Below are 230,686 nucleotides of genomic sequence, written 5' to 3'. Positions count from 1 at the left end.
CTAACTCTTCTGCTGTATATTTTTGTTTAGTTAACTCGTTGTTTCTTAATTTTAGCATCAACTTACCAAAACGGATAAACGGTCCCCAACGGCCATTTTCAATAGAGATTTTTTCAGCATCCCAAACTTTAATGAAACGGTTAGCTTCTTTTTCTACTTTTTTGCCAATTAAAGTTTCAATATCTTCTTGAGATAAATTATCGAAATCGTAACCTTTAGCCGGGATATTGATAAACAAATCGTTCCATTTAATAAAAGGGCCAAAACGACCTTTACCTTTTGTTACACCTAAGCCTTGGTAATGGGCAATTGGTGCATCATCATCCATTTTTTGTTTGATAATTTCTACAGCTCTTTCAAAAGTAACCGATAATGGTTCTTCGTTTTTAGGTAGAGAAATAAAGCTTTCGCCCCATTTAACATATGGACCAAAACGACCAACCCCAATCATTACCTCCTTACCCTCAAAATCAGGCAGAGGAAACGGAAGTTTAAATAGTTCTAAAGCATCATCCAATTGAATGGTTGCTACAGATTGGCTCCGCATTAAACTAGCGTAACGCGGTTTTTCTTCGTCATCTTGTTCACCAATTTGAACTAGCGGTCCGAATTTACCAACTTTAGTGTAAACGTTTTTACCAGTTGCAGGATCTAGTCCAAGTAGTCTTTCGCCTGTAGCACGTTCAGCGGTTTCTAATGTGTTTTCTACTTCTAAATGGAAAGGGTTATAGAAAGAGTGCAGCATTTTTGTCCACTCTTGTAAACCTTGTGCAATCTCATCAAATTCTTTTTCAACGTTTGCCGTAAAGTTAAAATCGACAATCCCTTTAAAATGTTCAACTAAGAAATCGTTAACTACTTCGCCTATATCCGTAGGGAAGAGCTTTGATTTTTCAGCACCCGTAATTTCAGTCTTTATATCTTTTTTAACTGTTCCATTTGCTAAAACGATAGCTGTAAATTTACGCTGTTTACCATCTCTATCTTCTTTAACCACATATCCACGATTTTGAACCGTAGAAATTGTTGGCGCATAAGTAGATGGACGACCGATCCCGAGTTCTTCTAATTTCTTAACTAAGCTGGCCTCTGTATATCTTGCTGGCGGACGAGAATAACGCTCTGTTGCCTGCATTTCATTTAAAAATAATTCTTGTCCTCTGGCTAAAGGTGGTAGGATAGAGCCACCTTCTTTCTCTTCGCTCTCATCATCATCCGTAGATTCTAAATAAACTTTTAAGAAACCATCGAATTTTAACACTTCGCCTTCAGCAACTAAATGCTCTTTTCTGGTCGATGCAGTAATTTGAGCAGTTGTTTTTTCGAACAATGCTTCGCTCATTTGCGATGCGATGGAACGTTTCCAGATTAAATCGTATAAACGTTTTTCCGAAATATCACCATCGACTGTGTGTCTGTCGAAATAAGTAGGGCGAATGGCTTCGTGAGCCTCTTGAGCACCAGCAGATTTCGTTTTATATTTTCTTGGCTGATGGTATTGATTACCATAGGCCGATTTAATTTCTTGTTCTGCAGCTGATAAAGCCGTATCCGATAAGTTTACCGAATCCGTTCTCATATAAGTAATCTTTCCAGCCTCATATAATCTTTGCGCAACTTGCATGGTTCTGGCAACCGAAAAACCTAATTTTCGAGAAGCTTCTTGTTGCAATGTCGAGGTGGTAAATGGAGCAGCTGGATTTCGTTTAGCAGGTTTAGTTTCTAAACTGGTAATGTTGAATTTTGCTGTAGCACAATCCTGAAGGAATTTTTCTGCATCTACTTCGCTTTCGAAACGGTGTGGTAATTCTGCTTTTACAACTTCCCTTCCTTTACCAGTAGAAAATTGTGCTGTTATTTTATAAGCGGCAGCCGCATTAAATTGCTGAACTTCTCTTTCTCTATCTACAATTAAGCGCACCGCAACAGATTGTACACGGCCAGCAGAAAGTGACGGTTTTACTTTTTTCCATAAAACTGGAGAAAGTTCGAAACCAACAAGTCGATCTAAAACACGACGAGCTTGTTGTGCATTTACTAAATTATAATCTATACTTCTAGGACTTTCAATGGCTTTTAAAATCGCTGGTTTTGTAATTTCATGAAAAACAATACGTTTTGTTTTTTCAGCTTTAAGTCCTAAAGTTTCAAATAAATGCCACGATATGGCTTCTCCCTCACGGTCCTCATCGGATGCTAGCCATACCATTTCGGCTTCCTTGGCTAATTTTTTTAATTCGGCAACCATACTTTTCTTGTCGGCAGGCACCTCGTAGGTTTGGGCAAAATTATTCTTAATATCGATAGCCATATCGCCTTTGGCTAAATCCCGAATATGGCCATAGCTAGATTTCACAAGGAAATCTTTTCCTAAATAGCCTTCTATGGTTTTAGCTTTTGCGGGTGATTCGACGATTAATAAATTTTTGGCCATGAATACGTTTTTGTGCAAATAAAGCTATAATTAAAGCATAAATCCAAACCTGAGATGAATTTTATACATTTTTCTTATTAATTTTTTAAATGATTGCACTCAAATTTTAGGAAATTACGAGGCTACAATACTTAGTTTTAGGTATATATTGTAGAATACAATTCCAGTCACTTTTAGCTTCAATAGCTTTATTCTCTAGTTCAAATATCTAGTGTCGTTTCTTAAATTTCTGATCCTAAATTCTATTTGGGCTTACATTGCAGCTGTTATATAAAAGGTAAAGAGTTTATTAAGCTATAACTACGTTACAATTCACACATCTTTCGATCGTATTTCATCCATATATTAATTGCAGCTTGCCGAACAAGAGACGAACGAGAGACGAACAAGACACGAACAAGACCAGATTTAGTTATTAACTGCTTGTCTTATCCTTCTATAGCTATACAGGTTATTGATTTAATTTTGAATTGACTATACATCCAAATTTGGTAATTCTGTGTGAACTATACATTTGTGTTTTGATCTGATTTATATTTTTTAGGCTTCCACCTTTTTTTCAGTTCTCCCTGTTTAAGGTGGGCTTGTTCAGGTGTAAGATAGTCACAGCTGGCATGTGGTCTTATCTGATTATATACCTGGATATTGTCTCTGATCTTTCTCGTGGTTTCCCTTAGCCCTGTTTGTGCTCCATATAAGTCAAACTCTGCTTTTAGTATGCCATTTACCCGCTCCGCTATGGCATTCTCATACGGATCTCCATTTTCAGTCATGCTTACAGCAATATTTCCATCTGTAAGTATCTCTACATAGCTTTTACTACAATATTGCGATCCTCTGTCAGAATGATGAATCAGTTTGTTCTGAGGATATTTTCGATCAGCTATAGCCATTCGCAGGGCATCTATGCAGCCCTGTGCAGACAGATCTTTCCTGAAAGCCCAGCCCATGATCTTCTTCGAATAGGCGTCCGTGATCAGGCTCAGGTATCCCCATTGCTTTCTAAGCTGGATATAAGTGATATCACTTACCCATACCTGCTCAGGCCCGTTAACTACCAGTATTTTAATTAGATTGTTGTATTTATGCATCCAATGCCTTGAATTGGTGGTCACTACTTTTCTTTTTCGGTTCCTGATGTGCAAGCCATGTTCCCGCATTAGGTTAAAAAGGTAGTCCCTTCCGATTTTAATACCATGTTTCTCCAAGGGTTGCTGTAGCATGTAGTGTAATTTTAGGGTGCCTATTCTGTTTTGTTTCTTACGGATATCGAATACATGCTGCAACACAATATCATCTTTCAAGCCCAGGTCTTGTATTCTCCACTGATGATCGTAATAAGCATGTCTTGTCTTGCCAAACAGTCTGCACAGTAACTTGATCCCTAATTTGGGAAAGTCCTGTTTCATTTTGATGACTGCCTGGCACCAGACTTTTTTCTGATATCTATCTTAAGTTGATCTTCTGCAATATCAATCATGGTATCCAATGCCCTGATTTTCAGATTAGCCTCTGCCAAAGCCTTTTTCAAGGCTTGGAGTTCTAAGGCTTCAGATGTTTCTGGTGTCTGCTGATTCTTTGACATATCTAAGGATGAGAAATCTCTAAGTTCGGAATTTTCCTGCTTAAATCTCTTGATCCACTGATTTATCAATGAAGCACTACTGATATTGAATGAAATACGTGCTTGTTTTAAGCTCATACCGGACTCTATAGCACGTACTACAGAACGACGCTCAGATTCTGTATAAGACTTATTTCCACTACGATAGCCATGTTGAAATAGCCAGGCTTCAAGTGATCTTGAACTCATGCCGTACTCCAGGATTAAATCCTTACGGGGTACTCCCTGCTCAACAAGGCTAACGATATGCGAAATTAGACGCTTATCAAATTTTTGTTGTTTACTGGTCCGAGATGAATAAATTAATGCTGTTTCTTTTGTTTCCATACACTGTTTTTAGTGTATAGCTTTTTTAGGAATCGACAGCTTAGCTGTTTGTTATATTCTTTTCATTAACGAAGACCTAAACTTATAAGGCACAAAAATAAAGTGATTATTGCTAAGTGAGAGAGGCCAAACTTAAGAGCTTAAATATTGAAATTAATTAGTCTTTAGTTCGAGTTATTGATTGTACTCCTCCTGCATCTTACATTTTACATGAACTTTACGCTAACAAAAACTATTTGTACCTATATTCGTATATAAATTTAAAATAAAGATGATAAGCACAATTCTAATCCTATTAAACTTTTTGGTTCCAAACCCACCAAAAAATGTTTACGATTTCAGCTTTAAAACTATTGATGGTAAAGTGATCAAACTATCGAAATTTAAAGGCAAAAAAATTATGATAGTTAATACCGCTTCTAAATGTGGGTACACACCTCAATACGAAGACTTGGAAAAACTTCAGAAAGAATATGGTAAAAAAGTAGTGCTAATTGGTTTTCCAGCCGGCAATTTCGGTGGACAAGAATTTTCTACTAATGCCGAAATTAAAGAGTTTTGTACTGGAAAGTATAATGTATCGTTTTTATTGGCTGAAAAAAGCAGCGTAAAAGGAGATGATATTACGCCACTATTTAAATATTTAACTGCGCAAACAAATACTGAAGAACAGGGCGATATTAAATGGAATTTTGAAAAATTCTTAATTAACGAAAAAGGAGAGTTGGTGCACCGTTTCCGTTCTAAAACTAAGCCTATGGATGAGGCAATTGTAAAGAATTTATAAAAGTATGGAGTATGTGAGATGGAAAATGGAATGTTTTTCTCTTACAGTTTCTCAAGATAAAAAAAGGTAAAGTGATCTGAATTTATTTCCAGTTCATTTTACCTTTTTTACTTTTAGAGAAGATTTTTTAAAGCTGGTTATCCATCCTGCATTATCCCTTATAAATCTTTAAACTAGTTTTTTTCTAAAACAGCTTTCCAAACTAAGGCGCTTAAAATTGCACCAACAATTGGTGCCAAAATAAACATCCAAACTTGTTTTAAAGCTTCGCCACCTGCTAATACAGCAGGGCCAATACTACGAGCTGGATTAACAGAAACGCCAGTAACCTGAATACCAACGATATGAATAAGCACTAAGCTTAGGCCAATTGCTAAACCTGCAAAACCGCCGTTGATATTTTTTGTTGAAGTTGCACCAAAAATAACCAGCAGAAAGATAAACGTAAATGCAGCTTCAGCTACAAATGCGGCAGTTGAATTGTACTCACCTAGATAACCAGTACCCCATCCATTTGAACCTAATGCCCAAGGTTTCATTTCAAAACCAGGATGGTTACTTACAATAAGATACAATAATCCTGCACCTGCAATTGCGCCTAAAATCTGGGCAACAATATAATATGCAGCATCACTAGCTTTCATTCTACCTGCTACAACCATGCCGATGGAAATGGCGGGATTGATGTGGCAACCTGAAATGTGCCCAATTGCATAAGCCATTGCCACTACCGATAAGCCAAACGCGAATGATATTCCTAGCAAGCCAACGCCTGTTGTACCATTTGCACCTGCAATTACTGCACTTCCGCAACCCATTAAAACCAATACTAATGTGCCAAGAAATTCGGCGCTAAACTTTGAGAATGTTGATGTTTCCATATAATTAATGTTTAAGTTACTAACTGAAAAAATTATAATGGGACGATTTAATGCGACAAAGTAAAGCAAAAATTACCAGTAGATATAGTTTTTAGGAATATTCTTGAAAGGAGTTTTGGTTAAATAAATAATTTAATCAAAAAAAAATCCCTAACATTTTTAGTGATAGGGATTGAATTTTATTTGGATTGATGTTTAAACCAAGAAGCCACCGCCTAGTAAATCGTTGCCTTCGTAAAATACTGCCGATTGACCTGGAGCAATTGCAGAAACATTGTGGTCGAATACTACACGCATTCTATCTTTTTCCTGTACAATTGTGCTTAGCATACCAGCATCTTTGTAGCGTATTTTAGTTATTACATCATTCATTGGTTCTTCAATGCTTGCATATTTTATCAGGTTAATATTTCTAACCATTGCTTCACGACGTTCTAATTCATCGGCTTTGCCTAAAACAACGGTATTGCTTTCTGGTAAAATTTGGGTAACAAACATAGGTTCGCCAAATGCAACACCTAAGCCCTTACGTTGACCAATTGTGTAGAAAGGATAACCTTTATGTTGGCCTACAACCATTCCATTACTTAAAATGAAATTACCACCTGCAACTCGATCTTCTAGATCCTCTACTTTATGTTTTAAGAAAGCTCTGTAATCATTATCAGGAACGAAACAAATTTCATAACTCTCTGATTTTTTGGCAAGCTCTTCTTGTCCCATATCCAAAGCCATTTGTCTGATATCAGATTTAGCAAAACTACCCAAAGGGAATTTTGTACGGGAAAGATTTTCTTGAGAAACACCCCAAAGTACGTATGATTGATCTTTGTTTTCGTCTTTTCCTTTAGAAATTACATAGCGACCGCTATCTTGCTGGCGAATGTTTGCGTAGTGTCCTGTGGCAATAAATTCACAATCCAGTTTATTAGCACGTTTTAATAAAGCTTCCCACTTTATGTGTGTATTACATAATACACATGGGTTTGGTGTTCTTCCTGCCAGGTACTCATCAACAAAATTATCGATAACGTAATCTCCAAATTCATCCCTAATATCAAGAATGTAATGCGGAAAGCCATAATTTACAGCTAGCGTACGGGCATCGTTAATACTATCTAATGAGCAACAGCCAGTTTCTTTACTACTTCCACCAGAAGTTGCGTAATCCCAGGTCTTCATGGTTAATCCAATTACTTCATAACCTTGCTCATGTAACATTACTGCTGCTACCGAACTATCAACCCCGCCACTCATGGCTACCAGAATTCTACCGTGTTTGCTCATTTTAAAACTATTGGGTGCAAAAATAAGGTTTATTTAGTTGATTTTTTTGAATACGAGTCAACTACTTGTAAAAAGCTGATTGTATTTTTTACGTGAGTTAAACGATTTAGTATGATAATTTTTAAAGATATACATTAAAATTAATACCTTAGAAATTTCAAAAAATAAGTTAAATTTTATATTGATATGATTAAAAAATTTATCCTGCCATGTCTTTTGCTTTCAGCATTTGCAGTATCTGCACAGCAAAACTTAGTGCAGTATGTTAAACCAATAATCGGTACTTCAAAAATGGGCCACACTTACCCTGGGGCAACAGTGCCTTTTGGTGCGGTGCAATTAAGCCCAGAAACAGATACTTTATCTTATGAAGTTAATGGTAAGTATAATGGCGATGTTTACAAATATTGTGCGGGATATAAATATGAAGACAAAACCATAACTGGTTTTAGCCATACGCACTTTAGTGGTACGGGCCATTCCGATTTAGGCGATTTTTTAATTATGCCTACTCAAGGTAAATTACAGTTAAACCCAGGTACCGCAAACGATCCTAAATCGGGTTACCGTTCAGCCTTTTCGCATGAAAATGAAGTTGCAGAAGCTGGTTATTACAAAGTGAAACTTGATGATGATAACATAACTGCAGAATTAACTTCTACAGCAAGAGTAGGTATGCACCAATATACTTTCCCAAAATCAGATCAATCGCATATCATTTTAGATTTGATGGCTGGAATTTATAATTATGAGGAAAAAAACGTATGGACATACATTCGCGTTGTTAATGATACTTTGGTAACTGGTTATCGCCAAACAAATGGCTGGGCCAGAACAAGAACCGTTTATTTTGCAATGAGCTTTTCCAAGCCATTTAAAAGCTACGGACGTAAAAGCTATGATGCAAAACAGGCTTACAGAGGTTTCTGGGGGAAATTTAACCAGGACAAAAACTTTCCTGAAATTGCAGGAAAGAAACTGAAAATGTACTTCGATTTTGATACTCAAGAAGGGGAGAAAGTGAAGATTAAGTTCGCTTTATCTCCTGTAAGTCAGGAAAATGCTTTGCAAAATATGCGTACTGAAATTGCAGGATGGGATTTTAACAAAGTAAAAGCGCAAGCACAATCTGTTTGGAACAAAGAATTAAATAAAATTCAGGTAACGACTTCAAATGATAATAAAATAAATTTTTATACTGCCCTTTACCATGCTTTCATTAATCCAACAACTTATACCGATGTTAATGGAGAATATAAAGGTTTAGATCAAGGGATCCATAAAGCAGATGGTTTTACCAATTATACTACTTTTTCTTTGTGGGATACTTATCGGGCTTTACACCCTTTCTTTAATATTATGCAACCAGGCAGAAGTAATGATATGGTTAAATCGATGATGGCGCATTACGATCAAAGCAGTTTACATATGCTGCCCATTTGGTCGCATTATGCAAACGATAACTGGTGTATGAGTGGTTACCACAGTGTTTCGGTTATTGCCGATGCAATTATAAAAGGTACCTATAATGGCGATCCGAACAAAGCGTTGGACGCTTGTATTGCAACCGCAAAACATCGTGATTATGAGGGGATAGGCTATTACATGGATTTAGGTTATATTCCTGCTGATAAAAGTGGTGTTTCTGTTTCAAACAACCTGGAGTATTCTTATGATGATTGGGCAATTGCGCAACTGGCTAAAAAATTGAATCGTACAGATGTTTACAACGAGTTCATTAAGCGCTCTAACAATTGGAGAAATAACTGGGATAAAGCTTCAGGTTTTATGCGCCCCAAACTAGCTGATGGTAATTTTAAAAAAGAATTTGATCCAAAAGATACAGAAGGACAGGGATTTATTGAAGGAAATAGTTGGAACTATAGCTTTTTTGTCCCTCATGATCCAGCTTCACTTATCGAAGCAATGGGCGGGAAAGCTAAGTTTACGGCACGTTTAGATACTTTATTTACCATGCATTTGCCTGATGAATTTTTTGCTCATACAGAAGATATTACTCGTGAAGGTATAATTGGTGGTTATGTGCATGGAAATGAACCTGCACATCATATTGCTTATCTTTATAATTGGACGGATCAGCCCTGGAAAACGCAGGCTCAGGTTCGCCATATTTTGAATATGCAATACAAACCTACTGCTGATGGTTTAGGCGGAAACGATGACTGTGGACAAATGAGTGCCTGGTATATGTTTTCTTCATTAGGTTTTTATCCCGTTTCTCCAGGTTCTGATATCTATTCATTAGGAAGTCCTTCTGTTAACAGTGCTGTTCTAAACTTAGAGAATGGCAAAACTTTCACTGTTGAGGCAATTAAGCAAAGCGATAAAAACATTTACGTTCAAAAAGTTGTATTAAATGGAAAAGAAATTACCAATCATCAAATAAAACATGCTGATATAACGAATGGAGGTAAGTTAACTTTCTATATGTCGGCCAAACCGAAAAAATAAATAATAAACACATCCCAAGTACAAACAAACCGTCGGCAAAAAATGCTGGCGGTTTTTTGTTTTTTAAAGATTATTTTTTTGTGAAAAGATTTCGAATAAATTTAAAATGCTTATCTCTAATTTTTGTATCCTACAAGGCAAAACTATTTTTAATTTAGCGCCTGTTAATTATGAGGAAAAGAATAAAAAGACATTTAAGAACCGCGAGGTATATTGTTTATAAAGAAACACTTATTGATAAAAAAGAACACTTATGGACTTTTTTGGGATCATTTTGTGGAATTGCTTTAATTGGATTGCTTAATTCTAAATATTTTACCGCCTATGATAATCTTTTTTTAATAGGTTCGTTCGGGGCTTCGTCAGTTTTAATCTATGGAATAATTAATAGTCCATTAGCACAACCAAGGAATTTAATTGGCGGTCATTTTTTTTGTGCATTAGTTGGCGTAACCATTCATAAGCTAATTCCTGGGGAAGTGTGGCTATCTTCTGCACTTTCGGTTTCCTTATCTATTGTTATCATGCAGATTACTAAAACTTTGCATCCTCCTGGTGGTGCAACGGCTTTAATTGCAAATATAGGTTCTGCCAAAATTCAATCTTTAGGTTATCTATATGTTTTTAGCCCAGTTTTATCTGGCGCATTTATACTTTTACTGGTTGCCATTTTCTTTAACAACAGAACATCCCACCGAACCTATCCAATAAATAAAAAATGGTTTTTAGTTTGGAGAAGGTACAGAAGGTAATGTTAAAAGCAGTTTGCAAGCTTAGTTAAACTTGTAATGAACACTTTAAAACCATTGTTAAACATAGCTTAACCACCAATTTTTATGTGTTGCTTTATACTTTTTAAACCACTTGCATGGATAATAAAGGGCTGCTACAACAAATATCCATATTAAATAGACGATCCATAAATTGTAGCCAAAAGTTGGTGGTCTGAAGTAAAAGGGAATCTGGACGATTTGCTGTGTTGTATTTTCTTCTAAAAAGAAGAGTAATACTAAAATGAAATGCAGAAGATAGAAATGGAGCACGTAATAGAGAAAAGGAACACTGCCATAAACCGACAATACTCTACTTACCTTGTTTTGCACATTCTCTGTAACAGAAAGTATAAGCGAAGCAACTCCAATGGTAATACAAGTATATTCTAATGATGGTGGATACTTGCTAACGTTTAAAAACGAAAGCAAATTCTTGAAAACATCATGATATTCTTTCAATGGTACAGGATCGCCGTAGAAACGAAGTAAGCGCAAAGCAACAAAAAGAACTAAAGCCAATGCACCAAAATTTAGAAGATTACGATGACGCTTAACTGGACTATAATCCACATTAAACCATTTCCCAGCAGCATAACCTAAAAACATAATGCCTGTCCATGGTAAGATTGCATAAAACACGCCTATGAAGTGATTGTTTCCTAGCGGCACGACAGTACCAAAAGCAGTAAAAAATATCTTTAAAATTAAACCTACATTTTCATCTTTTGGGGTAGGAAAGAGATCGAATATATTGTGGCCAAGTACTAAAAGTAATCCAATTACCAAAACTAGCTTATAAGAAATTCTGCTAAATAAAGCTAAAAGAATCATGCTAAAACCTATGGCCCATATAACCTGAAGGATTACAAAATTGTATTGTGGGTTGAAAGTTAAACCAAATGTAATAATCACAACCTCAACTATTATAAGCCATAAACCTCTTTTTAGTAGAAACGAACTTGCTTTTGCTGGCGTTTTATTTTGTGCCGAAAGATATGCTGATAGCCCTGAAAGAAATACAAAACTTGGTGCACAGAAATGGGTTATCCAACGAGTAAAAAACAAAAAAGCTGTGGTCGTGTCTGGATTTAGCGGATCGCTAGTCATGGCTTCAATATGAAAAAAGTCGCGAGTATGGTCTAAAGCCATAATTATCATAACTAATCCACGCAAAATATCAATAGATAGAATACGCCTTGATAGAGTAGTTTGGTTAGGGTTCATTTTTAAAGGTTTGTAGGGATTTAAGATTGCTGTATTACAAATTCATTTGCTTGACAGCTGATTTGGGAGCACGTTGCTGCCATGCCAATTTTAGAAGCTGTTTGAGTTCTTCGGGCTCTACTCGTTCTAAATTAATGAGCATGTATTTATAATTTTCGTAATGTGGTGTTATAAAAAAAGTTTTTGGGTCTTTATTTATCCAAAGATTTCTTTCTTCATTGTATAAAACCAAACTTTCACCATCTTCTTTTATTCGAGCGAATATCTTCTTATTTGCATAAAAAGCGGGCGTTTCAAAGCAAATTTTTTCAGTTACAGAAGGCAGTTCCATTACAGCCTGTCTGATAAATTCTAATGCCTGAAGAGTACTATCCTTAAAATGAATCATTATAAAAATAATCTTACTTTGTAGGTATGGTTTAATATTCGGTTTTTATTCTCAGTTTTAGAAAATTGTTAGTTAAACAGATTTTAATAAACTGACTAAGAACATATTGCAAAATATTTTTCGTGTTGTATTTTTAAAGTTACAATTTTTTAAATTATTGTAACGCTTTTTAACTGCTAAAAAATACAACCATTTTTCTAAATGATAAACAACAAGAATTTATTCCCATAAGGAGTAAAGAACGAATGTTAACAACTTGATTTTTAGTTGATTAATAAAAGTTTAAAAACCGTGATTTATGTATTATAACATGGGTTTATTTAATTTACAGCAGGTTGATAACTTTTTTTTATTTGTTAATAACTCTGAAAATTTAATATTTAGGTTTATGTAAATCATAACTATGCTGAAAGTTGAATTAATCTTATAAGACTATGATTATCAATTCTATAATGTGAATTCAAAGTTTGGCTCAGGCCATATTTCTTTAAGTAGACTTACAGCAACTATAAAATAAAAAATTATGGTAACGTCATTTAATCAATTAATTGAACATAACTTACCTCAGTTAAATGCTGTTTTTCCTTTGGGCCAAGATGAACTTAATTTGTTTAAAAATGCAGGGAGGTTTTCAAAAAAAACGATTAGAAACCATCATCGTTTAAGTGATCGGGTAGAGAGTCGCATAAATGATTATGAAGCGCTATCTTACCATTGCCAAACGGGCTCGAATCCATTGTGGATATCACCATCTTCTAGTTTTAAACCAGAAAAAATTTTATACAATCTTTTTATCGATGATTATGAGTTGTTTCTGCAATTTATACAATCTTTAAAACCTGATGCTTGTGTAATAAAAAGGTTAGAGAAACTTATTACCATAACAGATTTTTTCTATTTATATAACAGATTTAATTTAAGTGATAAACTTTTAAAGCATTTCATTGCTTTCCTTAAGCCAATCGACTTTCAAATTTTAGTAGAAGGTTGGCTAAATCAGTTAATCTCCGCTGAAGTTCCTTTAAAAGATACAGCGTTTGAAAACTGGTTAATAAAAATTTGTGAGGGGCAAAGTAAAGTTTCATTATCTGTTAGTTTAATATTAAAAGATATAATCGAAAAAGTAAGCGGGAAAAAAAATGAAAAAATATTGTTAGTTAGCCTTACTGCGATTTCTAATCGGTTGCTTGTACAAAACCGCCCGATTAAAACAAAAGAGAAGGTTAAGCTTCTGAAAAACAAAGTTCCAACTCGCTCAACAACCATCAACAATGCAGGTTTGGTTTTATTGTGGCCATTCTTTAAAAATTTGTTTTCTCATCTCGAATGGTTAAATGAGAATAATTTTAAAGATAATTTAACCAGACAGAAAGCGGTTGTTTATTTACACTATTTAGTTTACGATCAATTACCTAAAGATGAAAGTCAGTTATTGTTAAATAAGATTATTTGCAGTGTTAAGCCAGAAGAAGTAATCGATATTAGTTCAATTAATTTCTCTGAAAAAGAGATGGCAGAGGTTAATGATCTTAAAACGGCTGTTCTTGAGAATTGGGTCGATTTGAAGACATCTTCCGCTCAAGGATTGACGGATACTTTTTTAGTTAGAAATGGAAGCTTAAATAAAAAAGAAAATGATTGGTCGTTAAATGTAGAAAAAAAAGGCTTTGATGTTTTGCTTGGCCGATTACCCTGGGGACTATCGACGATTAAATTACCCTGGAATAATCATCTTATTTATGTAAGCTGGTAAACCTACAATACGCTTAAACGATGAAGTTTTTAACCCAAGTCATGTAGTTTAAAGAAGTATTTCAATACTATGTAACTCCACTATAATACTCGCTGATCTCCATCCAAAATTATCATTACCCTGTAAACAATGGGGCTTTATCAGATGTTGATATTTAAATCTATTTAGGCTGGGTAAAAATAGAATAAAAGCCAGTAGTGCTTATTGTTTTTCTAAATCTTTCACAGTCTATTCATTTGTAAATGGGTTTTATGTGTAAATTCAATACCAAATAAGAAAAACGATTTAGGAATGCCATAATTGATGTTTTTGATTTTGAAGTTCAGCATATTTTAATATATATTTGTTTTAGCACTAACCAGATGAAACCGTCTTAATATTAATGACGGTTAGAATTTAATTTGTTTATATAATTATATCTGATTAGAGTGAATGTTAACCAGAACTAAATATAACACACAAAATAATTATGAAAAGAAGAACTTTTATACAAAACACGAGCCTTTTAGGTGCAGGTGTTGTAGCTTCAAAATTTTCTTTTGCTGCAAATTTAGCACCTGAATTTCCGATTGTAAGGGTTGTAGAAGGTAAAAGACACTTTAAAAGTAAGGCTGTTGATGAAGCAATTAAAACCTTTCAAGCCAATGTTAAAAACCCTGAATTAAGCTGGCTTTTCGAAAATTGTTTTCCAAACACGTTGGATACCACAGTTTATCACTCCGAAAAAAATGGCCGCCCAGATACTTATGTAATAACTGGAGATATTGATGCCATGTGGTTACGTGATAGTTCTGCACAAGTTTGGCCGTATTTGCAATTTGTGAATGAAGATATTCCATTGAAAAAATTAATTGCTGGTGTTATTATTCATCAAACCAAATGTGTTTTAAAAGACCCATATGCAAATGCTTTTTACGGCGATCCAGAAAAAGTAGGTGAGTGGAAAACAGATAAAACTACAATGCAACCTGGCATACACGAGCGTAAGTGGGAGATAGATTCTTTATGTTATCCAATCCGTTTGGCTTATCATTACTGGAAAAAAACAAGCGATAAAACACCGTTTGATGCCGATTGGAAAAAAGGAATTGAGGCTACTTTGAAAACATTTAAAGAGCAACAACGTAAAACAACTAAAGGACCATATCATTTTCAACGAGAAACAGCCCATCCGACCGATAGTTTACCAATGGCGGGTTATGGTTTTCCAGTAAATCCAGTAGGTTTAATTTGTTCGGCATTTCGACCTAGTGATGATGCAACCATATTTCCTTTTTTAATTCCGTCGAACTTCTTTGCAGTAACGAGTTTAAAACAAGCGGCAGAAATGATAAAGGCTTTACAACCTGATTCTACTTTAGAAAGTAGTTTATTAAATTTAGCTGATGAAGTTAATGCAGCGATTCAAAAACACGCGATAGTTAACCACCCGAAATATGGCAAAATTTACGCTTTCGAGGTAGATGGATTTGGTAGTTCTTATTTGATGGATGATTCGAATGTACCAAGTTTATTGGCGTTACCATATTTAGGTTCGGTAAAACTAGACGACCCCATTTATCAAAATACTCGAAAATTTGCACTTTCGCTTGATAATCCATATTTCTTTAAAGGTACAGCAGCTGAGGGAATAGGCGGTCCACATGCTGGCCAGGATATGATTTGGCCAATGAGTATTACCATGAGGGCTTTAACTTCTACCGATGATAAAGAAATAAAGATGTGTATAAATACTTTACAGAAAACGCATGCAGGTAAGGGCTTTATGCACGAATCTTTCGATAAAAACGACCCTGCCAAGTTTACAAGAGCTTGGTTTGCGTGGTCTAATACTTTATTTGGTGAGTTATTATGGCGAACTTACCATGAAAAACCCGCTCTATTAAAAGTTTAATTGTTAAGCCTGTTTCGATAACCGAAACAGGCTTTTTTATTTAGTAATAAGTTTGGGATTAATTTCATATTTTAGATTAATCTAATCCTCATTTTACTTAAGGTTAAATAATTAACGAATCTCTCTAACCAAATTTTATCAACAAATGATTAGAAATTGTTTGATCATCGGTTTAATGCTTTGTTTTATACAATCGTTCGGACAGTCAACAAATCAACATCAACCTTTTGTTAAAAAGATTAATGATTACCTTAATAATTCCCCCCAGGAGAAACTTCATCTTCATTTAGACAAACAAATCTATCGACCAACTGATACTATTTGGTTCCAAGCTTATGCTGTTAATGCTGTTGATCATAAACCAAGCGAAAGAAGCGTTTTTTTGTACGCTGAATTAATAAATACAAAAGATTCTATTTGTAAAAGCTTGCAGTTTCCAATAAATTTTGGCTTTTCGATGGGAGATATTCCTTTATCAGATCAATTTCCTTCTGGCCTCTATCGACTCAGAGCTTATACCTCATCGATGAAGAATAGTGGAGGTAAATTCTTGTTTAATAAGTTGGTTTGTATTGCTGATGAATTATCAGAAAATAATTCAATAGCTTACAGACAATCCATTGATTATAAACCTTCATTTGATTCATTAAAAAACGATGCTGGATATAAACTTAATTTGGACAATACGAAATTGGATAGTCTGTATTTAACTATTTCTACGGATACTGAGCTATTAAATAAGGAAGAGGTAACCCTTGTTCCTTTATCCAATGGGAAGCCCTTATTCATATTTAAAACAAAAATGACTGAACAAGAAATTCATCTAACCATTCCTAAAAATAAGATGCCTGATGGTATAATTAATTTTTCTTTGTTAAATGCAAACGATTTGATTATTGATCAAAAGATGGCATTTAATCCCGTTAAGGAAAGTGGTATTTTAACCCTCAATGATTTAGCACCAATTTACAAAAAGAAAGAAAATGTTACAGTTAATTTAGATGTTAAAAATTGGCTTGGTAAACCTTTAATTGGCAGTTTTTCAATTTCTGTAACTAACGCAGATGTAGTTCCTTTTATTGAAAAGAATGAAAGTACAATTTACGGCAATCTGCTTTTAAATGCCGATTTCGAAAATGGAATAGATTATGCAAATTATTATTTATCTAAACCTGTCGAATTAGATAATATATTACTTTCTAAAAATTGGGAGCGCCCATTGTTTAGCAACCCTAAATCGGAAAGTAAAACTAACACCAATCATCTGGCAGAATTGTCGGGTAAAGTCGTAGATGAAAAACAGCGATTTATTCAGGACGCCGAGATTACCTTATTTCCAGCAGAGTTAGGTAGCGGCAATATTATGAGTACAGTAAGTGATTCAGCTGGGCTATTTCGTTTCGGTATTCCCGATAGTTTAATTTATGGAAGTTTTATTGTAAAGGCAAAAACAAAGAAATTCAAAGAGCTTATAATAGAATTAGATAAAGATAATCCCCCTAATTGTAAAGCCGTTTAAGAGGTATTTACTAGATAGTGTGAATACTCCTAAACAGAAAAAAATTGTAACGCTTAAAAATCAGAAAGGAAAACCATTAATTAATAAAGATGGAATCAACCTAAAAGATGTAGAAATTAGAGATTATAATCCCAAGCCTAAGTTGATAAACTCACATTCTTTTAATTTAAATGGCCCTGGGCAAGCAGATAAAGTTTTTACAGAGAAAGATTTAGAGCACGAAATAGATTGGACAATTCTATTAAGAGTATCAGGTATAAGATTCACAGGTGCGATTAGAGGCGGGCTTCCTTTTGCTGACAGTAATATTTATTCCTCTAGGGGCGCACCTGGAGTACCTATGTTAATTCTAGTTGATGGTGTGGCAAGCAGTTTACGAGCCATACATGATGTAGAAAGCATAGAGATTTTGAAAGATGTGGCTTATTCGGGTATTTATGGAATTCGTGGTGCTGGTGGTGTAATTGTTATTACAACTAAAAAAGGAGATGGAAAATACTATTCAACAACATCTAAAAATATTGCTACATATAAATTTCCTCTTTCCAAAGCAGATAATTTTAATGCCAACGACAGGGATGATGCTGGCTCTACCTTATTTTGGAAGCCAGATTTAATAACCGATAAAAATGGTAAAGCTAGTTTCTCATTTAAGAACAATGATATTGCTGGAAATTATCGAATGATTATTGAAGGTATTAGTACCTCTGGAATACTTTTTAGAAAAGAATATTTTTATAGAGTAGAATAAATAAAGAGCTTACTGAAGAATTATGTAAACCAAATCTATTGGTTGAATTTACCTAAGATTATTTGCTGCTGGGTATCTGTCCAAATCATAATAAATAATTGATCATTTCTTCCATTCCTAAATCATAACATACTGTGTCGGATAATTAATTATTTTTTTTAAACACCAAATATTTTAGAATCATGGTATTTTTAATAAAACGATTTAGGGTAACTTTAATGCTACTTTTTAATCGCATTGGTTGAAATTTTTATATTTGATATACCGACCAAAAATGTATCATTAGTATGAGAAACCGAGCTAAGAATTTATTAAGCCTAATATTAATTTTTTTACTGTCATCTATTGCTGTAAAAAGTCAAACGAATAGTAATTATTCCCGATATGTGAATACATTTATAGGAACGGCTCCATTAACTGATCCTAAAATTTTAGGTTATGAACTTCCAAAAGGATGGCGTTCGTGGGCAGGTTTAACATTCCCTGGTAGTTCTCTGCCAAATGCAATGGTTCAGTTAAGTCCGATGACAGAGTATGGTTCTGGTGCAGGTTACGAGTATGAAGATTCTGTAATATTAGGATTTACACATACCAACAAAGGCCACTGGAATCTTTGCAATATTCCACTTTTGCCAATGTCTAATCCTGGAAGCAAATTTGGCTCTAAATTTTCACATAAAAATGAAAGTTCTGCTCCAGGTTTTTACCAGGTTTATTTAGACGACTACAATGTGAATGTTAGCCTAACCTCAACGTTAAGAGCTGGTTATCATAAATACGAGTTTAAAAACGATAAAAACAGACAAATTCTTTTTGATTTAGGAAAGGCCAACAGTAAAGTTTCCAACTGGAATATCGAGCAAGAAGGAACCTCTGTTATTAAAGGATTTCAGGGCGGCGAAAACGTTTATTTTTATGCTATTATAAATACTAACATTGCGAAACTCGAAAAAACAGAAGAAGGAAAACGTACAGGTTATGCAATCGTCCATTTGGCAAATGAAAGTAAAGCGCCTGTAGAAGTTAAAATAGGTTTATCATTTGTGAGCACTGAAAATGCGAAACAAAATGTATTAAAAGAAATTGGCAAGAAAACCTTTAATGATATTCGCAACGAAGCTACTCAAAAATGGGAAGCAATTTTATCTTCCATACAAGTAAAAGGTGGTACGGAAAAGCAAAAAGTAATGTTATATTCATGCTTGTACCGTTCGTTTTTGTGGCCTGCATTACGTAGCGATGTAAATGGCGAATTTACCGATGCTAAGAATAAAGTGGCTAATACGGGCTTTAATTATTATACTGAACCATCGTTGTGGGATACATACCGTAATAAAGATGTGCTGTTAGGTCTAATCTCTCCTGAAGTTACATTGGATGTAATTAAATCAATGAAAGATGTAGGGGATAAGAAAGGTTTTATACCAACTTTTTTTCATGGCGACCATGGTTCGTCATCTATTGCAGGTGCTTATTTAAGGGGTATTGATAATTTTGATATCAAGGGAACTTATCAAATTCTGCTAAAAAATGCCAATACACCAGAAGGTGCTCGACCGCATATTGAAGAATATATAAAGAAAGGTTTTATCTCAGAACCTGATATTGCCAATCCAGTCGTTGAAACAAAAGCAAGTGCAGGTGTTTCCAAAACCTTAGAGTATTCTTACGATGATTATTCTGTAGCCCAGATAGCCAAGAAATTAGGAGATACCGCTAATTATAGAATTTTGATGGCCAGATCTAAAAACTATAAAAATATGTTTGATCCTTCTAGCAGGTTTATGAGGGGAAAGTTGGCCGATGGAAGTTGGATTACACCTTTTAATCCGCAATTTCCATATTATGAATATATGTATAGAGAAGCAAATGCCTGGCAGGTTTCTTTTTTCGCGCCACACGATATGAAAGGATTAATAGAATTATATGGTGGTCCGAAAGGTTTTGAATCGAAATTAGATTCTTTGTTTACGGTGCCATGGAATCCAAGCTATATCGCCAGAAATGTAGAAACGATGATAGGACAATATTGCCACGGCAACCAACCCGATCATGAAGCTCCATTTGCATATCATTTTATTGGAAAACCTGAAAAATCTCAGAAAATTATAGACAATATACTAAATAATTTATACGGAATTGGTGATGATGGCTTAGCACTTTGCGGCATGGATGATGCAGGCGAAATGTCGTCGTGGTACGTATTCAGTGCCCTGGGTTTATATCCATTTTCTGCTACCGATGCTGAATATATTGTTACAGCTCCACTATTTGATGAAGTAAAATGGAGAGCAAGTAATGGAAAAATGGTTACCATAACAAAACCTGAAAAGGGTAGAGCGATTACTAAAATTATAGTAGATGGAAAAGAAAATAAGGGCTACTTTGTTTCACACGATTTATTTATAAAAGGTGGAAGAATAGATATAATAACTAAATAGGAATGTTATTGAGTAAGCAAAAAGCTTTCTTAAGCTAAAGTTATTATCGAAAAAAAATGGGATGACTCTATCTTCAATTCAAAAAAAAAGGCGAATATCTTGATGAAATTCGCCTTTTAAAATCAATTGTTAAACTACTTTGTAATACTTTTACCTTCGTAAGTAGCTGCTAATTTTAATGCATTATAAGCATTAACAACTCCACCACTAATAGATAAATCTGCAAAAGGAACAGATACTTTAGGAGCATCTGGTTCTTCACCTTTTTTATAATCCACATTGTGATTAACTTTTGTAACTGATTTTACTATAATCTCTTTTACCTGTGCAGCAGATAATTTTGGGTAATAAGAACGAATTAAACCAGCTAAACCAGCTACAACTGGCGAAGCCATACTTGTTCCATCCAGATCTTTATATTTAGAACCAGGAATAGTTGAGTGGATTTTAACGCCAGGTGCGAAAACATCAACTTGTGTTTTACCAAAATTAGAGAAACTCGCTTTCAACGTTTCATCGTCTTTAGAACCAGAGGCTCCAACCGTAATCCACGATGCGATTGTTTTTTCATCTAAATCTTTATGATTTGGAAAATTATTTTCCTTATCAATATCTTTATTTTCGTTACCTGCGGCCTGTACTATTAAAACATCTTTCGAGGCAGCGTATTTCATTGCCTCGTTAACAACGGCTTTGTTCCAGCTATAGGCTTTGCCAAAACTCATATTAATAACTTTAGCTCCATTATCAACAGCATAACGAATTCCGTTTGCTACATCTTTATCGCGTTCATCGCCATTTGGCGTACAACGAACAGCCATAATTGCAACATTATCAGCAACGCCCATAATACCCAGTTTATTGGTTCTATCGGCGGCAATAATTCCTGCCACATGTGTTCCATGCATTGCATCAGGACCAGCTACATCATTATTGCCATAAAACTTTTCTGTATCGTTATTTTGGTCATCACCTACAATGCTTCTTGGGTCGTAGCTCACATTTAAGTTATACTCAATTTGCTCTGTGTAGTATTTTACACCCTCTGTAATTTGCTCATTATAAAAATCGGCAAAACTTCCTTTTTTTAATTCATCAGCAAGTACTTCCTGAATGCGGGCGTCGGCATTGGTAACAGGTTTAAAATTGGCAAAATCCTCTGCAGTTGGGTTGGTTTTACCGATCTTTTTTACAACAGCATCTAAAGCAGCTTTAAATCCATTTAAACCCGATAAATTTGCATTGGCTTCTCCTAATTGAGTCTCCAAATCAGAACGTTCAATTTTAAAAGCTTCGAATGCATTTTTATCTTTTTCTGAAACATTAGCATCTGTTGTATTGGCAAATCTAACCTGATCACGACGAACCAAACGAGTTAATTCTAAAGTTTCGTGATCTACAGAACCTTTTAGCCCGCCAATAAAATTCCACCCATTAATATCATCTATGTAACCGTTTTTATCATCATCAATACCATTACCAGGTATTTCTTTGGTATTTACCCACATAATTCTCTTTAAATCTTCATGTGTCGATTCAACACCACCATCGTTAACTGCGACAATAACTTTCGTTGATTTTTTCCCTTTAAGAAGTTCTTTATATGCTTTTTCTGTACCAATTCCGAAAACAGAATCAGTTTTAAGGTCGAGATTTTGCCAGTTTGCTTTTTGTGCATTGGCTAAAAAAGGTAATGTAATTACAAATGATGCGACTAATGACGCTCTAAAAATTCTACTCTTATTCATTTATTATTTTTTGTATTAAACGGCAAAATATAGTTTTAATTTTTGTGAAATCAGAAAAACATCAAAAAAATGATGTTTACTGCACAATTAAAAGAGTAAACGCATTTTGCTTCTATTTTTTTAATTACAAAAAATGTAACAAAACCATATAATTCGTGCTAATTTTTAACAAAATTTAATTTTTTATGATACGATTTTATAGTCATAACTGCTTTAAAAATTTTACATTTACCGCCATAAAACATTATATAATAAGATGAAGCATAATTTTGGCGCAGGCCCTTGTATTTTACCTCAAGAAGTGTTTAAACAAGCTGCACAGGCAGTTTTAGATTTTAACGATGGATTATCGATTTTAGAAATTTCGCACAGAACAACCGAATTTGAGGCAGTTGTTGCTGAAGCTGATAAGTTGGTAAAAGAGTTATTAAATGTGCCATCGGGTTATTCCGTTTTATTTTTACAAGGCGGTGCAAGTTTGCAATTTGCAATGGTTCCAATGAATTTATTGGGCGATGGACAAACGGCAAGTTATTTAGATTCAGGTGTTTGGGCAACTAAAGCATTAAAAGAAGCTAAATTTGTTGGCAATGTGAATGTTGTTGCATCTTCTAAGGAAGCAAATTATACGTTTATCCCTAAAGATTTTGAAATTCCAGCAGATAGTGCTTATTTTCACTATACATCTAACAACACAATTTACGGAACAGAGCTTTTCGAAGCACCTGAAACGACTGTTCCGATTGTTTGCGATATGTCATCGGATATTATGAGCCGTGTAATTGATGTTTCAAAATTCGATTTAATTTACGCTGGTGCCCAGAAAAATGTTGGTCCGGCTGGTTTAACCATCGTAATTGTTAAGGATGAAATTTTAGGTAAAATTGATCGTAAAATTCCATCGATGTTGAACTATCAATCGCATATTGATAACGGTTCAATGTACAATACACCACCTGTGTTCTCTATTTATGTCGCCTTGTTAAATCTTCGTTGGTTAAAATCAAAAGGTGGCGTTGCTGAAATTGAAAAAGAAAATAAACAAAAAGCAGAAGCGCTTTACAGAGAAATTGATCGTAATCCATTATTTAAAGGTACTTGCGCTGTAGAAGACCGTTCTAAAATGAATATTTGTTTTGTGATGGAAAACGCGGAATTGGAAAAACCATTTTTAAAATTTGCAGAAGACCAAGGTATCGTTGGTATTAAAGGACATAGAAGCGTGGGCGGTTTCCGTGCCTCAATGTATAATGCTTTGCCAATTACAAGTGTACACGCTTTGATTGATGCTATGCAATCGTTCGAAGAAAACCAAGCAAAAGCGAACTAATTTAAAACTATAATCTCGTAGATTAAATGAATGGTTTAATCTGCGCTATCATCAATAACAATGATTAAAATATTAGCAAACGATGGAATAGACCCTATCGGAAAAGAATTATTAGAAAAGGCAGGTTTCCAGGTTGATACAGAAACTATTCCTCAAGATCAATTAGCAGAAGCTTTAAAAAACTATGATGCAATTACCGTTCGTAGTGCAACTAAAGTTAGAAAAGAACTGATTGACGCTGTTCCAAACATCAAATTAATTGGTAGAGGTGGAGTTGGTATGGATAATATCGACGTTGAGTATGCTAGAAGTGTTGGTGTTGCTGTCGTAAACACACCAGCCGCATCTTCATTATCTGTAGCTGAATTAGTTTTCTCGCACCTATTTACAGGAATCAGATTTTTACAAGATGCTAATCGTAAAATGCCTGTTGAGGGAGCAACCCAATTTAACAGCCTAAAAAAAGCTTACGCAAAAGGAACTGAATTAAGTGGTAAAACCATCGGTATTATAGGTTTCGGACGTATCGGTCGTGCAACTGCAAAAGTTGCTTTAGGTTTAGGTATGAATGTTTTGGCTTATGATTTATATCCATCAGAATCTGAAATCACTTTAGAATTTCAAGGTGGTAAATCGGTAAGTATTCCAATTAAAACAGTTTCTTTAGATGAAGTAATTACTGGAAGTGATTTCTTTAGTTTACATACACCATTTGCTGATAAACCGATTTTAGGCACTGAAGAGTTTGCTAAAATGAAAGATGGCGTTGGTATTGTTAACTGTTCTCGCGGTGGAACAATTGATGAGCCTGCTTTAATTGAAGCCTTAAATTCTGGTAAAGTTTCTTTCGCTGGTTTAGATGTTTTTGATAACGAACCTACACCTTTGGCTGAGATTTTAACTCATCCGAAAATTTCTTTAACACCGCATATTGGTGCATCAACTAACGAAGCGCAAGAACGTATTGGTACGGAATTAGCAACTTTGATTATTGAGCATTTTAAGAAATAATCTACTTATCATTTTGAGCTTGTCGAAGACAATGATATTTCGACAGGCTCAATATGGCTTTATTAGTTTAATCTAATGCATTCGTTGTAACCCAATAACGATAACCTAAAATCGCCTTCTGAAAAGCAGATAGCTTATTTGGATCTTTCTTATATAAACTTGGCAGAATAATTTTATTAATCTTCGCCAAAACTTTAAACAGTCCTTTTTTCATAACTTTTAATTTTCTTATTGAAGAAATAAAATCCGCCAGCCATAATTAAAAGTAAGAACACAATGATATAGGTTGAAAAGCCTCCACTATTTTTTTTAGCGTTTTCACTTTTTAACGCTTCATTTTGGTCTTGAAGTTTTTTAATAGAACGCATATAGTTCTGTATTCTTTCTTCAGAATTATCGGCTACGGCTACTTTTTGCTGATTTTGCAAGTCTTTATAATCCATTAATACTTTTAATTCTTTAAAAATATTATTATCAGTTAAAACCACCTGCCGAAGAATTTCATTTGAGTTTTTAATATCTTTTTTGGTTTGCCAACCGAATATTCCAGTCCGTTGACTTAAACTTTCATCGTACTGACCAAATTTAGTGCTTCGTTCAGCCAGTAACGTATTTACTTTTACCCTTTGAGCAGCATATGCTGCTGTGTCTTGCTGGGCAAAAGCCTGAAAATTCACGAATAGGATGGAAAGCAGATAAAAATATTTCTTCATTTTGTATAAACGTGAAAAGCGTGGAAGTTGTTTGAGTCGATGTTCATCAGCTCAGTTGTAATTGGTTTACAAAGTTTCGTCATTGCATGGCACGAAGCAATGACGGCCGTACTTCTGTGTCTCCTTTTATAAAACTTTCAGCTTTAGCCTTTAAGCTTTCAGCTCAACTAAGGATGAAACTCAACCCGAACGATATCGCCAAGATGTAAACCTAATAAGCCACTTGCTTTACCCTTATTAATTGCAATTTCTAAATGGTTACTAATTCCGAATAAGCATAGTTTTTCACCCTCTTGCACTTCGTTATAATGCCAGCTTAGTTGGGTAATGGTTTCGCTTTTTCTAAAGTATAAAGTAAAATCTCTATTCTTTTGAATTTTGGTAAATAATTCTTTAGTAATATTAGTAATTACGTTACAGAATGTATCAATATAAACCACACTTCCACGAATGATATCTTTCTCAATAACAGGATGTAAAAGCATCTTTTGCTCAATCTCTGCTACAGGTAAACCAATATCTCTTAATCTGCCTCCTTTAGCTAAATGCGTAGCAGCTTTCACAAAAATATCAACCAAAGGAAAATGTAAATATTTTAAATCTTGCATAATATTTAACTCAACAACATCCTCTGGAACATCATCAAAAAGCAATGAAAAGATTCCATTATCGGCTCCAACAAAATAATGATCGCGGTGTTTTACGGCAATATATTTAGTGTTTTCGCTGTACACCGAATCTATGCCGATAAGGTGTACCGTATTTTTTGGAAAGTAAGGATATGCGTTTTTTAATACAAAAGCAGCATAAGAAATGTTGAATGACGGAACCTCATGCGTAATGTCAACTAAATTAACGTTAGGCATAAGCGTTAACAGACTACCTTTAAGGGCACTCTGGTAAAAATCTTTCGAACCTAAATCTGTTGTTAAAGTAATTATACCCATTAAAAATTCATTATTATTGCTTATTCTTGTGTGGAGGCATAAGCGTCTGCAAATATTCAAATTTTAATTAATATAGCCCGATAACTTTTTAAAATACTATAATTTGAACGAATTAAAATTAACTCTGGACACCGTAAATCCTGCTCATTTTTGGGGAGCAAATAATGAGAATTACGAAATGATTAAAGGTGCTTTTGCAAAGTTAAAACTTGTAGCAAGAGGGAGTGATGTTAAAGTTCTCGGTGATGAACAGGAACTTAAGTCATTCGAAGAAAAGTTTAACCAACTCGTAGCACACCTTGAAAAGTACAGTTCTTTAACTAATAATGATGTCGAATCGATATTAGGTTCGAAGGCAAACGGAGTAGCAAAAAAAGATGTAGAACAGCCAACTGGTGGGGGCGGTGAGGTGATTGTTTTTGGTACAAACGGCTTATTAGTTAAGGCAAGAACGGCAAATCAGCGTAAAATGGTAAGCAGTATTGCCAAAAATGATATTCTTTTTGCAATCGGCCCTGCTGGAACAGGTAAAACCTACACAGCGGTTGCGTTAGCGGTTCGTGCACTGAAGAATAAAGAAATTAAGCGTATTATTTTAACCCGCCCAGCAGTAGAGGCAGGAGAAAATTTAGGTTTCTTACCTGGTGATTTAAAAGAAAAAATTGATCCGTATTTACGTCCGCTTTACGATGCTTTGGACGACATGATTCCTGCAGAGAAGTTGAAATTTTATATCGAAAACAGAACCATCGAAATTGCTCCATTAGCTTTTATGCGTGGGCGTACATTAGATAACTGCTTTGTAATTTTAGATGAGGCTCAGAATGCCACTGATATGCAGTTAAAAATGTTTTTAACACGTATGGGGCCAACCGCAAAATTTATTGTTACAGGTGATGTTACTCAAATTGACTTACCTAAAAAACAAATGTCTGGCTTGTTTAATGGTTTAAGAATTTTAGAAGATATCAAGGGAATAGACATTATTTATCTTAGCGGAGAAGATGTTGTTCGACATAAATTGGTAAAAGATATTCTGAAAGCTTATGGTGATATACAATAGAAGTTGGCAAGTAAAATAAATGGTCATCACCGTGAGTTCATTTCAGATTCTTTTAAATAAATGAAACTTTAGACATAGATTTTATTTTTATGGAAAGCATCAGTCTTCAAAACAATTTAAAACTTTCTTTTGAAAAATTACCCCATATGGTAAGACTAATCATTTCTAAAAATAATGACGAATGGGTTTGTCGTAAAGAAAAGCTTAAAAACTTAGTTTCTTTTTTGGAAAAAGATAAGGAGCATATTTTTAAAGGAAGACTTCAATTATTTAAGCTAAATGATAGAATTGATATTCAAGTAAAGAATATTGTAATCGCTACCATTTCAGAAGAATCATTTGAAAAAGCATTAAAAAATTTAGAATAAATTAAACCTTGTAGTTATTAAAACTGCGAGGTTTTTTATTAAAAACACTTTATCTTATAACTTATAGCTGCTGACTTTCGGACTTTTTACTTATTTTTATGGCCTCATGAAAGCACTAAAAGAAACCCATTTTAATTTTCCAAATCAGAGCAATTTCTACAAAGGTAAAGTACGCGATGTGTACACTATATCTGATGACTTTATGGTTATGGTTGTATCAGATCGTATTTCTGCATTTGATGTTGTATTACCAGAAGCCATACCGTTTAAGGGACAGGTTTTAAATCAAATTGCTGCAAAATTTTTATCTGCTACGCAAGATATTGTTCCAAACTGGGTATTAGATATTCCAGATCCGATGGTTACGATAGGTCGTATTTGCGAGCCATTTAAAGTAGAAATGGTAATAAGAGGTTATCTAGCAGGCCATGCCTGGAGAGAATATAGTGCAGGCAAACGTTCGGTTTGTGGTGTTTCTTTACCCGATGGTTTAAAAGAAAATGATAAACTGCCTCAACCAATCATCACGCCAACTACAAAGGCATCAGTTGGGCACGATGAGGATATTTCGAAAGAAGATATTTTGGCTAAAGGCATTGTTTCCATAACTGATTATGAAAAATTAGAAGAGTATACTTTTGCCTTATATCAACGCGGAACTGAAATTGCCGCAAAAAGCGGATTAATTTTGGTTGATACGAAATATGAATTTGGTAAAGCTGATGGTGTTATTTATTTAATTGATGAGATTCACACACCAGATTCTTCTCGCTATTTCTATGCAGAAGGTTATCAGGAACGTCAAAATGCGGATGAACCCCAAAAGCAATTGTCTAAAGAATTTGTTAGAAAATGGTTAATTGAAAACGGTTTCCAGGGTAAGGATGGTCAGGTTATTCCTGAAATGACACCAGAGATTGTTAGTTCCATATCTGAACGTTACATTGAGCTATATGAAAAAATTGTTGGCGAAAAGTTTATTAAAGCTGATGCCGATGCCATTTCAAACCGAATTGAAAGCAATGTTTTAAAGGCTTTAGAAACGCTATAGTTTCAAAAGAAAATTTATACATTAGTAAAATAAAGATTAGAAGAGATGAAATTTTCAGTAGATAAACACGATAAATACGTAACCTTAAAGTTAAAAGAATCTAAGTTTACCAATGATAACGCCCCTGGGTTAAAATCAGAATTATACTTGCTTAACGCAGAAGGTTTTAACAATATTATAGTTGATTTAAGTCAGGTAAAGGAATGTAATGATGCTCAGGATTTGAGCTGCCTGTTGGTTGGGGATAGACTTTGTAAATCGGCTGGAGGTTTGTTTATCGTTACAGGAATTAACGATGAATTAGCATCAATTATCGAATTATCAAACATATTTCAATCTGTTACGTTTGTTAATACGTTAGCAGAAGCAACAGATTTCATCTTTATGGATGAATTAGAGAAAGAGTTTAGAGGCGCAAAATAATTACCGTTAAAATAAAATTTAAGCCTCGTAGTTTCCAAAAATCTACGAGGCTTTTTATATCTTACCATGATGAAATTCGAAGTTACAATTTTAGGGAGCAGTTCGGCTACACCTGTTTTTAACAGGAATCCATCGGCACAGCTTTTAAATTGTAATGAGAAATATTATTTAATTGATTGTGGAGAAGGAACGCAGCTGCAATTAGCCAAGTACAATCTTAAGGCCGCACGCATTGATCATATTTTTATTAGTCATTTACATGGCGACCACTATTTTGGTTTAATTGGTTTGCTTTCGAGTTTGCATTTAAATGGCAGAATTAAGCCCATGCAAATTTTTGGGCCAAAACCATTGCTCGAAATTTTAGAAATTCAGTTTAAATATTCAGATACTACGCTCCGCTATCCAATTGAATTTTTTCCGATTGAGGCGAATGAATCTCAGCAGATATTTGAGAATGGCGATTTGATAGTTAAAACTATAATTTTAAATCATCGCATTTCAACTACTGGTTTTATTTTTGAGCAGAAAAAAAGGCAACGAAAGCTGATTAAAGAAAAAACTGATGATATTCCAATGGCTTACTATACCGCTTTAAAAAAGGGTATGGATGTAGAATTGCCTGATGGTACAATTATAAGAAGTGAAGATTATACAACTCCAGCAGATCCCCCTAGAAGCTACGCTTACTGCTCGGATACGATGTATGACGAACGATATTTTTCTATCATAAAAAATTGCAATACGCTTTATCACGAAGCGACTTTTATGCACGAACTCTTAGACCGGGCAAACGAAACCCATCATACAACTGCATTACAAGCAGGAGAGATTGCTAAGATAAATGGAATAGATAAATTGCTGATCGGACACTTTTCCTCTCGTTACAAAACACTACAAATGCTTTTAGAAGAAGCGCAATCTGTTTTTGAAAATACCGAGTTGGCAGTAGAAGGTAGAACTTTTAGTTTGTAACTGTGTTCCTATTTTTAAAGCAAGAAAATAGTTTAGATATCCCTTCTTTAAAACAAGATATAAAGCAGCAACAATAATTTATTCTATAAAGAAAGCCCTACAGTTTTGCTGTAGGGCTTTCGGTTTTATAAGCTGTATAGTATTTACTTATCATCTTTTTTGCTGCCACCTCCAAATACGGAGAAGTGTACGTAACGCTTAGGGTTTGCTTTTAAATCTATCATTAACTCATCAAGATTTTTTGAAGCGCTATTTAAGTTGTTGTACATTTTATCATCATTCAACAGTAAACCCAAGGTTCCTTTACCATCTTTAATTCCAGAAATTACACTTTGTAAATCTGCAATTGCATTATTTGCATTATCTAATGTTTGCTTAAAATTAGCTGCAGCAAATTTATCTGTAACGGTATTTATATTGGTTAAAATATCGCTGATTTTCTTATTGTTATTATTTAAGTTAGCTGTAATACCTTCAACGTTTTTAAATATTGCTTCAATACGTGCACTTTCCGATCCAACTAAACCATCAACTTTTTTCGATGTGGTTTCTAAAGAAGCAAGTGTTCCAGCTATACTGTTAAAACTCTTATCAACATTTTTCTGGAAGTTTGGATTTAAAATAGAATTCACACTGCTTAAAATAGAATCCATTTTGCCAATAATTAATTCAGCTTTCTTTTGAACTGGCTGAACCTGATCCATTAATCCCTTTTCTACATTAGCATTAAGTGTAAAACCATCTTCTGCCATTTTTTTAGAATCGCCTAACGACATTACAATAGCCTTACTACCTAAAAGATCGGTGCCTTCTAAACGGGCAATACTATTTTCAGGGATTTCGTATTTACTATTAACACTTAGGGTTGCTAAAATTGTGCCACCTGGCTCTAACTGAAGTTTCGCAACTCGGCCGATTTGATAACCGTTAATTAAAATTGGTTTTGATACAGTTAAACCATCAACCCGTGTATATCTGGCAAACAATGTTGTTTCGCTCGAAAAAATTGAATTTCCTTTCAAAAAGTTATAGCCGATAATTAATAAAGCAATGGCAAATGCAGCTAAAATACCTACTTTGGTTTCGTTCTTAATTTTCATGTGTTTCTGTTTATTGGCTGCAAATCCTGATTTTTTATTATCAATAATTGCTAGAGCGCTCTATTATTTTTGTTGTGCAAAGGTATTTATAATACATAATGTTTGCATCAACGTTTTTGTTTGGTATTTGTTATTTTTTTAGCAAAATTAAAAACACTTATAGTGCCAGTTATTTTACTTCAATGTTTTTTTTGTAGGTTTTAATTGCTGCCAATATGGATTCAGCAATCTCATTTTGTCCTTTTTCAGAGTTTATATATATTTCTTCAGCTTTATTCGATATAAATCCAACTTCGGTAAGAACCGCGGGCATTCCACATCTCTGTAATACTAAAACTCCTTGTTCTTTAACTCCACGGCTAAATCTTTCGTCGCGTTTTATATAACTATCCTGAATTAATTTTGCGAATTTAATGCTTTTATCGCGAAAGGCATTTTTTAATAGTGATAAAATTATAAACGTTGTTGGGTTATTGGGGTCGTAACCATCGTATTTACTTTTATAATTCTTTTCAAGTTTGATATCTGCATTCTCACGGATTGCAGCATCTTGTTCCTTTAATCGGTGAGAACCAGCTACTAAGGTTTCTACACCTTTAATTCCTTTATTACCTGGTGGCATGGAATTACAATGAACAGATATAAAAAGATCAGCATTGGCTTCATTGGCAATTTCTGCTCTACGATACAGATCTACATCAACATCCTTTGTTCTGGTGTAAATAACTTTTATATCAGGTAAATCTTCTTTTATTTTATTCCCAAGTTTTAAAGCAACCTTTAACGAAATATCTTTTTCTTTCGAAAAACTTCCTGATGCACCTGGTTTTTTACCTCCATGACCAGCATCAATAACGATTGTTTTGATTCGATAGCCTTGACCAAAGCTTTGATTGATAGTAATTAATAAAACAAAAAGAAATGCAACTAGAAGTTTAATCTTCATCTATAAATAATTAAAAAGATGTTTCAGATAAGCGTTTATAACTTTTTATTGCTTTAATAATTCCGTTTACAATCTCGTTTTGACCTTCTTGCGAATTCATATAATCTTCTTCATCAGGATTACTTACAAAACCGATTTCGGTTAAAACTGCTGGCATTGCCGCACGAGCTAAAACAGCAAGACTTTTTTCTTGTACACCGCGGTTAATTCTGCCTGCATTAACATATTCTTGCTGAAGCATTGAAGCAAACTTTAAACTTCTATCTCGGTTAGTTTGTTTCATTAACGATATCATAATATCATTTTCAGGGGTATTGGCAATAAAACCTTCGTAGTTCTTTTTGTAGTTATCCTCTAAAAACATCGAAGCATTCTCTCGTTTGATAACCTCATCTTGTTCGCCCAATCGGCCCGTACCCGAAACAAATGTTTCTGTACCTCTGGTAGAAGTGCTTTTAGAAGTTATAGTTCTATATACTGGTACTTTTCTACCTTTTACTTTTTTATAATAATCAACCACTCTTGATACACGCACGGGCATATCGTTTAAGTGGATAGAAATGAAAAGATCGGCTTTTGCATTGTTGGCGATATTAATACGTTCGTATAAAGGAATAAATACATCCGTTTCGCGGGTGTAAATAATTTTTATGTCTTTAATACTATCTTGTAAAGCCTTACCTAAATTTAAAGCTGTTTTTAAAGCAACATCTTTTTCTTTAGAATAAATACCGTGCGTGGCACCATCTTTACCTCCATGACCAGCATCGATAACAATTGTTTTAATTTTATACTCTTGCGCAAAGGCTTGATTATCAAACGTATTTAGTAACGTTAAACAAATAATAAATGTTAAAAATTTTTTAAGGTACATCAATGGTATATTTTTCACTAATTTTGAACGTTTTTGATTAAGCATTTGTGCAAAAATAACATTCAAATACGAATTTGAAACTTCTTAGCAACTCTATTTTACTATTTTCTGTCATTTTATTAACACTAGCTGTTGGTAAAGCTAACGCATTTTCTCGTTTTTCATTGCAACAGGTTATCCAACAAGACACTTCTAAAAGGGATACCTCAAAAATAAAATCGAAAAATAATAGCGATCTCGATAAAAAAGTAGAATACAAAGCAACCGATTCGGTTGTAATGAGCAAAGACAAAAATATTATATACATGTATGGAAATGCAAGAGTTGTATATGGTGATTTTGAATTGGATGCTGATTACATTCGATACGATCAGAAGAATAATGTAATTTTTGCCAGCGGGAGAACAAATCCAAAAACAAAAAGATATGTAGGCCGACCTATTTTTAAATCTGGTACCGAAGGTTCTGCGATAGCGGATTCGTTATATTATAATTCTGCCACAACCAGAGCCAAGGTTTTCGGTGTTTTTTCGCAACAAGATGACGGTTTTTTCTCTGGCGGACAGAGTAAGAAACAGGCAGATAATGAGTTACACATCAAAAATATGATGTACAGCACTTGTAATTTACCGCATCCACATTTTGGATTAATGATTAGTAAAGGCATCGCCACTGAAAAGCAAATTATAACCGGCCCCGTTTATATGATTATAGAAGACGTGCCTACGCCTTTTGCTTTACCATTTGCTTTCTTTCCTAAAACAAATAAAAGAACTTCGGGGATACTTTTGCCAACCCCTGGAGAGGATGCTTCACGTGGCTTCTTCCTCCAAAATGCAGGGTATTATTTAGGCCTTAACGATTATTGGGATGCGAAAATATTGGGTACCATTTACACCAATGGATCCTATGAAGGAACTTTATCCAGCAACTATATTCAGCGTTATAAGTTTAACGGAAATATAAATATTAACTATGCAAATTCCAGAAATGGTATTCAAGGCCAAGAAAATGTAGGGAAAAATTTCAGGGTAGGCTGGTCGCACAGTCAAAATGCAAATGCTCACCCAGGCTCTACCTTTACCGCCAGTGTAAATTTGAGTTCGAGTACATATTATACCGCAACAGCCGCAAACTCATCTTACGATCAGAGTGCTATTGCTCAAAATGTTTCAACCAGTTCAATTGCATACTCTAAGGTTTTAGCTGGCGGATTATTTAACTTTAGTACTGCATTAAGTGCTAACCAAACTTTTAGTACCAAACAAATAGATTTACAGCTTCCTCAGTTTAACTTAAATATGTCAACTATAAGCCCGTTCGATTCAAAAGACAGGACAGGCGAGCAGAAATGGTATCAAAAAATTACAGTAGGCTATAGTTTACAAGGAAATAATAGCATTTCTACAAAGGATAGTATTTTGTTTAAACCAGAAGGACTTCGACAGCTTAAAAGTGGTTTTTCTCATAATATCCCTATCGGGATGAACTTTACATTGCTTAAATACTTAACATTTAGTTTGGGTGGAACCTATAATGAAGTTTGGAATTTCCAAACTATAGATAAGCGTTATACAAAATATACTGATGGAACTTATACTTTTAGAACCGATACATTAACAGGTTTTAAACGGGCTGGAAGTTATAATTTATCGACCAGTATGTCTACCAAGGTTTATGGTAAAAGTAAAGAATTTAAAAACCTGGGTAACATTCAACAATTAAGGCACGTAATGACGCCATCGGTTAGTTTTACTTATTCTCCTGATTTTGCCGATCCTTCGGTAGGAATTTACAAATATGGTTTAGATCAAAACGGACAAAGAATTAGAGACTTGAGCACTGGCAGAGATGTTACCTATTCAATTTTCGAGCAAAGTGCTTTTCCTGGTTCTTTTGGAGGAAGACAAGCATCCATAGGCTTTACTTTAGATAATACGACTGAATTAAAAGTTAGATCTCCAAAAGATACAACTGGTACAGGGAGTAGGAAAATACCAATTATTCAAGGTTTAACTTTTAGCGGTAGTTATAATTTTCTTCAAAAAACAAGAAAGTTATCCGATATAAGCTTTAGTGGTCGTTCGCAGTTTACCGATAAATTAGGTATTAATTACAATGGTGTTTTAAATCCATATTTGCTACGAGATTCTACAAATATTATTACTGGAGCATTTGTTCAAAAGTTAGAAGATAGCCGTTATTTTTGGCAAGGTGGTAAGTTTTTGCCACGTTTGCAAAGCTTCGGGTTCTCGTTCGATTACGGCTTTAATGCTGATGCAGTTAAAAAGAAAAACGAAAATTACGATAATTTAAAAGGGCAAGTTGAAAAGCAAGGTATGACACCGCTTAAATCGGAACAATTAAATGCAATTAACCGTGATCCTAATGCATTTGTTGATTTTAACATTCCCTGGAATTTTGCATTTCAATATAGTTTTAACTACTCTAATATTTTAGGTGTAAGCCAAATTACCAATACATTAAATTTTAATGGCGATTTTAACCTTACACCAAAGTGGAAATTTACTTTTAATGCAGGTTACGATTTCAAAAATAATGGCTTAACACCAATGAATATTGCAATTTACCGTGACTTGCACTGCTGGGATATGAGCGTAAACTGGATTCCTTACGGTGCATACAAAAGTTATTCGGTAACAATTAAGGTTAAATCTTCTATCCTGCAAGATTTAAAACTGAGTAAAAGACAAGGTTTCTACAATACCTATCAATAAATTATGTTAGCAGAAATTATAACCATTGGCGATGAAATTCTAATTGGTCAGATTGTAGATACCAATTCGGCCTGGATGGCTAAGCAATTAAATTTAATTGGTGTTTCTGTAAAACAAATTACATCAGTTTCTGATGATGAGCAACACATTTTAACTTCTATTGCCGAAGCCGAAAAACGTGCTGACATAATTTTGATAACAGGTGGTTTAGGACCAACTAAAGATGATATTACAAAGAAAACTTTAGCTAAATATTTTGGTATGGGTTTTCGTAGAGATGATGGAGCATTAGAAATGGTGGCATCAATCTTTAAAAAATATAATCGCCCGTTATTGGATATAAACATACAACAAGCAGATGTTCCTGATGGTTGCGAAGTTATTGTAAACAGAAACGGAACTGCACCTTGCATGTGGTTCGAGCAAAACAATAAAATTTTTGTTTCGATGCCTGGCGTGCCTTACGAGATGATGTATTTAATGGATGATGAAATTCTTCCAAGAATTAAATCAAGATTTAAGTTACCATCAATTGTTCATAAAACAATTCTTACAGCAAATATTGGCGAATCATTTCTTGCTAAAGAAATTGAGGAAATTGAAGACAGTTTGCCTCTACATATCAAATTAGCCTATTTACCAAAGTTAGGTCAGGTGCGTTTACGTTTATCCACCAAAGGCGATAATGAAAATGCATTAAAAGCTGAAGTAGAGCTATATTCTAAACAAATTATTGAAAAGGTTAAAAAGTTCGTTGTAGTTGATGAAGATATTCCGCTTGAAAAAGCGATTTTGAATATTATGAAAGCTCGGGGCTTAACTTTATCGACTGCCGAAAGCTGTACTGGCGGATATATTGCTCATTTAATTACGCAGCATCCAGGCTGTTCTTCGGTTTATTTTGGTGGCGCAGTAGCTTATGCATACGAATTAAAAGAATCTATACTCGGCGTAAAAGAAAACACACTTACAAAATTTGGCGCTGTTAGTGAAGAAACCATTATAGAAATGGCCGAAGGAGCAATAAAACATTTCAAAACCGATTATTCTATAGCAGTAAGTGGAATTGCCGGACCCGATGGAGGGACAGAAGATAAACCAGTTGGAACAGTTTGGATTGCAATTTCATCAAAAAATAAAACTGTAGCTAAAGTGTTTACTTTCAGTAACAAACGTATTCAAAACATCGAACGTTCGGCTGCATCGGCCTTAGCAATGTTATTAAATCTACTTAAGGAAGACGAGTTGAACGAATAAAAACTGTATTTTTGTCGCAATACCAATATAATATACTGTAATTTAATATGGCTCAATACGAATTATTGTTACCAAAAATGGGTGAGAGCGTTGCAGAAGCAACGGTGATTAAATGGGTAAAACAACCAGGTGATTCTATTGATTTAGATGATACCATTCTTGAAATAGCTACCGATAAGGTAGATTCTGAAGTTCCATCGCCAGTAGCTGGTAAGCTGGTAAAGCAATTATTTAAAGAGGATGAGGTAGCTCAGGTTGGAGATGTAATTGCAATTATTGAAACTGAGGGTGGAAGCGAAGTTAAAACCGAAACAGTTACTGAAGTTGCTCCTGTAGTTGATGAAAAAACTGAAGTTATTCCTGGTATCGAACAATTACCAGTTGAAAAAACTGTTCCACAAACTGTTCTTTCGGCCTCTGATCGTTTCTATTCTCCGTTAGTAAAAAGTATAGCTTCTCAAGAAAATATTTCAACAGCAGAACTCGATTCAATTAAAGGTTCTGGTGCTGATGGTCGTTTAAATAAAGACGATTTATTAAATTATATAAATAGCAAGAACGCTGGGCAGCCAGTTTCTACCACGCAGCAACAAGCTGTAGAAAACAAGTCTACTGCAGCGCCATCAGTTGTTTCTACTCCAAACAAACCTTCAACTACTTCAGTTTCTGGTGGCGACGAAATTATTGAAATGGATAGAATGCGTAAACTTATTGCCGATCACATGGTGATGAGTAAATCAACTTCACCACACGTAACTTCATTTGTTGAGGCCGATGTAACCAATATGGTTTTATGGCGCAATAAAGTAAAAAATAGTTTCGAAAAACGTGAAAATGAGAAAATTACATTCACGCCGATTTTTGTAGAAGCTGTAGCTAAAGCAATTAAAGATTTTCCGATGATTAATGTTTCAGTTAATGGAACTCAAATTATTAAGAAAAATAATATCAATATTGGTATGGCAGCAGCATTACCAAGCGGGAACCTAATTGTTCCCGTGATTAGAAATGCGGATCAATTAAACTTAGTTGGCTTAACTAAGGCTGTTAACGATTTAGCTTCGAGGGCTAGAAATTCAAAGCTAAAACCAGATGAAACACAAGGCGGAACATTTACCTTAACAAACGTAGGTTCTTTCGGTAATGTGATGGGTACGCCAATTATTAACCAACCTCAGGTAGCTATTTTGGCTGTAGGTGCAATTAAAAAGAAGCCAGCTGTTTTGGAAACTGAACATGGCGATGTAATTGCGATTCGCCACATGATGTTCCTTTCATTGTCTTACGATCATAGAGTTGTAGATGGTTCGTTAGGAGGAATGTTTGTGCGCAGAGTTGCTGATTACTTGGAAACCTGGGATTTGAACAGAGAAATTTAATTAATAAAAGAAAGTCAGGTTTTTAAAAGAGGGCACTGAAAAAGTCCTTGTTAAAAATGTCGTATTAAATATTGAGAAAAAATGGTAGATAAGGCCTCTTAGAATCCTCTAAATGGAAAATAGAATTTAAGAGATTGCGAATATCATAAAGAAAAGGGCTTATGAATGTTTTATTCCATAAGCCCTTTTTAAATGGCTAGTTTTTCAGTGCCCTCTTTTAAAAGCTTGACTTTTTTAATTTAAAATCAAATTTATCCAATTTTTGTTTTCTAGTTAAAGATTAAAACTATGTCTAAATTTTTTGAATTGATAAATGGCGAAAAACCCGTTTTGGTTGATTTTTTCGCTGAATGGTGCGGTCCATGTAAAATGATGAAGCCTATTCTAGAGCAGTTGAAATCTCAGGTTGGCGATTCTGCCACAATTATTAAAATTGATATCGATAAAAATCAGCCAGTAGCTGCTACTTATAATGTTCAGAGTGTACCAACTTTGATTTTATTTAAGAAAGGAAAACCTGTTTGGCGGCAAAGTGGAGTATTGCAAGCTTCTCAATTAAAGCAGATTATGGATTTGCATTCTTAGTTTTTTTATAAATTCAGATTAAATATCATTATAAATCAAAGTTAAGAATAATTAAGTTATCGGCTAATTAGCCGATAAAACAAATTATCGGGTAATTAGCCGATAAAGTGAAATATCGGGTAATTACCCGATATTATTTTTTGTTTTAATTATTTAATCCGATATTGTAATATGATTTGCATTATAACAGGTGATATTGTAGGCTCAAGAAAGATTAAAGATAGCTGGTTAACAAGTTTAAAATCGGCTTTTAAAGTAATTTTAGGACAAAACAATAAGTGGGAGATTTATCGAGGAGATAGTTTTCAGCTAGAAGTAGAACCTGAAAACGCCATTAGAACAGTAGCCTATTTAAAAGCCTGTATAAAGTTAAATAAGCCTGCCGATGTAAGAATGGGCATTGGTATTGGTGAAGTAAAAAGTAATCGCAAAAGACTTTCAGAATCTACTGGAGATGCTTTTGTTAACTCAGGGATAGCTTTTGATAGTTTAAAACAAGCTAAAGTTAATTTGGCAATTAAAACTGAATTTCCAGAATTTGATGAAGAAATTAATGTTTTAATTAAGCTGGCATTAATTCCAATGGATAGTTGGGGACTTGTAGCTGCCGAAATGGTAAAGCTTGCAATGGAAAATGGAAATTTATTACAAAGCGAACTGGCTACAATTTCTGGAAGAACGCAATCATCAGTAAGTGAGGCTTTAAAGCGTGCACATTATTCAGAATTGATGGAAATGGACAAGTTGTATCGTAAAAAATTGAACCAAATATTTTCTAAATAATGGATATCTATTTAATTAAACTCATTCTTGTACATTTAATTGGCGATTTCTTCTTGCAACCGAATTCTTGGGTAAAAGATAAGGAGCGAAAGAAACTTAAATCAGCTAAACTGTATATGCATATTGCAGTACATATTGGATTGATCTTTTTGATATTTCTGAGTTTTGGAGTTTGGAAAATGGCTTTATCTATAGGAGTATTGCATTTTTTTATCGATGCTGGAAAATCTATATTTCAAACTAAGAAAAATGCCCGCCTATTATTTTTTATTGATCAGTTATTACATTTCTCTTCCATAATTCTGGTTTGGCATTTTTTCTATAAAGGATATTTAGATATTAGTTACATCAATGATATTAAAACTTGGATTATAGCAGCTGGAGTGCTCTTCTTAACTTTGCCAACATCAATAATTATGAAAGTTATTATTGCTAAATGGTTGCCAGAAAGTGATGATGAAAGCCCAAAATCGTTGCAAAATGCAGGAAAATATATTGGAGTTTTAGAACGTGTTTTAATCTTTGTTTTTATAATTACTAATCACTTTGAAGCAGTAGGTTTTTTACTCGCAGCCAAATCTATTTTCCGTTTCGGAGATTTAAAGGAAGCGCATGATTTAAAATTAACAGAATATGTTTTAATTGGAACGCTATTGAGTTTCGGAATTGCTATTATAGTTTCGTTAGGAATAGTGGGATGGACTCGGTAATATTTAGCATTTAAATTATTTTTAATATCAAAGTTATTTTCTTAAAATTATTTCACTAGATTTAAGGTAACAGACAACAAATCACTCTATTCTTTATACATCCTGTTAACGCTCGATTATGAAAATACTGTGCTCTTTGTTGATGCTCTTATCAACTTATGCTCTTTTTGCGCAAAATAATTTAGGTCCCAGGCTCACAGCTATGGGGAATAATGGCGCTGCTGTAACCGATGTTTGGTCGCTACAAGCCAATCCATCAGGAATTTCAAGGCTCAAAAAAACAACTGTTTCATTAAACTACACTAAGCATTTTTTTAGTAATGAGATTAGCACACAAGGCTTGGTGGCCGTAATCCCATTTAAAAACAATTTTATAGGAACAACTTTCCAGCGATATGGTTTTTCAGAATATAATGAAAGTAAGGTTGGTTTTGCTTACGCGAAAAAGTTTGGCGAAAAGCTATCAATAGCTTTAAACGGCAATTATCATCAGTTAAAAATTTCCAACTACGGCTCATCAAATGGCTTTTCTATTGATTTTGGATTATTATATCACTTTAATAATGATTTTACATTTGGTGCATTTGTAAATAATCCATCAAAGCAAAAATTTAGTTCCACAATAGTTTTTGCAGCAATACCAACTTCATACAACATAGGTGCAAGTTATTTCGCATCTGATAAGGTGTTAATAGCAACCACAATCTCCAAAACTCTAGATCAATCAATAGATATAAAACTAGGTATCGATTACAAAATGTTTGATTTATTGAGTTTACGAGGAGGCTTGAGTGCAAAGCCTTTTAAGCAATATGTAGGTTTTGGATTGAACTACAGAAAATTTTTAATAGACATGGCCACAACCTACGATACTAATCTTGGTTATGAGCCTCAAATGGCTTTGGGTTATGCGTTTTAAATTGGTTACCATATTATTTGTAATGATCGGATTTGTTGCAAATGCACAGACTAACGAACAAGAAATTGATGTTCGGGATGTTATAGAAAGTGTCGCTGAAAATTTACCAGATGATTACGACATGACCGAATTGATTGATGTTTTAACCAGGTATAGAAAACATCCAATTAATTTGAACAAAACAACACCCGAAGAATTAAAAACCTTTGTTTTTCTTTCCCCATTACAAATCAGTAATTTCTTTAGTCATATTAAAGAAAATGGAAATTTTGTTGATGTATTAGAACTCCAATCCATCGATGGATTCGACGCAAAAACGGTACAATGCTTAATTCCATTCGTAACACTCACTGCTGCAACTGAATATGAAAAACTAAATTTTAAGGAAATTTTTAATCTTGGAGAAAGTGATTTGATGATACGTTTAGCACAAACGATGCAAAAACAAAAGGGCTATACCAGTTTACCAGGAAACCGCTATTTAGGTTCAGCAGAACGCTTCCAAACACGTTATCGCTATCATTACGGTACCATAGTTTCGGCAGCGCTAACCTTAGATAAAGATGCTGGCGAAAAGTTTATTGGTAAACCTTTCGATTATGTTTCGGCAAATGTAGCGTTATTTAAACTTGGTCGAATTAAAAAACTGGTACTAGGCGATTACTCTTTGCAATTTGGGCAAGGTTTAACGTTATGGTCTGGTTTTTCTTTTGGCAAAGGGCCCGATGTAGCCAGCGTAGCAAAGAAAGATTTAGGTTTACGGCCCTATACATCTACTAATGAATATTCTTTTTTGCGAGGAATTTCGATGACGATAAACCTCAATAAAAATATTGATCTAACACCTTTTGTTTCCTTTAGAAAACTAGATGCTAGTCAGGATTTAGATTTAGAAGGAAATTTAGTTCAATCGACTATAAATCAAACTGGTTTACATCGAACACCTACAGAAATCGAGAATAAGAGCACTTTAAGTCAGAAGATTTATGGTGCTGTAATTCAATATACTAAAAATGACTTTGGAATTGGTGCTATTGCTTATCAAACAAAGTATGGAAATAGTTTTATTCCTCAAACAGCAATTTACGATAAGTTTAGTTTTACAGGAAATTCGCTAACCAATCTCGGAATTTATTACAACTACACCTATAAAAATATATATTTCTACGGAGAGGGAGCCAAAAGTATAAACAGTGGGTTTGCTTACGTAAATGGCGCTTTAATTAGTTTATCGCCAATAGTTTCTGCTGCTATAACTTATCGTAATTACAGTAAAAATTACCACAGTTTTTTCAATCAAGCCGTTGCCGAAGCTAGCGAGGCGGTTAACGAGAAAGGACTCTATGCGGGCCTAAATATCGTTCCAAGCAAACGCTGGGCTTTTTCTTTTTATGGCGATTATTTTCAATTTCCATGGTTAAAATTTAGAGTTGATGCACCATCAAAAGGATATGAAATTTTAGGTCAGATGGTTTACACACCAACTAAAACCTTTAAAGTTTTAGCTCGATTTAAAACGGAGAACAAAGAGCAAAATACGGATTTAGATGTGCCGATAAATTTCTTAGACGAGGTAAAGAAAGAAGGTTATCGAGGGGAAGTAAGTTGGCGGTTAAACAAGAAATGGAGTTTTCAAAACCGCTTAGAGATTTCTCAATATAAAAAAGGTGATGCAAATAGAGAGTTCGGCTACTTAATTTACCAGGATGTAGATTATTCTCCTATGTTCTCGAAAATTACTGGAAATTTAAGAATAGCCTATTTCGATACACCAAGCTATAACAGCCGAATTTACGCTTATGAAGATGATGTATTGTACAGTTTTGCTTTTGGAATGTACAGTGGCAGCGGATTTAGAACTTACATTAATCTAAAATACAATTTAGCCAAAACACTGAATATTTGGGCTAGGTATGGCATGTTCTATTACAAAGATGTAGAAACCGTCGGTACTTATTTAGATGAAATTCAAGGCAGTAAAAAGTCAGAAGTTAAAATTCAGCTACGATACCAATTTTAATATATGTTTAAAGCAGAATATGTTTTTGTTCGAATTTTAGCACCCCTTATTATTGGAATTGGAGTTTTCTATTTTTTTCAAACAGAAGAAATGGTTTTAATTGTTTCGATAATTTTTGGTTTTACATTACTTTCTCTACTAGTACTCAATATTACCTACAAAAAACTAAATACCTACAAATTTAAAGGTGTAATAGGTATCCTGAAGTATGTTTTCTTCTTCATTTTAGGAGGATTGCTTTGCCTTTTAAATAACGAAAAACTTAAGTTTGATTATTTTGGTAAAGAAGACTATCAAAAGTTAAAGATTTGGGTAAGCAACGAACCCGAGCAAAGCAACAACATACTTCGTTTTAAAGCAAGATTGGTTTCTGGGTATAAAAAAGGGGAACAGGTTAAATTAAGTGGGCAATTGCTTTTAGCTTTGAAACTAGATGTTATAAATCCAATAAAGCTTAAATATGGCGATGAGTTGATTGTAGCTGCGAATTGCTTAGAAGTAGAACCACCATATAATCCTGCAGAATTTGACTTTAAGCATTGGCTAGCAAGCCAGAATATTTATATGCAAACTTTTTTAAATCAAAAGCAGATACTTAAAACCAAAAATAATATTGGAAACCCAGTTATAAAATTTGCTTTAGATTTAAGAGAAAAGCAAATCGAAAAATATAGGAAATTGCTTAAGAATGAGGAGGCTTTTGCAGTAGCATCAACTTTAATTTTGGGCTACCGTGCAGATTTAAGTAAAGAAACTTTAGCCGCATATTCCAAAACAGGAACCATTCACGCATTATCAGTTTCTGGAAGTCATGTAGCCATTATTTTCTTTGTATTGGATTTTATGCTATTATTTTTAGATAGGAGGAAAGGAACGAAAATTTTAAAATTCATATTAATCTGCGGCTTAATTTGGGCTTATGCTTTAATTATAGGTTTATCACCGTCAGTTGTTCGATCTGCAATTATGATAACGATTTTTATTGTTGCTAAAACATTTGCCAAGAATAAGAACGGCTTCAATACATTCGCTTTCGCCGCATTTTGCCAATTGGTTTACAATCCTTTTCTAATTTGGGATGTTGGCTTTCAACTATCCTATATTTCCGTTTTCGGTTTAATTTATCTCCAACCCAAAATCTATAAGCACATTTACATTAAAAACAAATGGGTAAACAAAATTTGGGAATTAATAGCCCTTTCTTTAGCCGCTCAATTGGTAACCTTTCCACTTTGCATTTACTACTTCCATCAATTTCCTGTTTATTTTTTACTCGGAAATTTATTTATTTCTATTCCTTTAATCCTCATCATGATTTTAGGCATTGCTGTACTTATCCCATTCGTTGATAAACTCTCGCCAATTTTTGAGTGGATCATTGTATCTACAAACAATACTTTAAAGTGGATAGCAGACTTACCTTACTCTACTTTATCATCAGTTTGGATAAATCTACCAGAGCTTATTTTACTAAGTTTTGCTTTAGGATTATTTGTTTATGCATTAGTTAAGTACAATAAAAGATACATTTTTACAGCACTTTTACTTTTCATTGCATATCAATCATTGATTGCTTATAACGATTGGAAAACAATCAACCAAAAGAAAGTTATCTTTTTCACGTTAAGGAAAAACTATGCAACAGCTTTTAATAGTGGCTCAAAAGCGGTTATAGTAACTGATTTACCAGAAAATGATAAAAATTTTCAATTCTTTGTGAAACCTGCTTTAGAGCAGTCTCAAGTTAATAAGTTCAATTTTGTCAATTTGAAAAAAGACACCATTTTGCCAAATTTTATCCTAATGAATAAGCAAATCATCTTCAATAAACACAAGATTTTAATACTAGATGAGTCTTTAAACTACAAGAAATTGCTAGTTCATGGGGATTTTTCAAGCATTTGGATTACTGGAAATACGAAGTTCAAATTAGAAAAACTTCCTAAAGAGATTCGGTATCGAAACTTAATTATCGATGCAACAAACAGAGATTATAAAATAGCAGAAATTAAAGCTTTCGCTGAAAATATAAAGTTAGAGCATCATATTTTAAAGAAAAATCCTGCATATTTGGTGCAACTAATTAAATGATATATTGATGGAAAATCTGGTGTTGTATAGCGTAGAAGATAGAATTGCAACGATAACAATTAATCGGCCTGAAAAAAGAAACGCTTTAAACCCTAATTTAATAACTGCATTAACCGATGCTTTTATAAGAGCCGAAGAAGATGAATTTGTAAAAGTTATAGTTTTAAATGCTAATGGAGGTACATTTAGTGCCGGAGCAGATTTAGAATATCTTCAACAACTACAAAATAATAACTTCGAAGAAAATGTAGCCGATTCTAATAATTTAAAAAGGCTTTTTACTACAATCTATTATCTTCCAAAAATTGTAATTGCTCAGGTAGAAGGACATGCAATTGCTGGTGGTTGCGGCTTAGCAACAATTTGTGATATTGTTTTTGCAACACCCGAAAGCAACTTTGGTTATACCGAAGTTAAAATTGGTTTTGTACCAGCAATTGTATCTTGCTTTTTAATGCAAAAGGTTAATGAAACTATTGCTAAAGAGATTTTACTTACTGGAAAAACATTCCCAGCCGAGCAGGCGTTGGCATATAAATTGATAAACTTTGTAACAAATTCATCAGAAATTCATCTAAAGGTTAAAGAATTTGCATTAAGTTTGTGTAGAGAAAGTTCTGGTAATTCGTTAATGATAACAAAGCAATTAATTAGCCAAACAACAAAACCTCTATTAGAAAAAACTTTAGAAACTGCTGTACAAATTAATGCTCGCGTTAGAGAGAGCGAAGATTTTAAAAAAGGTATTGCATCATTCTTAAAAAAAGAAAAAATTAATTGGTAAACTAAAAACTAAATATAAAAACATGTTAAAATCAATCAAAACAAGCGTTTTAGCTTTAATACTAGTAGGTACTGCAGTTATTGCACATGCACAAAAGAAAATAACAGAAGGCACTTTAATTTATGGAGTAAAATATAAAATTAGTGCTCCTGGTGCACCAGAAGAACAAAAAGTTAAATTCAATGGCGACATTTCAAAATTAGAATTAAACTTTGGCCCTGCTGCTATTGGCGTTTTTCTTGATAGCAAAAGTGGAACAGGCTTAACTTTGGTAGATATTCCTGTGGCTCAAAAACAATTAGCTGCTAAAATGTCGAAAGCAGATATGGAAGAATCGAAAGCTGCAAGACCTCAATATTCTGATTTTAAAGCAACAGGAGAAAAGAAAAGTGTTGCAGGCTACAATGCAGAAAAATACACTTTTAAAGATAGTAAAGGTGGCGTAGGCGAGTTTTGGGTAACCAATGATTTAGACGTGCCTATTAACATTGCAACAACTGATTTTAAAGACATTAAAGGCTTTGTAGTTTTAATTGATACACCTGAAGCAACAATAACTTTGAAATCGATAACAGAAGGTAAGGTTGGCGAATTATCGGTAACTAAAATCCCAGCTGGATACGATGAAATTACTTATGCTGATCTAAAAGCAATGCAAGGCGGTGGCGAATAAATAACCACTTTCAATTAATATAGGCTTTTTAACTGCCGGCTTTTTATTTAAATTAGCCGAAAAGTTAAAAAGCTTTTTTTATGACCTAACTTATATGATTAAAAATTTATTACTCAAATTATCAGTTATTTGCATCGTTTTTTTTGCAATTGCTGATGTAAAAGCCCAAGGCATAAACTGGGCAAAAGATGGAAATTCTTACTATCAAATTGCAGGCGGCGAAATCGTTTCGGTAACACTTCCAAAAAGCGACAAAAAAACGATCATTTCAAGAGCATTATTAACGCCATCAGGGAAAAACGTGCCAATTGCAGTTAGAAGTTTCCAACTTTCAACCGATGGTACAAAAGCTTTAATTTACACAAACAGTAAAAAAGTATGGCGTTATGATACACGTGGCGATTACTGGTTGGCTGATTTAACTACCAATAAAATTACCCAAATTGGTAAAGACAAGCCAGCTTCATCATTAATGTTTGCCAAATTATCACCAGATGGGAGTAAAGTAGCCTACGTAAGCAAACATAATTTATATGTTGAAAATGTCGATGGCACAGCTCCGAAAGCCTTAACAACTGACGGAACAGACAGAATGATTAACGGTACATTTGATTGGGTTTATGAAGAAGAATTTGATTGCAGAGATGGCTTTAGATGGAGTCCGGATGGTAAAACCATTGCTTATTGGCAAATCGACGCAACTAGAATCAAAAACTTTTTGATGATTAACAACACCGATTCTATTTATCCTTATACCATTCCTGTTGAGTACCCAAAAGTAGGCGAAAACCCATCTGCTTGTAAAGTTGGCATTGTTGATATTGCAACGGCTAAAACAAATTGGTTAAAAGTTCCTGGCGATAATATCCAGCATTACATTCCTCGTATGCAATGGATTCCGAATAGCAACGAAGTAATTTTGCAACAACTTAATCGGGAGCAAAACGAAAGTGTTGTATTTGTTTGTGATGCTGCAACAGGCACTGCAAAACCATTGTACACAGAAAAAGCAAAAGCCTGGATTGATGCTCAAGACGAATGGAAATGGTTAGCCGATAATAAAGAATTTACCATTCTTTCTGATAAGGATGGGTGGAATCATTTGTATAGAATTAGTCGCGATGGTAAAAAAGAAACATTGGTTACTAAAGGAAATTACGATGTAATCGACGTTAAGTTAATCGATAGTAAAAACAATTATGTTTATTTTACTGCTTCGCCAACCAATGCTACCCAGAAATATTTATTCAAAACTAAATTAGATGGTAAAGGTAAATTAGAGCAGGTAACACCTTCCATTTTACCAGGAACGCACAATTACGATATTTCTCCAAATGCAGCCTTTGCTCGCCATACGTACAATAGTTCGGTGGTTAGACCAATTAACGAGTGGATAAATTTCACCACTGGAAGTCCGTTTACTATAGATGGTAGCATTACCATGCAATTATCTAAGCAAGAAGCGCCTAAAAACAAAGTAGAATTTTTCAAAGTAACTACCGAAGATGGTATCGAATTAGACGGCTGGATGAAAAAACCAGATGATTTTAATCCCAATAAAAAATATCCGGTTGTGTTTTACGTTTATGGCGAACCAGCTTCACAAACTGCTGCCGATACATACGGAGCAGGCCGAAACTTTTTATACGCTGGCGATATGGCAAAAGATGGCTATATCTATATTTCAATGGATAATCGCGGTGCACCTGTTCCAAAAGGTGCTACTTGGCGCAAAAGTATTTATAAAAACATTGGTGTAATCAATATTCGCGATCAGGCTATGGCAGCCAAAAAATTACTGGCAACAAATGCTTTTATGGATAAAGACCGTGTAGCCGTTTGGGGCTGGAGTGGTGGCGGTTCATCAACCTTAAACCTGATGTTCCAATATCCTGAAATTTACAAAACGGGTATTGCCATTGCAGCAGTTGGTAACCAATTAACTTACGATAATATTTATCAGGAACGTTATATGGGCACGCCATTCCCAAGTAAAGAGGCGTATGTAAAAGGTTCGCCCGTTACTTATGCTAAAAACCTTAAAGGCAATTTATTGTACATTCATGGTACTGGCGATGATAATGTTCACTATCAAAATGCAGAAATGTTAATCAACGAATTAATTAAAAACAAAAAGGTTTTTCAGTTAATGAGTTATCCTAATCGCACCCACAGTATTTCTGAAGGCGAAGGAACAAGTGAGCATTTATCACTTACATATACCAAATTTTTGAAAGAAAATTGCCCTCCTGGAGCAAAATAAGATATTTCTGAAAAGCAATTTAGCGGGGAATCGGTTTCGATAGCCCCGCTTTTTATTTCAATCTTTTTGGTCCATTTCCTTCACAATCCTATCGTTTATGCAACAAAAAGTATTTCCATTGCAATCGGGTTTAAATTGCAAAACCTGTATTTCTATTTAGGTAAGCCTAGCATTACGCCAAACCAATATGCCAAAATGTTAGTTGCAGCACGAAAACGGTGCGCTGGTGTAAATAGAACTCTAAAAATAAATTTACTGCTTAGCTTTACGCTTTAGTAAAAATTAATGGAAGCAATGGAAAGTTTATAATTCCTGAGCTAAATTCACTAAAAATCCCTTTAGCTTTTCTAACGAATCAATAATCTTTTGATTCTCTTTAACATCGCCTTTGTTATTTTTTAAATAATCTTTTGCGCCTTTTAAAGTAAAGCCCTTTTCATCAACCAGATTGAAAATAATTTTCAAATTTTCAATGTCTTCTGGTGTAAATAAACGGTTGCCTTTTTTGTTTTTCTTAGGTTGCAGTATATCGAATTCCTTTTCGTAAAAACGGATTTGAGAAGCGTTTACGTTAAACATTTCAGTCACTTCGCCCATAGTATAATACATCTTATTAATGTCTCTTTCTTTGTACGGCATAACTTGTGCTTGATTATTAAGGTTTTACATCGATTAATTAAAGTGTTCAAATGTAGCTCGATTTTTCCTTATTAACGCAATAAAATTTTAATTTTGTTGCTCAATTATAAAACGTAATGACAGCAAAAGAGATTAGACAGGCATTCCTTAGTTTTTTTGAATCGAAACAACATCATATTGTTTCATCAGCGCCAATTGTGGTTAAAAACGACCCAACTTTGATGTTTACCAACGCAGGTATGAATCAATTTAAAGATTTGTTTTTAGGCGAAGCCGCAATTAAATATGCCCGTGTTACCGATACTCAACGCTGTTTACGTGTTTCTGGTAAACACAACGATTTAGAGGAGGTTGGTATCGATACCTATCACCATACCATGTTCGAAATGTTGGGTAACTGGAGTTTTGGCGATTATTTTAAAAAAGATGCCATTGCATGGAGCTGGGAATTATTGACCGAAGTTTATAAAATTCCGAAAGAAAAATTATACGTAACATATTTTGAAGGCGATGAAAAAGAAGGTTTAGAAAAAGACCAGGAAGCATACGACCTTTGGAAACAATATGTTGATGAAAGCCATATTCTGCCAGGCAACAAAAAAGATAATTTCTGGGAAATGGGCGATACAGGTCCTTGCGGTCCTTGTTCTGAAATTCATGTAGATTGCCGTACTGATGAAGAGAAAGCTTTAGTTGATGGTGCTACTTTGGTAAATGCCGATCATCCGCAGGTTATCGAAATCTGGAATAATGTATTCATGCAGTTTAACCGCTTAAAAGATGGTTCATTGCAAAGTTTGCCAGCTAAACATGTAGATACAGGAATGGGATTTGAGCGTTTAGTGCGTGTTTTACAAGAAAAAAGTTCTAATTACGATACCGATGTTTTCCAGCCGATGATTCAGTTTATTGCTGAGAAATCAGGCATTAAATATGGTGCCGACGAGAAAACTGACATCGCTATGCGTGTTATGGCTGATCATATTCGGGCCATTTCGTTCGTAATTGCTGATGGTCAATTGCCATCAAATAATAAAGCAGGCTATGTTATTCGTAGAATATTACGCCGTGCGGTACGTTATGCCTATACTTTTTTAAACTTTAAAGAACCGTTTTTAAATCAGTTGGTTCCTTTATTGGCTGAGCAATTTAAAGGGGTTTTCGATGAACTGATTTCTCAGCAAGACTTTGTTCAGAAAGTAGTTTTAGAAGAGGAGGTTTCGTTTTTGAGAACTTTATCTACAGGAATTCAGAGATTCGAGAAATATCAGGCTACAGATAATAAAGTAGAAGGAAGTTTTGCTTTCGAACTATCTGATACCTTCGGTTTCCCAATCGATTTAACTGAGTTAATGGCTCGTGAAAAAGGTTGGTCGGTTGATTTAGAAGCTTACGAACAAGCGCTTAAAAAGCAAAAAGACGATAGTCGTGCTGCTACAGCAATTGATACAGGCGATTGGGTTACGGTAAATTCTGATGATCAAAGTGAATTTGTAGGTTACGATGACTTAGAAATTGAAACGGAAATTTTAAAGTATCGTAAAGTAAAAGCTAAAGGTAAAGAGCAATATCAAATTGTTTTGCGCCAAACGCCTTTTTATGCAGAAAGTGGTGGTCAGGTAGGAGATACGGGACGTTTAGAAGATCATAGCCGCCAGTTTTGGATTGATATTACCGATACAAAAAAGGAAAACGGTTTAACTGTTCATTTTGCAGATATACTTCCAGATAATTTGGAAGGTAAGTTCTGGGCGGTTGTAGATGAAGATAAACGTGTTTTAACGGAAGATAATCACTCTGCTACGCATTTATTGCACGCTGCTTTAAAGCAAGTTTTAGGTAATCATGTAAACCAAAAAGGTTCATTAGTAAATGCAGATTATTTACGTTTTGATTTTTCTCACTTCGCAAAGGTAACTGACGAAGAATTGGCTCAGATTGAGGTAATTGTAAATCAAAAAATCAGGCAAAACATAAAATTGAAGGAACAGAGAAATGTACCTTATCAAGACGCGATTCAAAGTGGCGTAACCGCTTTATTTGGCGAAAAGTATGGCGATTTTGTTCGTATGATAACTTTTGATGATCATTTCTCTAAAGAACTTTGTGGCGGTACACATGTAAAAGCAACAGGACAAATCGGCTCTTTCAAAATCATTTCTGAAAGCGCTGTTGCAGCAGGCGTTCGCAGAATTGAGGCCATTACTGCCGATAAAGCCGAGCAATATTTCTTAGAGCAACGTAAAGAATTTGGGCATTTAAAAGCCTTGTTAAACGGTTCGAAAGATTTATCCGCTTCTGTTCAAGCTTTGCTTGATGAAAATGCTAAACTGAAAAAAGAGATTGAAAAATCTACTTTAGAACGAGTTAATACCCTGAAACATGAAATTGTACATCACGTAAGAGGTATTAATGGTATAAACCTAATTGCTAAACATATTGATTTGCAGAGTGCTGATGCGATTAAAAATCTTGCTTTCTCACTAAAAGACATGGTTGATAATCTGTTTCTAGTTTTCACAACAGAAATTGAGGGTAAACCTGGAATTACGGTAATGCTATCAGATCATTTAGTTAAAAAGGGAATGAATGCATCGAACATCGTTCGCGAGCTGGGTAAAGAAATTCAAGGTGGCGGAGGTGGCCAACCATTTTATGCAACTGCTGGTGGTAAAAATTCAGAAGGATTAAAAATTGTACTAGAAAAAGCTGAAAGCTTTATTCCGCATTAATTTATAGAAAATCCTCATGGAATTGGTAATGGAGCAGTTCTTAAAGTAGCATACCAACTTTAAGAACTGCTCTATTTTTTTATAGAATGTATAATGCAATATTTTAGCCAATTAATTACGGAATTGCTTTTCAAGATATTTTGATAATCAATAATTATCCATTACTATTTTAAAAATTAAACTAATTTATTAGTTTCGTTAAAATTAATCTAAATGAAAAAAATACTCTTAACTACAATTTTGCTGGGCGGTGCTATTTTAGCTCATGCGCAAAATAATTCTTCAGAAAAAAAGACCAACAGTGCTGAAACAGGGAAAAACGAACTAAAAGTGAACTTGCTGACTTCGATTTTGGCATTACCTGAAATTAGCTACGAAAGGATTTTAGAAGACAATATGGGCGTTGGTATTTCTTTATCGGCTGGAATAGGAGATGACGATGATTTTTCGGAGTATAGGTTTTTAGCAATTCCGCATTACAGGTTGTATTTTGGAAAGAAAAGGGCTGCTGGTTTTTTTATTGAAGGTAATGCAGCGATTGGCTCTGTAAGAGATAGATATATCATGTATTTTAACTCTAATGCCAATATGTATTTTATTAGCAATGTATCAAAAGCAACTACAAACTTTGGCTTAGGTGCTGCAGTAGGTGCTAAGTTTTTAACCAGAAATGGTTTCACTGGTGAAATTTATGGTGGTGTCGGCCGTTTTTTAGGTAATAAACGTACGATAGAAGCTTATCCTAGAATTGGAATTACGCTTGGTAAAAGATTTTAAAATAAGAAAGAGGCCCTGAGCCTCTTTCTTATTTTAATGAATTGAATGTTTTAGTTTAATAAATTAAAACATTGACTCGCAATTTCGTATTCTTCGTTTGTAGGGATCACTAATATTTTAACTTTCGAATCCGCTCGACTAATATCTGTTAATTCTTGCTTGTATCCTTTGTTTTTAGCCTCATCCAGCTCTATTCCTAAATAACTCAATTCCTTACAAACAGCTGATCTCATTTCTAAATCATTTTCACCAACACCAGCTGTAAATATAATTGCATCGATTCCATTTAAAACTGCAGCGTAAGAACCTATAAATTTTTTAATCCTGTAAGCGTAAAGCTCTATCGCTAATTTTGCGTTTTCATTACCTTCGCTAATCAGTTTTCTAATATCACGCATATCACTTGAGCCACCAACCCCCAGTAAACCCGATTGTTTATTAAGTAAAGTACTAAGCTGTTCTAAAGTATAGCCAGCATGTTCCATTAAGTGAAAAATAACCGATGGATCAATGTCGCCCGATCGGGTGCCCATTACAAGTCCGCTTAAAGGCCCAAAACCCATACTGGTATCAATCGACTGGCCGTTTTTTATTGCCGTAATGCTGCAGCCATTCCCTAAATGAATACTAATTATTTTAGAATCAGCTTTACCTAACGTGGGAATAGCCTGTTCACTCACATATTTGTGGCTTGTACCATGAAAACCATAAACCCTAATACTGTGTTCCTTGTAATACCATTCTGGAATTGCATACCTGAAAGCTTGCCGAGGTATTGTTTGATGAAAAGCGGTATCGAAAACTGCTACTTGTTTTGCTGAAGTAAAAGTTTGTTCTGCAACTTCAATACACTTGTAATTAACAGGGTTATGAAGCGGCGCTAATGAGAATAGTTTTCTAATCTGTTGCTTAACTTCATCATTAATTAAGGTTGCACCAGCAAAATGTTCGCCACCATGTACCACTCGATGCCCAACAGCAACAACATCCTCAGGTTTAGAAATCACCGCATGTTCGCCCTCTGATAATAAGGCAAGAACTTGTTTTAGTCCCTCACCATGATTAGAAATAAAAGCTTCTATTTCAATTACGGTTTTTTCTTGGTTTTTGAATACACTATGTTTGATAAAAGAGCCTTCAATACCTATTCGCTCAACTAAACCACTACAAACAGGTTGTTGCGAAGGCATTTTGAAAAGTTGATATTTAATAGAACTACTTCCTGAATTGATAACTAAAATATCCATAAATTATTTAATATCCTGACACTGAATTGCGGTAATTACTACTGTATTAAAAATATCATCTACAGTACATCCTCTGCTTAAATCATTAATTGGCTTATTCAAGCCTTGTAACATTGGCCCGATGGCCAGTGCGCCAGTTTCCCGCTGAACAGCCTTGTAGGTGTTATTTCCAGTATTTAAATCTGGGAAAATTAAAACGCTTGCTCTACCTGCAACTTCTGATCCTGGTAATTTTTGCTGACCAACCAGTGGATCTACCGCAGCATCGTATTGAATTGGACCCTCAATTTTAAGTTCTGGATGTCTGGCTTTTACAATTGCCGTGGCTTCTCTAACCCGCTCAACGTCTTCACCTTCTCCTGATGTACCTGAAGAATAAGATAACATGGCTATTCTTGGTTCTATACCAAATTTAGAACTACTTTCTGCTGATGAAATGGCAATTTCTGCAAGTTGCTGAGCAGTTGGATTTGGGTTAACCGCACAATCGCCAAATATGGCAACACGTTCTGGCAAACACATAAAAAATATAGATGATACCACGGAAACACCAGGTTTTGTTTTTACAAATTGTAAAGCTGGCCGTATGGTATGTTGGGTAGTATGAACAGCTCCCGAAACCATTCCATCCGCATCACCTTTATAAACCATCATGGTACCGAAGTAGGAAACATCCGTCATCATATCTCTGGCCATTTCCATATTGACATTTTTAGCTTTACGTAATTCATATAAAGTTTCAACGTAATTATCATAATGCTCTGATAGGGCTGGATTATGAATATTAATTGCATTTATATCCAGGTTTAATCCTAATCGTTTAATGGATGTACCAATTTCAAGTGGATCACCTAATAAAGTAATGTTTACAATGTCTTGTGTAATTAATTTCTCTACCGCTTTTAAAATCCTTTCATCATTACCTTCTGGCAAAACGATGTGTTTTTTCTGGCTTTTAGCCCATTTTACCAACTGATACTGAAACATATGTGGCGTAATGCCTTCGTAGCTAAAAGTAATGATTTTATCATCTAAAGCCTTCAAATCAACATATTTTTCGAATAACTCAATGGCTAATGCTATTTTCTTTTTATTATCAATTGTTATTTTAGAATGGATTGCACCAATAGCAGTTGTTGTTTCGAAAGTACCTTTCTGTACCGAAATAATTGGGATAATGGTTTGAAGCCCCTCGATAAGTTTAATCATTGGTTCATCTGGCAAGCTGCCAGCGGTTAAAACAATACCAGCAATTTTTGGGTAGTTTGCAGATAAATTTGCCTGTAAAGAACCAATTATAATATCGCCACGATCGCCTGGAGTTACAATTAGCAGATTATCTTTAATGTGGCGTAAAAAATTGGGCAACATCATAGCGCCTGTAACGAAATTATCAACCTGATTGTCCATTAAATCGGCGCCGAAAAGAATTTCAGCATCAAGCGCTTCGGTAATTTCTTGCATTGTAGGACTTTGTAAGCCGCTTTCAATTGGAATCACAGCAATAAGTAATTCGGCAGGAAGTTGATTTGTTAGCGCTTGCTTAATGCGTTCTGCTTCCTCTGGATTTACCATGTTGGCCACAACGCCTAAAACCTGTACATCTCTTAATAGAAAGTTTCTATAAATATTAATTGCTGTTTTAAAAAGCTGACTGGCTGTTTTATTTTTACCAGAAACAACGATTAGTACAGGAGCGCCCAGGTTTTTCGCCATTAAAGCGTTCGATTCGAATTCAAAAGCCATGCCTTCACCTAAAAAATCGCTACCCTCAATTACGGTGAAATCGTAGTTATCCTCTAGTTTTTTGTACTTGCTGATAATTGTATTAATAATGTCTCCGCTATTTTCCGATTGATGAAGCATATCCTGACGAGTAAAGGCAAAAGCATCTTCATACTTAACAGGAAGCGAAAAATAATCGATCATGGCTTCTACATGCTTATCTTTTTCATTTGGATCATCCTGAGCAATAATGGGTTTAAAATAACCAACCTTTTGTGTTTTGGCTAGCAACATATTAATCATTCCGAAAGCAATTACCGACTTACCCGTGTAAGGTTCTGCCGAAGCTATAAAGATGTTTTTAGTCATTCGAAGAGTAAAAATTTGTATCTATAAAACAAATATTGCCAATATAGTTTGCAATATTTCAAATATAAGAATTCATTATTGTTTAGAATGATTCTTAGTAATATAATACAGAGATCTTTATCCCCCCATTAATTTCATGGAAAAAGCAAATGATTCTTATGTGTTTATTTTTAATTACCTGAAATTTATACCGTGCGACGATATTCGTTCGGCGTTAAACCAACCTTATTCCGAAACAGGCGAATAAAATGTTGCGGGTATTTAAAACCCAGGTCGTAGGCAACCTCACTAATCGATTTATTCGAATCAAAAACTTTATACTTCGCAACCTCAATAAGTTTATTCTGTATGTACTCTTGGGCCGTTTTACCTGTTTCTTTTTTGATTAGATCACCAAAATAATTAGCCGAAAGGTGTAGTTCATCAGAACAAAAACCAACGGATGGTAGCCCCATTGAATACGGTTTTTCGGATGATAAATAAGTATTAAGCAAATCCTCAAGTCTTTCGATTATACTTTTGTTAACAGTTTCACGGGTTATAAACTGACGATCGTAAAAGCGGTCGCAATAATTGAGTAGTAACTCGATGTTAGATGTGATGAGCTTTTTACTATGTTTATCTATAGATTCCTATAATTCGCCATCAATTTTTGAGAAAGTTTCTAATATCAACTGTCTTTCCTTTGCCGATAAATGAAGCGCTTCATTGGTTTGATATTTAAAAAAATTATATTCAGAAAGGGCTTTAGCAAGCGATGTTCCTCTGATCAGATCTGGATGAAAAACCAGTCCATGCCCCATAGGTTGGTATAAATCTGTTTTGTTCTCCACATCCAAAACCTGGCCTGGCGAAACGAAAACTAAAGTGCCTTCCTGATAATCGTAATAATGACGGCCATACTTTAAATCCCCGCACTTAACATCTTTTAGAAAAATGCAATACAAACCAAAATTCATTGTAGAGCCAGTTCTCTTATTAGCTTTCGAAAAGTCGATCACACTTACTAATGGATGCTTGGTTTCTTGATTATTGAATTGATTATAATCACTTATTGTATCAAAATTGAATATGTTGCTCATAATTGTATTTCAAGAATGGTAAAAATATAGATAAAAACCCCGATTTTTCTGAAATTACGAATATCAGTAATTATGGTTATATAAAGCGTAATCTGTATACCAATATACTAAACTCAAAGGCAGACCTTTGTATAGATCGTTCTGGATGAGCATTCAGAATTATCCAAGAACAGAAGATTAAGGGATTTACAAAAGGAAAAATAATGGTCAAAGGAATATTATCAACCATAATAATATATGGAACCATGCTGGGTACAGCATTTTCACAAAATAGCAATCTTATAATCAAAGAGCAAGGGACATTTTCTGCAGGCGGAATTGTGATTAAGAGCCAAGGGGATTTCGATGCAACCAAACCCTGGAATGTGGCTCAAGGCGGCCAAACCCGTCATGGAGACCATGCCGATGTTTTTTATCAGATTCCTGCTAAGGCAAAAAAATACCCTATGGTGTTTTTACACGGTTACGGCCAGTCTAAACGCAGCTGGCAAACTACAGCCGATGGCAGAGCAGGCTTTTCTGAGATCTTTTTAAGACAAGGTTTTGGGGTTTATTTAGTTGATCAGCCTGGGCGGGGAGATGCAGGACAAACAACCAAACCAGGTCAGATTTCTGCAGTGCCCGACGATCAAACCTGGTTTACCCAATTCCGCATCGGATTATATCCAAACTTTAATGAGGGTGTTCAGTTTCCAAAAGACTCTACCTCAATTGATCATTTTTTTAGAATGATGACACCCAACACTGGTAATGTAGATGAAGCATCTGTTGTAAATGCCATGTCGAAGGTATTCGATAGAGCAGGAGATGGCTTGTTTTTTACGCACTCTGCCAGTGGCATTATTGGTTGGAAAACCGCCATGAAGAGCAACCACATTAAAGCTATTGTTTCTTACGAACCAGGTGGATTTGTTTTCCCCGAAGGAGAGGTGCCTGAAGGTAACCGTGGCGGGGCAGGCGTATCAATGGCCGAATTTATGAAGCTAACTAAAATGCCGATTGTAGTTTACTACGGTGATTTTATTCCGAAAGCGGAAACTGATGCAGCATCATTAAACTTCTGGCGAAATGTACTTGCTACGGCGAAACAGTGGGCTAAGGTTGTTAATGCGCATGGTGGTGATGTTTCTATTGTTGTTTTACCCGAAATCGGAATAAAAGGTAATACACACTTTCCAATGTCTGATTTGAACAACAAGGAAGTTGCGGAAGTACTTGGCAAATGGTTAAAAGAGAAAAAATTAGATAAATAAATTATACACAGATGAAAAAGATATTTATTATGCTGTGTTTAACGCTGGCAGGGATTAGCGCAGTGTTTGCACAAACCGAGGCTGAAAAAGAAATTATAGAACTTTCTAAAAATAAATGGCAATGGATGGCCGATAAAAAGGTTGATACCTTAACTAAATTATTTCATGATCAATCTGTATTTGTACACATGGGTGGTTCGTGGGGTAAGCAACAAGAGGTTAGCGTGATTAAAAGCGGTGGAATTTGGTATAAAAAAGCAGATATACATCAAGTTTCTGTTAATATTATTGGCAATACAGCTGTTCTTTTAAATCGAATTACTCTATTAGCTGTAGTGGGTGGAAATGAGGTAACCAACCCATTTATCGTAACAGAAGTGTATGTAAGGGAGCAGAAGACCTGGAAACTTGCTTCACTTTCCTTTACTAAAACAACGGGATCATAATCCGATTAATGAAATAAATATCAATAATGATAAAGCAAAAAAGTATTACGGTTTACGTATTTATGATGTTGATGATGAATACCTTATTGTTTAGCCCATCTGTAAAGGCGCAGCAAGTAGCAGCAGATCATAAAAGCCTAAGTTTGATTGAGCAGAGCATTATTAAAGTTGCCTCATTAACTGCAAAAGGTGATTTAGATCAGTTAAAGATCGAACTGAACAAGGCGCTAGATGCAGGTTTGACTTTAAATGAAACCAAAGAAGTATTGGTGCATGCCTATGCCTATTGTGGTTTTCCACGAAGTATTCGTGCGCTTCAAACTTTAATGGACGTTACCGAAAATCGTAAAGCAAAGGGTATAAATGACCATGCTGGAAAGGATGCGACAAAAATTCAGTCGCAGGAAACAAAATATAACCGCGGTAAAAATATTCTGGGCGAACTTACACAAGTACCACAACCAGTTGAACTTTCAGGATATTCGGCTTTTTCGCCAGTAATTGATACCTTTTTAAAAGAGCATTTGTTTGCAGATATATTTGAACGCGATATCCTAACCTATGCCCAACGAGAATTGGTTACCATTTCGGTTATATCAGCCATAGGAGAAGCAGAACCAATGCTTAAGAGCCATTTTAACATTACCTTAAAGACAGGCATCAGCCCAAATCAGCTGCAACAATTTGTAGAAATCATTAAATCCACCATTGGAAAAAAGGAAGCAAAAGCAGCCCAAAAAGTTTTAAACGAAGTATTAGTAAGCCAAAAATAAAATGAGAAATATAACAGCAATAATAGCATTAGCCGCATTCATCGTACCTACAGAATTTGTGTATGCACAATCCATTGAAGAGAAGCATGAACAAAACCCATGGACCTTGGTATATGATGGGGCGATTATTAAAAATGAACCAGGAAAAGTAAACATCCATCCTGTAACTTATAAATTAAGCGGAATTGATATTGCTGCAAACGTTTATACACCTGCAAATTACGATGCATCAAAAAAATATCCTACAGTTGTAGTGGCGCACCCTAATGGCGGTATAAAGGAACAAACCGCAGGCTTATATGCACAGCGTTTGGCAGAGGCTGGTTATATCACAATGGCTGCAGATGCATCGTACCAAGGTGCAAGTGGTGGTTTGCCACGCCATACAGACAAGCCCCAATTCCGTACCGAAGATATTCGTGGTATGGCCGACTTTATTAGCCAGTACGCTGGCGCTGATCCATCACGTTTAGGCGTTTTAGGCATCTGCGGTGGGGGTGGTTACGCTCTAAAAGCTGCCCAATCCGATAAAAGATTCAAAGCCATTGCCACGCTAAGTATGTTCAATTCTGGCGAGGTTAGACGTAATGGCTTCTTAAATTCTCAATTGAATACCATACCAGAACGTTTAAAACAAGCTTCTGATGCCAGAGTACAAGAAGCTGCAAGTGGTAAAATTCTTTTAACTGGGGTGGCCAGCGTAACCGATGAGGAGATTACTAAAATGCCAGCTGGTTTGTATCGCGAGGGTATGGATTATTATTACAGAACTCATGCACACCCTAATTCTACCTTTTTGTACACCACCAGTAGTTTAATGGATTTAATGACCTGGGATGCCACCAGCCAGATTGAATTAATCGATCAGCCGTTATTAATGATTGCTGGAAGCAAAGCTGATACAAAATATATGACCGATGAGGCTATTGCCAAAGCCACAAATGCTAAAAAGAAAGAACTATATGTAATTGAGGGTGCAACGCATATTCAAACTTATTATAAGCCAGAATATGTTAAACAGACCGTAGCAAAATTGAACAGTTTCTACCAGGATAATTTATAACACAAAAACGCTTAATTATCAAATCTTACTATAGCACATGAAAAATATAATGATTGCTTTGATCGGTATGGTATTCTTTACGGCCTGTTACCCAAAAATTGCAACTAAACCAGTTAAAACAGCCCTTTTTTCTGAGGGTAACCAAGTACGCAATGGTAATTTTACAGGGGAGGTTTGGCTCAATATGCTAATGCCAGCAGACACCACTTATAATAGCCATATTGGTTCTGTAAGTTTTAAACCTGGTGCCAGAACGAACTGGCATTATCATCCTGGTGGGCAAATTTTGTTGGTAACAGAAGGTAAGGGTTGGTACCAGGAACAAGGAAAAAAAGTTCAGGTTATACAAAAGGGCGATATTATAAAATGTTTACCAAACGTTCATCACTGGCACGGCGCATCGGCTACCGATCGGATGACACACCTTGCCATTGGAACCAATATTAATAAAGGTGCAGTTGTTTGGTTGAGCAAAGTAACAGATGAAGAATATCAGTATGTAGGCGAATAAAAATCATTTTCCCACACTTATCTATTTAGCCGATTATATTCAATTAAATGCTGTTAATTTCCAGCTTATAACCCTTACCACGAATAACAACAATTTTTACATTCGCATCGGGTTCCAGTTTTTTTCTAAGTTTTGATATGAACATATCCAGACTCCGGCCAACGATCACACCCTCATCCTCCCAGATTTCCTTTTGCAATCGGCTTCTTTGTATCGTTTCGTTTGGAGATAAGGAAAAAATAAGGAGCAAACGTGTTTCAGTACCCGTTAGATTTATGATCTCTTTATTTATAATTAGCTGTTGTTGCTGTGCATCAAATAATGTGGAACCTAAAGTAAAGGCCTTAAGATCTTTATGATCAGGCAATTGGTTCTTCGGCTTACCGGATTTAAAAAAAATAAAACCGACGAATGCTAAAAATGGTAATCCACCCAAAAGGTATCCATTTAATGCGGTGTGCATATCTTTTGGTTTAAATTTAATGTCGATCGTGTAAGGCGCCTTAGGTTGCACTCTTCCTTTACAGGGCACAATTTCATTTTTTTTATTTTTGGAGATCGCATATCCATAAAAAACGTTTTTGCTGCTGCCATTCAGAACATTAACTACATAATCCCCCGTAATCGGATCGTTCGCAAAAACCCGCTGGGTAATGTTTACCAGATCATCCGTTTGAAAGGTAAAGGCCTTCTCGAATCTAATTTGATATTCATTTTCTGCCAGCTTCTTTACGGGCAAAACCCTCGAAGTGCTATCGCCAGACTTTAAAAGCAATTCGTGCCCAATCCTACGAATCAGAATTTCCCTTCTGGCCAGATCGAAATCGTGGCTGCCTGATTTATTAAAAGCCACACAGATTACCACTGCAGTCAAAAGCAATATCAATCCATAGATGTATTTGCCTTTTTCAACTAAGATATTTCGACTAAGACTCATAACGTCAGGTTTTTATTTACAAAAATACTAAATCTTTAGTCTGTATGATCGTATAAAAAGCGTTCTTTTTAATACGTTTGGCCTTCCCACATACAAATCAGGTGTGTACATTAGCCGATAGAACCTGCGATTTAGGTCTTCTATCTATATATTCTATATGGGCTATATACCTATATGGCTAACATTTATCACTAGCATCGGCTTACTTGGCTTTGTGATTTGAGAACTAAACGGCGCAAATGTTTCGGCAGGTGAGGACACCAGCCAATAGAACGAATGCATCTATATAGCAGGACGAGATTACAAATCTCGACCAACATGAAAAATCTATATTTCCTATATACCTATATGGCTAACATTATCCTTCGACTCCGCTCAGGATGACATCTTTTGGAGTTTCCGCGGGTGAGGACACCAGCCAATAGAACGAATGCATCTATATAGCAGGACGAGATTACAAATCTCGACCAACATGAAAAATCATTAAAATAGATCCTTATTTCCATCCTAGAATTAACTTGGTTGTTACAAAATTGCCGCTAATATTGGTGCTAACATTGTCGTTTATCTTATAATTGGCCAAGTTATATTGTAATTTAAATTGAAGAAATATTTTTTGTCCAATAAAATATCTCGCACCTATCCCTGGGTCGATAAAGAAACTTTTAGTGCCAATGCTTTCTTCATCATCTGGTACGAAAGTTAAATCACCAAAACCAAAGCCTCCAACAGCCTCTAAAGCAAAGCGATTTTGGCTGTACAGTTCATGACTATATTGTAATGAAATTTGTGCGCCGATATATTTATTACGTTCGAAGAGTTTATTGTTACTTTCTAAATAAAGTGTTTTAGTCTTGGTTAGGTTGCCTACCAAGTCGAAATTTACGGCTAAAGCGCCTTTACCACTTTTTAACTCTATTAATAAACCACCCATTAGTGGGCTTCCCATTACCGAGTTTTTGCCCGTACCGAACCAAGTGCCAGTATATACGCCAAAATACAAACCATTTTTGTTAATATTAGGATTAGTTTCTTGTGCCCATAATTGATTTGAAAGCCAAACAAGCACTAATACCGAGGTGATTATTGTTTTTTTAATTTTCATATCTAGCTATTTATCTGTACTAAAATATTTAAATTATTGAAGTGAAAATGATAAGGTTATTATTCGTTGGGCAGGAACCTTTTATCTGTTGCAGTTTTTCTATTATTCGTTTAAAGGTTAGTTTGCCGAATTTTAAATATCAGCTTGTAAAACTAAAGTAACTTCTTGTTTTGCTTTAAAATTTCCACAATCTTTTTATCCAGATTCAGTTCATCAGTATCTTTAAAAGCTTTGCCAATTTGGTAAGGTCTGTTGTTAGCGCTTATTCGATAAAGGGAATAAAAATTCTCACCCGATAGCCCATAACTTAAAATCACTTTATGCTTTTGATTATAGCTAGGATTAACAATTTTGTTAAAATTTACAACTTTAGTAAGGGTATGCTTTTGGGTATTAATCAAATACAAGTTGTAGTAAGCATTACCACCTCTTGCGCCAGTATCTTCAAAAATGAGTAGGTCTTTCTTGCCATCATTATTAAAGTCTTCATAATTAATATTTTCGGGAACTAAACGCATTTGCACTTGCTCTTTCCAAAATATTTCATCGGTTTTACCGATTTTACCAAAGTAGATGTTGCTGATTTTAAGGCCATCTTCTTCACCGTCTTTTACCCCATATTGTACTGCAAATACATAATTTTTATCAGCAAAAGGATATACATATTGCCATACTCCCTTTGCATGAGGTTGATGAAAAACCTTTTTTTGTGCATAGGAATTTATGCTTAAAATGGCAAAGAACAAAATGAAATATCTCATGGATTGCTATGTCTTTTTGGTTAAAATGGATTTTTTATTTTTGATGTATAATTCGCTACATAAATTAATATACTGTGAAAGTACCTGATCAAAGTTTGATAGGTAAGTTGGAGCAAAAACCATTTTTCGTTTAATTGGCGGCATGGCAATTAACTTGTTCTGATGATCATCCCAATAATTCCAATTGCCAATGTAGCTATTGGTTAAAAGATTAACACTGCTTTCGCCACTTCCATCGTTATTTGCTGGTCCAAATTCATATCTTCTCATCCCAATAAGTTGCATTTTTTTTTGAATAGCATTGTAACGAAATTGGCAGCTATAACCAGATCTCATCCAATTATTGGTAAACTCGAAGCTCTCTTTTTTCGCTTTTATTCCAGATGAAATCGGGTCGATTTCCATTTGTTCACTTCGTAAAGGCTTAAAGTTGTGCGTAGATAACTTGACCACGATCAAAGCGTTTTCCCTATCAAATATTACGATGTCTTTTTTTGCATCCTTATCCAAATCAATACGCAAGGTATCAGCACGCTGTTCGTTTTGCGCATGAGTGAATAGGGAATAGGTGCTTAACAAAATATATAAAAAAGTAAATTTCATATTAATTACTGTAAGATTAAATTTTGACAATCAATGGTTTAGTTGTAAATCATCGCGATTACAATTCAAAAGCAATAAAGGTCATTTAGTTACTTTTTTTAACGTTGAAATTTGTTGCAGCACAAGCACTATTGAATTGAATAATATTACTCTTTATTAGCTTCAATTTTATAATCTATATAACCTTTCTTTTGTTGATATTTCCATAATTCAATATTGTTTTCCATGTATCGGGAGGGCGTGTCAATGTAATTTGCTTTGGCGTCGAAACCATTTTTATAAACCGCTTTTAAGCTATCACTTAAATTTTCGAAAGCATGTTCAAAGTATTTTTCTCTAGTTAAAGTTTTCTCGTAGTACAAATCATCCTTATTTGGATTGGTAGGTTTAAGTTTTTTTCTGAGCAATTCTTTTTCTAAATAAATACCGCGAAGCCATATAATTAAATTGCCATTATTTGCCAAGGCGATTACAAAACTCAACCCTTTTTTTTGTCCATTGTAAGATGAAAGTTCAAAAAACTGTCTGTTCTTTTCTGCCAGTTTAAAAAGATTCAAAATTTTATTTTTTGGCAAATTCAAAGTATCCGAATAAAAGTTTTTATCTCGATAAGAAAAGTATTTAATAACCAATTGCAAAGGCAATCGTTGCGAACGAGCATGGTTTGCTGTGCTATAACTAACACCCCAATTGGAGGTAAAATCGTTTGCCTCATCTCTGTCTGCACTTTCAAAATCATCATTTGGCAATACAAAATAGGCTTCACTAACATGCATGGGATAATTTTTCGGTGTACTCACCGCAACCGAATAATTATACCTTTCCCAATCTCTGTAAGCTATTTTTCTGTAAATAGTACTCGAAATTAATATAACCGCTACAATGATGTAAAAGATATTTAGCTTATTTAATTTCATATTGGTTAATTTTTAAATCCTTTGCCCAATTGCCAAGCATACCAGAGCAGGCCTAAAACAGCGATGGAAATAACCAATAAGATACCGAATACTATTTTCGCCCATCGATAGCCCTTGCCGTGGTAGGTGAAAGCATATCCACCTAACAAAACTGTTGAGGAAATGGATAAAACGATGATGAACATGACACCATCTGGATCTCTTTCTTTACCGATTGTGGTGGATAAAATTAAGGCTAAAAATATGTTCAACAGAATTAAGGCAATAGACAAATTGCTATTCTTTTCCTTTTGTATCTGACTTGGTAAATTTTCCATTGACTATGATTTTTCAGCTTTAATGAGGTCTGTTAACATTAAATTGAATTTTTCTGTATTGCCTCCGCATCCGTTATAAACAACTTTTCCAGCTTGGTCGATAATTATTTTGGCTGGAGTACAGAAAACATTATCCTTAACTTTACTTTCTTTATTTGGCCCTTTTGTATTATCAATCTGCGTAAAGGCTAATTTGGCACTTTCTACTTGTCTTTTAAGTTCAAGATCGTTATCACAAAAACCATTAATTAGCGCAATCATTGGGATTTTATCGCCGAATAATTTATGTGTATTGTTTAGTTCTGCAACTAAATCGTAGCTATTACTTTTAATCAGATAACTTCTGTCATAAAAAAAGATAACCCAATATTTGCCTTTAAAATCTTTAGAATTGAATGTCTTTCCGTCGGTAGCCTTTGCTGAAAAATCTTTCGGCTTTGCATTTTGCGAAAAATCAATTTGGTTGGCTTTATATTCAGCAATTTCCTCTTCCAAAGTTTTTTCTTTTTTTGCTTGGCTACAAGCAACTATTGTTAAGGTAATTAAACACAAAACAGCAAGATGGATTTTCTTCATAGCAGTCAGTTTAACAATCGAAATTTTCATAATGTGTGCGTTCTAACCGTTCTTCTAATTCTTCAATTTCTTTAGCGTTGATGTTTTGTTGGCTTAGCGAAACCTTGAGTTGCCTTTTCCCATCAGGACTAATCCAGATTCCATCCAAATGATGGTCCGTTTTTTTTAACAACAAAACACCAGTGAAACGAATTTCGGTAAAACAAAAATTGCCTTTATCATTATTTTGGTTGAGTAGTTCGATCCAATTTTTACCCTTTCCATATTGATAAATGGCTTCGTAAATGTCGCTACCTCCACAGTTATTTGGCAGTTGTTTTAAGTAAAGCCGAATTGGTCTGTTATCAATGGTCCCTTGATAAAAATATTGCTTGATTTCTTGGGCAGACAGATTTGCCGTAGAAAAAAGGAAAAGAATTAGCGTATAAAATAAAACGCGTAAAGGATGTGTTAAATTTGACATAGCGTTAAGGTAATGATTAACTAAAATACGTTTCTGCTGTAAAATAGTTTTGGTGAATTATTATTCGCAAGTAGTAAGTATAGAATCGCCTAACTCGAGTTATTATTCGTGTATCTCGATAATTGACTATCGAGATAGAAATGGTTATGATGGTTCCGTCATTTATAATGCTTTTAACTTCGATACAGCGGCAATGCTACTCTCTTTTACAATAATTACCTAGTCTTCTTTTATTTATGCAGTAGATAAAGATTGGCGTTCTTGAGGTTTCTTTTCCTCCGAAATTCCTTTTTCATTATCTTTTATATTTACTAAAAGCGTTTCTTCCCAAATTTTAAATTACGTTTATTTAACCATTTATTCCACTTTATGTCCAAAATTATCCTTCGACTCCGCTCAGGATGACACCTTTGGAGTGTCGGGTGGGTAAAGACACTAGTCAGTAGATCGAATGTTTAGGTATTCTATCTATATTTTCGATATACCTATGTGGCTAATATTTACCTTTCGACTCCGCTCAGGATGACATAACTAATAGAAACCACCCCCAACCCCTCCTTGAAAATAAGGAGGGGAGTTGCCCTTCAAAGTTGGCAATACTTTACCTGTCCCAATGTTATTAACTTAAGCCTCAATGTTGTCCGTCTGAGCGTAGTCGAAGACCAGTTGAATGGTCGAATAAAAACAGTCTATCCTTCGACTCCGCTCAGGATGACAATACAAAGGATGACAAATGGTTTTTGCATCTTGCTCTAACCACCCTGCTATCTGGCATAGGATATGTTGAAAGGAGAAAACGTTAAAAGCTTTTTGCATAAACCTTTCAATCTGGCAAATCCTAAGGCAACGCATACTTTCCGATCCTTCATCGGAACTTGTGTTGCCGCAATTAAAGCTTTTACGAGTTATCCGACAACAGATCCAAGCCTTGATTTTTGGTTACCTTTTTATCAAGAAAAAGGTAAAAGCCTCTCGGCGGCGGTGAGCCGAGGCAAGCCATGAGCAGTTGAGAAATCTATATTTCTATATGGCTAACATTATCCTTCGACTCCGCTCAGGATGACGTCTTCTGGAGTTTCGGCAGGTGAGGACACCAGCCGATAGAACGAATGTATCTATATAGCAGGACGAGATTACAAATCTCGACCAACATGATAGATCGAACGTTTAGGGATATGATCTATATTTTTATATGGCTAACATTTATCCTTCGACTCCGCTCAGGATGACATCTTTTTGAGTTTCGGCAGGTGAGGGCACCGGCGGATAGATCGAAACAAACCGCATCAAGCAGTTGGTGTAAATTCGGAATTTTCCATAAAATAAAAAATCCCCTAACTTTCGTTAGAGGATTATAGTGGTGATCCCGCTGGGATTTGCACCTCGTGCTAAAATCAGCGTTTAAATAGTATTATTGCGGTTTTCGATTTTGACTCACCTAATCACTCACCATCTTTTTCGATACGTTTTAGCTGCAATTGCTATAGTGTAAATATAATCATTCTTTTTAAGATAAAAGGATTTAAATTACTAATCACTATACGGTTCGACTTCGGCACTGAGTACTGTAACTGTACCGGATTAATGACTGTTCGAAGTTTTTACTCCGGTTTTCTTATGATGTAACTTGTTGTTTAACTGATCGATAAGAGCAGCTGCCTCGTTGAGTTTTTCGGTTCGATGTTCCACCCCGTCAAATACCCATCTTTGCTTATAAAAGCCATTATCCCCTTTCCTTGGCGAAGGAAATGCCGTTAAAGGTCGAGGCCATACCGAGGTACAGCAACCTCAATTTCTTTTCGCCTGACAGTGGTAAACCTGTCAAACGTGAGGAACTGCAAATCCAGCAGAAGACCGAAAAATCGATGGGTAAGGACAAGGAACACGGCAAAGGCCAGGAAATGGCAATGTAGTGATTTCAAGGAACTTGTAATCATTGGCGATGAGAGAATGCTATGAATTTTTTCAGCATATTAAAAACGGCGACCGGTTGGTCTTCGTTTTTTAGGGTGTCTGAATTAGTGCTATCTTTGCGAATAATAAATTTGACGTTAGATGCAAGCTCCAAAATCATTACCCAAACCCCAAAACTGGCAGGACTTTGAATCGCTCTGTAAGAAATTATGGGGAGAGATTTGGAAATGTGAAGAAATAAAGAAAAATGGTCGTTCCGGACAAGCCCAGCACGGTGTGGATGTTTACGGTAATCCCCGTGGGGAAAAATTTTACTACGGTATTCAGTGCAAGGGAAAAGATGAATACACGAACAAGCATCTCAACGAAGAAGAGGTTCTAACTGAAATTGAGAAGGCAAAGGAGTTTGTTCCCAAGTTGAAAAAACTGTACTTCGCAACTACTGCTAATAAGGATGCGGTAATAGAGGCTTTTTTCAGACAGAAAAATCTGGAACACATTGAAGCGGATTTGTTTGAAGTTCATTTATATAGCTGGGAGGATATTGTGGATTTGATCGATGAGAATAGAGAAACCTATGCTTATTATGTAGAAAGCCAAAACTTCAAAAGCTCAAAAGAAGTTGATGTTACTTTCGAAAATGGTGAGCATGAAATAACGCTGAAGCCTAAATTTAGGCAACACGTCAAAACCTATGTCAAGGACTATACTGCCGAGCTGAGAAATTCCCTAGTGGGCATGTCTCACCTTTGGGAGTCAAACCCCGCCTTTACCAAACTTTACCAAAGTGCTGTTGCAGCAAGAATAAGGATGGCAACAATAAACTTAAGCTATGTAAGCTTCTGTATCAGAATACATAATACCGGTTCGGAACCGCTTGAGGATTATAAATTAACTTTCAAGATACAGGATGAAATACAAGATATTTCTAAGACAAATGTCAAGGATGAGTTGACCATATTGTCCCGCATGTTCGCCCCAACAACTTACGTGGACAATGGTGATATGTCTGGAGAGCTGATACCTCGAAAAAGTATTCTTGTTGGAGATGATGAATTTCAATCAACTGAAATCTTTATTAAGCCGTTCGCGACAAAGGCAGAACTGAATATTAGCTGGAAATTACTGTCTAAGCACTATAAAAATAGCGGAACATTAAGAATTAATATCGAGCCAGAAATTAAACGAACAATTCAACAAATCACTGTTGATGATGCTGAGCAACAGAGAGAAGAGCCAGGTGAGATCAATGACTTTTTAGAAGATAAAAAATAACCGAGATTGAAAATTACAGATGATGAAATGGCTTTGGCCAATAAATGGTTTGAGGATAGGAAAAAGCAACTCTCTTACATTAATACCTGCAAAGCACTATTTAAAGAATTCAAGGCTGGAAAATTAGTTGAGCTAACACCTATATGGCATTCCAGTGTCGATAAAATCGACCTTAAATCTCAACCTCATCAACTCAATGAAGAGCTATTGGTTGAGGGCTTTTCTTTTATTCCAAATGTGGATATGGAGGACCTCTTGCAATCATTTCAAAAAGCATTTACTCCATTTATAAGGGACAAAAAGATTTTCAACTCAAAGGGTTTTGTCGACACTCAGACTTGTAGGATTATTGAGGAATGGCTTAGCGGCAAACCATTAATCCCGCCACTCATCATAATGAATACTTTGCTAGATGAAACCTATCCAGCCGACGGAAAACATCGGTTAAAGATTGCCTATTATCTAGGTGCTAAAACGCTGCCGATTATTGTACCAAATATCCACAAAGAAAGAGTACTCGAATTAATAACCAAATCTAATTAGCCCTAAGCTTTTATTAATCTGGGTTTGAGCATTGGACTGTCCACTTAAATGATTGTATTTGCTTACCTTTAGTTATTGTCATTAACTGTCAACATGTTTGAATTATCGGATAGCTATAAAAGTTTGTATAGGTAAATGTTAGAAGAAACGCTCACGAAGGAAGAATTAGAGGCAAATACACGAAGAAAATACTCTTTGATTGATTTCATCGAATCAGGTGATTCGATACTGATGGCTGGTGCGGGTTGCTCGGGTATATTGTATCCTGCATGGCCCGATTTTGTAGTGGCATTAGAAGCAGCCGCGTTAGCACACGACCCTGACTTTAAAGGTGATCCAAAAGATTTTTTAGATTTTGCGGATAAAGTTAAGGATTGCCTGGGCGACGATAAATATTATGCGTTCATCTACAAGACCTTTAAGCCAGGTGCAACTACACATGAACAGTTTCATGAAATACTTTGCAGGCTTCCCTTCAAAGGAATTACGACCACAAACTATGACACTATTTTAGAATCTGCGCTCAACGTAATTGCTCCGGCAGCAAGTCATTCATTACATTTTGAAGGAACTACAAAAGCAAAGATACACGAGTTTTTGATGTCTTTGAACCACAATAAAAACCTTCCTAAACGTGTAGCACATTTACATGGGATCTGTGGAGAAGATGCCAGTATTGTACTGGGCGGAAAAGAGTATTCCTCAAAATATGGTTTTTCTATTACCAATCAAAAAGACACTTTATACGATAAGGTAAAAGATGGAATGGTGAAGGAAGAATTTCAGAGTGCTCTTATCAGGTATGGATATGAATGTCCACTCCGACGTAAACTGTTGTGGGCTCTTTTAGCTACCAGAAGGATTGTATTCATTGGTTTTAGCATGACAGATCCCTATTTTAAGAAGATGCTTGAATTTGTGAAAGAGGACGTAGGTACTTACTATTCAGAATCACACTTTCTGGTTTTAAGGGTCACAAAAGGTAATTATAAAAGAAGTATGGACTATTCGCAAAGATTGAAGGATGATTACGGAATCGAAACTGTCTTTTATTTCGATGAAGAAAATGATTATGGCGGACTCCCAAAATTCATCGCTGAACTTGATGTTATAAATGAGCCAAAACAAGTTACAAGCAAGATTGCAGAGGAAACATTGCCCCTGCCAAAAACAGGAAGCAGTATTGTCAGAGACAAGCTATTAGCTATAGCAAAAAAACAGAATTCAGATGAAAATTAATAGGCATGATTTATTAGAAGAACTGTACGATTTCGCTTTGAATAATGGCGGTATGGTCATTGGCAAACCTGGAATTGGGAAAAGCTACTTGTTGCGGCAATTGCAGAATAAGTTGGTAGACAATGATTTTCTTTGTTTGACCGTAAAAATTGATAATGCAGCTGATAGCTCCGATGAAGCAATTGAAGCGGAATTACAACTCGATGAAAATTGGATCACAACATTAAAAGATGTCGAGTTGATCAATGAGCATAAGGCTGTTCTGATATTTGATTCTTTTGATGCGGCACGTGATGAAAATAAAAGAAAAGGCTTTTTAAAGCAAATTAAAAAAGCCAAGGTAGCATTAGCGCATAAGTGGAACATCATAGTTAGTGTAAGGACATACGATGCTTCTAAATCAAAAGACTTGGAAAGGATATTTGCCAATTCTAGCGGAGAAATTAGCTTTAACAAAAAGAAGTATATACATGAATTAACAGACGACGAAGTAAAACAAGCTTTTACTGACAACAACATCTTTAATCAATTGTACGATGAAAGCAGCGCAGAATTGAAGGAGATTCTACATGTTCCGTTTTTTCTGAAAATTCTGGAGGACATCATAATCAAATCTACATTGGCTGAACTGGAAATTGTTAAAAATTTCAGGTCTGAGATTCAATTACTGGAAGCATATTGGCAAATTAAAGTAATTGACACCGAAAAGCACTTAATCAAAGAAAGATTTTTATTGAATTTCACCAATAACCTTATTGAAAGTAAGTCTCTGAGCTTTCCAAAATCTGAATTACTGAAGTCAATTAATGATAGCGATGTGGAGGTTTTTGATTATTTGAGAAGTGAGAACATACTCGATGAGATTTCGCATAACAATAGCCGTATATCTTTTTCGCACAACATATTATTTGACTACGCGGTGGGAAGATACTGCCTTTCCGAAGATTATCCCACGTTACTGGATTTTATTACTAAAGATACCTCAAGGCCATTTTTCTTCCGACCAAGCTTCATCTACTTTTTTACGACAATGTGGTATGGCAATAAGGATGCATTTTGGAAAATTTACAACAACCTCGCAATAAGCGAACAAAAAGAGATTAAGCTTTTTGTCCGGTTAATTGTCAATGGAACGATTGCCTATGAATTTAATGACTTACACGAACTTCAACCTATTCTATCTAAGAATGGTACTGATGCTGGTAACGAGCAGATTGGGAATTTGTTGCAATCTATACGCTTCATAAGGACTAGGGCAACTTTAAGGGATATACAACTGTTAAAGGCACTTTCAGGAAATTTGTCATTACGATATCTTTTTGAATTTGCATTTTTACTGGAACGTGCGATAGTCGAACCTCCACGCGAAGCCGATCCAAATTGCGGAATTGCTGCTCGAAACCTTTTGGATTTTATCTTGGTGAACAGAACAACGGAGTATAAACAGTTTGTCGATAGAATTGGTGCCACGCGAGGTGTGGAATTAGTGGCCAGGACATATAGCACTGATATTACGGAATCAGAAAAGATATTACGTAGAGTTTTCAACATCATTGATGAACCTGGATTTGATATTTATTACTTTACTTATTTGGCAGAACACATTAAATATATCCTAAAATTTGACCCAAAATTTGTAAGTGATGTTTACTATCTGATTTTTGACCATACTGAGACCAGTGATGAAAAAACGAGTATGGGAGCTGGCGTTGTCATGAGTTTAATTAGTAATAGACGACAGGACTTTGAAATGTGCTATTACAGGTTACAGAAGTTTTTTTCAGAATTTTTATCTGCTGCGCCCCTAATTGCAACCGCCACTGGAATAGATATTGTCAATAAACACCTGATCATAAAAAAGGTACGAATTGATAATGATGAAATTGTTCACTTTGACTATAAGGGTATCAAATCAATGATACTACCCGATTATTCTTCTATATGGGCAGAAAACAGATTCGGGAATAAGCAGGAAGCGATCGCTCAAAATATCATAGACTATATTGAACAACTCCTTTTAAAAGACCAACTTGACAAGGCTAGAGAGATGATATTGGTGTACGTGTCCAAGTCACAGGTTGGCTACCTCTGGAAATTGTTGTTTAGGCTCGCTGCAAAATATCCCAAACAATTATTTGATGATATTTATCCCCTCATTCTAATACCCCAGCTCGTATCCGCGAATGAAACCATATACGAGGTTAATGAATTCATTCAGAATTCTGCTGATTTATTGAAAGATGTTCAAATCGGCGAGATTGAGGATGCAGTATTTGAATCCTTTTCCGAAGAACGCCATCGTTCAATTCAGTTGTTATTGTCTATGTTGCCAAAAGATAGATTGCAAAGAGATCGCTCAAAGGCATTTATGGAGACACGAGAGATAATTTCCAATGAGCCAAGATATAAATCAAGCTCTTCAGTTAGTGCATATTCTAATGATGAATGGTTGGCTGATCATGGTGTAGATCTATCTGACGAAAAAAACAAGCAACTTACGGTGAACATAAATAAACTGGATGCATTCAATCACACATTCTTAAACGAAACGCCATATTACGAAGAACACAAGGATTTTCTGGAACTCGCAGAAAGGACGTTTAGTCTTATTGAAAATGAGAAAGATCTTCCTAAGGACCTATTTTATTCGACCTTGAATGCAGTTACGAAAACCGCAACGGCATTTTCCAAGGGATTGAATAATATTCCTAGGAAAAATTTCAAGACGTTAAAAAAAATTATCTTTTTTGCCTTTAGGTACGAAAGTCCATATGATAATGACCAGATAGCAAATTCTCCAGCACACGGGTATTCCCCAACGCCGAGAATTGAATCGTCGAGTGCGCTCATCCCAATCTATGAACATGAGCCGGACGAAGAAATTTTAGGGCTGATCAGAGATGCTGCGACCCACATAAATGGAATTATCCGTTTTAATGTAATAAGGGAATTACCTTTATTGTTCAATAAAGCTTATGATTTATATCAGGATATTTTATTTGAAAGACTAACAAATGAAGAAGATTCATTTGTTTACGCTAGTCTCCTTTCTGCTATATATTTCAAAAAAAATAGGGTGGTTGAAGATGGCAAAAGAGTTATAGAACTTATCAATGAAAAGAAAGATCTTTTAAGCTCAAGGAACGAATTTGTTGAAGCTTATGCCGATCTACTCTTATGGTTTATCAGTAACCATGATATTCCTGAAGCCTTAGTCACCTTAAAAAATGCCTATAAGTATCCTGAATTTTGCAGGACTGTAATATTTAAACTGTTTAAAACAATACAAACGTACATTCCTAGATCAGAGTTCGTTTCTGAATTTAAGGACTATACAACTAAAATTGAGGTAGTCAAACATTACATTGCAAAAGCAAAGGAAGAATTGCAGGTTGAAGGAGATAACGTCAATCTTGAACTCCCTGGAAATAAAAATGCAATAGAACTATTCGATGAGGTCATCTTGCGAATATATTTTGCATTAGAGCCAAAGCAGCGGATTAGTAACTCTTTAGATTTAGACGCTGATGATGAAAATAGAAAGGACTTGTATTTTTTAGTAAAAAGTGTTTTTGATGACATTATTGACGTTTCAGGTGGTATTACAAAAACAGGCTTGATAATTGGACATACGGCACATTACTTTATACAATGCTTAAATTCTTCACTGTATTACGATCCAAAGGATATTCTGAGGATGGTAGCTGATATCACAAAGTATTCTATCCAGGCTGGTTATACTTTTGACAGCTTTGCTATAAAAGAGATAGTTAAGTTAACAGAACAGCTGCTTGCTGATCATAGGGACTTGTTATTGCAAGATGATTGTTTCAAGGATCTACTTTCAGTTTTGGACATTTACATAAATTCTGGTTGGGTTGATGCTTTGGAATTATTATGGAAATTGGACGAGATATTTAAGTAATGAGTTGAGAAACGATGTAGGGTTTACAGATTTCCTACAATTTTCGATCAAACAATGTTGAATTGAAATTTAACTGATGAAATCTCTATTATTGTTTCTTTATTATAGTTTATTATGCAAAACTCTCCATCTGTTTTCTTATCCTATTGCTGGGCGAACCATGTTGAGGCCGAAGAAATTTACAATGACCTGAAACAGATTGGTATACTTGTTAAAAAAGATAACCACGAAATTGCATACAAAGATAATTTAAAGTCTTTCATGCGTTCGATCCGGGATGCAGATTATGCAATTTTACTGATCAGCAAGGAGTATTTGGAATCGGTAAATTGTATGTACGAGGTTGGTCATTTGTTAAAGGAAAAGGATGTAGAAAAGAAAATTTTGCCTGTTGTAATGGATGGCACTTCTATTTTCAAGCCGCTTGATAGGCTAACCTATATTAGGTTTTGGGAAATGGAGAAACAAAACCTCCAGGCAAATCTACAAAACATCGATCCTGTCAATGCTTTGGAAGTCTATGCTGATCTAAAAATTATTACTGAGGTGGCTCAGTCTATAGACGGATTCATCCAATTTGTTTCTTCAATGCTGACTGTCAAGCATTCTGCCTTGCGCCCTGCAAATTACAGGCCTTTACTTGATGCCATGGGCTTTGAGGATGTTTCCTTCCTAACTGATTTGATTGCAGTAATCCTTCACAAATCTGTTGAAAAGCGTGAATTATTGTTAGATGAGTACATTACTAAATATCCCCTAAATACTTTTTACCATACCTCAAGAGCAGTTACCTACTCAATGTCTGGAAAGTTTGAGCAGGCTAAATTTAATTATCTGCAAGCCATCAAGCTAAAATCTGATAATTATGAGGCTTTGAATAATCTCGGTCTATTGTATCAGGATGTTTTTCAGAACGTTACAAAAGCACAGGAATGTTTCGAAAGTGCAATCAAAGCCGAACCAAAACTTACCGTCGCCAGACTAAATCTGGCTATTTTAAGGTCGAGATTTTTTAAAGATGAGAAAGCGGCAAAATTTCAATATGACAGAATTCTCAGCTATGATCCTAAGGAACCCAAGGTCCATAACAATTTAGGTAATTATTACAGGGGTGTTAAAGGAGTAAAAGCTGATGATTTAAAGGCGGAGTATCATTTTAAAAAAGCTATTGAACTTAATCCTGAATATATTGAAGCCTATATGAACTATGGAAATTTTTTGAAAACCCATGGTCAGTTAGAGGCTGGGAACACTCTTTATAGAAAAGCATTGGAACTTGATAAAGATGATAATTACGCGCCTATGATCAACGTGTTATTAAACACTGAGAAAGGATAAATCATAAAATTGCTGCTTGCTTAGGCTGATCAGCAAAAATCCAATTATTATACGTTATGGAAATACAAATTAGCATCTCTGTAAGAAATCCAGACTGGTACTGGAAAGAAGACAATTATCAGAAGGAATGGATAGCGATCAATGATGATAAAGTTGATAAATATAATCCTTCGGTAACTTTTAAAGTTGATGCTGAAGTACAGCATTATGTCAAACAGGAATCTGATGAATATACATTTAAGATTGCAGACCCAGCTAAGGAAATCACGGTAGATGTTCCATTTAAGGAGGTAACGATTCAGGGACTGGATGTGACTGAATTTGTTTACGCTGACGGAAGAACACCAATAGTCATATCAAAATCCATTTTACATAACGTGATGGCCGCACAGAATAACGGGAAGGGTAAATTCTATTGGTATTATTTTATCAAGGAGAATGCAGACTACGTGAAATTTCAGGATAACATCTGGCTCTCACAAGAACATGCGAATTATCTTGAAAAGCAATATGCGAATTTATAAAAGTCTTAAGTGTGTTAATTCGCTATAATTTTGATAGCCGTTGCCTTGGATTTTTAACCGGCATGGTAAAATTACGGTTCAGCTTGCTGCGCTTCGCATCACCCAATTTTTTACATAAACGAAAACGTAGCCTTCGTGCCTCTGGCTACAATTTCCCTGTTTCTAAGTATAGTCTAAGATATACGATGCAAAAATATTGGTTTTACAGTTCTGCCCTTGTCGAACAAAAAGAATTTCTGTATGCTCTGGTTGTAGGCAATAACAATGATCAAATAAACATTTCCAATCTTTGCCTTCGCTTTCAAAGGAGCTGGTGTAAAACCTAAGGTCAATTCCGCTGGCGATAAACTCTGTGGTACCACAAACGGTACTATAACGTTCTTCAATCTGCCCTGGAATTCCTTTTTCAGGATTTCATAGTTTCTGGTGATGATCTTGAAAATCTCGGTTGAATTGGGATGCGGCGGTATTTTCTCGTACCTACGCTTTCCCCTGTTGTAGCCGTTAGCCCATCTTGCCGAGAAATTTCTTGAATAATTTTTCAAAATCAGAATTATTGAAGTTGTTTTTTATCTCATCTGCCAGCCAGTAAATGATGTTTTTTATAGTTATCTTCTGGTTTTCAGAGAGATTTTCGGCTAGCTTCCTTTTCCAGACTTCTTTACCCTTCTCTAAATTCTGATATACATTTGCCCTGCTTTCTTCCAGGGAATCACCGTTCTTTAATGTAGAAAAATGAAGTCCCCAATAAACATAAATATCCTCTGATTCAGTCCCCCCTGCATTTTTAGAAGCTATGAACAGCGCCTGGCAGATAGGTATTTCGAAACTGTACTGATAAAAGGATGTGGCGCAGGAGATTGCAACTTTGTTGTCTATGCGCCAGCAGGTTCCAATATATCCTCTACAGCCAATCGATAAAAACGAATCGGCCATTCTACTCCATGACCAACACGTGTTATTAAAAATAAAAGGAATGCCATCACCTGCTAAATACTGTATCAAACCATGAAAGGTAAAGTCTGCACAAGTTATCCCGGAACTATCAACGATAACCTTATTCTTGTTTAGGGTTTTCATCTTATCTTTAGGGCGTTCAAAAATTGCCCTGTACATCGTAATAAATAGTTCGTGAGGGTAGTTCTGCGCTTTTCTATCTTCACTGTGAAAATCCAGCCCGTTTAATTTTCGTGGATAAATTATTTCAGTTACCTCAATTTTGTCATCAATGTCGCCAGGAGCTAAACCCAGTATGAAATCATATACTACTGTATGTTCTGTACCATTATCGTCAATAAATATTTGTTCTATTGTTGATCCGCTCACTTGTCCACCATGACTAACAATGTGATATATATCATATGGATAGAATTCAATGCTCCTGCTCAAATTCCGTGAAGTGGCTTGCTTACCATTAATTTTTTTGACGATTACTTTTTTTGATGCAAAAATGGAATCAAGATCATTTACTTCTTCCTGATCAAATTTCTCAGGGGAAAATATAACAGCAGAGCCAAATTGCTTAACGTTTTCTGCGATAATGTTATTGATTATAAAATGATCTGGTCGTTTTCTTAGGTGAACGTAACTCAAGGGTAGGTGATTACCAATTATTACAGAGTATGGCAGTCCTTCTGTAAAAAAAGTTATAAATCTGAATACACTCAAATCCAAACCACCTAATCTAGATTTTACAAGTTCTTCGAGTGTTTCGTAGGCAGTATTATCGCCCAATTTCCAAAGCTGAATCGTTAAAGCAATCTGTTCCTCAGTTTGCTCTATTGATGGTACAATATATACATCAGCTCCAATTGCAGTTGCATAATTTATAGCGATAACTCCGCTGATATTATCAACATTTTCAATTATGACCAATCCCTCTCTATCATTAAAGCTATAGTCGATTGTCTCAACATTTTCATCGAATTGCAAGATACAATTTGTCTTAATGGCTTGTGACAACCCATATAAAACGTCACTTTTCTTGCAACTGAATTTCCCCTTTGCATTTGGCAAAAAAGGATCTAATTGAAAAGAAATTTCATCGATTGTATTTAGTTCAATAATATTTGATCCCTCTACAAAATTTAAAAAACTTTTCTGCTCATCTGTCAAGCCTACTAGCAAAATGTTCTCATATGTTCCAACTCTTGCTTGCACATTATTGATATATGCAGAAAGTTCAACTGCCCTTTGGCGAGAAAGCGCATGTATATCAATATTGTCACTAAAATTAACATCTTCTGGTTTTGGGGCAGAAACGAATGGGAATTCAAATACCGATAAGTATTCTCCTGAAACAGCAAAATATGAGGAAATAACTGCAGCCAACTCTATATTTTCCCTGTTTATTACGCAAAGGAAGCTTTTGTTTAAAGATGGAACTTCGTAATTATACATAAGAGACAATTTGTTCGTGTATTTATAATGATAAAATTAATGGTTTTTAGCAACAACACAGTGATGAATCTTCAAGAGCTATGGAAGAGTTATGGATAGTTGCCTTACTAACAGGTCTTTCATCTGATGAAATAAGAATACATCACAAAAGATATGCTTAGATTCCCAATCCCAGTTTGCAGAGATTTTTTTAAGCGCTTCACTGTAGTACTTTTCGCAATCATCATTTTCATCCATTAAGAACGCCATTTTTTTAAGATAATCTTCCAATATTTGAGCATTGGAATCAACTGATAGTAACTGGGCAAACTTTGATAGGAAAGGGCCAAATTTATCGTCCATTATTGCGTCGATGTTTTCCGCATCTTCTTAGATATCATCATAACTGAATCCATCTTTGAATGGCAATAAATCAGATAGGCCTGAAACAATCGGTTGGCTATCAGGAAATTCAACTAACGACATACTGAAATCTTCAGTTAATTTTACTTCAGATGAAGGCTTATTAAAAAACAACTTCCATGCAAGACTTTTTGTAAACCTTTGAACCGGCACCATGTAAGAGCCAAGATCCATTATTACCCTTGTAATAAACTGGCTATAGATGTTGTAAGGATTTTCTTTGCCAATTTCTAAAAGATCCTCTGGAGAATATCCAAAAACACTAGGCGTTTCAGACCAATCTCCACCAAGCCCCTCGAAACTTTCAGTAAATGGCTTTGGATATAGGTAATTAACACCTAATTTAATTGTATTTAACCACTGCTCTGGATTTTTTTCCGCGTTTGGATAGGCAAAATTTGTGATAATAACACCTGGACTGTTCAAGGCTTGCTTTGCGAAAATGGATGTTACTACTGGAAGCGTTTGGAAACTGGTTATTGTTCCACAGAAATCCAGGTAAAGAATGTCAAATTTTATTGGGAATAGTCAAGGAAGTTTTGGATTTTCCCTTTGTGTATCTTGATATAGGGGAATTCTGATTCCAAAGCGGAGACAACTGCCGCTGTATAAGTGCGATTTTCTGATTCAAATGCCCAAACATTTTCTGGTAAAATACCTAGGCTGTTTAACACTCGGATATCGTTTTCTGGATTTGGTCCTGAAAAATAAGCAACTTTTAATTCTCCAACATTTTTAGTTCTATTGTTGAGCTCAAAATAGTTCTCCCATTTCAATAAGGCATCATCACTTAACTTAGATGCAAAACTTTTATCATGTGAGCTCCCATTTTCCAGAAGAAAATCTCTAACTCTTCTAACATATCCTTTATCAATTAAGGTTGCAGGTTTTTCATTATTAGTAAGCGCTTCTATCGCATTTTTTAAAGTCTCTTCACGGACGGTGTTTTTCTGTTCCTGATTATAAGCCATATACAAAAATATCCAAAATTAGGATATAAGAGAAAAGCAGCAAAATTTCCAGTTATATACTGTATTCAATAAATTTACCTCAACCTCTCCAATGATACTAAATTGAGGATTTGCACCCATTTTAAAATACGAGTGTTACCTCTTGATTTTCTCAAAGATTAAAAGATTATTATTTTTTGATGTTGAATTTTGGTAAACTTGGAGAGTAATAATCAAAATTCTAAATGCACCTCTCCTCAATAGACATACTAAATTACAAGGGAATAAGAAATCTTAACGTTTCATTTAACGAAAAGATAAATATCATAATTGGTGAGAATGGTTCCTGCAAGACCGGTCTAGTTGATGCTATTCGGTTGATGTATAGTATGGGTAACCCCAAAAAAGAAATCTATGTGAGTTCGGATGATTTTTTTGTTGATAGTAAAACCGGGCAAATAAGTAAAAGGATAGAGTTATGCTATAAATTCAAGGGGCTTTCGGAACTAGAAAAAGGAGCATTATATGAATATTTGGTACTGGATAATAAGGATCCAGATTTAGATTTTGCTCAAATTACACTGATTTATGAGTATCGTGATAAAACCTATCCAAGATCATATTATTTCACAGGGATTAATACTGAGCAACGAGCCGATTCTGGAACATTTGATATTTTTCAGCATTATTATTTAGGCGCGTTGCGTGATAGCACAACAGATCTGTTAAATGCTAAAAAAAATATGCTTGGATCTGTGATAAAGCGTCTCGTCGAACGGGGAAAAACCGAAGAAAATTTCAGGAAGATTATAAAAAATGCAAATGAAGAACTGTTAAAGCAAAACGAAGTATCGGCCACCAAGGCAAGTGTAAATAATCACCTTGATAACATCTTCAAGATTTCTCAGGATAATAAAATTGGTCTTAGAATAGAAGAGTCTGCAAAAATTGAAAGCATAGTGAATGTAATAAAGCCTTATCTTCCCCATGATAAGAAGCTTTTAAAAGATGACGGATTCCAGCTCTGGCAGAATAGTCTGGGATTCAATAATCTAATTTATATAGCTATTATTTTAGGGGATATAACAGAAAGAATAACTGATAATCCGGCACAACATTTTGCCTTGTTGATAGAGGAACCAGAGGCTCATTTGCATCCACAGCTCCAATTGAACCTATATAATTTTCTACGTGATGCTGGGAAACCAAATAATTGTCAACTATTTATTACATCACATTCTCCAACACTGACTTCTAAAGCATGTCTCGACAATATAATTTTACTGAGAGATTCTGCTGTAAATATCGGCGGTTGTTTTGATAATCGTGGTCATGAACGTGTCGTGGAACAAATTACTGGCAAAAAAGTTATGCATGATGAAGATTTTGCGGAACGTAAAAAGCAATTGGAACGATATCTTGATGTTACCAAATCGCAATTGTTTTTTGCTCGCGGAATTCTCTTTGTCGAGGGCATTTCAGAAAAATTGCTTCTAAAGGCGTTTGCTGAGTTTGATAGCCACAATTTGGATGATCACAGATGTGAACTGGTTAGTGTCGATGGTGTTTCATTTTATGCATTTATGCATCTGTTTAACTCTATTACGCCAGCGAAAAGATTGCCTCATTTGGTTGCCGTAATAACAGATGATGACCGCTACGCAAAACATAAGAATTCCTTTAAAAACCTTACAGATAATAATTATAGCAATTTGGATGCTTTTCATTCAGGACTGTATAATGCAATGATTAATAATCGGACAGGAAACCTAAGATCCACGATTAGAAACACAAAAGGTAACATTAGACTTTTTACAGCATTCAAGACTTTAGAGTATGAAATTTCTCTTGCGAATATTGCGGCAGACAGGAGAAAATTCAACGATAATTTTCTGGTCAGGTATTTAAATGTTAAGGATCCAGTTAGTTATCAAGAGATTGTTAATTACGTAAATGCCTTGCCTAAAGATCAACTTTCCGCCACTGAGATACAGAAGGTTGCTATCTTATTATGGAAGTCACTTCCATCTAAGGCAACTTTTGCTCAGGATTTTTCTATGGAATTAGAACAGGCATTAGAAAGAAAGGACGATATCGTATTTTTTGTACCACCGTATCTATCTAAGGGTATCAAACATGCTATTGGTCTATGAAGTTTCAGGTAACAGAGGATAACTCCCCATATTTGGATGCGAGAGGAAAGATTATCCTTAATGCATGCCCCGGAAGTGGAAAAACAAGCGCAATTGCCTATAAGCTTTCACTAATGAATAAGGAAAGTGCAAAAGATTACGGGGCATATTCTGGAATTGCCTGTTTATCATTTACTAATGTTGCAAAAGAGGAAATTCAAGAAAAATTTAGTGCTATCACTGGAAATCAAATTTGCTATCCTAATTTGATCTCGACTATTGATAGTTTTATTAACCAATACATTACATTACCATTTTATTATCTATTGGGTTTAGAGTCTCCCAGACCTGATATTATGACCACTGTAGGGTTTTTAGATGAAGTACGATTGGGTAATTTTTCAAACAAAGCTAATCAACCGCTTTCTCGAATCTACAAGCCATCAGAACTCCTTATTGAATATAATGGTTCTTATAGCTGGAAAGGCTATGTTCCCAAGGAAGAATCTGTCGATCTTGGGGTTTTTAAACGATACGCAAAAACCTATAAAGAATGGCAATTCAACAAAGGTTACTTGAATAATGACGATTCCACTTACGCTGCATTCCAATTACTTAAAAGATATCCCTCAATAGCAAAAAGCCTAATCCAAAGATTTCCATATTTTATTATTGACGAGGCACAGGATACGTCTGAAATACAGTATGGTATTTTTGATGCTTTGGTGGCAGCTGGTCTACAGCACTTGGAGTTTGTGGGTGATCCTTATCAAAGTCTATATGAATTTCGAAATGCAAGGCCAGAACTTTTCTTGAAGCGCTTTAACGATAGTGAAAATTGGATTTCAATAAATTTTAATGATTGTAGACGATCATCACAACATATAGTTAATACATACAGTTCTCTCCGGAATGATGGTGAAAAGAAAATTCTTTCTATTAGTACACATGAAAGCAACCATAAGGTGAAAGTACTCTTATACGATGATACAAAACCCAATGAGCTTCTTAACCAATATTATAAAATAGTAAATCCAGACGGTAAAAATGTGATTCTCGTTCGTGGTAAGACTCATTTAGAGCTATTTGGTGCTTTTTCTCAACCGGATAGCCCATGGAAATCTGAATTGGCAAGCATCCTTATCGAGTCAGCTGGCCATCTCAAGCAAAATAAATTAAAATCATGTATCGATTTGCTGAGAAAATTTCTGGTTGAGATTAAATTTCCAGGAGCAAATTATTATGATAAGAAAAAGCGAATTGATGAAATTTTTGCAGATGGAGCGACCAACATTCTCCTGTATTCGTTTCTACGGGCAATGCCTAGTTTAGATGATACCATAGGAGCTTGGAATAAGAGTATAACCAAATGCATAAGTGAATTCTTTGAAATTGAAATTGATCTTCAACTTAAAAAAAATAAAGGTAAACCCTATTATGAGCGAAATTTAATGTCGCTATACTTTCCTGATGTATCAAGCGTTTATCCTGTTTCGACGATCCATAAGGTAAAAGGCATGACTTTTAGCTCCATACTTTTAGTTTTAAGTGATGGTGGTAACAATAATACTTTGTCTTTAAGTGATTTCTTTTTGACAAATGAATTTCTAACGGAAAGCCAACGGTTATTATATGTAGCACTATCTAGGCCTGAAACCCTCTGTTGTATCGCAATTCCTGATCATATCTCTATATCAGAAATTGTCGCTAGGTTAGGAGTAGATTTCGAATTTGCGTAGCGAAGTTTGATTTCATGAGTTGTAAAAAATAAAAAAGTCCTGCTCCGATAGAAGAGGGAAATAATTTCCTAAAACAGCTTAACTGCTTCTATTGACCTTCATTGTTTTTAAGCTTGTTACTTCCGCTCTTACTTCTTGAGCCAAAACTTTGACCTCTTGATAACCTTACTTAAAGGAGTTCCAGCTGCTTTGTTCCCTTTTTGTTAAATGCAGCTGTTTAATGAAATATAACAAATCTTGACAATGAAAAGATGTGAACTTAATTCTAAAATAGCTATAAGTGGCCTTTATAGTGCTACGTTTTTTGGCATTTCCCATTAAGTCATCAATATTTAAATATGACAATGGAGAGTTTTCACCCGTTCTTTAACAATTAATGTATCTGATTTTATGCTATTGACATCCGCAAAAATTGGATAAATGCAATTTTTACATTTAAAGTAATAAAAAATTCAATTGTCAAAAAAATTGTATTCAACCCATCCAAAAAACTATTCAAAAATATTTAATATAAGCCTCGATTTGGTTTATTAAACTCGAGTTTATCTTGCATTAAAATCGATATCGCTTTTATAGCTTCGATAGGTTGAAAAAACTTTTTATATTTTAGTATTGAATAAAAGTTTACTACATATGAAAGGCCTAACTCAATATTTAACCCGCCTACAGACTTTCAACCTCCGCATTATTACCAAAGGAGAACTGAAAGCGCCTATAAAAGAGAATAGAGAAAAACAAGCATATAGCCTTGCGCACGAAACACATTACTATGATTCATTTAGTTATATGAGTGAAATCAGGGTATTAAAAGATATGGCGCTAATTGATCTGCTTTCCCTTAATGACATTAGCTTAAAGAGAGAATTTGAACAGCTCAAAAAATTAAAGGATAGGTTTAAACTGATATGGGCAAATTTCCATGAGCATTATAATGAGTTTAAAGATGAATATCCCCGAAATTTCATATTTTCGATCCAACTCCAATATTTGTTCATCGTTAACAACCTGCAATCAGACTACAAGGATATTTATATAGGTGATGAGTTTGTGGAAAGTCTGCTTGATACTTTGAAGATCAGGGACAAGTTTTTAAGTGAGCTGGTCAACGAAATCGATGAAATTATAAATCCCCGTGAAACGTTCGAGGAATGGATGGCTAAACAGGAAAGCCCGAAACAAACTGAAGATGTCGCCCCCGAGCAACCCCCAAAAATCCCATATAATCCCGAAGCGGGTCGGCCAAAATTCAATCGTCAGTTTACAGGTGATTTTCTGAAACTGATAAAGACTTATTTTTCAGAAGAACATTTTGTACAGCTTACTGCACTTATAAAATTGGATGAACAGCCTATAACCCAACTGATTTTTAATGGCAGAGGCAATCAACTTGCCGATGCTTTTAAGCAACTCTATGAAGCGAACCTGATTGTTGGATGTAATAAAGCAGAGCTTGAAAAATGGGTTCTAAAGCACTTTTTATATAGCATCAGAGATAAAGTAAACGAATATACAGAGGGCTGGCTAAGTGCGGTCATATCTTCTGATACCAAGGTTTGTAAATCACCGATTTTAGAGGTAAGGATAAAAGACAAAGTTCCTTTTCTGGTTCCAACAGTCCGAAACAAAAAAAACAGTAAATATTAGTAGGGAAACAGTAAGGATGCGGTTTAACGTGTTGTAACCCTACAAAACAAGCGACTAACATTGCGGTATAAAACAAAAGATACCGCTTATGAAGTACACATTTGAAGAACTACCGCAGGCCATTAGCGTACTGCACAAAAAGGTAGACCTTATTAAAGACCTGATCTTAGAAAACAGGTCGCAAAATCCCCAACGTCCCCGAGATGATTTATTGACCATCAGGCAGGCGGCCGAATTTCTCAGCCTGTCCGTACCCACGCTTTACACCAAAGTGAGCCGGAATGAAATCCCCGTGAACAAGCGGGGCAAAAGACTTTATTTCTCCACAGTGGAACTATCCGACTGGGTAAGATCGGGAAGGAAGAAAACCACGGAAGAAATACAGCAAGGAACAATCCATTCCCCTACGGACAGCACGATACCACCAACATAGCTATATATCCCACTTAACGACGATTTATGTATAGCAAAAACCATGGAAAAACCAGTTAATTCGGGACAGCCTAAAAGCCTGTGGGGCTTTCAGGGTTGCTGTTATTGGCGGTAGAAAGGCGGTTCAGGCAGTCAGTCCCCTTTCGGCGGCTGAGCAAGCGGAAGTTGGGCAGTGGCCCTACTTGCTTGCCCTGAGCTATTGCTACAGGGGTTTCAAGTATCCTCCGGGGATACTTGTCGGCCTTTCAGGCCGATAAAAAAAAGAAACGGTATACCTAAAGGTACACTGAATATTAAAAAATATGGACAGGTAAATTTATTTATATATCAAAAAAGAAAGGAGCTAATTATGAAGATGGACATCATTACAATGGATGACTTGCAGCAGTTCAAGACAGAAATGCTGAATGAAATGAAAAATATTTTAAAAACTAATAGTGGTACTTCAAATAAATCATGGTTGAGGAGTGCTGAGGTAAGGAAAATGCTAAATATTTCGCCTGGTACATTACAGAACCTGCGTATCAATGGCAATTTGCCATTTCGTAAGGTCGGGGGAACTATGTTTTACAGTAGGGAAAAAATTGAAAAGATGATGGAGGGGAAATGAAATGACGAAAGGTGAAAACTTGTACCACAAAGGATTGCGTAGATACTTTGCGCATGCGTCACAACAGCCACATTTTTTCCCAACGCATTTAAGCATATTAATTGCATTGGTTCAATGTTGTAATCATCAGGATTTAACAAGTCCATTTAATGTAAGCAGAAAAACGCTTATGCGATTTTCAAGGATAAAGTCAGTTTCTACATACCACAAAAATATCAGGGAGTTGAAGGAAAGTGGCTTTATTAAATATAAGCCCTCATGGCATCCAAAGCTGGGCAGTGAAGTGAAGCTTAATATAGAATTGGAGAAGAACTTTTAAGGAAATAGGTAATGGAAGATATCAATGTTAAGTCTGTGCGATATCCAAAAGCAACGGATGAAAAACTGGAAAAAATCTCGTTGAAACTGGGGAGACCGAAAAAACTGTTGGTTATACAGATGGTAAATTATTTTTATGGTACAAAAAAAGACCCGATCGATTTTAACGACGAGCTACTTAAGAAAGAGCTGGTAAACGGAGTAAGCAGGATAATATCATTTTTCAAAAAGCAGGAAAAGGATTTTCTGTTACCCATGTTTACCGACAGTAACGGACTCACTATCATAGCAAAAGAGCATACAGAATATTTCAGAATAATCTGGCAGCATCTACAGAAAGAGGAAAAGAAAAGTGACGGAATTTCTAACCATATGAGGCACCTGGAAAAAGAAATTGCCAGAACTCACCAGTATTACAATGAAAAAAGTAAACTGAAGTCCAGTTTTAGAGAGATACTCAATTATTATATCAATCAGAGGGAATCTTTGGGATGGCCGGTATCAGCTGCCAAAAAGGAGGAATTGCAAAGCCATGTCAGAAAATCCCTTGAAAATATTTAGACTATGTACATTAACATCACAGCATCTGAGACGGGAAATAACAAAGGCAGTAGCGGAGCTTTGGTCAATTATCTGGAAAAGGAGAATAATTTAAAAACTGGAAAAAACCTAGATCAGCGTTATGAAAACTGGTTTAATGGTATTAGAAACGACGTTAGGAGACAGGAAGTCCGTGTAAAAATCGATAATAATATTGCAAAGCTTGGCCGTGATGACAGTAAGTTTTTCCTGATTAATATCAGTCCGAGCCAAAAGGAGCTGGAACATCTTTTTAAACAATATGGAGAGAGTGGTGCAAAAGAGAAACTCAAAGAATTTGCTGTAAATGTTATGGACGAATACGCTAAGAATTTTAAAAGATCAGGTATCCATAATAATACCGATCTTTTATGGTTTGGCAAGGTTGAAAACTACCGTTACTACAAGCACACAGATAAAGAAGTGAAAAATGGAATAAAGCAAAAGGGCGATCGAAAAGAAGGACCACAAATGCACGTCCAAGTGATTGTGAGTCGTAAAGATTTAGGTAATAAAGTTAAGCTTAGTCCTCAAAATACCTCAAAAGGTAAGAATGAAAAGCATTCTGCAAAACTCGGGCAATTTAACCGCAGTGCATTTAAAGAGTCTGGTGAGGAGGTGTTTGATAAGTTATTCCAATTCGAGAGAGGGCTCAAGGATAAGTTTTCATATGCAAATGTTATGGAGAATGGAACTCCTGAACAGAAAATCCAGATGCACATGCTCTCCGAACTCTCGATTGACATTTCAAGAGATCTCAATATAAGTAGTTTGACGAAAGGAATTTCAGATGGAGTTTTTGCCAGTGTTACCGATATGATAGCTAGTGCAAAAGATGCTGGCATTGGGCTATTGGAAATCTTGATGGAACCTAGCTACGAATTCCCACAGACAGATATTGCTGAGGAAGCTGAGAAACGGAGGCGTAAAAAGTTGCAACAGTCACAGGGACTTAGCAGGTAGGTCTTGAGAAAAAGGGAAGCCCGTTTGCCCATTCCTTCTGAAACTGAAGGGGAGGGTATTGTTTAGTCACCGAAAAATCTTGGTCTCAATCCGCTCCACATACAGCCTTAACTTAGTGGTATTAACCTTCAACTTATATTTTTCAAGAGCTAGAAAAGCAATTTCTATTCATAGTAGATGGATTTATGGATGAATTTGAACTACATTCGAACGCAAATAGAATTTAGATTTATTTATTTGAGATGAGGTGTGAAAAAACTATATTTTTACGGGAAACAGTAATGAACTCGCTAACATTTCAGCTATCATTGTGTGCAGATAAAATTAAAATCGAATAATCATATAAAATCTACAATACATATTACCGATTAATGGCAATCAAAAAATCAGAATTATACAGCTCATTATGGGCAAGTTGCGATGAACTTCGTGGCGGAATGGACGCCTCTCAATATAAAGATTATGTACTCACAATGTTGTTTGTAAAGTACATTTCAGATAAGTATAAAGGCGACCCGTTTGGTGCCATCACCGTTCCTGAGGGAGCGACTTTTGACGATATGGTCGATTTGGTGGGGTCACCGGAAATTGGAGATAAAATCAACAAGCAAATTTTAAATCCGATTAAAGAAGCCAATAAACTCAATGAATTTCCAGATTTTAATGACGAAAGTAAATTGGGTAAGGGAAAAGACTTGGTAGATACGGTTTCTAACTTGGTGCGTATTTTCAACGACCCGAGTTTGGATTTCTCCGGTAATTCTGCCGAAGGCGATGATATTTTGGGCGATGCTTACGAATATTTGATGCGCCATTTTGCTACCGAAAGCGGAAAATCGAAAGGACAGTTTTATACACCTGCTGAAGTTTCCAGAGTGTTGGCAAAAGTGATCGGTATTAACCACAACAATTCTTCGCATCAAACAATGGCGTATGACCCGACCTGTGGTTCGGGTTCGCTGTTGCTGAAAGTGATGAACGAAGCAGGCAAAAACATTGACTTGTACGGACAGGAAAAAGAAACCACTACGGCTAACTTAGCCCACATGAATATGATTCTGCACGGTGCCGAGACCGCCACCATTATTGCAGATAATACTTTGAGCCGGCCGTTTTACAAAGAAGAAAATGGTTCGCTTAAAAAGTTTGATTACGTGGTTGCCAATCCGCCATTTTCGTTGAAAAGCTGGAGCAATGGCGTGAATGTGGACAGCGATGAACACGACCGTTTTGCATTAGGCGTTCCGCCGGAAAAGAATGGCGATTATGCTTTTCTGTTGCACATTTTACAATCTTTAAAAGCCAATGGAAAAGGTGCGGTGGTATTGCCTCACGGCGTTTTGTTCCGTGGTAATGCCGAGGGAGAAATTCGTAAAAATATTTTAAAGAAAGGTTACATTAAAGCCATTATCGGTTTGCCTGCCAATTTGTTTTATGGTACGGGCATTCCAGCTTGTATAATTGTGCTGGACAAAGAAAATGCCGAACACCGCAAAGGTTTGTTTATGATTGATGCGAGTAAAGGTTTTGTGAAAGATGGCAACAAAAACCGGTTACGGGAGCAGGACATCCGCAAGATGACTGATGTGTTCGATGCTTTTGCCGAAGTACCTAAGTTTAGCCGAATGGTTTCGATGACGGAAATTGCCGACCCTAAAAACAATTACAACCTCAACATTCCACGGTATATTGATACGCAGGAAGCCGAAGATATTCAGGATTTGGCGGGGCATTTGTCGGGTGGCATTCCGCAGAAAGATGTGTATGGTTTGCAGGCGTATTGGGATTTGTTTCCTTCGTTGAAAGCCGATTTGTTCAATCCGGCAAGAGCAGGTTATTTTGAATTAAAAGTACCTGCTGAAACCATCAAAACCACCATTTTCAATCATCCCGAATTTGTAGCCTTTAATACAAAAATGCACAATGCTTTTGATAAATGGTTGCACGAACAACAAACGAAGTGGAACAATTTAGATAAAGGTTTTGCAGTAAAAGAAGCCATAGAAACATCGGCACAAACCATTCTGAGCCATTTTGAAAACAATGCTTTGGTGAACCGTTATGCGATGTACCAACACCTGATGCAGTACTGGAACGAAGTGATGCAGGACGATTTTTATTCGATTGCTTTAGACGGCTGGACCGCAGGAAACGAATACACCCGATTGGTCATTAAAGGTAAAAAAGGAAAAGACGGCAAAACCGCACAGGACAAAGAGATTGAAGGTTTGGCGGGTATTGAAGGCAGAATGGTAACGCCGGAAATGATGATCCGTTATTTCTTCAAAGAACAAAATGACAGTTGGCAGGATTTAGAAAATCAACTGAACCTTACGCAGGAAGTCCTTACGGAAATAGAAGAAGAAAACAGCGGAGAGGAAGGCATTTTCAGTGATTTGGAAAAAATAAATCTTAAAAATGTAAAAGACTTTTACAAAGAGCGTAAAGCCGATAATGCCTCTAAGGAAGAATTGAAATATATTAAAAACTATATTGATACGCAGGAAGCTTTGGGTGGCATTACCAAACTGATAAAAATAGCGAAAGAGAATTTGGAAGTAAAAGTGGTGGCACAATATTCTTTAATAACCGAAGTCGAAATAAAAGATATGGTGATTAACCATAAATGGACGCCCGTATTGCAACAAGCATTGCAAAGCGAGCAGGAAAAGCTGAGCCAAAACCTTACACAACGCATTAAGGAACTGGCAGACCGCTACCAACAGGCTTTGCCTGCTTTGGAAACCCGAGCAGTAGAAGCTTCGCAAAAAGTATTGTCTCATTTGCAAAAAATGGGATTGGCATGGTAAAGGAAAATACAATGAAGCAGACGGAAATTGGTTTGTTGCCGGAGGATTGGGAGGTTGTTAATTTAAATGACGTTTCTAAAATATCTTCTAGTAAGCGAATTTTTGAAAGTGACTATGTTCCTTATGGAATTCCATTTTACAGGGGAAAGGAAATTTCTTTATTAATGCAAAATAAGACCATTGATGAGCCATTTTATATAAGTGAGTCAAAATATTTTTCACTTGCAAACAAATATGGATATCCTAAAAATGGAGATTTATTGATAACAGCTGTTGGAACATTGGGTAATATATATTGCATTAACAATGATGAAAAGTTTTACTTTAAAGATGGAAATTTAATTTGGATTAATAATATAATTCAGAATTCAAAATTCTTGAAAATTGCTTTAGATTATAATAAGCAACAAATTTTAGACAACGCTATTGGTAGTAGTCAAAAAGCATTAACCATAAATAGTTTGTCTATAACTAAAATCCCCCTTCCGTCCTTACCCGAACAAGAAGCAATAGCGGAAGCCTTGAGTGATGCCGATGCGTGGATAGAAAGCCTGGAGCAACTCATCGCCAAAAAACGCCTCATCAAACAAGGGGCAATGCAGGAATTGTTGACGCCTAAGGAGGATTGGGAAGTGAAGAAGTTGGGGGAGGTTGCACCCCTGCAGAGAGGTTATGATTTGCCAAGTCGAAACTTAGAGCAAGGAATTTATCCGGTTGTGTATTCCAACGGAATTATGAATTATCACAATCAGTTTATCGCTAAAGCACCTGGAATAGTTACTGGGAGGTCAGGAACAATAGGTAAGGTGAACTTTATTGAAGATGATTATTGGCCACATAATACAACTCTTTGGGTGACTAATTTTAACGGAGTGTATCCAAAGTTTGTTTATTACCAACTTCTAAGCATAGACATCAGGAGATATGCGACGGGCTCTGGTGTTCCTACTCTTAACAGAAATGATTTACACGATATTTCTTTATCAATTCCAACCCTCACCGAGCAAACCCAAATTTCCACGATATTATCGGATATGGATGCGGAGCTGAAAACTTTGGAAGCGCAACTGGGCAAAGTAAGAAAGGTAAAAAAAGGGATGATGCAGGAATTGCTGACGGGGAGAGTGAGGTTGGTATAGGCGTTTCGTCATTGCGAGGCACGAAGCAATCTCATTTTAAAAGAAATAACAAATTATAACGCTCACAAATATGGAAACAATAGAAATATGTTCAAAATTCATTTCAGGCTTGGCAACCATTTCCGCAGCGATCATAGCAGGATATATTGCAAATAAATATCAAAAAAATAATCTAAAATTATCCCGAGAGAAGATGGAAAAGGACTTATTTACTGAGTTTAATGGTAGATATGATATTCTTAATGACAGCATGGAATTGTTATCGGCTATTAATTCAATCGAAGAATTGAAATCAACCCAATCGTTGATAAAGGATAAGAAAATGTATAATGTAGTAATCGATTACTTCAATCTTTGTTCGGAACAGTATTACTGGAAGGAGAAAAAGCGAATTTCAAAAAAAATATGGCTTTCTTGGGAAGCAGGAATGAAACATTATTTCAAAATCGAAATAGTTAAAGAATTGTGGGATAAAGAAATTAATGATTTCGGTTACGAGACATACTATTTAAAAGATGGGCAAAGCTTTTTCGGAGATAAAGTCAGCACTCAACTTAATAATGATATAGTCTAAAGAAATAAATTTTAAAGAATAAATAAAACGCTCAACATGCCTTGCAATCACAAATTTATCGAAGATTTAAATTTAGAAAATTTAGACTTCCAACCCACAACATTAATTGTAGGGACGTTTAACCCGTCTTGGCCAGAAAATAACCAAGCACAGTGGTTTTACGGCAGAACACAGAATAATTATTTCTGGGATGTTTTACCAAGATTATATGGAGAACAAAGTCTTTTAAATGCTAATCCAGCTGAATGGAAGCAATTCTGTAGTCGACATAAAATTGCTATTACAGATCTAATCAGCTGTATTGGTGATGCTAACAGACCTGAAAATGATGCCGCAATGGGCGGATATAGCGATGAAAGAATTGCAAATGATTTCCATGAGCATAATTTTGTAAACATAGTTGCCTTACTTGAGGATCACCCAACTATAAAAAACGTTTATTTAACGAGAGGAAATGCTCCAACTTTTTGGGCAAGGCTTTGGAGGCCAATAAGAAAGTATTGTAATTTACAAAAACTACATGAAAACACTTTATTAACGCCGTCTGGTTATGCTTTCTATCAACATGGCCGTTATAATAATACAAATCCTGATCAACAAATCCCAAACCTCGGAGATTTTATTTTAAGGAGTTGGCAACAGAAATGGCATCAAATTGATAATTGATATGGATAAAATAACGCTTATCAACAAGGTTATCAAGAACTATTTTGACACGAATGGATCAATAAAAATTATTCCTGCAAAAGACTTAATGCCTCAATTTATTCAAGCTAGCGTATTTGAAAAGGATGAAAAGAATGGATTACCCATTCGTAAAATTTTAAGAAAGCTAGATGCTCAAAATCAGCTTGAACAAATCCCTTATATTTTTGCAGATAGAAAAGCAGTAAATACAAATTGGTACTTCCAAAGAGATACAGGCGTGATCCACGAGCCAAAAATAACCAATAAACTTCTACCAGATAAACTATCTTTTAGGCCTGCAAAAACTCCTAGACACAGAGACGAAGATTATGTGCTGGATTTGTGTGATGAAGCTTTGAAACTTAAAGGTTCCAGACAACATAAGTTTGATTTTTTATTCGGCGATACGGGTAGAAAACTTCCGGTAGATATTTATTATGTTAAGTCTAAATTGGTAGTAGAATATCGAGAATATCAACACAGCAATGCTGTAAAACATTTCGACAAACCTGATAAAATCACTGTAAGTGGAGTGCATCGCGGCGAACAGCGCAAAATCTACGACCAAAGAAGGAGAGATGTTTTACCTGCCAACAGTATCAAGTTAATAGAAATTGATTATACTGATTTCGAGTGTGATAGGAAGAATAGAATCGTAAGGGATAGAGTGAGGGATTCGGAGGTGGTGAAGGGGAAACTAGTGATTTAACAATTAAAAAAACTAAATTAATGAATAACAATTTACAACTACTACCAATTAATGATTTAATGCAGTATTCATTTTTTGTTCCCTCTTATCAACGAGGATATCGCTGGACAGAAATAGAAGTAACAGCTTTATTAAAAGATCTGTTTATTTTTATGGATAAGAAAAAAGAGGAAGATGATTTCTATTGTTTGCAGCCTATAGTTCTTGCGAAGAGTAACAAAATGGAGAACTCTTGGGACTTAATTGACGGTCAGCAAAGACTTACCACGATTTTTTTAATCTTAAAATTTTTGAATGGAAGATTCGCTGAAGAATACCGACCAAAAGTATTTTCTTTAGAGTATGAAACAAGAATAGAAAGTAGAGATTTTCTGTATAATATAGATAACGAACTAAAAAATAAAAATATCGATTTTTATCATATCTACGAAGCATACGGCGCTATCAAGTTATTTTTTGCAGATAAGATGAATCTTATCAATCGTTTTGAGGATATATTGCTCAATAAAACCTACATAATTTGGTTTGAGACTAACCCAGATAATGCAATTGAAGTTTTTACACGTATCAATATCGGTAAGATACCGTTAACAAATGCTGAACTAATTAAGGCTTTATTTTTAAAGTCTGAGAATTTTAAAAATGCTTTCGAATTAAAGCAAATACAGATTAGTACAGAATGGGATGAAATAGAGAGGAAACTACGAAATCCCAAGTTTTGGCACTTCCTAAATTCAAGCAGAAAGAAAATCGAGTACGACAATCATATAGACTTTATTTTCGATGTTATTTCAAAGAATAACAAGAAGGTAGACTCTGATAAGCTACATTCCTTTTTGCATTACTATAAATTCTTAGGTGAAAACAACCAACAGTTGGAAAGAATAGTTGATGAAAAGTGGTTTGAAGTAAAGAAACATTTTCATAAGCTTGATGAATGGTTTCAAGACAAAGACCTTTACCATTATATTGGCTTTTTGATTGAACATAACGACATCAACATAGAAGAAGCTATTAAAACTTCCAATGCTATGGACAAGGATGATTTCTCAAATTGGATTTTTGAGAAGATAAAAGCATCTGTTAAAAATATAGACTTAGATGAATTATCTTTTGATAATCACAAAACACAAATTAGAAAGATATTATTACTATTTAATATTGAAACACTTCTTCAGACTGAGAAAGCTACATTTTGGTTTCCATTTGATAAGTATAAATTAGAAAAATGGGACATTGAACACGTTAATTCGCAAACACAAGCCACACCGGATAGTAAAACTTATTACTCATGGTTAATTGATTTATTAGAATATTTTACTGGGTTTAACCAATACTCGGATGATCACATTGAAGGAGAAGAAGAAACTTATAGAGAGGCTATTGATAAGGTAATTACGGAGTTGGGAAAAGACGAGCAAACACTCCAACATAAAAATTTACTTGAGAAAATTATTGTAAATATAGAACAGGATTATGTTGCTTCTGATATAGAGGAGCTTTTTAATGGATTATTTAAATTCTTTAAAGAGGCTGAAATTAGTGATAATGATGGTATAGAAAATCTAGCACTCTTAGATGGAGCTACTAATAGAAGTTACAAAAATGCGATGTTTCCCATCAAAAGAAAACGAATTATCGACAATGATAAGAAAGGCATTTTTGTTCCAATAGCAACGAAAAATTTATTCTTAAAATACTACAGTAGACAAATGGCGCAAGCTTTATATTGGACTAAGCAGGATGCTAATGACTATAGTTCAGCAATTAAAAATGTTCTTTCAAAATATTTAAACTAAATTCAATGGCACTTCAAAAAACTGCTGAAAGATATTCTTTTAATCAGCTACTTAGCACAAATTCATTTAATATAGAAATACCGATTATCCAAAGAGATTATGCACAGGGGCGTGATTCTCAAAAAGAGTTGCGCACAAACTTTTTGGGGGCTTTGTACAAATATTTGGAGGAAGATATACCTCATCGAGATTTAGATTTTGTATATGGTTATGTAACTGAAGATAAATCATTTATACCATTAGACGGTCAACAAAGGCTAACAACTTTGTTTTTACTCCACTGGTACCTAGCTAAAGCCAACAACGACCAACAATTTATTGAAAATGTGTTGTCAAAAGATGGTAAATCTAAATTTGTTTATAAAACAAGATTTAGTTCTACAGACTTTTGTGAAGCATTACTAACAAATGAGATTAATTTATTTCAATTAAAAGAGTCGGATAAGGATAGGAAAAATGCTTTATCGAAAACTATCATAAATAAGGGTTGGTTTCAGAAGTATTGGAGTAGAGACGCCACGGTACTTTCAATGCTTAATATGCTCGATGATATTCATTATTTATTTAGAAATGTTCCTCATTTTTATAAAGGATTAATTGCTGAACAGTCGATCATTACATTCTTATTTTTAAATCTCGATGATTTGAAACAAGGTGACGATCTTTACATAAAGATGAACTCAAGAGGTAAGCCTTTGACAAATTTTGAAAATTTTAAAGCAAGATTTGAACAAGAAATAAAGTCACTGTTTGAGAATAATGTTAAAGATTATGCACTCTCAATGGCAGATAGAATTATGGAATGTTCTATTCAAGAATATTTCTCCAATAAGATAGATTGTGTCTGGACCGATTTATTTTGGAACTATAGAGACTTAGTTGGCGATCTAAATACTTATGACGATGAGCTAATGAATTTCATTAGGGCATCGTTAACATTTTCATACATCAAAAACAATCCGTTTGATAAACCCGTTTTCGATTTACTTCTAGGTAATCAAGTAATGTCATTCAATAAGCAAAAAGAGCTTAATCTTTTTACTAAAGACAGTGTCATTTTTTTAATTGACACACTTGATAAACTAATGAATGGTAACTTAAAACCAGCTAATAAAGTCACGGATTGTTATTATTTTGATTTCGAAATTATATTCAATAATATATTAAAGAACGTAGCCTCAAATCCAGAAAGAGTTCTTTATTACTCATATATCAGCTATTTAGTTAAACATTCAGAACATATTTCTGGTCTGCAAGACTGGATGAGGGTTATATCCAATTTGGTTGAAAATACTAGATTTGATAGCCCAGATCAATTCTATTCGGCAATTATATCGTTAAATAAGCTTTTAGAGGTAGCACCGAATATTTTGGAAGCATTAAAAAGTGATTTAAAAATAGACTTCTTCTTTAGTGATCAAGTTTATGAAGAACAGATGAAGGCTATTGCAATTCTATCAGACAGGGGTATTGAAAATTCATGGGAAGCAATCATTTATGAAGCCGAAAAGGCAGTTTTCCACAAGGGTCAAATTGGTTATTTATTTGAATTTAGCGGTATTCAGAATAAGGTTGAGATTACCCAAAGTTCATTAGAGGCTAAAGATGCATTTAGACAATATCTTTATAAGTTTAAAGCGTTATTCTCTGTTTTAGATAATGAGAGAAATAATGGGTTCTTACTAGAACGAGCATTATTATCTTTCGATAACTATTTGCTAGAAACCAGTAATTGGAGGTATAATTTCAGTAGCTCAAGAAAGGTATCCAACTATGATCGTGATTTTAGTTGGAAAAGAATTTTAAGAGTAGATTTCACCAACTCAGAACCTAGTGTAAAATCGAAAAATAAGCGAGGTGTTTTCAAAAAACTAGTTGATGATGCTAAGTTCAATTTTATTAATGAAGCTCTTGTAAATAAATCTCTGAATGAAATGATCAAAAAATCTAATATAAATGATTGGCGAAGAGATTTTATAGATGACCCGAGAATTATTGCGAAATGTGGACAAGGATATATTTACAGTTGGGAGTATAATCATCAAACTATACAGCTTTTGAATGCTTCGCAGATGAATCATTTAAGATATGACCTAAATACACTGGTTTTATATTACCAAATTTCTGACAACCAAATATTTGGTCCATTTAAAAACTGTAGTATACATCCAGCAAAGGGATATGATGATACCACTTTGATAATTTTAGACGATTGGTGTCACAATCGAATTTATTATAGAGTGATTATTGAGTATATATATGAAAGTTATAATATAACTTTTACCAAAGTAAAAGGTGTAAATAAAATACAAGAATATGGTGGAGAACTGATATTGGTACTCGAAAAACTTGGTTATAAATGGGAAGATAAAGGTTATGTTAAAGCTTCGAAATCAAGAACCTCAGCACTCACTAAGTACAAAGAACTTTTGAGTGATTTAAATCTATTGTAACTTGTAAACATGATCAATCCCATAGAACGTATCACCCAAAATCGCATTATCCAACTCTTTCAAAAAGAATTGGGCTACAAATATTATGGCAATTGGGAGAAAAGAGAACACAATAGTAATGTAGAAGAAACCATTCTAAAACAGAATTTGTTAACTCGTGGTTATTCCGAAACCTTGGCAGATAAGGCGGTAAAAGATGTTTATAATTTGGCAACTACCAATTCTGGCAATTTATATCACCGCAACAAAGCAATGTATTCGTTATTGCGCTATGGGGTAAAAGCCAGACCAGATTTGGGTGAGCAGTTTGATACCATTTTTCCAATTGACTGGAATGATTTTGATAAAAATGAATTTGGTATTGCAGAGGAAGTTACACTGAGCAAAGGTGAAAATAACCGTCGTCCGGATGTTGTGTTATACATCAATGGGATTGCCATTGGCGTATTGGAGTTGAAAAGAGGAACGACTGATATTTCGGAAAGTATTAACCAATCTATCTCTAACCAAAAAGTATTGTTTAACGAATGGTTTTATACAACTGTTCAATTATTAATGGCGGGTAATAACACCCAAGGTTTGAAATATGGAACAATAGAAACACAAGCTAAATATTACCTAGCCTGGAAAGAGGACGAGCTAAATAATGAAGCTTACAAGCTGGATAAGTACATCAAGAAACTTTGTCAGAAAGAACGTTTGATTGATTTGATATATAATGGCGTAGTGTTCGATGCTGGTGTAAAAAAACTACCTCGTCCGCACCAATATTTTGCTTTGAAAGAAGCGCAAGGATTTGTCCGTAAAAAAGAAGGCGGTATTATTTGGCATACGCAAGGTTCTGGTAAATCATTGATGATGGTGATGCTTGGCAAATGGATTTTGGAAAATGTTGCCAATTCAAGAATTGTCATCTTAACTGACCGAACAGAATTAGATGACCAGATAGAAAGGGTCTTTAAAGATGTGGGTGAAACCGATGTTGCTAAAACGAGGTCTGGTAAGGAACTAATGGCATTTTTAACTTCATCGAGACCAAGATTGGTTTGTTCGCTCATTCATAAGTTTGGCAATAAAACAGATACCGATTTCGATGCTTTTATTAAAGAACTGCAAGACAATCCGGTACAAACGCAAGGGGAGATTTTCGTTTTTATTGATGAATCTCACCGTTCGCAAAGCGGTAAGCTGAACCAAGTTATGAAAGCTGTATTGCACAACGCGGTATTTATTGGTTTTACAGGTACCCCTTTATTAAAAAAAGATAAAAAAACAACAATGGATGTATTTGGCAGGTACATTCATACCTATAAATTTAACGAAGCGGTTGAAGATGGCGTAGTAAAAGATTTGATGTATGAAGGACGTGCTATTGAGCAAAACCTAACTTCACAAGCAAAAGTAGACCAATGGTTTGAGGCCAAAACAGCGGGTTTAAATGATTTCCAAAAGAACGAGCTAAAAAAGAAATGGGGCACCATGCAAAATGTGCTGAGTTCTAAAAGTAGAATGGAGAAAATTGTTGCAGATATTATCGTTGATTTTTCTGTGAAGCCACGTTTAAAATCTCAAAGTGGCAATGCCATTTTGGTGGCATCGAGTATCTATGAAGCTGCTAAATATTACAGTTTATTTTTAAATACAGAACTGAAAAACAAATGTGCCATTATTACCTCTTACAACCCTAATGCAAGCGATGTTTCTTTAGAAGATACCGGAGCAGATAATGAAACCGATAAAGAATTTATATTTAAAACCTATACAGATTTACTAAAGAATGTAAGTGTAAAAGGCAATAAGTCTAAGACAGAAACTTACGAAACGGATGCGAAAGAAAGTTTCCGTAAAGAGCCAGCAAGAATGAAATTGCTAATTGTGGTTTCTAAGTTATTAACGGGTTTTGATGCGCCACCTTGTACTTACATTTATATTGATAAAAGAATGCAGGACCATACGTTGTTTCAGGCAATTTGTAGGGTTAATCGTTTAGATACTGATGATAAGGATTACGGTTACATTATCGATTACATGGAGTTATTTGGAAAGGTAACTGATGCTATAAATGTTTATACCTCTGAGCTAGACAGTGAAGGCTTTACCAAAGAAGAAGTAGGTATTCAACTGAAAGACCGATTGAAAGTTGCCAAAGATCGTTTATTCACGGCTTTAGAAACGGTAGAAAGTATTTGCGATAATGTAGCTTCACCTAAAAATGATTTAGCATATATTCATTATTTCTGCGGTAATACAGAAAATCCAGATGATTTAAAAGCGATGGAGTATAAACGAATGGCATTATACAAAGCCATTGTAGAATACATCAGGGCTTATGCGAATGTGAAGGCTGACTTTATTACAGCTGAATTTACCGATGCAGAAATTAAACGTTTCAACAGCAAGTTAGAGGAATATCTAAGTCTGAGAGAGATTATTCGTATTGCTTCGGGCGAAACCATCGATTTGAAAGCTTACGAAGCTGATATGCGTTTCTTGATAGATACTTACATCAAAGCAGATGATTCTGAAGTAATTTCTCCATTTGAAAATATTTCTCTACTTGATTTGTTGGAAACTAACATGGATCAAGCTATTGATAGTTTACCTAACGAAATTAAAGGTAATCCGGAAGCAGTTGCAGAAGTAATTGAAAATAACATTAGGAGCAAAATTGTTGAAGAACATTTACTTGATCCTAAATATTTTGATCAGATGAGTGTTTTGCTGCAAGAACTGATTGAGAGAAGAAAGCAGGAAACTATTAACTATCAACAATACTTAACAAAAATTGCAGAACTTATTCGTCAGGTTAATCAAGGGAAAAAAGATGGGGTGCCTAAGTCTTTAAACACTAAGGGAAAAGTAGCTATTTATCATACATTAGAAGATGATGAGCAATTAACTTTAGCTTGCGAGAATGCGGTGCAATACGCTAAACAAGATGGTTTTAGAGAAAATTTAGCTAAGCAGAAATTAGTTAAGAAAGCTATTTACGATGTAGTTGAAGATGTTAAAAAAGTGGAAGAGGTTTATAAAGTTATAGATGCACATAAAGACGAGTATTAATGGCTAACAGCACTCTACATATTGGTTCAGTTGAGATAGAAGTGACGTTTAAGGCGATTAAAAACTTGCATTTAAGTGTGCATCCACCTGTTGGTCGGGTAACAATTGCTTCGCCAGATTTTTATGATTTGGAGAAAGTGAAGATTTATGCTGCGACCAAATTGGGATGGATTAAAAGAGAGCAAGCGAAAATAAAAAGTCAAGAAAGGGAAGAACCTAAATTGATGATTACGAGAGAGAGCCATCAGTTTTTAGGAAAGCGTTACTTGTTAAAAATAATTGAATCTAATCGACCAAAGTTGGTTCTGAAGCATCAAAGGATTGAGCTTTATGCTTTGCCAGAAGCAACTTTAGAACAAAAGCAAAAGACGCTTTACAATTGGTACAGAAGAGAATTAGAGGCTGTTGCCGGTAAACTGATTGTTGCCTATTCCAACCAAATGAAGCTAGCAAATATCAACTTTGGTATCAGAAAAATGAAAACCAAATGGGGGAGTTGTAGTATCGAAAAGCGAATATTATGGTTTAATATTGAATTGGCTAAAAAACCAATGGACTGCATTGAATATATCGTAGTTCATGAACTAGTTCATTTAATAGAACGTAACCACAATAAGAACTTTATTATTTTAATGGATAAGTTTTTGCCAAGTTGGAGGGTGCAGAAAAAGATCTTAAATGAATTGCCTATCTAGAGTTAATTTCAAGAGTTTTTTTTGTTTATAATAATATATTTTAGAGAGGTTCTTTTATTGTTAAAGTTTTTTAAACGCGATTATTTACCTCAGCTTGGCTCTTCTCGTGGCAATGCTTTTTTGTGAGCTATTGTTTCTTCAGAAGTTCATTTTTTTCTCGTTCACTTGCAAGCAATCTTTCGTACAATTCTATTATTTTCTCGAGTGGATTGATTGTACATAAATAATTATTGTTGTTGGAACTACTGTCAGTAAAAGTATTACCAATGATGTTGAAAACTGCTTCCTCGTTAAAATTTCTGATAGCGTCCGTCGGTAAACCCAAAGCGGAAGCAATCTTTTCTAAAGTTGAATCTTCAATTTCCTCACTTTGCTCAAGTTTGCTAATGGCCTGTTGGCTTATGCCAAGTTCAGCAGCGAGCGCTTCCTGTTTCATTCCACGCAGTTCTCGGATACGGCTTATTTTTCTACCAAGATGCATTCTGTTCGTTTTTTCTGAGGTTTCCATGGCCAAATATATTTAAAAAATTCCGACAGTTAAAAACAACCCTGCGCTTGTATTTAACAACAGGTATTGGTTCGGTACGTACTTTTTCTAATCGAAATTGGTTCTCGTAATAACCATGAAGATATGAAAAAGAAATCATTAAAGCCAGTAGAGGGCCGGCCAGAGCCATTCTCCAATTTTGTTAAGGAACTTGCAGAGCGGTTCACGCCCTTGCATATTCTTAAGTTCGGTGAAATAAGTTCCATAAAGAATTCTCGTACTTCCTTCTCGCCACAAAAGACGAGCAGCAATTTTCACTATTACCTATTAATGGTAATTGAGGGCACAACAAGAATTGAGCATGGCGTTCAGGATTTTGTAAATACGCATTTTAACCATGGCAAAATCACGATCCTTGTTCATAGCCTAGAGAGCGTCAATACAGCTATTGCAGGTAACAACAGATTTTTTATAACACTGTTTAATTCCGGCATTCAGCTATACAGTCATGATGGTACGCTGAATCTGTTTCCTGAATTCATTCTTGATAAAAAGATATCTCTTGAAAAAGCCCGTAAGCATCTATACCATAGGATTCCAATGGCGCAGGGATTTCTAGATGGTGCGGGAGAATGTTTCAGTAATGAAAAATTCAATGTGTGCGTTTTTATGCTTCACCAAGTTGTTGAGCAATCCTGCATTGCAATGATCAGGGTTTTTATGGCTTATAGGTCGGATATTCATCATTTGGGCAGGCTACTGGACATCTGCGCGTGTTTCTCAGAGGAGCCGAGAGCGCTTTTGCTTGGAACGACAGAAAACAGAAGACTTTTTGAGAAGCTCATGAATAGTTACAGCCACGCCAGGTATAAAGATAATTTCAGTGTCGAGATGGGCGATGCTGATAAACTATATAGCTTAGTTCATAATTTTTTAATTCTCGCCAAAGGTCTTTGTGATAAGAAGATCAATCTTTTAACTGCCGAATGTGAAGAGGCGGAAGCAGAGAAAGGAGGAACTGATAATGGCTGATGAAATCATGCTTACCGGAAAACCTAAATCGCAGTTTTATAAACTTCCGTTTGATAAGAGTACCCGTATATTGAGGTTAAATGTTTTGGAGTCACACACAGAACTTCGAGCCGGGAACCGACCATATTATATGGTTGAGAGAAAGCCACTTTCATTTAAGAAAGGCGTCTTGACAATGAGGGTAAAACTCGAAAATGAGCCGCCTGTAGAAGTTTACCTGAAGGTCGAGTATGATCATTTATTGGTAAGCTGCAATATTGATACGGATGAAGATTATCTGGGAAGATATGCATACCGTACATTGAGGGCGATGTTATGGAATGAATTTCATGACTTTGAGGAATATTATTGGCCGGAATGCTTCAATGAAGCAACCGGAAAATCCAAATATCTTGAAGTAATCTGTGATAGATATGGAGTGGACATCAGGCTAAAAAAAGAATTTAAAGGTTTTTTCAGGCCAGATGACTATTTTCTGCACATATCCGAACGGAAGGTATTGGAGCGAAAGTATGTGAATGTTGGATTAGCTACTTTAAACCATGAATACCTTATCGGCTATTGCCTCGCAAATACCGATCCTGTCAGGTTCCATTCCAACCATTATCCATTTCTGATACCGTATAGCTTTACCCTAAATGCGGATAATAAGACGGTAAAATCTTTTACGGGTTTTCTTATCGAAGAAGACGATAGTTTTGAACAATCTGAACTATCCGCAAATCAAACTGAGCTGAACAGCATCTGCTACGAAATGAAGAAAATTGCAAGGATTCAGTTCAGGGAGTATGGAGATAGTGATGAACGTTCCGACGAAATAGATGATATCAATTTCAGCAATAAGAGGAAGATTTTTGAACTATTTAATAAAGCACTACCAATGCTATCGAGGGAGCCGTTTACACATTACCTGATTACCTATGGGCTGAGAAATATTCAGAAGAGACCTATGAAAAAGGATATGCAGGTGGCCCGATTCTCAGTTGAAGTACCCCGTTTAAATTTTTCACTTAGTGATAAGAGTGATTATTACGAACTTAAGTTGAGGTTCAAGGTGGGAAAAAAAGTTCTGCTTTTTTGCGAAGATAGGATTGCTATGTTTTTCATCTGTTCATCTTCAAACCCCACTGTTTGGTATCTATTGGAATGTGAAACGGATTCTAGGGTAGTTCTTTTCTTTAGTCGGAAAAACTTTAAGATTCAGGTTCCCAAAGGTTATTATAAGGAGCATTTTGAAGCGTATGTAGATGAAATCAAAAAATACTATGAGCTTGAAATCAAATAGAAACACAGACATGAAAGAGATTAAAAAACTACTCGATTATCAACCTTCAGGACTCACCGACGACGAAATTGAAAATTCAGATTCGGAGATGGAATATTTTTTCGTGAATTTTCCGCTGTATGAGGCAAGGGCAAACTTATGGGAACTTTACCAAGGTTGGGTGCATTTGGAAGCGGAATCTCCGGAAGGGGAGGAATTAAAGCATATGCTTTTCTTCTGTAACCAGATGATCAGCTTCCTGAACTTTTCTTATATAGTAACCAGACAGAAACCGAATAGATGAATAAAAAACAGAAAGCAAGATCATTGGGGAGTTGCTTTCTGTAATGATTAAGTTATTTTTAATCTACTATTGCGACAGCCCGCCCGCCCACATTTTCGGCCTGTGAAAGCCCACTTCACTACCTTGGGATTTTCACTATGGCATATACAGAAATGCAATTCCGCCCCTAGGTACTATAGTTCATCCGGTTTGAACCCGATTCTCTTTCGTTTAGGAACAGGTGTTTCCTTTAGTTCTAACAACTCATCAAGATATTGAAAAACAATTTCCATGTTCTTGTCTTGGTTTTCCAGCTTGTTTTTTATCTTTTCTATCTCCAGACGAATTTGGGCATTATCAGCTACCATATTCCTAAGTCGTGCAAATATTCGGATTACCTGAATATTAACGTTGATAGCCCGCTCACTGTTGAGTATGCTTGATAACATAGCTACGCCCTGTTCGGTGAATACGAAAGGGGTTGCCGGGCTGAATTTTGCCGACTTGGGGAGGTTATCACAAATTGTGATAACCTGCTGCCATTCCTCTTTTGTCAACTGAAACATGAAGTCCTCCGGAAAACGCTGAAAGTTACGTTTGACTGCCTGTTTGAGTGCACGAGTCTCAACTTCGTAAAGTACAGCAAGGTCAAGATCTAGCATTACCTTTTGATCTCGGATGTGATATATCTTTTCCAGTACAACTTGTTCCTGAATCAGAATATTTGTTATGGTCTTATTCATAATTTTTCGAATTTACCAGCACCAAAACGTGCTGGCATAATGAGTTTATTATTTTATAGAGAATCGGTTTTGCAAAATCGCCATATCGGCACTTACCTTTATATCAAGAACCTTTGCATAAATCTGGGTAGTCCTGATATTGGTATGCCCAAGCATCTTCGATACGCTTTCCATGGGAACGCCGTTTAAAAGTGTTATCGTTGTTGCGAAGGTGTGCCTGGCAATGTGTGAGCTTAAAGGCTTATTGATCTCACAAACCGCGGCAATTTCCTTGAGGTACTCATTTATCTTTTGATTGCTTGAAACTGGTAATGCCCTGTCTTTTGTGATGCAATATGGATGGTCGCTATATCTTTCCAATATTGCGATTGCAGGTGGTAATAGGGGAACAGCAGATCGGGTTCCTGTTTTCGTTCGGTTTGTGTAAACCCATTGTTTACCATCTACACCTGTTTTGACATTAGATAGGCTCAGTTTCTCTACGTCAGAATACGCAAGCCCGGTAAAACAGCAGAAGATAAAAACATCCCGTACCTGACTTAGCCGTTCGGTTAAGAACTGCTTTTCTGAAATTTTTGTTAACTCCTCCTCTGTAAGAAATGAACGCTCTACATTTTTACACTTTAGTTTGTATCCAAACATTGGATCGCTGTCAATCCATTTTAAGCTCAATGAAATGCGAAGGACTTTACCAAGGCTTTTCAGATACCTTACTGTGGTATTGTTGGCACAACCGTTTACTGACCTCAGGAAAAAATCAAAATCGCGTATAAACGCATGGTTAATATTTTTGATGTTGATGTCTGCTATCTTGTATTTTTCATTCATGAAAGCAACAAGATGCCTTTCCAAAACTTGAAAGCGCTTCAAGGTACCAATGGCATATTCCTTTCCTACCAAAGCCTCCATTTTTTCGTTATGAACTTTAATGCCTTCCATCAAGGTATGCTTACGGACTTCCCGCCCGATAAATCTGCACTTAATGCCTTCGGCTGTAATAACTTCGCCGGTATCAAAAAGATCCCTGTAAACCTGGTTGATCATTGACTGGAGATTGTCCAGATGAGCGTTGAAGCTTCTGACATCTTCCTTTTTTCCATCCTGTCTGCCTGATTTGGTATTCCACTTTTCAGGATCGCACTCAAGCCCGCTGGTCATTTCTGCCCTTTTTCCGCCAACAGTTATTCGTAAATAAACTGGCACATGGCCGCCACGATAGTTTTTCTGCTTTTTAAGATAAAAAAGCAGGTTAAAATTAGTTTTCATATAAACTGAATTAAGGTTAACAAAATTAGCCCTGCAGTCTGAAAACGTCAAGATGTTCGATGGCCGAACAACTTGTTAAACAAGTGATTATAAATAATTCGGTGAGTTCTTTTAGTACCTAAATTACTCACCGAATTACACACTTATAATATGAGAATCGGTGAGTAATTTAGATTTTCCACTAAAACAAAAAAGCTTGCAATCATTTGATTTGCAAGCTTTTACGTAGTTTTGATACTATCTTCTGTGATCCCGCTGGGATTCGAACCCAGGACCACTACATTAAAAGTGTAATGCTCTACCAGCTGAGCTACGGAATCAACTTAATTGAAACGTTTAACTGTTTCCTTTAAAGTGGTGCAAATATAGGGTTCAGGAGTATTTCCTGCAAATAAAAAATCACAAAATGCGCTACTATATTGATTTATAGGCGAATTAATTTATTGGCTTCGTTTTTAGTGCGTAAAATCATAATTTTAAAAACCAAATATCATCCTTTATGCCAAAATTGTATCTGTTAATCGTGCTTTTTGTTTTTTCACTTTCCAGGTTATCTGCTCAAAAAGCCGCTATTCAGGTTAAATTCAATAAACCAGCCACTTCCTTCGAAGAAGCCTTGCCCTTAGGAAATGGTCGTTTAGGTGCTTTAGTTTATGGCCAAACGACTAAAGAAAGGATTGCATTGAACGAGATTACTTTATGGTCTGGAGGCATACAAGATGCGAATCGCGATAGCGCATATTTATATCTTAAGCCCATCCAACAGTTGTTACTGGATGGAAAAAATAAGGAAGCACAATCGCTATTGCAGAAAAATTTTGTTTCGAAAGATGATGGTTCACATTATGGGAATGCCGCCAATACCCGATATGGTTGTTACCAAACGGTTGGAGATCTATTTATTCAGTGGAAGGACACCTTAAATAAAGTTTCGGGCTATAGCCGAGCACTTGATATAGAAAAAGCAGTTGCAGAGACCAGGTTTATCAGAAATGGTGTTTTGTTTACAGAAAAGGTTTACACCGATTTTATGAGCGATGTAACGCATGTTAAGTTTTCGGCTGGTAAAGCAGGTGGTTTAAATTTCAAAATTTCCCTTTTTAGAAAAGAGCATGCCGCCATAAACTCAATAAACCATACTATTATAATGAGCGGACAGCTTCCCGCTGGAAAAGATTTAGGTATGAAATTTATTACTATGGTTAAAACCAAATTAAAAGGCGGCTCTACTAGGGTAGATGGTAATGAACTCGTGATAGAAAATGCCACCGAATGCGATTTAATTTTAAATACCGAAACGAATTATAATCCTGTAAATGCCAGCTTAAGTTCGGTTGATCTTGTTTCGCTTTGCAAGAATAAAATTAACAAGGCTTTTGCTGAAGCAGAAGATGTTTCTTTTCTAGCCCATGTCCGTAAATATCAGTCATTTTATAACAAGTGTAAACTGAGTTTTAGTAGCAAAGATACTAACGAATCGCTCACGACAAACGAACGATTAGCCTTATATCAGGCAGGAAAAAGTGATGCGAGTTTACCTGCGCTTTACTTCAACTTTGGGAGGTACTTACTTATATCTTCTTCCAGACCAGGTTTAATGCCTGCAAATTTACAGGGGCTTTGGGCAACTGAATACCAAACGCCCTGGAATGGAGATTATCATTTAAACATTAACCTGCAAATGAATTATTGGCCTGCAGAGGTTACCAATTTATCTGCACTTACACAGCCTTTATTTCAGTTTACTAAAAATTTAGTGCCCAGTGGAACAAAAACCGCTAAAGCTTATTATAATGCTGATGGTTGGGTGGCACATGTAATTGCGAATCCGTGGTTGTACACCTCACCAGGCGAAGGTGCAGAATGGGGTTCTACTTTAACAGGTGGCGCCTGGTTGAGTACGCATATTTGGGAGCATTATCTGTACACAAAGGATGTTAATTTCCTTAATTCGTATTATCCTGTTCTGAAAGGTGCCGCTCTTTTTTTAAAATCAGTTTTGGTTAAAGAGACTAAAAACAATTGGCTAGTGGTTTCGCCATCTAACTCTCCAGAAAACACCTATATAACAGCTGATGGTTTTAAAGGACAAACGGCAATGGGGCCAACTATGGATATGCAAATCTGTCGTTCTATATTTAATGCAACCATTAAGGCAGCGCAGATTTTAAAAACCGATGCCAGTTTAAGTCGGGAATTAGAGGCGATTGTGCCCCAGCTGGCACCAAATCAAATTGGCGCTCGGGGCGATATTAATGAATGGCTGGAAGACTGGACGGATGCAGAACCGAAACATCGTCATGTTTCTCATTTATTTGGGTTATATCCTTATGATGAGATTACGCCCTGGGATAATCAAAAACTTTCGGAAGCAGCGAAACAAACTTTAAACCAAAGAGGAGATGATGGCACGGGTTGGAGTAAGGCCTGGAAGATTAATTTTTGGGCCAGACTTGGTGATGGAGATCATGCACTGCTGCTGTTGAAAGAGCTTTTGAGGCCTGTAACAGGTAGTAAAATGAATATGCAAAAGGGTGGTGGCACTTATCCAAATCTTTTTTGTGCGCATCCGCCTTTTCAAATTGATGGTAATTTCGGCGGAACAGCAGGTATTGCAGAAATGCTGATTCAAAGCCATGGTAAAAGTAATGTAATTCGTTTTCTGCCTGCTTTGCCTGCTGATCGGGATTGGCAAAGCGGAAGTTTCAAAGGTTTTTGCACTCGGGGAGGTTTTGAAATCGATGCAGTTTGGCAAAATGGGATTTTACAGAAATCTACAATTGTAAATAAGAAAGTTAGTGGTATTTGTATGGTATTAGTGCCTAAACATTTAAACCTGTACAATTCCAAAGGTAAAGCACTTAAAATTGAGCGGGATGTAGATGGAACGGTTAAGTTTATGGCTCAAAAAAATGAAATTTATAGTTTAAGAAATTAATGCACTTAATAGGTGATTCTTTTTAGCATGAAATTCGCTGTGAATTTGGTTTTTACCATGATGAATTTCATGTATTTGTGATGAAATTGTTTTTTATGTCGGGTTTGGCTTGATAAAATGAGTAAAATTTAAATTGCGCAAACGTTTGTTTAAGGAAAACTTAAAATATTTGTTTAGTTTGGCCTTATCAACTTAAACCAAACTAATTTTTATGTCGAATACTACAGATTTGGGTCAATCCAAAGGCCCGAAGCCACTTGTTATTATCTGCGCACTCTTTTTTATCTTTGGATTTGTAACCTGGGCTAACGGAACATTAATTCCTTTTTTTAAACTTTCTTTTGGTTTATCAGACATTCAGGCTTTTCTGGTTACGTTTGCTTCTTACATGGCTTACTTTTTTCTTTCGCTTCCTTCATCCTGGATCTTAAAGAAAATTGGTTTTAAAAATGGTATTATTTTGGGTTTAATTGTACTTGGAATAGGATCATTACTTTTTATACCAGCTGCTCAAACCAGAACATTCGGTTTGTTTTTAACAGGTATTTTTGTTCAGGGAGCGGCATTAGCATTATTACAAACCGCTTCTAATCCATATTTAACAATTATTGGCCCGATTGAAAGTGCTGCAAAACGAATTAGCATTGCAGGTATTTGTAATAAGTTTGCGGGTATAATTGTACCATTTATTATGGGTACACTTTTCCTGAAGAATGCTTCAGAAATTGAGAAAAAAATCGAAGTGGCTACAGGCCTTGCTAAAGAACAATTATTAAACGATGTTTTGGGTCGCGTGAATATGCCCTACGTCGTTCTAGCTATTGTTTTTTGCTTATTTGCAATTGTTATCAAGTTTACACATTTACCCGAAGTTAATGTTGAGGAAGATGTAATTGATGAAGAAAAAGGAGTGGTGGTTAAGCATAAAAGCATTTTCCAGTTTCCACATTTGTTTTTCGGTGCTTTATGTATTTTTGTTTATGTGGCTGCAGAAGTAATGGCTGGCGATATTATTGGTGTTTACGGAAAAGCATTAGGCATAAGTGCCGATATCAGTAAATACTTCACTTCGCTAACTTTAGGTAGTATGCTGGTTGGTTATATTATCGGAATAATTACGATACCTAAATACATTTCGCAGCAGTTTGCTTTAAGAATTTGTGCCATTTTAGGTTTAATTTTTACGATTGCCGCCTACCTAACGTCAGGTTATACTTCCGTAATTTTTATTGCTTTATTGGGTTTGGCTAACTCTTTAATGTGGCCTGCAATATTTCCTTTAGGCATTAGTCATTTGGGCAAATTCACTAAAACGGGTTCGGCTATAATGGTTATGGGGATTGCGGGTGGTGCAGTTTGGCCTTTGCTGTATGCTTTTATTAAAGATCATTTGCATCTGGATTTTCAATTGGCATATTTTATTACTGTTATGCCTTGCTATCTCTTCATTCTTTATTTTGCGATTAAGGGCTACAAAGTTGGATTAAATTTAAAATAGTAAAGCCTAATATATTTATGATTAAGCCTAATCCTAATCAGATTAGGCTTTCTTATGCCATTATTTTTTTCCTACTTTTGAGCCAATTCGGATGTAATATTAAATCATCCTTTTACACATCTTACATTTTATAACGTTTATGAATAAAGCTATTTTTCTGGATCGTGATGGCGTACTTAATCACGAAATATACGATTACATTACCCGTGTTGAAGATTTCAAAATTTTAGATTATCAGATACCTGTTTTAAAGAGATTTTTTGATGAAGGTTATTTGCTAATTGTGATTACAAACCAGGGCGGAATTGCGCTAAAAAGATATACCGAACAGGAATTAGCAATTATGCATCAAATGTTAAGAAATGCTTTTGTTGCTAAAGGCGCCGATATTGCAGGTTTTTATTATTGCCCGCATCACCCAACTGTTGGTGGCGAATGTAAATGTCGTAAACCAAAATCGGGAATGTTGTTAGATGCGATTGATATGTACGAAATTGATCCTGCGTTATCTGTAATGATTGGCGATAAACCAAGAGATGTTGAGGCCGCAAATGGGGCAGGAGTAAAAGGTATTTTAATTGAACCTGATGAACAGATTAATTACGAGCAGGTTAAGGAAGTGCTTCGCAGGGAATCTCTAGTCTAGCTTTTGTGTTCTGTTGGTTCCAGTAGTTTTGATGGTGCTTCAACAAGCTCAGTATAACAGTTTACTCGTTTATTACCAGGAGAACGTTTTAATTATAAAAATAAAAAAAGTCCTAAGTTTAAGATCGATTTGATTCTTTACTTAGGACTTTTTTATGTTGAAGACAGGCTTTAGCTTTTGTCTTGAAGCTTTAAAATTATTTACCAGCAGCTTTAGCGTGATCAGCTAAGAATGTAGCTAAACCGCTATCTGTTAAAGGATGTTTTAATAAACCAACAATTGCAGCTAAAGGAGCCGTAATTACATCAGCGCCTAACTTTGCACAGTTTACAATATGCAACGGACCGCGGATAGATGCTGCTAAAATTTGAGTTTCGTAACCGTAGTTATCAAAAATTGTTCTGATATCTTCGATTAAAACTAAACCATCGCTAGAAATATCATCTAAACGACCTAAAAATGGAGAAACATAAGTAGCACCAGCTTTAGCAGCCAATAATGCTTGTCCAGCAGAGAAAATTAAGGTACAGTTGGTTTTAATTCCTTTTGATGAAAAATATTTGATTGCTTTAACGCCATCTTTAATCATCGGAACTTTAACAACAATTTTAGGATTTAATGCAGCTAATGCTTCACCTTCTTTAATGATTTCATCGAAAGTAGTAGCGATAACTTCTGCACTTACGTTATCTTCAACGATATCGCAAATCGCTTTATAATGGTTAATTACATTTTGCTCGCCAGTAATACCTTCTTTAGCCATTAAGCTAGGATTAGTGGTTACGCCATCTAAAATGCCAAGATCATGCGCTTCTTTGATTTGATCAAGATTTGCTGTGTCGATAAAAAATTTCATGGTTATAAATTCTAATATTTGAGTTTCAATAATTGAACCCTGAAGAATTTAATTCCCCCTTCAGGGGATTAAGGGAAAAGAAAAAAAAGGGCAAGCACCTTCTATCGCACCGCTACAACCTTCTACCCTTGCTATGTTCCCATCCTGGGGGAGTTCAAAGGGAGCTGGTCGTAAAAGACTTGCCCGCCACAAAGGTAGAAAAAGAAGTTGTTTTGCAAAATGCATTTTTCTCTTTTTTTAGTCATTATGGCTATATGGCTGATTAGTAATTTAATAAAATTTTAAACGGTAAAATTAGATGGTGATATAATAAGACTTAAAACAAACTGTAGTTACTTTATAAATGAATATAATATTTATATATAAATTATTTATTTTACGATTTTAATTATAAAAATAGTTTAAAATTGATATTTATTGTACAATCTTACCATTATAAATTTGATAATTATTTTATTGATAAATTACTATATTATTAATTTAAATGTTAAAGTTTACATATAAACTAAAATAATTCCAAAAATCATGTTAAGTCTGTAATTTAATAATCGTTTTTTGTATCTTAGTGTTTCCTATACACTAACAACTAACGAGCAAAGAATGGAACCAAACAGTGGATTGTACGATGCGCAATTTGAACACGATGCCTGCGGTATTGGGTTCGTTGCACATGTGAAAGGGCGAAAATCGCATCAAATCATCTCCGATGCACTTACTATTTTAGAGAATCTAGATCATAGAGGGGCATGTGGAGCAGAACCAAATACAGGCGACGGCGCTGGTATAATGATTCAGATTCCCCACGAATTTTTTTACGATGAATGCCTAAAAGCTGGCTTCAGTTTACCAGAAACGAATAATTATGGCGTAGGCATGTTGTTTATGCCTAAAGATATTCGTTCGAGAGAGGAATGCAGAGAACTTATTTACCGTGCGGCTGAAAAGCTTGGATTAGAAATTTTAGGCTTCAGAAAAGTAGACGTCGATATTACAGACATCGGCAATATGGCACTCTCTGTTGAACCAGAAATTGAGCAGGTTTTTATTGCTCGTCCTTATACTGTTAATCCAGGCGCTGATTTTGAGCGTAAACTATATATTTTCAAGAATTACCTGATTAAGCTCATCGTAAATACGGTTCATGGTGGCAAAGATTTTTATATTGTTTCTCTTTCTGCACAAACCATTATATATAAAGGACAGTTAACTTCATTACAGGTTCGCACTTACTTTAACGATTTAAGAGATAAAAGGGTAGTTTCTGCCCTGGGCCTGGTTCACTCTCGTTTCGCAACCAATACATTTCCGTCATGGAGATTGGCTCAACCTTTCCGTTTTATAGCACATAATGGTGAGATTAATACTTTACAAGGAAATTTAAACTGGTTTAGAGCTGGGGTCAAGTCATTTGCCTCCGCTTATTTTACTCCAGAAGAATTGGATATGTTATTGCCTGTTATCGATGAGACCAACTCAGATTCTGGCTGTTTAGATAATGTGATCGAATTATTACTGCATGCAGGAAGAACCTTGCCTCATGTTTTAATGATGCTGGTACCAGAGGCTTGGGATGGAAATGAAGATATGGACCCAGTTAAAAGGGCTTTCTACGAATTTCATGCTACATTAATGGAGCCTTGGGATGGTCCAGCTGCAATTGCTTTTACCGATGGAAAATTAATCGGCGCTACTTTAGATCGTAATGGTCTTCGTCCGTCGCGTTATGCCATTACTTCTGATGATCGCGTAATTATGGCTTCAGAAGCTGGTGCTTTAGCTATTGATCAAAGCACCATAATTGAGAAAGGGCGTTTAACACCTGGCAAAATGTTCGTTGTAGATATGGAACAGGGGCGAATTATTAGCGACGACGAAATTAAAACTCAGGTTTGCAGCAAAAGTCCTTACGCAGATTGGATTAACCAATATCAAATTCGCTTAGAAGAATTGCCTGAGCCACGTGTAATGTTTACTGGTCTTTCAGAAGAATCTATTTTCAAGTATCAGCAAGTTTTCGGTTATAGCAGAGAGGATATTGATTTATTGCTTAAACCAATGGCAATTGAGGCTAAGGAGCCGATTGGTTCTATGGGAACTGATACACCTTTGGCTATTTTATCAAAGCGCCCACAACACCTATCTAACTATTTCAAACAGTTATTTGCTCAGGTAACCAATCCGCCTATCGATCCAATAAGGGAGAAGGTGGTAATGAGTTTAGCTAGTTTTATGGGTAGCAATGGTAACCTATTGGATGAAGACCCGAAAGAAGCACACTGTGTAGCCATTAAACACCCAATTCTTACTAATCAAGAACTGGAAAAATTAAGAAGTATTGATACTGGTGTTTTCCAGGCCAAAACTTTACAAACTTATTTCAGGGCTGATGGTAAGCCTGGCGCTATGGCAAAGGCATTAGATCGCTTATGTCGTTATGCGGTTGATGCGGTTGAAGATGGTTTTCAGGTTATCGTATTAACGGATCGAGCAATCGATTCAGAACACGCTGCAATGCCATCTCTGCTGGCAGTTTCGGCCGTTCATCATCATTTAATCCGTAAAGGCTACCGTGGTGCTGTTGGTATCGTAATCGAGGCTGGTGATATTTGGGAAGTACATCACTTCGCTACTTTACTAGGGTTCGGCGTTACCGCGATTAATCCATATTTAGCTTTAGAAACTGTAAATGGTTTCCAGGAAGAATCTGGTTTATCGGCTGAGCAATTAACTAAAAACTATATTTATGCTGTAAATAGTGGTTTATTAAAAATATTCTCTAAAATGGGAATTTCAACCTTGCAATCTTATCAAGGTGCACAGATTTTCGAAATTTTAGGTTTGAACAAGCAAGTTGTAAATAACTATTTTACAGGAGCGGTTTCGCGGATTGGTGGTTTAGGTTTAGATGAAATTGCAAAAGAAACTTTAATTAAACACCATCGCAGTTTCGGACCAGCAACGCAAACTGAAAACTTGTTACCAGCTGGTGGTACTTACAAGTTCCGTCGCAAGGGCGAGGCGCATTTATTTAACCCTCAAACTATACATTTATTACAGAACGCTACCCGCAAAAACGATTACAATATTTTCAAACAATATTCAAAGCTGGTTAATGAGCAAACACAACAAGCTTACACCATTCGTGGATTGTTTGAATTTAACTATAGCCGTCCGTCGGTTCCGTTAAATGAGGTAGAATCGACCGAAGCAATTTTAAAAAGATTTGCAACAGGAGCAATGTCGTTCGGGTCAATTTCTCACGAAGCACATTCAACCTTAGCTATCGCGATGAACCGTATTGGAGGAAAAAGCAATACTGGCGAGGGCGGTGAAGATGAGATGCGATATACTAAGATGGAAAACGGCGATAGTATGCGTTCGGCAATTAAACAAGTTGCATCTGCCCGTTTCGGTGTTACCAGTTACTATTTAACCAATGCTGATGAGTTACAGATTAAAATGGCTCAAGGTGCAAAACCTGGCGAAGGTGGACAATTACCTGGGCATAAAGTGGATGACTGGATTGCAAAAGTTCGTCACTCTACACCTGGAGTTGGTTTAATTTCGCCTCCACCACACCACGATATTTATTCGATCGAAGATTTAGCACAGCTGATTTACGATTTAAAAAATGCCAATCGCGCAGCAAGAATTAACGTTAAGTTGGTTTCTAAAGCGGGTGTTGGTACAATTGCAGCTGGTGTTGCGAAAGCACACGCCGATGTAATTTTAGTTTCGGGTTTTGATGGTGGTACAGGTGCATCGCCACTAACTTCTATTCAACATGCGGGTTTACCATGGGAACTTGGTTTGGCGGAAGCACACCAAACTTTGGTGAAAAATAAATTGCGTAACCGTATTGTTTTACAAACCGACGGTCAGTTAAAGACTGGAAGGGATATCGCCATTGCTGCATTATTAGGTGCTGAGGAATGGGGGGTTGCAACTGCTGCGCTAGTAACAGCAGGTTGTATTATGATGCGTAAATGTCATTTAAATACTTGTCCTGTTGGCGTTGCTACTCAAGATCCTGAATTAAGAAAATTATTTAGCGGTGATGCAGATCACGTTGTTAATTTATTCCACTTCCTGGCAGAAGAATTACGTGAAATTATGGCTGAACTTGGTTTTAGAACCATTCACGAAATGATTGGCCAGGCAGATATTTTAAAAGTGCGTGAATTACCATTAGAAGATTGGAAATTAAAGCACCTAGATTTATCGGCAATTTTGTTTAAGGCAGAAGATAATGGCTTACCGTTATTTAACACAGAAGAACAAGATCATGGCTTGGCCAATGTTTTAGATCATCAGTTAATTGCTGCTGCGCAACCAGCCATAAATAGTAATGAACCTGTTTTCGCAAGCTTTAACGTTAAAAATACAGATCGCTCATTAGGCACCATGTTATCAAATGAGATCTCGAAAGTACATTTAGGTCCAGGTTTACCTCCCGATACCATTAACTTTAAATTTGTAGGTTCTGCAGGACAAAGTTTTGGTGCCTTCAATACCAGGGGCGTAACCTTATCTTTAGAAGGCGAAGCAAATGATTACGTTGGTAAAGGATTATCAGGTGCCCGCTTAGCCATTTACCCTTTTGCAAATTCTACTTTTATTCCCGAACAAAATATAATTATTGGTAACGTAGCGCTCTACGGCGCAACATCTGGCGAATTATTTGCCCGTGGAAAAGCTGGTGAACGTTTCGCTGTGCGGAACTCTGGTGCTACTGCGGTAGTAGAAGGCGTTGGCGATCATGGTTGTGAATACATGACAGGTGGAGAAGTTTTAATACTTGGAGATACTGGAAGTAATTTTGCAGCTGGTATGAGCGGTGGTGTAGCCTGGATTTACGATCCTAACGCAACATTTGCCCGTAAATGCAATAAAGAAATGGTTGATTTAGATCCACTTTTAGCTCATGATGAAGAACGAATTTTAGCCTTATTAAAAAGCCATATCCGTTTAACAGACAGTAAAGTTGCAGAATTTATATTAAGTGATTGGAAAACTCAATCGAATCATTTTGTAAAAGTATTCCCTAAAGAATACAAAGCAGTTTTAGCAAAACGTAGTCAACAAGTAAAAACACACTAAGCCATGGGAAAAGTAACAGGATTTCAAGAATACGACAGAGTTGCGCCCACTAGAGAAGAGGCTAATACTCGTGTAAAACACTACGGAGAATTTTTAAACGAATTACCCGCTAAAGAATTAAACAATCAGGCAGCCCGCTGTATGGATTGCGGTGTTCCATTTTGCCAATCAGGTTGTCCATTGGGTAACGTAATTCCAGAATTTAACGATGCCGTTTATCAAGGCCAATGGGAACTTGCCGCAAATATTTTGTTAAGCACCAATAATTTCCCAGAATTTACTGGAAGAATTTGTCCTGCACCTTGCGAATCGGCTTGTGTGCTGGGAATTAATCGTCCGCCAGTTTCTATTGAGGAAATTGAAAAGCATATTATAGAAATTGCCTTTGATAAAGGTTTTATTAAAGCGAAAGCACCATTAATCAGAACTGGTAAAAAAGTAGCGGTTATTGGTTCAGGTCCAGCAGGTTTAGCGGCTGCAGCTCAGCTAAATAAAGTTGGGCATGAAGTTACTATTTTCGAACGTGATGATGCTCCAGGCGGCTTATTAAGATACGGTATTCCTGATTTTAAACTACAAAAGAATGTGATCGATCGCCGTATCGATTTAATGAAAGAAGAAGGTATTTTATTTAAGTGTAATGCAAACGTTGGAGAGAATGTAGAGATTAGTACTTTGCTACGTGATTTTAATGCAGTGGTTTTGGCTGGTGGTTCTACCATTCCACGCGATTTACCAATTTCTGGTAGAGAAGCTAAAGGCGTACATTTTGCCATGGATTTCTTAAAGCAGCAAAATAAACGAGTTGCCAATAAATATGTACTTGCAGAAAATATTATGGCAACTGGTAAAAACGTAATTGTTATTGGTGGTGGCGATACAGGTTCTGATTGTATTGGAACTTCTAACCGTCATGGCGCAAAATCGGTTACTCAATTTGAGATTATGCCGATGCCGCCTCAATTACGAAACGAAAACATGCCTTGGCCAACATATCCTATGCTTTTAAAAAATACTTCTTCGCATGAGGAAGGTGCACAAAGAGCATGGTCGGTTAATACCAAAAACTTTATAGCCGATGAGGATGGTAATTTAAAAGCGCTTAAAGTTGTTGATGTAGAATGGGAAATCGATGCCAATGGCCGACCTGTAAAATTTACAGAGGTTGCTGGAACGGAAAGAGATTTACCATGTGAATTGGTTCTTTTGGCGATGGGCTTTTTACATCCACAAAAAGAAGGTTTGATCGATAAATTAGGTGTTGAATTGGATAACCGAGGTAATGTAAAAGCATCGGAACATACTTATCAAACCAATATTGCAAAAATCTTTGCCGCAGGCGATGTTCGCCGAGGACAATCTTTAGTGGTTTGGGCTATCTCTGAAGGTAGAGAAGCTGCACGCAAGGTTGATGAATATTTGATGGGAACAACCAAATTGCCATCAAAAGATGCGATTGCTTATGTATAAGTAAAATTTATAGTTAAATAATTCAGGAAAAGGCTACAGCTCAGTGTTGTGGCCTTTTTTGGTTTTGCAGTGTTTGTTGTATATAAACCTGGTTGTAGTGGCAGCTCCCGATTTGCAAAATCGGGACTAAAACGAAAAACAGGACTGAAGATGCGATGAAAAACGGAGTGTTCCTTTTCAAATAATTGAATTAAAATAATGTTTTCTTTTTTGTTAAGTTTGATATAAATCAGGCCATATTATGAGGAAATTTTTGCAGAAACTATTAAGTGCCTGGGTTATTCGGATGTCGAACAGGTTTGGCTCCAGACCAGATAGCAAACGAATATTTGATGCATTAACCAAGCTTTATCAGAATTTGATTACATCGCCAGGTAAAAGAGGCGAGGTTTTAGAAATTAATTCGGAAAGTAAATTTATTATTTTTTCCGATCAGCATAAAGGCGCCAGGGATTTTGCCGATGACTTTTCTTTGGCAGAAAAGAACTATCTGCAAGCATTGGATAATTATAATAAATTAGGTTTTAGCTATATTAATTTAGGCGATAGTGAGGAGCTTTGGGAAAATCTTTTGGAATCGGTAATTAAACATAACAAGAAAACATTTGCGGCCGAGCAACTATTCTTAGATCGTAATGCGTTTATTAAAATATTTGGCAACCACGATTTGTATTGGGATAACGATCCTTTGTCTCAATTTAATTTGAACCGTATTTATGGCAAAGTAATCAGAATTTACGAGGGTGCTATTTTACGGTTTAAGGCAAACGAAAAGGTATTGGATATTTTTCTAACTCATGGGCACCAGGGCGATTTACAAAGCGATGGAAATTGGTTTAGTAAATGGTTTGTAAGTACGATTTGGGCACCTTTACAATCTTACTTAAAGATTAATCCAAATACACCAGCTTATGATAATCAACTTAAATCTGTTCATAATGTACTGATGTACAGTTGGGTTGCCGAACAGAAGAATATAGCCTTAATTACTGGCCATACACATCAACCTGTTTTTGCATCGCTTACACATTTGGAAAGATTATATGCGAAACTGGCTAAAGCAAATGTAGATAACAACAAGGCTGAGATAGATTTTTTAACTGCGGAACTAAGTAAACGCGTTGCCAAAGGCGATGAACAGCCTAAGTTAAACAAATACAAATCAGCTTATTTTAACTCGGGTTGTTGCTGTTATAACGATGGCGATATTACTGGAATTGAAATAGAAAATGGGTTAATCAGGTTAGTCAAATGGTCGTACAAAACAACTACCGAACCTGAAAGATATATTTTAGAAGAAATGAAATTAGAAGAATTGATGGATATTTAACCGTCTTCATTACCGAAAGACTAAGTGCCATCTGCAGACTAGGAAACTATAATAGCCTCAAACTCTTTCCTCATACCAAGTATAAAGCTTTAAAATTTAATTTGCTATGAACCCAATCAGGGTTTAATACGCTATACGATTTCTTAGAAATTTTTCGTGAATAAAACATCTTTTGCAATTCTACTGTTTATATAGAATAAATTGAAGAATATGTTAATAGAAATAACAGGTTTACCAGATAACATTTTTGGCGTTAGGGCAACAGGCGAAGTAGATGCTAATGATTTAAAAGATGTTTTGTTACCAGGATTAAAAAGGACTGCAGATCGGTTTGGTGAAATTAGGTATTTGCTGGTTTTAGAAACTGATGTAAAAAATTTTACAGCTGGTGCCTGGGTTCAGGATGCTAAAGCAGGCTTGCAAAACTTTACTAAATGGGAAAAAATTGCAGTTGTAAGCGCTGAAAAAGGAGTAGAGTGGTTTACAGATGTTTTTACTATTGCAACTCCTGGAAGTTCGAAGGGCTTTAAACCCGAAGAAATTGAAGAGGCCAAAGCATGGTTGGCTAAAGATTAAAATTAAGCTATGAAAAATTCTAAAACTTCGGCTGAAGATAGCAAGGCTACCGCACCGAAAAGTTCGAAAGCGAAAGGTGCTGATGAAAAAGTAACATCGGCAAAAGATGCTAAAAAAGTAAATGTAGAAAAAGATAATCCTTCAAAACATAAGAAACCTTAAATGCAAATAATTGATTTTTATGAAGTTAGATGCTGATAAATTACACCTTTTCTATAATAAAATTTACGAATGGATTATTACCAAGGGTCCTTCAGTAATTTTAGGATTAATCGTTCTTTTTGTAGGTTGGTGGTTGATAAAATTGCTAGGCAGGTGGTTACAAAACGGAATGCAAAGAAAAGATGTTAATCCATCGTTGCGGCCTTTTTTAACGAGTTTGGTATTAATTACGTTGCGCATATTATTGGTGCTAACCGTAATGCAAATCATTGGTGTTCAGCTAACTTTTTTAACAGTACTAATTGGCGGTATTGGTGTTGCAGCTGGTTTGGCATTATCGGGTACACTACAGAATTTTGCAAGTGGCGTGCTGATCTTATTATTAAAACCATTTGTTGTTGGCGATAATATCATTGCTCAAAATCAAGAAGGAACAGTAAAATCTATTCAGATATTTTATACGATAGTTACCACATTTGATAATAGAACCGTCGTTATTCCAAACAGTAAATTATCTAACGAGGTAATTATTAACATAAGTAAGCAGGGAAGTAGAAGGTTGGATATCGAAATAAAATTTAGTTACGGAATTGATTTTGATGCTGTAGCTGAAATTTTTAACCGAACAATAGATGATTTTAAAAACTGCTTAAAAACACCTGAAAGAAGGATTGGAGTTTCGAGTTTGGAAGATAATGGTTTTAAAGTTGTTTTAAATGTTTGGCTAAAAGCGCACGGTTTTATCGACACGAAGCTTGCTTTTCAAAAAAAGCTGTTACAAAACTTAAAAGATGGTGGAATTAAATTACCAGGAATGCCCGATTAAATTAATGCTTTTTTAAGGAGCGCATAAATTTTATCCATCAATTCATCAATGTTAAATGGCTTAGCCATAAAATCATCTGCCTCAACATTATCGAGCATATAATTAGTAGCATTGTACCTTGCAGAAATCATTAAGACTGGAATGTGTTTGGTAAGGTTGTTTTCTTTTAATTCTTTAAGTAATACCCTGCCATCAATATCTGGAAGCATGATATCCATTATAATTACGTCGGGTTGGAATTCGAGTACATGGTTAAGGAAATTAGAGCCTTGATTTAATCCAGAAACATTAAAAGCTTCACTTTCTAAAATAAGGGTAATAACATCTAAAATTGCATGGTTATCTTCTATAACCAAAATGTTTTTCTTTGCCAAGGTTTGGGAAGGATTTTTAAATTCGATCAAATATAAGATAAAAAATAAATCTCAAAACCATATATAGCTAATTAGAGTTATTCTAAAGAGTAGTTTTATTTGTAAAACGGAAAATTCTGATATTTTTGTAAGCCTTAATCTTTTTATGAATAAATTTTCTGTCGATTTAACCAACTGTGATAAAGAACCCATCCATATTCCTGGTAAAGTTCAATCGCATGGATTTTTAATCGCTATCGATAAAATCGATCTTACGATTACCTATATAAGTGAAAACACTTCGCTTTTTTTAAATGAAGCTGCAAAGGATTTGCTAAACAAACCAGTTTCGATACTTTCTAGTCATATCAAACAAGACCCTGCTTTAAACGTTGCAGACCTTTTAAATATTGGTATCATCAGGAAAAGTTTTGATGCAATTAGTCCGCATCCAGTAGAAATAAATGGAAATCCATTCTATTTAATCATTAACGCATCTACAAAAGATTGGTTGTTGGAGTTTGAACCTGTAACCCTACAGTATGATATTCAAAGTTTAATCGGTCGCTCGGCTTCGGTAATGCTGCAAGGTAAATCCGTATCGGCCTTGCTTAAAGGTGCAGCTGTAGAAGTAAAAAAGCTTATCAATTATGATCGTATCATGATTTATAAGTTTTTGGATGACGGACACGGTGAAGTTGTGGCTGAAGAGAAAGAAGATGATCTTGAACCATTCTTTGGTTTACATTACCCTGCTTCTGATATTCCAAAGCAAGCAAGAGAACTGTATAAGTTAAACCTTACCAGACTAATAGCCGATGTAAATACGGCCGATTCTCCAATTATAACCTTTAAAGAAAATGCTCCGCTTGATTTGACAAATGGTAGTTTGCGAGCTGTTTCTCCAATTCATATTCAATATTTAAAGAATATGGGTGTATATTCCAGCTTTAGTATTTCACTAATAGTTAATGGAGAATTGTGGGGTTTAATTGCCTGCCATAATTATAGTCCGAAATTTATTGATTACAAGGGAAGGGAAGGCTCTAAGTTGATTGGCGAAATTCTGTCGTCAGCATTAGAATATAGAGAGGCCGAAGAAGATTCGGAAGTGGTAGAGCAGTTTAAAGATACGGCTTCAGTACTTCAGGAGCATTTGAACAGAGATAAATATTTGGTTGATGCTTTAACGAAACATGATCGAAATCTTTTAGATGTAACCAAAGGAACTGGTGTGGCCATTATTTTCGAAAATGCTTTAAAAACTATCGGAAATGTGCCTGATGAACAATCAATTTGGGAACTTGCTCATTGGTTAAAGGATCATAGCGATGAATCTATTTACCATACGCATCGTTTGTCTGAGATATTTCATCCTGCAAAAAAATACAAAGATATTGCATCTGGTATTTTGGCATGTTCTATTAGTAAAAATCCTGAGGAAGTAATTATTTGGTTCAAACCAGAACAAATTAATACCGTAAATTGGGCTGGTAATCCTGAGAAGCCTGTTGAGCCATCGGAAACTGGAATGGCAAATTTATCACCTCGCAAATCTTTCGAAATCTGGTCGCAGGTGGTAAACAATACTTCAGAAAAGTGGCTGGCTGAAGAAGTTAGTTCAGTTTTACGAATTCGCGAAATTATTATTACTTATATTAATAAAAAGGCGAATGAAATTCGATTGCTTAATGAAAAACTTCATGCTGCCTATGAAGAGTTAGATACTTTTAGTTATACGATATCGCACGATTTAAGAACACCTTTAACATCGATAAAAACCTATGCAGAGTTAATGCAGAGAAATAAAAGCATTGATGAAAATGGCAAAAAGATGCTCGATAGAATTTTAAATAGCGCAGATAAAATGAATTTTCTTATCAAAGAAATTTTGAATCTGGCGAGGGTTGGGCGGTTAGAAATAATTTTTGAAACAGTTGATATGCAATTGTTGTTAAAAGATATTATTATTGAAGTTAGAGCGGCTTTTAAAGCAGACAATGCCGAACTTATTATAGGGCAATTGGTTGATCTAAAAGGCGACAAAACTATGATTGCACAAGTATTTACAAATTTGATTAGTAATGCCGTTAAATACTCATCAATGGTTGAAAAACCAAAGATTGAGATAAGTTCGTATATAGATGGACGAGAGACGATCTATGCAGTTAAAGATAACGGTATGGGAATTGATAACCGTTATTATGACAGAGTTTTTGAGCTTTTTAAGCGCATGGATAATGTTAAGGAGATTGAAGGAACAGGAGTAGGGCTTGCTATTGTAAAACGCATTGTGGAGAGACATAACGGAAGAGTTTGGTTTGAGAGTAAACTAAATTCAGGATCTACATTTTTTGTAGCTTTTAAAAACAGATAAAATGATTACACCAGATATATTTTACGTGGAAGATGATATGGATTATGCATTTTTTATGCAAAGTGCCATACAAGAGGTAAAAGACTCATTAAATTTAAGTATTGTTGAAGATGGTACAGAAGCGTTAGCAAAATTGCAGGCTTTTGCCGATAGCAAAACAAAACCTAAATTGATTTTATTGGATTTAAATCTACCAGGCTTATCTGGTTTGGATTTATTAAAGTTTATAAGAGATATTCCGTATCTTAAATCAGTTCCAGTGATCTTATTTTCAACTTCTGATAACCCTGAAGATGTAAAAGCTTCGATCGAGTTTGGTGCAAATGCCTATATGACTAAACCTAGTGGTTACGATAACCTGGTAAAATGTGTCCACTCGGTACATGATTTTTGGTTTAACCAGCACTTACGGTTAAATTAATTTTGATACTAATAAAAAGATTCGGGTTTTATAATTCGAATCTTTTCTTTTTTAATAACCTTTTAAAATTTAGATAAAACCTATTATGATTGCCAATTTATTGAGAACACAAACTGCTGGAGCACATGAGGCGCTAGAATCGTTGATGTTTGTTAACGAGATTATGAACAATTCGTTAAGCGTAGAAAACTACAAAAAGCTTTTAACTATTAATTATATCATCCACCAAAAATTAGAGAACAAATTAGCAAATATGCTTGATGCTGATTTAGCAAACAAACTAGATATGAATAGCAGATTAAAATTATCTGCTCTAGAACAAGATTTGGAATACTGGAATATTGATAGCCTGACCTTACCAGAATTAAACTTCGACTTATTTGTGCCTGATCAAAACAATGCTGAGGTTTTAGGCGCTTTATATGTACTAGAAGGGGCTACACTGGGTGGAAACGTAATTAAGAAGCATATTTTGGCTAATTCAAATTTCACTGATCATGAAGGTGGTTTAAATTATTATGGCGTATATGGCGAAGAATTAGGTTCTAAATGGAAAACTTTTGTCTCAATCCTTAATGAAAGTGTTGCTGAGGCCGATTATGAGCGTTGTGTGAATAGTGCAAATGAAACCTTCAATAATTTGATTCAATTATCAAAACAGTTGAGTTAAGTGCGCTAATTTTAAGCAATATATTTCAAAAAATACATCTATAATACAGTCAGGGCATTTTTTCGATTGTTAGAATGTGCAAAACTTCTTCTAAATTAATATTTGCTTTCTGTTGTTAATTCAAGGTAAATATGTATTATTGAAAAAATAAATTTTTTAAACCTTAAAAACATCAATTAGCGATGGAAAAATTCTCAAAAGTTAAAGCTGCTGTTGCTGCGATTGAAGCAGATGTAGAAAAATTTTATAATGCTGGCAATGCAGCTGCTGGTACACGTGTGCGTAAAGCAATGCAAGATCTTAAAGTTTTAGCACAAGAAATCCGTGCAGAAGTAACTGACAAGAAAAATACTGGCAAATAATATTTCGCGAGTAAGAAACAAAAAGGCCACGATACTTCGTGGCCTTTTTGCGTTTAAAGCTTTTTAAATCTAATAACAGGCTTAATCTGCGGGTTTAAAAAGAAATGCTTATAAAAAGATAAGGCCCACCCTCGCGGTAGGCCACTATCCAACTAACAAAACATATTTTTAAGGATGCTATTATCCCTTTTTAACTAATTTATATTCGAATACTGGCTTACCACGCTCACCACCGTCGCTTCCAACACCCATACTTACAAATCTTAGTTTGTAATAATTACCAGCACTATCTTTAACTATATAAAAACGATCGGTTTTAATACCCGTACCTGTTGTTACTCTCCATTTACTTCCAATTGCATCTTTAGTTGTTAAGAAAGTTAAGCCAGTTAAATTAGTTTCTGCAAAAGTTGCATAGGTTAAAGTACTTGTAACTACCACTTCAGCAGCAGAAACACCAGCTAAATTGTTTACAGATATGAAATCCTGGAACCAGTATGGAGATCCTAATCCAGAATTATAAGTGCTGTAACTCCAAGAAAAATCCCATGCAGTTTTTACTGGCTCTGCTTGTACAATTTTGTTGCTTTCTAAAGAAACAAATACAAGATTATAATCTGCATTTTTAGGAACATCTAAAGTTTTAATTGTTGTTTCTCCTAATCTTGCGTATTGTAATTTATAACCTGATCCACTGCGTGTAACTTTAATTTTAAACCATTTATCTTTGTCTTTATTTCCCTCAAAGCTAATTAGGTAAACTTTATTGTCAGCATCAGTAGCTGCTACTTCAGCAAATGCAGTTTTAGTAATGTCACCATCCCAATAATCTGTTAATGAAACAGTTAGTGGATCAGTTAGATCATGATTTAAATTTACCGCCGTACCTGGATCAGCTAACGTAACCGTAGCAATATCTGTTTTAGAGGTGGCAACGGCTGTAGTTTGATAAGATGCATTAAGTACAACTCTAAATTTACTATCGGATGTTAAACCTATATTGAAACTTTTTCTATCTACAGATGATTGTTTGTCTGTACTTAGATCAGCATAAACAATATTTGCATAGTTAGATTCAGCTGTTTTACCACTTAAGGTTATTGTACTACCATCAGAAGGTGGCACAACAATAATGGGTTCTTCATTATCTTTTTTACAGGCTGTAAAAGTTACCGCTAAAAAAGCGATTGCAAGGATTGAGTTTAATTTATTCATGTTTTTAAATTTTTAATTTGATTGTTTATTTACTCCAGTTAAATGTTAATCCTAAAACATAAGATCTGCCATAACTGTAGGGCACGCTACCACCTCCAGTACTATGTGCACCGCCGCTTGATGTTGAAGTGTTACTGAGTTGAGTAACGTTAAATAGATTTTTTATGCCAGCATTTATTGTGATGTACTTGTACAAGCTTTTGTTTAACATAAAATCGGCTAAGTTAAATGCGCCTATTTCTGCCAGTTTATACCCTGATGCTTCTGTTGTATTGGTTACATAACTTGGAACTTTACCGCTGTACTTGTAGAATAGACTAACATTTGCCCCAATTTTTGGGAGGTTATAAATTATTGTGGTTGTTAATTCAGGCGACCAAGAAAACTCTGGAATTGATAAATTCGGATTACTTTCTAACTGATCATTATATCTACCGATGTAAGATACTCCCAGTACTACATTTAAATTCTGATAAATAAGCGTATTATCGAGCGTAAAGCCTGTAGTTTTAAATTTTGCAATATTGAATAAGGTCGTAACTGAGGCATCGTTGGTTGATTGTAAAAAACTTATTCTGTTTTTAAAAAGATTATAAAAACCTGCTAAAGTTGAACGAAATTGAAAATTATCGTTTTTTAAACCAGCCCAGGTTAATGAACCGTTAAAGCTGTTAGATTCTTCTGCCTTTAAATTTGGATTACCTATAATATTATGACTGGCATCTACAAAATCATAATAAAGTTCTCTTAAAGCTGGCGATCTAAAACCTCTTGCATAAGCTAATCTAAGATCAAAACTTTCGCTCAAACTAAATTTAGTGTTTAATGATGGTATAACTGGTGGCGCATCATAAACCGAATTTTTGATAAACCTAAAACCTGGTCTGATATTTATGCCATTAGCTGGTTTAATTTCGGATGAAACAAAAAAAGCATAATCATTGATGATAGGAGAGCCGTTAATTCTTTGTCCAGCTGCAGCGTCCCTGTTAAATTCGAAACCAGGTTGTAAAGAAATTTTATCACTGATAACGTATTGCAGTGTACTTCTAAAAATGGTAGAGTTAAATTTAGCGGTATCCTGTTTGCCCTGTTCGGTACTTAAAGCATCAACTCCTGTACTAAAGTTATGATTAACAGTTCTTGTTAAACGTTTTAAATCTGAATATCCAGCGATAGTGGTTAACTGAAGTGAAGGACTTAATTTCCACTCCGATTGTAATTGGTTAGTATATCTCTTCGTTTTAAATTGTTGCCACTCTGCGATATAGTTAAGGGTATTCATGCCACCGCGACTCTCGATTTCTTCCTGCAAAGCATCAAGTCGGTACCATATATTAAAGTTCTTATTTCTGTACCCAATTTTGGTATTTCCTAACCATTGTTCTTTAGGTTTCCATCGGTTCCCACTTTGAATATCCAAATCAACAATTTCTCTCGGTGTTGTACTCGGTTTAATGTTCCAACCTGCAAAATCGTTATGGGTAGCACCAACTAATAAACTCCAGCCGTCATTTTGCCAACTCAAATTTAAATTTTGGACATGATTTCCTTTGTTAGAAAAAGCACTATACTCTTTACCTACAGTTTCTTCTTGCGCTCTTGCCGAAATATTAAGTAAAGATTTGCCAGCATTTTTAGTAATGATATTTATTACACCAGCTAAAGCATCCGAACCGTACACAACAGACATAGGCCCTTCAACTATTTCGATCCTATCAATGGTATTAATATCAATCTGATTTAAACTTTCCCTGGTATCTGAACGATCGATCATAGGTACGCCATCTAGCAATACTTTTACGTTTCTACCTGTCATCCCCATAATCTGAACATCAGTTGTGCCCAAGGTTAAATCATTGCTAAATCTAAAACCAAGCTCTGTATTTAAAACTTGTTGCACATTAACTGCCCCTCTAAGTCTAATTCTTTCCGCACTGATCGTTCTAACATTATAAACTGAATTTTTTAGGGTTTGTGGGCTAAATTGCCCTGTAACTACAACTTCTTTTAAATCTTTCGACTTAGCGGTATCAATTCTAACTTGTTGACTGAAAGCTGTAAAGCCAGATAACGATAACACCAATGATAAATATATCTTCATTTATTTAGACTAATTATAAATAATTGTGCAAATTTGTGCATTATCAAAGAATTTGAATAACGCGAAACGGACAATTAATAACGCTAAACGGATTATTAAGAAGTATTCTAAATAATCACTATAGCTATAATAGCATTAAAATAATTATATCTAAAAAAACTAATATAAATGGAGGTTAAACTGTCTGATTATGCATCGGGAAAACTTATTTACCATAATGTTTATCCTATTAATTTTGATGTAGGAAATAGTTTAGAAGAGCGAAACCATCAATTAAAAAGTCCAAGTTATAGCCTTCAAATTCTGGAAAACTGGTATGAAGGCACACACATTAGTATTGTAAACATTAATGCTTCAAAACCTGGAGAAATCCTATTAGAAAATCCTAACCAGTTCGTGGCGTTCTTATTTTGTTTAGAAGGTAAGATTACTTGTAGAAACACAAATAGTAATGACATAGTTAATTTAGGCAAAAATGAGCAGAGCATAATTTTAAGAGGGGAGAGCAATCTAGTAATCAATTTTATAGATAATACGCATTACATTTATATACAATTGACAAAAGCGCATTACAAAAAATTAACGGGTAATAATTTTGTTGATGATATTGATGCCTTTAAAACCTTGGAAATTGATGCCGAGATTAAGTTAATTTTATATGATTTAATAAATCAAAGAAACCAAAGTAGAGTTAAGAAAATATTTTTTGAGGCTCAAATATATCGGCTATTAGTGTTCTACATTAATAAAGCCGAGCAAAAAACAGCTGTATCTTTAAAAAAGGATGATATTATTAAAATTTTATATGCAAAAGAGCTGGTCGAAAAAAATATTCAATTTCCAAATTCATTGATTGAGTTATCTCGTAAATCAGGTATAAACGATAATAAGTTAAAAAAGGGCTTTAAAGAATTAACTGGAGAAACTGTTTTTGGCTATCTTAATAAAATAAGGATGGAAAAAGCTTTTTATTACTTATCAAAAGAAAAGAAAAGCGTAAACGAAGTTGCCTTTTTAGTCGGCTACAAAAACCCACAACATTTTACAATGGCATTTAAAAAACGATACAATATTTTACCTGGAAGTATTAATAAAACAAAGTTTTTTAGCGCAAACGTTTGATTTTAATTATTTTGTTTTTTATTAATAATTAAATCTGATTCTACTAATGTGTTATAAAACGCCTGATTTTCAGTATTTTGACTATTTATTAGATCGAGTAATATATTAGTAGCCTTTTGACCTTGCAGGTAAGGATATTGTTCTACAGATGCAATTGGAGTATAATCAAGATATTTCATCATTGGTAAATTAGCATAACTTACCACATCAATTTCTTCAGCAATTTTTAATTTCTTTAAATGTTTAATTAAAAAGAGCGATACATAATCATTAAAAGCTACAATTGCTGTTGGTTTTCTTTTATGATTAATTAAAAGTTCGGCAGCTTCAATTGTGCCTTCTTCAGTTAAATCGCAGTTTAGAACCAGCGATGGATCGAATTTTAGCCTGTTAAAATTAATTGCCTGCATATAACCTTCTTTTCTTTCGCCACTGGCGAATAGAGTAGTAGGGCCGTTTATCATACCAATAGTTCTATGCCCTTTTTTCAGCAAAAAGTTTACTGCTTTTATTGTTGCATTTTCTAACGAACAAGCTACATAATGGGCATTTTTAAATGGTGGAATTCTATCAAAAAAAACAACAGGAATATTAAAGGCTTTAAGCTTCTCGAAATGATCGAAATTAGAAGTATCCTTGCAAATAGATACCAATAAGCCATCAACACGTTGGTTTTTCATTTTATCAACCAATTGAACTTCTTTATCAAAGCTGTCATGTGATTGAGCAAAAATTACGGTATAATTTTTCTTTAAAGCCTCATCCTCAATTGCAGAAATTGCAGTAGAAAAAAAATGCTCAGATAATTCAGGAAGGATAACACCTAAAGTATAGGTTTTCCCTTTCTGAAAAAGAATGGCGGCATTGTTTGGCTCGTAATTTAAAGACTTAGCAAGTTGTTTAATCTTTTCGCGTGTGACCGCACCGATACTAGGGTGATCATGTAAACCCCTTGATACGCTTGAAGGCGAAAGGTTTAGAATTTTGGCTATTTCTTTTATGGTTGTAGGCTTCGATTGCATTTGGATTGCTAAGCTATACAAAATTTGTTTTCATTGTAATATTACAAAATAAATCAAACGTTTGCGTGATTTTTTTTAGTTCATTTTCTTTAATTAACTTTTAAATATCTATACATTCGATCGACATAACTACGTGAAACTAAATATTTCTAACCCTATTACCTTATTAATTTATGAACAGAAGACAATTTGTAAGAAATGCAGGATTAACTACAGCTGCTATTGCTGCCATTCCAGATAAAACTTTATTTGCATCGCAAGCCGATGAAAAAATTAAAGTTGTTATGATTGGTGTAGGCTTACGCGGTCAAAATCATTTGAATTTACTTTTGAAAAGAGCAGATGTAGATTTAGTTGCAATTTGTGATGTAGATGATCGCATGATACAAATGAGCAAGGCAATTATTGCAAAAAGCGGTAAGCCAATGCCAAAAATTTTTACTGGCAGTAAAGATGCCTGGAAAAAACTACTTGAATTAAAAGGAATAAAAGCGGTTGTAATTGCAACTCCATGGGAACTTCATAAGCCCATGATATTAGGTGCAATTGATGCGGGTATTAAATACGTGGCAACTGAAGTGGTTTTGGGAATAAATCTGGAAGATCATTGGGATGTTGTACATGCAGCCGAAAAAAATAATGCCCATGTTATGATGCTTGAAAATGTTTGTTATCGCAGAGATGTAATGGCTGCATTAAATATGGTTCGTCAAGGTATTTTTGGTGAAATGATTCACTTTCAAGGCGGTTATCAGCACGATTTAAGAGAAGTTAAATTTAATGATGGTGTTAGTCCGTACGGACATGGAGTGGAATTTGGTGAGAAAGGATTTTCTGAAGCAAAATGGAGAACAAATCATTCTGTTTATCGTAACGGCGATTTATATCCTACACACGGAATCGGGCCAGTTGCTCAGTGTATTAATATAAATCGCGGAAACCGTTTTGTTAAATTAAATTCATTCTCTACAAAAGCTTTAGGTTTACATAAACATATCGTTGAAGAGGGTGGAGCAGCACATCCTAACGCAAAGGTTAACTTTAAACTTGGAGATATTGTAACGACAACTATTGGCTGCGCAAACGGCGAAACCATTATTTTACAACACGATACAAATTCGCCACGCCCTTATTCGTTAGGGTTTAGGTTTCAGGGCACAAAAGGATTGTGGATGGATGTAAATAACGGTATTTATGTAGAAGGTGTAAGTAAACCTCATACCTGGGATAAAGCAAAAGAATGGTTAGATAAATATGATCATCCGCTTTGGAAAAAATACGGAAGTGACGCCCAAGGTGCGGGACACGGTGGAATGGACTTTTTTGTAATACATGCATTTATTGAAGCTGCAAAACGAAATGAACCAACGCCTTTAGATGTTTATGATGCTGCCGCCTGGAGTGCCATTACACCTTTAAGTGAGCAATCTATAGAAATGGGTAACGAAACTATTGATTTTCCAGATTTTACTGGCGGACAATGGATGAGCAGAAAACCTATTTTTGCATTAAACGATGATTATTAGAAATTCACAAACAAATAAATCGGTTTTATAGAATGATAAAATGAGCCTATTCAAAGGGAATAGGCTCATTTTATTTATTTCAAAAGCTTAGTCTGATATAAATCGGTTCTTCTATCTTTCAAAACTTTAACGGTTCCATAATGGTGTAATTCATCTAAAAGATGTAAATCTACATCAACTACTAAAACCATTTCTGTATTTGGGGTTGCTTCGGCTTTTACCGCATTAGTTGGAAATGCAAAATCAGAGGGTGTAAATACAGCCGATTGAGCGAACTGAATATCCATATTATTAACCTTTGGTAAATTACCTACGCAACCAGCAATTGCTACATAACATTCGTTTTCTATAGCCCTTGCCTGAGCACAATGTCTTACTCGTGTATATCCGTTTTGTGTATCGGTTAAAAACGGAACAAACAAAATCTGCATACCTTGGTCTGCATAGATTCTACTCAATTCTGGAAATTCAACATCGTAACAAATCAAAATTCCAATTTTGCCACAATCAGTATCAAATACCTGAACTTTATCGCCGCCAATCATTCCGTAATATTTTTGCTCATTCGGTGTAATGTGAATCTTTCTATACTCATCTATTTTACCCGTTCTATGGCATAAATAAGTCGCATTGTATAACTTTCCATCATCTAATAATGGCATGCTTCCAGTAATAATGTTTACGTTATAACTCAAGGCATATTCATGCATCCGATCAACAATTTCCTGAGTTTTTTCAGCCAGTTTACGCATAGCTTCAATTTCTGGCAAGTGGTTATACGGCTGCAATAACGGTGTATTAAACAGCTCTGGAAACATGATAAAGTCTGATTTGTAACCACTTAATGCATCTACAAAAAATTCTACCTGTTCATAAAAAACATCCATATCAGGAAATAAACGCATTTCCCATTGTACCAGGCCCAAACGGATCGTCATTGCAGAACGAGCAGAAGCATCTACGCCCTGATAATAAATATTATTCCATTCGATTAGCGTTGCATATTCTTTCGATTCTTTGTCGCCAGGCAAATAATTTTTTAAAACTTTTCTTACGTGAAAATCATTAGAAATCTGGAAAGTTAGGGTGGGGTCGTAAATTTCCTTTGCTTTAACTTTATCAATGTATTGCCTCGGCGTTAAAGTTTCTGCAAAAGTATGGTAGCCAGGAATTCTTCCTCCAGCAATAATACTTTTTAAGTTTAAACTTTCGCAAAGCTCTTTACGGGCTTCGTATAATCTGCGACCTAAACGTAAACCGCGAAAATCGGGGTGAACAAAAATTTCAATCCCATACAGTGTATCTCCGTTAGCATCATGGGTAGTAAAAGAATAATCGCCTGTAATTAGTTTATATGTATGTCTGTCGCCGTATTCATCATATTCTACAATAATTGATAAAGAACAAGCAACAACTTTATCATCGACAGCTATACAAAGCTGACCTTCAGGAAAAATATTTAGAAGTTTAGCAATACTTGATTTTGGCCAAATCGATCCGCCCATACTGTCGTAGGCCTGCAACATCGATTCCTTTAAATCAGCATAATCTTCGAGCGTTAACTTACGTAATTCAATATTCATATTTGTTGGTTTTACATTTAATGAACAGAGAAATGAGGTTAATGTTTTTGAATCTTCAGATGATTTAGATTTTTACAACTCTTTTTGATGATTCAGCATCACTCTTTTTAGGAATGTTTTGTTTAAGTTTTAGGATGAATGAAAATGAAACCTCATACATTATTCGAGGAGGTATATTAAGGATTACAATACTTTATTAGCAATTGCAGACTTATTTGTTTCCCGCAGATTTTCTTAGATGAGGGAGCGCAGATTTAAAATGATTGTGTTTTTATCAACTAAAGAAATCCGTGAAGATCTGCGGATTTTATCATTTTAAATCTGCGTGAAAATATTAAAACAATTTACCCGTTTGACCTGGATAATTCTTTTTTAAATGTTTATAAGCAGCCTCTGTAACCTCACGTCCGCGAGAAGTACGCATAATGTAACCTTCCTGAATTAAAAATGGTTCGTAAACCTCTTCAATCGTACCTTCATCTTCACCAACGGCAGTTGCAATTGTTTTTAAACCAACTGGCCCACCTTTAAACTTATCGATAATGGTAACCAGAATTTTATTATCCATCTCATCCAAGCCATGTTCATCAACGTTTAGGGCATTTAAGGCATAACGGGCAATTTCAGTATCTATGTTTCCATCGCCTTTTATCTGAGCGAAATCTCTCGTTCTACGTAAAAGCGCATTGGCAATACGCGGTGTACCACGGCTACGTCTGGCAATTTCATAAGCACCTTCATCGCTAATTGGCGTTTTTAAAATTTCAGATGAACGAAGTACAATCGTTGTTAGAAGCTTTGCATCATAATAAGCTAAACGAGCATTAATACCAAAACGAGCACGCAAAGGCGCCGTTAAAAGGCCTGAGCGAGTTGTGGCACCAACCAAAGTAAAAGGATTTAAGGATATTTGTACCGAACGAGCATTTGGGCCAGTTTCGAGCATAATATCGATCTTAAAATCTTCCATTGCCGAGTATAAATATTCTTCTACTAAAGGTGATAAACGATGTATTTCATCAATAAATAAAATATCACCTTCATCTAAACCTGTTAATAGTCCAGCTAAATCACCAGGTTTATCTAAAACAGGACCAGAAGTTACCTTAATACCCGTAGCCATTTCATTGGCTATAATGTGCGACAATGTTGTTTTGCCTAATCCTGGAGGGCCATGTAACAAAACATGATCTAAAGCTTCACCGCGAAGTTTTGCTGCCTGAACGAAGATTTTCAGGTTTTCCATCACTTTTTCCTGCCCAGTAAAATCTTCAAAAGCCTGCGGACGCAAAACCCTTTCAATATCTCTATCGGTAGGTGTTAAATTGCTTGCTTCTGGATCCAGATTTTCATTCATAGAGCAAATATAAAATTAAATGCTAAAAAAATTAGGATTTTTTAAATTTGTTAGCAACAACCAATTCTTTCGAACCTGGAGTATATTGATAGAAACCTTCGCCGGTTTTGATACCTTTCTTACCTGCAGCAACCATATTAACAAGCAATGGGCATGGTGCATATTTTGGGTTTCCAAAACCATCATGAAGGACTTTTAGTATCGCTAAACAAATATCCAAACCAATAAAATCAGCTAGTTGTAGCGGCCCCATTGGATGAGCCATTCCTAATTTCATTACGGTATCAATTTCGTATACGCCTGCAACACCTTCAAACAAAGTATAAATTGCTTCATTTATCATTGGCATTAAAATTCGGTTGGCAACAAAACCAGGATAATCATTTACTTCAACAGGTGTTTTTTGTAGGCTTTCTGAAAGTTGCATTATGATTTTTGTTGTTGCATCGCTAGTTTGGTAACCGCGGATAACTTCAACAAGTTTCATTACAGGAACAGGATTCATAAAATGCATTCCAATTACTTTATCGCCCCGATTGGTTACCGCAGCAATTTGAGTAATCGAAATTGATGATGTATTTGATGCTAAAATAGCATCAGCTGGAGCATGGGCATCTAAATCCTTAAAAATTTTAAGTTTTAAATCAACATTTTCTGTCGCTGCCTCAACAATTAAATCAGCATTTTTTACACCTTCTTCAATTGATGTATAGGTTTTGATGTTGTTTAATGTTTCCGTTTTTTGAGTTTCGGTTAATGTGGCTTTGCTCACTTGTCTATCCAAATTTTTGGTAATCGTTTGCAAAGCCTGATCTAATGCTACCTGATTAATATCAATTAGATTTACCTCATATCCAAACTGGGCAAAAGTGTGTGCAATACCATTTCCCATTGTTCCCGAACCTATAACTGAAATTTTTTTTATCATTTTGGTTAGTTTTATTAAAAGTATTCGCTAACTATTGCCAATACTTTGTTTCAATAGTGATTTAAGATCAAAATTATCTTTATTTTCTTTACGAAAGCGTCTCATAATAGAAAAAAATGTTCTTTTTAAATAAAAACAGTGATTTAACATTAATTTAATTATTTATCGACACAAATATTCAGTTCATCGTTACTTAACACTTTATATTTTTCGAATCAACTTTATTAGTTCTCGAATTATTAATCATCGCATTTGTTCGTAAAGAACAGGAAATCCTCTCAAGCTTTCCAATATGATGAAAAATACTGACTAATCATTTTAGTGGTACAGTTAAGCAGGACTTTCTCCAGTTCTTCAACGGCTATGCTATGATTAGTTCTTCAAATGTATTATTAACTATTTAAACTAAAATTAAATGTAAATGAAAAGAAAACTACTAAAGTGTTTGTTGTTCTTTATGGTATTGCTGGTAACAAAAGTTTCGGCGCAGGAGAGAACCATTACTGGTGTGGTAACCTCAAAAGATGATGGTTTACCAATTCCAGGTGTGAGTGTGAAAGTTGTTAATAGCAAAATTGGCGTTTCTACAGGAGCTGACGGAACTTATTCGATTAAGGTTGGCGGATCATCGGTTCTACAATTTTCATCAATTGGTTATTCAACCCAGAATATTTCTACTGGAAAATCTATTAAACTTAATGTATCGCTAGTATCAGATACAAAAGCTTTAACTGATGTTGTCGTAATTGGTTATGGTACAGCTAAACGTAAAGATGTTACAGGTTCGGTTGCGAGTATTAAAGGCGAAGACTTAGCTGGAAAACCAGTTGCCAGTTTCGATCAGGCGCTTGCTGGTAAAATTACCGGCGTACAGGTAACAAATTCGAGTGGCATACTGGGTGCGGCACCACGTATTCGTATTCGTGGTACTAACAGTATATCTTCAGGAGCTGATCCATTATATGTTGTTGATGGAATGGTTATTATTTCTGGCGGTTCTAGTAGCGTTGCATCTGTAAACCCGTTAGGAGATATTAACCCGAATGATATTCAAAGTGTTGATGTATTAAAAGACGGTGCAGCTACGGCTATTTATGGTTCAAGAGGCGCTAATGGTGTAATCATTATTACTACAAAAAGAGGTACAAAAGGAAAAACCCAGGTTAATTACAACTCCTGGTTTGCCTGGGCAAATGTTGCTAAACGTTTTGATTTGTTAGATGCACAAGAATTTGTAACCATTGCAAACGAAAAACTTTATAATTCTGGTACAACTACACCACAAGCGGTTTTAGGTTACGATGCATCAGGTAATGTAATTAATACCAACTGGCAAGATTTGGTTTTTAATAAAGATGCTTTCCAACAAAACCATAACATTTCATTTAGCGGAGCAACGGATTTATCTAACTATTATTTCTCTTTAGGATACGCCGATTTAAAAGGCACAACTGTAGGAAACAATCAAACTAAGTATCAATTTTCGGGCAAATTTGAGCAAAAAGCTTTAGATAATTATTTAACTTTTGGAGCAAGTATAACTGGCTCTTACGTTAAAAATACAGGTTTAAATTCAGGCACAAGTTCGTTATCTGGCAATATTGGTAATGCAATTAGGGCCTTACCGAATGTTGGTGCTTTTAATGCTGATGGTTCTTACAATTTAAGTTCGGATAATGCTCGTTTGGGTAGAGGCGCCAACTTAAAGGAAATTGATGATAACTATACAAATATCAAATACGTATTGGATCATAATATTTTCAGTAATCAAACATTTAGTTTGCTGGGAAATGCTTTTGTAGATGTTAAAATTATTGATGGTTTAAATCTTCGTTCGCAAGTTTCTACTCAAAATATGTTTGGAGAGGACTATAGATATTTAGATCCTTTACATGGAGATGGAGGTAGCGCAACCAAAGGGTCGGAGCTTCAACAATATATTCCTGTTTCTAGATATAGTTGGACAAATACGGCTACTTATAACAAAACGATTGGCGATCATTCATTTGGTGCAACAGTTGGTTTAGAATATCAAAAATCTAGCAGCAGGTATTTTTATGCAAGTGGTTCTCAATTGTCGAGTACATTTTTTAGCGGAGAAAATATAATTAGCAACTCGCTAACTCAATCTACTTTCGATATTGGTGGTGGAGTATCAGAAAATGCTTATAAATCGTATTTCGCGAGAGCAAATTATGGGTACAAAGATCGTTACTTAGTATCTGGAACCTATCGAATTGATGCAATTTCTTCACTTCCATTAGGGAATCAAAGTGCAAAACTTCCCGGTGTATCTATCGGATGGAGAATTTCTCAGGAGGATTTCATGAAAGGAAATTTAAAATTCATTAACGATTTAAAAATTCGTGGTGGATATGCTAAAACTGGTAATACAGATATTGGTAATTATCCGTTTGCTGGAACTTTTGGTGCAGCTACTTATGGTGTACAAAGCGGTTTAGCTTATACTCAGGTTGGTAATAGTTCATTAAAATTTGAAACAAGTGGTAAATATGATGTTGGTATTGATGCAACAATGTTTGATAATCGCATTACGTTAACAGCTGATTACTTTAAAAACAATATCGATAATTTGATTCTTGCTGCGCCAACAGCTCCTTCGTTAGGTGTTCCTGGTAACTCTATTAATCAAAACGTTGGTAAAATGTACAATAAGGGTTATGAATTTGCGGTTAGTGCAGATATTTTTAGAGATAGTCCGTTTAAATGGAATACATCTTTTAACATCACTTTTGTTAAAAATAAAATTACGCAGCTTTCTAACAACAATTCTGATATTACATATACCTATAACGTTAATAGAGTTGGCGAATCAATTGGTTCTTTATATGGATATGAATATGCTGGCGTAAATCCTGCGAATGGTAATCCACTGTATGTAAAATCGACTGGACAAATTATTCAAGGTAACATTGCTAATCAAACGTACTATGTTTATGATGCTGCTAATCCGACCGCTTTAACTACCGCTACCACTTTAGCAGCTTCAGATAAGAAGATATTAGGACAATCTAACCCAACTTATTATGGTGGATTAGTAAATACTTTCCGTTATAAAGGTTTCGATTTAAATATCAATATGGTGTTTTCTGGTGGAAACAAAGTGATGAACATTACCCGTCAGGAAAGTCTTTTAAATCAAAAATTCTTAAACAACGGTACTGAAATTTTAGAAAGATGGACCACTCCAGGGCAAGTTACCAGTGTGCCAAAAGTTTATTATGGAAGAGATGCCTTTACCAACTTAACATCGAGTACGTCATCTCGTTTTGTTGAGGATGGTAAATTTATCAGAGCTCAGGATCTTGTTTTAGGCTATACTTTCCCTAAATTATTTACTGATAAAATAAAGCTTAGCCGATTACGCCTTTACGCACAAGTACAAAATGCTTTTGTGATAACTCCATATTCTGGTTTAGATCCTGAATTAAATTATAGTACATCAACTAATAGCCAGGCTGGTTTGGATTACAATACCAACCCGAAAGCCAGAACATTTTTAATTGGTTTAAATGTTGGATTTTAAGAACATACTGATATGAAGAATTTTAAAATAGAAAATAAATTTATTTACGCAATCTTACTCTTAATTACATTTTCGGTAAGTTCTTGCAAAAAATACACAGAGTTAAACCCAATTAACTCCCTTTCTGAAGCTACCGCTTTCGACACGCCTGCAAACATAGAACTAGTAGCTGCTGGAGTTTATAATACAGCAGCGGTGGGTACATACAGTGGCGGTTCTGGTCGTGGTTATCCTTTTGGGGCAGCCTCAATAGAGCAAGGCGAAATGAGAGGTGAAGATATGGTGAATTTGGCAACATTTTTTCAGATCACTTACGAATCTACTTATACTTCTACAACCGCAAATAACATTAATCTTTGGAGTAATTTATATGCTTTAATAAATCAATGTAATATACTTATTGCTGGTGTAGAAGCTGCTGCAGCAAAAGGAACGATAACAACTGCTGTATCTACTCAATATTCTGCCGAAGCTCGCTTTTTAAGAGCATTAGCTCATCACGAGTTGGTTATCAATTTCTCACGTCCTTATGTTGATGGAAATGGAAGTAATGTTGGCGTGCCTTACCGTACGGTAGCAGTTAACTCAACTGATGCCGTAACGTCGCAGGTTTTAGTTCCAAGAGGAACAGTTGCAGAAGATTATACTAAAATTTTAGCTGATTTAGATTATGCCGAAACAAATCTTCCTGCAACGAGATCTACCTATGCGATTACAAGAGCTACAAAAGGGGCTGCAATTGCATTAAAAACTAGAGTTAAACTTCACATGAATGATTTCGCAGGTGTAATAACCGAAGGTGCTAAACTGGGTACTTCTGCAGCAGCAGGACCATATACAAGTGCTATTGGTAATTATGCTTTAACAACATCACCTGACGGGCCTTTTACGAGCTTTAGTAACAATACAGAATCTATTTTTTCGATAGAAAATAGTGCTGCTGCGAACGGTGGCGTAAATGGCGCATTACCAAATATGTTTGGTCCTGCTAGTTTAGGTGGTCGCGGTTTGGTTGCAACAAGTCCTAATTTGTATAATGCTGCATTTTGGGTAACTGGCGATACCAGAAGAACACTTTTACAAATTCAGCAAACTACCACAGGTGCAAAATATTTCTTCAATTATAAGTTTAGAGATTACACTAATAAAACAGATTACGCACCAATAATTCGCTATGCTGAAGTTTTATTAAATGTTGCGGAGGCTTATTCGAGAACTACTGCGCTAGATACAAGGGCCTTAAGCCTGTTAAATGCAGTAAGAAACAGGGCAGTTCCAACTGCCAGTCAATATACTATTGCTAGTTTTACAACTCAAAATGCACTTACCCAAGCCATATTAAATGAGCGTAGAATAGAATTTGCTGGTGAGGGTAGAAGATGGCCAGATATTACAAGGTTATCTCAGGATGCTAATTTCCAGGTAGCTGGGGGTGGAATTCCCGCTAAAATTTTAGTTACAGCCTTAAGTGGAACTGGTACTAACTGGGATGTTACTTTAAGACCAACAACAGTTGCAGGAAAAGCATCAATAGCTTACAGCGATTACAGGTACATTTGGCCGATTCCGACCGATGAACTTAACGCAAATCCAAACATAGCCAAAAACCCAGGTTATTAATATTGCTTATTTTACCAAATGCAAAAGTCATTCTGTTTACAGAATGACTTTTGTCGTTTAAACAATCATATAGTTTAATTTTTATCAAATTTTCAGCAAAACTAATAAGCTTTAATTATCTGATTAACAAAATTTTAAAGTTAAATTTTGTTAAAATAATTGATAAAAATATAAGCTTTATTTTTAATCGATACATACCAATTATTCATCGATACTAGCTATAAAAATGCTCGTTTTCTTATGATATTTGATTCATCAAGAAAAACAAATAAGCTTTTCAATTGCTTATTAAATAAAGAAAATAGCCGTTAAGATTTTGAAAAATCGAAACGTTTTTATAAAGATACTTCCTAGTAAATTTAGGTTAGTTAATGATTAGTTAAAAAATAGAGATATGGCTGGATAGCGTATCTCTATTTATTTTTACAGGCTTTTTATGGTGCTAATCTGTTTTTTACCCAACTGCCTTTAATAAATTCAAAATTTATCCTATCATGCAACCTGCTTCTTCTTCCTTGCCAAAATTCGATTCGGGTAGGTTTAACAATATACCCACCCCAATGCGCTGGTTTCGCAATCTCTCTGTTTTCGTTTTTAGATTTTAATTCCTCAAATTTTTGTTCCAAAACTTGTCTATTTGCTATAACCTGACTTTGAGGAGATGCAACTGCACCAATCTGACTTGCAACTGGGCGGGTTTTAAAATATTCTTCAGAAGTTTCCTTATCTAACTTTTCAACTACGCCTTCAATACGTACTTGTCTTTCTAAATCAGGCCAAAAGAAAACTAAAGCCGCGTAAGGATTTCTTTTTAACTCTTTACCTTTTGCACTTAAGTAATTAGTAAAAAATCTAAAGCCGTCTTCATCAACACCTTTTAGCAATACAATTCGGGCATCTGGTTTGCCAGCTTTATCGGCTGTAGCCAAAGTCATAACATTTGGCTCATAAACTTCTGCTTTAACAGCTTCATCAAACCATTTCTTAAATTGAGTAATAGGGTTATTATCTACGTCAGCTTCGTCTAACGTGGCGCTTTTATAATCTTGGCGCAGGTTTTGTAGAATTTCATTTGTAACTTGCATAAACAAAAATAGGCATCTTTTATGGTGCAACAAATGATTATCATCATGCTGAACAATATAAAACCGAAAACAGGCCGTTTACTTATCTCAGAACCGTTTATGACTGATCCAAATTTTAAAAGATCAGTTGTTTTATTAACTGAACACGATGAAGAGGGTTCTGTTGGTTATATCCTAAATCAGGCAGGAAACCTGCTTTTAAAAGATGTGATACAGGATTTATGGGCGGCTGATAATCAAATTTACTTTGGAGGACCAGTAGCTTCCGATACCCTGCATTTTATACACAGAAGCTATGAAAAGCTACAAAGTGGCGAAGAAATTGGAAATGGAATTTATTGGGGCGGCAATTTTGAAACCCTGAAAATTTTAATCAATACCAATGCTATTGAAGAAAATGAAATCAAATTCTTTATGGGTTATTCTGGCTGGGATAATGGGCAGCTGAAAAAAGAGATTGAGCAAAACGCCTGGATGGTTAGCGATATCTCAAATCCTGATATTATTTTTGGAAATGATGATGAACAGTTGTGGCGTGACGTTATTGTAAATTTAGGTCCAAAATATGCTCATGTAAGTAATTTCCCAACAGACCCGAGTTTGAATTAATTAGGTTTCCAATTAATAAATCCTAATCCATCGGGATAATAGAGAGTAAATTGCGTTTTCAAAATTATTTTGTGCTAAAGCGAGATTCGAGCCTCATAAAAATAAACTCCAATAATCGTCATCAGAATTTGTATCAAAACAATATGCTTTTATTTTGACCAGGTTGTTAAATTAATAATTAGGATAAAAAGTATAAAAGCCGATGCTTTCAGAAATAATAATCCAATCTCTGAGTGCGTTTTTTTTTGAAATTATTATTTACTTTCTAACTCAGCTGCGCTGTCTTCAACTTTTTTTCTCAAATCATCTTTATATTCTTGCATTTTAACTGTTAAAGATTCATCGGCTGTTGCCAAAATCTGAGCAGCCAAAAGACCTGCATTTTTAGCTGCATTTAGTGCAACAGTAGCGACAGGAATACCATTTGGCATTTGTAAGATAGATAATATACTATCCCAGCCATCGATAGAATTTGATGATTTTACTGGAACACCAATAACTGGAAGCGTAGTAATAGAAGCTACCATTCCTGGTAAATGAGCAGCGCCACCTGCACCAGCAATAATTACTTTTAAACCTTTGCTATGCGCTTCTTTAGCATAAGTAAACATACGTTCAGGAGTTCTATGAGCAGAAACTACTGTGATTTCAAAATCGATTCCAAACTCTTTTAATATATCAGCAGCATCTTGCATAACAGGCAAATCAGACTTGCTACCCATAATTATTCCTACTTTCGCATTCATTATATTTATTTTAATTTTTAAATCTTTAGTGCTTATTTAGTTAAGCGATTACTTTTAATGTTTTTTGAACGTATCTGGCTTTTTCAATAGCTTTCTCTCTATCGATATCTACTATGGTTACATGGCCCATTTTGCGAAATGGTTTAGTATATTTCTTACCATATAAATGAACGTAAACGCCATCAATGCTTAAAATCTTTTCCAGGTTTTCATATTTAGCTACACCTTCCGAACCTTTCTCACCCAATAAATTAATCATAATTGCGTTTGTAATGCTCGAAGTATCACCTAAAGGTAAGTTATAAATAGAACGTATATGTTGCTCAAATTGAGAAACATAGTTTCCTTCGATGGTTTGATGACCACTATTATGCGGCCGAGGAGCAACTTCATTAACCAGCAACTCGCCATCTTTACAAACAAACATTTCCACAGCTAAAATCCCTGTAATATTCATTGCCGAAGCAATGTTCTTTGCGATGTTTTCTGCTTTTTGTTGTAAGCTTTCTGCGTAAGTAGACGGCGAAATCAAAAACTCAACCAAATTTGCCTCAGGATTAAACTCCATTTCCACCATTGGGAAAGTTTTCATGTCACCTTTGGAATTACGTGCAACAATTACAGCAATTTCCTTATCAAAATCAACAAGTTTTTCGATAATACAAGGTGCATCAAACGCATGTTTTAAATCTTCAGTACCATTAATTTTCATTACACCTTTACCGTCGTAGCCATCTTTACGCAATTTTAAAATGTATGGAAATTGGAATGGACTATTTTCCATATCCTCTTTGGTGTTTACAATTTGAAAAGGAGATGTAGGGATGTCATTTTCTTTAAAAAACTGCTTCTGTACACCTTTATCTTGAATTAAACGAATTACTCGAGATTGAGGAAAAACCTGTTTACCTTCTTTTTCCAATTGTTCTAAGGCATCAATATTTACTTTTTCAATTTCTATGGTAATAATATCCGCTTTCTTTCCGAAATTATAAACGGTATCAAAATCGGTTATAGAACCATTTTCGAAGTAGTTTGCGATATGTTTACAAGGCGCATCTGGGTCTGGGTCTAAAACTAACGAAGTTACGTTGTAGTTAATTGCTTGTTGAATGAGCATTCTGCCCAATTGTCCTCCACCTAATATACCTAATTTTAATTCGCTGATCTGTTTTGCCATGAGGGGTTGAAAATTATGCTAATTTTGCACAAAAGTAACAATTTTAGGTTTAATGATGGATGCAGAAGCGATAATTATTGGAGCAGGTGCTTGTGGATTGATGTGTGCCGTGCAAGCTGGCTATCTTGGTAAAAAGGTTATCGTGCTCGAAAAAAACGAAAAACCTGGTGCTAAGATTTTAATTTCTGGTGGTGGTCGTTGTAATTACACCAATCAATTTGCATCAGCAGAGCAGTTTATCTCTGCGAATCCTAATTTTATAAAATCTGCTTTCAACCAATGGACCGTTGATGATACAATTAGTTTTTTCGAAACTTACGGCATACGAGGTAAAGAAAAAACTTTGGGACAATTATTTCCTGATGAGAAAAATGCTAAAGATGTAGTTGAGGTTTTTACTTCTATTTGCGAGGATTTTGGACAGGAGATTAGGACTAAAGCAGATGTTAAGGATATTGAAATTTTGCCGGATGGCTATAAAGTAACTTACGATAAGAACGGAAAGCGTATCTCGATAACCGCCGAAAAGTTGGTGATTGCAACAGGTGGTTTGCCTATTCCTAAAATGGGTGCTACCGATTTCGCTTTGCGCTTTGCTAAGAAACACAATTTAAAAATTGTAGAAACTGCTCCAGCTTTAGTTCCTTTAACAGTTACTGGTAAAGATGAAGAATGGTTTGCCCAGCTTTCTGGTAATTCTATTTTTTGCGAAGTAAGTAATAACGATATTTCTTTCGAAGAAAATATTTTATTTACACACTGGGGCTTAAGCGGACCTGCAATTCTGCAAATTTCATCATTTTGGCGTAGGGGCGAGGTCATTAACCTCAATCTTTTACCCAACGAAAATGTTGTTTCATTATTAATTGAAGAACGTAAATCGAATGGTAAAACTATTTTATCAACTTTGTTGAACCGCTATTATACCAAAAAATTTACTGATGCATTGGGTAAGTTTTTGCCTTTAACTAAACCTGTAGCTTCTGTAACAAAAGCAGAAATAGATTTAATTGAGCAAACTATTCATCAATTTAAAGTTAAGCCAGCTGGCGATAAAGGTTACGATAAAGCCGAAGTAATGCGTGGTGGAATAGATACTAATGAGATTTCTTCGAAAACTTTAGAATGTAAGAAAATACCAAACTTGTTTTTTGGTGGCGAATGCCTGGATGTAACTGGTTGGCTCGGTGGATACAATTTCCAATGGGCTTGGGCAAGTGGTTTTGTAATTGCACAAAATATTTAATTGCAATCAGTTAAAAAGAATTATTTAATGTCGAAACAATAAATCAATCAAATTAACCACAAAAAATAAATATATCGATTGATCTTTAGGCATAAGCGTTTATCGATTAAACAATAAACAATCTCCCAATTTTTCAACAAAACAGCCATACAAAGTATATTCGTACTATCTTTATGGCTTTTGCAAATTAATTTCAGTTTTGGCTAAAGATACGAATAAGGAAACCCCATTAATGCAGCAGTACAACGCTATTAAAGCGAAGTATCCAGGCGCATTGCTACTTTTTAGGGTAGGCGATTTTTACGAAACCTTTGGCGAAGATGCCATAAAAACATCACAAATTTTAGGCATCGTATTAACCAGGAGAGGTACTGGACCGAATGGTGGTGCTTTAGAGCTGGCAGGTTTCCCACATCATTCATTAGATAATTATCTATCCAAGTTGGTAAGGGCAGGGCAACGTGTTGCCATTTGCGACCAACTGGAAGACCCAAAAACGACGAAAACCATTGTTAAACGCGGTGTTACCGAATTAATTACGCCTGGTGTAGCTTATGGTGATAATATTGTAAATCAAAAATCTAATAACTTTTTAGCTTGCGTTTTTTTCGATAAAACACAACTGGGTGTTTCTTTTTTAGATATTTCTACAGGAGAGTTTTTAATCGCTCAGGGAAACAGCGATTATATAGATAAACTTTTACAGGGTTTTAAACCTAGTGAAGTTATTTTTCAGAAATCGAAACGCCAAACTTTTACCGAAAACTTTGGAGATCGCTTTTATACTTTCGGCTTAGATGAATGGCCTTTCACTTCTGATTATGGAAATGAAACCCTGATGAAACATTTTGATGTTACATCGTTAAAAGGTTTCGGTGTAGAGCGTTTACAAAGTGGAATTATTGCCGCTGGGGTTATTTTGCACTATTTGGGCGAAACCGAGCATCGCAATTTGCAACACATAACTTCGATTAGTCGTATTGAGGAAGACCGTTACATGTGGTTAGATAGATTTACAATTCGTAATTTAGAATTGGTGAATTCTGCTAACGATAATGCCGTTACTTTATTCGATGTTCTCGATCATACCTGTACGCCAATGGGCGCTCGTTTGTTGCAAAAGTGGATTATTATGCCACTTAAAGAATTGAAACCCATCCAAGAGCGTTTAGGAATGGTAGAGTATTTTGTTGCTAAAAGTGAATTGCAGGAAGAATTTCTAACTCACATTAAGCAAATTGGCGATTTAGAAAGATTGATTTCTAAGGTTGGCTTGCAAAAAGTTGGCCCGAGAGAATTAGTAGCTTTGAAAAGAGCACTTTATCACATTGAATCCGTTAAAAAATTAGCGGCAGATTCTAAAAATCCTTTCTTAATTAAAATTGCCGACCAGCTAAATCCTTGTTTAACAATTCGCGAGCGCATCGAAAGAGAGTTGCAACCCGAACCGCCTGCTTTGCTGATTAAAGGAAATGTAATAGCTGACGGCATTGATGAAGATTTAGATCGTTTGCGTAAAATCGCTTTTGGTGGAAAAGATTATTTAGTTCAAATTCAAAAACGCGAAGCGGAGGCAACTGGCATTCCATCATTAAAAATTGCCTTTAATAACGTTTTTGGTTACTATTTAGAGGTTACACATACGCATAAGGATAAAGTACCTGAAGGTTGGATTCGTAAGCAAACTTTAGTAAATGCAGAGCGATACATTACACCCGAACTTAAAGAATATGAAGATCAAATTTTAGGTGCTGAAGAAAAAATTCAAGCAATTGAGATTCGTTTATATAATGAATTGATGTACGAAACAGCAAGTTATATCAAACCGATTCAATTGGATTCATTTTTAATTGCACAGTTAGATTGTTTGTTGTGTTTCGCTCAACTGGCTGATAAAAACCATTACAATAAGCCTAAAGTTACCAATGATAAAGTGCTGGATATTAAGGGTGGTCGCCACCCGGTTATCGAAAAGCAGTTACCTGTTGGACAAGAATATATTACCAATGATGTTTATTTGGATACCGATTCGCAGCAAATCATTATGATTACTGGACCCAACATGGCGGGTAAATCGGCAATTTTACGTCAAACAGCTCTAATAGTTTTAATGGCACAAATGGGATCATTTGTACCTGCAAAAGATGCTGAAGTTGGTATTGTAGATAAAATTTTTACGCGTGTTGGTGCATCTGATAATATTTCTTCTGGAGAAAGTACATTCATGGTCGAAATGAATGAAACAGCTAGTATTTTGAATAATATTTCGGATGATAGTTTGATTTTATTAGATGAAATTGGCCGTGGAACAAGTACATATGATGGTATTTCGATTGCATGGGCAATTGCAGAATTTCTGCATCAACACCCAACTGCAAGACCGAAAACTTTGTTTGCAACACACTATCACGAGTTAAATGAATTGGCGAATACAATGCCTCGAATTAAGAACTTTAATGTTTCGGTTAAGGAAATGACAAACAAGGTTATTTTCCTCAGAAAGTTAGTTCCTGGCGGAAGTGAGCATAGTTTCGGTATTCATGTGGCTAAAATGGCTGGTATGCCACCGAAATTAATCGGTCGTGCAAATGAAATTTTAAAGAAACTTGAAATTGATAGAACCGAAGGACAAAGTATAAAAGACAGTATTAAGAAAGTTCAAAACCAAGCATATCAATTACAAATGTTTGCTATTGATGATCCTGTTTTAGTAAAAATTAGAGATACCCTAAATAATTTGGATGTAAATGCGTTAACTCCTGTAGAAGCATTACTAAAACTCGATGAAATACAAAGATTAATTAAGGATAATTAATTGATTGCCGTTAAATTTAGTTTTGTTGAGGCAACTAAAAAAAGATAAAAATTTGCCTTTGATTTCTGTGGAAACAAAAATAAAAATATGATTAAAACAAAACAGCTTAGTTCTTTTTGGTTAACGTTAATTTTTGCGCTTGTTTTAACATCTTGCGGAACTCGGAAATATACTGTTAAAAGCGATACAAAAGCTGCAAAAGCAGCTGACGCCATGTCGAATCTTCGAAGTAAACAATTATATCGCTTTATTACGGATTGGACTGGAGTTAAATATAGATTAGGTGGGTTAGACAAAAACGGAATTGATTGCTCGGGATTTGCATTTTTACTGGAGAAAGAAATTTACGGTGTTACTTTGCCAAGAATCTCGCGTGATCAAGCTAAGTTTGTCCGTAAAAAAGATATAGATAATTTAAAAGAAGGCGATTTATTGTTCTTTTCTTTTGGTGGAAATGACGTAGACCATGTCGGTATCTATTTAAACAGTGGTTTTTTTGTACATGCCAGTACAACCAGAGGAGTAATTGTTGATGATTTAAATTTACCAGCTTATCAAAGGGTCCTGGTTAAAACAGGCTCTGTTAATTAGCAATTTTCTCTATCTTGAATCTTTTTTATTTGAAAACCATGCGTACATTTTTTATAATAACCTTGTCCTTAGTTAGTTATTCTTTAAAATCTCAGGTAAAATTACTCACACTTAACGATTTGGATAGGCGTATTGCTAAAGGAAAAGATACAACATATGTTATTAACTTTTGGGCAACCTGGTGTTCACCTTGTGTTGCAGAATTACCAAATTTTGAAAAACTAAGAGTAGAAAACTTAAATAAGCCCGTTAAAATTATTTTAATAAGCTTAGATTTTAAATCGAAATTGCAAAAAGCTGTCATTCCATTTGTGCAAAATAATAACATTAATGCAGAGGTTTTTCTGCTAAACGAACCCGATAAACAAATTTATACTCAACGAATTGATAAAAAATGGTCGGGAGCCATACCAGCAACATTATTCGTTAATAAAAAAGTAAGGCATTTTTATGAAAAAGAATTTACCGAGGATGAGTTAAGAAAGGCATTTTTGAATTTGTAAGATAAAATCGTTATTGCGAGACACGAAACAATCTCTACTGTAAAATAGATCGCTCCGTGTCTCGCAACATCCAATTATACAAAGGCCAATTGCTTAAAAATTTGTAGCCGTTGCTAAAGCTTTCCAATCTTCCATATCTTTTTGTACATCAGCTATTTTAGCACCTGCAACTGCGTAAGCGTCTGGACCTAAAAATAAGTGTAATGGTGCATTTTCACTCTCAGCGGCTGCAATAATTACGTCGCATCCTTTAGCTGGATCACCAGGTTGCTGGTTGTTAATGTCTTGCTGGTGCGCAATTTGTGTGTCACGAACTTCTATGTAAGCATCGATCGGATTTGATGGTACCGCCAATGAACCTGAAGAAAGAAACTCTGTTCTGAAATAACCTGGCTCTACAACTGTAGCTTTAATACCTAAAGATTTAACTTCTGCTGCTAACGATTCTGTAAAACCCGTTACTGCAAATTTAGTAGCACAATAGATTCCAAAACCAGGGAAATTTCCAGAAAAACCACCAATTGAAGAAATATTAAAAATATGCCCTGATTGTTGCTTTCTCATTTGAGGTAATGTTTTTCTAATCACATTAAGCGAGCCAAAAACATTTACATCAAAGTTTTCACGAGATTCTCGATCACTCAACTCTTCTAATGCGCCAATCATGCCATAGCCAGCGTTATTAACCACAACATCAAGTTGCCCAAATTTACTAATGGTTTGACTTACTGCTGCTTCAACACTATTTTCATCGATCAAATTAACTGAAAGTGGTAAGAAATTTTCATGATTACCAACAGCTTTTTCTAATTCTGAAATATTTCTTGATGTAGCTGCTACGCGATTACCATTGCTTAATAATTTTTTTACTAATGCTAGTCCCAGGCCTTTTGAAGCACCCGTTACGAACCATACTTTTTTATTTTCCATGATTTTTGTTTTTATGATTAAATTCTTTTAACCCGTACTGCACACACACTCAGTTTTTTATAGACACAGTTTATTTGCATCTATCATTCCTTTCCTTTGGAGAGATGGCTGAAAGGCGGGGTGGTTATTTTTTTAATATTTCTTTTTTTACCATCTAAGTCACGTAAGCTCGTTGTGTTTTAGGTTATGATTTCAATTATTTATCAAAGTCTGTTGAAATGGTAATGGCTTTCCAATCTTGATATTCTTTTGTTAGCGCCTGAGTTTTTGTAGTTGCTCTTGTTAAAGCATCGTTACCTAATAATAAATGAATAGGAGGGTTTGGCATACTTGCCAAAGAAATCATTGCAGCTGCTGCCTTTTCAGGATCGCCTGCTTGTTCACCATCCATTTTTAAATATTTGGCGTGTACCGCCCGAACATCTTCATAATCATCAATAGGATTTTTTGCTAAAACCAAAGACTCTGGTGTTAAGAAACTGGTTCTGAAAGCACCAGGAGCTACAACCGTAACTCTAATTCCGAATGCCTTAACATCATCGGCCAAAACTTCTGATAAAGCAATTACTGCGGCTTTTGCAGCAGAATAAACCGCCCAGCCTGTTGCGCCAACAATGCCTGCAATTGATGCAATGTTTATGATATGGCCAGAACGTTGCGCTCTTAAATGCGGACTGGCTTTTCTAATTACGTTTAATGTTCCGAAAACATTAACATCAAAACTATTTCTGGTTTCTTCGTCGCTTAATTCTTCAATACTACCACCAATGCCATAACCTGCATTATTTATAATAACATCAATTCGTCCAAATTGAAGAATAGTTGAATTAATGGCTTGCTCAACACTTAATTCGTCGCTTAGATTTACAGCTAACGGAAGAAATCTTTCAGAATTTGAATTAACTGCTGCTGCTAAATCATTTACATTTCTGGAAGTCGCTGCTACAGATTGACCTGCTTTTAATAATTGGTTTACTAAACTAAGTCCTAATCCTTTTGATGCACCAGTTACAAACCAAACTTTTTTAATTCCCATAATTTTATCCTTTTTGTTAAGACAAAATTACGCTGAGAATTTAGGTTAACCATTACGCCATTCAAACTGATAATTACGAAATTCAAACAATTCGATAAGCAGTAGGCGTATGGTTGGTTAATTTCTTAAAAAAGTTGTTAAAATGCGTTGGTTCTTCAAAACCTAAACAATAACCAATTTCGGATATATTCCAATCTGTATGTTTTAACAAAGCCTTTGCCTCGCTTAATAAACGTTCGGTAATATAATGCGTTGTGGTTTTACCAGTGGTTTCTTTTATTGCCCGATTTAAATGATTTACATGAACAGAAAGCTGCGATGCATAATCTTTTGCAGAACGCATGGTAAATCTTTGCGAGGTTGTTTCGATGGGAAATTGACGTTCTAGTAATTCAGTAAACACAGAAGTTATTCTAGAATTCGCATCGGTATGTTTAAATAAAGCTTCTGATGGTTGTGTTTTTAAAGCAAAGTGGGTAATCTCGGTTACATAATTTCTTAATAAATCATATTTATAAATGTAATCGGCGTTAATTTCCTCAAACATTTTAGTGAATATCGATGAAACCACAGCATCTTGTGTTTCATCTAATACATACGCAGGCTTGCCTCCAGGCATAAACATCGGTAAGTCGCCAATATTTCCACGGATTTTTTCGGTAAAGAAAGCCTCGGTAAAAATACAGAAGAAACCTGTTACATCACTTTTGGTTCCGCTGGCCAACTCCCAGGTGTAAGGTACTAACGGGTTGAAGAACATTAATGCGGTTCCATTTATTTCAATGCTTTTATCTGCATAATGGTAGATGTTATGTCCACGATTGAGTGCTATTTTATAGAAATCTCTGCGATTGTAGCTCATTTGTTTACTATCATCACGAAGACAATCTTCTAGCTTAAAAACGTTAAAATGGCCAACACCATTTTGTAGATTTTCAGGCAGAAAGCTAAATTTATTTTGATAGAAATCTTCGATTGTTTCTGTAGTACTCATAAATCAAAGTTACAAAATTCAAACGTAAACAGAAATCCGTTATAGAATGGCGAAGAAACAGTAATAGCAAAACAATAGAAGTAACATAAACCTGATTGAAATGGTAGCCCCCGATTTAAGCATTTGTCTCTGTTTTGTTATTGCTACACTTACTTGTTGCACAGGTTTTCATCGGTGCTAAAATGTAAAGCAGGGCTGAAGAAGCCGATTAGCAACAAACTTGCTTTTCTAAAAAAAAACACTTGAACGTTGAGAAAATAGAAACACAAATTTATTTGCATGATTTCTATAATAGCTTGCCAAAAAAAAATACCCAAACATGACAATTAAAAATACCAATCGGTATATATTTGTGCTGTCAATTTATTAACCCATGACCAAAGCAGAAAAAACGAGGAATTATATTATTGAGAAAACCGCACCGATTTTTAATATGAAAGGTTATGCAGGTACGTCTTTACAGGATATTACCGCGGCGACTGGCTTAACAAAAGGTAGCATTTATGGCAATTTCGCCAATAAAGATGAGGTGGCTTTGGCCGCATTCGATTATAATTTTAACAATAATGTACTGCAGATAGAGTCGGCAATGAGAGCCCAAACAACCGCTAAGGGTAAACTTTTGGTGTATGTTAGTATTTATCAAAATTTTATAACTGGAACGATTTCATTAGGTGGTTGCCCAATTTTAAATACCGCAACCGATGCAGATGATACGCACCCAGCTCTTCGGGAAAAAGCCTTGAAAGCTGTTTTATCATGGAAAAAAAGAATTATAAAGCTTGTAGAAGAGGGTATTGAAAATAAAGAAATAGCCTTGGATTCGAATGCCGAACAAATTGCATTAACTGTAATTGCTATGATTGAAGGTGGAATAATGATTTCTAGATTAACCAATAAGCTCGACAATTGGGATTTAATAATGGATTCTTTAAAGAAATACGTGAATAGCTTAGGCTAAAAAATTTTAAACTAAAATATACCGATTGGTATAAAAAACAAATTACAAATATGAAAACTTCACAAAACACCGTATTAATCATCGGCGGAACAGCTGGTATAGGTTTAGAAATTGTTAAACAATTAACCGCGTTAAATAACCATGTTATAGTAACTGGCAGAAATAAGGAACGGCTGGATGCTGCTGTAGCTGGTTTAAAAAATGTTACCGCCATAACTTTTGATGTAAGTAAAGCCGACGAGGTGGAAAATTTGGTAGATCGAGTTGGGAAGAATTTCCCTCGTTTAAATATGTTAATTAACAATGCAGGCCGAGCTATTTTATACAATCTTGGTGATGAAAAAGCCGACGCTTTTGAAAATGCAGCCGATGAAATGCTGACCAACTATTTGTCAATCATTAGAATAAATCAAAAATTTTTACCACTGTTAAAAAGTCAGGATGAATCGGCTATTGTAAATGTTTCTTCGGTTGTGGCCTACGTTCCTGGTATTACCTTGCCAAGTTACGCTGCCAGTAAAGCCGCTTTGCATTCTTACACAACATCTTTAAGATTAAGCTTAGAGCACACTAATGTAAAGGTTTTTGAGTTGATGCCACCTTTAGTTGATACTGAATTTTCGAAAGAAATTGGTGGACATAATGGCATTAAACCATCGGTAGTGGCCCATGAGTTTGTAAAAGCATTGGCAAATAATGAATTTGAGATTCGGGTAGGCGATACAGCCAAAATTTATGAGTTGTTCCGCCAATCGCCGATTGATGCTTTAAATGTAATGAATGCGAATAGAAAAGCCTGGATAGAAACAGTTTAGCTAATCGATTGGTGCGAAAATGAAAAAGAAACTGGCTTTCGCTATTATTATGGCGATATTTACCACGGGAATAGTAACCTTTGCGGCCATTAGCGTAAATATTGGATTTACCCAAAATTTCATGACAATATGGTTAAAATCGTGGGGCATTTCGTACATCGTTGCCATTCCAGCAATATTAATAATCGCCCCTAAAGTTCAATCGTTGGTTGATTTTTTATTTAAAGAAACCGACAAAAAAATAACATAATGAAAAGAGTAGTTGTAACAGGATTAGGTGCAATAACACCACTTGGTAACACAGTAGAAAGCTTTTGGAAGAACATTGTAGCTGGTAAAAGTGGCGTTGGCCCAATTACCAAATTCGATACTTCGAAATTTAAAACCCAGTTTGCTGCAGAAGTAAAGGATTTTAATGCAGAATCTTTTATCGATAAAAAAGAAATTAAGAAATACGACTTGTTTACGCAATATGCAATTGTTTCGACGGATGAAGCTATTGTAGATGCTGGTTTAGATTTTAGCACTTTTACCGACGATGAACTTGCAGAAGTAGGTGTAATTTGGGCAACGGGAAATGGTGGTATTTCTACTTTCGAGCAGCAATTAACAGAATTTCATAAAGGTGATGGTACGCCAAGATTTAATCCATATTTCATTCCGAAAATGATTGTAGATATAGCTGCAGGTGTGATTTCTATTCGTCATAAACTTCGTGGTCCGAATTATTGCACAGTTTCTGCTTGCGCATCTTCAAACACTGCCATCATTAGTGCTTTTGATACAATTCGCTTAGGAAAAGCAAATATTATGGTGGCTGGTGGTTCTGAGGCTGCAATTACCGAAGCATCGGTTGGTGGTTTTAATGCTGCACAGGCATTATCAAAAAGAAATGATAGTCCAGAAACTGCATCGAGACCATTTGACGAAAGTAGAGATGGTTTTGTAATGGGCGAGGGTGCTGGAGCTTTAATTTTAGAAGAATTAGAACATGCATTAAGTCGTGGTGCGCATATTTACGCCGAAATTGTTGGTGGCGGAATGGCAGCTGATGCTTATCACCTAACAGGAACACCTCCAGATGGGATTGGTGCTACTTTAGGTATGAAAAAAGCACTAAATGATGCAGGAATTTCTGCTGATAAAATTGATTATATTAATGCACATGCTACTTCTACTGGCTTAGGTGACATTAGTGAGCTTGTGGCTGTTAAAAATGTATTTGGTGATTTACCAGTAATTGTTGGTGCATCAAAATCGATGACAGGCCATTTGCTTGGCGCAGCTGGTGCAGTGGAAAGCTTGATTAGCGTTCTTTCCATTAGAGATGGAATTATTCCACCAACGATTAACACCAAAAAGCTCGATGAAAAAATCCCTGAGGGTTTAAACATCATTCTTGGTAAGCCAATTAAAAAGGAAATCAACTATGTTTTAAATAACACTTTTGGTTTTGGTGGCCACGTAGCTAGCACAATTTTCAAAAAATACGAGGCCTAGGTTATTTATCCATTAACAGGTTTACCAACTCCTTTAAATCTTCAACTTCTTGTTCAAGTTTTAAAATACGATTTTCCAACTCTTCATTGGGTTGGAAAATTGTTGTTTGTGGAGTAGCTATTTCTGTTTCAATAATCTCAGCCTGTTCGCCCAATAAATGAATAAACCTGGCTTCTTTCTGTCCTGCCTTTTTTGGTAATTGCTTTACAAAAGCGGGTTCTTCATCCGATAGTTTCTGCAATTGCTCTAAAACTTCTTCAATACTTTCGAACTCATATAACCTGCCCGAGTTACTATTAATTTCACCTGGTGTTAACGGCCCACGTAAAAGTAGTAAACATAGAATAGAAAGTTCTGATGGAACCAAAGGATATACAATTCCTAGATTATGTTTGTATTTAATTACACGACTAGAACCACCTGTAGCTGTGGATATTAAACCTTTAATTTTTAACGAATTTAAAGTTAGCGTAACTGTTTCCTCATCATAATTTACAACTGGATTTCTGGAGCTTTTTTGATTACAAGCTGCAGTTAAACTGTTCAAAGTCATTGGGTAGTAGTCGGGCGTAGTTCTACTTTTCTCTATTAATGAGCCTAAAATACGTTGTTCTTCCGTTGATAAATCGGGTAATGGTTTAATATCTTCCATTTGATAAAAATAGAAATTGAACCGAGATTATGAAAACTAATTATGTAAATTTAAGATGTTGAAATGAATTAAACATGACGAACGCTAAAAGCTAATCTTATAGCTTTGAGCAAAATTTAAAATAATATGATTGCTGCAAAAGGATACGCTGTTCACAACCAAACCGATAAATTGGCACCATGGAGTTTCGAAAGAAGAAACGTTGGACCGAAAGATGTTTTAATAGAAATTTTATTCAGTGGAATTTGCCACTCAGATATCCACCAAGTACGTAGCGAATGGGGCCCAGCCCGTTACCCAATGGTTCCTGGACATGAAATTGTAGGCAGGATTACTGAAGTTGGTTCAGAAGTAACCAAATTTAAAATCGGTCAACTGGCAGGTATTGGCTGTATGGTTGATAGTTGCAAAGAATGTCCAACATGTAAAGGTGGGCAACAGCAGTTTTGCGAAAAAGGAGAAACTGTTTGGACTTATAACAGTGTTGAACGCGATAAAACTACGCCGACGTATGGTGGCTATTCTAACAAAATAGTTTGTACAGAAGAGTTCGTAGTGAGTGTTTCGGAGAAATTACCTTTAGCTGGTGTTGCGCCGTTATTGTGTGCAGGTATTACTACTTATTCGCCAATTAAAAGATGGGGAATTAAAAAAGGTCACAAAGTTGCAGTTTTAGGTTTAGGTGGCTTAGGCCACATGGCTGTTAAATTTGCAGTTGCTTTTGGTGCAGATGTTACAGTATTAAGCACTTCGCCCTCGAAAGAACAAGATGCCAAAAAACTTGGTGCTCATCACTTCGTGATTACTAAAGACCCTGAGGAGTTAACAAAATATGCCAAGCATTTCGATTTTATTATCGATTCCGTTTCTGCACCGCACGATTATGAAATGTATTTGAAATTATTAAATGTTAATGGTGTACATATTTGTGTAGGTATACCTCCTGAACCATTGAAATTTCCAGGCTCGGCATTAATGCATGGAAACCGAGTTTTAACAGCTTCAAGTATTGGTGGGATAGAAGAAACTCAGGAAATGCTTGATTTCTGCGCTGAACACGATATTGTTTCTGATGTTGAAGTTATTAACATTAATTATGTAAACGAAGCTTACGAGCGTGTTTTGAATAGTGATGTTAAATATCGTTTCGTAATTGATATGGATACAATTTAATTAACAATCATGGAATAAATTCACGATTATTAAATTAAAGCAAAGGGCGAATTTCTAAAAGGAATTTGCCCTTTTGCATTCAGTTTCTTTCAAATAAAGTCGTTTTAATTAATAATGAAATACACTACAGCTATCTCTAAAATTTAATTAAAGAAATATTAAATTTACAGAATGGCTAAGAAAGTTAAATCAGGTTCTGTTATTTCAAAAAAAATTTTCGTTTTGGATACATCAGTCATTTTGTATGATCATGATGCAATAAATAACTTTCAGGAGCACGATGTAGCAATTCCAATTCAGGTTTTAGAAGAGCTAGATAATTTTAAAAGCGGTAATGACACCAGGAATTTCGAAGCAAGAAGCTTTATCAGACTTATCGATCAAACTTCGAAACAGAAATTAATAAGTGATTGGGTAGCTTTAAATCGTTTAAATTCGGGCATGTTTAAGGTTGTTTTAAACGAAAGTCCGCTAAAAACAAATGCTGAAGAAATATTTGGAAAAGGCAAAACCGATCATAAAATTTTAAATGCAGCATTAAGTTTAAAAGAGCAAAATCCTAATAAAAAAGTGATTTTGGTATCAAAGGATATATGCCTACGTTTAAAAGCCAAGGCGCTTGATTTAAATGCAGAAGATTACGAAACTGGCAAGATTAAAAACGTCGATGAACTTTATGCTGGTAAAACTGAAATCGCTAATTTCGATGAGGCCATTATAGATGAAGTAAAGCAGAAAACTTTTGCTAATGTTGCAGAATCAAGTCTTCCTTTAAGAAATGGAAATCATTTTTACATCCTTAAAAACAAAAGAAAAACCGCAAATGTATTCTACAACAATAGCTTAAAAACAATTTCATCGGTTTCTACTGATGCTGTTTTCAAAATTAAACCAAAAAATACTGAACAAGCATTTGCAATTAATGCCTTGCTCGATCCTAACATTAAGCTAGTAAGCATCCAAGGAAATGCAGGTACTGGAAAAACACTTTTGGCTTTAGCGAGTGCGCTAGAACAACGAAGAGATTTCAGACAAATTTACGTAACCCGACCAATTGTTTCTTTAAGCAATAAAGATATCGGCTTTTTACCTGGCGATGCTAAATCGAAAATTGATCCATTTATGGCCCCAATATGGGATAATTTGCGATTTATTAAAGAACAGTTCGCTGGTGATGAAAAAATGGTGGCAAAAATAGATGAGTTAATTTCAACAGAAAAAATTGCTATTGCGCCGCTAGCCTTTATAAGAGGAAGAACACTTACCAAAATATTTTTTATTATCGACGAAGCTCAAAATTTAACTCCTCACGAGGTTAAAACTATAATTTCGAGGGCTGGAGAACAAACTAAAATTGTTTTTACAGGAGATATTTATCAAATTGATACACCTTATCTCGATTCAGAAAGCAATGGGTTATCATATTTGATAGAACATGCAAAAGATCATCCACTTTATGCCCATATTACTTTACATAAAGGTGAGCGGAGTGAGTTAGCAAATTTGGCTAATGATTTGTTGTAATTTATTATATTGTTCCAAAAAAAAGTAAAAACTAACCTCTTCTACACCAAATGTTCTCATTATTTATTTTGCTTGTAGGTATTCGTATGATGAACAAATACCTGGATAAAGACGCTGAAAAACTAGCGCTAACTCAAAACCCGAATACAGAAAATGGCATTATCGAAAACTATTTCCCCATAATTTTCCATTCGACAATCATTGTTTTAATACTTATTTCTTTTCTTAAGCAAGGAATATTAACCGATGAAAAAATTAAAGTTTTAATAGCTGATGGAGTATTTCAGTTTGTAAGTACATTAATCATTTTGATTATCGGGATTATAAACCCTTTCATATCCTTCTCAATTGAAACAAGGCAAAAATTACAGGAAAAGGCGGCAGAAACAGGTTTTGAATGGTTGAATTGGTTTTTAAAAGATAAAAACTGGCAACTTCTTAAAGCATTTGTTTGCTTTTTAATTGTTGCTTACTTCATCCACAGCGGTTATTTAGTAATTCCAGACTTAAATCAAGGGTTAGTATCTGGAATTACAGTTATGCTGATACTATTTTTTGTTTTTGGTAATATTGTTCAATTAATCAAAAATCCGTCGCTATTTAAGAAAAAAACATTATTCCGATTATCCATGCTTTACCGTTCATTTAAGCTCTCTCTTTTTATATCTATAGGCTTACTTGTTACACTGTTCCTTTTAACAGCTTTATTGAATCTAGATTTTGAGAAACTTGTTAATGTTGGAGGAATAATTTTACTTGTTTACAATGTTGTAATGGCTTTTAATGAATACAAAATATTGAAATCACACGATTAATGATATTTCCTCAATGCTCTAATTGCGATGAACAACCCAATTAATGTTAAAAATGCGCTTAAAATAAATGGTGCACCAGGAAAATAAAGCGGTGTTCCATCTTGAATAAAGTACACAAAAATATGGCTGGCTAAAAATGGACCAATAATGGCTGCCAAACTCTGTAAGCTGGTTGTTATACCTTGAATTTCTCCCTGTGCATTTTCTGGAACCTGATTTGAAATAATGCTTTGCATAGCTGGGCCGCCAATTCCAGCTAAACAATATGGAATTATAAACATCATCATCATTAGTCCGTTAGCGGCAAACGCAAAACAAATAAATCCAACGATGTATAATATCAATCCAAAATAAATGGCCTTTCTATTACCGATTTTAGGAATAATAAAACGGATTAAACCTCCCTGAACGATTGCAATCATTAAACCAACCACACCTAAAGAATAGCCGATCATAGTAGAATCCCAATTGAATTTTTCAATTACATAGTAAGACCAGTTTGATTGTACAGAATGACTAGCTACATATAATAATAGGAGTGTGGCAAGTAAACCTAAAATTGCAGGATATTTTGACGCATTTATAAAGGAACCTATTGGATTAGCTCTCTTCCAGGAAAAGTTTCTTCTATTTGCTACAGATAATGATTCTGGAAGTATAAAATATCCGTATAACCAGTTTATCAAAGCCAGTCCAGCAGATATCATAAATGGCACTCTTAATCCGAAGGTACTGAATAACCCGCCAATTACGGGTCCTAATATAAATCCTATACCAAAAGCAGCACCTACCATACCAAAATTCTGAGCTTTCTTTTCAGGTGTTGAAATATCTGCTATGTAAGCCATTGCTGTTGTAAAACTTGCTCCAGTTACTCCAGCAATGATTCTACCAATAAATAACCAGAAAATTGTCGGTGCAAAAGATAAAAATATATAATCGATACCCAGGCCAAATAATGAGAAAAGCAACACAGGTCTTCTGCCATACTGATCGCTCAAACCACCCATAATTGGAGAAAATATAAATTGCGCTAAGGCAAAAGCAACCATCAAATATCCTCCATAATCTGCAGCAACGCTAACACTGCCTCCAGTAAAATCTTGAATCAGCTTAGGCAAAACAGGAATGATAATACCAAAACCTGTAAAATCTATCAATAATGTGATCATGATAAATATCATTGCTGATTTCTTTTCTTTTGCCATATTATGTATCCTTTGATACTACAAATGTAATTAAATCAATAAATTGTTTTCAGGTTTAACCTTGCAACTTATTTACGTTATATAATAAGTGACGTAAACCACCCTAAAATAATGTAAAAAAAGTGTGGCACCTAAAAACCTTACCACAGGGCTAAAACTTTTCCACAATGCCTTATTTCGGCATATTTTTGTTAAATTCGCAAGGTTATAATAATACCTTTTTGAAACATCGTTTTTGATAACGAGAATAATAATTTATGGCAGAAGATTTAGAAAATCAACAAAACGACAAAATCATCCAAATTAATATAGAGGAGCAGATGAAATCGGCCTACATTGACTATTCAATGTCGGTAATTGTATCGAGGGCTTTGCCTGACGTACGTGATGGATTAAAACCGGTACACCGCCGTGTTTTATATGGTATGCTCGATCTTGGTGTAACAAGTAATAAACCACACAAAAAATCGGCCCGTATTGTGGGTGAGGTTTTAGGTAAATATCACCCACATGGTGATGCATCTGTATATTTTACCATGGTTCGTATGGCTCAAGATTGGAGTTTACGTTACCCAATGGTAGATGGACAAGGAAATTTTGGTCACATTGATGGTGACTCTCCAGCTGCAATGCGTTATACCGAGGCACGTTTTTCTAAGATTGCCGAAGAAATGCTTGCCGATATCAATAAAGATACTGTAGACTTTCAGTTAAACTTTGATGATACCTTACAAGAACCGACAGTTTTACCTGCAAAAATCCCTAACCTTTTAGTAAACGGTTCTAGCGGTATTGCAGTAGGTATGGCAACCAATATGGCGCCACACAACTTAACAGAATGTATTGATGGTATTGTAAATTATATCGATAACAGAGATATTACTATCGAGGAATTGATGAAGTTTGTAAAAGCTCCAGATTTTCCTACAGGAGGTATTATTTATGGCTATACTGGCGTTAAAGAAGCTTTCGAAACAGGCCGTGGCCGTATTGTAATGCGTGCTAAAGCAGAAATTGAAACTATTAAAGATCGTGAAGTAATTATTGTTACTGAAATTCCTTACCAGGTTAATAAAGCCATGATGATTGAGCGGACTGCTGAATTGGTTGGCGAGAAAAAACTAGAAGGTATTTCGAACATTAAGGATGAATCGAATAAAGACGGTATTCGTATTGTTTACGAAATCAAACGCGATGCAAATGCTTCTATCGTATTAAATAATTTATATAAGTACACAGCGTTACAAACTTCTTTCAGTGTAAATAACATTGCATTGGTAAAAGGTCGTCCGCAAATGCTAAATCTAAAAGATTTAATTGTTCATTTTGTAGATCACCGCCATGATGTAGTTGTTCGTAGAACTAAATACGAATTAGCAGAAGCTGAAAAGCGTGCACACATTTTAGAAGGTTATTTAATTGCTTTAGATCATTTAGATGAAGTAATTAAATTAATTCGTGCTTCAGAAACTCCAGAAGAAGCTCGTGTTGGCTTGATGGAGAAATTCGGATTAAGCGATCTACAAGCTCGTGCTATACTTGATATGACATTGCGTCGTTTAACAGGACTAGAGCGTGATAAGATTAAAGAAGAGTATGCTGAATTAATGAAAACTATTGAATACTTGAAATCTATCTTAGATGATGAAGGTTTGCGTATGCAGATTATCAAAGATGAATTAGAGGAGATCAAACAGAAATTTGGCGATGAGCGCCGTACAACTATCGTTCACTCGGCTGAAGATATGAGTATGGAAGATTTCATCGACGATGAAGAAGTGGTCATCACCATCTCACACGAAGGTTACGTTAAACGTACGCCAGCAACAGAATTCAGAGCACAGGGTAGAGGCGGAAAAGGGTCTAAAGGCAGTACTTCAAGAAATGAAGATTTTATTGAGCACATGCTGGTTGCAACCAACCACAATTACATGTTATTCTTCACCGAAGCTGGAAGATGTTTCTGGTTGAGGGTTTACGAAATTCCAGAAGGATCACGTACGAGTAAAGGAAGAGCGATTCAAAACATTATCAACATTCCAAAAGACGAGAAAATTAAGGCTTACATTAAAGTGAAGAACCTTAAGGATCAAGAATATTTAGAGAACAATTTCATCATTATGTGTACTAAAAAAGGTACCATAAAGAAAACTTCTCTTGAAGCTTATTCTCGTCCGCGTGTTAACGGTATTAATGCAATTAATATCAATGAAGGCGATGTATTATTAGAAGCTTGCTTAACTAACGGGCAAAGCGAGATTGTTATGGCATTACGCTCTGGTAGGGCAATTCGCTTTAATGAAAGTACGGTTAGACCAATGGGTAGAACTGCTACTGGGGTTCGCGGTGTTCGTCTTGCTCACGATAAAGATGAAGTTGTTGGCATGATTGCTGTTAATAATCCAGAAGTTACGGTGTTGGTGGTTTCAGAAAAAGGATACGGTAAACGTACCGACATTGAAGATTACCGTGTTACAAACCGTGGCGGTAAGGGTGTAAAAACTATTAATGTTACAGAGAAAACAGGACAATTAGTTTCGATTAAAGACGTTACAGATAGCGAAGATTTAATGATTATTAACCGTTCAGGTATCGTAATCAGAATTCCAGTATCTGCTTTAAGAGTTATGGGTCGTGCAACGCAAGGTGTTCGCTTAATCTCATTAAAAGGCGATGATGAAATTGCATCGGTAACTAAAATCGACCATGAGGAAGATGAAGAAGAAACAGTAGATTTAGCTGATGTATTAGTTGTGGATGGTGAAGAATTAGAAGCCGATACAACTGCTGAAACGGAAGAAACTGAGGAGGAAGAAGGTGAATCTGATAACGAAACAGAAGACGAAAATTAATCCATATTAAATAAGAATAGAATAATAATTTTATGAAAAAAGTAGTTCTAAGTATAATTTTAGCAGGTGTAGTTAGCTTTGCGTTTGCTCAGAAAAGTGAAGTGGCCGATGCTAAAAAAGCATGGGGTATTTTCCAAATTACAGGCCAATCCGCCTCTGTTCCTCTAGCTAAAAAATTAGAGTCATTATCTGCAGGTTTAGCACATACAGATAAGGCCATCGCTGATGAAAAATCTAAAATTATGCCAGAAGCTTGGTCTTACCGTGCATTATTCGCATCTGCAGCAGCATTAGTTGATACTGCAAATTCACAAAATGCGGATGCAAATTTAAAAATTGCTCAAGATGCGGTTGCACAAGCTAAAACAGTAGATACTAAAGGTGCAGAGAAAGAAAATATCGCTTTAGCTGAAACCAACATCGCTAATGCTGTTAGAAATGCTGGTATTTCGGCTTATAATAAAAAAGATTATAAAACTGCGTATGAGAAATTCGTTGCTGCTACTGTAATTAATCCTACTGATACAGCAATGTATTTAAATGCAGGTATTGCAGCTAGAAATGTTGAAGATTATCCAGGTACAATCACACAATTCAAAAAAGTTATTGCACTTAACTCACCACAATCAAAAGAATTGTATTCTGAGTTAATTGGTATTGCTTTGAGTAAGCAAAAAGATACAGTTGCTGGTTTAGCTTTAATTAAAGAAGCTCAGGCTAAATTCCCTGAAGAGGCTGATTATATTAAAACAGAAACTCAAATTTATATCAATAAGGGTGATGTAGCTAAATCTGAGCAAATGTTAAATACTTTGGCCGCAAAAGAGCCAAACAATGCAACTTACCAGCTTTTATTAGGAAATGTTTATTTTACTCAAGCGTTAAAACTTCAGGCAGATAGAAACAAAATTGATGCTAAAAAAGTAAAAGAGTTTAATGAGGTAACAACAAAGATGAATGGTTTACTAGATAAATCTTTACCTTTCTATAAAAAAGCATTAGATATTGATGCTAAAAACGAAGGAGCATTAGAAACTCTAAAAACCATCTACGCTTTTAGAAACGATACAAAAAACTATGAGGAAATTAAAAAACGTTTAGACGCACTGCCTAAACAATAATTAATTACCGAAAAAAAGGCCCTGAAATTTCGGGGCCTTTTTTTTTATGTTTATTTTTACCTCGTCATCATTACTTTATTTTATGCAAAATTGTTCACGTTTATTATTCGCCATCTTAATATCGCTATCATTTAATAGTTTCGCTCAGAAAAGCCAAATGTTAATTGCCCGCAACTCAGTTGGTAAATTGCAAGCATCTTTTGCAGGAAAAGAAGATCCTAAAAAGCAGTTAGGTATTATAACCGAGGGCCTGAAATCTATAGAATCTGCAGAGCAGGATAACAAAACCAAAAACTGGACAGAAACCTGGGCGATTAAATCGTATCTGACTTCTTATGCTGCAATTATCGAAACAGATGTTACAGCATCTTTTAAATATTTTGATAGTTCGGTTAGCGCAATTAAAAAGGCAAAAAGCTTAGACAAATATGAAGATCCATCTGGATTAATTAAAGCTTCTGAACACAATATCTTAATCAAAAAACAGGAGAGGGGTAACCTTGCTTATTTTAATAATGATTTTAAAGAAGCGCTTGATGATTTAAAAGAAGTTAGTGATAATTTCCCCGCTGATTCTACATTAGCATTAAATACTGCAATTTGTGCCCAAAATGTACAAATGTATGATGAGTCTTTAAAATATTTTAAAAGAGCTAAAGAAGATAGTATTAAAAATCCTGCTGTATTTCAAAAAATGGCGCAATTGTATATTGCTAAATTTGATAACGAAACTGCGGTTAAAACATTAGAAGATGGTTTAGCTTTAAATCCTTACAACCACAATCTAACCAATGATTATATAAATCTTTTGCTTGATACAGAGAATTATAATAAAGCTCAAAGCTTAATCGAAAATAATTTAAAAGTTGAGAAGGGAAATAAACTTTTATTTTTCTTATACGGTTATTTACAGCAAGTTGGTGGTAATAATTCAACCGCGGTTTTAGCTTATAATAAAGCATTAAGTACCGATCAAAATTACTTTGATGCATTGTACCAACTTGGTTTAGCTTATGTAAATATAGCTAACGATGCGTTAAAAAAATCGGAGGCTGATAAAAATGCTCAATATGGTTCGTTAATAAACCGAGCACAATTTTCTTTACTTCGTGCAAATGAAATTAATCCGAACGATAAGCGAACTGTTCAATTGCTAATTGAAATTTACACCCGTAAAAATGCACAAGATAAAGTGCAGGAATTAAAAAGAAAACTACAAGAGTTTTAAGTAAAGTTTATCTGTAATTATATGATAGAGGATATGTTCGAAATCTTTAACTTAACATAATATTAATTATAAGACTTATTTAATTTGATTCTCGAATTGTTTAAGAACTTCAATCATTCCATCTGTTTGTGCTTATAATTCAAGTTTTAATTTAAAATTTTGAAAATAATTATCATTTTCATTTGTTATGTAGTTATGTACGATCAATTTTCTTTTGAAGATGCAGATATTTTGCAAATTGAACTGGCTAAAAAATTAAAGTTTCAGCCAATTAATAACGTTAAAACAATTGCTGGCGCCGATATTTCATTTAATAAAAATAGCACTACAATGTACGCTGGGATTGTTATTTTGAACTATCCAGAAATGAGTTTAAAAGCTTTTGCTTTAGAAACTTACGAAACATCTTTCCCATATAAAGCTGGTTATTTAGGTTTTAAAGAGGTTCCTGCGTTAATGCGAGTTTGGGATTTGATAAGTATTAAACCAGATGTTGTAGTTTTAGATGGAAATGGAATTTTACACCCAAGAAGAATGGGGGTTGCTTCACATTTTGGAGTTTTAACCAGCCAAGCTACAATTGGCTGTGCAAAGAGCATTTTGTACGGAGAAAATCATGTACCAGAAAACTCAAAATATAGTTCTTCTGAAATTAACAGTCGCGGTGATTTATTAGGTTTTGCTTTACGCACAAAAATAAATTGCGCACCTGTTTATGTTTCGGCTGGCCATTTGATTACTCAAGAGCAAAGTCTTGCAATAATGAAAAAATGTATTGGAAATTATAGAATACCAGAACCAACAAGAATGGCGCATGAAATTGTAAACGATTTCAGAACAGGCAAATTAAAGGCTGGTTTCCATTTGGTTGAACAGCCTTTAACGCTATTTTAGATCCAGTTAATTCCTTTTTTAAGTAATTGCAGGGTTTTGTATTCTTCAGAATCAGTTTCGGGTTGAACGTTGTAACCCCAATTAGCCTGCGGCGGTAAACTCATTAAGATTGATTCGATTCTGCCATTGGTTTCCAAGCCGAATTTTGTGCCCGAATCGTAAACTAAGTTAAATTCTACATATCGGCTACGACGCTGATATTGCCATTCTTTTTGAATTTCTGTAAATTCTTTATCGTAATTACGTTCAATTAGTTCGGTGTAAATTGGCAAGAAAGTTTCTCCAATAGTTGCAGAAAAGTTCAAAATTTCTTCCCAAGATAAATTTGTGTTCTCAGGTTTCAATCTATCGTAAAAAATACCACCAATGCCACGAGTTTCTTCGCGGTGTTTAATAAAGAAATAATCATCGGCATGCGCTTTAAATTTGGGGTAAAAGTCTTTGCTAAATTTATCGCAAGCATTTTTTAATTGATGATGAAAGAAACGGGCATCATTTTCAAAAATATAATGTGGGGTTAAATCGATACCGCCACCAAACCAACGTGTTTCTTCGTTTAATTCAAAATAACGAATATTCATGTGTATGATTGGAATCAGCGGATGATTTGGATGAATTACAATAGAAACTCCAGTTGCAAAAAACTCATCCTCGGTTACATTGAAAGCTTTTTTTATGGTTTCGGGTAACTTACCATAAACTGCAGAAAAATTTACGCCCCCTTTTTCAATAATCGCACCGTTTTGCATTATTCGGGTACGTCCACCTCCCCCGCCGTTACGCTCCCAAAGTTCTTCTTCAAATTTCCCTTTGCCATCTGCAATTTCCAAACCTCGGCAAATTTCATCCTGTATTTGCTTATATCTTTCTGCTACTTTTTCTTTAAACATGATGATTTTTTTTAACTCCGTACAAATTTAAGGGTATTAGCATATCTATACCCATTTATGTTTATATAGTACATTTTGTTGACAGTCGAACTTGCTTACGGTTGTTTTACGCAATTTCTGACTTTATTAAACCTGATAGAAACGGAAATACTTTTTGTTGTATACAAACTGACCTTATCGGAAACCAGTGACAAAAAGATTGTAGTGAATAGCAGGACTTTCGTAACCGATGAAAAACAGAACCTAGCTTTTCTATTATTTTATTCTTCGAGATAATCTAAATCCTTGTTAAAACTTTCTTTTAATTGGCTTAATCCGAAAATAGCAATAGCTGTTAAAATGGCCATAACTAAATAGCCAGCAGTTATTAAGCTATATTTTTTAGCTAAAAATTCGAATAAAAAAGTTATTGGAATTAATGCCCCACGAACGAAATTTGGTGCTGTTGTTGTTACTGTTGCTCGAATATTTGTTCCAAACTGTTCTGATGCTATGGTAACAAAAGTTGCCCAATAACCTACAGAAAAACCCATAAATAGGCATATCCAAATAAATGAGCTACTATTAAGTCCGAAACTAGTTAAGTAAACCACCACGCTTACAACGGAAAGTAGGTGAAAAATGAAAACTGTTTTTTTTCGTGATTTTAGGACTTGAGATAATAAACCAGTAACCACATCGCCAATTGCGATACCGAAATAGGTATACATAATACCCGTACCTGCTTTTAAAGGCTCTGTAGCACCTAGGGCTTTACCAAATTCTGGAGCTAGTGTTACTAAAATACCAACTACAAACCATAGTGGTATACCTATTAATATACAATACAGGTATTTTAAAAAGCGTTTTTTATTGTTAAAAAGCATAAAAATGTTGCCTTTTGAAACTTCGGTTTTGGCAGCCTGTTTAAACATTCCCGATTCGAAAGTGCCCACTCTTAACAAAAGTAAAACCAAACCCATCCCGCCGCCAACAAAATACGAAGTTTGCCATGTGTATTTAGAAGCTACGGTTGCTGCCACAGCGGCTCCTAACAAACCGATTGCACCAACTATCATGGTTCCATAACCACGTTTTTCCTTATCCATGGTTTCGGCAACTAAGGTTATGCCCGCACCTAATTCTCCTGCCAAACCAATACCCGCAATAAAACGGATAATAGCATAGCTGTTAACCGAAGTAGCGAAACCATTTGCAATATTTGCCAATGAATACAATAGAATTGACCCGAAAAGAACTTTTATTCGGCCAAGTTTATCGCCCAAAATACCCCAAAGTATTCCACCAAGCAACAAACCAAACATTTGCGAATTGATAATTAAAAAACCATCGTGCTGCATGTTTTCTGGTGAAACTCCAATTTCGGTTAAACTTTGAACACGAACAACAGAGAATAAAACAAGGTCGTAAATATCAACAAAGTAGCCTAATGCAGCCACTATAACCAGGAAAATTACATTTCGGTTGTTGCTTTTTATTTGAGAATCCATTTATTTATTTGGTTTAAATGCTGAAAGTACAAATTAGTACAAATAAATAAAAGCATTACAAACAAAAAAGGCTTCCGATTGAAATCGGAAGCCTTTTTGCTCTACATTTTAGGCATATTCTTTGTTGTGTCTGGCACTTTTGTTTTCATTGTATCGGGCGGTGTCGTCTTTTTAGTGGTATCCGCCATTGGTGTTGTTGTAGAATCCATCTTTGTACTGTCTGAAGAACCAGCCATATTTTTAGATGAATTGCATGCTGATGCGGCTATCATTAATGAGCCAGCGAAAGCAAGACTTAAGATTATTTTTTTCATAGTTTTTATTGTTATCTCTATTGTTAACAACCTCGTAGTCATTTGGTTTTATTTTTTTGATTTGAGATTACAATTTTAACAGGTTAATACGCAGACAAACAATAAATTAGTTGACTTTATTGGTGATGAATTTTAAGTTTATTTAATAATTCTGGTGAAATATTTTCGGCATAAACACCATAACCATCCACCAAAACACCTTTTAAATTGCCCAAATTTGATGAAATAGCATAAACTACTGAGCTATCCGCAGGATCAGTCATTCCTTCAAAACGGTAAACCTCTTCTATTTCAAACTCTTCAGGCATTAATTGCAAATTAATCGATTTACATTCTAATGCTTCTGAGGTTAAATTAAAATCTAAATTGTAGCCACGACTATCTAAGTCGGTAAGGGCGGCGGTTACGGTATCGTAAATATGCATGATGTAATTTACTGAAATATTACCAAAACATCATCTGCAAAACTTTAAAACATCGCAAATCTTTCTGATATTAGTAAGTATGATTATTTCTCAAAATACCCTAAAATGGGTTATGCGCTTTTACCCTCCATTGTTTTTTCAGCGCATTTGGGTTCAGAAATTCGATAATGATTTTAGAAGCTGCACGGTTAAATTAAGTAAAAGCTTTTTAAATAAAAATTACAACGGCTCTATTTTTGGAGGCACAATTTATGCAGCAACAGATCCTTTTTACGCATTATTATTCGATCAATTGATGCAAAGAAGAGGTTATAAAGTTCGAGTTTGGCTTAAAAGTGCTTCAATACAATATTTAAAGCCTGGCCGTTTTAACCTATATTTTACCATTACAGTTACCGATGAAATGATTGCTGAGGCCGAACTGGCCTTGAAAACCGTTGGTAAGTTTGTTAAAGCTTATCCGATGGAAATTACAAATAAACAGGGTGAACTTTGTGCAACAGTAATGAACGAAGTTTATATCAGAAACCTGCATCAAGGCGAAGAGCCTAGAGTTGCTTACTAACATTTAGATTATGCCGAGTATTAAGAGTTTAATTTTGCAGGGCGAAGGTGTTATGCTCGATTTTAAGAAAACAATTACAAATACCGAAAAAATTGCTAAAAGCCTGGTTGCTTTTGCCAATAATAAAGGCGGCAAATTATTAATTGGCGTTGCTGACGACGGCTCCATAAAAGGAGTGAAATCCGAAGAGGAAGAAAAATACATGATTCTTACCTCGGCTAATCAATATTGTAAACCAGTTATTGAACCTCGTTTTGAGGAAATTTATGTTGATGATAAACTTGTTTTGGTTGTAAACATTCCAGAAAGCGATACTAAACCTCATTATGCACTCGATGACCAAAAAAAATGGTGGGCATACATTCGTATAGACGATAAAAGTGTTTTGGCCAGTAAAATTATTGTTGAGGTTTTAAAACAAGACCATACGGATAAAGGCGTATTAATTTCTTATTCGGACAATGAAAAAAAACTGCTCCAATATTTGGAAACAAATGAAAAGATTACGCTAAAAGAATTTAGTAAGCTTTTACGGTGCTCTTACAGAAAAGCGCAAAAGATATTGGTTAGTTTAATTTTAACCAATGTTATAAAATCGAATACAACCGAAAAAGAAGAATATTTTACTGCTGTTAAGTAGCAGCTAAATTACCTGATATCTTTTTGCCAGGTTGAAAAATATCTTCAATAGATTTGGTATTTATTTGCAATGAAAATGCTAATATATTTATAGCATAATACTTCGCTTGTAGGGTAAAGTTCAGCATTATTATAAATTCTTCTTTATCTTATCTATAAAAATATACTCCGCCAATCTCTTTTTTGAGGTTTTAAAAACCGACCTTTGCAAACTTATGTTTTCCAAAATTTACGAAAAATACAAACCTTATTATAAAGAAAATCTTCATCTGGCTTTGCCAATTGTTGGTTCTCAGCTTGGGCATACTTTGGTGCATATGGCCGATAGTATTATTGTTGGCCACTTTACAGATACGGTTCAACTTGCTGCAGTTTCATTAGTAAACAGTATTTTTATGCTTATTCTCGTTATTGGCTTAGGTATTTCTTATGGCATCACCCCTTTAATTGCACAAGAAAATGGCCGAAATAATTACAACGAATGCGGTAAGCTTTTATCAACAAGTTTAATTATTAATATTTGTGTTGGCATTATTTTATATATTCTTGTTCATTTTGGAGTTTTATTAATAATTGATCATTTAGACCAAACTCCTGCTGTTGTTGGATATGCAAAACCATATCTAAATTTACTTTCCATTTCGATAATTCCCCTCTTAATTTTTCAAACATTTAAGCAGTTTGCCGAAGGTTTAGGTTTTACTAAACAAGCTATGTTTGTTTCTATATGGGGAAATTTGTTAAATGTAATTTTAGGAATTATTTTCGTTAAAGGCATGTTTGGCATTAAGCCGATGGGTGTTAGCGGTGTTGGTTTAAGCACCTTAATTGATCGTATTTTGATGGCAATCGTAATGTGTATTTACGTTTTGCGCTCTCAAAATTTCAAAAAGTACCTTATCAATTTTAAAGCAACCTTTATTGACCAGGTTAGAGCCATAAAAATTGTAAAAATTGGCGCTCCTGTTGCTATGCAATATTCTTTCGAAATTAGTGCTTTTAGCGGTGCTGCTGTATTAATTGGAACTATTGGTGCAGTTGAACAGGCGGCGCATCAAATTGCAATTAGCCTCGCTGCAATGACTTATATGATTGCCAGTGGTGTTGCATCTGCTGCTACTATTAAAACAGGCAATAATTTTGGTAAAAATAATTTTGATGATTTACGTAAATCGGCCATTGCCAGTTACCATGTTATTTTAGGTTTTATGGCGATTACTGCAATTATTTTTATCGCTGCTAATAATTTACTACCATTCATTATCACTGATGATTTAGCTGTTATTAAAATCGCTGCTCAATTACTAATAATAGCAGGCTTTTTCCAATTGTTTGATGGAACACAGGTTGTTGGCCTGGGTGTCCTTCGCGGAATTGGTGATGTTAATATTCCAACTTTTATAACCTTTTTAGCTTATTGGGTAATTGGTATTCCTGTAGGTTATTTACTAGGTTTTAAACTTAATTTGGGTGTAAATGGAATATGGTATGGCTTAACACTTGGCTTATTAAGTGCCTCTATCCTATTATTTTTACGTTTTCAGAATAAAGCAAAAGCTTTGAAAGGATAAATTTTATAACAGAAACAACGCTAAATCGTAAAAATCGGAAGTTTCTGTTTAATAAATTAACAATGATCTATTTTCCCCCAACGTTTACCACAACTCCAATGGTAAAGATGGAGTTTCCAGCCGACATATATTTTCGACTCTTTAAACCAATATTTGTACTGGTTGTATATTGCAGTTGAAAAGTTTTACTAAGTGCCATACGTGTAAAGAAAACAGGCTCGAAAAATATATTATCTTCTTTAGGCTGAACAACACCATTTATAAAGAATCTATCCATTGTAATATGGCTAATTCTAAGTGCTGTACCATAATTTATTGGAAAGTCTGTACCGAAAAGGTGAAGATTGTTTTTCTTTTTGGAACTGTAGTTTACCTGTAGAAATGCCTTTCGGTAATCAACTTCTTGCACTTCACTACTGATTAAAAGATCATCTTTATAATCTCTAAACGTGATATCGCTCCAACCCTTTCCAACGCCACCATAAATTTCAATAATTCGATTGTTATCTGGTCCGAAAGTATCGAAGTAGCCGCCACCAATTTCTATTAGCTTATGACCAAAGTCTTTTGATTTTCTTTCGTTATTCATTGTTGAGCCACTAAAAAGAACACCAATATGATCGGAAACTGCGTAAGCACCATTAATGCTTGCATTACCTTTTAACGAAATATGTGCACCGCCGCTAAATTCGCCTTGTTTACTCAACATTGGAGTATTTGGGACATTTGGCATGTAAACTGAAGAACAACTCGCTAAAAAAAGCGCTAAAACTGGGATGGTATATTTTAAAGATTTAATCATAGATGCTTTATAAACAGAATTTCTAGACAAAAATTGTGCTAGAGTTTAATATTCATGAAATCCATTACTCGTTTAAACTCCTCATGAAGATTTGCCTTTAAATGAATTGGCTCGGAAGTTATAGGATGTTTAAAACTTAACTCAGAAGCGTGCAAAAGCATTGTAGTCATGTTCCATTGCTCCAAAAAGAATTTATTTTGCTTATTACAGCCATGAGTTCTATCACCAATAATTGGGTGTAAAATATGACTGAAATGTCGGCGAAGCTGATGCATCCTTCCTGTTTTTGGTGTTGCCTCAATTAACGAATATCTTGATGTTGGATGTTTTCCAAAAGCTACATCTACTTCAGCTCTCCGCAGGGTTCTAAATGCGGTAAAAGCATCTTGTAGAGTTCCATTCTCTTTTGCCAAAGGATAATCAATATCCATTGAATCAGGGGTGAAACCACGCAAAATAGCTAAATATTTTTTATCAGTTTCAGTATTCATAAATTGCTGATGCATAGCGATTTCAGATTCCTTGTCAAAAGCAAAAAGTAATATTCCACTAGTTTTTCTATCCAATCTATGCACAGGACTAACATGTTTCCCAACCTGATCGCGAAGTATTTGTAAAGCAAACTCCGTAGCATCTCTTGCTATTGATGATTGATGAACCAATAACCCATGTGGTTTATTTATGGCAATCAAATTTTCATCCTGGTAAATTATCTCCAACATATTGCCGCGAAGATAAGCATATTGTTAAGTAAACAAATCAAAAGCTAATCTGTAAGTGTTACAATGCGCATCAACAATATCTTTTATGTCTGTAGAATAACCGCCTCCCATGCTTACCTGAACAGGTAAGCTTTTAGCTTTACAGGCTTCGAGTACAATTTGATCCCTTTCTTTGCAAGCTGCCTTGCTAAGCGAAAGCTTTCCTAATTTATCCGTAGCGAGCACATCAACACCTGATAAATAAAATACGAAATCTGGTTGCGCTTTTTCGAAAGCTTTTTCTAAATTTTTAGTTAAAAGAGAAAGATATTCAAAATCTTCCATTCCATCACCTAGCGCTACGTCTAAGTCAGAAATCTCTTTTCTAAAAGGAAAATTTTTATCACCATGCATTGAAAATGTAAAAACTCTTGATTCGTTTTTAAAGATTTCTGCAGTTCCATTGCCTTGATGAACATCTAAATCTATAATTAATATACGATTAGATAATTTGTTATTTAACAAATAGTTAGCAGCAATCGCCTGATCATTTAACAAACAGAATCCTTCTCCCCAGTTACTTCCTGCGTGATGCGTTCCCCCTGCAACATTAAAGGCAATTCCATTGGCTAACGCAAATTTCACACCATCAATTGTACCTTGTGCAATCCTTAATTCGCGTTCCACTAATTGCAGATTTAACGGAAAACCAATCCTGCGCTGATCTTTTTCAGAAAGCGTTAAATCTTTAAGTTGCTTCCAATAATTTTTATCGTGTGTTGATAGAATCTCCTCTTCTTTAGCAGGCACTGGACTAAATAAATTACTTTGCTGAATGGTTCCTTCGTGCAGAAGTTGTTCAGGTATTAATTCATACTTTAACATCGGAAAACGATGTCCTTCTGGTAAAGGGTGTGCATACAAAGCATGCCAGGCAATATAAATCATCAGTTTAAAATCTCCTCGACATGCTTCTCAATATTGTCACAAATTTGAGCTACTGGCAAGTCGTTTGCATCTTCGCCAAATGGGTTTTCTATTTCTTCAGCTATAAGCTCTAAACTCGCTAATACATAGAGGATAAAGGGCACAATTAAAACCAAATAGTAACCTAAACTAAATACCCAGCCAATAGGAATTGTAAGTACATAAATAAATATGAATTTCTTTATAAATGCGCTATATGAAAAAGGAATCGGGGTATTTTTGATTCGTTCACAACCACCACAAATATCTGTAAACTGATTTACATCATTGGTTAAAACAATTAGCTGCTCCTGCGAAATCAAACCTCTTTCTAATAACTCGTAAAGGCGGGTAATCATACTGCTGGCAATTTGATTCGGAATATGTTTGCCGGCATCAACTTCAATTAAAAAACTGTTTTTTCCGAAGTATTGCTTTTCGCGAAGATGCTCTTTTAAAGCAAAAGCATATTTAGGAATACCGTATTCAAAGAAACGTAAATCATCTTCTGGTAACTTCAATGCTTTAATTTTCATTGCAAAATTGCGGCTAACATTGGTTAATCCACCTAATAACTTACGTCCATCCCACCATCTATCGTAAGAAGTATTGGTTCTAAACACCAATAACATGGAGATTACGAAACCTAGTAAGCTGTGCATCATTCCAATATTGCTTACATAATCACTTTTAGAAAGTTTAAAAACGTTGAGCTCTAAAAAGGCAACTAAAGCAGAAAAAATTGATACGCTAACCATTAAAGGCCATAACTTTCGGATGGTATCGGCCTTATGAACTTGAAAAATAAAAGTAAACCAATCTTTAGGGTTATAATTAATCATTTGCTAAGCGTTTAGTATTTTTTGGCTCACTTTTAAAAGTGCTTCCCCTGTTAAATAAATATCTTCAAAAGAATTGTAAAGCGGAACTGCACTTAAACGAATAACATCAGGTTCACGCCAATCGCCCAGTATGTAGTTTTCGAATAAGCCATCAAAAACTTCCTTGCCTTTATCTTTTGCAATTATGGATAACTGAGCGCCTCTATCTTTCGGATTTTTAGGCGTAATAATTTTATATTGCTCAAATCCTAATTCTTTATTTACTTCATTTATAATGAATTCTAAATAATTAGTTAAACTAATACTTTTATTCCTAAGCGGCTCTATAAATCCTGCTTGCTCAAAAATTTGTAGTGAAGCATGATACAAAGCCATAGGCATTACCTGTGTGCAGCTTATCTGCCAGCCATCGGCGCCAGCTTCTGGAATAAAACCTTTTTCCATTTTAAAACGCTGGTTTTCCTGATAACCCCACCATCCTGCAAAACGATTTAATTTGGTATTTGAAAAATGTTTTTCGTGAACAAAAATACCGCTAATACCGCCTGGACCAGAATTTTGATATTTATAAGAACACCAGCAAGCAAAATCTACATCCCAATCGTGGAGTTTAACGGGCACATTTCCCGCTGCATGAGCTAAATCCCAACCTACCATAGCTCCAATTTTGTGCCCAGCTTTGGTAATTGCTTCCATACCGTACCACTGACCAGTATAATAATTTATTCCTCCGAAAAGAACCAACGCTATTTCGTCGCCATTTTCTTCGATTTTAGCAACGATATCTTCAGTCCGCAATGTTTCTTCGCCTTCAATTGGAAAAACCTCGATAATCGCTTCTTTCGGATCGAAACCATGAAACCTCACTTGACTTTCTATTGCATATTGATCTGATGGAAAAGCACCACCTTCCATTATAATTTTAAACCGCTTTCCCTTTGGTTGATAAAAACTAACCATCAATAAATGTAAATTAACCGTCAAGGTATTCATTGGACAAACTTCTCTAGGAGAAGCGCCAACAATTGGAGCCATAAGCTTTTTTAATTCTTTATGATAAAACATCCAAGGCTCTTTGCCTTCAAACCATCCTTCTACTGCATGGTTAGCCCAATTATCTAATTGACGTTTTAAAACCTCACTAGAAACTTTAGGTTGTAATCCTAACGAGTTACCACATAGATATATAAATTCTTTTCCATTCTGATTTGGAAACAAAAACTGATTCCTAAAATCTTTTAATATATCTGCTTCATCCTGCGCTTTCGCGAAAGTTAAGTTGTTTTCAAAATTCATTTTTCAATATTACAAAAAAAGCAGGTATTGTTGCCAACCCTGCTTGTTTTGAAGTTATTTTTAATTAAAACTTTATTGTATCATGCTTACCTAAATCTGGGGTGTCGCCAGTAACAACTGCTTTTAACATACTAAATAGCACAACTATTTTTGACGATGAAGCATCCCAATATTCAGCCTCTTCAGGAGTAACCTTTATCAATATTAATCTCGGATCTTCAATACCATCAGGAAACCATGCTTTCACGAAAGGCGAAAAGTAAGCTTCTTTTCTAACTCGATCATCAACCAGCTCGGCTTTACCTTTTACAGTTAGATAAGTGTTTTTAGATGGATCGCTGTAAGCCAGTAAAACATTATCGTCTTTAGAGATTTCTTTTGAGTTAGGCGAATATTCATTGGTATAAAACCATAAACTTCCGTCGTCTTCTATCTTTGCTGTTCCCATTGGTCTACTTCCAAATTCATCATCTGATGAAAATGTGGTAAACATACAAGTGCGAACACTTTCTGCCATTTCTTTTAAAATTGATATATTTTTCTCGTTTTTCATAACTATAGATATTTATGAAAGAACAGATACAATCAATGAAATGTTTCAAAAAGCTAAACCTTATTTGGCTTGCTTACATATTTATTACCTTTAACAAAGAACCGTAGAGGCAAAAGAGCATGTTCCTGAGCATAAGCGACACCAACTCTTGGCGATATAGAAATTTGATCAGGATTAAAATAAATTTGATGATCCTCGATCCAAATCTCATCACCACTCAAATCTTTAGCATTAAACTTTCTATCAATCCCTAAAGCCTTTGCAGCAGACCCTGGACCAGCAGAAATTGCTGCCTTATTGCGAGGCATACCTCGTCGTTCTTCAATTATTTCTACACCAATTAATGGCTCAATACTTCGAACTAATACCGCATTCGGATTATCTTTGGGAGATGTTACAACGTTAAATAGATTATGTATTCCATAACATAAGTAAACGTAAGCTATCCCACCTTGAGCAAACATTGTTTCAGTCCTTGCTGTTCTCCTACTGCCAAAAGCATGCGAAGCTTTATCTTTAATTCCGAAATAGGCTTCGGTTTCAGTTATCACACCTGCAGTAATTTCGCCCTCAATCTTTGTATATAAAACCTTTCCTAGCAAATCCTTAGCAAGTGAAATCACATCTTCATTAAGGTAATAATCTGAGTTTAATTTCAAAATAATTATTTAAACTATTTATTTAATATAATTGATATAACTTGCTCTAAATAAATTTTATCCATTTCATCAAAGTGATTTAAAAATTCACTATCAACATCAAAAACACCAATAACTTTATCATTTTTAATTAGAGGCAAAACGATTTCAGATTTAGAGGCAGAAGCGCATGCAATATGCCCTGGAAACTCATCAACATCGGGAACAATTATAGTTTCTCCTTGCAGCCAAGATGAGCCACAAACTCCTTTTCCCTTTTTAATTCGCGTACAAGCTACTGGACCTTGAAATGGCCCTAATACTAACTCATCATCCTTAACCAGATAAAAACCTACCCAAAACCAATTAAACTGCTCTTTTAGGGCAGCACAAACATTTGCTAGATTTGCTATAAAATCGGTTTCTCCATAAAGCAAACCTTCAATTTGAGGAATAAGTGATTTATATTGTTCTTCTTTCGACGCATTTCTGGTTATAGTTAAATCTTCTGCCATTTTCTAATTTCTAATTAAAGACAAAATTAATCAGGATTTACCATATTTAACGCATTTAGACAATATATGACTAAATTTTGAACGACACTATATTCTTAAAATCATTAGTTTTGACCAAATTAATCCTAGTTAATATGATTGTAGCTTTAACCATTACCAAGTACCGCACCCTAACTATTCCATTTGCCTTTTTAGGCATGGTAGTTTTGCGCTTACCGCTTTGGTTAAACAAAAAGTGCAATTTCTGGAAACTTATGGGAAGCGGCAAAAATGCTCAGGTCGATTTAGCACCAAACTTTAAACATTGGGCCATTTTAACAACCTGGAACAACAAAACGGATTATGAGCAATTTAAAATAAATTCCTTATCGATGAAATGGTTTCGCTTTTTCGGAGCTGAAGAATTTACAATCTTACTTAAACCTTTATCCAGCCATGGCTTATGGTCAGCTAAAGAGCCTTTTAAAACTAAAAAAATTAATCAAAACCCAAATGAAAGAATCGCAGTAATTACCAGGGCAGCGATAAGATTAGGTAAAGTAAAGGAGTTTAGACAAAACATAAAGAGAGCCGCAATTAGCATGAGAAAAGCTCCTGGTTTTATTCTTTCGGCAGGGATTGGTGAAAATCCGTTTTTAGATCAGGCTACTTTTTCGGTATGGGAGAATGAAGAAAGTATGAAAAATTACGCATACAAGTCATTTGACCACTCTGACGTAATTAAGCTTACTAGAGAAAGAAAATGGTATTCAGAAGAACTGTTTGCTCGTTTCGCTATTATCGAAGCACATGGAACCTTAAACAACCAGGGAATTTAAAATTCAATCAAGTAATAATTTACAAATTAAGATAATGAGAGTTATAGCAGAACTTCCACACCCAGAATGCAAGATTACCATCTTTTCAATGAATCAAAAGTATATCGCCAAATTTGAGCAAGGCACATTTGAGCAAAGTTACAAGTTAGCAGAACTTGACTTGAGTGGAGGAGGTGTTAATGATGTGTTCGAAATTTTAGACGAGGATTTTATTAAAACCGTTATAGAGCGTTTTAAAATTATGCGAAATGATTTTACAGCAGCATATAAAAGACATCAATTCTAACAATACAATATATAATATACTGATAATAAGATACTTAAATACGTAAACAGAATTTAGTTTTGTAAAATTTACGTCTTATGATCTTAAAATTTAAGTATATTTCAACAAATGGATTAGAAAGATTAATTTAACTGACTGACATAATGATTATTAAGCGAATAAACAAAATATAATTTTGTAGCCTATTTTTGCCAAACATCTGGGAGGTTTGGGAATTTACAATATCCAAATAGGATTTTACTCATACTGTTAAACTCAACAATAGCTAAAATGCTTTCTGTAGTACCGGCATGAAAAATGCCCTCAACTCCTTAAAGTTGAGGGCATTTTTTTATATAAAATTTATTTAGAGATTAAAGCAAATAAAGGAACTGCAGCATCTAGAAATAACTCTTGCTTTTCTAAATATTTCATGAAATCACCGTATCGTGAACCACTACCCGATACCAATTTTTAGAAAATTTTTCTACGGCATCTAGATGTGTTTTATCTTCCTGATAAGCATTGTGATCGTCAATATTAGCAAACGTTATAGTAAGCGAATAAGTAAATGAATTATCAGTAACCGGGCGAACTGGTGTATTTGCCGCCAAGCCATAGTTTAATGTTTTGATGTATTTGATTGGCTTTAAGCTTTCGAAAAAATTTGCAAATTCTGTTATTTCGGCTTTTGTTAATTGTGGCTTTAGCCAAAACATTACGAAATGCTGAATTTGGCCTTTATCAATATTATTATCTTCAATCATGGGTCTTTTTTCTTTAAATATAGAAATGATTCTTTCAGACACAAAAAAAGCGTTCTGATTTAAAATCAGAACGCTTTTAAATATTTATATGAAATTAGTTTTTAGGTTGCACACGGCCTGATTTTCTGTCTTCGCCTCTACCGATTAAATAACCGCCACCAGCTCCAACTAAACCGCCAATAATGGCTCCTCTGCCTTTTTTCTTATCAATTAATGCACCGCCAACTGCACCAGCTGCACCACCAATCACCGAACCTTTTGCAGCATCACTCCAACCTTTCTTTTTTGCAGTTGGTTGTGCGCCACCATAAGCACTCGAACTACCACCAGAACTTGCATAAGAACGAGATGAATTAGCACCTGCTCTTCTTGCTGCAGCTAGTTCTGCCTGATGCTTTGCTTCTTTTTCGGCTTCAACCTTTGCAGTTGCAGCTCTGTTAAAGCTATCTAATCTTAAACTATCCTTAACAGCTTTAACTGCTAACTGTTTTTCGGCTTCTTGTTGTTTTAGTGCAGCTTCTTCTTTTGCTTTATTATTACAAGCAAACATTACTGAACTCAATGCGATTACTACAAATATCTTTTTCATAACTTAATTTTTATTTGAAATTCGTTCCAGGGTTACCTAATAACTGAAACAGGCTTCGTTCATGTGTTTTAGTTAATTACACATAGTAAAGAAAAAATGATGCCAAAAAGTTTTAATTTGTGTAATTAAATTACTAAATCAATATACCAAAAACCAAAATCGTCTGATTTTGAACCACTTTCATTATCTAATTTTGGATTGTTGTAAGTTCTATAGACTAGCTCTCCTAACTCGAAATTGATTATTTTTTTAAATATTGGTCCTTCGAAAGCAAAAGTATGAAACTCACCATTTTCTCCGCAAGGGTCGATATTTTTGGGTAAGGAGCTAATTAAATCCTTGCCAATTACTTTTCCACAGATATATTGAAGACTTTGTTGAGCACAAACAATGATGGTTTTATAGTTCAGTTTAAGAAATTCATCAATTAACAACGTTGTATCTTTTTTCCATAGAGGAAAAATGGCTTTTAAACCTATTTCTGAAAGTTTTTCTTCACGATACTTGCGCAAATCTTCTAAAAAAATATCGCCAAAAATAGAATACGTAATGCCTTCATCTTTAAATTTTGATAGATAATTACGCATGGTATTGTCGTAGGTTTCCATATCTGGCATCTCTGGCAAGCGAATTTGATAAAGTGGAATACCAATACTTTCGGCTTGTTTAAGCAACAAGCTTTCTCTTACACCATGCATAGAAACGCGATTATATTTTTCGGTAACTGTGGTAACAAGATACTTTATTTCTATAGTTTCGTCTTGTAAGGCATAATGTAAGGCAAGTGTACTATCTTTTCCGCCGCTCCAATTAAATATACAAAGTTTCTTATCGGTCATTTGAAAGAATTTCTTTAAGATATGCTACACCATTCACGGCAGTTTGTTCTATAGTTATAATATTTCTGTAACGACCGATATCGGGTATTTTAGGATCGATTATATATTTTGGAACTAATGAAGGCACAAAATCGATTAAACCTGCGGCTGGATAAACGGCAAGCGATGTACCAATAAGCACAAAAAAATCTGCCTGTTTACAGATTTTAGCGGCTACCTCTATCATTGGAACAGATTCTCCAAACCAAACAACATGCGGTCGCAACTGAGAACCTAACTCACATAGTTCGCCCATTTGTAGTTCAGAACCTTGAATTGGATAGGTTAAGTTCGAATTTCGATCAGATTGTGATTTCGTTATGATGCCATGAAGATGCGTAACTTTTGTTGAGCCTGCTCGTTCATGCAAATCATCAATATTTTGAGTAATAATTTCAACATCAAAATCATTTTCCAGTTCGGCTAAAATGGTGTGCGCCTGATTTGGCTGTGCATTTAGTACCTGTCTCCTTCTTTCGTTGTAAAAATCCTGCACCAATTCAGGATTTCTTTCCCAGGCTTCTGGTGTTGCCACATCATAAATATTGTAGCCTTCCCAAAGTCCATCAGAATCGCGAAAAGTTTTTAGACCACTTTCTGCACTAATCCCTGCTCCTGTTAAAACAACTAATTTCATTATCGATTTAAAACTTCAATCTTCGAGTAGTTTACAAATTTACTGGCAATATGCTTGTTTGCTGTAAATATTTCTGGATGAAACATACAAGCCAAAGCTTCTATTCCCTCGACCAAAGTGCCGATGCTTGGCTGTGTAAACATATCAAAATCGGCAATGTAAACCTGATTATTTATAACCGCTTCCAAATCATCCCAGCTCTTTTTCGAGGTAAGTAATGGCATTTCTTCTATACTTCTGGTTACATCAAAACCGCATGGTGCAATAACCAAAACCTGTGGATTGTATTTAACAATTTTGTCCCATTGAGTTACAATAGAATCTCCTGCTGGATTAGAAAGCATATCTACCCCACCTGCAGCTGCAATTTGAAATGGAATCCAATGTCCGCAATTGTATATTGGCTCAATCCATTCCATTAACATAATTCGCTTTAATGGTGCTTTATTTGCTCTTAATTCATCAAGAATATAATCTGTTTTCTTTTGTAGGCTAGCCAGATAGTTCAAAGCAACTTCTTCCTTCCCCATCGCTTTTGCAATTGTTATGGCGCACTCAAAAACATCTTGTAAATTATTTGGCGATAAAGGCACAAGTGTTGGTGTTTTACTGAGTTTCATTACAGCAGTTTCAGTACAAACCGTGTCGATGTTGCATACCTCGCAAATATCTTGTGTAAAAACGATATCAGGCGCAATGCTTTCCAATAATTCATCATCAACCCAATACAAACTTTTTCCCTGCGCTTTTGAGGCTGAAAATATTTTATCAATTTCTATACTTGTGTAATTCTTTCCTTCTAATATGCAACGAACAATTTTAGGTAGATCTGCAGCTTCTTTAGGGCACTCGAAAGTAACGCCATAAAGATATTCTTGCAAACCCATATCGTAAATCATTTTGGTAGCGGCTGGTAAAAAGGATACAACTTTCATAATATGTTAAAGGTAAATGGGTGATAGAATGTATGTAGCGCTGTTAACGCTCAATGTTAAAGATAAAAAAAAATCCTCTTTTGAAATTAATCGAAAGAGGATTTTTATAATTCGTTTAAAGAATAATTATACTTTTTGTGTTTGTAACTTAAGTACAGGATATTTTGCTTTTAATATTTCGAATGCTCCGAAAAGAATTGCGCCATAAATTACCGTCCCTTCTAAAAACCTAACTTCGAACGGAATTGCTCTTTCCAAGCATAACCAAAAACCTGCTAAATCTTGTGTATAAGATGAGTTTCTAAACCAGATCGGGAAATCGGTTACAATCCAATGAATTAATACAATAGTTAAAGTCGAAGCTAAAAAATTTGCAATAGTTATGTTTTTAAGCATTAATCTTCCAACTAAAACCATTAATGCAAATGCAAAGTAAACTACGTACCAGCCTTCATATAAAAACCCACTGCTGTATTTACTAAAAATGGTTGTCGATAAAACAAAATCGCTTAAAAATAAACTTAACAACGGAAAAGCAAATGCCTTTAAATTATCCTTAAAGTAAGCACCACCAAAAAGCGCAACCGCACCAATTGATGAGAAATTAGCAAACTTTAATTCATCTGAATTAAATGTTACCAGTAAGCGGAAGCCCGTGAGCACCAATATCATTAATAATAACAATATTGTACGTGGGTTAAATTTTAAGTGAGCCATGTTATTTCAAGTATTTAGTATAAGGCACTAAATATTAAATTTAATGCCTTATTACAAAGTTAATTTTTTATTAGCGGATATTAAAACTTACGCCTGTATTAAAATTGAAACCCAAGCTGTTATAGCCGATAATTTCATTGTATTTTTCGTTTAATATGTTTTTAGCATCGAAAAATATTTTAACACGTTTATTAGCTAACGAATATTCTGCATAAGCACTTAATAATTTGTAAGCAGGTAAAGTATCAACAGTGTATGTGCTAAAGTTACCATCAGTACGACTACCGAAATAACGATAATTAGCACTAACATATAAATCGGTAGTTGCCTGTACACCAGCAGTTATGCCGAAAGTATTTTTCGGTCTGCGGAAAAGATAATCTGCAATTGCATTATCAACGAAGTTAAATTCATTTCCTTCAACATAAGCATAATAGCCATTTAAGTTAAATTTACCGAATTTAATTGCTGGTTCAACCTCAAAACCTTTAGTTTTTTGGCTAACTTGGTTAACATAACCTGCTGGAAAAGCATAAATAATTGCATCTTTCAAATCGCGTTTAAAACCAGCTACTCTTAAAGTGAATTTTTCATCAGCAAAGCTGAAGTTTACACCAGCTTCGTAATTTTGAGATTTTTCTGGTTTCAAATCTAAATTTGCACCGAATTGACCGAATAACATATTCAAAGTAGGCACTTTGAAAGCTGTTGAAACTGTACCAAATAACTTTACTTCTTTAATAATGTTTATGCTTGGCGTAATTGAATACGTATAGTTTTCACCATATTGTTCGTGTTTATTGTATCTACCACCAACCTCTAAGTTAAAAACACTTAAATCATGCAAAAACAATGAACTATAAGCCGCAAATATATTTGCTTTAGGTGCTGTAGCTGCCGATGAAAGTTTCATTACTCGGTTATCAATACCCACCAATAAATCTAACTTATCGTTTAGTTTTTGGTTGTAAAATACATCTACGATAGAGATTTTTCCTTGAGAAAAACTAGGAAAAGAGCTATGCGAATCGTTCGAAGTGCTTTCGTAACTGTAGTTTAATGTTACTTTTCCTGTTGCAAATTCATATTTAGCGTTTGTACCTGCAGCAACATTTTTCAAAATAGAATAATTTCCAGCATCTACAAAAGCACCACCATCAAAACTATAGTTTCCATAATAATAACGCACAAATGGATTTACTGAAAAATGCTTATCCAATTTGATTCCGAAATTTGCATTTAAGGCACCAGTTCTGAATCCATCTTTATCAAACTCTGCATTGTTTCCTACTGGATTAGCCGCTTCAGAAATGCCGTTTGTTTTATTCTGAGTGTAGTTAACATTATAAGTAAAACCATCAACACCACCATTTAAACCAATAGTTCCTTTTAAAGTTTCGTAACTACCAATACTGGCAACTCCGTAAATGGTATTGCCTTTTGGTCCGCCTTTTTTAGTGATGATATTAATTACACCAGCAACTGCATCAGAACCATAAATGGTCGATTGACCGCCTCTTAAAATTTCAATATGGTCGATTTGATCAATAGATAATAAGCGTAAATCGAACGCACCACCGTTTCCTGATGGATCATTTTGTACAATTCCATCGATTAAAACAACCGCATAAGCGCTACCTGCCCCACGGAAAAATACCGATTTGTTTAAACCTGGATTGCTACTCGAACCTGCTACAATAATTCCTGCTTGCTCGCTAATTAGCTCGGGCAAAGATTTACCATGACTACGCTCTAAAACTTCTTTACTGATAATGGTTACAACTTTACCAGTCTGAGATTGTTTCTGATCATTTTTTGTTGCAGTGATTACAACATCTTTTAGTTGTAAACTGTCTTGTGCATTAGCCGATTGACTAACTGTTAATTGAACAAGCCCCAGGCCTGCAGCAATTAAAATTCTTTTTTTGTTCATTTGATTGTGAGTTTTGCCCACAGCCAACAGATTAGGAAAGGAAATGAAAATACGAAAAACGTTAAGTACCTCAATCCTAGCTTCAATCCCCGAAAGCTATGAAATTATACGCTAAGGCAGGTCTTCTGACTTGCTCCCGTTTTTTACTGCCTTCCCGAATCAGAATTGAAACAGTGGCTTTTTGAATGAAAAAACGTTATAGAGCTTACAGCTGCGGGACAGTTGCAGAATTACACTGCATTCCCTTTTAATTCTGGTTGTAAAGCCAGAAACCAAAAGCGCTGCAAAAGTAGACATTAAAGCTGAAACAGCAAACACTATTGCGAAAAGCTTTTTATTCTATTTTAATAAACGATTAAGAAATGATTATTTTAACTTTATTATCAAACCCGAGCTATGAAATATATCTTCCTTTTGGCATTTTCTGTAATGAGTTTATCTACTATGGCACAGCAAACAGATACTGTTTTTCTAAAAAAATTAATGCAAGCTAAACCAGAATTCTTTAGCAACATCTTAAATCGTCCAGATCATAATCAGGTTCAAATACTTTATACACAGGTTAATCGCGATATGAAAAATAAACCGAGCTTTAAAAGTTACAGTTATAATTTAAATCCACAACATTACTTCTATCCTGCCAGTACCGTAAAACTCGCAGCTGTAATTTTTGCATTAGAGAAAGTGAATCGCTTAAAAAGTTCAGGAATTACAGTTAAAAGTACCATGATTACCGACAGTGCTTTTAAAGGTCAAACAAAAGTATTTAAAGATACTTCTTCAAAAAATGGGCTACCATCTATAGAGCATTATATTAAGAAAATTCTTTTAACCAGTGATAACGATGCTTTTAACCGTTTGTTTGAGTTTATCGGACGGGCAGAATTGAATGAGAAATTGAAGAAAAATGGCTTAATAAACAGTAGAATATTAAATCGTTTGGCCATCGGTGATGCAGGTGAAAATGCAAAACATACAAATCCTATTAAGTTTTACAATGGCAACAAACTTGTTTACAGTCAGCAAGCGCAATACGATCCAAAGGAATATGATTTGGTTTTAACGAACACCATAATGGGAAAAGGCTATTTAGATAGTGCGGATAAATTGGTCAATAAGCCTTTCAGTCTGGAGAACAAAAATGCGTTTCCCATTAACGATCAGCAAAAGTTGATGCAAAAACTTATTCTACCTGAAGCATTCCCAGCTTTAGAAAGATATGATTTAACTAAGGCTGACTATAAATTGATCTATACCTATATGAGTAAATTACCTACTGAAAGTAATTTTCCAAAATACGATGAAAAAGAATTTTGGCCAACTTATGCGAAAATGCTGTATTACGGACGAGAAAAGAATGTTGAATTAGATCCTAATATTAGAATATATAATAAATATGGAGATAGCTATGGCTACATAATCGATAATTCTTACTTCATAGATTTTAAAAACGGTGTTGAATATTTTTTAACAGCTGTTATTCAAAGTAACGATGATGGAATTTTTAATGATAATAAATACGAATATGAAACTGTTTGTTACCCTTTTATGAAAAATTTAGGTAGAAGTATTTATGAAGCAGAATTGAAAAGAACAAAAAGTAACAAAGCTAATTTGGCCAAATTTAAAATGGATTATAAATAAAAAAATTAATAAAAATTGACTTACAAAATTTTAAATATTTTGTAAATTTAATTCAAATCGTCCCCTTAAAATAGTAATAATTAATTTTTAACTTAATAATTCAGTAATGGGAAAATTTGTAATTAGTAAAAGAACAAACGGAGAATTTCAATTTAATTTAGTAGCTGGAAATGGTCAGGTTATTTTATCGAGCGAAGGCTATTCTGCAAAGCCAAGTTGCGAAAACGGAATCGAATCTGTAAGAAAAAACTCGCAGGATGAAACAAAATTCGAAAAGAAAAAATCAAGCAACGGGAAATCTTACTTTAATTTGAAGGCTACCAACGGACAAATAATCGGCTCAAGCCAGATGTATGAAAGTGAAAGTTCGAGAGATAATGGAATAGAATCTGTTCAGAGCAACGCTCCCGATGCAACAATAGATGATCAAACACTTTAAAAACAAAAAAGTCCTGATTTGCATCAGGACTTTTTTAATATTATAATCGCCGAAGCGAAAATTTCTATTTTACTGCATCAATTACAGCTTTGAAAGCCTCAGGATGATTCATTGCTAAATCAGCTAATACTTTACGGTTTAAACCGATTTCTTTTGAAGCTAGTTTACCGATTAATTGAGAGTAAGAAATACCGTGCTGACGAGCACCTGCATTAATACGTTGGATCCATAATCCGCGGAATTCTCTTTTCTTAACCTTACGGTCACGGTATGCATATTGCAAACCTTTTTCTACTGTGTTTTTAGCAACAGTATAAACTTTACTTCTTGCTCCCCAATAGCCTTTGGCCATATTAAGGATTTTCTTTCTTCTTCTTCTCGAAGCTACTGCGTTTACCGAACGTGGCATGTTGTTGTTGTTTTTTGGCAAGCGGCGTTCCGTTTAATCGGAAACTTAAAGCCTGATACCTGGTGAATTAATAAATTACTTTCCGATACAAAGCATACGCTTAACGTTACCAGTATCTGCTGCTGTTACCATGCTAGCATTTCCTAGTGCACGTTTACGTTTAGTGCTCATCTTGGTTAAGATGTGACTTTTGTATGCGTTGTTTCTTTTGATTTTACCTGTTCCAGTAAGCGAAAAACGCTTTTTAGCACTGGAATTGGTTTTCATTTTTGGCATAACCTGTTTTTTAATTTATAAACCTATTTTTATTTTTTTGCTACTTTAGGCGCAACTGTTAGGAACATACGTTTACCTTCTAACTTAGGTAATAACTCTACTTTTCCTACATCTTCCAAAGCCTGGGCAAATTTTAATAATAAAATCTCTCCCTGCTCCTTATAAACAATTGCTCTACCTTTAAAATGCACATAAGCTCTAACTTTTTCACCGTTCTCTAAAAAGCTTATTGCGTGTTTAAGTTTAAACTGGAAATCGTGATCATTTGTATTAGGACCGAAACGAATCTCCTTAATAACTGTTTGCTTAGCGTTTGATTTAATCTCTTTCTGCTTTTTCTTTTGCTCGTAAACAAACTTGCTATAATCAATAATTCTACAAACTGGAGGAACAGCGTTTGGAGAAATCTCTACCAAATCCAATTCCAGTTCATCAGCAAGTGCCAAAGCTTTCGCCAAAGGATAAATCCCTGGTTCAACATTATCGCCAGCTAAACGCACTTCGGGCGATTTTATGTACTGATTAATGTTATGCTCTGCTTCTTTTTTCTTAAAAGGTGGACGTGGTCCCCTGTTAAATCCTGGTCTTCCTAATGCCAAATGTGTACTATTTTAATTTAAACTGTTATTTCTTTTCTTAATAAATTGTTGAATTCCTCCAACGTCATTTCACCTAAATCGCCTTCGCCATGTTTTCTAACCGAAACTTTTCCTTCGGCCATCTCTTTATCACCGATAATGAGCATGTAAGGGATTTTTTTAACCTCCGCGTCGCGTATTTTACGACCGATTTTCTCATCACGAAAGTCAATCAGCCCGCGAATATCGGAATTATTTAGTTCATCTAAAACTTTTTTTGCATATTCTTCATATTTTTCTGAAATAGGAAGGATTGTAAATTGCTCTGGACTTAACCATAATGGGAAGTTTCCTGCGCAATGTTCAATTAAAACAGCAATAAATCTTTCTAAAGAGCCAAATGGAGCACGGTGAATCATTACTGGTCTATGCTTTTGATTATCGCTACCAGTATATTCTAATTCGAAACGCTCTGGTAAGTTGTAATCTACCTGAATAGTTCCTAACTGCCATTTTCTACCTAAAGCATCTTTAACCATAAAATCTAGCTTCGGACCATAAAAAGCCGCTTCACCATATTCTACAACTGTATTTAATCCTTTTTCTGCTGCAGCTTCTATAATTGCATTTTCAGATAATCGCCAGTTTTCATCAGAACCAATATATTTCGACTTGTTCTCTGGATCTCTTAACGAAATTTGAGCAGTATAGTTTTCAAAACCTAAAGATTTAAATACATAAAGCACTAAATCGATAACTTTTTTAAATTCTTCTTTAACTTGTTCTGGCATGCAGAATAAGTGTGCATCATCTTGAGTAAAGCCACGTACACGAGTTAAACCATGTAATTCACCACTTTGTTCGTAACGATAAACTGTACCAAACTCTGCAAAACGAACTGGTAAATCTTTATAAGAACGTGGTTTTGTTTTATAAATCTCGCAGTGGTGCGGGCAGTTCATTGGTTTTAAGAAGAACTCCTCTCCTTCTTGTGGAGTTTTTATTGGCTGAAATGAATCTTTACCATATTTCTCCCAGTGACCAGAAGTTACGTACAGATTTTTGTGTCCAATATGTGGCGTAACAACCTGCTCATAACCAGCTTTAGCTTGTGCCTTAGTTAAAAAATTAACCAAACGCTCACGTAAAGCAGTTCCTTTGGGTAACCATAAAGGCAAACCCATTCCTACTTTTTCAGAAAAAGCAAATAACTCCAACTCTTTTCCAAGTTTACGGTGATCGCGTTTTTTTGCTTCCTCAATCATTGCAAGATATTCGGTAAGCTCGCTAGCCTTTGGAAAAGTTACACCATATATACGTGTTAACTGTTTTTTAGTTTCATCGCCTCTCCAATATGCGCCAGCAACATTCATCAGTTTTACTGCTTTTACAAAACCAGTATTTGGAATATGCGGACCACGACATAAATCGGTAAACTGACCTTGAGTATAGAAAGTAATTTTTCCGTCTTCTAAGCCATCAATTAAATCAAGCTTGTACTCATCACCTTTTTCGGTAAAGTATTTAATTGCATCAGCTTTGCTTACACTTTCTCTAACAAAAGTTTCTTTTTGCTTAGCCAATTCAATCATTTTAGTTTCGATGGCTTTGAAATCATCCGAAGAAAATTCTTTCTCACCAAAATCTACATCATAGTAGAAACCAGTTTCAATTGCTGGTCCGATACCAAATTTAGTTCCTGGATAAAGTGCTTCTAAAGCCTCAGCCATTAAGTGAGCTGATGAATGCCAGAAAGCTGATTTTCCAGCTGTATCATTCCAGGTTAAAAGTTTAACAGTAGAATCTGCTTCGATTGGACGTGTTGAATCCCAAACTTCGCTATTAACTTCGGCTGCTAAAACGTTTCTTGCTAAACCCTCAGAAATTGATAATGCAATTTGATGGGCAGATGTGCCCTTTTCGTACTGACGAACTGAGCCGTCAGGTAAAGTAATATTAATCATCTACAACTATGATTTTGTTCCTTGTTCTATCTAAACTTCGGAACGGTTTAAAAAAAAGTTATTTCTTAATCACATACAAAGTGATTTTATTTTGTGCAAAGATGCTGTTTTTCCCACTGAAAAGCAAGTTTTCCTATAATAAATCATCACTAAACCAAACCCATAATTATTTTACGACCTAAATTTTAGCCACTTATTTTTTAAATAATTACGTAGAGGAATATCTAAAAACACCATAACCAGATAAGCAAAAACTACAAGCAGGATTACAGAAACTGGAATTATCAATTTCAATAAAGACATATCGGGCTTGGTGGTTGTAACATAAGTTAGAAAAATCCACAGGAAAGGATAATGCGTCATATATAATGGATATGAAATTTCTCCCGATAACTTACAAAGCTTTTCGAATGATGATGTTAAGGTTGCACCAGAGCCTAATGCTACTAATAATGGAAAATAAATTAATACGATAATCGGTTCGGTGATCCAATTGTATTCATTTGAATATGGCATCAAAAACGCGAAAAGCAATAAAATCGAAACCCCTATAAATCCTAATTTGTTTTTAATAATCCAATTGAAGCGATAAACCAGCATTCCTGCCAAGAAGGAATAAAATACGCGAGCACCGCCATCCCAAAATGTAGTTCCACCCCATCCACCAGATAAATTAGTTGTTTTAGTGGCAACATAAAAAAGTAAGCCCGCCGCAATTAATGTTAAAATCAATAAATATTTCTTGCCGATTTTATAAAGCAGAAATATGTAGAAGATGTTGGCAATATACTCCCAAAACAAGGACCAGCTAGGCGCATTTAAGTTAAATAAATTAAAAAAGCGCTCTTCAACTATTGGATACGGAATAAGAAAAAGTGATGATAAAAACAATAATGTCGTTTTACCAAAGCCGTACACAGGATATAGGCTAACAAAAGGATCGAAAATAAAAGTTAATAAACCCAGTACAGACCCAATAATAACTAATGGATGTAAACGAATAAGTCTTAATTTGAAAAACTGTGTTATTCCGACATCTTTAGCTTTTGCATCGTAGGCGTACGCGATAACAAAACCAGATAAACAAAAGAAGAAATCTACTGCCAAATAGCCATGACCAATGAAATTCTTACTATAATCAGTAATGGCGATTTCCATAAAATGAAAAATCACAACTGCTATTGCAGCTAAACCTCGTAACCCATCAAGAATTTCAAAATGTTTCTTCGTTTTAAGTAATGTATTATCGTTTTGCATTAGGTTGTTTTTAATCTGCATCAATAATAATCATTTTGTATTTGGCTTAAAAAAATCAGAAGCATTAAAGTCGAGTGTAATTGGAAATATACATTCTATTTATATGATGAAATTTTCCGCATAAAAAAAGCCTGCTTAATTAAATTAAGCAGGCTTTCCAAAAATTTATTTTTTTTTGAAACTAGTTAACCATAATAACTCTTTGTCCGCCACCTGGTCTGTTGTTTCCATTACCACGGAAACGTTTCATCATGTTTTCCATTTTAACTTTATATTCTGCATCAGTTATTGGAGTTGCTTTTTTCGGAGCAGTTACATCTTTTACACTTACATTTCTGTATTCGATACTTTTTGCAATTGTGCTAGTACCTCTGCCTTCTATAGCTAAAACGGCACCTTCTGTCCACATATTTGGATTTGGAGAAAAATCAAAGCCTAAATCTTTTGTATACCAAATATGAGTTTCTTCCGTAACATCTTTATCCATATCTAAAATTTTTACAGATCTGGTTGATTTTACGATAACTTCATGGCAAGTAATACCAGCAATTTGCTTAGTTGCATCGGTTTTAACTACTTCTATTTTTGGAGGAACAACTGGTTTGGGTTTAGTTGTGTCATTTGGGTTGTTTCTTCCCATTCCACCACCAAAACCAATTCCTGCGGTTGTGTTTAACTTTAAACTACTTTGCATCACGTAGCTTGTATCGCTAAGATCAAAAACTTCGACTAATTTTTTATCAGCAAATGTGTAATAATATTCTCTATTTCCACCTGCGCCACCAAAACCTCTCATCATACGACCCATACCACCGCCACCGCCGCCAGCACCATTACTATCTTCTGTTTCTTCTACAGGCATATAACTTGCATTAGTTGCATTAAACAATAATTCGAAGTTAGATTTACTTGTTGAAGGCATTCTTGCAGCCATTTGTTCAGGAATTTTAACGCCACTTGCCGCCATCATTGCAGCAGGATCAATTACGGTTTCAAATTGTATTGCTCCAGAAGTTTTTTTTTGCGCACTTGCTACTGATGCGATTGATAAAACTCCTAGTAAAGCGAAAAGTATTTTTTTCATCTTATTTATATTTGATTTTTAAAGGTGATGAAGCTGTCAGGGTTTTATTTTAACATTAGTTTTGCTAAACCATAATAGCTTCATTGTTTTGTGTTTTGTTGTTTAGATGCTAAATCGCAAAAAAGGTTTAATAAAGGTATTTTAGATTTAACGTAAAGCTTGTTAAAAAGTGTTAAATAACTAGAAATCAGAGGTAATAATCTTGTTAGTATTCGGTACTTTCTAACCAGCCATTACATAAAACATCTGCAATGTGCATGGTTTTTATTGGTAGATTATTTTTATCGATATAACCTTGAAGATGTAATAAACATGATAAATCGGTTGAAATAATGTAATCAGCTTTTTGATCTAAAGCATGATTTACCTTTTGCTCGGCCATTGCCGAAGAAATTGCATCGAATTTAACTGCAAAGGTACCGCCAAAGCCACAACACATATCAGTATCTTTCATCTCAAGCATTTCTAAACCATGAACTTTCGATAAAAGCTGACGAGGTTCATCTTTAATTTTGCATTCGCGTAAAGCACTACAAGAATCATGGTAAACAGCCTTACCTTCTAATTCTGCCCCGAAATAATCTTTTTTCGCAACATTGATCAGAAAATCAGAAAGTTCCCAAATGTTAGATTGCAGGCTACGGCATTTATTATGAACGATTGTGTTAGTGAATAAATCGTTATAACCACCTTTTACCATACCTACACACGATGCTGATGGCGCAACGACATATGTATTTTCTGTAAAATCACTTAAAAATTTAGTACCAACTTCTTTTGCTTCATCCCAGTAACCAGCATTGTAAGCTGGTTGGCCACAACAAGTTTGCTTTGAGTTGTATTCTACTTTACAGCCAGATTTTTCTAATAATTTTAACGTATTAAAAGCGGTTTCGGGATATAACTGATCTACAAAACAGGGAACAAACAATTCTACTTTCATCTATTATAATTACGATTCGAGCTACAAACTTACAATTTTACAGCTTCTTTGCTTTCGATTTTTTTCAAGATTAATAAAAACACTAAACCAATTACGAAAAATGATGCAAGTGCAATTATAGATTTACGCATGTCATGCGTAATTCCCTCAATTAACGCAAAGCTGAATAATCCTAATACAATGGCTAGTTTTTCGGTCGCATCATAAAAGCTAAAAAATGATGCTGTATCAGTAGTATTTTCGGGAATATGTTTAGAATACGTAGAGCGAGATAAGGACTGGATCCCTCCCATAATTAACCCAACCACTGCAGCTAAAGCATAAAACTGAGTTGAATTGGTAATAAAATAAGCCAGTACGCAGCAAGTTATCCATACTACAACTACACCTGATAATACATTTATATTTCCAACCTTTTTAGCTAAAAGCGACATCAGCCATGCGCCTAAAATGGCAACCAGCTGAATAATTAAAATTACGGCGATTAAACTTCCAGATTCTAATTTCAGAACTTTAGCACCAAAACCAGCCGCTGCAAGCATAATCGTTTGAACGCCCATTGAGTAAGCAAAAAAGGCTATTAAATAGGTTTTCAAAAACTTCATTAGTTTCAGCTGATTCCAAACTTTAACAAATTCACCGAAACTACTTTTAATTATTCCTTTGCCTGATGAGCCTGCGCTTGGTTTATCTCTCGGCAGCACCTTAAATGGAATTTGAGCAAATGCTAACCACCAGATACCAACTAATAAAAATGATATTTGCGCAGGAAGCGCTGATTTTTCGGCAATTCCAAATAAACCTGGTTTTAAAACAAAAACGAAGCAAACTAATTGCAAAATTACACTTCCTATGTAGCCATAAGCAAAACCCTGAGCACTAACTTTATCTTGTTTATCTACTGACGCTATTATAGGCAAGTAAGAATTATTAAACATTACACCGCCTACATAACCCATTGCGGCTAAAACAAAACAAATTATTCCTAACTCCAAATGTGCTAAATCGAAGAAGAACAAACCCATACATGCAATCGAACCAACATAAGTAAATAATTGCATAAAAAATTTCTTTTTGCCTTTGGCATCGGCGTAAGAAGATAGCAAGGGCAACAAAACAACCATTACTAAATAAGCTAATGCCAATGCATAATTAGATAGAACTGTATTTATAAATGTTTTGCCAAAAAAAGTTACTTCATCGCCATGCTCTTTTGTTGTAGTTATGGCAACATAATAAACTGGAAAAATTGTTGAAGTTATAACCAAATTATAGGCCGAATTTGCCCAATCGAAGAAAGCCCATGAACGGATGGTTTTCTTATTATCTTTTTCTATCATTTGAATTTTAAGGAGGTTAACTATTTCGAATGCATTAATTTTCTTAACTGTTGTAGCTGTTTAACCAATTTCTACAATTATTATGATAACCATATGGAGGTTAAAGATAATACTTCTTCCCATCAGTTTTAATTTTGCCAGCATCTAATAATTCACGAATAGCCTCGATACGTTCGTTTTCAGTGCCACTTTTTGTATTGATAACTAAATCATCTAAACTCAAAGCTTGTTGTTGAAGTAAAGAAACAATTTCAAAATCTATTTCATCATTAATTTGGCTTTCATTTTCTACTCGCTTTTCTGCTAAACAAACATCGCAGACACCGCATTTCGACGCATTATGCTCGTCGAAATATGATAGCAACTGAATATTGCGGCACACATTTGTAGATGCATAACCAACTACAGCATTTATCTGTTTAAGCAAAATTTCTTTGCGCAATTCCAGGTATTTTACATCCAAATCAAAATGATCCATATCTACGCGTGGCCTAACATATTGCAGTTGTGGTTGATCAGTTTGTTGGATATAGGTTAGTAATTCTATCGATTGTAATTTATTAAGCAGAGCGATAATATCTTTGTAGGATAAACCCGTTTTCTTTGCTAAATTGGCTTCATTAATTTTCACGAAACCATCGAATGCACCACCGTGAGAACGTAAAATAGTCTTGATAATACTATCGTAAGCTTTATTTTCAATCTGGAAGCGATAAATATCTTCGTGACTGGCAATAAACATCATCCTTGAGGGAAGAAAAACACTTTCGGATAGGGTAAGATAGCCGTCATGTTCTAAGAATTTTAAAGCTGAAATGGATTTTAAAACACTAATATTAAATCTTTTACAGAAATCAGCAATATCAAAAGTAAAGGTCAAACCCTCGCCTGCACCAAAAGCCAATTGAAAGTAATTCCCTAAGTAATGGTAAACTTTTCTAATTTCATCTGGCGAAGGAAAACTATCGATGTAACGCGATTCAAGACTTAAAATATCAGATTGATTGGCCAATAAAACAGCATAACTTCGTTTTTCGTCTCGACCTGCCCTACCTGCCTCCTGATAATAGGCCTCCAAACTTTCGGGTAAATCTAAATGCACAACAGTTCGAACATCTGCTTTGTCAATACCCATTCCGAAAGCATTTGTAGCTACCATAATACGGGTTTTATTAAGTTTCCAATCTTCTTGTTTTTGAAAACGAATATCGCGTTCTAAACCCGCGTGATAGAAATCGGCCTTAATTTGATTGCGATTTAAGAAATTAGAAACCTCTGCTGTTTCCCTTCTGTTGCGAACATAAACCAATCCAGTTCCTTTTACATTTCTACAAATTTCAATCAGTTTTTTATATTTATCTTCCTTATTAAAAACCACATAACTTAAATTATCTCTAGCAAAGCTTTTAACAAAAACCTGTGGATCTTTCATCTCTAATTTATCAACAATATCTCTTCGAACAAATTCAGTTGCCGTTGCCGTAAGTGCTAAAACTGGTACATCTGGATGAATTTCTCTAAGCTTTGCAATTTGTTGGTAAGGCGGACGAAAATCGTAACCCCATTGCGAAATGCAATGTGCTTCATCAACAGCAATTAGGTTAACGTTCATATAAGAAATCCGCACGCGAACTAAATCAGAAAGTAATCTTTCGGGTGATAAGTAAAGAAATTTGATTTTGCCATAGATACAGTTATCCAGCAGAATATCGATTTCGCGTTTACCCATTCCTGCATAAATAGCGATAGCATCAATTCCTTTAGATTTCAGATTTTCTACCTGATCTTTCATCAGGGCAATTAATGGTGAAACTACGATGCAAATACCTTCATTTACAAGTGCAGGAACCTGAAAACAAACAGATTTACCACCACCAGTTGGCAAAAGCGCTAAACTATCATTTCCTTCTAAAACGGAATTAATGATATCTTGCTGTAACGGTCGAAAAGCTGGGTAACCCCAATATTTTTGTAAAATCTCTATTGCTGTCATAAATCAGGCTTACCAAAACTATAAAAAAGCTTGTTATATTACTAAATTGCGCCACAATTAATAAAAAATTAGATGAAAAAACTCTACTTTCTATCGGCGCTTTCACTCCTATTTTTCACTTCAAATGCACAAGAAAAGAAATGGGATGTAGAAAAATACATGGGAACAACCAAAAACTTTACTTTAAATACTGATGAAGGAACGTGGATGAATCTGGATGTGAGTCCAGATGGCCAAGAGATTGTTTTCGATTTATTAGGCGATATCTATACGATGCCAATTGCTGGCGGCCAGGCTAAATTAATTAGTGGTGGTATTGCATACGATGTTCAGCCTCGCTTTAGTCCTAACGGAAAATATATTTCTTATACCAGTGATAAAAGTGGAGGCGACAACATTTGGATTATGAGTCGCGATGGTTCGAACAAAAAACAAGTTACAAAAGAGACTTTTAGATTATTAAATAACGCAACTTGGATGCCAAACAGCGAATATGTTGTCGCTCGGAAGCATTTCACGGCAGGTCGCTCTTTAGGTGCTGGCGAAATGTGGATGTACAGTATTAATGGTGGCGATGGTGTACAATTAACTAAACGTAAAAATGATCAGCAAGATGCTGGAGAACCAAACGTTTCGCCAGATGGCAGATATCTTTATTTTAGTGAAGATGTAACTCCAGGACCCAATTTCGAATACAGTAAAGACCCAAACGGAACAATTTATGCTATTCGCCAATTAGATTTAACTACGGGAAAATTAACTACATTAATAAATGAACAAGGAGGTGCCTGTCGTCCTCAGGTATCTCCTGATGGGAATTTAATTGCTTTTGTAAAACGTGTTCGTTTAAAATCTACTTTATATGTTCAAAATATAAAAACTGGCGAAGAGTGGCCTGTTAACGAAGAGTTATCTCATGACCAACAAGAAACCTGGGCTATTTTTGGCGTTTATCCCAATTTTGCCTGGATGCCAGATAGCAAAAGCTTAGTGTTTTATGCGAAAGGAAAAATCAGAAAAACCGAGATTGGAACCCTTATTAACTCTACAATTCCGTTTCAGGCAAACACAGTTCAAACTGTTCAGCAAGCTTTACATTTCGAACAACAGGTTTTTAGCAATGATTTTTCAGCAAAAATGTTGCGTCAATTAACAACATCGCCAGATGCTAAAACAATTGTTTTTAATGCTGCAGGATATCTTTATAAGCAAGAATTGCCAAATGGTGCACCAGAAAGATTAACAAATGGTACTGATTTCGAGTTTGAACCTTCTTTTAGTCCAGATGGAAAGTTTGTAATTTATACGAGCTGGAGCGATGAACTTCGCGGAGCGATTAAAAGAACTGACTTAAAATCTGGTAAAACAATTACGCTGAGTGATGAAAAAGGATTTTATTATTCTCCTCAATATTCTACCAAAGGTGATAAAATTGTTTTTAGAAAAGGAAGTGGAAACGATGTTTTAGGTTACAACTATGGCCGTGGAACAGGAATTTTCGTTATGGCTGCAAATGGTGGAGCCAAATCTTTGGTTTCAGAAAATGGTATAAAACCATCTTTCAATAATACAGATACCCGTATTTATTTCCAAAGTTACGCAGATGGAAAAAAAGCTTTAAAAAGTATCGATTTAAATGGGGCGAACGAAAGAACGCATTTTACTTCTCAATATGCAAATCAGTTTGTGGTTAGTCCCGATAATAAATATGTAGCTTTCAGTGAACTTTTTAACGTTTACATTACTCCAATGATTAACGTTGGCGTTGCTCAGGATGCATCGGCTGGAAATAAAGCGATTCCAGTTACAAAAGTAACAACCGATGGTGGAACTTATATACAGTGGAGTAACGATAGCAAGAACTTACACTGGACATTGGGTCCGAAATACTTTACCATTGATGTTAATGGCGCCTTTAATTTTGATGGCACTACCCCAAAAACTCAGGCAACTTCAATCGATATTAATCTTAAATTAAAATCGGATGTGCCTAACGGAATCGTTGCCTTGAAAGGCGCAAGGATTATCTCGATGAAAGGCGATGAAGTTATAGAGAACGGAACCATTTTAACCGATGGAAACAAAATTACTGCAATTGGTAAAGCTGATGCCGTAACTATTCCTGCAAATGCGAAAGTAATTGATGTAAATGGCAAAACAATTATGCCTGGAATTGTAGATGTACATGCGCATTTACGCACAAGTCCTGATGGAATTTCGCCGCAAAGCGATTGGAGTTATTTGGCAAACTTAGCCTTTGGTGTAACCACTTCTCATGATCCATCGAGTAATACGGAGATGGTTTTCAGTCAGAGCGAGATGTTAAAAGCTGGTAGAATGATTGGTCCACGAGTATATTCAACAGGTTCGATTTTATACGGCGCAGATGGCGACTTTAAAGTGGTTATTAATAGTTTGGATGATGCATTAGCGCATTTAAAAAGACTAAAAGCTGTTGGTGCATTTTCTGTAAAATCTTACAATCAGCCTCGAAGAGAGCAACGTCAGCAAATTTTAGAAGCTGCACGACAGTTAAAAATGGAAGTCGTTCCTGAAGGTGGCTCAACATTTTTTCATAATATGAATATGGTTACTGATGGACATACTGGAATTGAACACAGTATTCCAGTTTTACCAGTTTATAAGGATGTAACCACACTTTGGAATAATACAGATGTTGGTTACACACCGACTTTAATTGTTGCGTATGGCGGTCAATGGGGAGAGAATTACTGGTACGATAGAACCAACGTTTGGGAAAACGAAAAGTTAATGACTTACACTCCTCGTTCAATTATCGATGCAAGAGCAAGACGTAGAACTACCTCAGAATATAGTGATTACAACCATATTGATATTGCTAAAGCAACCAAACAAATTGCCGATGGCGGTACAAAAGTAAATCTTGGTGCCCACGGACAAATTCAAGGATTGGGTGCTCATTGGGAATTGTGGATGTTTGTTCAAGGTGGTTTTTCTCCACTACAAGCCATTAGAAACGCAACCTTAAATGGTGCAAGTTATTTGGGTATGAATAAAGAAATTGGCTCGTTAGAAGTTGGCAAATTAGCTGATTTAGTAATTATGGATGCAAATCCTTTAGATGATATTCGTAACTCTGAAAAGATTAAATACGTGATGATTAACGGTCGTTTATATGATAGTGCAACTATGAATGAGATTGGCAATAGAGACAAACTTCGTGGTAAACTATGGTTCGAAAATGCCAAAGGTAATGGTTACATCGTTCCGAACGGTGAATCAGAAACCTGGACTTATACTGTTCCACATTGTGATTAAATAGGCCGTCTGACTAGATAAGGAATGTGAGAAATATAAGATTTTGAGATTTTATGTATCTTATATTCCTTATCTGGTTGATAAATTGAACACTTAGATGCTGAAGTGAATTCAGTTATAAGGAACGGCTTCGGGATATGGCGGAAAGTATAAAAATTACAAAACCAATAATCCGAATTCTCGTAAAGTATTTATTGGTTTAGAATACCAGAACAATTCAAAATTCTCCATTTCAAATTCGAAATCAGCTTTAATTTCCTGAAATGAATAAATTTTATCTCCCGAAACCTTGATTTTTTCTAAAATCGAAACCAGCCATTCGCCTTCGTTTTTGTTAGTTTGAATAGTAAAACTTTCTTTCTTATCATGGAAGGTTATCGAGGCCATTTCCCATGAATTACCTTTTTTAGTTTTCGTAAAATATTCTGCATCAGGATTACTTCCTAACCAAACAACCTTAGCTGTGGGCTTCGTATTAAAGTTATTGTCTTCATTTATTGCTTTCTCAATAAAATCATTTGGAATTTTAGTTCTTGGAATTTTGAAGTCGAACCAATCTTGCAATTCATAATCAAAACAAATTCCATGCATAAAATTGAACAGTGATTTCTTCAACCCAAAACTAAATTTATTATGATCGATACCAGTTTTATCGATGTAATTGATATCGTTGTTCGCAAATGTTCCAATGGTTTCCGTTTCTTTAATCACCCCAAACTTTTCTGGGTACATTCCCACTGGACTATGTGCCGTCATTGCAAATTGGTGCCAGAAACCAGATTGTAAAATTCCAACTTCGAATAATTGACGAACCATTTCTAAACTATCGACAGTTTCCTGAACGGTTTGCGTTGGATAACCATACATTAAATAAGCATGAACCATAATTCCTGCCTCGGTAAAGTTTCTGGTAACTCTGGCTACTTGTTCAACGGTAACACCTTTATCAATCAGTTTCAATAACCGATCGGATGCGACTTCTAAACCTCCCGAAACTGCAATACAACCAGAAGCTTTTAATAAAAAACACAGATCAGCAGTGAAACTTTTCTCAAAGCGAATATTTGTCCACCAGGTTACCGCCAGTTTTCTTCGAAGAATTTCTAGCGCAACTTCACGCATTAAAGCTGGTGGAGCAGCTTCATCTACAAAGTGAAAACCATTTTGACCTGTTTTTAATGATAATTCTTCAATGCGATCTACAATTTGTTTTGCTTGAACAGGCTCATAAACCTTAATATAATCCAATGAAATATCGCAGAAGGTACATTTGCCCCAATAACAGCCATGTGCCATTGTGAGTTTGTTCCAGCGACCATCGCTCCACATACGATGCATTGGATTAACAATTTCGATAACCGAAATATATTTGTCCAAAAGCAAGCCCGAATAATCAGGCGTGCCTACATCAGCTTGTTTGTAATCTTTTCGAAAAGAATCATTTTTATAAACAACTTCTCCATTTTCGAGCAAAAAAGTCCGTTTATACATCTGCATTTCGGCAGGAACATTTTCGCTAATATTTTGAATTAACAACTCAATTGGCAGTTCACCATCATCCAATGTAATAAAGTCGAAAAACTCGAAAACCCTTTGATCGGAAAGTGAGCGCAGTTCAGTATTTGGAAAACCACCACCCATCGAAATTTTAATTTCTGGATAATTTTGTTTAACCCATTGTGCTGAGCGAAATGCACTATACAAATTCCCTGGAAAGGGAACTGAAATTAAGAATAGTTTCGGCTGAACAGTTTCAATATATTCTTTTAAGATAGAAATTAGAATATTATCAATGTAGCTCGGCTCTTTACTCAGCGCATCATAAAGCTCATCAAATGAATTTGCACTCCTACCTAAACGCTCAGCATAACGGCTAAAACCAAAATTTTCATCAACGCATTCTACAATGAAATCAGAAATATCTTCGAGATAAAGAGTTGCTAAATGTTTTGCTTTATCTTGGGTTCCCATGGCGCCGAATGCCCAATCTAATTCTTCCAACTGCGCAAATCTAGAAGCCTGAGGAAGAAAATCATCCCCACAAATTTGTAATGCCAAGGTTGGATTTTTCCCTTGCAAAAAATCAATTACAGAATCTATCGTTTTTAAATATTCATCTTTTAAAGCCAAAATGCGCTTAGAATTTGCACTTAAGGGTTTAGTATTTTTGTTTTGAAATATATGTGTTAAACCCTGTTTCGAAAACATCTTGAGAATTACTTCAATACCTAGATCGGCTTGTGTAGAACTGATGTTTTTGGTGTTTAAAAAGCCTTTTATATACGCCGTTGCTGGATAAGGTGTATTCAGTTGTGTAAAAGGTGGCGTAGCGATAAAAAGTTCTGTCTTCAAAAGAAATATTTAAAATGCAAAAGTAAAGGAATTTTAGAAGATTAATTGTTTTTAATGTGGGTTATTACACTCTCATCATTTCAAGCGAAGCCAATAAATTTTTGTAATTGGATTCCTCGTTTAAAAATCTCTCCATTTCGCCGTGCTCCAGCCGAAAAGAAGTCAGCTTAAAAACATGTTAAACTAAATCAATAATCCAAACGTTTTACAATTACATCAATACTGTTTTTACCTAAATGAAAGTTTTCAATTTCCTTTTGCTGATGCTATTTGCGCAAAGCGCTTTTGCTCAAAAAACGTTCTTATTTCCAAAGGTAAAACCGCAAGGTTCATCTATCGAGCAACTTACTCCTACCAACTGGACCGTTATTGAGACTGCAAACGGCGATTTGAATGCTGATGGAGTTGATGATTTAGCCGTGATTTTCGAATCAAATAAAATCATAGATGAAACGAGAACCTACGGCGATAATAACTCGGAAATTATAAAAGAAACTCAGAAACCAAGAATTTTGGCTATTTATTTTAAAGATAAAGCGACAGGAAATTTAAAATTATCTGCTCAAAACAACGATTTTATTCTGCGTTCGGAAGAGGGAGGCAAACTTGGTGACCCGTTGCAACAAATTGCAATTAAAGATCAGCAATTATTTTTAAGGTTTGCAGGCGGCAGCCAGTGGCGATGGGAATTGGGATATACCTTTAAATTTCAGGACAAGGATTGGTTTTTAACCAACGCAATAAACTTGTATTTTAACCAAAATACTGGCGATATGACGGAAAGAATTTACGATTTTAACGGTCGACAATTATTTACTACAGTTGGCAATTTGCATAGAAGGGATATTGAAAATCGAAAAACGAGTGAGGTTTTATTTTTTAGTCAGCTGCGAACTTTTAAAACCTTTAAAAAGCCTTGGGCTTGGGAAATTATGCCAAATGTTTATTTGTAGAAATAGCTAAATATAAATATATTTTCAAATGAATTTCAAATTGCTAAATTGATATAAAGCAGTTAAGGGAGAATTATCAAAAGATATTCTGTCTTGATTAAAATAAACCAGATTGAAGTGGTAATATTTTTTGGTGCAATACTTTAATATGATTATAACATAAACAAAAATATTAAAACGAAAAGCGGGGATACCGCAACCGAAAAATTACAGGAACTTGCTTTTCAAATTTTATTCAATTTTTATACTTTTCGCGATCAATTTTCCATATTCCATATTCCATTAAAAAGCATATCTTTGCGCAAAGATGAAGCATATACGTAATTTTTGCATTATTGCACATATTGACCACGGCAAGAGCACTTTGGCCGATAGGTTATTAGAATATACAGCGACAATTTCGCAGCGTGAAGCGCAGGCGCAATTGCTCGACAACATGGATTTGGAGCGTGAGAGAGGCATTACGATTAAAAGTCATGCCATACAAATGAACTACAAAGTTGGTGATATTGAATACAATTTTAACTTAATTGATACACCAGGACACGTAGATTTTTCTTATGAAGTTTCGCGTTCAATTGCAGCTTGCGAGGGTGCATTGCTAATTGTTGATGCATCGCAAGGAATTCAGGCTCAAACGATTTCGAATCTATATTTAGCTTTAGAGCACGACCTTGAAATTATACCGATTTTAAATAAAATGGATTTACCTGGGGCAATGCCTGAGGAAGTGAAAGATCAGATTATTGATTTAATTGGTTGTAAGCGTGAAGATATTATTCCTGCATCGGGTAAAACTGGGATGGGTATTCCTGATATTATTCAGGCTATTGTAGACCGCGTTCCTGCACCAGTTGGTGATCCTGAAGCGCCTTTGCAAGCCTTAATTTTCGACTCAGTTTTTAACTCTTTTAGAGGTATTATTGCTTACTATAAAGTGGTTAACGGCGAAATTAAAAAAGGTGATAAAGTAAAATTTATTAATACAGGAAAAGAATATCTGGCTGATGAAGTTGGTATTTTGAAACTGGATATGTCGCCACGTAATGTGGTTAAAACTGGAGATGTTGGTTACATTATTTCTGGGATTAAAGAAGCCAGAGAAGTAAAAGTAGGTGATACGATTACAACTACTGCAAGACCATCGTTAGATTCGATTCAGGGTTTTGAAGAGGTTAAACCAATGGTTTTTGCTGGGATTTATCCAGTTGATACTGATGAGTTTGAAGAACTTCGCGAAGCCATGCACAAGTTGCAGTTAAATGATGCATCTATTGTTTTCGAACCTGAAAGTTCTGCTGCATTAGGCTTTGGTTTCCGATGCGGATTCTTGGGCATGTTGCACATGGAAATTATCCAGGAACGTTTGGAGCGTGAATTCGATATGACGGTAATTACTACCGTTCCCAACGTATCTTACATTGCTCATACAACCAAGGGAGATGAAATTTTTGTAAATAATCCATCTGATTTGCCAGACCCAAGTAAATTGGATTCGGTTGAAGAACCTTATATTAAGGCTAACATTATTACCAAAGCTGATTTTGTTGGGCCTGTAATGTCACTTTGTATTCAGAAAAGAGGAACGATTGTAAACCAATCATACTTAACATCTGATCGCGTTGAGTTGGTTTTCGAAATGCCAATGGGCGAAATTGTATTCGATTTTTACGATAAATTGAAAACCATTTCTAAGGGTTATGCATCATTCGATTATCACCAGGTTGGTTACCGCAAATCGGATTTGGTTCGTTTAGATATGCTAATTAATGATGAACCTGTTGATGCTTTATCTTCATTAATCCACCGCAGTAATGCTTACGATTTCGGAAAGAAAATTTGCGAGAAATTAAGAGAGTTAATCCCTCGTCAGCAATTCGAGATTAAAATACAAGCATCAATTGGCGCTAAAGTTATCGCCCGCGAAACGCTTAGTGCATTACGTAAAGATGTAACCGCTAAATGTTATGGTGGCGATATTTCTCGTAAACGTAAGTTATTAGAGAAACAGAAAAAAGGTAAAAAGCGAATGCGCCAGGTTGGAAACGTAGAAATTCCACAATCGGCGTTTATGGCTGTTTTGAAATTAGATTAGATATAGAATCAAGATACAAGTATCAAGTAGCAAGATAAATTGCTCTTCTTGATACTTGATACTTACTACTCGATACTTTAAAAATGAAATTATTAGACGGTAAATACGTATCAGAAAAAGTTAAAGTTCAAATTGCAGAAGAAGCAGCTGATTTTTTGAGTACAACTGGCAGAAAACCACATTTAGTAGCTATTTTGGTTGGCAATGATGGTGGTAGCGAAACTTACGTTGCCAGTAAAATGAAAAATTGTGAAAAGGTGGGTTTTAAATCTTCGCTTCACAGGTATGATAATTCGGTTACTGAGGCTGAGCTATTGGCTAAAATTGAAGAAATTAACCAGGATGATGATGTTGATGGATTGATTGTTCAATTACCTTTACCAAAGCATATCGATCCCGAAAAAGTTACCGAAACGATAGATTATCGTAAAGATGTAGATGGCTTCCACCCTGTAAACCTCGGTAGAATGATGCGCAACTTACCTTGCTTTATTCCTGCTACACCATACGGTATTTTATTGATGCTGCAAGAATATAATATAGATACGACTGGAATGCATTGTGTTGTAGTTGGTAGAAGTAATATTGTGGGTAGCCCGATGAGTATTTTAATGGCTCGTAATGCAAATCCTGGCAACTGTACGGTAACACTTACACATTCTCGCACAAAAGACTTAAAAGAACAAATTCTTCAGGCAGATATTGTTATTGCAGCAATTGGTAAAAAGAATTTTGTAACTGCTAATATGGTTAAACCTGGTGCAATTATTATTGATGTAGGTATTAATCGTGAAACATCTACTGAAACTAAATCTGGTTTTAAACTTTATGGCGATGTAGACTTTGATAATGTAGCCCCAATTTCCTCATACATCACTCCTGTTCCAGGCGGTGTTGGCCTAATGACAATTGTTGGCTTACTTAAAAATACGTTGGCGTCAGCAAGAAAAGAAATTTACAAGTAAGAAGAAAGATAAAAGCTTAAATACTAAAGATAGAAACCAGCTTAATAATGTAAAAGCAACTCAATCAGGGTTGCTTTTTTGTTAGGAATCAGAATCTGATTAGTATTTATCGTTTAAATACTACGTCATTACACTAAAATCAATATGCAAATATCAGTGTTATTTCATCTTTCGATTAAATTTTAAATACAGAACGGTTACACCATATTTTTTTAGGATATTTGCATCCTCAAAAATGAAGCAAGACATACCAGAAGACGGCACTTTACTTCCTTTAATGGAAGAATTCTATACCATACAAGGCGAAGGGTTTAACACAGGCAAAGCAGCTTATTTTATTCGCTTAGGCGGATGCGATGTAGGTTGCCACTGGTGCGACGTAAAAGAAAGCTGGGATGCAGAAATGCACCCTTTAACACCTGCAGATGTAATTGTAGAGAATGCTGATAAATTTCCTGGCAAGGCCGTGGTTATTACTGGTGGAGAACCATTAATTTATAACCTCGATTATTTAACTAATAAGCTTAAAGAAAGAGGAATTCTTACCTTTATCGAAACCTCGGGTGCTTATCCCCTTTCTGGAAACTGGGACTGGATTTGTTTATCACCTAAAAAATTCAAAGCACCTCGCCCAGATATTACGCCGTTTGCGCATGAGCTAAAAGTGATTGTTTTTAATAAAAGCGATTTCAAATGGGCCGAAGAATATGCCGCAATGGTATCACCAACCTGCAAATTATATTTACAGCCAGAATGGTCAAAATCAAAGGAAATTACGCCGATGATTATTGAATACGTAATGGCTAATCCGAAATGGGAAATTTCTTTACAAACGCATAAATTTTTAAATATTCCTTAAAAACAATACATTAGCTTAATAACCAATGTATTTTATGAGGTTTTGTTTATTCATTTTATTTAGCCTACTAAGTTTTGAATTGCTTGCGCAAAATTCAAGTAATAAAAAAGCTCAAAATTTCTTCGAAAGAGCAAATCCATTTATTGAAAAACAAGATTATCTATCTGCTGAGCAGGTTTTGAAGAGCGCTATTGAAGCCGACCCATCTTTTCAAAATGCATTTATAACTCTAGCAGGTGTTTACAATGCCCAAAAGAAATATGCTGAAGCAAAATCTGCATATCAAAAAGCAATTCTAATTAACAAAAATATTGCTCCAGCTGTAATTTATGGATTAGCAGAAACCGAATTTGCTACTCAAGAATATGATAAGGCTAAACAACATTTTGAAGAATTTCTTGCACTCGATTCGTCTTCAGATCGAGCTAAAAAAGCAAAAAAATATCTTTTAGATTGCGATTTTGCCGCCTTTGCTATTAAAAAACCCGTAAAATATAGTCCAACCAACCTTGGTCAAGGTGTGAATACTACCGATTCAGAATATTTTCCAGCACTTACTGCTGATGGAGAAACGTTGATTTTTACTCGTCAGGTTAATGGAAATGAAGATTTTTGGACTTCGCAGTTTAAAAATAACACTTGGAATTCGGCTACGCCTCTATCAACAAAAATTAACACGACAAAATATAACGAGGGCGCCCAAACGATTTCTCCAGATGGAAAATATCTGTTTTTTACAGGGTGTAATCGCCCAGATGGATTAGGTAGATGTGATATTTATGTTTCTCATCGCGAGGGTAAAGATTGGGGTGAGCCGTACAATGTAGGTAAGCCTGTTAATTCTGAATATTGGGAATCGCAACCAGCTATTAGTCCTGATGGTAGAACTTTGTATTTTATTAGCAATCGCCCTGGTGGTTCTGGAGGTTACGATATTTGGAAAAGCACAATAACAAATGATGCAAAATGGGGTTCAGCAATAAATCTTGGTCCCGAAATTAATACACCATACGACGAGAATACTCCATTTCTACATGCCGATGGGAAAACGCTATATTTTTCATCCGATGGTTGGCCAGGATTTGGAAATAAAGATATTTATTACAGCCGAATGGATGATAATGACAAGTTTCAAAAACCAATAAATTTAGGTTACCCAATAAATTCATTTGAAAATGAAAGTGGTTTAATTGTGAGTGCCGATGGAAATCTGGGAATGTTTTCTTCCAACCTAAAAGATGGTTTTGGCGGACAGGATATTTACAGTTTTGGAATTCCTGAGATCGCCAAGCCGTTAAAAATTTCTTACGTAAAGGGAATTGTAAGAGATAAGGATAGTAAGAAAACGATTGAAAGCAATGTTCAGGTTATCGATTTAAAATCGGACAAAACTGTTTTTGATGACTATACAGACCCCGAAACTGGTCAGTTTTTAGCAGTAATGCCAATTGGAGGTAATTATTTATTTAACGTAAATGCCGAAGGTTACATGTTTTATTCAGAAAATTTTGAGTTAAAACAAGGCAATATTAATAAACCTTATCAAATTGAAGTTTATATAGAGCGAATAAAACAAGGTGGAAATGTTACTCTAAGAAATATTTTTTTCGATACGAATAAGTACAACTTATTGCCTGCATCAATAAGAGAACTTGATTTACTAATAGATTTCTTACACCAAAATCAAACGGTCAATATTGAAATTCAAGGTCATACCGATAATGTTGGTGATGATAAATTAAATGAAAAGTTATCGTTCAATAGAGCAAATGCTGTGTATGAATACCTGGTTAAAAATGAAGTTGATGCAAAAAGACTTACTTTTAAAGGATTTGGAGCGAGCAAACCCATTGCAGATAATAAAACTGAAATTGGTAGAAAAAATAACCGCCGAACTTCATTCGTGATTACAAAAATTTAATATATGAATTTGCTTTTAATGAAAAGTAAGCCTGAACTTTTTTATTTTGTTTTTGCTCGTATTCAAAAAGATTATGCAAATAATTTCAGGATTCTTTTTCAAATAGAAATCAAAATAAATTTATCGTGGTTTGGGATGGAAATTATAAAATCTAAAACTTCTTCCCTTTCATAACCCTAATTTCAGAACCTTCTGCTAGCATAACCGAATTTGGCTTAGTATTACTTAGAAATGCAAACTCTCTTCCATAATTGATTCCAAAATCAACATCAATTGAATAATCTTTAATTGGATATGCCTCCCAACGAGGGTGTTCAACTCCATATTCAGAAGTTCTAATCGCCCCAATTTTAGTATAACCCCAGTAATGTTCAGTAATAAATTCTTCTTCGCTACCAATTAAAATTTCTTGAGCTTTTGAAGATGTAGTTACCGAAAATTTATTCCATTTTTTATTGCTCTTCCAAAGATAATCAACTTCCAACTGGTGCTCCTGCTCTATCCAAACATGTTTCATTGGTAACGTTTGATAGTTTTCTTTGTAAATGGTATTTGCAACAAAAGTTATAGCAGGTAAAGGAACAATTTCCTTTATAAAGACAACTCCTCGTTTCCATTCTTCACCATCTTTATATCGAACGTAAAATCTTAGGTTAACCTCTTCAAAATTGGTATGAAATGGAATATTAAGGCCACGTAATTTTACATCAATAAACATAAAACCCACAAGGCTCACATAGTATTTACCTTGCCAATCATCCAATTCAGTATTTGGTGGAAGATATTTTAAAAGAATTTCCCGATCAACCGCATATTGGGCCAAAGCAAGTTTTCGCCATTCGGCTGTGAGAAATACTTTTGAAGTTATCAAGGTTATAAAATTGCTTGTCTGATACGGATTAACTTTGTTAATGTTTCTTCAAGCAAATCCAGGTGCAACATATTAGCACCATCCGATTTTGCATTTGCAGGGTCAGGGTGAGTTTCGATAAACAAACCATCGGCGCCGACCGCAATTGCAGCCTTCGCAATAGTAGAAATCAATTCGGGTTTACCGCCCGTTACACCACTGCTTTGATTTGGTTGCTGCAAGGAGTGAGTACAATCCATTACAACAGGCACACCAAAACTTTGCATTTCTGGCAAACCGCGATAATCAACTATTAAATCCTGGTAGCCGAAAGTATTTCCTCTATCAGTAAGAATTACTTTATCATTTCCTGCCTCTTTAATTTTTTCGACAGCAAATTTCATTGAACCTGCAGATAAAAACTGACCTTTTTTAACATTAACAACCTTACCTGTTTCAGCAGCAGCAATTAATAAATCGGTTTGGCGACAAAGGAAAGCAGGAATTTGCAAAACATCTACATAAGCAGCTGCCATTGCTGCTTCATCACTTTCATGAATATCGGTTACTGTTGGTACACCAAATTCTCTACCAATTCTTTCTAAAATCCGTAAGGCTTTTTCATCACCAATTCCTGTAAAAGAACTGCCTTTACTTCTATTCGCTTTGCGATAAGAACCTTTAAAAATATATGGAATTTGAAGTTTATCAGTTATCGAAATAATTTTTTCTGCAATTCGCATGGCGATATCCTCGCCCTCAATTGCACATGGACCAGCCATTAAAAAGAAATTTCCCGATTCGGTATTTTTTATATTATCTAGATAGTTAAGCATGTAATGTGGATTTTGTGAAATGGATGATGGTAAATGGAATCAATGATATATGTTTTACTATATATTCAATCTTACATTTACCATCTTACATCAATGCCTAGTTTCCTAGTTCTGACATAAATTTAATTCTCATTAATTGAATTTCTTCTCTTGTGTAGTCAGTTTCTCCAAGCTCATTAAGTGCTTCATCAATAGAATCACTTTCGGCGGCACGGAAATAATCAAAAACTTCGTCTTGTCGATCATCATCAATTACTTCATCTATAAAATAATTTAGATTAAGCTTCGTTCCTGAATTAACAATCGATTCAACTTCTTTCAAAATCTCTTCGTAAGTAATACCTTTTGAATCTGCAATATCTTCTAAACCAATTTGTCTATCAATATTTTGAATGATGGACACTTTCATTTGAGATTTATTTGCCTGTGTTTTAATTATTAAATCTATTGGACGCTCTATGTCATTATCTTCAACATATTTTTTAATTAGTTCGATAAATGAAGATCCAAATTTCATTGCTTTACCCGATCCTACTCCAGAGATTTGTTTCAATTCTTCTGAAGTAATTGGATAATGCGTACACATTTCTTCTAAAGATGGATCTTGAAAAACCACAAAAGGTGGAACATTTTTTTGCTTGGCAATTTTCTTACGTAAATCTTTTAGCAATTGCAACAAATGCGTATCTAATGCACCAGTACCTTGTTTTACGTCATCATCATCATCTTCAACATCAGTTTCAATAGGTTCGTTCAAAATAAATTTCAAACTATAAGGATTAACGATAAAATCTCTTCCTTGCTTGGTTAATTTTAATAAACCATAATTATCAATATCCTTGAAAAGATAATTGTTTAAAACAGCCTGACGAATAATTGATTTCCACATCAACCCTCCATCTTGCTTACCAATTCCAAATTCGGGCACTTTACTATGTTCGTAGGCAATAGTCTGAGCTGTCTCTAATCCTAAAAAAACGTTCAATAAATGGGCATCATCAAACTTTTCTCCCGATTTTTCGATAAATTTTAAAACTGTTGACAGATGTTCTTCGGCATCGAATTGTTTTTTAGGTTTTTTGCAATTATCGCACATGCAATTGCAACCTGTTTCATTAAAGTTTTCGCCAAAATAATGCAGAATTTGCTTCCGACGGCAAACGCCAGATTCAGCGTAATCAATTACTTCTTTTAATATTTGAGTGCCAATTTCGCGTTCCGAAACGGGCTTATCTTTCATAAATTTAGCAAGCTTATCTACATCTTTTTGAGCATAAAAAGTAATACAAACACCTTCACCTCCATCACGGCCAGCTCTACCAGTTTCCTGATAATAACCTTCCATACTTTTAGGTACATCGTGGTGAATTACAAAGCGAACATCTGGTTTATCGATACCCATACCAAAAGCAATTGTAGCCACAATTACTTCAGCATCTTCCATTAAAAATTTATCCTGTGTTTCTGCTCTAACTTTAGGTTCCAAACCTGCATGATAAGGCAAGGCGCTAATTCCATTTAAGTTTAGTGCTTCGGCAACTTCCTCTACTTTCTTACGGCTTAAACAATAAATAATGCCCGATTTACCAGGATTGGATTTAATGTATTTGATGATCTCCTTGGTAATGTCCCTTTTTGGGCGGATTTCATAAAACAAATTCGGTCTGTTAAATGATGACTTAAATAAAGTAGCCTCAGACATGCCAAGGTTTTTCATTATATCTTGCTGTACTTTTGGCGTTGCTGTAGCCGTTAAAGCAATAATTGGGATGTTATCCCCTAAGCCAGCAATAACTTGCTTAATTTTGCGATATTCAGGCCTGAAATCATGCCCCCATTCTGAAATACAATGTGCCTCATCAACCGCAACAAAAGATATTTTAATCAAATTTAAAAATTCGATATTATCTTGCTTTGCCAAAGATTCTGGTGCCACATAAAGTAACTTGGTATGCCCAGCAAGTAAATCGGATTTAACTTGGGTAATTTCAGATTTGTTTAGGGATGAATTAAGAAAATGAGCGATACTATCATTTCCACCAAAAGCCCGTAATTGGTCTACTTGGTTTTTCATTAAAGCAATTAACGGAGAAATCACAATTGCTGTTCCTTCACTCATTAAAGCAGGTAATTGATAGCAAATAGACTTTCCTCCGCCCGTTGGCATAATAACAAAAGTGTTATTGCCTTCTAAAATATTTGTAATGATCGACTCCTGATCACCTTTGAAATTATCAAACCCGAAGAAATTTTGTAGGTTATCAAATAACGACTTTTTCACGTCCATTTTGTGTAATAAAATATGCGATGCTATTTTTCTATCCAAAATAACATAATTTTACAAGAAATTCAAGTATCAACCAACAATTTTTTTCTCTTTGAAAAGTAAAAAATCAATTATCCAATCAGCTGTAAGCACTTTAGAGCTTGAAGCAGCAGCAATATTAAATGTTGCGAAGAATATAAATGACGATTTCGAAAAAGTGGTATCAACCATTTTACAATGCAATGGTCGCGTAATTGTTACTGGCATTGGCAAAAGTGCAATTATAGCACAAAAAATTGTTGCAACTTTTAACTCTACAGGAACACCTGCAATTTTTATGCATGCTGCAGATGCCATTCATGGCGATTTAGGTATGATACAAATAAATGATGTGATTATATGCTTATCGAAAAGTGGTAACACACCAGAAATTAAAGTACTTATACCATTACTTAAAATTGCTGGTAATGTATTGATTGGAATGGTTGGTGAAACGAATTCATTTTTAGCACAGCAATCTAATTTAATGTTGGATACATCAGTAGAAAAAGAAGCTTGTCCGCATAACCTTGCTCCTACAACCAGTACAACAGCACAACTGGCTATGGGCGATGCCTTGGCTATTTGTTTGCTTGAGTGCAGAGAATTTAATGAGCGTGACTTTGCAAAATATCATCCTGGTGGTTCACTTGGTAAAAAGCTTTATTTAAAAGCAGGAGATTTAGCACTTGCTAATGAAAAACCATCAATTAAATTATCAGCATCTGTTAAAGAGGTACTGATTGAAATAAGTAAAAACCGTTTGGGTGCTGTTGCTGTTGTTGACAATAAGAATGAAATTTTAGGTGTAATAACAGATGGTGACATTAGGCGAATGTTGGAAAATAATACCGATATTGCACATTTAAAAGCTGAAAATATTATGGGAAAAAATCCTAAAAGTATTCAGCATGATGCGCTTGCTGTTGATGCTCTTGATATTATTAAAAAGAATAATATTACTCAACTTTTAGTTCTCAAACAAAATACATATTTTGGAATCATTCACTTACACGACCTGTTAAATGAAGGTATCGTGTAGTTTTAAATTATAAAATGAATAAAGATTTTTATGCTTTAATTATGGCTGGTGGCGTCGGAAGTCGTTTTTGGCCAGTTAGTCGTACAGAACATCCCAAGCAGTTTATTGATTTTTTCGGAGTAGGAAAAACATTAATACAAAGTACTTACGAACGATTCTTACGAATCTGCCCTCCTGAAAATATTTTTATTGTTACAAATGAAATCTATTCCGATCTCATTAAAGAACAAATCCCCGATATAACGGATAATCAGATACTAGCAGAGCCTTTATTAAGAAATACAGCACCTTGTATTGCTTATGGTTGTTTAAAAATCTCAGAACTGAATCCAAATGCTGCAATTGTTGTTGCGCCCTCAGATCATACTATTGCAGATTTAGATGGCTTTGTTACTGCTATTGAGCAATCTTTAATGGCAGCATCGAGTAACGACTGTCTAATTACATTAGGCATTAAGCCAAATCGCCCTGATACGGGTTATGGCTATATACAGCACACTGATCACGTTCTTAATACAGATCAGGAGTTTCATAAGGTTAAAACCTTTACCGAGAAGCCAAATCTAGAATTAGCTAAATCTTTTATTCAAAGTGGCGATTTCTTATGGAATGCAGGTATATTCATCTGGTCGGCAAAGGCAATTCTTAAATCGTTCCAGAAGCATTTGCCAGATATGTTCGAAATTTTTAGTTCAGGAAAAAATGAATTAAATACAAATAGGGAAAAAGCTTTCATAGGTAATGCTTATTTGCAATGCACAAATATTTCTATCGACTTCGGAATAATGGAGAAAGCCGAAAACGTGTATATACTTCCAGCAGATTTTGGTTGGTCTGACTTAGGTACGTGGGCATCGATATACGAAATGGCAGATAAAGATTATGTTGGCAATGCCGTAATACCGTCAGAGCAGGTTGTAATGTTCGATTCATCTAACTGTATGGTTAATGTACCGAAAGATAAACTTGTTATTTTAAATGGTTTACACGATTTTATTGTAGTAGAGAACAACAATATGTTAATGATTTGTCCTCGTGATGAAGAACAGAAAGTTAAAGAATTTGTAGCAGAAGTGAAATCAAGATTTGGAACTAAATTTATTTAGTTTTTACTACTTCTTGTTAATTATAAGTCCTGATTATTCCAAAATTTTATAAAAATGGAATAATCAGGACTTTTATTTTACTGATGATTATAAAGTTCTTTGTCTTACTGCTTCATACAAAATAACACCTGCTGAAACCGAAACATTAAGAGATTCTATTTTGCCAGCCATTGGGATTTTAGCTAAATGATCTGCAACGCGTAATAATTCGTTAGAAATACCTTCATCTTCTGAACCCATTACAATTGCAGTTGGCATTGTATAATCAGGAGCATAAATTAAGTCGTTCGTTTTTTCTGTACAGGCTACAATTTGTAATCCACTATCTTGAAGAAATAAACAAGTTTTATTCAAATTCGAATGTCTGCAAATCGGAATACTAAATAAGGCTCCAGCAGAAGTTTTAATTGCATCGGCATTAATTTGAGCAGCATTCTTTAGCGGAACTACGATTGCATGAACCCCTACGCAAGCAGCTGTACGAGCGATTGCCCCCATGTTTCTAACATCAGTAACACTATCTAAAATTAAAATTAATGGCACCTCTCCTTTTTCGAAAATAGCAGGAACAATATCTTCAATGTTTTGATAAGTAATTGGCGAAATCACAGCAATAACGCCTTGATGATTCTTTTGAGACATTCTATTTAATTTCTCAACCGGAACTGAATTTAAAGGGATTAAAGTTCCTGATAATAAAGCTTTTAATTCTAAAAATAAATCGCCACCCAAACCTCTTTGCACATAAATGGTTTCGATATCTCTTCCTGCCTTGATAGCTTCGATTACTGCTCTGATGCCAAAAACAAATTCGTTATTCTCTTTTACGCGTTGCGGTCTTCTAAAATTATCCATGTTTAAAAATTGTTACGCAAAAGTAATTGTTTTGACGGGAAATTTGTTGCAATTAGGAAATTGATTACTCTTAGAGCGGAGAATAGGAAATTCACTGATCTTTAATTGGAAAAAAGGAAATTGATTAATCATTTAAATAAGAAAAAGAAATATTTCCACCTGCCTATCCTATCTATCCATTTCCAATTACCCTATTCTCCATTCCCATCTATTCCAATTACCCTATTCCCCATTCCCACTTAAGCTTCCTTATCAACATTTAATTGTTTAAAAATTTTTCATTTTCACTAAATCATCAAAAATTTAAATCTGATTAGATGTCAATTTGTTAACAAACAACTAAGAACTTGTTCAAACAAAGCGGGTAAAATTTAACTACTTTTGTTGTATGAGTTTCGAAAACGAACAGGGCGGAAAAGGCAATATCACAGCAAGAAAAGCAAGGTTAACCAATACAGTAAGTTCAATGGGCAAATTACCGCCGCAAGCATTAGACTTGGAAGAAGCGGTTTTAGGTGCATTAATGCTTGAAAAAGATGCTTTATCTGCTGTAATTGATATTTTAAAACCTGAAATTTTTTACCAGGAAGCGCATCAAAAGATCTTTGCAGCAATTCATATGCTGTTCGAAAAATCGAAACCTGTAGATATTTTAACAGTTACTTCTGAAATGCGCCAACAAGGTACTTTAGAAATGGCTGGCGGTGCTTACTACATTACAAATTTAACTAATCGTGTTGCTTCTGCGGCAAATATCGAGTTCCACGCTCGAATTATTTCTCAAAAATATATTCAACGAGAGCTGATTAGAATTTCGACAGATATTATTACCAATGCTTACGAAGACACTACAGATATTTTTGATTTATTAGACCATGCAGAAAAAGGCTTGTTCGATATCGCCCAAAACAATTTACGTAGAGATACGCAAAAAATGGATGATATTATTAAACAATCTTTAGCTACGCTAGAAGAATTAAGAACCAAAACTGATGGCTTAACGGGTGTTCCGACAGGATTTACTGGCTTAGATAGAATTACTGGTGGCTGGCAAAAACAAGATTTGGTAATTATTGCTGCTCGTCCTGCAATGGGAAAAACAGCTTTCGTTTTAACCTGCGCGAGAAATGCCGCTGTTGATTTCGCAAAACCTACTGTAGTTTTCTCATTAGAAATGTCATCCGTTCAGTTGGTAAATCGTTTAATATCTGGCGAAGCCGAAATTGAACAAGAGAAAATCAGAAAAGGAAATTTACAGGAATGGGAATGGCAACAGATGCACAGCAAAATAGGCCGTTTAACTGAAGCTCCACTTCTAATTGATGATACCCCTGCTTTGAATATCTTTGAGTTTAGAGCAAAATGCAGAAGATTAAAATCACAATACGACATTCAATTGGTAATTGTCGATTATTTGCAGTTAATGCATGGTAAAGGCGAAGGAAAAGGTGGTGGTAACCGCGAGCAAGAAATTGGTAGTATTTCACGGGCCTTAAAATCTGTAGCGAAAGAACTCGACGTACCTGTTTTAGCACTATCTCAATTAAGTCGTGCTGTTGAGAGCAGACCTGGTTTACAAGGTAAAAGACCAATGTTATCCGATTTACGTGAGTCGGGTTCGATTGAGCAGGATGCAGATATGGTATTATTCCTTTATCGTCCTGAATATTATGGAATTACCGAAGATGAACAAGGAAGATCTCAGGCTGGTATTGGGGAAGTAATTATTGCTAAACACCGTAACGGTGAAACGGGTATTGTGCCACTTAGATTCATTGGTAAGTTTGTTAAATTTACCGATTTGGAAGAAGATTTTACAGCACCTACTTCTTTTGCAGCAGCAGATCCATCAGCAGGAATGTATCCTTCACAAGATTTTGAGAAGCAAAGTAATGTAATTATTCGTCCTTCAAAAATGGATGATTATAGCGACGACGATCCACCGTTTTAAATTATACAAAACAATATTTGATAAGGGAAGCATATGTGTTTCCCTTTTTTGATCAATAATCCTAAAAAATATAGCCAATCAATATTCCAAACAACACAATAACTGGCGGACTAATCTTCGTGTAATTCAACAACAGAAATGTTGCCAGCATTATTCCAAGAAAAAGCCAGTTAAAACCTATCGGGATAATTAACAGAACAAAAGCTGCAATAATAAAACCAACACTTACAGCATTAATACCTGATAAACTGTGCCGAATTCTAGATATTTTTTTCAAATCATCCCAAAAAGGAACAATAAAAAGAACCAAAATTAAACCTGGTAAATTTATACCTATTACTCCAATTACACCACCAAGTATTTGTCCCCATACTCCGTAACCAAAGTTTTTCATACTTAATGCACCGAGATAACTGGTAAATGAGAACGTTGGGCCTGGTAAAGCTTGTTGCAATGCAAAGCCAGATAAAAAGCCAGAGGCTTGTAAGTAATGTTTCATTTCTACAAATTCGGTGTACATTAAGGGCACTAAAACCTGTCCACCGCCAAAAACTAAAATTCCGTTACGGTAAAAATTTTCTAATAAACGAATAGGCAAACTAAAAGGAGAAGTTCTGTTAATAATTGCGCCGATCAATGCAAACAATAACAAAGCACCTAAAAAGTAAATTAGTTTTTTCTGGTTTATATTCGAAAATAAGTTGATTCTTAAATCGCTTTCTTCTTTTGGCGTTTCAATAGCCGAAGAAATCATACCACCGATTAAAATTGCAAGAGGGAAAACATAAGCATTTTTTAAAACTAGAGTTGCCACAATTGCCGCTACCGAGAGAAAAATAGATACCTGAGAAGTTAACACCTTTTTACCCAGTTTAAAAGCCCCGTAAGCTACTATACCTAATGCAATGGGCTGAATATATTCCAGAATATCTACAAATTTCTGCTTCTGATCCAACATTGCATAACTTATCGCCGCGAAAGTCATTATTGCCGCTGTTGGTAAAATCCAGATTAAAAATGTAAAAATTGCCAATCGTAACTTACCAACCTTCCAGGCAATTCCAACCAAAGTTTGTGTTGATGCTGGTCCAGGTAAAACTTGGGCTAAGGCATTTAATTCTAATAATTCTTCTTCAGAAATAAATTTAGTGTTGTGAACAAAATATTTCAAAAGCAACGCCAAATGCGCTTGCGCCCCTCCAAAAGAAGTGAACGTAAAAAAAACTACATTTCTTAAAAACAGCCATTGCTTTTTAGCTGAGATAGGTTTTACCTGCATTTATAATTCAAACTAAAAGTCTTTTAATAATAAGGTTTAGTCGTCTTCATAATCTAATCCCGCGGCCGTGTTGTAGGCGCCTTGTAATTCAGAGAAAGCATGCATATCTCTTTTATTTCGGGCAACAGCCATCCCCTTTTGATAGATTTCGATTGCTTTCTCTTTCTGATCGTCCTTTTCTAATAATTTCCCTAAATGATAATAAGTACCAACATAATCAGGGTGTTTATCAGTTAACTGAAGGTAAAAAGAATAGGCTTTTTCTTTATTATTTTGAGCGTTATACTCTGTGGCTAAGGCATATAGTATAAATGGATCGTTAGGATCACTTTCTAAAAACTCTAATAACTTACTTAAACGGGTAGTTGACATTTTAATTCCTTGCTTTTTTAATTAAATTTGCAGAAAGACCTTATATATAAAACGTAATTATATGAAAATATTAGTTTGTATCAGTAACGTGCCCGACACGACGACAAAAATAACTTTTACCAACGATAATACCGAATTCAATACTGCTGGTGTACAATATATCGTAAACCCTTATGATGAAATTGCTTTATCTCGTGCTATTGAGTTAACTGAAGGTGGAAAAGGTACAGTAACTGTAATTAATGTTGGCGAAGCAGCTAACGACCCAACAATAAGAAAAGCTCTTGCAATTGGTGCCGATGATGCTATAAGAGTAAATGCGGCTCCTCGTGATGCTTATTTTGTATCAAAACAAATTGCAGAATATGCAAAAGATAAAGATTTTGATATTATTTTAACTGGTCGCGAATCAATTGATTATAATGGTAACCAGGTTGCAGCTATGATTGGCGAATTTTTAGATATTCCATCCATTTCAATTATTAAAAAACTAGATACTGATGGAAATTCTGCAACGGTAGAAAGAGAAATAGAAGGCGGTAAAGAAGTGGTAACGGTTTCAGGTAAGTTTGTAGCAAGCTGTGCTGAAGGTGTTGCTGAACCAAAAATACCTAATATGCGTGGCATTATGTCGGCAAGGACAAAACCTTTAAACGTTGTTGAAGCTGTTTCTATAGAAGAAGTTACTAAAGTTGCTAAGTATGAAACACCTGCTCCTCGCGGCGCTGTTAAATTAATTCCTGCCGATGGAGCAGAGCAATTAATTGGTTTATTACATAGTGAAGCTAAAGTTATCTAACTATTTGTTTCATAAACACAAATAACTAAATTTTACACAAATCCATTTAAGGATACAGAAATAAATATATGTCAATATTAGTATATGTAGAACAAGCTGAAGGCAAATTTAAAAAATCGGTTTTCGAAGCCGTTTCTTATGCCAAAGCAATTGCCGATCAACAATCAACCAATTTAACCGCTATTTCTATTGGCAATGTTGCCGAAGGCGAACTAAAAGAATTAGGTAAATACGGCGCATCAAAAATTTTAAATGTAAGTGCCGATCAATTAAAAACCTTTGTTAATCAAGCTTACGCAAGTGTTATTGCTGCTGCTGCTGAAAAAGAATCGGCTAATATAGTAGTACTTTCAAACTCTTTTTCTGGTAAAGGTTTGGCACCACGTGTTGCTGTTAAACTTAAAGCAGGTTTAGCAGATGGTGCTGTAGAATTACCAAAAATTGATGGTGGCAAATTTGAAATTAAGAAAACTGCATTTTCTGGTAAAGCATTTGCAATTACAGAGTTAACATCAGCTAATAAAATTATTGCTTTAAATCCAAATGCTTTTGGTGTTAAAGAAAATCCAAGCGACGCTGTTATCGAAAATTTTGCAGCTGATATTAAACAATCAGATCTTGGAACCGTTATAAAAGATATCGTTCGTGCAACGGATAAAGTTTCTTTACCTGATGCAGAATTGGTTGTTTCAGCTGGTAGAGGTTTAAAAGGCCCTGAAAACTGGGGAATGATTGAAGAATTAGCAGGTTTGCTTGGAGCGGCTACCGCTTGCTCAAAACCTGTAAGTGATGCAGATTGGAGACCACATTCTGAGCACGTTGGCCAAACTGGTATTGCTATTAGCCCGAACTTATATATTGCTATTGGTATTTCTGGCGCAATTCAGCATTTAGCTGGTGTTAGTTCTTCAAAAGTAATCGTAGTAATTAATAAAGATCCAGAAGCACCTTTCTTTAAAGTAGCTGATTATGGAATTGTTGGTGATGCATTTGAAGTTGTTCCAAAATTAATAGAAGCCTTAAAAGCACATAAAGGATAGTTTTTGTCAGCATGGGATTGTCGAACATTTGAAAATATTCGAAAAGCTCAACACGACATAATAGAATATGAAAAAAGTTAAATTAGATATCGTAGGCTTATCCTATAGCCAAACTCAATCTGGAGCGTATGCTTTGGTTTTAGGTGAAGTAAACGGACGTAGGCGTTTGCCAATTATTATTGGCGCTTTCGAAGCTCAGGCAATTGCCATTGAGATTGAGAAAATGACGCCGAGTAGGCCACTAACACATGATTTATTTAAATCAATGGCCGAAACTTTTCATATTAATGTTCAGGAAATTGTTATTTACAATTTAGTAGATGGTGTTTTTTATGCAAAATTGATTTGCAACGATGGAAAAAATACTCATGAAATTGATGCAAGAACCTCTGATGCTATAGCATTAGCTGTTAGATTTAATGCGATGATCTATACTTACGAGTTTATTTTAGCTTCGGCTGGAATTGTAATTGAAGGAAATGATTTCTTGTTTCTTGAAAACATGGACAGTATTGCGAAAGAACCTGATGCCGACACCATTCCTATTTCTACAAAGCAGGAAGGATTTGGAGATTTAACCTTAGAAGAATTACAGCAAAAACTTCAGGAAGCAATTGCCGAAGAAGCGTATGAAAAGGCGGCAAGATTAAGAGATGAGCTTAATAAAAGAGGAACATCTTAAAAACTTAGAGTAAAAATCTTTTAAAATCACCAAATCATTGTGTTTTTAACACAAAATATTCTTAAGAAAAAGTGAAAAATTAATAGAACCCAAATTGTTTAAAATAATTTGGGTTCATTTTTGAATTATGTTTTAAAATAGTTCTATATTCAGCTTTTACTTTCAAAAATCAAACAAAACAATTATGATGAATGTTAAGTTTCGCTTAACTATAATGAGTTTCATGCAATTCTTTGTGTGGGCTGCTTGGTTAATTACCATAGCAAATTATTGGTTTGGAACCAAGCAATGGGATGGCGCCGATTTTGGAATCATTTTTTCTACAATGGGAATTGCATCTTTATTTATGCCAACTCTTACTGGTATTCTTGCCGATAAGTGGATTAATGCAGAAAGGCTTTATGCAATTTTACACATATTATATGCCGCAACTATGTTTTATTTGCCGCAGGTAGAAAATCCACATAGTTTCTTTTGGGTAATGCTTGTGGCAATGTGTTTTTATATGCCAACAATAGCACTTAGTAATTCGATCAGTTACACTACACTTAAAAATGGAAATTACGATGTAGTAAAAAGCTTTCCTCCAATTCGAGTATGGGGAACTGTTGGTTTTATTGTTGCCATGTGGATTACCAATTTAACAGGCAATAAAGCAAGTGCAAATCAATTCTATATCGCTGGTATTAGTGCCTTAGCCTTAGGATTTTATTCTTTTACTTTACCAGCATGTAAGCCCTCAAATTTAATTAGCGAGAAAACTTCATTTATACAAAAGCTTGGTTTAGAATCTTTTAAACTTTTTGCCGATTACAAAATGGCTCTGTTTTTCGTTTTCTCTATGTTTTTGGGAGCAGCTTTGCAATTAACCAATGCATATGGCGATGTTTTCCTGGATGAATTTAAGTTATTTCCAGTTTTTGCCGATTCATTTGTAATTAAGTATTCGACTATCATTTTATCCATATCACAAATTTCTGAAACCTTATTTATTCTAGCTATTCCTTTCTTTTTGAAAAAATTTGGAATAAAATGGGTTATCGTAATTGCAATGTTTGCGTGGGTATTAAGATTTGGACTATTTGCTTATGGCGATCCTTCATCAAATTTATGGATGATTATTGTATCGTGTATCGTTTATGGTATGGCTTTCGATTTCTTTAATATCTCAGGCTCATTATTTGTAGAAACCTCTACAACACCCAAAACCCGTTCTTCTGCTCAAGGCTTATTTATGATGATGACAAACGGATTCGGAGCTGTATTTGGTAGTTTAGTATCTGGTTTGATGATAAATAAATATTTCACAACCTATTATACTACAATTGATTCTTTGTCTAAATATGTGAAAAGTGAAGCCGATAACACGCATTTGCTAAAATTCTTACAAAATAAAGGAATCAGCGTATTAGAAAATGGAAATTTGAGCAGACCTTTAGATGTAAAGGATTGGCATAACATATGGCTTACTTTTACCATTTATGTTTTAGTAATAGCTGTTGTTTTTGTTATAGTTTTTAAACACAAGCATACAAAAGCCGAAGAAAAAGCTATAGAAGCAATCAGTCACTAATTTAATTTTCGAAATCTCCTATGTCAGCTGGTAAGTACAGGAAAGAGCATGATTGTTTAAACTGTGGTTCTCACGTAGAATCGCATTATTGCAGTAGTTGTGGTCAACCTAATTTAGAATTAAAAGAAAGTTTTTGGGGCTTTATAAGCCATAGTATAGCGCATTATTTTCACTTCGACAATAAGTTTTTTCAAACCCTTACCCCTCTATTATCTAAACCTGGAAAAGTTACACTTGATTATTTAGCTGGCAAAAGAG

201 protein-coding genes, 1 tRNA gene, 1 other RNA gene and 1 riboswitch (2 of these 204 cut by a window edge) are annotated in these 230,686 nt (G+C 35.1%); of the genes, 116 read left to right on the top strand and 87 right to left on the bottom strand.

Annotated elements, in window-relative coordinates; all coding sequences use genetic code 11:
- The 3 genes from topA to ACZZZI_RS17790 all read right to left on the bottom strand — a co-directional run.
- Positions 1 to 2,434, bottom strand: the 5' portion of a protein-coding gene (gene topA, locus ACZZZI_RS17800; RefSeq protein WP_463490391.1) for a type I DNA topoisomerase. 131 nt of this gene lie to the left of the window's left edge; 2,434 of the gene's 2,565 nt are visible here — the first part of the coding sequence; the start codon lies at positions 2,432 to 2,434; its stop codon lies off the left edge, out of view.
- Positions 2,435 to 2,940: 506 nt separating this feature from the next.
- Positions 2,941 to 3,843 (bottom strand): IS3 family transposase, encoded by a 903-nt coding sequence (locus tag ACZZZI_RS17795; RefSeq protein ID WP_463490389.1) that lies wholly within the window; start codon positions 3,841 to 3,843, stop codon positions 2,941 to 2,943.
- A complete protein-coding gene (locus ACZZZI_RS17790) occupies positions 3,840 to 4,385 on the bottom strand; it encodes a transposase (protein WP_463490387.1) in 546 nt (181 codons plus the stop codon). The genes ACZZZI_RS17795 and ACZZZI_RS17790 overlap by 4 nt, the downstream gene beginning before the upstream one ends.
- A 271-nt stretch (positions 4,386 to 4,656) precedes the next feature.
- Between ACZZZI_RS17790 and ACZZZI_RS17785 the strand changes: the two genes are divergently transcribed.
- Positions 4,657 to 5,172, top strand: a complete 516-nt coding sequence (locus ACZZZI_RS17785) for a glutathione peroxidase (protein WP_463490385.1) — start codon at positions 4,657 to 4,659, stop codon at positions 5,170 to 5,172.
- Between the two features lie 173 nt (positions 5,173 to 5,345).
- On the opposite strand, the gene aqpZ is transcribed toward ACZZZI_RS17785, so the two are convergent.
- Both aqpZ and mnmA read right to left on the bottom strand, forming a co-directional pair.
- Entirely contained in the window at positions 5,346 to 6,053 is a 708-nt protein-coding gene (gene aqpZ / locus ACZZZI_RS17780) for an aquaporin Z (RefSeq protein ID WP_463490383.1), read from the bottom strand.
- 195 nt (positions 6,054 to 6,248) lie between these two features.
- The gene (gene mnmA, locus ACZZZI_RS17775; protein ID WP_316758831.1) at positions 6,249 to 7,340 is read right to left on the bottom strand and encodes a tRNA 2-thiouridine(34) synthase MnmA; all 1,092 of its coding nucleotides are present in this window, start codon (positions 7,338 to 7,340) and stop codon (positions 6,249 to 6,251) included.
- A gap of 186 nt (positions 7,341 to 7,526) precedes the next feature.
- Here mnmA and ACZZZI_RS17770 point away from each other — a divergent pair, with 186 nt between their 5' ends.
- On the top strand, positions 7,527 to 9,812 hold the full coding sequence (locus tag ACZZZI_RS17770) for a GH92 family glycosyl hydrolase (RefSeq protein WP_463490381.1): 2,286 nt from the start codon (positions 7,527 to 7,529) through the stop codon (positions 9,810 to 9,812).
- A 170-nt stretch (positions 9,813 to 9,982) separates the two neighbouring features.
- Positions 9,983 to 10,564, top strand: coding sequence for an HPP family protein (locus ACZZZI_RS17765; protein ID WP_316758835.1), 582 nt, complete (start codon positions 9,983 to 9,985; stop codon positions 10,562 to 10,564).
- Positions 10,565 to 10,621: 57 nt separating this feature from the next.
- Here ACZZZI_RS17765 and ACZZZI_RS17760 read toward each other — a convergent pair whose 3' ends face one another.
- Both ACZZZI_RS17760 and ACZZZI_RS17755 read right to left on the bottom strand, forming a co-directional pair.
- Positions 10,622 to 11,809, bottom strand: coding sequence for a DUF1624 domain-containing protein (locus ACZZZI_RS17760; RefSeq protein ID WP_463490378.1), 1,188 nt, complete (start codon positions 11,807 to 11,809; stop codon positions 10,622 to 10,624).
- 34 nt (positions 11,810 to 11,843) lie between these two features.
- Entirely contained in the window at positions 11,844 to 12,197 is a 354-nt protein-coding gene (locus ACZZZI_RS17755) for an MmcQ/YjbR family DNA-binding protein (RefSeq protein ID WP_316758839.1), read from the bottom strand.
- 523 nt (positions 12,198 to 12,720) lie between these two features.
- On the opposite strand from ACZZZI_RS17755, the gene ACZZZI_RS17750 reads away from it, so the two are divergent.
- The 5 genes from ACZZZI_RS17750 to ACZZZI_RS17730 all read left to right on the top strand — a co-directional run bounded on the left by ACZZZI_RS17750 (position 12,721) and on the right by ACZZZI_RS17730 (position 20,555).
- A complete protein-coding gene (locus ACZZZI_RS17750; protein ID WP_463490376.1) occupies positions 12,721 to 13,950 on the top strand; it encodes a contractile injection system tape measure protein in 1,230 nt (409 codons plus the stop codon).
- Positions 13,951 to 14,419: 469 nt separating this feature from the next.
- On the top strand, positions 14,420 to 15,844 hold the full coding sequence (locus ACZZZI_RS17745) for a glycoside hydrolase family 125 protein (protein ID WP_316758843.1): 1,425 nt from the start codon (positions 14,420 to 14,422) through the stop codon (positions 15,842 to 15,844).
- Between the two features lie 145 nt (positions 15,845 to 15,989).
- Entirely contained in the window at positions 15,990 to 17,363 is a 1,374-nt protein-coding gene (locus ACZZZI_RS17740; protein ID WP_463490373.1) for a carboxypeptidase-like regulatory domain-containing protein, read from the top strand.
- Positions 17,364 to 17,382: 19 nt separating this feature from the next.
- On the top strand, positions 17,383 to 18,114 hold the full coding sequence (locus tag ACZZZI_RS17735; protein WP_463490371.1) for a hypothetical protein: 732 nt from the start codon (positions 17,383 to 17,385) through the stop codon (positions 18,112 to 18,114).
- 287 nt (positions 18,115 to 18,401) lie between these two features.
- The gene (locus ACZZZI_RS17730) at positions 18,402 to 20,555 is read left to right on the top strand and encodes a GH92 family glycosyl hydrolase (protein WP_463490369.1); all 2,154 of its coding nucleotides are present in this window, start codon (positions 18,402 to 18,404) and stop codon (positions 20,553 to 20,555) included.
- 134 nt (positions 20,556 to 20,689) lie between these two features.
- On the opposite strand, the gene ACZZZI_RS17725 is transcribed toward ACZZZI_RS17730, so the two are convergent.
- Positions 20,690 to 22,303: a S8 family peptidase gene (locus ACZZZI_RS17725; protein WP_424059059.1), complete on the bottom strand. Its 1,614-nt coding sequence runs from the start codon at positions 22,301 to 22,303 to the stop codon at positions 20,690 to 20,692.
- Between the two features lie 256 nt (positions 22,304 to 22,559).
- Between ACZZZI_RS17725 and serC the strand changes: the two genes are divergently transcribed.
- Positions 22,560 to 23,633 (top strand): 3-phosphoserine/phosphohydroxythreonine transaminase, encoded by a 1,074-nt coding sequence (serC, locus tag ACZZZI_RS17720; protein ID WP_316758851.1) that lies wholly within the window; start codon positions 22,560 to 22,562, stop codon positions 23,631 to 23,633.
- Between the two features lie 60 nt (positions 23,634 to 23,693).
- A complete protein-coding gene (locus ACZZZI_RS17715) occupies positions 23,694 to 24,644 on the top strand; it encodes a D-2-hydroxyacid dehydrogenase (protein WP_463490367.1) in 951 nt (316 codons plus the stop codon).
- A gap of 67 nt (positions 24,645 to 24,711) precedes the next feature.
- Here the strand turns inward: ACZZZI_RS17715 and ACZZZI_RS17710 are convergent, their stop codons facing one another.
- The 3 genes from ACZZZI_RS17710 to ACZZZI_RS17700 all read right to left on the bottom strand — a co-directional run bounded on the left by ACZZZI_RS17710 (position 24,712) and on the right by ACZZZI_RS17700 (position 26,304).
- Entirely contained in the window at positions 24,712 to 24,858 is a 147-nt protein-coding gene (locus ACZZZI_RS17710) for a hypothetical protein (protein WP_344770077.1), read from the bottom strand.
- On the bottom strand, positions 24,839 to 25,357 hold the full coding sequence (locus ACZZZI_RS17705; RefSeq protein WP_463490364.1) for a hypothetical protein: 519 nt from the start codon (positions 25,355 to 25,357) through the stop codon (positions 24,839 to 24,841). Before ACZZZI_RS17705 ends, ACZZZI_RS17710 begins: the two co-directional genes overlap by 20 nt.
- Before the next feature lie 167 nt (positions 25,358 to 25,524).
- Positions 25,525 to 26,304 (bottom strand): SAM hydrolase/SAM-dependent halogenase family protein, encoded by a 780-nt coding sequence (locus ACZZZI_RS17700; RefSeq protein ID WP_344770073.1) that lies wholly within the window; start codon positions 26,302 to 26,304, stop codon positions 25,525 to 25,527.
- A 103-nt stretch (positions 26,305 to 26,407) separates the two neighbouring features.
- On the opposite strand from ACZZZI_RS17700, the gene ACZZZI_RS17695 reads away from it, so the two are divergent.
- The 5 genes from ACZZZI_RS17695 (at position 26,408) to ACZZZI_RS17675 (ending at position 30,184) form a co-directional block, all read left to right on the top strand.
- Entirely contained in the window at positions 26,408 to 27,367 is a 960-nt protein-coding gene (locus ACZZZI_RS17695) for a PhoH family protein (RefSeq protein WP_316758862.1), read from the top strand.
- Between the two features lie 89 nt (positions 27,368 to 27,456).
- Positions 27,457 to 27,735, top strand: coding sequence for a hypothetical protein (locus ACZZZI_RS17690; RefSeq protein WP_463490361.1), 279 nt, complete (start codon positions 27,457 to 27,459; stop codon positions 27,733 to 27,735).
- 106 nt (positions 27,736 to 27,841) lie between these two features.
- A complete protein-coding gene (locus ACZZZI_RS17685; protein ID WP_316758866.1) occupies positions 27,842 to 28,786 on the top strand; it encodes a phosphoribosylaminoimidazolesuccinocarboxamide synthase in 945 nt (314 codons plus the stop codon).
- Between the two features lie 45 nt (positions 28,787 to 28,831).
- Positions 28,832 to 29,209 carry an STAS domain-containing protein gene (locus ACZZZI_RS17680; protein ID WP_316758868.1) on the top strand — a complete coding sequence of 126 codons (378 nt, stop codon included), beginning with the start codon at positions 28,832 to 28,834 and terminating at the stop codon, positions 29,207 to 29,209.
- Between the two features lie 69 nt (positions 29,210 to 29,278).
- Entirely contained in the window at positions 29,279 to 30,184 is a 906-nt protein-coding gene (locus ACZZZI_RS17675; protein ID WP_463491806.1) for a ribonuclease Z, read from the top strand.
- A 143-nt stretch (positions 30,185 to 30,327) separates the two neighbouring features.
- On the opposite strand, the gene ACZZZI_RS17670 is transcribed toward ACZZZI_RS17675, so the two are convergent.
- The 3 genes from ACZZZI_RS17670 to ACZZZI_RS17660 form a co-directional block, all read right to left on the bottom strand.
- Positions 30,328 to 31,284, bottom strand: coding sequence for an MlaD family protein (locus ACZZZI_RS17670; protein WP_316758870.1), 957 nt, complete (start codon positions 31,282 to 31,284; stop codon positions 30,328 to 30,330).
- Positions 31,285 to 31,453: 169 nt separating this feature from the next.
- Positions 31,454 to 32,230, bottom strand: a complete 777-nt coding sequence (locus ACZZZI_RS17665) for an N-acetylmuramoyl-L-alanine amidase family protein (RefSeq protein ID WP_316758873.1) — start codon at positions 32,228 to 32,230, stop codon at positions 31,454 to 31,456.
- Between the two features lie 10 nt (positions 32,231 to 32,240).
- Positions 32,241 to 33,104: an N-acetylmuramoyl-L-alanine amidase family protein gene (locus tag ACZZZI_RS17660; RefSeq protein WP_316758875.1), complete on the bottom strand. Its 864-nt coding sequence runs from the start codon at positions 33,102 to 33,104 to the stop codon at positions 32,241 to 32,243.
- Between the two features lie 74 nt (positions 33,105 to 33,178).
- Between ACZZZI_RS17660 and ACZZZI_RS17655 the strand changes: the two genes are divergently transcribed.
- The 12 genes from ACZZZI_RS17655 to ACZZZI_RS17600 all read left to right on the top strand — a co-directional run bounded on the left by ACZZZI_RS17655 (position 33,179) and on the right by ACZZZI_RS17600 (position 49,306).
- Positions 33,179 to 35,842, top strand: coding sequence for a putative LPS assembly protein LptD (locus ACZZZI_RS17655; RefSeq protein WP_463490357.1), 2,664 nt, complete (start codon positions 33,179 to 33,181; stop codon positions 35,840 to 35,842).
- Positions 35,843 to 35,845: 3 nt separating this feature from the next.
- Positions 35,846 to 37,099 (top strand): competence/damage-inducible protein A, encoded by a 1,254-nt coding sequence (locus ACZZZI_RS17650; RefSeq protein ID WP_463490355.1) that lies wholly within the window; start codon positions 35,846 to 35,848, stop codon positions 37,097 to 37,099.
- 47 nt (positions 37,100 to 37,146) lie between these two features.
- Positions 37,147 to 38,478: a dihydrolipoamide acetyltransferase family protein gene (locus ACZZZI_RS17645; protein WP_344770065.1), complete on the top strand. Its 1,332-nt coding sequence runs from the start codon at positions 37,147 to 37,149 to the stop codon at positions 38,476 to 38,478.
- A gap of 288 nt (positions 38,479 to 38,766) precedes the next feature.
- Complete coding sequence (trxA, locus tag ACZZZI_RS17640; RefSeq protein WP_316758885.1) at positions 38,767 to 39,063, top strand: thioredoxin; 297 nt, start codon at positions 38,767 to 38,769, stop codon at positions 39,061 to 39,063.
- A gap of 171 nt (positions 39,064 to 39,234) precedes the next feature.
- Positions 39,235 to 39,846: a hypothetical protein gene (locus ACZZZI_RS17635; RefSeq protein ID WP_316758887.1), complete on the top strand. Its 612-nt coding sequence runs from the start codon at positions 39,235 to 39,237 to the stop codon at positions 39,844 to 39,846.
- Entirely contained in the window at positions 39,846 to 40,556 is a 711-nt protein-coding gene (locus ACZZZI_RS17630; RefSeq protein WP_463490352.1) for a DUF3307 domain-containing protein, read from the top strand. The genes ACZZZI_RS17635 and ACZZZI_RS17630 overlap by 1 nt, the downstream gene beginning before the upstream one ends.
- Before the next feature lie 118 nt (positions 40,557 to 40,674).
- The gene (locus ACZZZI_RS17625; RefSeq protein WP_463490350.1) at positions 40,675 to 41,475 is read left to right on the top strand and encodes a PorV/PorQ family protein; all 801 of its coding nucleotides are present in this window, start codon (positions 40,675 to 40,677) and stop codon (positions 41,473 to 41,475) included.
- Positions 41,441 to 43,495 carry a helix-hairpin-helix domain-containing protein gene (locus ACZZZI_RS17620; RefSeq protein WP_463490348.1) on the top strand — a complete coding sequence of 685 codons (2,055 nt, stop codon included), beginning with the start codon at positions 41,441 to 41,443 and terminating at the stop codon, positions 43,493 to 43,495. The genes ACZZZI_RS17625 and ACZZZI_RS17620 overlap by 35 nt, the downstream gene beginning before the upstream one ends.
- A 3-nt stretch (positions 43,496 to 43,498) precedes the next feature.
- On the top strand, positions 43,499 to 45,586 hold the full coding sequence (locus tag ACZZZI_RS17615; RefSeq protein WP_463490346.1) for a ComEC/Rec2 family competence protein: 2,088 nt from the start codon (positions 43,499 to 43,501) through the stop codon (positions 45,584 to 45,586).
- 7 nt (positions 45,587 to 45,593) lie between these two features.
- A complete protein-coding gene (locus tag ACZZZI_RS17610; RefSeq protein ID WP_463490344.1) occupies positions 45,594 to 46,370 on the top strand; it encodes an enoyl-CoA hydratase/isomerase family protein in 777 nt (258 codons plus the stop codon).
- A 22-nt stretch (positions 46,371 to 46,392) separates the two neighbouring features.
- Positions 46,393 to 47,043 (top strand): DUF4412 domain-containing protein, encoded by a 651-nt coding sequence (locus tag ACZZZI_RS17605; protein ID WP_316758902.1) that lies wholly within the window; start codon positions 46,393 to 46,395, stop codon positions 47,041 to 47,043.
- A 94-nt stretch (positions 47,044 to 47,137) separates the two neighbouring features.
- On the top strand, positions 47,138 to 49,306 hold the full coding sequence (locus ACZZZI_RS17600; RefSeq protein WP_463490342.1) for a S9 family peptidase: 2,169 nt from the start codon (positions 47,138 to 47,140) through the stop codon (positions 49,304 to 49,306).
- A 303-nt stretch (positions 49,307 to 49,609) separates the two neighbouring features.
- Here the strand turns inward: ACZZZI_RS17600 and ACZZZI_RS17595 are convergent, their stop codons facing one another.
- The gene (locus ACZZZI_RS17595) at positions 49,610 to 49,945 is read right to left on the bottom strand and encodes a MerR family transcriptional regulator (RefSeq protein WP_056096320.1); all 336 of its coding nucleotides are present in this window, start codon (positions 49,943 to 49,945) and stop codon (positions 49,610 to 49,612) included.
- A gap of 116 nt (positions 49,946 to 50,061) precedes the next feature.
- Between ACZZZI_RS17595 and alaS the strand changes: the two genes are divergently transcribed.
- Together alaS and ACZZZI_RS17585 are read left to right on the top strand one after the other, a co-directional pair.
- Positions 50,062 to 52,677, top strand: coding sequence for an alanine--tRNA ligase (gene alaS / locus ACZZZI_RS17590; protein ID WP_463490340.1), 2,616 nt, complete (start codon positions 50,062 to 50,064; stop codon positions 52,675 to 52,677).
- A 213-nt stretch (positions 52,678 to 52,890) separates the two neighbouring features.
- Entirely contained in the window at positions 52,891 to 53,454 is a 564-nt protein-coding gene (locus tag ACZZZI_RS17585; protein WP_316758912.1) for a hypothetical protein, read from the top strand.
- A gap of 50 nt (positions 53,455 to 53,504) precedes the next feature.
- On the opposite strand, the gene ACZZZI_RS17580 is transcribed toward ACZZZI_RS17585, so the two are convergent.
- The 4 genes from ACZZZI_RS17580 to ACZZZI_RS17565 all read right to left on the bottom strand — a co-directional run bounded on the left by ACZZZI_RS17580 (position 53,505) and on the right by ACZZZI_RS17565 (position 57,877).
- Entirely contained in the window at positions 53,505 to 54,701 is a 1,197-nt protein-coding gene (locus tag ACZZZI_RS17580) for an acetate/propionate family kinase (protein WP_463490338.1), read from the bottom strand.
- A gap of 3 nt (positions 54,702 to 54,704) precedes the next feature.
- Positions 54,705 to 56,795, bottom strand: coding sequence for a phosphate acetyltransferase (pta, locus tag ACZZZI_RS17575; RefSeq protein ID WP_344770043.1), 2,091 nt, complete (start codon positions 56,793 to 56,795; stop codon positions 54,705 to 54,707).
- A 185-nt stretch (positions 56,796 to 56,980) separates the two neighbouring features.
- Positions 56,981 to 57,250: a helix-turn-helix domain-containing protein gene (locus tag ACZZZI_RS17570; RefSeq protein ID WP_463490335.1), complete on the bottom strand. Its 270-nt coding sequence runs from the start codon at positions 57,248 to 57,250 to the stop codon at positions 56,981 to 56,983.
- A gap of 177 nt (positions 57,251 to 57,427) precedes the next feature.
- Positions 57,428 to 57,877 carry a hypothetical protein gene (locus ACZZZI_RS17565; protein WP_463490333.1) on the bottom strand — a complete coding sequence of 150 codons (450 nt, stop codon included), beginning with the start codon at positions 57,875 to 57,877 and terminating at the stop codon, positions 57,428 to 57,430.
- A 203-nt stretch (positions 57,878 to 58,080) separates the two neighbouring features.
- On the opposite strand from ACZZZI_RS17565, the gene ACZZZI_RS17560 reads away from it, so the two are divergent.
- The 5 genes from ACZZZI_RS17560 to ACZZZI_RS17540 are packed head-to-tail and all read left to right on the top strand — an operon-like array spanning position 58,081 to position 61,923.
- Positions 58,081 to 59,130 (top strand): alpha/beta hydrolase, encoded by a 1,050-nt coding sequence (locus ACZZZI_RS17560; protein ID WP_316758919.1) that lies wholly within the window; start codon positions 58,081 to 58,083, stop codon positions 59,128 to 59,130.
- Positions 59,131 to 59,141: 11 nt separating this feature from the next.
- Positions 59,142 to 59,576 carry a nuclear transport factor 2 family protein gene (locus tag ACZZZI_RS17555; protein WP_344770037.1) on the top strand — a complete coding sequence of 145 codons (435 nt, stop codon included), beginning with the start codon at positions 59,142 to 59,144 and terminating at the stop codon, positions 59,574 to 59,576.
- A gap of 26 nt (positions 59,577 to 59,602) precedes the next feature.
- Positions 59,603 to 60,349: a carboxymuconolactone decarboxylase family protein gene (locus ACZZZI_RS17550; RefSeq protein ID WP_463490330.1), complete on the top strand. Its 747-nt coding sequence runs from the start codon at positions 59,603 to 59,605 to the stop codon at positions 60,347 to 60,349.
- A gap of 1 nt (position 60,350) precedes the next feature.
- The gene (locus ACZZZI_RS17545; RefSeq protein ID WP_463490328.1) at positions 60,351 to 61,412 is read left to right on the top strand and encodes an alpha/beta hydrolase; all 1,062 of its coding nucleotides are present in this window, start codon (positions 60,351 to 60,353) and stop codon (positions 61,410 to 61,412) included.
- Between the two features lie 37 nt (positions 61,413 to 61,449).
- Complete coding sequence (locus ACZZZI_RS17540) at positions 61,450 to 61,923, top strand: (R)-mandelonitrile lyase (protein WP_463490326.1); 474 nt, start codon at positions 61,450 to 61,452, stop codon at positions 61,921 to 61,923.
- Between the two features lie 43 nt (positions 61,924 to 61,966).
- Here the strand turns inward: ACZZZI_RS17540 and ACZZZI_RS17535 are convergent, their stop codons facing one another.
- From ACZZZI_RS17535 to ACZZZI_RS17500, 8 genes are all read right to left on the bottom strand, one after another.
- Positions 61,967 to 62,860 (bottom strand): winged helix-turn-helix domain-containing protein, encoded by an 894-nt coding sequence (locus ACZZZI_RS17535; RefSeq protein WP_463490324.1) that lies wholly within the window; start codon positions 62,858 to 62,860, stop codon positions 61,967 to 61,969.
- A 496-nt stretch (positions 62,861 to 63,356) separates the two neighbouring features.
- The gene (locus ACZZZI_RS17530) at positions 63,357 to 63,965 is read right to left on the bottom strand and encodes a hypothetical protein (RefSeq protein WP_463490322.1); all 609 of its coding nucleotides are present in this window, start codon (positions 63,963 to 63,965) and stop codon (positions 63,357 to 63,359) included.
- 152 nt (positions 63,966 to 64,117) lie between these two features.
- A complete protein-coding gene (locus tag ACZZZI_RS17525; RefSeq protein WP_463490320.1) occupies positions 64,118 to 64,726 on the bottom strand; it encodes an XAC2610-related protein in 609 nt (202 codons plus the stop codon).
- Positions 64,727 to 64,732: 6 nt separating this feature from the next.
- Complete coding sequence (locus tag ACZZZI_RS17520; protein ID WP_463490318.1) at positions 64,733 to 65,329, bottom strand: hypothetical protein; 597 nt, start codon at positions 65,327 to 65,329, stop codon at positions 64,733 to 64,735.
- 146 nt (positions 65,330 to 65,475) lie between these two features.
- Entirely contained in the window at positions 65,476 to 66,246 is a 771-nt protein-coding gene (locus ACZZZI_RS17515) for a DUF2931 family protein (protein WP_463490316.1), read from the bottom strand.
- A 5-nt stretch (positions 66,247 to 66,251) separates the two neighbouring features.
- Positions 66,252 to 66,563, bottom strand: coding sequence for a hypothetical protein (locus tag ACZZZI_RS17510; RefSeq protein ID WP_463490315.1), 312 nt, complete (start codon positions 66,561 to 66,563; stop codon positions 66,252 to 66,254).
- A gap of 3 nt (positions 66,564 to 66,566) precedes the next feature.
- Positions 66,567 to 67,139, bottom strand: coding sequence for a peroxiredoxin family protein (locus ACZZZI_RS17505; protein WP_463490313.1), 573 nt, complete (start codon positions 67,137 to 67,139; stop codon positions 66,567 to 66,569).
- Positions 67,140 to 67,149: 10 nt separating this feature from the next.
- Positions 67,150 to 67,602, bottom strand: coding sequence for a hypothetical protein (locus tag ACZZZI_RS17500; protein ID WP_463490311.1), 453 nt, complete (start codon positions 67,600 to 67,602; stop codon positions 67,150 to 67,152).
- Between the two features lie 780 nt (positions 67,603 to 68,382).
- Here ACZZZI_RS17500 and ACZZZI_RS17495 point away from each other — a divergent pair.
- From ACZZZI_RS17495 to ACZZZI_RS17460, 8 genes are all read left to right on the top strand, one after another.
- On the top strand, positions 68,383 to 68,604 hold the full coding sequence (locus ACZZZI_RS17495) for a hypothetical protein (RefSeq protein WP_463490309.1): 222 nt from the start codon (positions 68,383 to 68,385) through the stop codon (positions 68,602 to 68,604).
- 734 nt (positions 68,605 to 69,338) lie between these two features.
- Complete coding sequence (locus tag ACZZZI_RS17490) at positions 69,339 to 69,515, top strand: hypothetical protein (protein WP_463490307.1); 177 nt, start codon at positions 69,339 to 69,341, stop codon at positions 69,513 to 69,515.
- A 142-nt stretch (positions 69,516 to 69,657) separates the two neighbouring features.
- The gene (locus tag ACZZZI_RS17485; RefSeq protein WP_463490305.1) at positions 69,658 to 70,791 is read left to right on the top strand and encodes a hypothetical protein; all 1,134 of its coding nucleotides are present in this window, start codon (positions 69,658 to 69,660) and stop codon (positions 70,789 to 70,791) included.
- A gap of 6 nt (positions 70,792 to 70,797) precedes the next feature.
- Complete coding sequence (locus tag ACZZZI_RS17480; RefSeq protein ID WP_463490303.1) at positions 70,798 to 71,334, top strand: hypothetical protein; 537 nt, start codon at positions 70,798 to 70,800, stop codon at positions 71,332 to 71,334.
- Between the two features lie 135 nt (positions 71,335 to 71,469).
- Positions 71,470 to 72,573 carry an SIR2 family protein gene (locus tag ACZZZI_RS17475; RefSeq protein ID WP_463490301.1) on the top strand — a complete coding sequence of 368 codons (1,104 nt, stop codon included), beginning with the start codon at positions 71,470 to 71,472 and terminating at the stop codon, positions 72,571 to 72,573.
- Positions 72,563 to 76,498 (top strand): NACHT domain-containing protein, encoded by a 3,936-nt coding sequence (locus ACZZZI_RS17470; RefSeq protein WP_463490299.1) that lies wholly within the window; start codon positions 72,563 to 72,565, stop codon positions 76,496 to 76,498. The genes ACZZZI_RS17475 and ACZZZI_RS17470 overlap by 11 nt, the downstream gene beginning before the upstream one ends.
- A gap of 114 nt (positions 76,499 to 76,612) precedes the next feature.
- Positions 76,613 to 77,836 (top strand): toll/interleukin-1 receptor domain-containing protein, encoded by a 1,224-nt coding sequence (locus ACZZZI_RS17465; RefSeq protein WP_463490297.1) that lies wholly within the window; start codon positions 76,613 to 76,615, stop codon positions 77,834 to 77,836.
- 56 nt (positions 77,837 to 77,892) lie between these two features.
- Positions 77,893 to 78,360: a hypothetical protein gene (locus ACZZZI_RS17460; RefSeq protein ID WP_463490295.1), complete on the top strand. Its 468-nt coding sequence runs from the start codon at positions 77,893 to 77,895 to the stop codon at positions 78,358 to 78,360.
- A 173-nt stretch (positions 78,361 to 78,533) separates the two neighbouring features.
- Here the strand turns inward: ACZZZI_RS17460 and ACZZZI_RS17455 are convergent, their stop codons facing one another.
- The 5 genes from ACZZZI_RS17455 to ACZZZI_RS17435 all read right to left on the bottom strand — a co-directional run bounded on the left by ACZZZI_RS17455 (position 78,534) and on the right by ACZZZI_RS17435 (position 82,133).
- Positions 78,534 to 78,905, bottom strand: a complete 372-nt coding sequence (locus ACZZZI_RS17455) for a hypothetical protein (RefSeq protein ID WP_463490293.1) — start codon at positions 78,903 to 78,905, stop codon at positions 78,534 to 78,536.
- Positions 78,865 to 80,760, bottom strand: coding sequence for a hypothetical protein (locus ACZZZI_RS17450; protein WP_463490291.1), 1,896 nt, complete (start codon positions 80,758 to 80,760; stop codon positions 78,865 to 78,867). Before ACZZZI_RS17450 ends, ACZZZI_RS17455 begins: the two co-directional genes overlap by 41 nt.
- A 78-nt stretch (positions 80,761 to 80,838) precedes the next feature.
- A complete protein-coding gene (locus ACZZZI_RS17445; RefSeq protein WP_463490289.1) occupies positions 80,839 to 81,102 on the bottom strand; it encodes a hypothetical protein in 264 nt (87 codons plus the stop codon).
- A 27-nt stretch (positions 81,103 to 81,129) separates the two neighbouring features.
- Positions 81,130 to 81,588, bottom strand: a complete 459-nt coding sequence (locus tag ACZZZI_RS17440) for a hypothetical protein (protein ID WP_463490287.1) — start codon at positions 81,586 to 81,588, stop codon at positions 81,130 to 81,132.
- A gap of 89 nt (positions 81,589 to 81,677) precedes the next feature.
- Positions 81,678 to 82,133, bottom strand: a complete 456-nt coding sequence (locus tag ACZZZI_RS17435) for a hypothetical protein (protein WP_463490285.1) — start codon at positions 82,131 to 82,133, stop codon at positions 81,678 to 81,680.
- A gap of 224 nt (positions 82,134 to 82,357) precedes the next feature.
- Between ACZZZI_RS17435 and ACZZZI_RS17430 the strand changes: the two genes are divergently transcribed.
- The 16 genes from ACZZZI_RS17430 (at position 82,358) to ACZZZI_RS17355 (ending at position 104,458) form a co-directional block, all read left to right on the top strand.
- Positions 82,358 to 84,265, top strand: coding sequence for an ATP-dependent nuclease (locus ACZZZI_RS17430; RefSeq protein WP_463490283.1), 1,908 nt, complete (start codon positions 82,358 to 82,360; stop codon positions 84,263 to 84,265).
- The gene (locus ACZZZI_RS17425) at positions 84,262 to 85,983 is read left to right on the top strand and encodes a UvrD-helicase domain-containing protein (protein ID WP_463490281.1); all 1,722 of its coding nucleotides are present in this window, start codon (positions 84,262 to 84,264) and stop codon (positions 85,981 to 85,983) included. Before ACZZZI_RS17430 ends, ACZZZI_RS17425 begins: the two co-directional genes overlap by 4 nt.
- A gap of 633 nt (positions 85,984 to 86,616) precedes the next feature.
- Complete coding sequence (locus tag ACZZZI_RS17420; protein ID WP_463490279.1) at positions 86,617 to 87,627, top strand: hypothetical protein; 1,011 nt, start codon at positions 86,617 to 86,619, stop codon at positions 87,625 to 87,627.
- An 88-nt stretch (positions 87,628 to 87,715) separates the two neighbouring features.
- A complete protein-coding gene (locus ACZZZI_RS17415) occupies positions 87,716 to 88,060 on the top strand; it encodes a helix-turn-helix domain-containing protein (RefSeq protein ID WP_463490277.1) in 345 nt (114 codons plus the stop codon).
- Positions 88,061 to 88,408: 348 nt separating this feature from the next.
- Entirely contained in the window at positions 88,409 to 88,669 is a 261-nt protein-coding gene (locus ACZZZI_RS17410) for a helix-turn-helix domain-containing protein (protein ID WP_057935102.1), read from the top strand.
- A gap of 330 nt (positions 88,670 to 88,999) precedes the next feature.
- Positions 89,000 to 89,548 (top strand): BfmA/BtgA family mobilization protein, encoded by a 549-nt coding sequence (locus ACZZZI_RS17405; RefSeq protein ID WP_463490275.1) that lies wholly within the window; start codon positions 89,000 to 89,002, stop codon positions 89,546 to 89,548.
- Positions 89,549 to 89,551: 3 nt separating this feature from the next.
- Positions 89,552 to 90,529, top strand: a complete 978-nt coding sequence (locus ACZZZI_RS17400) for a DUF5712 family protein (RefSeq protein WP_463490273.1) — start codon at positions 89,552 to 89,554, stop codon at positions 90,527 to 90,529.
- A gap of 371 nt (positions 90,530 to 90,900) precedes the next feature.
- Positions 90,901 to 93,339 carry a type I restriction-modification system subunit M gene (locus ACZZZI_RS17395; protein WP_463490271.1) on the top strand — a complete coding sequence of 813 codons (2,439 nt, stop codon included), beginning with the start codon at positions 90,901 to 90,903 and terminating at the stop codon, positions 93,337 to 93,339.
- The gene (locus ACZZZI_RS17390; protein ID WP_463490269.1) at positions 93,333 to 94,478 is read left to right on the top strand and encodes a restriction endonuclease subunit S; all 1,146 of its coding nucleotides are present in this window, start codon (positions 93,333 to 93,335) and stop codon (positions 94,476 to 94,478) included. The genes ACZZZI_RS17395 and ACZZZI_RS17390 overlap by 7 nt, the downstream gene beginning before the upstream one ends.
- A gap of 70 nt (positions 94,479 to 94,548) precedes the next feature.
- Positions 94,549 to 95,052: a hypothetical protein gene (locus ACZZZI_RS17385; RefSeq protein ID WP_463490267.1), complete on the top strand. Its 504-nt coding sequence runs from the start codon at positions 94,549 to 94,551 to the stop codon at positions 95,050 to 95,052.
- 36 nt (positions 95,053 to 95,088) lie between these two features.
- A complete protein-coding gene (locus ACZZZI_RS17380) occupies positions 95,089 to 95,718 on the top strand; it encodes a hypothetical protein (protein ID WP_463490265.1) in 630 nt (209 codons plus the stop codon).
- Position 95,719: 1 nt separating this feature from the next.
- On the top strand, positions 95,720 to 96,448 hold the full coding sequence (locus ACZZZI_RS17375) for a hypothetical protein (RefSeq protein WP_463490264.1): 729 nt from the start codon (positions 95,720 to 95,722) through the stop codon (positions 96,446 to 96,448).
- Positions 96,449 to 96,468: 20 nt separating this feature from the next.
- On the top strand, positions 96,469 to 98,247 hold the full coding sequence (locus tag ACZZZI_RS17370; RefSeq protein WP_463490262.1) for a DUF262 domain-containing protein: 1,779 nt from the start codon (positions 96,469 to 96,471) through the stop codon (positions 98,245 to 98,247).
- Between the two features lie 5 nt (positions 98,248 to 98,252).
- Entirely contained in the window at positions 98,253 to 100,700 is a 2,448-nt protein-coding gene (locus tag ACZZZI_RS17365; RefSeq protein ID WP_463490260.1) for a DUF262 domain-containing protein, read from the top strand.
- Positions 100,701 to 100,709: 9 nt separating this feature from the next.
- The gene (locus ACZZZI_RS17360; protein ID WP_463490258.1) at positions 100,710 to 103,763 is read left to right on the top strand and encodes a type I restriction endonuclease subunit R; all 3,054 of its coding nucleotides are present in this window, start codon (positions 100,710 to 100,712) and stop codon (positions 103,761 to 103,763) included.
- Positions 103,763 to 104,458, top strand: coding sequence for a M48 family metallopeptidase (locus ACZZZI_RS17355; RefSeq protein WP_463490256.1), 696 nt, complete (start codon positions 103,763 to 103,765; stop codon positions 104,456 to 104,458). The genes ACZZZI_RS17360 and ACZZZI_RS17355 overlap by 1 nt, the downstream gene beginning before the upstream one ends.
- Before the next feature lie 127 nt (positions 104,459 to 104,585).
- On the opposite strand, the gene ACZZZI_RS17350 is transcribed toward ACZZZI_RS17355, so the two are convergent.
- A complete protein-coding gene (locus ACZZZI_RS17350) occupies positions 104,586 to 104,966 on the bottom strand; it encodes a helix-turn-helix domain-containing protein (RefSeq protein WP_463490254.1) in 381 nt (126 codons plus the stop codon).
- A gap of 123 nt (positions 104,967 to 105,089) precedes the next feature.
- On the opposite strand from ACZZZI_RS17350, the gene ACZZZI_RS17345 reads away from it, so the two are divergent.
- From ACZZZI_RS17345 to ACZZZI_RS17335, 3 genes are read left to right on the top strand one after another with little or no spacing between them, the layout of a single operon-like run.
- Positions 105,090 to 105,977, top strand: a complete 888-nt coding sequence (locus ACZZZI_RS17345; protein ID WP_463490252.1) for a HEPN domain-containing protein — start codon at positions 105,090 to 105,092, stop codon at positions 105,975 to 105,977.
- Positions 105,934 to 107,262, top strand: a complete 1,329-nt coding sequence (locus tag ACZZZI_RS17340; RefSeq protein ID WP_463490250.1) for a hypothetical protein — start codon at positions 105,934 to 105,936, stop codon at positions 107,260 to 107,262. The genes ACZZZI_RS17345 and ACZZZI_RS17340 overlap by 44 nt, the downstream gene beginning before the upstream one ends.
- The gene (locus ACZZZI_RS17335; RefSeq protein WP_463490248.1) at positions 107,243 to 107,545 is read left to right on the top strand and encodes a hypothetical protein; all 303 of its coding nucleotides are present in this window, start codon (positions 107,243 to 107,245) and stop codon (positions 107,543 to 107,545) included. The genes ACZZZI_RS17340 and ACZZZI_RS17335 overlap by 20 nt, the downstream gene beginning before the upstream one ends.
- Positions 107,546 to 107,718: 173 nt before the next feature.
- On the opposite strand, the gene ACZZZI_RS17330 is transcribed toward ACZZZI_RS17335, so the two are convergent.
- From ACZZZI_RS17330 to ACZZZI_RS17320, 3 genes are all read right to left on the bottom strand, one after another.
- Positions 107,719 to 108,267, bottom strand: a complete 549-nt coding sequence (locus tag ACZZZI_RS17330) for an ORF6N domain-containing protein (protein WP_463490246.1) — start codon at positions 108,265 to 108,267, stop codon at positions 107,719 to 107,721.
- A gap of 48 nt (positions 108,268 to 108,315) precedes the next feature.
- Positions 108,316 to 109,533, bottom strand: coding sequence for a site-specific integrase (locus ACZZZI_RS17325; protein WP_463490244.1), 1,218 nt, complete (start codon positions 109,531 to 109,533; stop codon positions 108,316 to 108,318).
- Between the two features lie 247 nt (positions 109,534 to 109,780).
- Positions 109,781 to 109,853, bottom strand: a tRNA-Lys gene (locus ACZZZI_RS17320).
- A gap of 179 nt (positions 109,854 to 110,032) precedes the next feature.
- On the opposite strand from ACZZZI_RS17320, the gene ACZZZI_RS17315 reads away from it, so the two are divergent.
- The 3 genes from ACZZZI_RS17315 (at position 110,033) to ACZZZI_RS17305 (ending at position 114,615) form a co-directional block, all read left to right on the top strand.
- Entirely contained in the window at positions 110,033 to 112,471 is a 2,439-nt protein-coding gene (locus ACZZZI_RS17315) for a glycoside hydrolase family 95 protein (protein ID WP_463490242.1), read from the top strand.
- A 211-nt stretch (positions 112,472 to 112,682) separates the two neighbouring features.
- Positions 112,683 to 113,969 carry a sugar MFS transporter gene (locus ACZZZI_RS17310; protein ID WP_463490240.1) on the top strand — a complete coding sequence of 429 codons (1,287 nt, stop codon included), beginning with the start codon at positions 112,683 to 112,685 and terminating at the stop codon, positions 113,967 to 113,969.
- A gap of 139 nt (positions 113,970 to 114,108) precedes the next feature.
- A complete protein-coding gene (locus ACZZZI_RS17305; protein WP_316760147.1) occupies positions 114,109 to 114,615 on the top strand; it encodes a D-glycero-alpha-D-manno-heptose-1,7-bisphosphate 7-phosphatase in 507 nt (168 codons plus the stop codon).
- A 196-nt stretch (positions 114,616 to 114,811) separates the two neighbouring features.
- Here ACZZZI_RS17305 and fsa read toward each other — a convergent pair whose 3' ends face one another.
- Positions 114,812 to 115,471, bottom strand: a complete 660-nt coding sequence (gene fsa, locus ACZZZI_RS17300; RefSeq protein ID WP_316760150.1) for a fructose-6-phosphate aldolase — start codon at positions 115,469 to 115,471, stop codon at positions 114,812 to 114,814.
- 85 nt (positions 115,472 to 115,556) lie between these two features.
- Positions 115,557 to 115,656: signal recognition particle sRNA small type (ffs, locus tag ACZZZI_RS17295), an RNA gene on the bottom strand.
- A gap of 415 nt (positions 115,657 to 116,071) precedes the next feature.
- Here ffs and gltB point away from each other — a divergent pair.
- The 6 genes from gltB (at position 116,072) to ACZZZI_RS17265 (ending at position 124,935) form a co-directional block, all read left to right on the top strand.
- A complete protein-coding gene (gene gltB / locus ACZZZI_RS17290) occupies positions 116,072 to 120,571 on the top strand; it encodes a glutamate synthase large subunit (RefSeq protein WP_463490237.1) in 4,500 nt (1,499 codons plus the stop codon).
- Positions 120,572 to 120,574: 3 nt separating this feature from the next.
- Positions 120,575 to 122,041 carry a glutamate synthase subunit beta gene (locus tag ACZZZI_RS17285; protein WP_316760156.1) on the top strand — a complete coding sequence of 489 codons (1,467 nt, stop codon included), beginning with the start codon at positions 120,575 to 120,577 and terminating at the stop codon, positions 122,039 to 122,041.
- Positions 122,042 to 122,282: 241 nt separating this feature from the next.
- Positions 122,283 to 123,371, top strand: coding sequence for a metallophosphoesterase (locus ACZZZI_RS17280; RefSeq protein WP_463490235.1), 1,089 nt, complete (start codon positions 122,283 to 122,285; stop codon positions 123,369 to 123,371).
- 210 nt (positions 123,372 to 123,581) lie between these two features.
- Complete coding sequence (locus tag ACZZZI_RS17275; protein ID WP_316760164.1) at positions 123,582 to 123,947, top strand: SpoIIAA family protein; 366 nt, start codon at positions 123,582 to 123,584, stop codon at positions 123,945 to 123,947.
- 9 nt (positions 123,948 to 123,956) lie between these two features.
- Positions 123,957 to 124,109, top strand: a complete 153-nt coding sequence (locus ACZZZI_RS17270) for a hypothetical protein (RefSeq protein ID WP_316760166.1) — start codon at positions 123,957 to 123,959, stop codon at positions 124,107 to 124,109.
- Between the two features lie 19 nt (positions 124,110 to 124,128).
- Positions 124,129 to 124,935, top strand: coding sequence for a mechanosensitive ion channel family protein (locus ACZZZI_RS17265; protein ID WP_463490232.1), 807 nt, complete (start codon positions 124,129 to 124,131; stop codon positions 124,933 to 124,935).
- Here the strand turns inward: ACZZZI_RS17265 and ACZZZI_RS17260 are convergent.
- Positions 124,932 to 125,309 (bottom strand): response regulator transcription factor, encoded by a 378-nt coding sequence (locus ACZZZI_RS17260; protein ID WP_316760171.1) that lies wholly within the window; start codon positions 125,307 to 125,309, stop codon positions 124,932 to 124,934. The two genes, ACZZZI_RS17265 and ACZZZI_RS17260, sit on opposite strands and share 4 nt — an antisense overlap.
- 145 nt (positions 125,310 to 125,454) lie before the next feature.
- Here ACZZZI_RS17260 and ACZZZI_RS17255 point away from each other — a divergent pair, with 145 nt between their 5' ends.
- The 4 genes from ACZZZI_RS17255 (at position 125,455) to ACZZZI_RS17240 (ending at position 129,118) form a co-directional block, all read left to right on the top strand.
- Positions 125,455 to 127,665: an ATP-binding protein gene (locus ACZZZI_RS17255; protein ID WP_463490230.1), complete on the top strand. Its 2,211-nt coding sequence runs from the start codon at positions 125,455 to 125,457 to the stop codon at positions 127,663 to 127,665.
- A gap of 1 nt (position 127,666) precedes the next feature.
- A complete protein-coding gene (locus tag ACZZZI_RS17250) occupies positions 127,667 to 128,086 on the top strand; it encodes a response regulator (protein ID WP_316760177.1) in 420 nt (139 codons plus the stop codon).
- A gap of 85 nt (positions 128,087 to 128,171) precedes the next feature.
- On the top strand, positions 128,172 to 128,756 hold the full coding sequence (locus ACZZZI_RS17245; RefSeq protein WP_316760180.1) for a biliverdin-producing heme oxygenase: 585 nt from the start codon (positions 128,172 to 128,174) through the stop codon (positions 128,754 to 128,756).
- A gap of 182 nt (positions 128,757 to 128,938) precedes the next feature.
- Positions 128,939 to 129,118: a histone H1 gene (locus tag ACZZZI_RS17240; protein ID WP_116249844.1), complete on the top strand. Its 180-nt coding sequence runs from the start codon at positions 128,939 to 128,941 to the stop codon at positions 129,116 to 129,118.
- 180 nt (positions 129,119 to 129,298) lie between these two features.
- Here ACZZZI_RS17240 and ACZZZI_RS17235 read toward each other — a convergent pair whose 3' ends face one another.
- Positions 129,299 to 130,333, bottom strand: a complete 1,035-nt coding sequence (locus tag ACZZZI_RS17235) for an HmuY family protein (RefSeq protein WP_316760188.1) — start codon at positions 130,331 to 130,333, stop codon at positions 129,299 to 129,301.
- Between the two features lie 25 nt (positions 130,334 to 130,358).
- Positions 130,359 to 132,437 carry a TonB-dependent receptor plug domain-containing protein gene (locus ACZZZI_RS17230; protein ID WP_463490227.1) on the bottom strand — a complete coding sequence of 693 codons (2,079 nt, stop codon included), beginning with the start codon at positions 132,435 to 132,437 and terminating at the stop codon, positions 130,359 to 130,361.
- A gap of 168 nt (positions 132,438 to 132,605) precedes the next feature.
- Between ACZZZI_RS17230 and ACZZZI_RS17225 the strand changes: the two genes are divergently transcribed.
- On the top strand, positions 132,606 to 133,559 hold the full coding sequence (locus tag ACZZZI_RS17225; RefSeq protein WP_463490225.1) for a helix-turn-helix domain-containing protein: 954 nt from the start codon (positions 132,606 to 132,608) through the stop codon (positions 133,557 to 133,559).
- Positions 133,560 to 133,561: 2 nt separating this feature from the next.
- Here the strand turns inward: ACZZZI_RS17225 and ACZZZI_RS17220 are convergent, their stop codons facing one another.
- Positions 133,562 to 134,581: a LacI family DNA-binding transcriptional regulator gene (locus ACZZZI_RS17220; RefSeq protein ID WP_316760197.1), complete on the bottom strand. Its 1,020-nt coding sequence runs from the start codon at positions 134,579 to 134,581 to the stop codon at positions 133,562 to 133,564.
- 173 nt (positions 134,582 to 134,754) lie between these two features.
- Here ACZZZI_RS17220 and ACZZZI_RS17215 point away from each other — a divergent pair, with 173 nt between their 5' ends.
- Positions 134,755 to 136,107, top strand: a complete 1,353-nt coding sequence (locus tag ACZZZI_RS17215; RefSeq protein WP_463490223.1) for a Gfo/Idh/MocA family protein — start codon at positions 134,755 to 134,757, stop codon at positions 136,105 to 136,107.
- A gap of 74 nt (positions 136,108 to 136,181) precedes the next feature.
- Here the strand turns inward: ACZZZI_RS17215 and ACZZZI_RS17210 are convergent, their stop codons facing one another.
- The 3 genes from ACZZZI_RS17210 to ACZZZI_RS17200 all read right to left on the bottom strand — a co-directional run bounded on the left by ACZZZI_RS17210 (position 136,182) and on the right by ACZZZI_RS17200 (position 139,975).
- Complete coding sequence (locus ACZZZI_RS17210; RefSeq protein ID WP_316760202.1) at positions 136,182 to 137,690, bottom strand: carbon-nitrogen hydrolase family protein; 1,509 nt, start codon at positions 137,688 to 137,690, stop codon at positions 136,182 to 136,184.
- 334 nt (positions 137,691 to 138,024) lie between these two features.
- Complete coding sequence (gene ruvB, locus ACZZZI_RS17205; RefSeq protein WP_316760205.1) at positions 138,025 to 139,047, bottom strand: Holliday junction branch migration DNA helicase RuvB; 1,023 nt, start codon at positions 139,045 to 139,047, stop codon at positions 138,025 to 138,027.
- Between the two features lie 31 nt (positions 139,048 to 139,078).
- Complete coding sequence (locus ACZZZI_RS17200; protein ID WP_316760206.1) at positions 139,079 to 139,975, bottom strand: 3-hydroxybutyryl-CoA dehydrogenase; 897 nt, start codon at positions 139,973 to 139,975, stop codon at positions 139,079 to 139,081.
- Positions 139,976 to 140,396: 421 nt separating this feature from the next.
- Here ACZZZI_RS17200 and ACZZZI_RS17195 point away from each other — a divergent pair, with 421 nt between their 5' ends.
- Together ACZZZI_RS17195 and ACZZZI_RS17190 are read left to right on the top strand one after the other, a co-directional pair.
- Positions 140,397 to 143,522, top strand: a complete 3,126-nt coding sequence (locus ACZZZI_RS17195; protein WP_463490220.1) for a SusC/RagA family TonB-linked outer membrane protein — start codon at positions 140,397 to 140,399, stop codon at positions 143,520 to 143,522.
- A 12-nt stretch (positions 143,523 to 143,534) separates the two neighbouring features.
- Positions 143,535 to 145,142, top strand: a complete 1,608-nt coding sequence (locus ACZZZI_RS17190) for a RagB/SusD family nutrient uptake outer membrane protein (RefSeq protein WP_463490218.1) — start codon at positions 143,535 to 143,537, stop codon at positions 145,140 to 145,142.
- A gap of 434 nt (positions 145,143 to 145,576) precedes the next feature.
- On the opposite strand, the gene pdxH is transcribed toward ACZZZI_RS17190, so the two are convergent.
- Positions 145,577 to 146,227: a pyridoxamine 5'-phosphate oxidase gene (pdxH, locus tag ACZZZI_RS17185; protein WP_316760212.1), complete on the bottom strand. Its 651-nt coding sequence runs from the start codon at positions 146,225 to 146,227 to the stop codon at positions 145,577 to 145,579.
- A 45-nt stretch (positions 146,228 to 146,272) separates the two neighbouring features.
- Between pdxH and ACZZZI_RS17180 the strand changes: the two genes are divergently transcribed.
- The gene (locus tag ACZZZI_RS17180; RefSeq protein WP_316760214.1) at positions 146,273 to 146,836 is read left to right on the top strand and encodes a YqgE/AlgH family protein; all 564 of its coding nucleotides are present in this window, start codon (positions 146,273 to 146,275) and stop codon (positions 146,834 to 146,836) included.
- Between the two features lie 254 nt (positions 146,837 to 147,090).
- Here the strand turns inward: ACZZZI_RS17180 and purE are convergent, their stop codons facing one another.
- Positions 147,091 to 147,582 carry a 5-(carboxyamino)imidazole ribonucleotide mutase gene (gene purE / locus ACZZZI_RS17175; protein WP_463490216.1) on the bottom strand — a complete coding sequence of 164 codons (492 nt, stop codon included), beginning with the start codon at positions 147,580 to 147,582 and terminating at the stop codon, positions 147,091 to 147,093.
- Between the two features lie 40 nt (positions 147,583 to 147,622).
- On the bottom strand, positions 147,623 to 148,762 hold the full coding sequence (locus tag ACZZZI_RS17170; RefSeq protein WP_316760220.1) for a 5-(carboxyamino)imidazole ribonucleotide synthase: 1,140 nt from the start codon (positions 148,760 to 148,762) through the stop codon (positions 147,623 to 147,625).
- Between the two features lie 55 nt (positions 148,763 to 148,817).
- Between ACZZZI_RS17170 and ACZZZI_RS17165 the strand changes: the two genes are divergently transcribed.
- The 4 genes from ACZZZI_RS17165 (at position 148,818) to ACZZZI_RS17150 (ending at position 153,917) form a co-directional block, all read left to right on the top strand.
- Positions 148,818 to 150,008 carry a BaiN/RdsA family NAD(P)/FAD-dependent oxidoreductase gene (locus ACZZZI_RS17165; RefSeq protein ID WP_463491804.1) on the top strand — a complete coding sequence of 397 codons (1,191 nt, stop codon included), beginning with the start codon at positions 148,818 to 148,820 and terminating at the stop codon, positions 150,006 to 150,008.
- Between the two features lie 199 nt (positions 150,009 to 150,207).
- Positions 150,208 to 152,823, top strand: coding sequence for a DNA mismatch repair protein MutS (gene mutS / locus ACZZZI_RS17160; protein ID WP_424057762.1), 2,616 nt, complete (start codon positions 150,208 to 150,210; stop codon positions 152,821 to 152,823).
- An 87-nt stretch (positions 152,824 to 152,910) separates the two neighbouring features.
- A complete protein-coding gene (locus ACZZZI_RS17155) occupies positions 152,911 to 153,414 on the top strand; it encodes a C40 family peptidase (RefSeq protein WP_463490214.1) in 504 nt (167 codons plus the stop codon).
- A gap of 38 nt (positions 153,415 to 153,452) precedes the next feature.
- Complete coding sequence (locus ACZZZI_RS17150; protein ID WP_463490212.1) at positions 153,453 to 153,917, top strand: TlpA disulfide reductase family protein; 465 nt, start codon at positions 153,453 to 153,455, stop codon at positions 153,915 to 153,917.
- 93 nt (positions 153,918 to 154,010) lie between these two features.
- Here ACZZZI_RS17150 and ACZZZI_RS17145 read toward each other — a convergent pair whose 3' ends face one another.
- The 3 genes from ACZZZI_RS17145 to ACZZZI_RS17135 all read right to left on the bottom strand — a co-directional run bounded on the left by ACZZZI_RS17145 (position 154,011) and on the right by ACZZZI_RS17135 (position 156,877).
- Positions 154,011 to 154,847, bottom strand: a complete 837-nt coding sequence (locus ACZZZI_RS17145) for an SDR family NAD(P)-dependent oxidoreductase (protein ID WP_463490210.1) — start codon at positions 154,845 to 154,847, stop codon at positions 154,011 to 154,013.
- Positions 154,848 to 155,043: 196 nt separating this feature from the next.
- Positions 155,044 to 155,883 (bottom strand): SDR family NAD(P)-dependent oxidoreductase, encoded by an 840-nt coding sequence (locus tag ACZZZI_RS17140; RefSeq protein ID WP_463490208.1) that lies wholly within the window; start codon positions 155,881 to 155,883, stop codon positions 155,044 to 155,046.
- An 82-nt stretch (positions 155,884 to 155,965) separates the two neighbouring features.
- On the bottom strand, positions 155,966 to 156,877 hold the full coding sequence (locus ACZZZI_RS17135) for a helix-turn-helix domain-containing protein (RefSeq protein WP_424057759.1): 912 nt from the start codon (positions 156,875 to 156,877) through the stop codon (positions 155,966 to 155,968).
- A gap of 373 nt (positions 156,878 to 157,250) precedes the next feature.
- Here ACZZZI_RS17135 and ACZZZI_RS17130 point away from each other — a divergent pair, with 373 nt between their 5' ends.
- From ACZZZI_RS17130 to fabF, 4 genes are read left to right on the top strand one after another with little or no spacing between them, the layout of a single operon-like run.
- Positions 157,251 to 157,838, top strand: a complete 588-nt coding sequence (locus tag ACZZZI_RS17130; protein ID WP_316760238.1) for a TetR/AcrR family transcriptional regulator — start codon at positions 157,251 to 157,253, stop codon at positions 157,836 to 157,838.
- Between the two features lie 50 nt (positions 157,839 to 157,888).
- Positions 157,889 to 158,653, top strand: coding sequence for an SDR family oxidoreductase (locus ACZZZI_RS17125; protein ID WP_463490206.1), 765 nt, complete (start codon positions 157,889 to 157,891; stop codon positions 158,651 to 158,653).
- A gap of 19 nt (positions 158,654 to 158,672) precedes the next feature.
- A complete protein-coding gene (locus ACZZZI_RS17120; protein WP_463490204.1) occupies positions 158,673 to 158,903 on the top strand; it encodes a DUF2798 domain-containing protein in 231 nt (76 codons plus the stop codon).
- A complete protein-coding gene (gene fabF / locus ACZZZI_RS17115) occupies positions 158,903 to 160,153 on the top strand; it encodes a beta-ketoacyl-ACP synthase II (protein ID WP_463490202.1) in 1,251 nt (416 codons plus the stop codon). Before ACZZZI_RS17120 ends, fabF begins: the two co-directional genes overlap by 1 nt.
- A 1-nt stretch (position 160,154) precedes the next feature.
- Here the strand turns inward: fabF and ACZZZI_RS17110 are convergent, their stop codons facing one another.
- Positions 160,155 to 160,805: a YceH family protein gene (locus tag ACZZZI_RS17110; protein WP_316760249.1), complete on the bottom strand. Its 651-nt coding sequence runs from the start codon at positions 160,803 to 160,805 to the stop codon at positions 160,155 to 160,157.
- 126 nt (positions 160,806 to 160,931) lie between these two features.
- On the opposite strand from ACZZZI_RS17110, the gene ACZZZI_RS17105 reads away from it, so the two are divergent.
- From ACZZZI_RS17105 to ACZZZI_RS17095, 3 genes are all read left to right on the top strand, one after another.
- Complete coding sequence (locus tag ACZZZI_RS17105) at positions 160,932 to 161,978, top strand: NAD(P)-dependent alcohol dehydrogenase (RefSeq protein WP_316760252.1); 1,047 nt, start codon at positions 160,932 to 160,934, stop codon at positions 161,976 to 161,978.
- A gap of 171 nt (positions 161,979 to 162,149) precedes the next feature.
- Positions 162,150 to 163,502: a PhoH family protein gene (locus tag ACZZZI_RS17100; protein ID WP_316760254.1), complete on the top strand. Its 1,353-nt coding sequence runs from the start codon at positions 162,150 to 162,152 to the stop codon at positions 163,500 to 163,502.
- 50 nt (positions 163,503 to 163,552) lie between these two features.
- Positions 163,553 to 164,317, top strand: coding sequence for a hypothetical protein (locus ACZZZI_RS17095; protein ID WP_463490199.1), 765 nt, complete (start codon positions 163,553 to 163,555; stop codon positions 164,315 to 164,317).
- On the opposite strand, the gene ACZZZI_RS17090 is transcribed toward ACZZZI_RS17095, so the two are convergent.
- Entirely contained in the window at positions 164,314 to 165,525 is a 1,212-nt protein-coding gene (locus tag ACZZZI_RS17090; protein ID WP_463490197.1) for a TCR/Tet family MFS transporter, read from the bottom strand. The two genes, ACZZZI_RS17095 and ACZZZI_RS17090, sit on opposite strands and share 4 nt — an antisense overlap.
- Positions 165,526 to 165,782: 257 nt before the next feature.
- Here ACZZZI_RS17090 and gyrA point away from each other — a divergent pair, with 257 nt between their 5' ends.
- The 4 genes from gyrA to ACZZZI_RS17070 all read left to right on the top strand — a co-directional run bounded on the left by gyrA (position 165,783) and on the right by ACZZZI_RS17070 (position 171,620).
- Positions 165,783 to 168,377 carry a DNA gyrase subunit A gene (gyrA, locus tag ACZZZI_RS17085; protein WP_316760259.1) on the top strand — a complete coding sequence of 865 codons (2,595 nt, stop codon included), beginning with the start codon at positions 165,783 to 165,785 and terminating at the stop codon, positions 168,375 to 168,377.
- A gap of 32 nt (positions 168,378 to 168,409) precedes the next feature.
- A complete protein-coding gene (locus ACZZZI_RS17080; RefSeq protein ID WP_463490195.1) occupies positions 168,410 to 169,498 on the top strand; it encodes a tetratricopeptide repeat protein in 1,089 nt (362 codons plus the stop codon).
- 82 nt (positions 169,499 to 169,580) lie between these two features.
- Positions 169,581 to 170,726 (top strand): tetratricopeptide repeat protein, encoded by a 1,146-nt coding sequence (locus ACZZZI_RS17075; RefSeq protein WP_316760262.1) that lies wholly within the window; start codon positions 169,581 to 169,583, stop codon positions 170,724 to 170,726.
- A 159-nt stretch (positions 170,727 to 170,885) separates the two neighbouring features.
- Positions 170,886 to 171,620 (top strand): endonuclease V, encoded by a 735-nt coding sequence (locus tag ACZZZI_RS17070; RefSeq protein WP_463490192.1) that lies wholly within the window; start codon positions 170,886 to 170,888, stop codon positions 171,618 to 171,620.
- Here ACZZZI_RS17070 and hemF read toward each other — a convergent pair.
- Entirely contained in the window at positions 171,617 to 172,510 is an 894-nt protein-coding gene (gene hemF / locus ACZZZI_RS17065; RefSeq protein ID WP_316760265.1) for an oxygen-dependent coproporphyrinogen oxidase, read from the bottom strand. The two genes, ACZZZI_RS17070 and hemF, sit on opposite strands and share 4 nt — an antisense overlap.
- A 260-nt stretch (positions 172,511 to 172,770) precedes the next feature.
- Complete coding sequence (locus ACZZZI_RS17060) at positions 172,771 to 174,000, bottom strand: MFS transporter (RefSeq protein ID WP_463490190.1); 1,230 nt, start codon at positions 173,998 to 174,000, stop codon at positions 172,771 to 172,773.
- A gap of 78 nt (positions 174,001 to 174,078) precedes the next feature.
- Between ACZZZI_RS17060 and ACZZZI_RS17055 the strand changes: the two genes are divergently transcribed.
- The gene (locus ACZZZI_RS17055; RefSeq protein ID WP_463490188.1) at positions 174,079 to 174,393 is read left to right on the top strand and encodes a hypothetical protein; all 315 of its coding nucleotides are present in this window, start codon (positions 174,079 to 174,081) and stop codon (positions 174,391 to 174,393) included.
- Between the two features lie 37 nt (positions 174,394 to 174,430).
- Here ACZZZI_RS17055 and ACZZZI_RS17050 read toward each other — a convergent pair whose 3' ends face one another.
- Positions 174,431 to 174,739 (bottom strand): phosphoribosylpyrophosphate synthetase, encoded by a 309-nt coding sequence (locus tag ACZZZI_RS17050; protein ID WP_463490186.1) that lies wholly within the window; start codon positions 174,737 to 174,739, stop codon positions 174,431 to 174,433.
- A gap of 79 nt (positions 174,740 to 174,818) precedes the next feature.
- Here ACZZZI_RS17050 and ACZZZI_RS17045 point away from each other — a divergent pair, with 79 nt between their 5' ends.
- The 3 genes from ACZZZI_RS17045 to ACZZZI_RS17035 all read left to right on the top strand — a co-directional run bounded on the left by ACZZZI_RS17045 (position 174,819) and on the right by ACZZZI_RS17035 (position 177,514).
- Complete coding sequence (locus tag ACZZZI_RS17045; protein WP_316760272.1) at positions 174,819 to 175,304, top strand: DUF4442 domain-containing protein; 486 nt, start codon at positions 174,819 to 174,821, stop codon at positions 175,302 to 175,304.
- Between the two features lie 10 nt (positions 175,305 to 175,314).
- Positions 175,315 to 175,944, top strand: a complete 630-nt coding sequence (locus ACZZZI_RS17040; protein ID WP_316760275.1) for an AlbA family DNA-binding domain-containing protein — start codon at positions 175,315 to 175,317, stop codon at positions 175,942 to 175,944.
- 214 nt (positions 175,945 to 176,158) lie between these two features.
- On the top strand, positions 176,159 to 177,514 hold the full coding sequence (locus ACZZZI_RS17035; protein ID WP_463490183.1) for an MATE family efflux transporter: 1,356 nt from the start codon (positions 176,159 to 176,161) through the stop codon (positions 177,512 to 177,514).
- Positions 177,515 to 177,581: 67 nt separating this feature from the next.
- Here ACZZZI_RS17035 and ACZZZI_RS17030 read toward each other — a convergent pair whose 3' ends face one another.
- The 8 genes from ACZZZI_RS17030 to ACZZZI_RS16995 form a co-directional block, all read right to left on the bottom strand.
- Positions 177,582 to 178,316 (bottom strand): hypothetical protein, encoded by a 735-nt coding sequence (locus ACZZZI_RS17030; protein WP_344768921.1) that lies wholly within the window; start codon positions 178,314 to 178,316, stop codon positions 177,582 to 177,584.
- A gap of 38 nt (positions 178,317 to 178,354) precedes the next feature.
- A complete protein-coding gene (locus tag ACZZZI_RS17025; RefSeq protein ID WP_463490181.1) occupies positions 178,355 to 179,038 on the bottom strand; it encodes a pseudouridine synthase in 684 nt (227 codons plus the stop codon).
- Between the two features lie 24 nt (positions 179,039 to 179,062).
- Positions 179,063 to 179,965 (bottom strand): histone deacetylase family protein, encoded by a 903-nt coding sequence (locus tag ACZZZI_RS17020; RefSeq protein ID WP_424057910.1) that lies wholly within the window; start codon positions 179,963 to 179,965, stop codon positions 179,063 to 179,065.
- Positions 179,965 to 180,825 carry a bestrophin family protein gene (locus tag ACZZZI_RS17015; protein ID WP_344768927.1) on the bottom strand — a complete coding sequence of 287 codons (861 nt, stop codon included), beginning with the start codon at positions 180,823 to 180,825 and terminating at the stop codon, positions 179,965 to 179,967. Before ACZZZI_RS17015 ends, ACZZZI_RS17020 begins: the two co-directional genes overlap by 1 nt.
- Before the next feature lie 3 nt (positions 180,826 to 180,828).
- The gene (gene kynU, locus ACZZZI_RS17010) at positions 180,829 to 182,121 is read right to left on the bottom strand and encodes a kynureninase (RefSeq protein ID WP_344768929.1); all 1,293 of its coding nucleotides are present in this window, start codon (positions 182,119 to 182,121) and stop codon (positions 180,829 to 180,831) included.
- Between the two features lie 64 nt (positions 182,122 to 182,185).
- Complete coding sequence (locus ACZZZI_RS17005) at positions 182,186 to 182,674, bottom strand: pyridoxamine 5'-phosphate oxidase family protein (RefSeq protein ID WP_463490178.1); 489 nt, start codon at positions 182,672 to 182,674, stop codon at positions 182,186 to 182,188.
- Between the two features lie 53 nt (positions 182,675 to 182,727).
- On the bottom strand, positions 182,728 to 183,333 hold the full coding sequence (locus ACZZZI_RS17000; RefSeq protein WP_463490176.1) for a DNA-3-methyladenine glycosylase: 606 nt from the start codon (positions 183,331 to 183,333) through the stop codon (positions 182,728 to 182,730).
- 14 nt (positions 183,334 to 183,347) lie between these two features.
- Positions 183,348 to 183,827, bottom strand: coding sequence for a GAF domain-containing protein (locus tag ACZZZI_RS16995; RefSeq protein WP_463490174.1), 480 nt, complete (start codon positions 183,825 to 183,827; stop codon positions 183,348 to 183,350).
- Positions 183,828 to 183,937: 110 nt separating this feature from the next.
- Between ACZZZI_RS16995 and ACZZZI_RS16990 the strand changes: the two genes are divergently transcribed.
- Both ACZZZI_RS16990 and ACZZZI_RS16985 read left to right on the top strand, forming a co-directional pair.
- On the top strand, positions 183,938 to 184,645 hold the full coding sequence (locus tag ACZZZI_RS16990) for a DUF3291 domain-containing protein (protein WP_463490172.1): 708 nt from the start codon (positions 183,938 to 183,940) through the stop codon (positions 184,643 to 184,645).
- A 34-nt stretch (positions 184,646 to 184,679) separates the two neighbouring features.
- Positions 184,680 to 184,931 carry a hypothetical protein gene (locus ACZZZI_RS16985; protein ID WP_316760306.1) on the top strand — a complete coding sequence of 84 codons (252 nt, stop codon included), beginning with the start codon at positions 184,680 to 184,682 and terminating at the stop codon, positions 184,929 to 184,931.
- A gap of 410 nt (positions 184,932 to 185,341) precedes the next feature.
- Here the strand turns inward: ACZZZI_RS16985 and ACZZZI_RS16980 are convergent, their stop codons facing one another.
- From ACZZZI_RS16980 to ACZZZI_RS16950, 7 genes are all read right to left on the bottom strand, one after another.
- Positions 185,342 to 185,677 (bottom strand): Dabb family protein, encoded by a 336-nt coding sequence (locus tag ACZZZI_RS16980; RefSeq protein ID WP_463490170.1) that lies wholly within the window; start codon positions 185,675 to 185,677, stop codon positions 185,342 to 185,344.
- A 94-nt stretch (positions 185,678 to 185,771) separates the two neighbouring features.
- Positions 185,772 to 186,266, bottom strand: a complete 495-nt coding sequence (locus tag ACZZZI_RS16975) for a YMGG-like glycine zipper-containing protein (RefSeq protein WP_316760312.1) — start codon at positions 186,264 to 186,266, stop codon at positions 185,772 to 185,774.
- A 125-nt stretch (positions 186,267 to 186,391) separates the two neighbouring features.
- On the bottom strand, positions 186,392 to 187,105 hold the full coding sequence (locus ACZZZI_RS16970) for a Dph6-related ATP pyrophosphatase (RefSeq protein ID WP_463490168.1): 714 nt from the start codon (positions 187,103 to 187,105) through the stop codon (positions 186,392 to 186,394).
- Entirely contained in the window at positions 187,095 to 187,781 is a 687-nt protein-coding gene (locus ACZZZI_RS16965; protein WP_463490166.1) for an SIR2 family NAD-dependent protein deacylase, read from the bottom strand. The genes ACZZZI_RS16970 and ACZZZI_RS16965 overlap by 11 nt, the downstream gene beginning before the upstream one ends.
- Positions 187,781 to 188,716, bottom strand: coding sequence for an ABC transporter substrate-binding protein (locus ACZZZI_RS16960; RefSeq protein WP_463490164.1), 936 nt, complete (start codon positions 188,714 to 188,716; stop codon positions 187,781 to 187,783). The genes ACZZZI_RS16965 and ACZZZI_RS16960 overlap by 1 nt, the downstream gene beginning before the upstream one ends.
- 126 nt (positions 188,717 to 188,842) lie before the next feature.
- Positions 188,843 to 189,433, bottom strand: a complete 591-nt coding sequence (locus tag ACZZZI_RS16955) for a DUF6580 family putative transport protein (protein ID WP_463490162.1) — start codon at positions 189,431 to 189,433, stop codon at positions 188,843 to 188,845.
- A gap of 70 nt (positions 189,434 to 189,503) precedes the next feature.
- A complete protein-coding gene (locus ACZZZI_RS16950) occupies positions 189,504 to 191,366 on the bottom strand; it encodes a TonB-dependent receptor plug domain-containing protein (RefSeq protein ID WP_463490160.1) in 1,863 nt (620 codons plus the stop codon).
- A gap of 98 nt (positions 191,367 to 191,464) precedes the next feature.
- Positions 191,465 to 191,658, bottom strand: a riboswitch (cobalamin riboswitch).
- Positions 191,659 to 191,762: 104 nt separating this feature from the next.
- Here ACZZZI_RS16950 and ACZZZI_RS16945 point away from each other — a divergent pair.
- Both ACZZZI_RS16945 and ACZZZI_RS16940 read left to right on the top strand, forming a co-directional pair.
- A complete protein-coding gene (locus ACZZZI_RS16945; protein WP_463490158.1) occupies positions 191,763 to 193,010 on the top strand; it encodes a serine hydrolase in 1,248 nt (415 codons plus the stop codon).
- 106 nt (positions 193,011 to 193,116) lie between these two features.
- Entirely contained in the window at positions 193,117 to 193,449 is a 333-nt protein-coding gene (locus ACZZZI_RS16940; protein WP_424056239.1) for a YegP family protein, read from the top strand.
- Between the two features lie 64 nt (positions 193,450 to 193,513).
- Here ACZZZI_RS16940 and rplT read toward each other — a convergent pair whose 3' ends face one another.
- From rplT to ACZZZI_RS16895, 9 genes are all read right to left on the bottom strand, one after another.
- Positions 193,514 to 193,858 carry a 50S ribosomal protein L20 gene (gene rplT / locus ACZZZI_RS16935; protein ID WP_123206121.1) on the bottom strand — a complete coding sequence of 115 codons (345 nt, stop codon included), beginning with the start codon at positions 193,856 to 193,858 and terminating at the stop codon, positions 193,514 to 193,516.
- Positions 193,859 to 193,933: 75 nt separating this feature from the next.
- Positions 193,934 to 194,134 carry a 50S ribosomal protein L35 gene (rpmI, locus tag ACZZZI_RS16930; protein WP_056872807.1) on the bottom strand — a complete coding sequence of 67 codons (201 nt, stop codon included), beginning with the start codon at positions 194,132 to 194,134 and terminating at the stop codon, positions 193,934 to 193,936.
- Between the two features lie 29 nt (positions 194,135 to 194,163).
- Complete coding sequence (gene infC / locus ACZZZI_RS16925) at positions 194,164 to 194,733, bottom strand: translation initiation factor IF-3 (protein WP_055911781.1); 570 nt, start codon at positions 194,731 to 194,733, stop codon at positions 194,164 to 194,166.
- A 17-nt stretch (positions 194,734 to 194,750) separates the two neighbouring features.
- Positions 194,751 to 196,676 (bottom strand): threonine--tRNA ligase, encoded by a 1,926-nt coding sequence (gene thrS / locus ACZZZI_RS16920; protein WP_463490155.1) that lies wholly within the window; start codon positions 196,674 to 196,676, stop codon positions 194,751 to 194,753.
- Between the two features lie 171 nt (positions 196,677 to 196,847).
- Positions 196,848 to 197,933 (bottom strand): acyltransferase family protein, encoded by a 1,086-nt coding sequence (locus ACZZZI_RS16915; protein ID WP_463490153.1) that lies wholly within the window; start codon positions 197,931 to 197,933, stop codon positions 196,848 to 196,850.
- Between the two features lie 181 nt (positions 197,934 to 198,114).
- Positions 198,115 to 199,017: a hypothetical protein gene (locus ACZZZI_RS16910; RefSeq protein WP_344768964.1), complete on the bottom strand. Its 903-nt coding sequence runs from the start codon at positions 199,015 to 199,017 to the stop codon at positions 198,115 to 198,117.
- Between the two features lie 205 nt (positions 199,018 to 199,222).
- Positions 199,223 to 199,960 (bottom strand): (Fe-S)-binding protein, encoded by a 738-nt coding sequence (locus tag ACZZZI_RS16905; RefSeq protein WP_463490151.1) that lies wholly within the window; start codon positions 199,958 to 199,960, stop codon positions 199,223 to 199,225.
- A gap of 29 nt (positions 199,961 to 199,989) precedes the next feature.
- Entirely contained in the window at positions 199,990 to 201,300 is a 1,311-nt protein-coding gene (locus ACZZZI_RS16900; RefSeq protein ID WP_424056231.1) for an MFS transporter, read from the bottom strand.
- 100 nt (positions 201,301 to 201,400) lie between these two features.
- Positions 201,401 to 203,293 (bottom strand): RecQ family ATP-dependent DNA helicase, encoded by a 1,893-nt coding sequence (locus tag ACZZZI_RS16895; RefSeq protein WP_463490149.1) that lies wholly within the window; start codon positions 203,291 to 203,293, stop codon positions 201,401 to 201,403.
- Between the two features lie 72 nt (positions 203,294 to 203,365).
- On the opposite strand from ACZZZI_RS16895, the gene ACZZZI_RS16890 reads away from it, so the two are divergent.
- Entirely contained in the window at positions 203,366 to 206,593 is a 3,228-nt protein-coding gene (locus ACZZZI_RS16890; protein ID WP_463490147.1) for an amidohydrolase family protein, read from the top strand.
- 156 nt (positions 206,594 to 206,749) lie between these two features.
- Here ACZZZI_RS16890 and ACZZZI_RS16885 read toward each other — a convergent pair whose 3' ends face one another.
- Entirely contained in the window at positions 206,750 to 208,945 is a 2,196-nt protein-coding gene (locus ACZZZI_RS16885) for a B12-binding domain-containing radical SAM protein (protein WP_463490145.1), read from the bottom strand.
- A gap of 236 nt (positions 208,946 to 209,181) precedes the next feature.
- On the opposite strand from ACZZZI_RS16885, the gene ACZZZI_RS16880 reads away from it, so the two are divergent.
- The 5 genes from ACZZZI_RS16880 (at position 209,182) to ACZZZI_RS16860 (ending at position 215,738) form a co-directional block, all read left to right on the top strand.
- On the top strand, positions 209,182 to 209,898 hold the full coding sequence (locus ACZZZI_RS16880; protein WP_344768976.1) for a hypothetical protein: 717 nt from the start codon (positions 209,182 to 209,184) through the stop codon (positions 209,896 to 209,898).
- Between the two features lie 307 nt (positions 209,899 to 210,205).
- Positions 210,206 to 211,993 carry a translation elongation factor 4 gene (lepA, locus tag ACZZZI_RS16875; protein ID WP_316760356.1) on the top strand — a complete coding sequence of 596 codons (1,788 nt, stop codon included), beginning with the start codon at positions 210,206 to 210,208 and terminating at the stop codon, positions 211,991 to 211,993.
- An 83-nt stretch (positions 211,994 to 212,076) separates the two neighbouring features.
- Positions 212,077 to 212,958, top strand: a complete 882-nt coding sequence (locus ACZZZI_RS16870; RefSeq protein ID WP_463490142.1) for a bifunctional 5,10-methylenetetrahydrofolate dehydrogenase/5,10-methenyltetrahydrofolate cyclohydrolase — start codon at positions 212,077 to 212,079, stop codon at positions 212,956 to 212,958.
- 235 nt (positions 212,959 to 213,193) lie between these two features.
- Positions 213,194 to 213,817, top strand: a complete 624-nt coding sequence (locus tag ACZZZI_RS16865; protein ID WP_123206066.1) for a 7-carboxy-7-deazaguanine synthase QueE — start codon at positions 213,194 to 213,196, stop codon at positions 213,815 to 213,817.
- A 34-nt stretch (positions 213,818 to 213,851) separates the two neighbouring features.
- Positions 213,852 to 215,738 (top strand): OmpA family protein, encoded by a 1,887-nt coding sequence (locus tag ACZZZI_RS16860; protein ID WP_463490140.1) that lies wholly within the window; start codon positions 213,852 to 213,854, stop codon positions 215,736 to 215,738.
- 151 nt (positions 215,739 to 215,889) lie between these two features.
- Here ACZZZI_RS16860 and ACZZZI_RS16855 read toward each other — a convergent pair whose 3' ends face one another.
- From ACZZZI_RS16855 to recQ, 3 genes are all read right to left on the bottom strand, one after another.
- Positions 215,890 to 216,609: a YqjF family protein gene (locus ACZZZI_RS16855; RefSeq protein WP_424056372.1), complete on the bottom strand. Its 720-nt coding sequence runs from the start codon at positions 216,607 to 216,609 to the stop codon at positions 215,890 to 215,892.
- A gap of 2 nt (positions 216,610 to 216,611) precedes the next feature.
- Positions 216,612 to 217,424 (bottom strand): 3-deoxy-8-phosphooctulonate synthase, encoded by an 813-nt coding sequence (kdsA, locus tag ACZZZI_RS16850; protein WP_424056374.1) that lies wholly within the window; start codon positions 217,422 to 217,424, stop codon positions 216,612 to 216,614.
- Between the two features lie 97 nt (positions 217,425 to 217,521).
- Positions 217,522 to 219,711 (bottom strand): DNA helicase RecQ, encoded by a 2,190-nt coding sequence (gene recQ, locus ACZZZI_RS16845; protein ID WP_316760959.1) that lies wholly within the window; start codon positions 219,709 to 219,711, stop codon positions 217,522 to 217,524.
- A gap of 91 nt (positions 219,712 to 219,802) precedes the next feature.
- On the opposite strand from recQ, the gene ACZZZI_RS16840 reads away from it, so the two are divergent.
- Together ACZZZI_RS16840 and ACZZZI_RS16835 are read left to right on the top strand one after the other, a co-directional pair.
- On the top strand, positions 219,803 to 220,771 hold the full coding sequence (locus ACZZZI_RS16840; protein WP_316760371.1) for a KpsF/GutQ family sugar-phosphate isomerase: 969 nt from the start codon (positions 219,803 to 219,805) through the stop codon (positions 220,769 to 220,771).
- A gap of 14 nt (positions 220,772 to 220,785) precedes the next feature.
- Complete coding sequence (locus ACZZZI_RS16835) at positions 220,786 to 221,877, top strand: mannose-1-phosphate guanylyltransferase (protein WP_316760374.1); 1,092 nt, start codon at positions 220,786 to 220,788, stop codon at positions 221,875 to 221,877.
- Positions 221,878 to 221,964: 87 nt separating this feature from the next.
- Here the strand turns inward: ACZZZI_RS16835 and rlmB are convergent, their stop codons facing one another.
- The gene (rlmB, locus tag ACZZZI_RS16830; protein WP_463490136.1) at positions 221,965 to 222,732 is read right to left on the bottom strand and encodes a 23S rRNA (guanosine(2251)-2'-O)-methyltransferase RlmB; all 768 of its coding nucleotides are present in this window, start codon (positions 222,730 to 222,732) and stop codon (positions 221,965 to 221,967) included.
- 388 nt (positions 222,733 to 223,120) lie between these two features.
- On the opposite strand from rlmB, the gene dnaB reads away from it, so the two are divergent.
- Entirely contained in the window at positions 223,121 to 224,683 is a 1,563-nt protein-coding gene (gene dnaB / locus ACZZZI_RS16825) for a replicative DNA helicase (protein ID WP_344768990.1), read from the top strand.
- A gap of 61 nt (positions 224,684 to 224,744) precedes the next feature.
- On the opposite strand, the gene chrA is transcribed toward dnaB, so the two are convergent.
- Both chrA and ACZZZI_RS16815 read right to left on the bottom strand, forming a co-directional pair.
- A complete protein-coding gene (gene chrA, locus ACZZZI_RS16820; RefSeq protein WP_463490133.1) occupies positions 224,745 to 225,962 on the bottom strand; it encodes a chromate efflux transporter in 1,218 nt (405 codons plus the stop codon).
- 36 nt (positions 225,963 to 225,998) lie between these two features.
- Positions 225,999 to 226,334: a tetratricopeptide repeat protein gene (locus ACZZZI_RS16815; RefSeq protein ID WP_463490131.1), complete on the bottom strand. Its 336-nt coding sequence runs from the start codon at positions 226,332 to 226,334 to the stop codon at positions 225,999 to 226,001.
- A gap of 61 nt (positions 226,335 to 226,395) precedes the next feature.
- On the opposite strand from ACZZZI_RS16815, the gene ACZZZI_RS16810 reads away from it, so the two are divergent.
- The 5 genes from ACZZZI_RS16810 to ACZZZI_RS16790 all read left to right on the top strand — a co-directional run.
- Positions 226,396 to 227,133: an electron transfer flavoprotein subunit beta/FixA family protein gene (locus tag ACZZZI_RS16810; RefSeq protein WP_463490129.1), complete on the top strand. Its 738-nt coding sequence runs from the start codon at positions 226,396 to 226,398 to the stop codon at positions 227,131 to 227,133.
- A gap of 68 nt (positions 227,134 to 227,201) precedes the next feature.
- Positions 227,202 to 228,173 (top strand): electron transfer flavoprotein subunit alpha/FixB family protein, encoded by a 972-nt coding sequence (locus ACZZZI_RS16805; RefSeq protein ID WP_463490127.1) that lies wholly within the window; start codon positions 227,202 to 227,204, stop codon positions 228,171 to 228,173.
- A 67-nt stretch (positions 228,174 to 228,240) separates the two neighbouring features.
- The gene (locus ACZZZI_RS16800; protein ID WP_316760390.1) at positions 228,241 to 228,855 is read left to right on the top strand and encodes a bifunctional nuclease family protein; all 615 of its coding nucleotides are present in this window, start codon (positions 228,241 to 228,243) and stop codon (positions 228,853 to 228,855) included.
- Positions 228,856 to 229,039: 184 nt separating this feature from the next.
- On the top strand, positions 229,040 to 230,428 hold the full coding sequence (locus tag ACZZZI_RS16795) for a nucleoside permease (RefSeq protein WP_410478663.1): 1,389 nt from the start codon (positions 229,040 to 229,042) through the stop codon (positions 230,426 to 230,428).
- Positions 230,429 to 230,448: 20 nt separating this feature from the next.
- Positions 230,449 to 230,686, top strand: partial view of a DUF3667 domain-containing protein gene (locus ACZZZI_RS16790; protein WP_463490124.1) — the 5' end (the start) only. Its footprint extends 896 nt past the window's final position; the window shows 238 of its 1,134 coding nt (coding positions 1-238); its start codon is at positions 230,449 to 230,451; its stop codon lies beyond the right edge, outside the window.

Source organism: Pedobacter sp. AC190 (genome assembly GCF_979258025.1).
This window is presented reverse-complemented; position numbering and strand designations above follow the sequence as displayed.

Bases quoted from the DNA above. Each gene is read 5' to 3' on its own strand.
- ACZZZI_RS17795 (WP_463490389.1), bottom strand. From the start codon at position 3,843: ATGAAACAGGACTTTCCCAAATTAGGGATCAAGTTACTGTGCAGACTG.
- ACZZZI_RS17790 (WP_463490387.1), bottom strand. From the start codon at position 4,385: ATGGAAACAAAAGAAACAGCATTAATTTATTCATCTCGGACCAGTAAA.
- ACZZZI_RS17785 (WP_463490385.1), top strand. From the start codon at position 4,657: ATGATAAGCACAATTCTAATCCTATTAAACTTTTTGGTTCCAAACCCA.
- aqpZ (WP_463490383.1), bottom strand. From the start codon at position 6,053: ATGGAAACATCAACATTCTCAAAGTTTAGCGCCGAATTTCTTGGCACA.
- mnmA (WP_316758831.1), bottom strand. From the start codon at position 7,340: ATGAGCAAACACGGTAGAATTCTGGTAGCCATGAGTGGCGGGGTTGAT.
- ACZZZI_RS17770 (WP_463490381.1), top strand. From the start codon at position 7,527: ATGATTAAAAAATTTATCCTGCCATGTCTTTTGCTTTCAGCATTTGCA.
- ACZZZI_RS17765 (WP_316758835.1), top strand. From the start codon at position 9,983: ATGAGGAAAAGAATAAAAAGACATTTAAGAACCGCGAGGTATATTGTT.
- ACZZZI_RS17760 (WP_463490378.1), bottom strand. From the start codon at position 11,809: ATGAACCCTAACCAAACTACTCTATCAAGGCGTATTCTATCTATTGAT.
- ACZZZI_RS17755 (WP_316758839.1), bottom strand. From the start codon at position 12,197: ATGATTCATTTTAAGGATAGTACTCTTCAGGCATTAGAATTTATCAGA.
- ACZZZI_RS17750 (WP_463490376.1), top strand. From the start codon at position 12,721: ATGGTAACGTCATTTAATCAATTAATTGAACATAACTTACCTCAGTTA.
- ACZZZI_RS17745 (WP_316758843.1), top strand. From the start codon at position 14,420: ATGAAAAGAAGAACTTTTATACAAAACACGAGCCTTTTAGGTGCAGGT.
- ACZZZI_RS17740 (WP_463490373.1), top strand. From the start codon at position 15,990: ATGATTAGAAATTGTTTGATCATCGGTTTAATGCTTTGTTTTATACAA.
- ACZZZI_RS17730 (WP_463490369.1), top strand. From the start codon at position 18,402: ATGAGAAACCGAGCTAAGAATTTATTAAGCCTAATATTAATTTTTTTA.
- ACZZZI_RS17725 (WP_424059059.1), bottom strand. From the start codon at position 22,303: ATGAATAAGAGTAGAATTTTTAGAGCGTCATTAGTCGCATCATTTGTA.
- serC (WP_316758851.1), top strand. From the start codon at position 22,560: ATGAAGCATAATTTTGGCGCAGGCCCTTGTATTTTACCTCAAGAAGTG.
- ACZZZI_RS17715 (WP_463490367.1), top strand. From the start codon at position 23,694: ATGATTAAAATATTAGCAAACGATGGAATAGACCCTATCGGAAAAGAA.
- ACZZZI_RS17710 (WP_344770077.1), bottom strand. From the start codon at position 24,858: ATGAAAAAAGGACTGTTTAAAGTTTTGGCGAAGATTAATAAAATTATT.
- ACZZZI_RS17705 (WP_463490364.1), bottom strand. From the start codon at position 25,357: ATGAAGAAATATTTTTATCTGCTTTCCATCCTATTCGTGAATTTTCAG.
- ACZZZI_RS17700 (WP_344770073.1), bottom strand. From the start codon at position 26,304: ATGGGTATAATTACTTTAACAACAGATTTAGGTTCGAAAGATTTTTAC.
- ACZZZI_RS17690 (WP_463490361.1), top strand. From the start codon at position 27,457: ATGGAAAGCATCAGTCTTCAAAACAATTTAAAACTTTCTTTTGAAAAA.
- ACZZZI_RS17685 (WP_316758866.1), top strand. From the start codon at position 27,842: ATGAAAGCACTAAAAGAAACCCATTTTAATTTTCCAAATCAGAGCAAT.
- ACZZZI_RS17680 (WP_316758868.1), top strand. From the start codon at position 28,832: ATGAAATTTTCAGTAGATAAACACGATAAATACGTAACCTTAAAGTTA.
- ACZZZI_RS17675 (WP_463491806.1), top strand. From the start codon at position 29,279: ATGAAATTCGAAGTTACAATTTTAGGGAGCAGTTCGGCTACACCTGTT.
- ACZZZI_RS17670 (WP_316758870.1), bottom strand. From the start codon at position 31,284: ATGAAAATTAAGAACGAAACCAAAGTAGGTATTTTAGCTGCATTTGCC.
- ACZZZI_RS17665 (WP_316758873.1), bottom strand. From the start codon at position 32,230: ATGAAGATTAAACTTCTAGTTGCATTTCTTTTTGTTTTATTAATTACT.
- ACZZZI_RS17660 (WP_316758875.1), bottom strand. From the start codon at position 33,104: ATGTACCTTAAAAAATTTTTAACATTTATTATTTGTTTAACGTTACTA.
- ACZZZI_RS17650 (WP_463490355.1), top strand. From the start codon at position 35,846: ATGTTAGCAGAAATTATAACCATTGGCGATGAAATTCTAATTGGTCAG.
- ACZZZI_RS17645 (WP_344770065.1), top strand. From the start codon at position 37,147: ATGGCTCAATACGAATTATTGTTACCAAAAATGGGTGAGAGCGTTGCA.
- trxA (WP_316758885.1), top strand. From the start codon at position 38,767: ATGTCTAAATTTTTTGAATTGATAAATGGCGAAAAACCCGTTTTGGTT.
- ACZZZI_RS17635 (WP_316758887.1), top strand. From the start codon at position 39,235: ATGATTTGCATTATAACAGGTGATATTGTAGGCTCAAGAAAGATTAAA.
- ACZZZI_RS17630 (WP_463490352.1), top strand. From the start codon at position 39,846: ATGGATATCTATTTAATTAAACTCATTCTTGTACATTTAATTGGCGAT.
- ACZZZI_RS17625 (WP_463490350.1), top strand. From the start codon at position 40,675: ATGAAAATACTGTGCTCTTTGTTGATGCTCTTATCAACTTATGCTCTT.
- ACZZZI_RS17620 (WP_463490348.1), top strand. From the start codon at position 41,441: ATGAGCCTCAAATGGCTTTGGGTTATGCGTTTTAAATTGGTTACCATA.
- ACZZZI_RS17615 (WP_463490346.1), top strand. From the start codon at position 43,499: ATGTTTAAAGCAGAATATGTTTTTGTTCGAATTTTAGCACCCCTTATT.
- ACZZZI_RS17610 (WP_463490344.1), top strand. From the start codon at position 45,594: ATGGAAAATCTGGTGTTGTATAGCGTAGAAGATAGAATTGCAACGATA.
- ACZZZI_RS17605 (WP_316758902.1), top strand. From the start codon at position 46,393: ATGTTAAAATCAATCAAAACAAGCGTTTTAGCTTTAATACTAGTAGGT.
- ACZZZI_RS17600 (WP_463490342.1), top strand. From the start codon at position 47,138: ATGATTAAAAATTTATTACTCAAATTATCAGTTATTTGCATCGTTTTT.
- ACZZZI_RS17595 (WP_056096320.1), bottom strand. From the start codon at position 49,945: ATGCCGTACAAAGAAAGAGACATTAATAAGATGTATTATACTATGGGC.
- alaS (WP_463490340.1), top strand. From the start codon at position 50,062: ATGACAGCAAAAGAGATTAGACAGGCATTCCTTAGTTTTTTTGAATCG.
- ACZZZI_RS17585 (WP_316758912.1), top strand. From the start codon at position 52,891: ATGAAAAAAATACTCTTAACTACAATTTTGCTGGGCGGTGCTATTTTA.
- ACZZZI_RS17580 (WP_463490338.1), bottom strand. From the start codon at position 54,701: ATGGATATTTTAGTTATCAATTCAGGAAGTAGTTCTATTAAATATCAA.
- pta (WP_344770043.1), bottom strand. From the start codon at position 56,795: ATGACTAAAAACATCTTTATAGCTTCGGCAGAACCTTACACGGGTAAG.
- ACZZZI_RS17570 (WP_463490335.1), bottom strand. From the start codon at position 57,250: ATGGGGCTACCATCCGTTGGTTTTTGTTCTGATGAACTACACCTTTCG.
- ACZZZI_RS17565 (WP_463490333.1), bottom strand. From the start codon at position 57,877: ATGAGCAACATATTCAATTTTGATACAATAAGTGATTATAATCAATTC.
- ACZZZI_RS17560 (WP_316758919.1), top strand. From the start codon at position 58,081: ATGGTCAAAGGAATATTATCAACCATAATAATATATGGAACCATGCTG.
- ACZZZI_RS17555 (WP_344770037.1), top strand. From the start codon at position 59,142: ATGAAAAAGATATTTATTATGCTGTGTTTAACGCTGGCAGGGATTAGC.
- ACZZZI_RS17550 (WP_463490330.1), top strand. From the start codon at position 59,603: ATGATAAAGCAAAAAAGTATTACGGTTTACGTATTTATGATGTTGATG.
- ACZZZI_RS17545 (WP_463490328.1), top strand. From the start codon at position 60,351: ATGAGAAATATAACAGCAATAATAGCATTAGCCGCATTCATCGTACCT.
- ACZZZI_RS17540 (WP_463490326.1), top strand. From the start codon at position 61,450: ATGAAAAATATAATGATTGCTTTGATCGGTATGGTATTCTTTACGGCC.
- ACZZZI_RS17535 (WP_463490324.1), bottom strand. From the start codon at position 62,860: ATGAGTCTTAGTCGAAATATCTTAGTTGAAAAAGGCAAATACATCTAT.
- ACZZZI_RS17530 (WP_463490322.1), bottom strand. From the start codon at position 63,965: ATGAAAATTAAAAAAACAATAATCACCTCGGTATTAGTGCTTGTTTGG.
- ACZZZI_RS17525 (WP_463490320.1), bottom strand. From the start codon at position 64,726: ATGAGATATTTCATTTTGTTCTTTGCCATTTTAAGCATAAATTCCTAT.
- ACZZZI_RS17520 (WP_463490318.1), bottom strand. From the start codon at position 65,329: ATGAAATTTACTTTTTTATATATTTTGTTAAGCACCTATTCCCTATTC.
- ACZZZI_RS17515 (WP_463490316.1), bottom strand. From the start codon at position 66,246: ATGAAATTAAATAAGCTAAATATCTTTTACATCATTGTAGCGGTTATA.
- ACZZZI_RS17510 (WP_463490315.1), bottom strand. From the start codon at position 66,563: ATGGAAAATTTACCAAGTCAGATACAAAAGGAAAAGAATAGCAATTTG.
- ACZZZI_RS17505 (WP_463490313.1), bottom strand. From the start codon at position 67,139: ATGAAGAAAATCCATCTTGCTGTTTTGTGTTTAATTACCTTAACAATA.
- ACZZZI_RS17500 (WP_463490311.1), bottom strand. From the start codon at position 67,602: ATGTCAAATTTAACACATCCTTTACGCGTTTTATTTTATACGCTAATT.
- ACZZZI_RS17495 (WP_463490309.1), top strand. From the start codon at position 68,383: ATGTTGAAAGGAGAAAACGTTAAAAGCTTTTTGCATAAACCTTTCAAT.
- ACZZZI_RS17485 (WP_463490305.1), top strand. From the start codon at position 69,658: ATGCAAGCTCCAAAATCATTACCCAAACCCCAAAACTGGCAGGACTTT.
- ACZZZI_RS17475 (WP_463490301.1), top strand. From the start codon at position 71,470: ATGTTAGAAGAAACGCTCACGAAGGAAGAATTAGAGGCAAATACACGA.
- ACZZZI_RS17470 (WP_463490299.1), top strand. From the start codon at position 72,563: ATGAAAATTAATAGGCATGATTTATTAGAAGAACTGTACGATTTCGCT.
- ACZZZI_RS17465 (WP_463490297.1), top strand. From the start codon at position 76,613: ATGCAAAACTCTCCATCTGTTTTCTTATCCTATTGCTGGGCGAACCAT.
- ACZZZI_RS17460 (WP_463490295.1), top strand. From the start codon at position 77,893: ATGGAAATACAAATTAGCATCTCTGTAAGAAATCCAGACTGGTACTGG.
- ACZZZI_RS17450 (WP_463490291.1), bottom strand. From the start codon at position 80,760: ATGTATAATTACGAAGTTCCATCTTTAAACAAAAGCTTCCTTTGCGTA.
- ACZZZI_RS17445 (WP_463490289.1), bottom strand. From the start codon at position 81,102: ATGGACGATAAATTTGGCCCTTTCCTATCAAAGTTTGCCCAGTTACTA.
- ACZZZI_RS17435 (WP_463490285.1), bottom strand. From the start codon at position 82,133: ATGGCTTATAATCAGGAACAGAAAAACACCGTCCGTGAAGAGACTTTA.
- ACZZZI_RS17430 (WP_463490283.1), top strand. From the start codon at position 82,358: ATGCACCTCTCCTCAATAGACATACTAAATTACAAGGGAATAAGAAAT.
- ACZZZI_RS17425 (WP_463490281.1), top strand. From the start codon at position 84,262: ATGAAGTTTCAGGTAACAGAGGATAACTCCCCATATTTGGATGCGAGA.
- ACZZZI_RS17420 (WP_463490279.1), top strand. From the start codon at position 86,617: ATGAAAGGCCTAACTCAATATTTAACCCGCCTACAGACTTTCAACCTC.
- ACZZZI_RS17415 (WP_463490277.1), top strand. From the start codon at position 87,716: ATGAAGTACACATTTGAAGAACTACCGCAGGCCATTAGCGTACTGCAC.
- ACZZZI_RS17410 (WP_057935102.1), top strand. From the start codon at position 88,409: ATGAAGATGGACATCATTACAATGGATGACTTGCAGCAGTTCAAGACA.
- ACZZZI_RS17405 (WP_463490275.1), top strand. From the start codon at position 89,000: ATGGAAGATATCAATGTTAAGTCTGTGCGATATCCAAAAGCAACGGAT.
- ACZZZI_RS17400 (WP_463490273.1), top strand. From the start codon at position 89,552: ATGTACATTAACATCACAGCATCTGAGACGGGAAATAACAAAGGCAGT.
- ACZZZI_RS17395 (WP_463490271.1), top strand. From the start codon at position 90,901: ATGGCAATCAAAAAATCAGAATTATACAGCTCATTATGGGCAAGTTGC.
- ACZZZI_RS17390 (WP_463490269.1), top strand. From the start codon at position 93,333: ATGGTAAAGGAAAATACAATGAAGCAGACGGAAATTGGTTTGTTGCCG.
- ACZZZI_RS17385 (WP_463490267.1), top strand. From the start codon at position 94,549: ATGGAAACAATAGAAATATGTTCAAAATTCATTTCAGGCTTGGCAACC.
- ACZZZI_RS17380 (WP_463490265.1), top strand. From the start codon at position 95,089: ATGCCTTGCAATCACAAATTTATCGAAGATTTAAATTTAGAAAATTTA.
- ACZZZI_RS17375 (WP_463490264.1), top strand. From the start codon at position 95,720: ATGGATAAAATAACGCTTATCAACAAGGTTATCAAGAACTATTTTGAC.
- ACZZZI_RS17370 (WP_463490262.1), top strand. From the start codon at position 96,469: ATGAATAACAATTTACAACTACTACCAATTAATGATTTAATGCAGTAT.
- ACZZZI_RS17365 (WP_463490260.1), top strand. From the start codon at position 98,253: ATGGCACTTCAAAAAACTGCTGAAAGATATTCTTTTAATCAGCTACTT.
- ACZZZI_RS17360 (WP_463490258.1), top strand. From the start codon at position 100,710: ATGATCAATCCCATAGAACGTATCACCCAAAATCGCATTATCCAACTC.
- ACZZZI_RS17355 (WP_463490256.1), top strand. From the start codon at position 103,763: ATGGCTAACAGCACTCTACATATTGGTTCAGTTGAGATAGAAGTGACG.
- ACZZZI_RS17350 (WP_463490254.1), bottom strand. From the start codon at position 104,966: ATGGAAACCTCAGAAAAAACGAACAGAATGCATCTTGGTAGAAAAATA.
- ACZZZI_RS17345 (WP_463490252.1), top strand. From the start codon at position 105,090: ATGAAAAAGAAATCATTAAAGCCAGTAGAGGGCCGGCCAGAGCCATTC.
- ACZZZI_RS17335 (WP_463490248.1), top strand. From the start codon at position 107,243: ATGAGCTTGAAATCAAATAGAAACACAGACATGAAAGAGATTAAAAAA.
- ACZZZI_RS17330 (WP_463490246.1), bottom strand. From the start codon at position 108,267: ATGAATAAGACCATAACAAATATTCTGATTCAGGAACAAGTTGTACTG.
- ACZZZI_RS17325 (WP_463490244.1), bottom strand. From the start codon at position 109,533: ATGAAAACTAATTTTAACCTGCTTTTTTATCTTAAAAAGCAGAAAAAC.
- ACZZZI_RS17315 (WP_463490242.1), top strand. From the start codon at position 110,033: ATGCCAAAATTGTATCTGTTAATCGTGCTTTTTGTTTTTTCACTTTCC.
- ACZZZI_RS17310 (WP_463490240.1), top strand. From the start codon at position 112,683: ATGTCGAATACTACAGATTTGGGTCAATCCAAAGGCCCGAAGCCACTT.
- ACZZZI_RS17305 (WP_316760147.1), top strand. From the start codon at position 114,109: ATGAATAAAGCTATTTTTCTGGATCGTGATGGCGTACTTAATCACGAA.
- fsa (WP_316760150.1), bottom strand. From the start codon at position 115,471: ATGAAATTTTTTATCGACACAGCAAATCTTGATCAAATCAAAGAAGCG.
- gltB (WP_463490237.1), top strand. From the start codon at position 116,072: ATGGAACCAAACAGTGGATTGTACGATGCGCAATTTGAACACGATGCC.
- ACZZZI_RS17285 (WP_316760156.1), top strand. From the start codon at position 120,575: ATGGGAAAAGTAACAGGATTTCAAGAATACGACAGAGTTGCGCCCACT.
- ACZZZI_RS17280 (WP_463490235.1), top strand. From the start codon at position 122,283: ATGAGGAAATTTTTGCAGAAACTATTAAGTGCCTGGGTTATTCGGATG.
- ACZZZI_RS17275 (WP_316760164.1), top strand. From the start codon at position 123,582: ATGTTAATAGAAATAACAGGTTTACCAGATAACATTTTTGGCGTTAGG.
- ACZZZI_RS17270 (WP_316760166.1), top strand. From the start codon at position 123,957: ATGAAAAATTCTAAAACTTCGGCTGAAGATAGCAAGGCTACCGCACCG.
- ACZZZI_RS17265 (WP_463490232.1), top strand. From the start codon at position 124,129: ATGAAGTTAGATGCTGATAAATTACACCTTTTCTATAATAAAATTTAC.
- ACZZZI_RS17255 (WP_463490230.1), top strand. From the start codon at position 125,455: ATGAATAAATTTTCTGTCGATTTAACCAACTGTGATAAAGAACCCATC.
- ACZZZI_RS17250 (WP_316760177.1), top strand. From the start codon at position 127,667: ATGATTACACCAGATATATTTTACGTGGAAGATGATATGGATTATGCA.
- ACZZZI_RS17245 (WP_316760180.1), top strand. From the start codon at position 128,172: ATGATTGCCAATTTATTGAGAACACAAACTGCTGGAGCACATGAGGCG.
- ACZZZI_RS17240 (WP_116249844.1), top strand. From the start codon at position 128,939: ATGGAAAAATTCTCAAAAGTTAAAGCTGCTGTTGCTGCGATTGAAGCA.
- ACZZZI_RS17235 (WP_316760188.1), bottom strand. From the start codon at position 130,333: ATGAATAAATTAAACTCAATCCTTGCAATCGCTTTTTTAGCGGTAACT.
- ACZZZI_RS17230 (WP_463490227.1), bottom strand. From the start codon at position 132,437: ATGAAGATATATTTATCATTGGTGTTATCGTTATCTGGCTTTACAGCT.
- ACZZZI_RS17225 (WP_463490225.1), top strand. From the start codon at position 132,606: ATGGAGGTTAAACTGTCTGATTATGCATCGGGAAAACTTATTTACCAT.
- ACZZZI_RS17220 (WP_316760197.1), bottom strand. From the start codon at position 134,581: ATGCAATCGAAGCCTACAACCATAAAAGAAATAGCCAAAATTCTAAAC.
- ACZZZI_RS17215 (WP_463490223.1), top strand. From the start codon at position 134,755: ATGAACAGAAGACAATTTGTAAGAAATGCAGGATTAACTACAGCTGCT.
- ACZZZI_RS17210 (WP_316760202.1), bottom strand. From the start codon at position 137,690: ATGAATATTGAATTACGTAAGTTAACGCTCGAAGATTATGCTGATTTA.
- ruvB (WP_316760205.1), bottom strand. From the start codon at position 139,047: ATGAATGAAAATCTGGATCCAGAAGCAAGCAATTTAACACCTACCGAT.
- ACZZZI_RS17200 (WP_316760206.1), bottom strand. From the start codon at position 139,975: ATGATAAAAAAAATTTCAGTTATAGGTTCGGGAACAATGGGAAATGGT.
- ACZZZI_RS17195 (WP_463490220.1), top strand. From the start codon at position 140,397: ATGAAAAGAAAACTACTAAAGTGTTTGTTGTTCTTTATGGTATTGCTG.
- ACZZZI_RS17190 (WP_463490218.1), top strand. From the start codon at position 143,535: ATGAAGAATTTTAAAATAGAAAATAAATTTATTTACGCAATCTTACTC.
- pdxH (WP_316760212.1), bottom strand. From the start codon at position 146,227: ATGCAAGTTACAAATGAAATTCTACAAAACCTGCGCCAAGATTATAAA.
- ACZZZI_RS17180 (WP_316760214.1), top strand. From the start codon at position 146,273: ATGCTGAACAATATAAAACCGAAAACAGGCCGTTTACTTATCTCAGAA.
- purE (WP_463490216.1), bottom strand. From the start codon at position 147,582: ATGAATGCGAAAGTAGGAATAATTATGGGTAGCAAGTCTGATTTGCCT.
- ACZZZI_RS17170 (WP_316760220.1), bottom strand. From the start codon at position 148,762: ATGGCAAAACAGATCAGCGAATTAAAATTAGGTATATTAGGTGGAGGA.
- ACZZZI_RS17165 (WP_463491804.1), top strand. From the start codon at position 148,818: ATGGATGCAGAAGCGATAATTATTGGAGCAGGTGCTTGTGGATTGATG.
- ACZZZI_RS17155 (WP_463490214.1), top strand. From the start codon at position 152,911: ATGATTAAAACAAAACAGCTTAGTTCTTTTTGGTTAACGTTAATTTTT.
- ACZZZI_RS17150 (WP_463490212.1), top strand. From the start codon at position 153,453: ATGCGTACATTTTTTATAATAACCTTGTCCTTAGTTAGTTATTCTTTA.
- ACZZZI_RS17145 (WP_463490210.1), bottom strand. From the start codon at position 154,847: ATGGAAAATAAAAAAGTATGGTTCGTAACGGGTGCTTCAAAAGGCCTG.
- ACZZZI_RS17140 (WP_463490208.1), bottom strand. From the start codon at position 155,883: ATGGGAATTAAAAAAGTTTGGTTTGTAACTGGTGCATCAAAAGGATTA.
- ACZZZI_RS17135 (WP_424057759.1), bottom strand. From the start codon at position 156,877: ATGAGTACTACAGAAACAATCGAAGATTTCTATCAAAATAAATTTAGC.
- ACZZZI_RS17130 (WP_316760238.1), top strand. From the start codon at position 157,251: ATGACCAAAGCAGAAAAAACGAGGAATTATATTATTGAGAAAACCGCA.
- ACZZZI_RS17125 (WP_463490206.1), top strand. From the start codon at position 157,889: ATGAAAACTTCACAAAACACCGTATTAATCATCGGCGGAACAGCTGGT.
- ACZZZI_RS17120 (WP_463490204.1), top strand. From the start codon at position 158,673: ATGAAAAAGAAACTGGCTTTCGCTATTATTATGGCGATATTTACCACG.
- fabF (WP_463490202.1), top strand. From the start codon at position 158,903: ATGAAAAGAGTAGTTGTAACAGGATTAGGTGCAATAACACCACTTGGT.
- ACZZZI_RS17110 (WP_316760249.1), bottom strand. From the start codon at position 160,805: ATGGAAGATATTAAACCATTACCCGATTTATCAACGGAAGAACAACGT.
- ACZZZI_RS17105 (WP_316760252.1), top strand. From the start codon at position 160,932: ATGATTGCTGCAAAAGGATACGCTGTTCACAACCAAACCGATAAATTG.
- ACZZZI_RS17100 (WP_316760254.1), top strand. From the start codon at position 162,150: ATGGCTAAGAAAGTTAAATCAGGTTCTGTTATTTCAAAAAAAATTTTC.
- ACZZZI_RS17095 (WP_463490199.1), top strand. From the start codon at position 163,553: ATGTTCTCATTATTTATTTTGCTTGTAGGTATTCGTATGATGAACAAA.
- ACZZZI_RS17090 (WP_463490197.1), bottom strand. From the start codon at position 165,525: ATGGCAAAAGAAAAGAAATCAGCAATGATATTTATCATGATCACATTA.
- gyrA (WP_316760259.1), top strand. From the start codon at position 165,783: ATGGCAGAAGATTTAGAAAATCAACAAAACGACAAAATCATCCAAATT.
- ACZZZI_RS17080 (WP_463490195.1), top strand. From the start codon at position 168,410: ATGAAAAAAGTAGTTCTAAGTATAATTTTAGCAGGTGTAGTTAGCTTT.
- ACZZZI_RS17075 (WP_316760262.1), top strand. From the start codon at position 169,581: ATGCAAAATTGTTCACGTTTATTATTCGCCATCTTAATATCGCTATCA.
- hemF (WP_316760265.1), bottom strand. From the start codon at position 172,510: ATGTTTAAAGAAAAAGTAGCAGAAAGATATAAGCAAATACAGGATGAA.
- ACZZZI_RS17060 (WP_463490190.1), bottom strand. From the start codon at position 174,000: ATGGATTCTCAAATAAAAAGCAACAACCGAAATGTAATTTTCCTGGTT.
- ACZZZI_RS17050 (WP_463490186.1), bottom strand. From the start codon at position 174,739: ATGCATATTTACGATACCGTAACCGCCGCCCTTACCGACTTAGATAGT.
- ACZZZI_RS17045 (WP_316760272.1), top strand. From the start codon at position 174,819: ATGATTATTTCTCAAAATACCCTAAAATGGGTTATGCGCTTTTACCCT.
- ACZZZI_RS17040 (WP_316760275.1), top strand. From the start codon at position 175,315: ATGCCGAGTATTAAGAGTTTAATTTTGCAGGGCGAAGGTGTTATGCTC.
- ACZZZI_RS17035 (WP_463490183.1), top strand. From the start codon at position 176,159: ATGTTTTCCAAAATTTACGAAAAATACAAACCTTATTATAAAGAAAAT.
- ACZZZI_RS17030 (WP_344768921.1), bottom strand. From the start codon at position 178,316: ATGATTAAATCTTTAAAATATACCATCCCAGTTTTAGCGCTTTTTTTA.
- ACZZZI_RS17025 (WP_463490181.1), bottom strand. From the start codon at position 179,038: ATGTTGGAGATAATTTACCAGGATGAAAATTTGATTGCCATAAATAAA.
- ACZZZI_RS17020 (WP_424057910.1), bottom strand. From the start codon at position 179,965: ATGATTTATATTGCCTGGCATGCTTTGTATGCACACCCTTTACCAGAA.
- ACZZZI_RS17015 (WP_344768927.1), bottom strand. From the start codon at position 180,825: ATGATTAATTATAACCCTAAAGATTGGTTTACTTTTATTTTTCAAGTT.
- kynU (WP_344768929.1), bottom strand. From the start codon at position 182,121: ATGAATTTTGAAAACAACTTAACTTTCGCGAAAGCGCAGGATGAAGCA.
- ACZZZI_RS17005 (WP_463490178.1), bottom strand. From the start codon at position 182,674: ATGAAAAACGAGAAAAATATATCAATTTTAAAAGAAATGGCAGAAAGT.
- ACZZZI_RS16995 (WP_463490174.1), bottom strand. From the start codon at position 183,827: ATGGCAGAAGATTTAACTATAACCAGAAATGCGTCGAAAGAAGAACAA.
- ACZZZI_RS16985 (WP_316760306.1), top strand. From the start codon at position 184,680: ATGAGAGTTATAGCAGAACTTCCACACCCAGAATGCAAGATTACCATC.
- ACZZZI_RS16980 (WP_463490170.1), bottom strand. From the start codon at position 185,677: ATGATTGAAGATAATAATATTGATAAAGGCCAAATTCAGCATTTCGTA.
- ACZZZI_RS16975 (WP_316760312.1), bottom strand. From the start codon at position 186,266: ATGAAAAAGATATTTGTAGTAATCGCATTGAGTTCAGTAATGTTTGCT.
- ACZZZI_RS16970 (WP_463490168.1), bottom strand. From the start codon at position 187,105: ATGACCGATAAGAAACTTTGTATATTTAATTGGAGCGGCGGAAAAGAT.
- ACZZZI_RS16965 (WP_463490166.1), bottom strand. From the start codon at position 187,781: ATGAAATTAGTTGTTTTAACAGGAGCAGGGATTAGTGCAGAAAGTGGT.
- ACZZZI_RS16960 (WP_463490164.1), bottom strand. From the start codon at position 188,716: ATGAAAGTTGTATCCTTTTTACCAGCCGCTACCAAAATGATTTACGAT.
- ACZZZI_RS16955 (WP_463490162.1), bottom strand. From the start codon at position 189,433: ATGGCTCACTTAAAATTTAACCCACGTACAATATTGTTATTATTAATG.
- ACZZZI_RS16950 (WP_463490160.1), bottom strand. From the start codon at position 191,366: ATGAACAAAAAAAGAATTTTAATTGCTGCAGGCCTGGGGCTTGTTCAA.
- ACZZZI_RS16945 (WP_463490158.1), top strand. From the start codon at position 191,763: ATGAAATATATCTTCCTTTTGGCATTTTCTGTAATGAGTTTATCTACT.
- ACZZZI_RS16940 (WP_424056239.1), top strand. From the start codon at position 193,117: ATGGGAAAATTTGTAATTAGTAAAAGAACAAACGGAGAATTTCAATTT.
- rplT (WP_123206121.1), bottom strand. From the start codon at position 193,858: ATGCCACGTTCGGTAAACGCAGTAGCTTCGAGAAGAAGAAGAAAGAAA.
- rpmI (WP_056872807.1), bottom strand. From the start codon at position 194,134: ATGCCAAAAATGAAAACCAATTCCAGTGCTAAAAAGCGTTTTTCGCTT.
- thrS (WP_463490155.1), bottom strand. From the start codon at position 196,676: ATGATTAATATTACTTTACCTGACGGCTCAGTTCGTCAGTACGAAAAG.
- ACZZZI_RS16915 (WP_463490153.1), bottom strand. From the start codon at position 197,933: ATGCAAAACGATAATACATTACTTAAAACGAAGAAACATTTTGAAATT.
- ACZZZI_RS16910 (WP_344768964.1), bottom strand. From the start codon at position 199,017: ATGAAAAAAATACTTTTCGCTTTACTAGGAGTTTTATCAATCGCATCA.
- ACZZZI_RS16905 (WP_463490151.1), bottom strand. From the start codon at position 199,960: ATGAAAGTAGAATTGTTTGTTCCCTGTTTTGTAGATCAGTTATATCCC.
- ACZZZI_RS16900 (WP_424056231.1), bottom strand. From the start codon at position 201,300: ATGATAGAAAAAGATAATAAGAAAACCATCCGTTCATGGGCTTTCTTC.
- ACZZZI_RS16895 (WP_463490149.1), bottom strand. From the start codon at position 203,293: ATGACAGCAATAGAGATTTTACAAAAATATTGGGGTTACCCAGCTTTT.
- ACZZZI_RS16890 (WP_463490147.1), top strand. From the start codon at position 203,366: ATGAAAAAACTCTACTTTCTATCGGCGCTTTCACTCCTATTTTTCACT.
- ACZZZI_RS16880 (WP_344768976.1), top strand. From the start codon at position 209,182: ATGAAAGTTTTCAATTTCCTTTTGCTGATGCTATTTGCGCAAAGCGCT.
- lepA (WP_316760356.1), top strand. From the start codon at position 210,206: ATGAAGCATATACGTAATTTTTGCATTATTGCACATATTGACCACGGC.
- ACZZZI_RS16870 (WP_463490142.1), top strand. From the start codon at position 212,077: ATGAAATTATTAGACGGTAAATACGTATCAGAAAAAGTTAAAGTTCAA.
- ACZZZI_RS16865 (WP_123206066.1), top strand. From the start codon at position 213,194: ATGAAGCAAGACATACCAGAAGACGGCACTTTACTTCCTTTAATGGAA.
- ACZZZI_RS16860 (WP_463490140.1), top strand. From the start codon at position 213,852: ATGAGGTTTTGTTTATTCATTTTATTTAGCCTACTAAGTTTTGAATTG.
- kdsA (WP_424056374.1), bottom strand. From the start codon at position 217,424: ATGCTTAACTATCTAGATAATATAAAAAATACCGAATCGGGAAATTTC.
- recQ (WP_316760959.1), bottom strand. From the start codon at position 219,711: ATGGACGTGAAAAAGTCGTTATTTGATAACCTACAAAATTTCTTCGGG.
- ACZZZI_RS16835 (WP_316760374.1), top strand. From the start codon at position 220,786: ATGAATAAAGATTTTTATGCTTTAATTATGGCTGGTGGCGTCGGAAGT.
- rlmB (WP_463490136.1), bottom strand. From the start codon at position 222,732: ATGGATAATTTTAGAAGACCGCAACGCGTAAAAGAGAATAACGAATTT.
- dnaB (WP_344768990.1), top strand. From the start codon at position 223,121: ATGAGTTTCGAAAACGAACAGGGCGGAAAAGGCAATATCACAGCAAGA.
- chrA (WP_463490133.1), bottom strand. From the start codon at position 225,962: ATGCAGGTAAAACCTATCTCAGCTAAAAAGCAATGGCTGTTTTTAAGA.
- ACZZZI_RS16815 (WP_463490131.1), bottom strand. From the start codon at position 226,334: ATGTCAACTACCCGTTTAAGTAAGTTATTAGAGTTTTTAGAAAGTGAT.
- ACZZZI_RS16810 (WP_463490129.1), top strand. From the start codon at position 226,396: ATGAAAATATTAGTTTGTATCAGTAACGTGCCCGACACGACGACAAAA.
- ACZZZI_RS16805 (WP_463490127.1), top strand. From the start codon at position 227,202: ATGTCAATATTAGTATATGTAGAACAAGCTGAAGGCAAATTTAAAAAA.
- ACZZZI_RS16800 (WP_316760390.1), top strand. From the start codon at position 228,241: ATGAAAAAAGTTAAATTAGATATCGTAGGCTTATCCTATAGCCAAACT.
- ACZZZI_RS16795 (WP_410478663.1), top strand. From the start codon at position 229,040: ATGATGAATGTTAAGTTTCGCTTAACTATAATGAGTTTCATGCAATTC.